Source organism: Flavobacterium azooxidireducens (assembly GCF_023195775.1).
GTDB classification, from domain to species: Bacteria; Bacteroidota; Bacteroidia; order Flavobacteriales; family Flavobacteriaceae; genus Flavobacterium; species Flavobacterium azooxidireducens.
The window spans coordinates 2,535,344-2,766,029 of the sequence record NZ_CP096205.1 but is presented as its reverse complement, the minus strand read 5'-3'; the positions used below and the strand labels follow the sequence as shown (position 1 = coordinate 2,766,029).

Here is a 230,686-nt window from a genome sequence, read left to right as displayed (position 1 = left end):
ACTTGAATTATCGCCACAGGCAAAAACATTCGTCACGGTTGTTCTTTGAAACATATCTACTTTCAAAAGACCTTGTTCTGTGAGTTCGCACCCCAGCATTTCGGGAATCTTGCAATGTTGTTCAAAGTCGGGACGTGAATAAATGGCTTTTAGGTCAAAAGTCGAATGATCATTGAAAACAATCTGTTGAATATGACCGTTTTCATGTTTCAAGTAGGCAATTTCTTTTTCAATGATCGGAATGTTGTGCTTGGTAATTTTGTCAGTTTGCTCTCTCGTCAAAGTAGAGGTCCCGTTAGTAAAAATGGCCAGGTCTTTTGTCCAATTGCGAATGAGTTGGGCATAATGCAGTGCAAAATCACCATTGGCCAAAATACCTGTTTTTTCATCTTTCACTTCATAGCCGTGACAATACGGGCAATGAATGACCGAAACTCCCCAACAATCTGAAAATCCTTTGATATCAGGCATTATATCCTTTACACCGGTTGCAAAAACAAGTTTTTTGGCTGTGAATGCCAGACCACTTTGTGTAGTTAATTCAAAACCTTTTTCGGTTTTCTTTCCGTCAACAGCAAAATCACTCAAGAATTTTACAGACTTATATTTCAAAACCTGAGCTTTGGCTGCGGCGGCAATTTCACTTGGTTTCGCCCCGTCTTGTGTGATGAAATTATGTGAATGTGGCGTTTGTCGGTTGCAGGGCAATCCGCTGTCAATGATTAAGACATTGCGTAAAGCTCTTCCCAAAGCCATTGCGGCAGAAAGGCCAGCATAGCTTCCGCCGATGATGATTACATCATAATTTTTGTTGACGTTCATAAGATTAAATTTTTCAAAAGAGGTTAGCGGAAAAGGCAATGCCATTGCTGTTAGTGCAAGTCCGCCTTGTTTGATAAGGGTTCTCCTTGTTATTTTGTTGTTCATTTTAAATGTTTTTCGGAAAAGGATCATTGAACGTTACGCCATTGTCAAACTGATAGTTTTCTTGCTCCTGCAGTAAACATTTTTCAAGTTCCATTATCATCACTTCTTGATCAATATCCTGACCAATAAATACAAGCTCATTCATTCTGTCTCCCCATTGCCTACTCCAACGCCCTTCAATCTCCTCCTGATTATCCATAAATGAAGCATAGCTCATACGTTCGTTAAACGGCATACTTGCCCACCAAACACCGGCTCTTTCAATTCGTGTTGAACCTCCTGCCTGGCTAAAATTAATAGCATCATCGGGTCGTGAAGCCAGCCAAAACAATCCCTTGGCTCGGATAATCCCGCTTGGATAGGCTTCATTCAAATAATTCCAAAACCGTTCCGGATGAAAGGGCTTTTGATTTCGGAACACGAAAGAAGAAATACCGTATTCTTCTGTTTCTGGAGTGTGTACCCCATTTTCTAATTCTTTTTGCCAGCCTGCTGAGGTTTGGGCTTCTTCAAAGTCAAATAGGTTGGTGTTTAAAATTTCCTTCAGTTCAACTTTGCTAAAATCTGAAGTTAGAATTTTTGCACCTGGGTTTAATTTTTGAATAGATGCTTTCAAAAGCCCAACCGTTTTGGTATCTACCAAATCTGTTTTGTTTAAAATAATCACATTGGCAAATTCTATTTGATCGGTCAGCAGGTTCACAATGGTTCTATAGTCGCCATCCATATCGGTTAGATTTCGGTCTGCCAATAATTCGTTAGTACCAAAATCATTAAAAAAATTAAAACAATCTACTACGGTAACCATAGTATCAATATAGCTGAATTTAGACAAATCTATCGCACCGTCTTCACTTACAAAACTGAAGGTTTGTGCCACAGGAATGGGCTCACTAATGCCTGTACTTTCAATAAGCAGATAATCAAAACGGCCTTCTTTGGCTAACTTTTCTACTTCCACCATCAAATCTTCTCGAAGCGTACAGCAGATGCAACCATTACTCATTTCTACAAGCTTTTCTTCGGTTCTCGAAAGCACATTTTGTTCGCTCACAAGTCGTGCATCCACATTTACCTCGCTCATATCATTAACAATTACAGCAACTTTCAAGCCTTCTTTGTTATGCAAAACGTGGTTGAGCAAAGTGGTCTTTCCTGCTCCAAGGAAACCGCTCAAAACGGTTACGGGTAATTTTTTTTCAGACATCATAATTGATTATTAATGCAACATTGTTGCAAAAATAAACATTATCTTTGTAAACACAACAATGTTGCATTAAAGAAAGTCAAGAAAATGAAACAGTCAAGAAATACAGTAGCCAAATCAGCTATTTTAAACCTCATTACGCAATCCGGAATGGCTTTGTCAGCAGCAGAAATCCAAGTAGCATTGGACGGCTTGTGCGACAGGGTAACAACTTACAGAGTATTGGAAAGGTTGATCGAAGAAGATGTTATTCATAAGGTGGTCAATGTTGACGGTGGCGTCAAGTTTGCCGGTTGCCATAGTTGTGCAACACTTCACAACCACAATCACATCCATTTTAGCTGTCAGAAGTGCAAGACGGTCACTTGTCTGGAAGACGTCAAACCATCGTTTGAACTACCTCAAAAATATAAGGTCACCGAAGTTAATTTTACAGTCTTGGGGTTTTGTCCGCAATGTTCATGAGTTTGTTTTCTCCTCATAAATCTTTCCCCTCAGAGAAATACCCGCAATCCAAGTAATAAATAAACATTAAAACACTGCAAGATCACACCTTCGCCAACTGTTTCAATCGACCCTGATAAGACTGCAAATAATTCCGTTTGGTCGTGTCATTCAAAAAAGAGGCGGCTACCATTTTTTCAACCAAATCAGATTTAAAGAGCATCAACGCCATAATGGCTTGAAAATTCTTTTCACCAATTCCGGCTAGCTCCGCTAATTTGGCAAATTGCAAACCTATTTTACCTTGAGCCAAATTTTTAGGCAATAAGCCATCGTCCAAGGCAAAATCTTTATCATCTATATGAATACGACTATTGAGCAAGTCATAAGCCGGACTCAAACGATAGTCGCCCATCGACGTTTCAATAACAGAAAAATTTTTAAAATGAGCGTCTCCATTCGAAAAAAGATAATTAAACACCAATAATTTCAATAGCTTGGGAGCTTCGATTTTATAAGTGGGCAAATGCCTTTGCATCAACTCAAACAGTTCTAAATAGTTGCCCAAATATTTGTAATCAGTACCATGTGTTTGCGGTGTTCGCTGTGCCAAAGAAGCAAAATCTTCTTGAGCTAATTTTGAACCATCGCTTTGAACATCAAATCGTTTAGTGATGTAGGCTGGAGTACCATCTTTAAAAAAAATCATCGCATTTTCCGCTGTTTCTACGCCATACAGTTGACGGGCTATTTGCATGGTTAAATGTTCATTGGCAGGCATTTGATCGGGTTTCTTTCCGGCACTGGGAATAGGTTTCAATATATAGGTGCCTTGCTCATTTTCAGCTATGAGTCGTAGTTTGTTTTTTTCAAGGAGAACAGAAAATTTTTCTTGAACACCGGATATCGACATTTGTCTTCGGTTTTCCTCAAACAGAGCATCTGTTTCGGCATTAGAAGCAGGAGAAACATAAGGCAAAATATGATGCACTTTTTTACCTTGAAACACTCTGTTTAAAGCAGTTTGGCTATAGGTGTTAAACCCGCTGGCTAATGTTCCCGGACAATGTGTAAAGGTCAATAAATCGGTATCGGTTACGATGTCTTTTGCTTTCATAAATAGCGATTATACGTTATACTTCCTGGGCTATTTCAATAACACGTACAGCCCCTATGCTGTCATTCTTGGCAGTGGTAAGCAACAAACCAAAATAGTCTTTACGGTCAATTCTATTTAATTTGCAAACAACCTGCTTGTTAGAACCTTCGGGGAGCAAATTATAAAAAAAAGGAAAAAGATAGGGTGACTGATACTCCTGCTGTACTTTAGGTAAACCCAAGCTAATGGCGGGCTTATTCTCGTTGGTAAACCAGGCATCATGATAACGAAAGCTAAACGAACCATCATCATGCTGGATTAAAATTCCAGCCTCTTCATTTTTAAATAGTATTTTAGCACTTCTCATGTACCAATCGCTTTAACTTTTAAGCAAACTTCCATACCTAACACGTCGGCTACCTTTTGCAAGGTCAACAACGTAGGGTTTCCTTTTCCGCTCTCCAGCTGTTTCAAGGTCCGCAAGCCAACGCCTGATAGTTCCGCCAAGGTCTCTTGTGTAACTTGCAAAACTTCCCTACGTTCTTTGATGGTTTGTATGATTTCCATAAAGTGCATTATATAGCATTATTTAATACAAATATAAAACTATTTTTCTATTTCACAACAAAAAGAGCATTAAAAAGCACTATTAGGTATTTAAAAGGCAATAATCAAAGTAAGAGCGTCAAAAAGTGCAGCAAAAAGCACTTTTAAGAGATAAAAACAACAACCTGCTTAAGTCCAAATTGGCAAAAAATTCCAACCTATTCCACAATGTTCACAAACTATATTTGTTCACGTTTCCGTGAACATTAAATAAAAGTGAACAATCTATTATTTTTGACATATCCCATTCGCGAAACACTACACATTATGTAGTAAATAGCAAACAAAATTTAGCAGTGAAACAAGATTTCATAGCTACACTAAATACAACGCCCTCCACATCTACAACGTCTCCCCCTCCTTCGGAGGGGGCCGGGGGGAGGAAAAAGACAACATTTCTTCAAAAAAGAATTAAGAAAAACTAACTTGATTTAAACTATTGCATGAATGACTATTGATATAAATAAAAATTTATACTTTTGTATACTAGTATAATGATAACCAATATGTAGAGTTTATATTGGTATGATAGTTGATTAATACTAAATAATGAAACCAAAAGTAAACATAGCGTCAATTTTACCTAAACACCTTTTTTGGGATATGGATTTTGAAAAGTTAAGTCTGGAGAAAGATAAAGCTATCATTATCCCAAGAGCTATGTATGCAACAACTCCGGATACTTTTGAGCAAGACATTAAAAGATTAGAGCAATTATATACGCCTAGAGTTATTGTAAAATACCTTAAAAACACGAAAGAAAACATTAGTAATAAAGTTTGTGTTAGTGTGGCAAAAAGATATAAAGTAGAACCTTTTCTTCGGTATTCGCTCTAAAAAATGACTGCGGTTTCTCCAACTATTGTCAAAACAATTCTTCAATTACAAAGTTTGCCTTCATTAGCCAATTTTGGTTTAGCCGGTGGAACCAATTTAGCAATACAGTACAACCACAGAATTTCAGATGATATTGATTTATTTTGTCCCGAAATCATCGGTTTAGAGGGTTTTAATAAAATTCAAGAAGAGGTAAAAGCTCATTTTGGTAAGAGTGCCGGAAATTTTGATAACCCGTGTGATATAAATGATCAATATTCTTTTTTAAGATTTTTTATTGACACTGAAGAGGGAATAATGATAAAAGTGGATGTTTTACAAAATATGAAACATCTTTTCAAAATGGATACGATCAATAACATTCGATTATTCAGTAAAGCCGATATTGGTTTATACAAACTAGTTAGTTTGGCCAATCGTTCTACTAAAAAAGACATTTACGATTTAGATTTTATAACGGATGAGATAAAATTAAGCACACTCTATGAAAGTCTAAAAGAGAAAGCTGAAAAATTCAATAAAGAAGAGCATAAAACAATTTTTGATTTAGATAAAAACCAATCTGTTTTAGATAACCTTGAACTACTAATTAGTTTTGACAACATCACAACTTCTTCAAAATTTCCAACACATACACTCGATACTATTAAAATTACTGAAGGCAGTAAAACGTTGGTAGAAGCCAGATATAAGTTGGCGTTCAAAAGTACGAGAATTATATGCTTTTTTAGGTAAGGATTTTCCAAAACCAAAAGGGATAGATATTTCATAATCACTATCTCTTTCGGCTTGATAAAAACTATAATACCGTTCAACTTATCTGCATCATCTCCCTCTCCTTCTTGTCTCGTCCACAAACTACGGTGAGAATATCAAATCCACATCTCCTCCCCTAACTATCTTCCACCATCTACACTTATCATAATATTCTATCAAAAACCCAAAAACAAAACAAATACTCCAACTTCAAAATTGATGTATATAGAATAAAAATATTCAAATGTGAATTAATATATTTGTAAAAAGTACTTCAATAAATGGAACAACAACTAAATCTTTTTGATTTCTTCTCTCCTGTAAATTCAGTGGTTTATGCGGCATTCCCTAGCAATGAGTTCAGTGAACTCGAATATAAATCTGCCAAAAATGGCTTTCCCGACTCTTTTTGGTCTACCTATTCGGCATTTGCAAATACCAACGGAGGATTTATTGTTTTAGGAATCAATGAAAAAAATGGGTATGCAAATATTGAAGGTTTAGAAGAAAGGTCAATTCATACGCATCAAAAAACGTTTTGGGATATTGTAAATAATCCAAACAAAATCAATAAAAACATCATGGCAAACAATGATGTCAAAGAAGTTGAAATACAGAATAAAAGAGTTTTAGTTTTCAGAATACCGGCTGCTACAAGAACAGAAAAACCAATATTTCTTAACGGCAATCCTTTCAAAGGAAATACATACAAACGAGATCACGAAGGCGATTACAAATGTTCTGACGACCAAGTCAGACGTATGATTGCAGATGCAGATACATCCTACCATCCTGACGGAAGAATATTAGATGGATTTACTTTCGATGATATTGACTTAAATTCTTTAAAAAGATATAAACAACTGCTTTCAAGTGCCAAACCAAATCATGTATGGTTAAGTCTCGAAGATATTGATTTTTTAAAACGTTTAGGTGCATACAGAACAGATCGGATAACAAAAAAGGAAGGCTTCACTGTGGCTGGTTTATTGATGTTTGGCAAAGGACATAGTATCGTAGAACAAGACTGTACACCTAGTTTTTTTCCCGACTATCGTGAAAATTTATCACAAGACCCCAAAGAACGATGGACAGACAGAATTTATCCTGACGGAACTTGGGAATCTAATCTACTACAATTCTATCTCAAAGTTTGGCCAAAACTCACAAGTGGATTACCAAAACCATTTAAATTAGAAGATGGTGTAAGAAAAGATGAAACGCCTGCCCATATAGCAATTAGAGAAGCCTTTATTAACACATTAGTACATGCAGATTACACAGCTTCAGGTAGTATTATAATTCAACAAAAAGTAGATGGATTTGTCTTTTCAAATCCGGGAACTCTTTTGGTTTCAATTGAGCAATATTACCAAGGGGTATTAGTGAATGTAGAAATACTATATTACAAAAAATGTTTATGCTCATAGGCTCTGCCGAAAAAGCAGGTAGTGGTGTCAATAAAATTATGCAAGGTTGGGAAAGTTCACGTTGGAGAAGACCATATCTTGGTGTTTATGACAATCCGGATAGAGTAGAATTAGAACTACCTATGTTTAGTATTTTAGGTGATGATACTTTAGAAGGCTTATATAGTAAGTTCGGAAGTAATATAGATACTTTATCCGAAGACGAACTTTTAATACTTGCTACTTGCTATATAGAGGATAACATTACAAACAATAGATTGCAGTATACGGTTAGTTTACACAGAGTCGAGATTACCAAAGTACTGCAGGAACTTTGCAAAAAAGGGTATTTAATCCAAGAAGGTAAATCAAGATGGACTACTTATCACCTTAATGACAACTTTAATAATATAGATACTAATAATACACTTAGTATAGATACTAACTCAGCTAATATAGATACTAATATAGATACTAGCACAGATAACAGTATAGATACTAATCCTAATAAACATACTAAGTATAATATAGATACTAAAAAGGCTAATAGAGATAGTGCAAAAAAATCCAAAAAATTAAAAGTAAGTAAGCGACTTTCAAAACAGGAAATAGAAACGCTAATACTAAATATCTGCAAAGAAGATTACAGATCGTCAGAATACATCGCCGAAACCCTTGGAAGGAGTACATCCTACCTAAAATCATTTATTCTTCCCACAATGATTAAAGAAGGGATGCTAATAAGACGATACCCTAATATTCCACATCATCCTAGTCAAAGATATAAATCCCAAGAAACCAACGATAAATAAGTATTTGCAAAATAAATTACAATGCTTTTCATGTAGTCAAAATGTTGACTAACAATCTACAAACTTGACTTTGTCAAAAAAAAAGACTAACTTCGCATCCTCATTACTGCTTTTAGTCAGCCTGCTATACAGGTACGGAATTAATCAGAAAAAATTTAGCAGGCTGACTAAAAGCAGTAATGAAGATAAAAAAACAAACAGAAACACCCCATGAAAGTCTTGAGACTTTCATGGGGTGTTTCTGTTGCATCATAACCCACTCCAGCCCAAAAAACAAACTACTGGAAGAATACATTTCGCTTTTCCCTAATGACAGTAGTACATCTGGGTTTAATTACACCCGCTTCAAAGAAAACATTCAACCCTGAATTACGATGGCTCATAATAATGGGTTTGGATATTTGACTCTATAAATTTAAAATTAATTTGTCGTAAATTAGTTTCCTTTTTACCAAAGCTTAATTCTACAATTCTATTTCTAAATTTTTAGGGTCAAAACAACGAACCGTAATACCAGTTCTGGCGAATAACAATAGTTTAACCCTTTTCCGAACTACCTGATAGCTCGGATTAACGATGATGACTTCTCTAATCGTTTTACTTGTCGAGAATGTTCCGTTTAGCAAGAGGTTTAATTCCGCATCCAACGTATCAAGAGATATACCATACAGAATAATGACATTAGCCCCCGACATGAACCGAAAGGTTGGAAAATGATCATACCCAAGTTTATAGTTTTCCTCATCACTACAGTAGTTCTCCATAGAAGTTTCCGAAGGTAGGTAGAGGTGTTCGTATGTCTCGCCTCGATGCTGCCATGAATATGAAACACTTTAGCACTTTCAATATCTAAATACTTTTCTTATACCCAAGGGTCTGCTTCAGCATCTGAATAAGTTGCTACATTTGAGAATATTGGATTAATTTTGAATTATAAAAATCAACTTTTTAAAAAAATAAAATAACTATTGTACTTTTACATACTAAATGCATAATCTATATGAATGATTTTGAAAAACAACTTGAAAATAATTTAAAGACCACTCTTGTAGAATTTAATTCGTCAACCCATTTTACTAAAGTTCGAGATGTCTACAAGCAAAATTTTGATTACATCGCCGCTTTAATAGAAAGAACTAACCCAAAAATTGCTATTGAAGACATTCTTAAACTAGACCCTTCATTGCCAAGCATTAAAACACGAGATTTTTTGCTTTTACAAGAAATAAATAGAGGTATTAAGAATGGCACCATTCGTGTCTCAAATATTCAATAATGGAAACCCTTTTGCACCTTTATAAGAATTTAGATTCGAAAATATGGGATTATTACGATGGTTTTGATGCTGGAAATATTGCACAAAACCCATTTATTAAAAATCCTAATTCGGCTGTGGATCATCAACAATTTATTAAAGATTATTTTAGGCTTGCTGGTAAAAAAGAAGTGCTCCAACAGTTTAATACTTATGACGTTTTGGATGATGAAAGAGCGTACCATACTAATTCTGTTTTTTTATTAGGATTGCTAATAAGAGAAAATACCATATTAAAAACCAAATTATTTAATGAGAAGCGATCTAAAATTGGATATCCAATTTTTCCTTTTCTGTGGTTCCTGTCTGTATTGTTTCATGATTTTGGGATGAAAATGGAAGAAGATTTAGCTAACCATCCTGATTTAGGAACCATAGATGGCTTACTTCATCATTATGATATTAAACATTCTCTTTTAGTATCTATGCCAAAGGGAATCAATGCAAATCTATTTGGTCAAATTGAACGTTATTATTCTTATCGAAACGCACAAGGAAAAATTGACCATGGCATCCTTGGTGGTATATATCTTTATGATCGATTAGTTAAAATCAGAAGATACAAGTCGTTGCATAGAGATACAGAATTGAATTGGCATCATTCTTTAGAAAAGAAGTATGCTTTGGCAGCAGCAGCAGTAGCCTGTCACAATATTTGGACCAAAGATCCTGATAAAAGTAACACAAGTGATTATGAGGGTGCTGGACTTCATTATCTTATCAGACCTAACTTTGGGGAGATATCTTTGGAGAATTTCCCATTGCTATTTTTATTTGGAATCGTGGATACGATAGACCCAATAAAACTTTATATGAAGCAAGGTAAAGGTGGACATCTTCCGGAAACAATACTTGACAATATCGAAATCTCATTTGGAAAGCGTTGGGTGAAATTTAGCAACCGAGCTGGTTCTCCATTAGATTTTCAACATTTCATCATCCAAGTAAAAGGACTAGAGGGATGGATTGCACTAGAAACCATTGAAGATAAAGATAGACTAAAAATTATATTCCGTTGATGAGGAAATGTAATTGAGTTGCACAATATTTTGAAAGATATTAGAAATTTGTCATAATGACCTAAAATAGTAAAAAAACATAAAATTGCAGTTTCTTTAGATTTTAGTTTTATAACTTATTTATTTTTATTTTTAAACTCCTCAATAGATTCCTTTAAATACAAATAGGAATTACCCTTTTTAGTAAATTGTAAATTACCTGAATTTCTAATATGAGCTAAGTAACAATCTTGAACTTTGAGTTCTTTCTTTACTTCTTTGCTAGTTAAATATTTTAATGAATTTTCAGGCATATTTTAATTTTTATACTTTTTCTTTTTCTAAAATCATATTCAAAAAGGAAGTCGGTTGTAGAAAGTAGTTAGGGTTTTCTTCCAATTTTTCTTTTATCAAAATTAGTCCTCCATTGGTGTACGATTCCATTGTCTTAACAAGAGCTTTTACAGCATCATCTTCGTCCAATTCTCCTTTTTCAAGTGCTACTAGGTCAATGTCTGTTTTTGCTAAAAGTGCAATAAACATATTTTCTTGTAAGTTGGTAAAGTCCTTACGTGTTGATACTGTTGTCTTGCTTCCCCAGTGCTGAATATGATGACTGAAATCCGTTTTCTTTTCTCCGTCAGGAATTGGACTAAATTCATTATTATAAAGCCCTAAGAAAAAAGCATAGGTGTATAATTCATAGTTAGTACTGAAATGTTTACCAAGATTGATTTTCTTCTCACCTTCAGCACCGAACTTTTGAGATAAAGAGGTAAAGATGTCTTTATGAACCTCACTATATTTTGGAATTCTCGTTTTCCATTTTTCAAATAAATTCTTCATACTATAGATTTATTACTTGCGTGTTAATGGTAGTTAAATCGTTTTTATTAAAAGGTTCTTCTAGCTTAACCCAAAATGCTTTATCCCTCTTGACAGATTCAAAATCTTTTTTGATAAACAGTTTTTTAGTTGCCTTATCTCGATCAAGAAAGTTCTTTGTAACAAGAATTTTTTGATTTTTTGTCTCATAAATCAAATTCAAAAATTGAGCAGTCTTGTAATCCCCAAAGGATGAAGTTGGAGCGTCAAAAATTAAAGGATAATACTCATTTTTGGTTTCATACGCTAACTCTGAAATTGCGAAAAGAATTGAAATATACATTGATGTTTCAAGGGACTCGTTTGGCTTATATAAAGGTCTGCCATTTTGCATTAATTGTACTTCAACAGTTGTTTTTCCTAATCTATTTTTTTTATATATTGAAATTTCTCCAGTAAATGAGTCGATATTTATAATTTCGAGAAATCTATTTGATTTTGTTTGAAGCTTCTCAATAAATTCTTCAAACTTATTCTCCTTGGTATCAATAAAAATAGTTTCAATGTCACGCAAGATGTTTCTTGTTTTAATCAAAAAAGAGTTAGCTGAACTTGTATCAATTTTATCTTTTTCTTCCTTCTTTGCTTTTAATTCAGATTCAAGACTTTTCAATTTTGATGTATAGTCCACTTGGTCTTGATTCCGATTTTTAAGGTCTCTTTGCCAAGCATTGTAATTTTTTAGTACATCACTTAATTTCTCAGCACCAATACTTGAATTGCCTAATATTTTTTCTCTTTCTGTTTTTTCTTTTTCTAATTGTTCATTTAGCTCTTCAATGTCTTTTTTGCGGTCATCATTAAATTCAAATAGTTCTTTGATTATTGTTCTTATTAATCTAAGATTTTTAAGATTGTCTTCGTGACTAATACTCAAATTATCAAGCCTATTTGTATAATCGTATTTGAAAAGAGGTTCGTCTTTATCAGGTTCATTATCTTCTGTAACTTGACTTTCTAAATAAGTTTTAAGCCTTTTCATCATAAACTCGTATGCCTCTGACCCTTTTTTAGCTTCCCGATTACACACTTTACAAATTTCAGCATCCAACATTTCTTCCATAATAGCTTTTGAAGGAATGTTATTTGGGAGTGGAATAGCATTGTTTAATAATTCTGCTTTGGCCTTTTTTTCTCCTACTTTGATTCCTTTCTGCTTATCGAACTCAGATTGAAGCTCTCTTCTGGTTTTGCTATGTGCGGATACTTTTTCTGCAAACTCTTTATGAAATGATTCGAAATTGACTAGAATCCAATTTTCATCAAATAGAGATGTAGTGTAGTTTTCATCAATCCTTCCTGTTAAGTAGGAAATTTTTTCTTCAATGTCCTTAATTCGTCTGTTCAGCGTTTCTAAAGCATCTGCATTGCTAACGTGACTTTCTGCTAATTGTAAATTGCCTTCAATTTTTCTGATTTCTTCTTCCGTGGAATTCAAATGAACAAGATACTTTGCTTTCTCTCTCTCCAAATAAATAATATCCCCTTCAAGCTTTTTATAAAGTGCTTCATTCTTTTTGTCAAGCTTTGAAGAATCTTCTACTGCTTTTTCTGCTTTCTCACGCAAAAAAGCTCCCTTTTCAGAATATTTATCGTAATGCTTCGCCTCCGAAAAAAGATTTATAAGGTTTGCTAATGCACTATCACTTTCAAAAATATTAAGTTCCGCTTCACCCTTGAACATTGAATATTTTCGAATTTGAAATGGGAATATTCTGTCCAAAAGAGCTTGTCCATCAACTTGCGATCTTTCACCCGAGCTATTTTCAGAAATGCCTTCAATCATAAAACTTGAAGTCGAACATTCATTTGCTTTTTCTTTTTTTGCTAGGAAAGATTTTGTGATGATACTTTTCTCACCATATTGTTCTACGGTCATTGAAACCCTTACACGAAAACTATCACCAATTTCCGTTTCATTCAGTTTTTTGGCAGACACTAGCATATCTAATTCTCGATTCTCTCCATTGAAAAGCCAATCTACTGATTCAAAGAATTTTGTTTTTCCTTCTCCATTTTCTCCAAGGATAATGTTTAAACCTTCCGATAATTCAAAAGTATTGGTATCGTAATAACAGAGATAATTGTCAATTTGTATTTTTCTGATTATCATAAAGCCTCATTTAAAAATTGGGTAACTTGGTTTCGCAATACCGAATCCGTAACTGGTGAAGTACCGTCCAAACCTTCTACTATCAAAGCAATTGCTTTAATAATAGGTTTATCAGAATTAAGTGCTTCTCTAATTGTAGAAGGCAATTCTTCTTTATTAAATTCATACTTGTTTTCAAGTAGCTCGTGTGTTAAAAAACTTTTGAGTATATCATCTTTTCTTGCCATAAGAATAATATTAAAAATCGTTAAGGTTTAGATTATAGTAGTCCAAAATGCTTTTAAGTATTTCGTACGTGTCGGTTTTATTCATTGCTAGGTTAGCAAAGTCAACCACTCGTTCAAGTTCTTTTTTTACTAGCCCTTTTTCCATTTCAAAAGTGCTCTCATCTGAAACTTCTGGCACAACTACTAAATCGTGAATGGTTGCGTGAATTTTATCTTTGTGCAATCGCAAAACTCTGCCTCTTCTTTGGATAAATTGTCTTGGATTACCAGTACTCGCACAAAATATTGCTAATTCGGATCGTGGTACATCAACACCTTCATCGAGACATTTCATTGAAGTCAATACGTGAATATTACTTTGTTCAAAGTTTATTAGAATTTCCTCACGATTGGTGGAATTTGCAGTAAACTGTTTAACCATCACAGAATCATCTGTTTGGCTAATCGCTTTTGTATATTCGTTAATCAACCTATTTTCATCCTCTGTTTCAACACTATAATCCAAATCGTCAAAACTTGTTTCTATACCTTCAGGAACATATACCAAAGTATATTTTAGATTCTTACGTTTATCAAATTCACTTCTTAAAATAGCTTTGAAAGCTTCTAATTTATTGGCTGCTTTGTGAATGATTCTCTTTCTTTCAAGAAGTTTCTTCTCAATTTCAGGAGTGCTTCTGAAAGTACCAGTTTCTTTATCAAATAAGCCCATACGTAACAGTTGAAGAGAAAGTTCCTTGTACTTTTCCATCTCTTGGTCTGACAATTTAACAACGTGAGGTTGATAAGTGTATTTACATAACCAGCCAATATTCAAAGCTTCTTCCATTGAATAAGACACAATGTAAGGTGGCTGATCATTGAAAAATTCTTGAATGGCTTGATTACCTGTTTCGTCAAATTTTCTATGTGGAGTGGCAGATAATCCAATACGTTTTTCAAGATGGATGTTTGGTAGCAATCTTAAAAGACCTTGCGAACCTAAATTGTGCGTTTCATCTGCAATTAGAATCGTGTCCCCTGGTAGTTGAGTAAAATAGCTTTGAAACTTTGATCTTGGTAAAGAAGCATAAGTAACAATGACGATGTACGAAGTATCAATCAGTTTTGAAGCAGTATTGAAAAAAGCAAGATTGTTATCCCAATTCTCTTTTGAACTGACCGTAATGATGTTTTTGAAATTGAATTTTGCACATTCTTTTTTCCATTGTTCTACCAAAGCTGTAGTTGGAACCGTAATAATAGCTCTGTAAATTCCAGTTTTCTTGTATTCGTTCAACAAGCAGTTGAGAGAAGTAATCGTTTTGCCCGTACCTGTTGCCATTGCAAACATTCCTTTATAGTTATTCGCAACCCAATTATTGTAGGCATTAATCTGATATTCTCTTGGTCCTTCTGAATAGGGAAATCTCGGCGTTCTTCTAATAATTTCAATGTCTTTAAAAAGTTTTGTGATTGTTTTTTTAAGCTTGGGATTTGAAATTAAGCTCTGTTTCTTTTTTAGAAGTTGTTCCTCCTGAACAAGTAATTCATTGATGTCTTTCTTCCCAAACCTATCCTTTAAAACAACTTCAATCTCACTTACTGGGATGTACTCTACATCTTCGTCTTTTTCGGTAAAATAGTCGTCAATTAATTTTAATTGCTTTTTGATAAGTTTATTCGACCTACCATTTTCCCAACTCAAAAACGCTTCTAATTCCTCTAAGTTTTCAGATAAACCATAAAGAGTAAAATTACAAGAAGCTTTATAGCCTACTGAATCATATCCATCAGTGAAAACACCGGATTTATAATGAGCTACACCTTTACCATTTTTTGGCTTAATTACTTTTATTTCAATTCGTTTTTCAGAAATCAAATAGGCTAAACATTCAAAAAAGTGAGTGTCGTATTCATCTAGAACTCTTCCAAGTGAAACAACGTCTGTTAAATCAAAAACCTTATTGATTGACTCTTCATTCGCTTTTCTAACTGCTTCTTTATCTTTTGATGAAAGCAAATGATTGATTACCATTTTCATCATACCTCCTTTACTGATAAAAGTGGCAAAGCCTACAGAAAGTAAATTGATAGCAGAAGAGCTAAAATATCCCAATAACAAACTAAACTCATTGCTATTGGCCAATCCATCTAAATAAAATTGCAAGGGTTCATCTTCTGAACCCGTTTTGTAATCTCTATCTAACGACCAATCACAATCTTTAAGCATAGTTATTATTTGTTTGTGTGATTTCTTTAATTTTTTGAATTACAGTTTCGATGTCCTCTTTTGTATTGAACTTGCCTAATGAAAATCGTATCGAAGCAAAAGCGTCATCTTCACCTAATCCCATAGCCTTTAAAACGTGTGAGGGCTCGACAACTGCCGAAGAACAAGCAGAACCGTTAGATAAGGCAATATTCTTCATTCTCCCAATCATAACATTGGCATCTTGGCCTTTAAAACAAATATTAGAGGTGTTGTATATTCTGTTCTTTACATCACCATTTAATGATGTATTAGGTAGCTTGAACAGTTGCACTTCCAAACTATCTCTCAATTCAGAAATAGTATTTTGATTTTGCATCATTTCTTGACTAGCTATTTCACAAGCTTTTGCCAAGGCAATAATTCCAGGAACATTGAGTGTGCCGCTTCTTAAACCTTGTTCGTGACCGCCTCCATGAATTTGGGGTGTGAGTCTTACTTTGTTTCCTCTTTGTCTTACGTACAATGCACCAATTCCTTTTTGGGCATACATTTTATGTCCACTAAAACATAGTAAATCAACACCCAAATCATCCGCATCAATTTCAATTTTGCCAACTGCTTGCGTGGCATCAGTCATAAACAAAGCTCCTTCTTCGTGAGACAGTTTGGCAATTTCTTTGATCGGTTGAATTACTCCAGTTTCGTTGTTGGCATACATCACTGAAACTAAAAGAGTATCGGGTCGGATGGCTTTTTGAAGTTCATCTAAATCAATCAATCCATTGTTTTGAACTGTCAAATAAGTAATTTCAAAACCTTTTCTTTCTAAATCTTTGCAGGTGTCTAAAACCGCTTTGTGTTCGGTTGAAACCGTGATAATATGTTTCCCTTTACTCGAATAGCTCTCTGCAACGCCTTTTATGGCAATATTAATCGCTTCCGTTGCTCCACTTGTAAATATCAATTCACTAGGCTCCGCATTGATAAAATCAGCTATTTGCTCTCGGGCTTGTTTTACTTTTTCATTGATGCTTTGACCAAAATGGTGTGTGCTGCTTGGATTGGCAAAGTTGTCTTGTAAAAAAGGTAACATTGCATCAAGCACCCTTGGGTCAATGGGGGTGGTGGAATTGTAGTCGAAATATGATATGTTATGAAATTCATCCATTGTGAAAATAAACTCTATGCTTGATGTATATGTGGGTTAAGATTAAAATGTTCAAACCCTTGCTCAAAAGTTGTGTATGGAAAATTATTCCAAGCAGAAGACAATGATGAATAATAAGGTTTCCAAAGTCTTTGTTGGGAGTTGAAAACTATTTCTTTATACTTTGAATCATCTAGAAGTTTTGATATTTCTTCTAAAGGAAAATAATTCCTCAAAATAAAATCTATACCTAATACCACATCCATTGGTGGATATGTAATGCGAGGAGCAGGCAGTATCAAAGTTGAACCAAAGTTATCAACTCCTTTCCCTTCCAATTTATTTCCTCCAAAGGTTAAATGATATTCAGGGTGGATATAGGAACATTGAGAGCTTTTTATATGCTTATCTAAATGCCAAGATGCAAAATAGTTGTCTATTTTATCTTCCATCTCACGAAAACCTTCCAATTCAATATCAAAGTTCAATTTGGAAAGTGGATTTCTACATACATCATCATTTGAAAATATTCCAATAGCCGAAAAACTAAAAATAATCTCAACCAAATCAATTTGTTGTGGAATTGAGCCTGCAACTGAGCCTTCTACTGAAAATTTCAAACCACCACATTCATAATTCCATTCCGAATTATTTTCAGAGCATTGTAACTTTGCAGAAGCATCATACAAGCTTTTGGCATCTTGTATTATGTTGTTGGAAATAAGCAATTCAGCAAAATCAAAAATATCTATAGCTAGTATTTGACAATTCATTTTAAAGGTCTTATGTTAGGAAATTGTTTTTGCAATATTTCTAGCTTGTATTCCTCAGACGGAGATAATTTTTTCCACTTGTGTTTGCCTTTTGGTTTCAACGCTTCTTCGTAACAAATATATTTTTTGTCTTGCCACGGGTAATAGTTATCTTGGCCATCAACTAACAAGCCATCAACTGTATCAATAGAAACACCAGAGCCAACACATTTAGTCCAAAACGCTTCACTTTTCGCCTTTTCATTTTTCTCGATTGGTACTAATGCAGTTAATTCTAACTTATCCTTCAAAAGATCTATTTTCTGCCTTGCAGATGTAGCTCTTAAACTGTTTTTTAATTCTAACTCCGTTCTCCACCAATGTTCAATTCCACTCATCCACCATCTTTCCCATCCTTCACTAAAAACACCACGATATTTGTATTTCTTTAAATTCTCTAAAATATTTTTCCAATCAATTGATTTAGAAATATCAATGCCAAGTCGAGTTGCTAGTATTTCTTCAGTAATTAATATTCCCGAAACTGGGATATTTGATTTCTCAAGAAGATTTTTGATTATAAAGTTTGAAACTGTATGGGTGGGATATCCTATAACTGATCTCATCTCACTTATAAAACGATTATTTTCTAATTCCAAACTATATTTATATAATTCAATAAGGTTGTTATCTTCATTTTTACATTTTGAAATTAGCTCATAACCGATTGAAAGACTTATCAATTTCTGCCTCAATGGAGCAAATAGAATAGGGTCGTTAAGCCATTCTCTTGGAACTATTAGGTCAAACAAATCTTCGTTTGTTCGATCAAAATACTTTTCAAGATTCACAGTGGCAGACAATAAAACAATTGGAATTTCTTTTAATTTCCCTGCTTTTGATAAATTTCTATACTCTTGTGCCAATGACGAACCTTTATAATGAGATGTCTCCTTATCTTTATTTGGCATTTCTTCAAGATTTAAATCAAGGATCAAACCGTTATAATTTTTAAATTCATCTGATAATATTCTTTCACGTTCTTTCTCCCAATCTCCTTTAGGATTATCAAAATCAACAGAAAGCTCCCCTTCCTTTTGAAGTCCAGTTATAATACCTTTAGCATTATGTTCACTGTTGTCGTCTATGTATAAATATTTACAATTCATATTTCTCTAATTCTTCTTTTTGTGCTTTAGGTAGTTCAATTCTAAAACAAGTGTTATATCCATTTTCTGGCATAATAATTTTTATAATACCTCCGTAATCTTCTATAATGTCTTTTATAATCTTCAAGCCTAAACCAGTGCCTGTTAATTTTTCGTCTGATGGTGAATCAAATCCAGCTGGAGTTGATGTTGTGAAAAAAGCATTAAAGACCCGAGTTTTATTTTCTTCAGGAATACCGTCTCCGTTATCGTGAATTTCCAAATATATTTTATTGTTATCTTCACCGGTTATTATTCTAATTTTTCCTGAGTTTCCCGAACGTTTGATTGCTTTTTTTGAATTAGTATATAGGTTATACAAAATTGAGCTCCATTCGGAAATGTGCATTGGAGTGGTATATAGATTGTAACTGTAGGAATCTAAAACTAATTCTGTATTTTGCCGTTCAAGGTCATCTTTAATATTTTTAATGAAATAATCAACAACATCAGTTATTAAAACAGGTTTAATTTCTCTGCTTGTGTTTTCAGATACTGTTGCATTAAAATAAGATGTATAAGACGTGAAATTCGCAAAGGTCTTTTTTAAATTATCAAGAAGCTCTAGTGTTTTTAGATCATTTTCATTCGATTCATACAGTTTAGCTATATAACCATTTATAGATGGTGTAAATTGAATTATTTCGTGAGTAAACTCTCCAATAGTTAATCCCAATGAAGCTAGAATTCTAAGCATACTGAGCTCTTCAATGACCTCATAGTACTTTTCTTTTATACTTTTAATTGCTTCCTTAGCAGTCTCGTTTAAATCTTCTTTATTAACCTCTTCAAATTCCTCTTCAATTGTTTTTTTCTCCGCAATATCTTCTAAATTATCTTCTACATCTATTGGTGTTTGTTCTCCTTTTTTAAGTAAAGAGATTTTTTCCGATATTCTACCTTTTGCTGCCTCAAACGCTTTTGAAAGAAAATCTGTAAGCTCATAGAAAGCATCATTTTCAATCAGACCCTCCCTGCTTGCAGTCTCTTGAAATATTTCACCTTCTTTATCGATAATTTCGACAAAACCGAACAAATTTCTATTACTTAGTGGAATATTATCTTGACCAGAAGCGAAAGTATATCTTTTGTCAAAATATAACCAATCATTTTTTGGTTCCCCATAGGGCAATACTCTAAAGCCATTTCTGTAAAGTCTAATCCCACTGCTTTCCTGAGAAAGTTTATAAATATTTTTTAACTCAAGTTGTGAAATATTAAGATAATATTCCTGTCGATTATATATAAAATAGTAAGCTTTAAAATGAATGTTTTTTAATTTATCAAATCTGCTAGAATTATCTGATTTATGAATCTGTATAGCATAATCGTCTAAATTTAATTTTTCACTTTTAACCCCTAAAAATCCGTCTCCCAATGCATCTACAAATCCTTCAATAACTGCTACATTCTTATTAAATAACATTTTCTCAGGACTTGCTACTTCAAAAGTTACCCCATCAATTATATTAGAAAACTTTACTTTGAAGGACTCATCATTCTGTTTGGCAAGGTGTAAGGATTGACTACTTTCAGAAAGATAATCAGGCTGAAACAGATCGGAAACATATCTGTAAATTCTTTTTATTGAAGTTTCAGTCCAACCTTCTCTTAGGTCTTTAATGATTAAAGTTGTACCTTCTGGCTTTTCCTTTGGTATATAGTCAATTTGATTATTGATTGCAGAAATATCCTGATCAACTGTATAATTATCCCAGTTAATAGTAAGTTTTACTGCTTGCTCCGATTCTAACGTTTGAGTTATAATAATTAATTTCTTTCCAAGCCTTTGTGTGGCAAATCTTCCAATTCCTTTTTTTCCCGCTCGACTTCGTTTATATCGAGAAGATAATGGATTATGCACTTTATCTGTTGATGAGATAGTCATAAATCCCAACCTGAGTTGTTCAAATGTCATTCCCAGTCCATCATCAATTATCTCTAAAGTTCCACCACTCCATAAAGAATCTATAAAATTTACCTCAACATTTTTAGCATCCGCATCATATGCATTTTTGACTAATTCTGAAACCGCTGTTTCTGCCCTACCGACTAACTCTTTTCCTAATCTATCAATCAAACCTGCATCTACCGAAAATGCAATACTATTTGGTGATTTTTCCTCCATATTAGTAGTTTTATATAAAACAAGACGCACAACCTTCACCCTCGGCATCATCTAATATATCAACTAGGTAAGGTGATTTTGCTTTTGATTTTCTTTCCATTCTTTTAATGTACTCTTCCTTGATTGCAGCTATTCTTTTGGGCTGAATTAATTCTTCCAAACTTTCAAATTGACCCCAAGTGTAGCCATCTTTCTCGTACTCCATAGCTTTTTTGTATAAATCGGGATGCTGTTCGTACAACCAAACCCATTCAATCTTTTGTTGGAAAAAGCAGAAGAAACAACCGGAACGACTTCTAGCATATTCTCCTTTTTTTCCGTTAATCTCAAATTCAATTTTGTTGTAGTATGCAGGAACCCCCACACCGCTTTCTTCCAAAATTTTAAAAATATCGTCTCGCACTAATACTTCATCATTTTCCAAAAGTGGAAATGTAGCTTCAGTTGCAAGTGGATAATCAGTTGTTTTGAGAAAATCAAAAACCAAATGATTAAATGCCTTCACATTGGCATCCAATAAAATATTAAGTTTTTGGTCTAGCGTGAAACTCGCATCCACCTTTCGAGTAATCGTTTGAAACGCTTTTTCTTGGTTTTTACCAAAGTCTACGTTTTTAGACATGGTTAGTAGCTGCTCCATATTTTGGTTGGTGAGCAATTTTGTTACAACATCTTGACTCCAAATATTCTTACGAAATGGGAATATGGATTGAATATTCTTTTTGGTTGAAATATAGCCTTCTCTTTCTTCATCACCTCTGATACCTACATAAGAAACTACTGGATCAGTACCGACATACTTTTCAAAAGGATCAAGTTTCAGTTTCTTAGTACACCAGCGTGCATTAGGTGAAGGTAAAAAACCTCCAAGCATTTTGACGAAGTGATCGAATGGGTCTTCCGAACTGTTTTCAGCACCTTTTAACAATTGTATCTTTATTCCTAGATGTGTTTGTAAATTTTCAATTAATTTATAAGTTTCTTCTAGTTCTTTTCCTGTATCGCAGGTATAGAATTCCAAATCGATAGAAGGATATTTAGTTTTGACATAAATAGCCAAAGCAGCACTGTCTTTCCCTCCTGATATACCTAATACGTGTCTTACTTTGCTCATTGTAATAATTCTTTAAGTAGGTTTAAGACAGCTGCAATGTTTGAAGTATTGTCCTTTCCTAATTTATTTCTAAGCTCATTTTTCAATTGCTCAATTTCTTTGCTTTTGTTTTTTGGAACTCTTACCACTTTTGGGTCAATTTTGCTAAAGAACGAATCAATTTTAACTCCTATCACTTCTTCTTTGCTTTCGTCAATATCAGACTTTGAGATTTTCGTCAAACTATCCAATTCCAAAATCATTGCTTTAAATTTTTCATAAAGCAAAATTTCATCTTCGTCTGTAAAGGCTTCCAATGTTTTGCCTGTTACTGCTTGTGCTATAGAGTTCAGCCAAGCTTTTCGGTCGTCTAAGGGCGAATCCAATCTTTGTACAAATGTCTTTTGATTATTCAAAAGCATATGCTTTTTCAATTTTGTAAATCGCTTTTGTAAATATGCTTTGTATTCTTCAAAGTCGGAAGTTTGCCCTACAAATTCACTACAAATGAAATCCTCAAAACGCTTTACCAATTCATCATAAGCAGTTCGTAGTTCTCTTACGGAATCTTGTAAACTTGTTGTAAAGCTTTGAAGTTTAGATTTATCTTGTTGTAAAGTGGAAAGAGTTAAACCTAAAGCACTCGGGAAAGCATCAAAAAATGTTTCTTCGGGGTCTTTGCTTGTTGCAATAGCTTTTCTAATTTTTATTGCAGATGGAGAAAGTCTTTTTGTGTTTTTGCTGTACTCTGGCAATTGTTTGTAGAAAACAATAAATGGTTTTATGGTTTCAATAAAAGAGTTGTTATCGAATTTTTGTTCGGTTGCAATGTTTAAGAATGTTCGATAACTATTGAAAATATCAAGCTTTACACCTTCAATATCAAATGTTTTTATAGAATACTTTTCAGGATATTTGGCTATTAATTCTAAGTTCTCTTCTGACAAGTTAGGGATGTAACTTTCGTCATTGAAGATGGCGAAATCATCTCGTTTCAAAAACAAGAATGTAGGAACCCAAAAGTCAACCAACCCTTGTTTAAGTTTGAAAGGTCTTTTGCTTAGTAATTCACTTAATTCTGAGATTTTGAGTTGTTCAGATTTGGCACTTTCTAAAAAGTCTTCGGAAGCACTCCAAAGTTTGTAGAATGTAGAAGTTCTGTCTATTGAAATTACATCTGTTGCATTTTCTCTAATTGGCGAAATACAGTTTTCTTTTAATAAAGATAAATAAATGGTTTTTTCTGGTGGAAATTTAGAATCTTCAAAACCTAAATTTTCTTTGTCCCAATTATTGGATAAAGCCTTGAAATAATTCTTTTTGGCAGTATGTATAGAAGATGAAATTTTATGCTTGTTTACTAATTCGTTTTTGAAAACAGGAGTGGCATCATACACAATACTGCACACTTGGGAAAGTAGTTTATTGAAGTCTTTTTTATCATTAATTTTCTTTTCTGTTCCATTAAAAAACCACTTCACATCTTTGCTGCCTGAATAAATGCTATCTGTTATATAGTGGTTTAATAAACGTACTTGCGATGAATTAATACTTTCCAATTCTCTAATTGCAACTTTATCTTTTTCATTTTCTAAAATTACTTTTTGAATTTTTTCAATCTCAAACAATAGGTTTTTAATCTCAATAGAGTTTTTAAAAAAACAGTAAATTACTGCTTCCTCTTGTTGTTTGGATTTATTTTGTATGTCGCTTTCTTTTAACTTACTGTTAAAAACAAGATTTACAAAGCCGTCAATTTCTCCTTCGGGAGTTTTTTGAATTGGGTAATCTGAAATAATGAACTCAAAATATCTTGGTGTACCTGTTGAAAATGAATATTGCTTTGCAAAGACTGGATTGAATTGAATATGCCTATTTAAAAGTGTAGTAATATCTGCAACTTCCGAAATTTTATTGCCCGCTTCAATCAATGCGGTTTGAATGTCTAAATCTGTTCCTTCAAATAGAATGAATCGTTTTGAATGTGAACGATAACGAATAATATTTTTTGTCTCTAGATTCTTAATGACTTCTTTGCCATCTGATACACCGCAGGCAGTTTTTAAATAATCAATAAAGAAATTCAAATCCAAGATTGAACCACTTGCAGAAAAGATATTTAAAAGTCCAATTGTTTTAACTGCTTTGATGTAATCATTGATATTTGAATCAAATGCTCTTTCCACTTCTTCAATAGATGAACGAATGGAACTCCAAGCAGAAAAATCGGGATTGTATTTTGATGTTAAAAACGAATAGAAATTGAAATTTAGGTAATCGTAAACATTTGACAGATTGTAGAACGGATTTTCCTTTTTGTTGAATTTTGCCAATCCTGTATGATCTGAAGATTCAAGAAATGAAAACAATGAACGTTCATTTTGACCGTATCTCTGCAATGAAAGCGTCAGAATATTGGCTGAAAGAATATCAAGCGGATATAGCTTAGAAGCTATTTCTTTTAGGTAATCTTTATTAAAGTTAAATGCCTTTGTTTCGGTAGTTAGCTTTAAGCATTTATCAATTTCTGATTTTGAAGTTTTGGATTCAAAATGCTCAGCAACATATTCCGAAGCCAAAAATAAAAGTTGTTCAACAGGCTCGTTAAAAGTAATTTCACGGAAACGACCTTTTACTTTTGTCCATTCTTGTTGTTGAGTTTTACTTAATGAATAAGCATAAGATTCTAAACTTTGGTGAACTGTGGTAATTAAAACAATATTGTGTTTTGGATTATTACAGAACTCTGCCAATTGCTGAACAAAATAAAGCTCTTTTTCAGGATTGTGTTTACTTGCGTACTCCAAAAACTTACCAAACTCATCAATTAGAATAAATAATACCTTGTTTTCCTTTCCAATTGAATGATAACGATTGAATATTTCTGAAAGAATATTTTCCTGTTGATTCTTGTTAGTTTGAACCTCAAAAGCATCTGCAAATTGTTCTACAATAGAAGCGTATGACCCAACAATTTTTACAAAATCGTATTTGGGTTTTATTATGAAATTCGGTTCAAAGTAGCGTTTCGTTCCTCTGATACTTTGCTCAAACGCTAATAAGAAAGACGACTTTCCTGTTCCATAAGTCCCAACAACATTAAATGAACGAATACCTTTCTTAAAGTCATTGACTATTTGGCTAACAACTTGTCTAGCATTGGGTGTTGGGATATAGTTGAAATCCCTATCAGTGTCTCTGATAATATTTACCGATGTTGTGAAATTATTTGCCATAGTATGTATCTAATATTGTGAAGGCATCTGCCTTGTTCTTGAATTGTAACTCTTTTATCCCTGCTTGGTCAGTAAAAGTGATATCTTTAAATTCACTGACGATTTCAGAAATTTTATTCATCAAGCCTGAGCGATTTAAAGCGAAAATTGACCCCGGACTATTCAAGTCAAACTCCATAGAATTCAGACTTATAGAATTTCCGTATTTTGAATTATCAAGTATTGTGAACAATACAACCGCATCTGGGAGATTATCTCTTTCAGTATTTTCAATGTAAAATTGTTCTTCTTTGCCTTTCCCTGTTGTTTTTAAAAGCTCAATTTCAGAAAGAATTCCCGAAAAGCTATCCTCAACATCTTTACTTTCAGGGTCGTTTTTATATAAATTGGCAAAAACAATAAAATCTTTAGCAACCGTATTTTCATTGAAATTCAAATCGGTATTACTCTCACTAATTCTCTTTACATAATTCACAAAGGTTTCTTTTTTAAAGAACAATTTCTCTTTTCTGAATTCATTAAAAATGATGGAATAAATAGAAGCAAAACTATTTTTCACTAATTGATAATGCAGAAGCCAAAGGCTTGCTTCATCTTCCAAAAAAGGGTCATATCCATTTTCATCATCAAATAATCGTTTGCCAAATTCAGTTGGAATGTCTTTATTGTCAATAATATTGAAAGCTTTCAGCCAAAAACGAATGGATGAAACCATATTTTTGCCAACGCCAAGTTGTATAACCGCATCTTCGTCATTAAAATATTTACTTTTACACACATAGTCATAACCCTTTTTCAGCCAAAGTTGACGGCATGGAAAGGAGTCGTGTCCAGAAAATGTAAATTTAATAGCTTGTTTTTCTTCTATCATTATATAATGTTTCTAGAATTAATCTAGTTGATGCAAAATAACAAAAAAAAGCGGTTTTATCTGAATTTAGTTTAGGAAGTTTTACAATATCTTTCATCATTCTTTGTGAACAAACAGTTTAACAAAATAATGTCTTTTTCATACTAAATAATTCAAATTGCTAATTCTTTTTACAAAGCTAAATACTTGAAATATAATTATATTACGGATTTCCGTAAATAAGTATAAAAAATAAAAGGAAAAATTTCTACCACTTGATAGAAACTGTTTTTGGTGGCACTAATATATTAAAAATAAAATAAGGAACTAATAAAATTCATAAATCATTTCTTCTTCCAACTATCATTTCGAAAATTATATTTCTTGTTGTAAATGAAGTTTCTTATGACAGCACCCAAAAGAACTACTATTACTAGAAAAATTATTTCCCACCATTCCATATATCTAAAATTAAAAAGTGGTTCAAATTAAAAACCTCAATTTAATTAAAGTATGCATTTCCAAAATTTAACTATGCAAAAGCAAAAAGAAGAATTAATTAGTCATTTAAAGCAAAAAAGGGATGCCGGTGGCATCCCTTTTTATTGGGTATTTGAATATGGAAAATATATTTTTATATCAGTTACGAATTTAGGTTGCATTATAGTTACTCTTGAAATCTTACTTTATAATTTTTAAATAAGGAATTTTATTTTGTTTGAATAACTGCATTTCTTTTTCAGTTAAAGGTTTCATTGACAAAACTTCATATGATTTTTCATTCTTGTTTCTAGTTTCTTTAAGTTTAATATGGATTTTAACTATATCAAAATTATAAGAACCCGACGGTAAAACATCTGTAAATTTAAGATTTAAAACTTTAATAATTTTGTTTAAATGCCACAGATTATATTTAGATGATTCCTTAATGTTTTCAACTTTTCCAACAAACCCATCAGCTAAACCTAACATTTGTGATAAAGCCATCTGACTTATAATAGGTTCTCTTTTTAAACGAATCTCTCTAATTTTCTCAATAATATTAAAGTCAATTTCAGCTATAACAATTTCTATTTCTTTTGCAGTTTTCATAACTGAAAGAAATTGAAAATTAAAAAAATACACACATCCATATAGGGATATTAAAAATAATTATATATATTTGAAAAATGAAATATCATTTGATATAAATCAAATGATTAATTAATTTTGCGATTCTTCATGTAAAATATTGAAGCATTCGCTTTGAATCTCGTTATCAAAAACTGGTAATTTTAGCACACGAGATGATAAGTATGATGCTCACGTCCTATGGCGTGGGCTCTCTTATTCGTGTGCGGGTATACCAGTACCTTGATAGCGTCTAAGCTGAGTTCCACGCTTTTTTTATTCCCCACTGGCACTCTCTTCATTCTTAGCAATGCTTTTTTTATCCTGAACGTTTCGCGTCACGGTCTTATCAGTAATTTTTTTTTAGTTAGTTAGATCTATGTCGCTCAACCTTGCCCCTCCATCCACAAGCACGAGCGGCATAGTTCCCCTAACCCAAAACCCAAACCCTTTTAAACTTTTAAACCTTTAAACTTTTAAACCTTTAAACCTTTAAACAACCTTAAACCTTTTAAACAATGTCAAACCTTTAAATCCATCGCCTATGAAATAAAACCCGCCCACTCTTTGCGTCTCCGCGTCTCCGCGAGAAAACCAAAAAAAAAACGAAGCTTTCAAAATCCGCCCAAATCAGCAAAATCCGTGGCAAAACCCCAAAAAGCGTAGCTTTTCAAAAATTCGTGCAATTCGTTAATTCGTGGCAACCCAAAAAAAAGAGCGAAGCGATACTAACCTTTGCGACGCTGCTTCCGACAGCTATCGGAATTGCGAGAAAAACAAAAGCGTAGCTTTTAAAATTCGTGCGAATTCGCGTGATCAGTGTCAAAAAAAAAGCGAAGCGTTACCAAGCCACAAAAGCTTAGTGCCTTCCCTTCTTAGCGGCAAAACCCAAAAGCGAAACGTAAAAAATTCGTGCAACTTGTCCGCCTTGGTGGATTCGTGGCAACCCAAAAAAAAGCGAAGCGTTACCAAGCCCCAAAAGCTTAGTGCCTTCCCTTCTTAGCGGCAAAACCAAAAAGCGAAGCGTAAAAGCATCAGTGGCAAAAACCTCAGTACCTCAGCACCTTAGTGCCTTAGTACCTCAAAAAAAAGTCCCCTAACCCGTCGCCAAACCAGATAGAGGACCAAATCAAACAAAACGTAAGTCTCATTTAACTAACCAATTTTATGAATAAATTTTCAATAAACCAAAAAACCAACCCCATAAAGTACCTCTGCATCCTCGCACTCACTTTATGCACCCTCACAACAACAGCCCAAACCCAACAACCCATCACCGGAACGGTCTCCGATGCACAAGGGACACTACCCGGTGTAACCGTCCTCATCAAAGGCAAAACCACCGGAACCCTCACCGATGAAAACGGCTACTTTTCCATTGCCGCCAATCCATCAGATGTCCTAGTCTTCTCCTACATGGGCTACAAAACCCAAGAAATAACAGTAGGCAATCAAACAGCTCTAAACATCCAACTCGAAGAAGACACCACCCAACTCAAAGAAGTAATCCTCAATGCCGGCTACTACTCCGTTAAAGACAAAGAACGAACAGGTAGTATCGCCCGCATCACCGCCAAAGACATCGAAACCCAACCGGTCACCAATGTCCTCGCAACCATGCAAGGCAGAATGGCTGGCGTAAATATTACCCAAGAAACAGGAACACCAGGCGGTGGCTTTGCAATCCAAATCAGAGGTATCAATAGCCTACGAGCAGAAGGTAACGCACCACTTTATGTAATCGATGGAGTCCCCTACTCAAGCGACCCAATCGGATTTAGCCAAACCTCAACGTTGTTTCCATCTGTTACAAACCCTTTAAACAACATAAACCCCCAAGCTATTGAAAACATAGAAGTGCTAAAAGATGCCGATGCAACAGCAATCTATGGCTCTAGAGGAGCAAACGGCGTAGTGCTCATTACCACAAAAAAAGCCAAAGTCGGAAAAACACAATTTAACTTCAGTGCATCTAGTGGAGTTGGAAAAGCAACAGCATTCATGCAGTTAATGAACACACAACAGTATCTGGCAATGAGAATAAAGGCCTATGAAAACGACGGTATAACAAACTACCCTAACAATGCATTTGACGTAAACGGTACATGGGATCAAAACCGATATACAGATTGGCAAAAAGAACTACTTGGAGGCACAGCAGAAATTTCATCCTTTCAAGGTTCAGTCTCAGGCGGCTCAGAAAAAACCCAGTTTCTGCTCGGAGGAAACTATTTTCAACAAGGCACAGTATATCCGGGTAGTTTTATCTACAAAAAAGGGGGTATTAATGTCAGCATGAATCATACTTCACTAAACAATAAATTTCGAATAACATTTTCAGCAAACTACAATATACAAGATAACGACCAACCCGCAAACGATCTCACAACAGATGCTCGAACGTTGGCACCAAATGCACCTGCGTTATATGACGAAGACGGAAATTTAAATTGGGAAAATAACACTTTTGTCAATCCGCTAAGATTTCTAAATGCAGAACACAAAGCCAGAACAGATGATTTGGTTGCAAACACAGTACTCACCTATCAAATCTTACCTAAACTAAGTGCCAAAACAAGTATAGGATACACAACAACCAAACACCTCGAAACTAGAACAACTCCTTCAACAATATTCAACCCCTCTTTAGGGATAACAAGTGAAAGTTCATCGCTTTTTGTAACAAACACACAGCGAAAATCGTGGATAGTAGAGCCACAATTAAATTATGTTGCTCAATTTGCTAAAAGTCAAATCGATATTTTAGCAGGAGCAACCTTTCAATCACAAAACACGTCCACGTTGAGCCAAATGGGAAGTGGTTTCACTTCAAACGGGTTAATCTATGACTTGGCTTCCGCATCCATAAATGATATTTTCGTAAACAATGAATTAATTTACAATTACCAAGCCTTTTTTGGAAGAATCAATTACAAATGGAACGACAAGTACATTCTGAATTTAACAGGTCGTAGAGATGGCTCTAGTAGATTCGGTCCGGGTAACCAGTTCGCAAATTTCGGGGCAATTGGTGGAGCGTGGATTGTTAGCAACGAATCATTTCTAAAAAACAGTAAAATAATAAGCTTCGGAAAACTAAGAGCAAGTTATGGCACCACAGGTAGCGACCAAATCGGAGACTACCAATTCCTCAACACCTATTCCTCAGCGGGAACACAATATCAAAACGTCGTAGGTCTTCAGCCCACAAGACTTTACAATCCACAATTCGGATGGGAAACAAATAAAAAACTCGAAGCGTCAATAGAAATCGGTTTTCTAAATGACCGTATAATGCTATCAGCGGCAATTTTCAAAAACAGATCATCAAATCAATTAGTGGGAATCCCAATTCCGGCCACTACGGGATTTACATCGATGCAAGCCAACTTAAATGCAACTGTCGAAAACCGTGGATACGAATTTACGCTCAATACAGTCAACATAAGCAATCAAAATTTCAAATGGTCAACAGACATAAACCTTTCGATACTTCAAAATGAATTAATCGAATTTCCTAATCTGGAAGCCTCAGTTTACAGCCAAAAATACAGAGTGGGTCATTCACTAAATAGTGTATTAGTTTACAACAACACAGGAGTAAATCCAACAACAGGTTTATATGAGTTTGAAGATGTAAATGGCGATGGACAAATCACTTTTCCAGACGATAAACAAAAAGTTGTCAGCTTAAATCCTGATTTTTTTGGCGGAATTAATAATCACATAAAATATAAGAATTGGTCGCTTGATTTTCTATTTCAGTTTATAAAACAAAATAATACCAACATCAGTTTGGGTGCTCCGGGTCGTCGAAATTTTAACCAACCGGTTCGATTTAACAATAGTTGGCAACAACAAGGAGATCAGTCAGCTTATCAGATGTACACTTCGGGAACCAATAGCAGTGTAATGAGTGCACAATCACTCTATGAAAATAGCGATAGTATGATTACGGATGCTTCATTCATTCGGCTAAAAAATATTGCATTGAGTTATAGCATTCCTCTAAACAAAATAAACACACAATGCAAATTAGTTGTAGAAGCTCAAAACCTACTAACATTCACTAAGTACAAAGATGGTGACCCCGAATTTACATCGGCTGGATTTTTACCCCCACTTCGCATCATCAATGCAGGAGTCCAATTTCAATTTTAATTTAATTATCATTAATATGAAAACTAGAAACACAATCAAAAATAGAATCAAAACCTCAATTGCTTTTGCATTAATTTTCATCAGCATACTGTCATGCGATTCGTTTGTAGAATCAGAATTACCGAACAACCAATTAACAGGCCCTGCTATTTTCAAAGACAAAATTACTGCCGATGCGGCAATGAGTAACGTGTATGCATCCATACGAAACGCAGGTCTATTAACAGGGGCAGAATTTGGAATTTCTAACAGACTCGGATGCTATGCAGATGAACTTGATTTTTATGGAAATGTGAGCAATATAACAAATGAATTCTACAACAATTCACTATTACCGTTAAATCAAGGTATTCAGGTGTACTGGAATACTTCATACAATCAAATTTATATGGCAAATGCAGTATTCGAAGGCGTAGCTGCTTCAAACACAATACCCACAGAAGACGCAAATAGACTAAAAGGGGAAGCACTATTTACAAGAGCCTTAATGCATTTCTATCTCGTAAATCTGTTCGGAGACATTCCTTATATCGCAACTACCAACTATCAAACAAATAGCTCCGTAAGCAGAAAACCTACTCCGGAAGTCTACGATAAAATTATAGAAGATTTAACAACAGCTCTAAACCTTGTTCCCGAAAATTATTACGGTACCGGAAGAGCAAGACCAAACAAAGCCACTGTAAATGCACTTTTAGCAAGATCATATCTATACATGGGCTTGTGGGCAGAAGCTGCGAATGCGGCATCAGCGGTTTTAAACCAAACTGGTTTATATACCAATGAACCTGACATGCAAAAAGTTTTTCTAAAAGCGTGTCCGGAAACAATTTGGCAACTTCCCCCTCATCCCGAAGGCAGAAACACATTTGAAGCAGCTACATTCACTGTTTTAGCTGCTCCTCCAAACAGCATTGCTTTAACACAGGAATTGGTAGATGTTTTTTCAGACAATGATTTGCGTAAAATGTTTTGGATTTCTTCAATTACCGGTAATTCCCAAACATACAATTTTGCTCATAAATACAAACAAAATAATCCGGGAGCAACCTCAACAGAGTATTCAATCGTATTTAGATTGGCAGAACTATACCTCATTCGTGCCGAAGCAAGAGCAAATCAAGGCGAAATCATTTCTGCATTAGAAGACCTGAATCATAGTAGACAAAAAGCAGGTCTTGAAGAATTAATCGGCCTAGACCAACAACAACTCCTAATCGAAATTGCATTAGAGCGAAGAAAAGAATTATTTACAGAGTTCGGGCATAGGTTCTTCGACTTAAAACGAACAAACACCATCAACAATACATTAGGAGCAAGTAAACCGGGATGGAATAACACAGACCAATTATTCCCTATTCCGGAAAACGAACTAAGTGCAAACCCTAATTTACTACCTCAAAATCCGGGATATTAAAATGAAACCTATAAATAATAGAAACTTTAGCGTAATCTCAATTACAAAAATACAAGGCCCTATATAACACTTAAAATCAACAAATAATTTCAAATGAAATATATAATAATTCACAACAAAAATACTTTTCAAAAAAGCAATAGATTTTGGAAAGTCTATTCCACAACAATACAGGTTTTAATCTGTATCCTAATGCTATTCTCGGTAACTGCTCAAACCCAAACCAAAAAAAAATTAACAGAACAAGACTACCATAAATGGGGAGATATACACTTGAAAGAAGTATCTTCAGATGGAAAATGGATAAGCTATAACGTAAATTATAGTGATCAAAAAGATACATTAATAGTAAAAAGCACTTCAACAAACAAAACATACACGTTCCCTAATGGATACAATGGTTCTTTTTCTAATTCAAATTGGTTCGCAGCTAAAAATCCGACAGGAATTTCATTACTAAATTTAAAATCGGGTAAGAAACTAAACGTTAATAACGGTAACGCCTTTGGCTTTTCTAACAATGGCAAGCTACTAATATATTGCAGTAAAGAGTCAGCAAACTCATCCAAACTAGAAGTGATTGAAGTAGACAAATCAAAAACAGTGCTTTCAATTAACGGTGTCTTCAATTTTAAATTCAATCCCGAAAAAGACAAAATAATTTTCAACAGAGTGAATGAGGGTAAATCTACCGCTGAAATAATTTCACTTAACACATTGGAGCATAAAACGATTACACCTCCCTCAGAATTTAATTTTCATGGTTTTGAATGGAGTAAAAATGGAAAAGGGATAGTTTTTTTCAAAAAAGTAAATCCAAAAGAAGGAAAACAACAAAACACTATTTTCCTCTATTCAGTAGATACGAATAAAAAAAGTGAATTCAATACGGTTGAGCACCCCGATTTTCCTCCAAATAGTGCCATAGTACCATTCGGAAACTACAAGTTAGCCGTTTCTGATGATTTACAAAGAGTAGTTTTTGCAGTAGATAGTCCACAAAATAATAATACATCACAATCTACTGTTCAAATCTGGGCAGGCAACGCACCTTGGATATTTCCGGAACAACAAGTATGGGATACTAATAATACAGCAAAAATGGCAATTTGGTTTCCACAAAAAAACACCTTCCGTCTTATTAACGATAAGGAATTCCCATGGATTATGTTTACTCCGGATTTTAAACAGGCAATACTTTCAAACAAAAAAATGTATGAACCACAATTTGATGTTGCACTTGGTCCGATGGATTTCTACATAGAAAACCTCGCAACAAAACAACGAGAAATAATGCTAACGAAACAGTCTTCCTATGTCCAAGTAACTCTTCCATCACCTAAAGGGAGATTCATTGCCTATTTCAAAGAATCAAATTGGTGGATATATAATGTCGAAAGTAACACACATTCAAACATAACAGCATCACTAAAATCAGATTTTGAAACTATAAAAAGTGACAGACCAACTGAAAATACCGCACTCGGCTGTCCGGGTTGGACTGCAAACGATAAGTCAATTTTACTCTATGATCGGTTTGATATTTGGGAGATAAATCCAATAAATGGAAACGCAGAAAGATTAACAAAAGGAAAAGAGCAAGAAATTCAATTTCGATTTTCAAAAGAAGACAATGGATTCGATGGCAAAGCAAATTATGATGGCTGGGTTTCCGATGTCGTGAATTTAGAAGGAGATATTTTTTTAAATGCCATATTCAAAAATGGAAGTAAAGGATTATATTCTTGGACAAGAAGTGATAGAGAAAGGAAGTTAACCACTACTTTCAATAAGATAAATCAAATAAAAAGCAATAATAATACAGTAGTTTACAAAGAACAAAGTTACGATTTACCTCCTCAAATAGTGGCAATTAATCCAAACGTAAAAAGAAAAGTAATCGCAAGAAGCAACAAACACCATAGTAATTATCAGTGGCCAAAAGTCAAAGAAATAGAATATGTCAACTCAAAAAATCAGAAATTAAAAGGATTTCTTTACTTTCCGGTAGATTATAAAGCAGAACAAAAATACCCAATGATTGTGCACATCTACGAGAAACAATCATACAAAATGCACAATTATATAGTTCCGGAAACGTATTCTTCAGAAGGGTTCAATGTGATTGATTTTTCAGTAGCAGGATATTTTGTTTTCTTTCCAGACATTACTTACGAAATCGGCAATTTAGGCCATTCAGCGGTAGACTGCACATTAGCCGGAACAAAAGCCGTAATAGATATGGGAATAGTAGATGAAAAAAAAATTGGTCTAATTGGTCATTCTTTCGGTGGGTATGAAACCGATTTTATCATTACTCAAACAGATGTATTTGCAACAGCTGTGGCAGGAGCAGCAGCTACCGATATGAGGTCGTTTTATCTAACGCTCAATTGGCAAACAGGAAAACCGGATATGTGGCGTTTTGAAAACCAACAATGGAGAATGGGCAAATCATATTTCGAAGATAAAATAGGATATGAAAAAAATTCACCGTTAAATCATATCGAAAATATAAAAACGCCGCTTCTATCGTGGGCTGGCAATCAGGATAAACAAGTAGATTGGCGGCAAAGCATCGAATTCTACTTGGCGATGCGTAGATTAAATAAGAAACACATTTTGTTGCTATACGATGGAGAAAGTCACTCCATTACAAACGATAAAAATCAGAAAGATTTAAGTGTAAGAATCAAACAATGGTTTAATCATTTTCTAAAAGACGACCAAACACAGGATTGGATTTTAGATAGCATAAAATAAGCGATGCAACTGTAGAAGGCGTTGCATCGCTTAAAAAATAGACAGGTCTAACTACCTACTTTAAATAACTGAACCGGGCAGGACGTTGGCCCGGTTTTTTCATAAGCCAGTGGTCCGGTGTCATTATGTCTACACATAACGTTTCCTTCAGTCTGACATTGAACTGAGATTTGACAAGGAACCGAATCTTCATCTTCAGCCCATCCGATGCGTAGAATTGGATCTTCTACAGCATTCATCGACATGGTCGCAAATGCTCCTGCGATGCCAAGTACAAACACGAACATCGGCATCATCTTTTTTAAAAAAATTGTTTTCATAATTAATAAAATTAAATTAATGATCTACTCTATTACAGGTTTTCGATCAATCTCCTGATAACCGGCCGGTATTGCATAAAAGAAGTAGTTGAAGTTTAGCTATTCAAATTCCTTCTTTAAATTATTTTTAAATCGGTAAACAATCACTTGCTGATTAACAAGTACATACAAGTTATCATCAGTAACAAAATAAGAATGTAGTTTTTTTCCATTCAAATGAGGTATATAAAAACTCATGAGATACTTTCGCTTTCTCAAATCATACACATCAAATGTAGTGCTGCGTTCAAACACAGATTTCTTTTCAAATTTCCCTCTTAAGCGTGAATCAACAAATAACAAATGACGATGAACAAATGCAGATCCATTGACTAACAAACCAGGTTTAGATAGAACTTTTTCCTTTCCATCACTAGTGGTGGCAATTTTTAAACGTGTTCGACTAACTGTATCAATAGTATTTCCCCGATAATCAAGCCTCCCAAACTGATCTGCAACAATAAATTCATTGCGATAAGCATACACATAAATGAATCTCGAAAGCTCCTTACTATAAATCAAATGACCGTCAGTATCAAATAAACCGTCATGTTTAGATTGCTTTTCTAGCAAACGGGGCAAAAGTTGCAACGTATCTTTTTGGTCAAGTGAAAACAGACCAATTATGTTTTCATTCGTATCACTGCTCAACCCTCTAAAAACAAAATTCATAGTATCCATGGGGACAATTTTAGAAAAATAAGGTTGTATAATTGTATGAGTAGTTCCTACCCATTCCACAGTATTTCCGGTGTAGAGTATAGGAACGGCTCCATCTGACAAATAAAAAAAAGGAGGTAGTACTTTTAAATGTAGAGATCGAAAGGAATAATTGTTCTTGTCAATAAGTATTTTTTCTTCCTTTTTATAGGTTAATGAACTATCAATAGTTAAAACATGAAGCGGTGCAGTATAATTTCCTAAATAAATAACACCTTCATCATATCCTGCAATATAATAAGAGTTAAAATCTAGATCAATTTGCTTTACAAATTCAACAGGTCGCACGGAAAACTTTCTTATAAATGGATTTTCTTTACTAATGATATAATCCGATGTTTTGAAAAGCGTCCAAATTATACCAAAGCAAACCAACAGAGTAACTAAAACCAATGCTAAAACAGAAAAAGTAGCAGTAATTCGGTTAGTTTGAAAATTAAGAACAGAACAGCTAAAATCTTCTTTTAAAATCCATAAAACAACAACCGCTAAAAAAACAAACACCAAATTAAAAATCAAATGTTCTGTCCAATTTAAATCCTCCAATACTCCTCCACAAGAGCACGGTATATCATTTGTAAAATTGAGGATAACATAAATATAAAAAGTAAACAATGACATCAGAAAAAAAGCAAAATAGATGCTCCAAAACCGGAGACGATTAAAAAGCAATGCCACCGCAATCACTAATTCAACAAGCGGCACTAACCAAGAGATAATGATAGAATGAGCACTCAACAAAGGCGATTGTCCCAACTGCACCTGAAAATTCTCAAAATCCAACAACTTACTCACCGCCGCATAAACAAACAGCAAAACATACAAGTAACTCACAGTCAAAACAACACTATTTTTTATTCTTTCCAAATTCATAATAACAAGTTTTCAATAGTGATAAAGTAATCCGTATAAATCAGTTTAATCAGTCTAGTCCGTGGCTAAAAAAACAAACCACGTATAATAATGAATGTAAAATTCCAAATTAATTTCCCATAACACTATGCAAATCAAGCATTTCGTTATCCCATTCCAAAAACTCCCTACTCCCTACTCCCCACTCCCTACTTCCTACTCAACACACTCGGCGAAAACCCATACTTCTTCCTAAAAGCCTTATAAAAATTCAAATACATCCCAAACCCACACTGATACGCAATCTCTTTCAATGGTAAATCAGTTTGCATAATGAGCAAATATGCTTTCTTCAGCCGTTCATCCTGATAAAATTGATACACACTAGTATGATAATGCTCCCGGAAGCCATTCCTGATTTTATGTTCTTCACTCCCAAAAAGCAAAGCCAACGATTTAAGAGAAGGCAAAGGAGCATCCAAATGCTCTAAGATATAAGCATGCACGTTTTCAATAACAGCTACCTCAGCTTTCACTTTTTCTGTAATAGCAGAAGGAATCGACTTCAAAAAAGGAGTATCTTTCAAAAAAACCTTCACCGTGATCACAAACACCAGCTGATTTACAAGGCTATTGCTAACCGTACAAAATAAAGGCAGCTTAAATCCATCGGAGGTCAAAAACAGCAATTCCGTAGTAACAAAAAAATGAGTCTCAGCATTAACCTGCTCTAGTAAAGCATTCCAAACCAATTTAGAAGAATCATCCAACAACGTTTCAAAAAGCAGACTCTGAATAGCTTCTGATGTATACTTCAACCGTTCAACAACAGTAAAATTAAAATCGACTATTCTGTAATGGTTATCCAAAACAAATACAAATTGATTCAAATGTTGAAAACTCGCATAAGGCGGAACCATACCCTGCTCCAAAACCAATTTTCGAATTCGCTCACCTTGTTCTAGTAAAGTCAATAAAATGGCATCATAGTCATCATCCAAAGTGGTCAAATCCAAATCAATGATTCTTCTACCGGTTGCCAAGTCAAATAACAACTGATAAATAATCCTGAGTTTATCTCCTTGATTTGAAACGGACATAATATATTATTTGATAGATTTTGTAACTGTCGAAGTAGCAAAAAGCGAAACAAACCTATCAAATTACACCAATCTATACTAAAAGTTAAGTGCTGGATTCTAGAATCCAACACCTCATTTTCAAGAAAAATCCAAAAAAGAATGCAGCTAAAAGAAAGAGACTTAACCAATAAAAACAACCCTTCAAAAAGAAAACCAAACCGCTATAAACACTGAAAAAACGTCCACTTCAAAAAAATTTCAAATCCCACCATTTTAAAATGAAAAAGACTATACATTTCCAAAATACCAACTATGCAATTCCAGAATCCCACACACAAACTATTGCCCCAACCAATTCCCAACCCTAGTTTTGCCAACACCAAAAGCAACCAAAATTGAATAAAACTCAATCAAAAACACAAATGTTCCACAAAACTTATCCATCTCGTCTCCCTCTCCTTCGGAGAGGGTTGGGGTGAGGTTTATGAGCAAAAAAATTAATTATAAACCCAAATATTCCACTAAACCTAACCATCTCGTCTCCCTCTCCTTTGGAGAGGGTCGGGGTGAGGAAAAAACCATGAAAAACTTCGCAAACCAACTCTTCCTCCAACTAGATCTACAACTAACCAAAATCCTCCCATTAGTGGAAGAAGACCCAATTCAAAATTGCTCGTTAGCAATCAACATATTAATGGAGGGATATGAAAAGTTAAGAACCTCGTACATCAACCATACAACAAGTCAAGAGGAAGAAATTGATTTCTTTAAAAATTGGAAACCTAAATTGACAAGCCAAATTATCTACTTCAACGAAATGTTTAATATAGAATGTAATAAACCGGTCGCCTCAGAAAAAACAATTCGAAAGTACTACAACACCCAACTAAAAAAGCGGGAACAGTTTTTTATAGATAATGCAGAGTTTTATAGATATTACCGCAAAGGAAATCAGTACCTAGATGATAAATATTTTCTAAGAAATCAACAAGATAGTAAATTGGTAATGGATAGCTTCTATTTCCAAATAGACAAATTGTTTGCAACCTCACACGACTACAAAGTAGCTCAAATTTTATCCAACGAAAAACTGCAAATCTACCTTATTGCTAAATTAAAAAGCTCAACAGAATCAAAAGCATTTCACCAAGAAAAAGTCCTCAAATGGACAGGCTCCAAAGTGGGAATAATCGAGCTAATTTATGCCTTACACACCGAAGGAGTATTCAATCACGGAGCAGCAGACATTGGAGAAATTGTACAAGGGTTCAGTAGAACATTTGACATAGACCTAGGTCAGTTCCACAGAACATTCTACGAAATCACAAACAGAAAATCCGAACGAACAAAATTCATTACTTCATTAAGAGAAAACCTCCTAAACAGAATGAACAATTCAGATGAACACCAAAGGCTACCCTAACGGATAGCCTTATTAATAATATACCTTAGGTCAAAGCCCTAAGAAAGTAGTGAAATAATAACCACTGTTTTTAAGAATTTCTTAATCTGTGAATCAGTGGCAAAAATACATTTAGCGATTCTCAATAATTCCCGCTTTCAAAGCACTAAGTATCGCATGCGACTTTCCGTATTGAGCACCTTCAACTGCTCCGGTAAATTTCGCCCCCAACCAATACCAATCAAGATCAGTATTTTTCTTAGGTCTTTTCTTTTTAGCATATACACTATGCCGAATGATTGAGGTAACTGTCAGCAGATACTCCTTCTCACTAGCAGAAAGCTGACCTGAATCCTGTATCGTCGATTCGTAAAGAACAACGTAATTATGAATGTCGATATAATCCACATCATTGTCCACTTTAGACAAGACGGTCTCTACAAAAAGACGAAAATCATTTTTAGCTGTAGTATTTAGTGGTAAATCATCAACAATAGAATCAAACGCAGTATGAGGATCAGAAACTAAATAAGTAATTCGGCTTTTGGAAACTAAATTGTAATCAGTAGATAAAAAATCATCAAAAAAGGGATGAATACCGGCTTTCAAATTAACTTGATAAACAATACTGTCTATTGTTTTAGGTAAATTGGAATCAGTAAAATAAGAATTAGAAATAGCATAATGAACTTGACCTACAAAATCAAAAGAGTTGGCAGGATTCAAAGGAAGTAATTCTTGTGATTTCTTGTTAAAATAATTGGTTTCAGAACTTGTTAGTTCAGATTCTGTTGTTTCACAAGAAACAAATGGTAAAGTAAAGAGTAAAATAAGGAAATAATTTTTCATGTTGGTTTAAGTGTTAAATGTTACTGATTTATTTTTAATCAGTTCATTTCGCCCGGGGTAATCTGAACAGTTTTGGCTGGTTTCGCTCATAACAAAACCGGTTGAATTCGAGACAAAACTACCGGCTCAAATCCACCCACACAACACAAGAAATACTAGATTTCCGAATTCAAACTATTGGATTCTAGAATCCAATACCTTAAAAATCACTAGATTTTATCAATAAAACAAGATGTAGTTGAACATGGCTACCTATTTTAAAAACATCAATTTACTTAAAGAATAAAATGCATGATTTTCAATTAAAAAATTTTAATATTTTTACTACACCCATTTCAATTCCACAAACTTTTTAAACAGTAAGTTGAACCAAAACCTAAACCAACTGAAATGAAAAACGTTATAATTACCATTCTTTGCACACTATTCACTTTAACAATTGTTCAAGCCAATCAGCGTAATCAAGTTGACAGTCTGTCCAATAAAAACTACCAATTCTTCGAAGAAAAAATAATAGAATTCAGAACAGATAGTATAAAAGCAAAACAATTTGCGAATTACTGGCTAAAAAAAGCAAACAAAGAAAAAAACCTTACACAGCAAGCTAAGGCATATAAAGCATTAATTCATTTTGCAGATAAAAAATATAGAATGATCTATGCAGATAGTTTACTTGAAAAAGCAAAAGAAACTAAAAACAACGAAATCTTAGGGAGTACCTATCTTACCGTGGGTGCAGCACATTATGACAACAATGAATATACCAAGGCATTAGATCTATATATTCTCGCTAACAATCATGTAGCAAAAACAAATGATCAATACTTAATCCATAAAGTAAAATATACGATTGCTCTAACAAAATATTTCTTAGGCTATTATGATGAAGCAATTGCATTACTTAATCAATGTATGGAATATTTTAAAGAAGAAAATGATTTGGCCTATTTAAAATCAATGCAGGCGATTGCGTTGAGCTACACACAAATTGAAAGATATGACCATTCCTCCTATTTCAATAAACTGGGTATGGAGCTAGCTAATGAATATGAAATAGATGATATGGTTCCGTACTTCAAAAATGCAAACGGAATTAATCTATGCAAACAAAAAGAATATGAAAACGCAATCAAATTCTTGAAGGAATCAAAACCTCAATTCGTAAAAGTAAATGACTATGCAAATCTAATTACAACCAATTTTTATCTTGGAAAATGTTATTGGGAAATCAACGACAAACAAAAAGCAGTAACTTATTTTTTAAAAGTACACAAGGACATTCAAATTAGAAAATACACTCGTCCGGAGCTTAGAGAAGCCTATGAAACACTGATACTGTACTTTGGAGAAACCAATGAACTGGAAAAAGAACTGTTCTTTATCAAAAAGCTAATGGAATTTGACAATGAAATAAACAAAGAATTCAAATACCTAACCTATAAAGTCCACAAAGAATACGACACCAAAACACTCCTCGAAAAAAAGAAAAAAATCGAAAACGAATTAGCATCAAACAGAAAAATCTATTTTCTTGTCATAGCATCACTAATAATAATTCTATTAAGCTTGTTCGGTTGGCATCTAGAGTCCAAAAAAAGAGAAAAAGAAAAATTCAATCAAATAATGGCTGATTTAGTAAACAAAAAGAAAACAACTATCACACCAGCGAACAACCAAAATTCAAACCTAAGTACGGAATTAACCAAATCATTAATGAAAAACCTGGAGAAATTCGAAAACCAAAAAAAATTCCTCGAAAAAGACATGAACTTGGCAAAACTTGCCGCACTACTAGACACAAATACAAAATATGCGTCGTTAATAATTGCTGAGCAAAGAGAAAAAAAAACCACAACCTACATAAACGACCTTAAAATTGATTACATAGTCGAGTTATTAATTAGCAACAATAAATTCAGAAACTACACCAACAAAGCACTATCCGATGAAGCCGGTTTTGGCTCTACGCAAATCTTCACACTCTGTTTCAAAAACAGAATCGGAATGTCTCCCACTTCCTTCATCCAACAGCTAAAATCGGCAAACGAAAACCAACAAAATAATCAAGAGTAATTACGCAAATCTTATATGGACATCCATCATAATTAAAAACATATGTGACTTATATGGTAAAATTTTAAAAAATTATTTTCACGTTAAATCATTGATTTTATTGACAAAAATTAAAATACTGTCATTAAAATTAAACTTTTTTGTTTTCCACTTCTGAATCACTTCTGAAATAAATTAAATCAATCTAAACAATTTTGCATTACCGATTAATAGTCAAAATGGCATTAAATAAATTGAAGATTTTTTTCTTTTTTCAATAAAGAAAAATCAAGCATAGCAGTAGCTACGGTTTATTTTTATTTTGAAGAAAAAAGGAAAAAAGAGCAATTTAGAAAGGTCATTTTGGGTATTAATCGGTAAAATATAACATATTAAATCAAAAGTTATGGCAATAGAAGTAATCACTCGGGAAGACCTAAACGAATTTAGAACACTATTACTAAAAGACTTCAAAGATCTTTTAAATTCCAAACCCGAGCAATCCAAAAAATGGCTCAAATCCATTGAAGTCCGCAACCTACTCAACATTTCCCCTGGAACCCTCCAAAACCTCCGCATCAACGGAACCCTAACCTACACCAAAATCGGCGGCACCCTCTACTACGACAATGCCGACATCGATAAACTCCTAAACACCAACAAAACCCAAGCCCTACCCACCCTCTTCAAATAAAAGATAAAAAATCAGCAGAATCTTAAAGTCCCTCTCCTTCTTGTCCCGTCCGAAGGCGGATGGAGAGGGATTTAGGGTGAGGTTAACAAAAACAATAAAAAAACAAATGTTACACCTAATCCTCAACGCCTCGTCACCCCCTCCTTCGGAGGGGGCCGGGGGGAGGAAAACCTCAGCAACTCAAAAAAAATGAACTACATCAAACACCTAACCGGCTTCTTCGAAAAAGTAGTCCTCGACAAAGCACTCAACCCAACCCACGTCAGCCTTTACATGGCCTTATTTCAGTTTTGGAACTGCAACCGTTTCAAAAATCCAATAAGTATCAATCGCGATGAGGTAATGCGAATAAGCAAAATCAGTTCCAAAGCAACCTATCACAAATGCCTGAAGAACTTACATAGTTTAGGTTACATCAATTACGAGCCATCCTACAATCCTTTCAAAGGAAGTCATGTCATTTTATTCAATTTTTCCGAAGATCTAAAACCAGCTCCAAAAAATGAGAGAAAACTAAAAAATGAACCACTTATTGAATCGGTTTCAGAACAAGCTCTAAACAAGTCTTGTACCAGTAGTGAAACAGGTACTGAACAAGCAGTAGTACCTTCTATAAACTTTATAAACAATACAAACAGTTCAAACGATAAAAACGTTGCAAACTTGAACGAGCAAGCAAAAATTTTTGAAGATGAAAACAATATTCAATTAAAAAATCAAAATTCAGAAAAAGAAAAAAGTTCCGCGAAAAAAGAAAAAGAAAAAGAAAAAGAAAAAGAAAAAGAAAAAGAAAAAGAAAAAGAAAAAGAAAAAGAAGAAGAATTGCAACCTCGTGATTTTGTCATACCGAGCGAAGCCGAGGTATCTCCTTTGAAAAAGGCAACACCAACAATCGATGAAATCAAAACCTACTTCCAAGCCAACAACTTCCCGGAACTCGAAGCACAAAAATTCTTCAATTATTTCTCCAGTGTCGGTTGGCTAGTCGGTGGCAAAACTCCAATGATCAATTGGCAAGCAGCAGCTCAAAATTGGATAATCAACAGTGTTAATTTCAATCACAACACCGATACAACACCGACAAATCGACCAAAACACCTCAACACCATAACCGAAAAAAACTATGCAGAACCTCTTTAACCTTCTTTGTCATTCCGCAGGATGTCGAAGACGAAATAGGAATCTCCTACGCAGTAGGCTCTATCTTCCCGAGCCAATCGAAAATCTTTGCGTCCCGAAAGCTTTAGGGATTGCGTAAATCCTTGCGAACTTTGCGGTTAAACCTATGATAAACTATCAAAAGCGAAGCATCTTTAAACAATCTCAAAAAAACTATAAAACCTATGTTCCTATGTGGTTAAAAAACAAAATATGGAAAACGAAATAAAATCCCACTACAGCTACACCGAAGTAATCAACTGGCTTCAAGCCAAAGGCGTCGAACTATACGGCAATCATTTCAAAATAGTAGAAACAGATTACCCAATCGTGTACAAACTAATCGCCTATTCCCTAAGAGATGAGCCAACTTGTTTTCAATACGGCATAAACCTTAACAAAGGAATACTATTATCCGGTCCAATCGGCTGCGGCAAAACATCACTCATGAACCTAATGAAATACCTCACCCCTACCGAATACAAATTCTCTGTAAAACCTTGCAGAGACATCAGCTTTGAATTTATCCAGGACGGCTATCAAATCATCCACAAATACAGCATCGGCAAACTATACCAATCAGAACCAAGAACCTATTGCTTCGACGATTTAGGCACAGAAAACAACCTAAAGTATTTCGGCAACGAGTGTAACGTAATGGCAGAAATTCTATTAAGCAGATACGATCTATTCATCTCAAAAAAACTAAAAACCCACATCACCACAAACCTATCAGCCACAGAAATAGAAACCCATTACGGCAACCGAGTTAGAAGCCGTTTACGTGAGATGGTCAATTTAATTGCATACGATAAATCAACACTAGACAAAAGATAAAATCCGTAAATATCCGCGTTTCGCCCCGGCGAATCTGTTTCATCCGCGTTCCAACAACCTGATACGAGCGATAGCAAACTGGCAAACCTGAAACTTGACACGAGCCCAAAGGGCGACTGGCGAAGCAAACCTGAAACCTGAAACCAAAAAATAATGAACACTATAACCAACTTCTGGAACTACTTCCAACAAAACAACTTCGTTTTTCTACTACTAAACGAAATCCCAAAAAACGAACTAAAAAACCACTTCGACAAACTAATCGAGATACTACACCAATACAACAAAGACCTAGACCTCATCATCAAAAACAAAATAAACGGTGCGGAATTAATAATCACAGCAAACGGAAACCCATATCTATTCAAAGAAGTAGAATTACTAGTCCATCACGCACCAGCTATAGAACGTTGGAAAATAATCGCATTCCTCCAGCCCGAAACCAACCTAACCAAATACGAAAATGGCACCGACAAACCACTAGAATATTACGGCATCATTTTGCGAATAAGTGAAATGTATTTCATCCCATTAGAAAACCCACACAAACCAACCGATTTAGGAATAAAAGTATTGCTCAAAAACTACATTGTCCACAAAGACAACCCTAGACTTAGAGAGGCAATATATACATATATTGAGCACCTAATCGGTGAAAAAGCATTTGCAAATAATATTGCATTTATCGCCTTAGGTCAGTTTCAATTTGGTGAGATTTATTTGATTAAATTATATAAACTAAATAACTTTCTAAATTCCACGAATAGCAGAAATCTAAAATATTGACAAATCGTCTCATTGACTAATCGTCACATTGACTAATCTCCACATTAATCCCTGATTATCTTCTCCTTAATCACTACACCATCCAAACCAATCAACCTCACCAAATAAGTCCCCCGACTCAACCCATCCATGTTGATTTTGAAATTGTTATTGCTATTGCTATTGCTATTGCCATTGTTATTGCCATTGAACTCCCCCTTCATCAACTCCTGCCCCAACAAATTATATACCGCATAACCTCGCAAGTTTTCAGCTTCTATATATAACATCCCTCCGGTTGGATTAGGATACAATTTTATTTTATTTTTAACTGGTTCATCAATCGAAAGCGGTTCACAAGGCCCTGTGCCTAACTTAGCGATAAAAAAATCGCTGTAACCTCCATTTGTAGTCAAGGGTGCGATGGTAGGATGATTCACAAAAATAGTGCTACGGGCATAACCACCTACCACATAATTACCATTGAGGTCAGTAGCCACCGTCATTAGTTCTTCTGATGAGTTAACACCCAAAACATCCTTGATATCATTCATAGCTATTGGCTCTCCTGTTTCTTTATTAAATCGAACTAACACCGGTGCCGGACCATCTCCATATGCTCGTGGCATCGATATAGTACCCCATGCATTGGATTGTAGACTACCTGTTATTGCTACTTCATCATCATTTATTGCAATAGACCGACCAAAACAACTATTACATTCATTTAGATCTGTTGACTCTATAGAAGGGTTCAAATTAGTGCCCCATAACAAATTGCCATCTTGGTCTAACTTCATCAGATATGGACTCGAAGAAAAATGGGTAAAGGTATAACCCGCTAAAGAAGCATATTGACTATTAACTGTATTATTTGAGGCAAGTCCGGTCAAATAAACATTAGAAGATTCATCTGTTGTTAAGCCCCATATAGAGGCACTGCGTAAAGACGGAGAAGAAGCTACTTTTCGCCACAACTCATTTCCTGCTGCATCCAAAGCATATACTGCTCCGGCTGTATTTAGAGTTTCTCCCTCCCAAGTAGTCGGCGAGAGACCATTAGAGTTGACAGCGGTTATATAAAAGTAGTATCTACTATTTAACGGGTCACGATAAAGTTTAGTTTGATTAAGCCCTGCTCCTCCCGTAAAAGGAAGCGGCAGATGACTGAGGTAATTGCCATCTTTATCATATTTTAAAATCGCATGGTATTCACTCACATCCTCAGTGACTACAAGAGCTCCGTTCAAATGATTACCCGGTGCAAATCGGCAATGCCAATGAATAGTACCATCAGGCTCTGCAATTAAAGAATATCCAACTCCACTTGCTGGAAAAAAACCAGGCAAGTCAGACGTTGTAACATTTTCATCCTGAGGCATTCGATGCCATAAATAATTACCTTCTGTATCATATTTAATTAAAGCTATTCTTCTGTTATTCGGGTCAGGATTGGCTCCATTGGTTCCAAAACCTAACGATACTCCTGGAGCATAATGAGGAGGTACATTCGTGTTGTTACTTCGTGATGAATTAATGGTCGTAAAGGAAATATACAAACCTCCTAGATTATCTAAATCCATTGAAACATAAAACTCACCGGGTTCTCCACCCAAAGTGGTATGCCAACGAAAATTTCCTTCACAATCCGTAGAAACAATATAAACATCAGTATCTATATTATTTGTCCCATATTTAGTAATTGACTCTCCCATAAATACGGGGTTGTAATTAGTGACTGCTCCGGCAAAATAATAATTATTATACTGATCTATTTTGACATCATAAATTTGTTCTAATTGAGGTTGCCATGTTGCATTACTTCCTGCATTCTGATTTCCTCCACCTCGATGTGCCCACTGCCATTGATAGTCTTGGGAAAAAGTGATAAAAGAAAATAGAAAAAAGAAAATAGAAAATGTATAGTGTAATAGTTTATTCATATCGTATTGTTTATATTTCAATAGCACACGGATTGCCTCATTCACAAATCGCCACATTGACTAATCGTCACATTGACTAATCGCCACATTAATCCCTGATTATCTTCTCCGTAATCACTACACCATCCAAACCAATCAACCTCACCAAATAAGTCCCCCTACTCAAACCCTCCATATTGATTTTGAAATTGTTATTGTTATTGTTATTGCCATTGACATTGTTATTGCCATTGAAATCTCCCTTCATCAACTCCTGTCCCAACAAATTATAAACTGCGTAACTTTGTAAGTTTTCAGCTTCTATATACAACATCCCTCCGGTGGGATTAGGATAAAGTTTTACTTTATTTTTAACTGGTTCATCAATCGAAAGCGGTTCACAAGGCCCTGTACCTAACTTGGCTATAAAAAAATCACTATATCCACCATTCGTAGTCAAGGGTGCAATTGTAGGGTGATTCACAAAAATAGTACTGCGGGCATACCCGCCCACCACATAATTACCATTCAGGTCGGTAGCTACTGTCATGAGTTCTTCGGAAGAATTAACACCCAAAAGATCCTTAACTTCATTCATAGCGATTGGTTCTCCGGTTTCTTTATTAAATCGAACTAGCACCGGTGCCGGACCATCTCCAAATACTCGCGGCATTGTTAAATTACCCCAAGAATTGGCTAGTAAACTTCCCGCTATAGCGACCTCATCTCCATTTATTGCAATAGATCTACCATAACAACTTCCACAAATATTTTGATCCGTTGGTCCTGTAGCAGGGTTTAAATTAGTACCCCATACTAAATTACCATCCATATCCAACTTGATTAAATAAGGACTAGAAGAAAAATGGGTAAAAGTATAACCCGCTAAAGATGCATACAAATTATTAACCGTCTGATTACCGGCACTACCAGTTAAATAAACATTTGATTCTTCATCTGTGGTTAAACCTACAATAGAAGCACTGAGAGTTGTGGGAGAAGAAGCCACTTTTTGCCATAACTCATTGCCTTCTGCATCTAATGCAAAAACAGCCCCACCAGTTATCAACTCTTCATCATTCCAAGTTGCGGTAGTATTTAATAAGAAAATATAAAAATAATACCGCTCATTTAAAGGGTCACGATAGAGTTTGGTGTAATTGTATCCTGAACCCCCAGTAAAAGGAAGCGGCAGATGACTGAGATAATTACCATCTTTATCATACTTTAAAATCACGTGGTATTCACTCACATCTTCCGGTACTACCAATGAACCGTTCAAATGATTGCCCGGTGCAAATCGGCAATGCCAATGAATAGTACCATCGGGTTCTGAAATTAAAGAATAACCGAGTCCACTTGCTTGAAAAAATCCAGGTATATCAGATGTTGTAACATTTTCGTCCTGAGGCATTCGATGCTATAAATAATTTCCTTCTGTATCATATTTGACTAACGCTATCCTTCTGTTATTGGGGTTAGGATTGGCTCCATTGGTTCCAAAACCCAATGATACGCCGGGAGCGTAATGCGGAGGAACGTTTGTGTTGTTGCTACGTGAGGAATTGATTGCTGTAAAAGAAATATATAAACCTCCTATATGATCTAAGTCCATTGAGACATAAAATTCACTTGGTTCTCCACCCAAAGTAGTGTGCCAACGATAATTACCCTCACAGTCGGTAGAAACAATATAAACATCAGTATCTATATTATTAGTTCCATATTTAGTTATTGATTCCCCTATAAATACGGGGTTATAATTTGTAACTGCTCCTGCAAAATAATAATTATTGTATTGATCTATTTTGACATCATAAATTTGTTCCAAACTCGGTTGCCAAGACGCATTACTTCCTGCATTTTGATTCCCGCCTCCTCGATGAGCCCACTGCCATTGATAGTCTTGAGAAAAAGTGATAAAAGAAAATAGAAAAAAGAAAATAGTAAATGTATAGTGTAATAATTTATTCATATCGTATTGTTTATATTTCAATAGCAAACGGATTGCTTCATTCAGAAATCGTCACATTGGCTAATTGCCACATTGACAAATCGCCACATTAATCCCTGATTATCTTCTCGGTAATCACCACCCCATCCAAACCAATCAACCTCACCAAATAAGTCCCCCTACTCAAACCCTCCATATTGATTTTGAAATTGTTATTGCCATTGTTATTGCCATTGAAATCTCCCTTCATCAACTCCTGACCCAACAAATTATATACCGCATAACTTCGTAAGTTTTCAGCTTCTATATACAACATCCCTCCGGTTGGATTAGGATAAAGTTTTACTTTATTTTTAACTGGTTCATCAATAGAAAGTGGTTCACAAGGCCCTGTGCCTAACTTGGCGATAAAAAAATCACTATAACCTCCATTGGTGGTCAAAGGAGCAATAGTTGGATGATTTACAAAAATAGTGCTACGAGCATAACCACCTACCACATAATTACCATTGAGTTCAGTAGCCACAGTCATTAGCTCCTCTGATGAATTAACACCCAAAAGATCCTTAATATCGTTCATAGCGATTGGTTCTCCGGTTTCTTTATTAAATCGAACTAGCACCGGTGCCGGACCATCACCATAAGCTCGTGGCATCGTTAGATTACCCCAAGAATTAGATTCTAAACTACCAACCATAGACACCTCATCACCATTAATTGTGATTGACCTCCCAGGACAACTTCCACAATCATTTAGATTAGATCCTTCAGCAGGATTCAAATTAGTTCCCCATAACAAATTGCCATCAGGACTTAATTTAATTAAATAAGGACTTGAAAAAGAGTGTGTGAAGGTATATCCTGCAAGCGAGGCATAAAGATTATTAATTGATTGATTTCCTGCACTACCTGTTAAATAAACATTCGATTCTTCATCAGTCACAAGTCCCCATATCGTGGCACTACGTAATGAGGGAGAGGAAGCTACTTTTCGCCACAACTCATTTCCCGCTACATCCAAAGCATAAACTGCTCCGGCTGTGTTAAGGGTCTCTCCTTCCCATGTGGTTGGTTCAAGACCACTCGAACTTACAGCTGTTATATAAAAGTAGTATCTAGTATTTAGCTGGTCTCGATAAAGTTTAGTTTGAAAAAGCCCTGCTCCTCCCGTAAATGGAAGTGGTATATGACTGAGGTAGTTCCCGTCTTTATCATATTTTAAGATTGCGTGGTATTCACTCACATCCTCTGTCACTACGAGTTGTCCATTCAAATGATTACCCGGTGCAAATCGGCAATGCCAGTGGATAGTACCATCGGGTTCTACTATCAAAGAATAACCAAGTCCTCTTGTCTCGAAAAACCCAGGTGTAAAGACGGTGGTGACATTCTCATCCTGAGGCATGCGGTGCCATAAATAATTTCCGTCTGTATCATACTTTATCAACGTAATGGATCTATTGTTTGGGTTAGGAGTATTTGAGGTACCATAGCCCAACGATACCCCTGGTGCGTAATGAGGGGCTACATTTGTGTTATTAGTTCTAGAAAAATTACCTGTAGTAAAAGAAATATACAACCCACCAAGATTATCTAAATCTATTGAAACATAAGAAACACCTGCATGTCCTCCTATAGTGGTATGCCAACGAAAATTTCCTTCACAATCCGTAGAAACAATATAAATATCGGTATCAATATTATTATTCCCATATTTAGTGATTGACTCCCCCATAAATACGGGGTTATAATTTGTAACCGTTCCTGCAAAATAATAATTATTGTATTGATCTATTTTGACATCAAAAATTTGTTCCAAACTCGATGACCAAGATGCATTACTTCCTGCATTTTGATTCCCGCCTCCTCGATGAGCCCACTGCCATTGATAGTCTTGAGAAAAAGTGATAAAAGAAAATAGAAAAAATAAAATAGAAAATAGTTGGTGTAGGTGTTTTTTCATAGCTACGTAGTTTAAAATTTAAAATAAAAAAAACCGCAGGCATTGGGGTACCTGCGGTATAAAGATACTTATTTTTTTATCAGCACTTGTTGTTGTATGGCTTTCCCTTCTGCAAAAAGAACAACTACATAGTTCCCTGAGGGTAGTGCACTTGCATCAAAAGGTAAACTTCCTTTTGATTCTTTCAAATCAAATGAGCCGCGTTGAATGCCAAGCATATCATACACTCTTAGTTGACCGTTTTGAGAAGCTCCTAAATCGTAATCAAAGGAAGTAACTGAAACCGAAGGATTAGGTACTACTTTTAAACTGTCCGGTTTAGAGGCAATTCGTTTTGCATTTGGTAATTCAATTTCCTTGTCGGTAAAACAGATAACTTTTCCATTCTTGTCTTTAATTAAGAAACGAATTAAAATTGTTCCTCCGCTAAATCCATTCGATGGGATAAAAGTAAGCGGATTAAAGTTATATATAAGGCCGTTCGGAATATACACACTAGAAGGAACAAAAACGCCGTAGCTTTGTGGCGATGAGATTTCGATGATCACATCGCTTCCAAAACTGTTTTCAAAGCTAGCCTCTAGTTCATAAAAGGTGTAGGGCTCTGTATATATTTTTACCTGCTTAACATCCACCTTAGGATCACACTTTCTACACGAAAGTTCGGTAATAACTAACGGATTACTCGTTACAGCACATAACTCATTTTCCAAGGTAAGGTCTAAGGAACCTCCACCTCCTAATTGATAAACCGGTGAAAAGCCACTACCAAATAAATCCGGAACATTATTCACATCCCAACTGTAATGGTTGAATTGAGCATTAGGAGCCGGTAATAAAATTTTAGTAGCCAATTCTTCTTTACACAATTCTACACAACCGGAAGGAAACAACCACAAATAAATAGCAGGGTCTTTCGGCACAAACAGCTGCTGCGTTACCGCACAACCATTTCCGGCAATATAGGTCACACTATACGCACCTCCGGTATTCACCTGAATACTTTCTCCATCCTCTCCATTACTCCATAAAAAAGTTCCACCACTCACGGAAGCCGAGGCACTTAATTTCACCTGATAAGGATTACAATTATACAAATCATACCAAACATGCAATTCGGCAGCTTCCAATACGGTAACTTCAAATTCCGCCCAAGACGAGCAAGTACCGGTTAAGGCATCACGTACTTCAATACGATAGGTATAAACACCGGCAACACTTTCGGTAAGGTTAAGTGTCGTAGGTGTAGCAACTGCCCAACCTTGAATTTCAACACCATTGCGTAGCCAACGTTTTTCTAAACTGCCACCACCACTCACGGTAGCGGTAAGTACAAAATCGGTATTGGCACAAACCGCATCCGGTCCGTTTATGCTCACATTGGGAGTTGGATAAAAAGTAACTGTAGCAGAAGGTGTGCGTCGGTCTGAACATCCTACATTGTTATACAACATCACCCAATAACTACCACTTTGCGTAGGTGAATAGGTAGCAGAAGTTGCCCCAGCAATAAGTTGGTTACCTTGCATCCATTGGTAGCTAAAAGGCGTACTCTCTGAATTAAAATAGACCAATGATACCGTTTCTCCTGAGCAAAAAGTACCCCCACCATCAATTTCACCGCCTAAATAGTCCGCCATCGAAACAAGATCAACAGTTAAAACCGTGTTTTCAAACACACAACCATTAGGATCCGTAATTATTAATTTAACAGGAACTTGTTCATTTCTCTCTTTTAAATTAATGATAGTTGGTAGATTAGTCAAGGGACTCTGAATAATAAAACCTGTACCATCAAATTGCCACTCGTAACGATATCCAGGAGCTGTTATGGGAGTGTTTAGTGTTAACAATACCACTTGTTCGGTACAATTAGGACTATGGCTAATAGTAAAATTAGTATCAGGATCAGGATAGAGTGTTAGAGGTGTTTCTGCCATACAACTGGTTATATTTGGATAATCCGGATGACTTAGTTGTAGTCCTAATGTATAAGTGCCAGCTGTTAAAGAAGTAGTATTAAAATAAGGATCATTTCCTGACTGCTGCACATTACCATTAATATAGAACGTATAAACCAAATCATCTAATTCTGAATCAGTTAATATATGGGTAGAATTATCTAAAAGTGTCAAATCATAAGCTCCTTGTCCTAAACAAGATAATTGATAACGGATATCGGCTATATATGGAACGGTAATTTCAACTGAATCCTCTCTCAAACACAACTGTCCTTCGCCGTTGAGGTAGTAAACTTTATAGAAAACAATATAATTACCCGGATAAACTACATCAAAATTGGCTGTCGTGTTGGTAGATGAAGTCAATGTCATACCTGTTGTTGGAGGAAAATACCAAGAGATAGTAGCTGGTGAGTGGGTGTACGATCCTGTTAATTGAAACGAATAGCAAGTGCTTTGATTACTTACAGCTACGGAGACTGATGGATTAAAAGTTAAAGCACAAGACCCTTGTGGACAACTTTCAAAAATTGAAATAATACGAGATTTACCTACACAACCATTATCGGCTGTAGCTAAGGCATAATAGTTACCAAAACCATGAAGATTTGTTATAGTAATATCGATACCATTTCCAATATAAATAGGAGTAGTTCCATTTTCTTTATACCATTCGGGTGCTCCTACTAAAGTTAAGCCTCCTTGAACATTTGCAGTAAGGTCCACACTGAAATTACCTCCTGAATCAGGACAAACCGCATAATTAAAGCCTGGTGTTATAGTGATTCTAGGAGAAGGCAATACAGTAACTTCACCAGTTAAAGTAGAAGAAACATCACATCCATTAGGACTAACTATAGTTGCTGTAATGGTTTGTAAAATATTGGTGTCATAAATGTTCTGAAAATTAAGCATACCGCTGGCAAAAATTGTTCCTGGAGCAGTAATATTTTGAGAATAAGTAGATCCATTACCTAAATCCCAAATAATAGTCCCTGAATTAATAGTAATGTCTGATTCAACTTCCAAAAAGAAAGGGTTAAATTCCCCAGCACAAATTACCGTTTGAAGCACGTTCCACGTTAATGTAGGAGTACTAACCAAGGTAACATCAAATTCAAACGTTTCTATCTTGCCACAAAAACGGATATCCAAATACACTTTCCCTAAATTGGTTTCAGAAATTTCATTCCAAGAGACAGAAAGAGTATCGGTTCCTTGTCCACCAATAATATTTCCAAAATTCGTATTACCGGTTACACTTTCAATTCGCCAAGTAATATCTTCCACTTCAGTCATATAATCAAAATCAAACGTAAAAGAGGTAAATGAACTTGGACAAAAAGTAGATAAATTATCAATATTTTCAATCTCAATATCTGCTTCCTTTGGGTACACTTGTAAAGTTATTGGTTCTGTTGTACAAAATGGAAATTCATTTCGTTGCATTTCAACAATAACTTCATAATAGCCGGATGAAGGTACAGGATCGTCAAAAACAAGAACTACTGAATCTCCTGTATTTGGCCCTTGTATCGACCCTCCTGTAGTTGACCAAACAAGTGTATAAGCACTGCCTACGGATGCCATCGTATAGGTATAAGGCAAACCTTTACAAACCAATGCATCTCCGGAAATACTATTAGTTAAACTTCCGGTCTCAAGAACAGAAATAGCAACTGAATTATCGTTGCAACTATCCGGTGATGAAGCGGAAAGCATAAATGTTCCGGCTTGAGTAAACGAATAACTAAAATTACTTCCTGAACCTGTCGATAGTACTGTTCCATTCGAACTGAGTTGCCAAGTTGTGTTCGAATAATTGGTGGAATAATTTCCAACCGAACCTTGACATAAAACAAAATCACCGGCAATATCCTGACTATCATTAATAATGAGCTTAAGTGTTGCGACACCGCCACACCCAGTCAATTCATTTTGATAAACGCATTTTAACAAATAAGTTCCGGATTGCAAAGCACTTAAAACAGCTTCATTTAGCTGGTCAGTTTGAATAACATTTGTAGTGGAAGGTGTTCCGGCAAGGTTTGTAACAGTCCACTCATAAAAAGTTCCTGGCCACTGTGGCAACTTATAACGGTATTGTTGTGGAGTACAAAGTTCTGTTTCTCCCAGAATAGTCCCTTTTTGTTTAATCACAGGAATTTTTACGGTTGTCCACAGCGGACATTCGCATCTGTTTAAGGCACTTAAATACCCAAAACCTTCTTCGTCCACATCATCCCATATAACTTGAACAGAAGTTGAATTCGGGTTCGAAACAATGTTCCCACCTTCCACTTTCCATTCAATTTCGCATTCAGCTCCTTCAACGGTATAGATTTCAATAGCTCCTTCACAAACAACTGTAGGGCAACTAATTGGTAAGGTAGGTCGATCAATATCAATTTTAAAACCATATTTCGCAATACAATTACACTCATTTCTAACTACTAAAGTCACGTTATAAGATCCCGAATTCATGTAGGTATGCGAAGGTTCAAACTCAGAAGAATAAGTATCATCACCAAAATCCCAAAAATAGGATACAAGTTGCGTACCGCCGTCAGGATGTGAGTTGTTGATAAAATATAAAGGAACTTCTGCACAGAATTTATTGCCATCTATTCCTGCAATAGCAAAATCCGCAACCGGACCTTTTATAATATCAATACAAAAAACTTTTTGAATAACGGTTTGGTCAGTAAGTGTGATTGTAAAGCTCACAAAACCACTTCCAAATGTACCCCAATTAATAGTGGCCTGCAATTGGTCTCCCGATATGGCATTAATAGAACCTCCTGAGACATTCCAATCCACTTGGGCAATAGTATCACCTTGAAGATAATAATTAACGACGCTGTTTTCACAAGTTTTGGCACAATTCCCTTCGCCTATGGCTTCAATAAATACCTCTTTTACTCTATCTTCTTCATAATTCAAACAACCTACTTGCGAATCCCAATATAAAATAATACCGGATTGTTGAGCAAAAAGTGTTGTACTACAACTTAGTAATACGAAAAGAAAAAGGAATAATCCTTTGTGAAAGGACAAATACCGAATGGTGTTGTTGTTTTTCATTGTATGTATTAAATTTGGTTAATTTCTAACAATAGCATTTACAACCTTAGAGTAGTAAATGAACTCATGTGCACTATACAATATTGAATCAAAAACAAAAACATCACCGGTTACTCAAAAAAGTACACTTAAATCATTTTATGACAGAATAATAGCGTAAAGAACAATTCTGTAAGAAAAGATAATAGTCAAATTTACCTTTTAAAGTAAAGGTGGTCAATACGTGAAAATACGTAATTTTCACTAAAATTTAAGGGTAAAAACACGCATTGTGAAGAAGTATAAAAAAATCCCATACTAGGTTTGGTATGGGATTAGAGTTGTTCTTTTGTAAAATTTAGAAGCTAAAAATATTCAGAAACGTGTGAAGGAATTTGTGTGGCAGCAAAGTTTTGTCAATCACTTTTCTTGAAGTTTACATATATAACACTTTTGTATTTTCCATTATGAAAATCATCCGGATAGATAAAATAAAATATGGTACCTTTTAAAATTCCTGTCTTTTGACTATTTCCGTATTTAAAACTAACATATACTTTATCAGCATCGTATTTTTTGACTTTCCATGTCCCAGTTATTTGACTTTTAGAGTCACTAACACTATAAAAAAGTTCAAAATATCCATTAGCATTTATTTTTAAATACTCATAATCTTTTATTTCATCTTTCTTGTTCAGAATATTATACTTATCAATTTTATATGAACCTATAATATTCTTCTCTGCTTTCTTATTACAAGCGAAAAAACAGATAAATAAACTAAACAATAAAAATCTACTCATTATCTCTTATTTCAGTTAATACATATCTACTGGGTTTACTTGAAGTGGCAGCTTCATTTCCATTTAAAGGAATGTTACCATCCTTTCCATCAGAAAAATAATGTGTCCCATCAGAAGACTTATACATTCTAAATTTATTTAACGACAAATCTGTTCCAACTTCCTCACCTTCACCACCAGTGAAATTATCGTAATAAGAAAAATAAGCACCTTCTTCATCATTTCCCATCCCTACTATTGTTACGAAGTGATTTGTGGCACTATTCGCATTTCCAGTATTTTTATCAGAGTCATACATAACTCCTGCCATGACTGCTTTTCCTTCTTTTAAGTTTTTTACAATCGTATCTATTCCTTTTTGCAAATCTAATTTTGAATCATTACCACCTTGTTTAATATACATATCAACTCTTTTCTTTGAACCAACAGCTGTATAATCACCGCCACCTTGTTTAACTTGAAGCCTGCTGTAATCTGCACACTCATATGTTCCTGAAGCCGAACTTCTTGTTTCTGTGCTTCTACTAATTTCATATCCGAAAACACTTCTAGTACTTGTAACTGTCACATTACTTCTGTAATCAATCCACTTTTTTCCTGATAAAACGTTTGAAACATTAATTATTCCCGATAAATTAGGAGGTTTTACCCCTTGCATCCCATCGGGGTCTATATAATTAATTGGGTTTTGAAAAGTGTAAGCATACGGATTCCAACTCGCAAACTTCTCCGCCAACGGATCCACACTCAACCAAATACTAACCTTCGGATCATAATACCTCGCACCCGCATAATACAAACCGGTCTCTCGATCCAACTCATGACCCGTAAACTTCCAGCGGTTGTCATAATCGGCCGTTTGACTATGTTGCTCCGCCATCGTTTCTCCGAAAGGTAAATTTAAGAAAAATTCATAAGGTAACCCATTCCCGTCTGTTAAAAATGTCGCTGTACCTAGATGATCCGGGTGGTAATAATAAATCTGGTCTTTTGGTCGAGCGGCATAGGATTCTCCATTATCATTATAGGAAGTTGTTTCGTCCTCTTCTTTATCAAGTTGAGGCTTGTACTCTTTAAAGCTCAATTTGGTTTTTATTTCTCCCTTTTCTAAATAATGTTGCAAATCATCTTGTTGCAATTTCTTGTGTTCGTCTGCAGTTCGTCCTTTATCTTCAGAGCAAAACTTAGCTTGATCTTCCGGAAACAAAACATCGGCACTTTCCTCTCCTACTCGTGCTGCTATACGCTGTGCACCGGCATAATAATGCTTGCTATAAACCCCATCCGGATCCACTACCAAAAATGCACTTGGGTAGGAAGTGTAATTACCCATTTGAACGGTACTGCTCAACAATTTTCCGTTTTCATATAAATCCTTATTCGATTTTTTCTTTCCTATAATCTGGAAAAAACTGGATTAATTAATTTCTCCAAAACAATAAACATCCCTAAAGCATTTATCTCTTTAAAAGTGAGTACCCCGAGTAGTTAGGAGCAACGTAGTATTTTAAGGAGAATAATTCGCATGATATGACTAATGACCATTGGGTTAAGGATTTAATTTCTTCCATCCAAAGTATGAAATCACATTTAAGAACACTGATTTAATGATAACTCTAAGGGCAATATTTAAGTTACTGGTAGCTAAATCTCTTACATCAAAAAAACTATAAACCAACAAATCTACTACGCAAAATAAAATTCCAATTAAAATCAAAATACTATATTTTAGAGCCTTTGTTTTAATTCTAATAAATAAATAAATAAATAGCATTAAAATGAGTGCCCAAATCATTAAGGATAATGGCATACCGATTTCACCACTAAATATTTTATCTAATATAGCTAAAATTAAACCTCCTACAATATACATAATTGCATCATTAAAGAAATAATCAGATACAAAAAATAGTATTGTACTAACAATAATTATAGAAATAAACTCTTTATTTGTTATCATCAGATTTAAATTTTTTATTCCAATCATCAATAGAAATCACTGTGTCCTTACCATCTTTTCCCTTATGAATAACACCTTGAAAAACACCATCTTTATTTACTTTAATTCTAATATCAACATTAATATTTACATCACCTTCGTCTTCAAAAAAGAGATTTTTCACTGGACCATACTCCCTATCTCCTGATGTTTCAAAATTACCTAACCAAAGTCCATTCCCTTCTGAGTCAAATATTATACTCTCGTGATTAGGAAAATCATCTCCACTAATTGTGCCTGATATACTTAAAATATGGTCTTTCTTGATGTTGCCTTGAATTCCAACAGAAAGTTTTGTAAATACATCTATTGGCTGAGCACCAAATTGTGCTTTGTTTGTTCCTGCTGAATGTACATCAATATAATTGCTTCCTGCTTTCGTTCTATTATTTACCAGTGTAGGTGACATTGCATCTTTTTTGCCATCAGTTGTATAGGATCGATACATACCGCCACCCGCACCTGTTTTTCTGGTTTCAGTATCATAAGTAATTAGGGTAGAACATCTAGATGAAGCGTTTAAATCTAACGAATGCCCTCGATTATCACCATGCCATTTATTACCTGGACCAAACGTAGGGAATGGAGCATAACTTCTTGTAACAAAATAAATAGGATATAGTCCGTTAGGATCTATTAAACTTACAGGATTCTGCATCACATAATTATACGGATTCCAACTCGGAAACTTCTCCGCCAACGGATCCACACTCAACCAAATACTTATCTTCGGATCATAATACCTCGCTCCCGCATAATACAAACCGGTCTCCCTATCCAACTCATGCCCCGTAAACTTCCAGCGGTTTTCATAATCAGATGTTTGACTATGTTGTTCGGCCATGGTTTATCTCACAGACTCTTATTTTTTTTTTGTGTTCGATGAACCTCCTTGCGTCGGTTTCACCGAAAGGTAAATTTAAGAAAAACTCGTAAGGCAAACCATTCATTTTTTTTTAAATGTTGATGTTCTCAAATGATGAATGACTTGAATTTTAAATATCATTTCTTTAATAAGTCCATGAATTTTTTCTCTAAAATCAATAAGATGAATAAACTTCTATATATTTATTTTTATTAAATCTCATTAACCACATAGGTAATTCATCAATATATGAATCAACAATTAAATCATTATTTCTTTTTTTTCTTGACTTTAATAAAATTTCCTCAATTCTTTCAAATTTAAAAAAAATTTTTGGTGCCTCTTCAATAATTAAAAACTGTTTAGAATTTAATAAAAAGAATCCTGTATAATTTTTTGTGATATCTGCATCAAAATTTGTTGTTATTGATATAAAATAACTTTCATTATCTTTACTAATACTTATAAAAAAAATAAGTTTACGATCCTCTTCACTTAATCTTTCTATGATTTTATTTAATTCGGTTTCTAAATCACAGCTGATTTTATATCTTGCGAGTTTGATTTGCTCAAAATTTTCATTTTGACTGCAACATGAAATTTCTTTTAATAAGAATATTGTCATTATAATGTATTTCATATAATATAACTTAAAAACCATAATCAGACTTTTTTGAGTTTCTACTAAAAGGCACATAACTTTTACTTTTTGGTATATAAATATTGAAACTTGGAATACTATTTCTTTCAGGGTATTTACTTTCGTACCAGTCTGAAACTGTTTTTGCAAATGGAACATCTCCAACATCACCAGTAAATCCAGGTATTCCTGAAGGATATGGTGTGTTTTTTGGATGATTATGATTTATCTCTCTTATTGTATAATTGAACTGTAGTTGCCCATTAATGACAGTCTTAACACCTGGCTCTGAATATTCAATGTGACCAGTTGTAATAAAGTTTAAACCCCTATTCCCTTCAACACCGGTTTTAATGTGTGACCACTCTACACTCGTATTATCTGCAACAAATTCAAACATTTTTTCTCCATTTTTATCACCCCTTATTTTATAAATATCAACATTAGTTGATGCTTCAACACGTGATCCATTTTCTCTCTTACTATATGTAGCACTTTCAGAACGAACACTTTCAACTGTTCCATATGCAAAACTGACTGATTTACCTTCAACTCTATTCCATTTACCATCGCTATCTTGCTCAACAATGTGAAAACTATCTACTCTCTTATTTTCAATTCGATTTATTAAGTTACCTTGTTTATCAATTTCATAATCATCTCTTCCATCCGGATCAATTCTATTTATTGGATTACAACTAACATAATGATAAGGGTTTTTTTGAGGATACTTCTCCGCCAACGGATCCACACTCAACCAAATACTTATCTTCGGATCATAATACCTCGCTCCCGCATAATACAAACCGGTCTCCCTATCCAACTCATGCCCCGTAAACTTCCAGCGGTTTTCATAATCAGATGTTTGACTATGTTGCTCGGCCATCGTTTCTCCGAAAGGTAAATTTAAGAAAAATTCATAAGGTAACCCATTCCCGTCTGTTAAAAATGTCGCTGTACCTAGATGATCCGGGTGGTAATAATAAATCTGGTCTTTTGGTCGAGCGGCATAGGATTCTCCATTATCACTATAGGAAGTTGTTTCGTCCTCTTCTTTATCAAGTTGAGGCTTGTACTCTTTAAAGCTCAATTTGGTTTTTATTTCTCCCTTTTCTAAATAATATTGCAAATCGTCTTGTTGCAATTTTTTGTGTTCGTCTTCGGTTCGTCCGGAACTTCTTCTAGAACAAAATCTTTCCGAATCTTCAGGAAATAATCGATCGGCACTCTCTTCCCCAACACGGGCCGCAATTCGCTGAGCACCGGCATAATAATGCTTACTGTAAACCCCATCCGGATCCACTACCAAAAATGCACTTGGATAGGAAGTGTAATTACCCATTTGAACGGTACTGCTCACCAACTGTCCGTTTTCATACAAATCTTCCATGGAGGAAGAAGCTTTTAACACACGTTGCCCTCCTGCATCATAAATATAATGATGGAGTCGTACACGTTCCACTGCAACCCGTAAACGATCCGATTCATCCCAAAAATAATATTTCTGATTATTATCCTGATTTACTCTGGAAATAATATTTCCATTTTGGTCATAGTTAAAACTCTCGAAATCACCGTTGGTAGGATTATCTATTTGCTTCAACTTATGTGTTCCTTCAAAATAGGAATAATCGTTAGCGTATGTGTTTGGCAAATAAGCAATATCATTTTTACTATGGTCTTGTGATTTATTGACTATACCATGAGTAGAATTATAATCCATCTTTAATTTGTACTCCGACTTGAAATCATTACCAATTTCTAACTGACTCGCATGACCACTAAAGCCGCCTTTAGCTCCAATCAAACGATTCAAATTATCATAACCATAATTGTGTTCGTATTTCCCACCCATACGATTAACACTATGATAAGTAGCGGAGTTCTCAATTTTAGTCACGTTGCCAACAAAATCATACGCATACGCATTTTTCAATAAGTGTTCATTGTTTGACGTTAACACCTGCAACTGCTCAAGTCTTCGCAACTCGGGACTATAATCATAAATTGTTTCAGTGCCGTTTCCATATTTAATGTAGCGACGTTGCTCATAATGGTCATAATCCACTCGTTCCACATAACGATGATCACCTTCCACTCCGTTTAGGTTACCTCCTAAATCATAAAAATAGGACACTTTTTCGCCATCAGGATACACCATACCTTGCAGTCGATTCCAACTGTCATAAGCAAATTGAGTCACATAGGTGCGATTGGGCAAATTGGGAGTTGGAGCAATAATGGTTCGTTTATTTAAGATAACTTCACCCATGTTACCGTACTTGAACTCTTGCCTCCCTGAAGCATCTTCCTGACAAATTAATCTTCCGGTTTCGTTTCCTGAACCAAGTGCACCAAAGGTATAATTGACATTGGAAAGGTTATCAACTCCCGGAACAACTTCAGGAAATTCGATAGACTCCAAACGATTATAATTATAGCTATAGTGAACAAATTCGTTATCAGTAGCCAAATTAGATGTCTGTAAATAAGTTAAATTACTGGCATCATCATAGCGATAAAACATATCACCACGGTCAGGATGGTTCATATATACTTTTCTGCCTAATAAATCATATTTATAAGAAGTCACCATCCCCATATCATCCGTATAATTCAACAACTCACCAATAGCATTATAACCAAAGTGGGTAAATATGTCACCGTTCGGGCCAACATTATTTGTTTTTATAACGCGACCATTTACATCTTTAAATGATTCAGATATAATGTCAACTGAACTGGTTTGTTGGGTGACAGAACGTGTTTTGTGAAAAGTTCCTTCAATAGAATATTCAGCAAAAGATTGATTACCTTCTTCATCAATACTTTCAACAACTCGATCCAATTCATCGTAAATACTTTGTTTAAAGTGAGTAATTGCGTCTTGATTATATTTAATGTTGATTGAATTTGATTTTCCTTCTAAACTAGGATGAAATTGTCTAATAGCTCTACCAAACTCATCGTAACTAACTGCACCGGAAACAGACATCATCTCTCCATAATTTGGTGAAAGCGTTGGATCTTCATTTTTATTAATGGTAATATCTTTTTTCACTTGCATTACCCTACTCATACCATCTACAAAGGTGTAAGTATCAATAGTATTATTGCTATGTTGGTCATCAAAATGATTGGTCAAAGCCACCGGCACAAACTCTTCTTCAGTAACGAGACCTTGATAAGGACTGCTTTGTAAATCGGTATATTTTGGAAAATACGAAAAAGCAATAGTATAAGGGTTTTGATTTTCAATCTCTTTTGGACCTACAACAACAGTCAAACGACCGTAAGAATCATATTTATAGAGCGTTTTATTATCCGCCAAATCCTTAACCATTTCAGGCACATCAAATCTAGGGTTGTAGCTAGTTTCAGAAAAATACCCAAAGGCATCAGAGGTTTTTACAATATATTTATAATGATCGGTATCATACTCGTAGGCATACTCCATACGTTGTGCTGTTTCATTTTCAGGATAATAAATATGAACAATATTACCATATTCATTGTATTTTAAATCCACTTGAGCAAAAGTACCAGAACTGTTCGCATAAAAGCTTTTAATTGTTTGTATTACTCCTGTGTTGTTATCAATGTTATCAGTGGCTCGTTTTCGCTTAGTATTACCATTAATAGAAACAACCACTTCAGCAGGAATTTTGATGATATTTTTTTCAGTCAAGGATGAAATAGCATGATACTTGATGGTGGTTTTATAATTATCTTGTGTATCCGATGGATTTCCCATATAATCATATTCAATTACTCTTCCTTTTTCGTCATACTTGAGTACTGATTCATTAACCAAAGGTGAACTACCTAATTCATAAACATAACTTTTTTGTTTGGTTAAAAAAACAATGGCACTTCTTCTACCCTCTGTTCCGCCAACGTCAAAAGTTTGAGACATTATACCGCCCGTAGAGGTATCAACAACTAAATTATCATCTAGTAGTCTTCTAATTTCATAGTCATTTTCAGACCTTGAATACAACAAATTACTTGCCATATTTCCTTTATAAAGGGCTGTTTCTTTAACAAGTCCTTTTAAAAAGTAACTTCTATTATGATACTTCGTTACAGAGGTGCGATAAATCGCATCTTGTACTCCTTCTTCATCTACTGTATAATCAATCGATTTAACGGTTTCAAAGCCATAAAAATCACGTTCTCTTCGGTCATAACGCGGGTTTTCATATTCATAATTCTTTTTATAAATATCTTGCCCATCATTTACCAAATTGTATTTATCGTTAATCTCAACACTACTTAGTACCCATTTTGGATGAGGATTATCATAATTAATTTTATGCACCTGATAATCCAATGTAAATTTTCCTCCCAATGAATTAGTAACCGATTTCAACTTATCTGTTCTTCTTATTTTCGAATGATATACTCTAACTTGTGTTCCTGAAATTTTTTCAATTAAATCAGGATAACCATCGCCATCAAAATCGGTAATTGTTTTTTCTGTTTTATTGGTAGAAGTAGATAAGTTTCCACTAACAGTAATAGCAAAGAACTTAATACACAAACTTGTAAAGGGAATCCCGAAATTAGGAGCAATTGTAAAGGCTAAATTACCTCCCGCAGTTACAGAAACTGATTCTCTGTTCAAATTATAATCACTCCATTGTTGTTGGGCAATAAAACGATTACCCCTATTAATGGAGACATTCAATTCATCGTCAGTATCAACAAAATCTACTAATCCATCACCGTTAATATCTAAAAAGGTGTTTTTGGTGTTGTTCCAAGAAGAAGTTAATGAAACGCCACCTTGAATACTGCTATTCCAAAGGCTTAGCCCCACTCCACCGCCAATATTGGTAGCTCGACTTTCAAATACATTACCCAAATTTGTCCAAACAGCCGAACTACTTTCTAATTTTCCTCCTTTATTCAAAAAGACTTGAATAGAATTTCCATTTTTTGTGATTAAATCAGAAAGTCCGTCACCATTCACATCCGACCAAAAACTATCAGTAAAACTTTTTCCTGTTGAAAAATTACCTGACAATCCGATACTGGTACTCGATTTAGTACTATTGGTTGTCGTAGTCATTTTTTGTGGCGTAGAACCTTTTGCTCCTTGATCGTCATTCTTTCCGCCAAATCCTCCCGAAACGCCAACACCAAAATTACTATTACTGTTTAAAGTAACTATTTGTTCTTCATTTTGTCGGTTTGTTTCAGCATTTAATCCACCGGTTCTTGTTGTAAACTGAATTTTATCGGTAGTAACCACATCTGGGTAACGATCACCATTCAAATCAGTGTAATCAGTCACTAATTTTCCACTACCTTGAATAGACTTTGAAACTGATATACCAATTCCTGCATAACTAGCTCCTGCAGAAACATTTTGACCTTTTGACCTGAAAACTTTATTTATTCCTACTGCCCCTGTATTAAGTAATCCTTGGTAATTATAAGGCTCAACATCATATTCAGACGATAATGATTGTGTCATGGGAGCTGCTTTAAAGGACTGCTCTGCAGCATAATTTTCACCGTGAAAAGCAATCCATTTAGGCTCAGCTCCTGTTTCTCGCAAAGCTGTTGGTGGCAAAAATGCAGAACCATCTTGAGCAAAAGCTTCGTATTGCGATTGTAAATTTGTTAGGTCTGCTAAAGCAGCAGCTCCTGAATCTTCTTCGGTGATAACAAGATCTAAACCTTCTGCCCCATCAATTAAATTTTGAAGTTCATCTAAATCATACGCATAAAACAACACATCTTCTTTAATTAAATTTCCATACGTTGAAGTAGTAGCTCCTGTAACTTGTGCCGGATTGTAGAAAAATTGCCCCCATTGTCTGTACATCGGTCCAAATCGATTATAGCGATGATGTAAGTTTACATTACTATTTGGAACAGAATAATTGGAACCGGAATAACTAATTCGAACAGTAGAATTCACAGCAGCTTGAAGTTTGGCAACTAAAAGTTCTCCTCCTTTATTAGCCTGATCATTTTCCGCATAAAAACCAATCTCTATTTGCGAACCGATTAAATTATCCATCGGAATAGGATTATCATAAGCAGGTAAACCACTCAAACTTTGTAAGCTACCGTTGTTCACAACCAAGCTTCTGCTTCCAACAAGCTTGCCGTTATTTTTAACAACAAAATGTAATTTTCCATAATCTCCGGAAGAAAAGACACCTCCGTACATAGGCCGAATAGTCAAATTAGCTCCACCGTTTACTTGTGAAACATCAAAAGTAGAATACAAAGGACCGCACACATACTGTTTATAAACCGTGTAATCTACAACAGGATAATTGATTTCTGTGGAAGTAATTACACCTTCTGTGCCATTTTCACCAATTACGTTTTCTGATAGTGTAGTGGTCACAACCGGATTCCATTGATACTCCTTCCACTTTACATTTGAGGTTGATTCCGCCACAAATAAAAATTGTGTGATTGTGCCATTATCAGTAAAATTAATTGCTGATAAACCAGTAGGATTAACACCGGTAGTAGCGTTAGAAGCACAAACTTGAGAATAAATTACTGATTCAGATCCTGCTACTAACTGCTGAGTTTCTATATTTACAGCTTGTTTAATTATTTTATAGACAACATCATTCGAAGGTTGATTTATAGTAAAAGGTTGCCATGTTATAGAAGCATTACCTTGCTTTCCGGGAACTGTAAAGGCTCTAGATTGTGTTAGAACAAAACCATCTGAATAGGAAGTATTATACACATCATATCCATTTTGATCAACGACATTTTGATACTGACTGTCAACATAATTTATACTCGGATTCCAATTTACCGGCGGATTACTATCTGTTTTAGTATGTAATCTAAAATAGATACGGTCGCCTTTTTCTACTGCTAGAGGTTGTCCATTACAATTGGTAGTTAAGGAATTAACAACGTTAACATTCGTTGAATTTAGTTCTGTTCCATAAAGCAAACACAATTCATTGGTATCTTGACACTCCGATTGATTTTCAGAACGTGCAAATGTCGAATCTACTCTTGAAGGGGTTAATTGTTGGTATGTTTTAATATAATCCGCCAACCATTTTTGAGCATTTTGTTGACGTTTTACCCTGTCTTGTTCAGCAAGTTGAATATGTTTATTTTGAAAATCTTCGGCATACTTTTTAGTATCAATTCCGCTCAGCAAAGATAATTTGGAAGATAAATCTCCCTGAATAGGATTTTCATTTTGGTCAAACCAAAACGCCTGAAAGGATTTGATTACCATTTTATAAATACCGGAAACAGTGTTATCTTTATCATTTTCAGTAAAATCAAAAAATAATGTTGGATGAACCTCATCATAAGGTAATACAAGTTCTTTTCCTTCCGCAAACCATTTGTTCATAGCAAACTCCTTGGCTTCTTTGGTTGGTTCTAAATTAGTATAATTAGCTGAAATTAAATCGTTAGTAATTACACCGGAACGTTGTACTCCGCAATTTTCAGTTACGTTGAATGGATAATTCGTGGCCTGATTTGGTGTTGCAACTGGAGTAACAGTTACAGACGAAAAAGCGGTACTGCCATACATCTGAATTCCTATTGTATAATTGTTGGCAGAGGTAGGTGCAGTTAATTGATAAGCATTTCCATAGACAGATTGAAAAGCACTTTGAAAAGCACTGAAATTATCTACTAAATTAAAAGTTCCTAATAAATTTCCATTAATGTGCACATACGCATTAACACCAACTGTTAAATTACCAAGATTTGTATGTGTAAGTTCTTGATCGGGAAATTGGTTGGATGTCCAAATTGATCCACTTAAGTTATAACCATTTTTAAAAACTCCATTAAATTGATTTGAAGTTGAAAAAAAAGAAAACTTATAGCCATAGCGATTCATAAAAGAATAAAGATGTGAAGTCCCAAAATTATTTATCTCCAGCATATTGTGTGATAAATTTTCAAAACTCAAATAAGAATATGGAACAGAGCTTCCATCTAGAATAGAAGAAAACCAATTTGTAATAGTATCAACTGAATTAGCACTTCGTATAGATATATCTGCACAGTCTGTATTATTAAAATCAAAGGGCGAACAGTATTGTGGAATAATACCTGAGCACTGATTCAATGTGCCTTGTTGACTATTTCCATGACTTACAAACAGTAAATTAGGAGAACTAGGCGTATAAACTGGTGAAGATGAATTGAATTTAAAACTATTGATTCTTGTAGAAGTACGTTGGCATGAACCATAAATTTGACTATTTGTATGTGTAGCATTATTTATACTATAGAAAGATCCGTCAGTACTATATTTATATAGAGTTGACGTAACGTTTGGAGCAACAAAATCAACCGAATAGCACTGTTGCGTCTCAACGGTAGCATTCTTTTTTTCTACGGTAACGACTGCTGATTGACTTGAATCTAATAAGGTAATGTCGTTATTTATCGTAATGACACCATCCGCAGGTGCTTCCCAAACCTTGACTACATCATAAGATGGCAAAGTAAACTCAGGATCTTCTTCGGGCTCTGAAACTGAAACAGGTGCTGCAACGATAACTAAATTTTCGGATGCCTTGCTATCAGGAATAAAGGTCAAAGCACCATCGCTTTCAACATGATTAAAATAAACCAGGCCATTTTTAACAATATCAATTAGTCCGTCGCCATTGGCATCCGTAAAATAGATATTTGTAGTGGATTTAGAAGTTGATTTTTCCCAACCTATAGAAAAAATAGAATTGAATGAAAAATTATATTGTTCCGATTTACCGGTAGAATAATAAAAGCGATCAATACCAGTAATCATACGGTTTAAACCGAAACTGTGGCTAATCACCTCTTCCCCTTCTTCATTAATCGTCCGGTTAACAATATGAGGACGATAGCGTATAACATCACCACTTTGTGTAACAATATCGCTCAACCCATCACCATTAATATCTATTAAACTAACTTGTGATTTAGTTCGGTTTCCTGAAACACCAATGCCAAAACCGAAGGTAATATTCTTGGCAAACCAATTACACCCAACCCCTATTAGTCCTAAATAACCACCAATTCCTTCGCCTTTGGTAGAACTACTTCCTAAAGGGGAAAAATAACTATTAAAAGATGGTATCGGTTCTTCTCCGGTGACCAAAAATTCAGTATTCAAAAAAGAAGGGCATTCGGGATCACCAAAAGGAAACGAATTCTCAAAAACATAAGAATTTGTGGTAGAAGGAGGATTTCCTCCTGTAAAAATATCTAAATTGCCTTTTGAAAACAGACCTTCTTTTTTATTTGAATTGACATCGTTTGACTTAGATTTTAAAAGATTATCTTGTTTTTTTGATTGAATAAGCTGTTGGTTCCTATCCTCCAATTTTTGATAAAAGTTATTGTCTTTAAGCCATTCTTTTGCCTCTTTTTGTGCTAGTAGCCTTTGCTCATATTCTTTTTCTTGTTGCTTTTCTTTTAGTTCAAAATAAGCTAAGGGCATGTAAGAAGGCAATTGTTGTTTTAAAATTGCTAAAACCGTTGGATCTTTAACTTCTAAACCGTTGGAATCCAACCATTTTTCTAAACCTTCCTCTTTACTCCACAAAAAATTCTGTGAACCTAATTCTTTTGAAGTTTCTTCATTCAAAAGAAGCTCATAAAATAGTGTCAAATGTGAAAAGGGTAGTTTTAATTCAGCCCCCTCAGACACCATTTTCATTTCATTAAACTTCACTTCATCTTGAGACGGTTTGTAATTTTCCCAACCCTTTTTCACAAAATTATTGTTTGGAGAAATTCTAAGAAAGGGATCACAATTGGTTTCTACAATATCATAAGAATTAGTTACCTGATTATCAGCAGTAGAGATAGTTATTTCACTCAAATCGTCTGTAGTATTGAATATTCTAACAGAAATTGAATTACTACTATTGACATAAAAAACATCTGCTCCGGGATACAATGCTAATATATGATTTCTAAATACATTAAATCCATTACTGCCGTTTACACCTGTGGTAAAATAAGCATAATTACTGTCGAATAATGGATTTCCGTTGATTGATGCATTAAATGGGATATAATTTGTTTGGGAAATTTGAAGAGTTATGTTAAACGTATTAATTATATTAAAGGGACTTGATAAACGTTTCAATACTAATGTACCAACTAAATCATTTGATGTTGAGCTATAATTTGTAAAAATAGTCGAACCTGAATAGTAAGCATCACTACCTTCATATGTTCCATGATAATCAAAACTCAATTTGTTGGCTGGAAAAGAAGAAGTTATAAAAACAGGAGGCGTAATCATTTCCGAAGTTGAATTAAAAATCAGACTAGAGAAATTTTGAGATTCAGATTCAAACTGACTATTTGAATTTCCATAATAACGATCAGTATTAGAAAAATTGAGATAGTCCGTTGGTGTCAAACAATTTGTAAAATTCTCTCCTAAGGTATTACCACATCGTAAATATAGATTGGGTTGACTAAATGTTTGACCTGAAATTGTAAAACTTTCAAACAAATGACTCGTACAAGTGTTATTAAAACTATGGGTTCCACTAGCCGTTATTGGCGAATGAGAATTTCGGAAATTATAAATTGTATATTTCGGAACTGGAAACACAAACATAAAACACTTTTCTTCATCACCCCACCACCATCATCGTCATCCTCACAAAGATTAACATCAACTCCCGCTGAAAAGTAAATGTTGTTGCCTTCTCCATCTTCTAAATCATCATAATACTCAAATTCATGTCGATAAAATTCATTATTTCCGGCATCGGCTTCCACAATAGATAATAATCTATTCTTACCAAACTTACTAAATCCGGGATCATAATTCAGATTATACCGTCGTATTAATTCATTTTGATGTTTTACTTGGATAGTATTCAACAACTTGGTATTAACTAATTTAACGCCTAATTTAGAATCAATAGTAATATCAGGACGATAGGTACTTGTGGGTATAAACTCTACGGAATATCCTCCATCGTCATCTTGAAAACCGGTATAAGTTATCCGACTCAGATAATAAAAGATACTACCTGCAAGGTTACTATTTACTCCCGAAATGGAACCAATAGTCTCTTTCGTGTAATAATATTTCATACTATTTCCATGCACATCCTCAACCATATACAAACTCCAATATACCACTTTTCCCTCTGCATTTTTTAATACATAGGTTTCGTCAACACCCGTCTTTCCTCCGTACCAACTAACAACTCCATCGGTATTGGTCACTTTCCAATGATAATTACTTGGGTTAGTTCCTAATCGCTCTAGCTTTTCAAATCCACCTTGTTTTCTCATAGTAAATACCGCATTATCTATACGTTCACGCTCAACTGTAGAATACACATCTCCAGCATTTGTAGCGTCATAATGACGATTAGGCATCCAATCAACCATATCCGCATTCAGGTTTTCGATCTTCGGATACATCAATTGTTCTCCATTTAAGGTATAAATTTCAGTTTCATGAGTATCAGACAAAATAGGCACACCCCATCGTGTATCAATAGATAATGCAGAGGTACTCATGTCCCATCCTAAACCTAATAGACCATTACCTCCATCACTATTATATTGGATAGCCAAACTGGGTTGCAAACCACTTCTCCCTGACGGTACTTTTATTGGATACGAAACACCGGCAGAACCTTTTTGGGAAGCTTCAGGCGGCGATATCAGTGTCATTCCCGAAGTAGGATTAGCAGCTTTGATATCACTCATCATCGTGGGAATAAATGCAGAGGTTTCGGGTGTCTCCGGAACTTGAATAATACCATTTATATAATCAGTAAAATGATTCGTATTCGATACAATCATTTTCGTTTCTAAAAGAACGCTATCTTTTTCTACACTCACCCAACTCTTAGAATCTTTACTAAAATAAAAGGTTTGAATATCTTTTTCAGAATAGCCGGAAGGAATGAGGGAATTATCATAGGCTAATTGAATTTTTACATTCTTGGCAAATTTGGTTCCATCTGGTAAAAATCGGTAAGACCCTCCTCCTTTAGTAACATTAATCATCCCCGAATTCATCGGTGCTATATCTTTTTTTCGTAAAGAAGATATCGAAATTATTTTATGATCTGTAATTGCACTATCAGGAACTATTATTCCTGCACCTTCTGTTAATAGACTACTTCCAGCTAAAGCTGAAAACATTTTTTTGTGTTCACTCAGTCGTTCATCAAAACTCACTTTCAAATCTGCTTCAAGTAAATTTGTTAGATGAATATATTCCTGCCCCACTAGTCCATTGGAGTCATTTGCTTTAATTAAAATATTTTTTTGCTCTATATTTTCCTTAGTCAACTGAATTATTCCTTCAAATTGATTTTTATAAACTAACAAGTTGGAGCCTGCTACTTCTACAGTTAAATTTTCACTTGGGTTCTGAACAAATCCCTTAATATAAAGTTGATTTTCTTTAACAAACAATAAATTCTGATCGATGTTCAAAATCATATTGGCGTTCAGAGTTGTGTCCTCTTTAAATTGGATACTTACATTTTTTACTCTGTATCCAAATTCTTTACTCGATGGAGCGGTAAACAAAATAGTATTCTCTCCTTTTTTTACCCAATTAAAAGCTAACTCCTCTTGTTGTAACGTCCATTGGTTATTTTTCTTTACTATATAACCTCCCGTAGTCGGCATGTCGTTTACACTTCTGGATACTGAACTAAGTCCTTCAACACCATATAATTCATACTGAAGATAGACCCTACTGTTAGTAGGTATTTCATCAATAGTAATTTTAAATAAATTGTCTTTTGCATCATCCAAAGGTTTATCATCAAAAACACCAATATACCCATCAACAATATCAGCTTGAAAATAAGTTTTCAGTCCTAATTTATCATTTAAAGAACTTGTTTTTTCAGAACGTAAAGTCGACTTTTTCGTTTCAACTTCATTATCAGGTTCCATAAAATTAACTGATCTTACTGAATCCGGACTTTCATAACTGCTTGAACTATCGTGAAAATTTTTAGCTTTAGTACCATTAAAAAATTCCCAGATAATGGGTTGGGCAGGAGCAATAAAGCTACTATGCAACATACCAATAAGCATAACAACGTGAATTATTTCGACTATTTTTCTGTTAAAGCCAAAAACGATTGTTCTTTCAGAGTTTTTCATAAGAAGAAAGGTGTTTTTATTTTACTATGATTCTTTTGGCAACAGTTGTTTTATCAGTACTTACAGTAAGTAGATAGGTTCCTGAAACCGTTAGGGAAGTTTTGAATTGAGAGTCTTGTATGGCGGTTAATTGCTCATTTAAAATCATTTTACCGGCCATATCATGAATAAATACAGTTATATCTTTTGGCTCAGACAAATCAAAATCAACATAAAATAATTGCCCGGAGGCTGTTGAATTGGGGTAAATACTTATTTGATTAGTTAAAACATCTTCAGAAACAATTTCAAAATCACGTGTTTCAACACATCCGTTCGCTAACTTTAATCTTAATTGATAAGCTCCGGTTTGACCAGTTTTTAAGGTAGAAGAAGAAGAAACCATTTCTTTATTACTAATCCATTCATAATTTAAAATTTGATTCGGATTAGAAATGTTTGGAAAAATGATGATTTCATTTTCATCTGAAAGTACCCACTTTTCTTTCAAATCAATAGTAAGTCCTGTGTTATCAATAATTGTAAATGATGTTGAATAGTGATTCTGGAATGCATCGGTTATTTCTAAAAAATAATTTCCAGCTGTTAGATTAGATTGAATATAATCCGGCTCAGTAAACTGAAATTCATCGTTAAATTGTTCGGAAGTCAATTTGAGTAAATAAGGAGCAACGCCACCTATTGGAGTAACCTTAAGTTGATTAGTTTGTTCGCAAATTGATAGAACTAAATCCTTCTGAACAAAAAATTCAGGAGCTATCAAAAATGAAAAATAAGCATGCTCAGAAAAATTTATTTTTTCAAAAATGAGTTTCCCATTTTTCTTTACACTTTTAACATATTTCTTTTCAGACTTAAAATCTGTAGTTTTACTCAACACAAGCCATAAAACATTATCTGTAGATTCCAAACGATTATCATATTTTTCAAATAGAAATATCGGATCAACTTCCATTTGAAGATTTTCAAAATCATCCTTTTCTCCAAAATAATGTACCCTCCATTTTCTTTTCAAAAGTGTACTTTCTTGGATCGTAGTTGAACCATCATTATCACTCCAAATCAAATAATTGTGATTACTAATACTATGTAAACTGTCAACTCCAATACTGATAGCTTTCATTTCAGAATTAACAGACTTTCTTTGATATAAACCAATTTGATCATCTCTTCCAATCCCTGTAACACGACTGGCAAAATCTTCATTTTTTTTATAGTTCCAAATTGTATCATTTGAGGTAGATAAATAAGAAGTTTTATAAAGGGATATTCCAAATTTTAAAGATAGATAGCTTTCAATTTTAGCTTGATCCAAATCAGTTACTACATCTGGTAAAAAAATATATTCTAACAATTTTCCTTGCTCACCTATAAATCCCTTAGAAATTGTAAGTCCGTTATTTTTTCTGCCATAACTGTCCCTTGAAAACTGGTAAGAAAGTATACTGCCATAAAAAGGCTCCACCTTATTCTCTAATCCATCCGAAAATAAAACGTGTTTGGAAGTAATGGTGATTGAGTTTTTAGAATCCTTCATGGCAAGAACTTGAACTTCCTCTTCTTGCAGGGATTCAAAAGCAAAAAACAAAGAACCTGATTTTTGAAACTTACCCTTATGTGCTTGCTCCAATTTTTCAATATCACTAAAGTTTAACATTGGGTTAAAATTGTAGCGATTCAATGTGTCACTTCCTTTGTAGTGTGTTATAGCACCAAACTTTTGAAAAAAATCTTGTGCAACACATTCTATAGAAAATAGTAATAAAAAAGGGAGTGCTACAATTAATTGAAAAGAAACTCTCATAAGTATAATTTTATAATTTTGACTTTGGAGATAACTAGTAAATAAATAACATCAATAGGAACTGACTTGAATTTTTATTTAAATGTTAAAAAAATCAAAAAGTTTAGGTCATAAAACTATACATTAACATAGTTCTTGTCAATACGTAAAAACACTTAAATTTAAGGGAGTAAATTCAAGTATTCATTTTACGTGAAAAAAGTAACTTGATGAAAAAAGGGAAAATGTAGAACTAAATTAATCGTAGAAAGAAAAATAATGAAAATATAATAGATACACCATTTTTCTATATGTTAAAAAAAGAGAGGAGTTTTTGTCTACATTAACAATTGGAAGTTATGGTTAGAAAATGTGTGTGTGTGTGTGTGTGTGTTTAAATATCTTCTAAATAAATGGCGTTTACCTTAAGAGCATACAATACAACCCCTATAAAATTTTTAGACTCCGTTTTTTCCATAATACGCTTTCGGTGTTTTTCTACAGTCCGTGTACTGATGCAGAGCTTATCTCCTATTTCTATACTGCTCAATTCTTTACAAGCCATTAAAATTATTTCTACCTCTCGCCCGGTTAGATTGATTTTCTGGGTAAAATTAAAATTGGACTGCACTTTCTTCTCCCATAAAATAGCCTCTCTTACAACGGCAGCCAATTCCATATCAAAATAGTAATCTTTATTTATGATACCTTTTATGGCCTGCTCCAAAAGTTCCGGAGGAGAATTTTTTGTGAAAAAACCATTCGCTCCGCAATCCATTATTTTGTGAACGGCTTCCTTAGTTGTTAACTGAGAGACAATTAGAATTTTAACGTCCGAGTAATCTTTTTTTAATCGTGTACAAATTTCAAAACCATCCATGATTGGCATTTGAATATCCAATAACACCACATCAATTTTCTCACCATTAATCAGCTTTTCCAATAACTTTAGTCCATCATCAGTATCAAAAACAACCTCAACTTCATCAAAAGTTGCAATTAATAAAGATAAACTCTTTCTAAATAATTGATGATCATCCACTAAAGCTATTCGTATCATATAGGAAGTTTTAAATAAATAACAAAATGATTACCAACCGTTACTTCACGCTGGACCAACTCCGCTTTCATACTTTTAATTCTGGATTGAATATTATTTAACCCGCTACCGTTTGATTTGTTATAAGCAGTTTTAAAATCAAAAGGAACTCCATCATCTATGATTTCTAAACTTAATCCTTCAGTGGTAATATATAAAGAAAGTAGAGCTTGCGAAATTTGACCATGTTTCAACATATTCTGACAAAATTCCTGTACCACTCGAAAAAGTTCATAAGCATATTCAGTAGGAATTTGTACATCAGAGAAATCCGTTTTATAGACAAATTCTTTCCCACTTAGTAAGCTGAGTTGTTCTAAATAGTCACGCAAAGCTGAACTAAACCCCGCAGTTTCTAATAATGGAGGCATCAACTTATTTGAGATAACCCTAGTATTTTCAATAGCTTTTTCCAACGCATCTTTAGCTTCTGAAATAAGTAAATTAGAGGATTGCCCTTGTGTTTGCCTCTGTAAAAGAACCATATAGTTTCGTATAGCACTCAAATCACCCTGAACACTGTCATGCAAATCTTTAGCAATTCGTTGTCGCTCCTCTTTCTCACTTTCTAATGCAGTTTTCAATAGCGTTTCTGCCTCTTGACGCTTCATTTTAGTAAAATTATTTTGATAAAATAAAACCAAGAAAAGCAAACCTAACGCCAAAAAAAGCATCACAGAGGTTCCAAGCCAAAAAACATAATTTATATCAATCGATCCTTCCAAATAGTAAGTATTAAAAAAGTTCTGAAAATTAAAACTAAAACAAGGTTAACAATCCAATAATAATATAAACTCAAACCAGCTCTTAAAATTTCTTCACCCAAGATAAAAAGAAAAATAGTTCCAGAAAAATAAATCAACAATCCGGAAACAAAATAAAAAAGAGGTACGTCAAGCAAAGATTCAACTTCTTTCTTTTCAAATATTTCCTTAATCCATAAAATAACAAACAAAAAAATATATAAAAATTGAATAGAATATAAAATCCCTAAAACTTGTAAATAAGGATAATTACTGTTTACCAAAAGAAAATAGAAAAAGGCACAAAAAAATAAAACCGAAAAACAAAACGTAATTTTAACAAACTTTCTAGCCAATAATTGATTGAATAATACTGCAAAAACGACAAACTCTAAAATAGTATACAGTTTTGACCATATATAAGAATCAAATTTTAAAAAATAGATAAAAATCAGTTCTATAAGTGAAGATATTGCCGTTAAAACCAAAAATGGCAACATAGGTTTCACGGCAATACTTTTTGCTGAATTAAAAAAGAGATACTGAATTAAGACAAATATGCCTAAAAAATTTACCACAAATATTAAAACTACAGGTAAATTCATCCAATATTATTTTTTTAATCTAATATACTAATCGTTGGACAATGTGGAGGACAAATGACAGTTCTATCTACAATAACACCCTCCTTCATATCATTTCCTAGTGTATCAACACCAACTAAAACTACAGTTTTTGTTAATTTATCTTCATCATATGCATTATAAATGCGAACACCAATGCAACGATCTTGGGCTAAAATAGCTTCAACATGATTTGAGCCAATAAAAAATGCCTTTTTTTCTTCAGGAAATATAGACTGAAAAGCAGCAATAAGATCTTGAGCTTCTTTCAATTTAATTTCTCCTCCTGAGTTTTTGTTTATTTCCATGATATTTTTAATTAAAATTATGCTTACAATTTAGAAAAAATTGTTAGGCTCGAAAATACGTATTTTCACTCAATTATGTAAGTATTTATACGTAATTAAATTCTTAAATTACAATTTTCATGAAAAAAGTAGTACAAAACAACTCAAAATACGCTGAATAATAATAATTTAATAAGTATTTACACGTATATCAAATGACGCTATTTAGCATAAAATGCTGATATCAAAAAAATTTAAATGAATTAGTTTCAAAAAACAACTACCAAAAAATACATATAAATACGTATTAAAATACGTGTTATTACGGAATATGTTAAAATTAAATTTTGAATAATTTTACTTCTACAATCAGTCAATTAAAATTAAAAATAACTACATAAAATAGTAACATTAAGTCAAGTAGTTTAAATCCTGAAAAATATTTTTTCCAAAGTCATTTGCATTAAATAAAATACGAAAATAAAAAAATAAGCTGTTTTTATCTTTTTTTAATTACTGGGGTAAAAAAATTACCTTTTTAAAATTTTCTTTTTTGATTAGACAAATTATATATCAGTTTTATGAAACTTCAAATTGAGTTTTCAATAATAAATGAGTTTATAGTCTGTAAAAAATTTAATTAAATCAATTAGCTATGGCTGCAAAAAAAAGTACCGCTAAAAACAAAATAAAATCAATAACAACATTAACGAATTTTAGAAATTATGTTGAAAATGGCAAAGATAGAAACGGAAAAAAAATTGTTCAAATCTATTGCTTAACCAATGATTATATAATTTATAGAACAGAAACCAATTTGCTTTGTCATGATGAAGATACGAGCAGTAATAATTTAGCGGCAAAGTTGGGGTCAATTAGTACTCGAATGACAATTTTAAAAACAATTGATGGAGAAGATCAAACTAAAAATAATTTTGACATAATTGATATTATGTCAAAAGCATGGGAAAATTGCTTCAATGACAAACCAGAAATTGCTAATGAAATTTTAGATAATTTAATAAATAAAATTTTAACAAAAAGTCGCGTCTACTATATTTTTTCATCGCTATTAACTTTTCTAGTAGTACTATTTGTAGGGATAAATACAATGTTTTATTACAACTATAATTTTAATTCAGAATTTGTAGTATTGATAGCATTAATTATTGCAGGAACATTCGGTGGATTGATTTCAACATTAATAAAATTAAAAGAAATCTACCTAGACCCAAATTCAAAATATATTAATATAATTTCAGGGGCATCAAGAATTTTAATTTTAGGTGCATCTGCCTGCATATTTTACTTGGCATACAAGGCAGAAATAATCTTAACGCTATTACATAATAACACAACAAATGAAAAATATTATTTAATCTTTTGTGCATTTATTTTTGGTTTTGGTGAACGATTTATTCCCGATATATCGAACAACTTTAATAAACTATTGAACGCAGATAAAAAAAACAAATAAGTAAGATTACTTTTAGATTAAACCAATTGTTCTAGACAAATATCCTAACTTGAATTTAACAATAATATAAGTAGGAACTAAAAGAAAGAAATAGCGAGATTATCAAGCCTATTTGTAATCTGATTTAAAATTTCTAATAGGTGAAGAATTTGATTTAAATATCTTGTTTACAGCAAATTAGTGTTAGTATTCCGAAGGTTATATTGATTATCATACTGCTTTAGATTTAATGTCTAACATCCGAAGATAATTGCTAGATTAAACAAAGGGCAAACAAAGCATTAATGAAGAGGAAGCTGAGCTATTAAAAACTAAAAATCCTGACAAAGTAGTACCATTTATAGGTAGTATTTCAAATGTAGTTACAATAGTTGACTTAATTAATAAGTTTAAAATTATGTAATAGTAAAATTTGCCCCAAAACAGATTGTAATTCAAGGTTTAACTATAAATACATTAAGTATGGAAACAATTTTTACAAGATTTTTTTTAATTATAGTATTTTGTTGTGCTATAAGCAGTTTTGGGCAAACTCCACCAACCGTGAAAGACAGTTTGAGAAATACAACTAGGCACTATATATTAGACACTAGAAGAAATTTAAATGATCCAAGCAGACCAGCTAATGTTACAACATATTTGGCAACTCCTGCCAATTTAGATTTATATTATGACGAGTTATATTTTACATTTAATCCCAAAATGCTAAATATATTTTTTGAAAACGAAATTAATTCATTTGCAACTAATATAACCGATTTAAACCTTGATAAGTATATAGTTTCAGCAAGTACAGAAAACAAAACGTTAACAATAGGTAGAAATATTGATTTGAGAAATTTAAGAAAGATTTTTTTTTCAAATGAACCATTACCTATTCGACCTATAAATAATTTGGTTTCAATTTATGTTAAAAACAAATTAGATAAGGGATTTTCAAATATTTACTCACAAAATAGCAAATCAAACGAGTATGACTTTAATAGTGATTTTGGAATTGGTTTAAAATTTACACATATTTTCAATGGGATTATAAGATATGGAGATAATTCTGCACACAGTAAAAAGGAAGGCATAAGACGAATTAGAGAAGAAATAATAATCCCAACAATAAACGAGGAAATTAATAAATATATTAAGTTCACACCCGCATCAACTGTAGTAACAAATATTAATTCAACAAAATCAAGTTCAATTAACAGTGGTGTTGAAACAACAAATATTAATGCTCAAACAGTATCTAATGGTGTTAGTTCAAATAGTAGTACTACTTCCACTTCCACAACAATAAATCCAGACACTAATAGCAATACAACAACTTCTAATACAACTACAACAATCTCTACACCTTCTAGATCCTCAAACAATGAAGAGGAAAACATAAATGCTATTTTATATTGTGGCAATGATTTAACTGATAAAAACGAAAAACTGATAAAAGAAAAGTATTATTTTTTTTATAAGAAAATTGCGGACAAAGAAATTGAAATTTTGAAAAAAGAAAAGTTATACAGTAGTTATTTAACTTGGTGGGTTGGTTTCGATGCATATTATGGTGCCAGTGGTAAGGAAACATATTTCAAGAAAGATTTAACTCCTAATACTATAGTAGATACTGCTAAATTTCGGGATTACAAGATAGATTTATACGTAAACGGATTGTGGAGCTTTAGTAAAGGCGTGACAATAAATGCTAAACTCCAATTTAATTCAACAAATACAAATAATTTTATTATTAATGAGAAAACTGCAAACACATTTGAAACAATAGCTTCACTACCAAACAATCAACAAACTGTAACAGGTACTCAACTTGTATTTATTGGACAATATGACGAATTTATTGTATTAAGCACTAGATATGAATTATCTTTCTTAGTCTTTAATAACACAGTTGGTTTAAGTGGTGCACTCGAACATTATTATGGAACTTTTAAAGCTAGAAATTGGAAATTCGGAATCCCGGTTAGTTTCAAAGACAAAGACAAAAAACCTACACTCAATTTTGAATTACAGTGGAAAGAGATAAATAGGAATCATTTTGTTGGTATAAGTGTTGGTTATGCCTTTGGCAAATTTCTAAAATGATTTCATGAAATCACAACCAGAATTAATCCTCCAACAAAATTTAACTTAATCAATTATCTTGAAATAGTTAAAAATTTAAGCCTAAGAGATGAAAAAGATTTATTAAATAAATTAGAAAAACACAATAAAAATGTGATTTCTGATAGTGATTTGAAACAAACACTTAACCATCTCTCACAAAGCTCGCTAAACTAATTCTACTTAATCAACCTGTTGCTCTTTTAAGTCTCCAAAATTCAAAGCAAATGAACATTCCTTTTTTTCAAACATCTAACTAAAGAAAACAATCAACTGCCAAAAATTTGCCACCGCTTCCCCAAACTCCAAAAGTTTTTGTATGCCACAACTAAATCCCTCCGAAAAAAATCGTGTCTGGCAACAAAAACTTTCCCAAAGCTTCTTTACATAATGTGGCATTATAGGGCAATAAAGAAAAGAGTGCTCCAAAACAAGATGGTGCATTGCCCTATAATAACATTATGTAAAAAAGCCGCTCACCCCACGCTCGAAAGCCCCGCTCTAGCCACACATTTTTGGCAGCTTTCCTCGCACCACCCAGCTACCAAAAACACGTGGCTTCGCGGGTCTTACTTCGTGATTTCATTAGAACGTTTCTACTCAAAAAGAAATATACCACTTTGAAGAAAATTCATCAATTGTTTTTATCAGCTGTGTGTTAAAGCGGTAGTGTTTGCATTATCTTTTGAAGGTGCTTCCCATTTCCGAAACAACTGAACACTAAAATCTGAATACTGAACACTTTCAAGCACCCTCAAAAGATAAAATTGCCCAGCAAGAGTGTGGTTTTTTGATTTGTCAGAACATGAAGTAGTAATTGCTTTCCGGTTGCTCATGCTTTTAGAATTCCTAAGAAAATTATTCAAACTTCAAGCCTTGCGATGTAAACACAAATGAAGCATCAGCACCCAAAAAAGCAATCAGAAAGTAAGTGCAAACAAATCAAAAAACCACACACTTGCTTTCGCTACTGCCCACGCACTCGGTAGTATTTGCATTGTTTTTTTGAGGTGCTTCCCATCTCCGAAACAACTGAACACTAATTTCTGCATACTGAACACTTCCACGCACCACAAAAAAATCAAATAGTGCAGCAAGAGTTTCAAATTTCGGTTCCGGATGAAAAGCATTTTTATTGTTTTTGGTTTTTCATCCAGCCCCAAAATTTGAAACCCTTGCAAGACGACCCGTCTCCGAAACAAAAAGAACCGACTTCAAAAGGAAAATCCTGCTCCGAAAGCAAAAAAATAAAATAAAAAAAAGAGAGCAAAGGTAAGTTCCGGGTTTACAAAAAAGCAAGTTCAAGCCCTGCGGGTTTTTTAAAAAATCTCCACCACGCATGCGTTTTCAAAACAACTTATCTACCAAGCAACAAATTACGACTTCCAAAGGACAAATCAGGGTGGTAGTATTTTTTAAAAAAAACTTGCTTTTTTGAAACCCTCCACTTGGTGTGAGTGCTTTCTTTTTTTTCTTTTTTTCTTTTGAAAAATTTTAATGAAAAAGTGTGTCCGGTCGATAAATCCTTAATAGCCACGATATGATAAATTTTAAAATGAAACACCACCAAAACGGAGTAAAGTATGCAAATCCTCATTTCTTCATCCTAAACAAAGGGTTAAACACAGGCAAACCTTTAGAGGAACCCTGCCCGAATTGCTTTGTAATCATTTTCCAATGTTCAGAAGATTGCGAAAACATGGAATCCATCTGTAAAAGCTTATGGAGAGTAAAATATTGGCTTCAATTCCTTATCGGTTCTGTAATTCCATACATCAGAATCAATGATTTTGCAAAAACCCTAAATCTGAAAGCAAATGAAATGATGACCGATTTCGAGCAACACAAAAAAAATGTAGCAGCTCTTAAAACCTTAGAACAAAAGGAAAAACAATTTCACGAAAACATCAATTTAATCAATGATTTAAGAAAAGTCATTTTATATCGCTATTGCAAAAAATAATCTTGTATAACCTTTAAAATTAATTCTATGAGTATTTTTTTATTGTTTCAGACTGACAGCTGGAAATCAAAAGCATCAAGAGTCTTTTTTGGTGCTTTTGATAGCCGAAAAAAAGCATTAGACTACGCAAAATACAACGATTTATATTGGTATAATTCTGAAGTAGTTGTGATTGAAGTTGTACTAAATCAATTTGGGGAAGTCTGACAAAAAGCCCATTCCTTATGGTTTGGGCTTTAACTTTAATGTTAATAACCTCAGATTTTGTTAATATTAATTCTCTTAAAAGGTATCTAAAATTAAAAGGTATAAGTATTTTTGAGGATAAGAAAGTATAAATAGTATGGAACATGAAATGATAGGCACTTGCAACAGTTGCAGTTACTCCAAAGGTTTTAAATTTGGAGGAGGTCGCCTAAAATTTCAAAATGTTTGTTTAGGACCTGCAATTAATTTGAAAACGGGGAAAATAGAAACTGTAAACTATAAAATGTATGACCCCATCAATTACAAATTATACACTAACGAAGAACTTCAATCGGCACATCCTGAATACCTAAGTAAATATAAATTCGGTAATTTCACTATTAATCCAACTGGGAATTTTTGCCCATCTTGCCATAAAAAAACATTCGACTTTTCAATTAAAGTTACTGTTGAATAAAAAAGCCCATTCCTTTCGGTTTGGGCTTTCATTTTGTTTAACTCAAAGGTCACCACAACGAGAGTTAAACTTATTTTTTGTGCTTCCTACAGAGGTATTTGAGCAATACCGAAATTGAAAAACTCACTATAGCTCCAACAGTTGCCAAAATAACTGTTCTAATTAAATCTTCTGAGTTCAAATTCGGTACCATACTCAAAAAAGTACCTCCGACAGTTCCAACCAATGTTGAATTAGTCTGGCTGTTCATTCTTTTCAACAGTCAACTGACTTACAGCTGAAATAACACCACCGGCAACAGCAACATAGCCACCAACTGTAGTCACAATTACTGGCAAAGAAACTGGTGCAGTTAAAACGGCAGTACCAACAGTAGCCAATACCAATCCAATAGTTCGAAGCACTTTAAAAAACTTTGGTGTGGGAGCACTCGCTCTCTCTACAATTTTATTCATAATCTACTTTTTTGTCATCCTGTAAGGATCTATTGAACAATTAATTCGACACTTTCATTTTCATCCAAAGCTTGATAAACAATATCTTTCAGTTTATTAAAAGCTTTCCGAGACATCAAACCAAGTCCTGGACCAGAAAGTTTAATAACAGGAGCAATACAGCCTTGTAATTCCTTTTGAGAATTGTTCGCAGGATGAAAAAGAATGAATTTTCTGTTCGGTACATCCATCACTTCCAAATGCCATTTGTATTTGGCACTGTATCGCTTTCTAATAAAATATTTCCCCTCAGGAATGCAGGAAACCTTCGTTTCGTTCATCTTCCACGGCAATTCAATTGTTTTACAAATCAATTTACCTTCGCATTCGAGTTTACCATTTGTTCCTTCAGGGAAATAAGTTCTTGATAGTAGTAAAACCATCTTCTACAAGCCACTAACTTGCACCAAGGAAAGCGGATTAAAAGCACCGTTTTTCAACGGATACATTTGACCATTCACTTCCTGATAGAACTCTAATCCAAGAGCCAAAAATAATGGCTTAGTACTGTTTGGTGTAACAGTATTCACTTGGTTAATAGCAACTGTTGGAACGGCATTCCATGGCAAAATAGCCGTTTCAGAGTTTTGAACTACAAAGGTTTCAGCTTCAAAATCAACTTCCGCTCCCGCAGAAATGACTTTAAAATGTGTGGTTCCGGATGGTGCAGCAATCATATTAGCGGGAACGAATGGTGGCAAGGTAACAGACACTTCACCTGTTACTCGATCGATAGCTCCTGTAAATGGAGCATATAAACTGGTGCCAAGTTTTCCACGAATATTAAACTCAAAACCGGTAAGCAACTCCGCCTCACCATCAATCACATTTCGTAAACCTCTTTCACTCACTTCATCAGCTTGAATCACTTTCATCATCCGCTGAGTCAATCGGCTCACCATTCTACTATCCGCAGAATTCAAAAGCAAAGCTCTCAAAGAAGTTCTTAGAATTTTTCCGGCCTTCCCAGCCCGTCCAAACTCAGCTCCATTCTCACGCGTTCTTTGAAACGCAGCATCATTAGCGATTCTACTAGCGTCAATTCCCCCTTTTTCTCTCGCTAAATGCCCATCTTGAGTTTTGTAAAAGGTAATATCCCCGATAGTACCTTTCAATTTAATTATGCCTTTCTGTCTAGCCATAACTTCAAAATTTAATTCAACATATGGTTTGCTTTTACAAACCTCTCACGACTCCATCATTCTAAATTTTGTTGCAACAGTTTCAAATGATCATAACAAAGATTACAACACATTTTTCCAAGAAAAAACTGGTAGTGTACCATATGTCCAAAATCGACACAAGTGTCCAAAACGAACATAAAATCCCACTAAATCAGTTTAAAAAATTATAATTAAATTGCAGAAGATTTTCTGCAAGTCAGAAGTTAGTCAAAGCCTAATCAAAGGCATAGATAAAGTATGAAAATGAATAATCAGAGGGTGTGCATCTATCCAAAGGACATACAGCGAATAACCGGTAAAAGTTATCGTCAAAGTACTCGATTGATGCAAAAAGTAAAAAAAGAGCTTAATAAGCAAGAGAATGAGTTCCTAACTATTGAAGAGTTCTGCACCTATGCAGGAATAAAATATGAACAAGTAGCTCATCTCATTATAGGATAGAATTCAATTATATTTTTTATAACAATTTATCCAAAAGCATTCCCAAGCAGTTTAAAAACCAGTTCATTTTTTAAACTTTATCCTTTTAAATTCAAGATTTATTTCTTAAATTTACATCATACGATTTATACTAATTTGAATAGTAAATGTAGGTGCTAAAATCGGTTACCCTAGAAAATGTAACCTCTCTAACACCTTGTAAAATGGGAGTTTCTGAATGTAGACGCATTCTCTCCGACTCCACATTTTTATTATCAAATTAAGCTAAAACCCTGTAAATCGTATGATTTACAGGGTTTTTTGTTTTTTTTTTAGATAAACTACAATTCTAAGTAATTGTGAATTTGTTTGTTCAGTATTTTTTGCTTTTTTAAATCAATTATACCAAGATAACTTGTGTTGTTTTTTAAAATTGAAATAATTTCTCTATCATCACTGGCGATAATGATAGAATGTCTGTATTCTTTAAATTTAAATAGAAGTAAACAATCCTTATAATCATTGATTACAAAAACAACTTTATAATCATTGTTTTTATTTATCATTTGAAAATCATCAATATATTTACAACCAACATTTTGCAATCTTCGTTTGAGGTACAAATTATCATATTCTTTTGAATCAATGATATATATATTTTTCTCTTTCATCATTCAATCAATAATATTTTAACTAATTCTAATAAATTATCTAATTCTTTTTTTATTTCAATTTTTGAAATTGTTAGTTTAAGATGTAGAAAACCTCTGCTTTTAATTACTTCTTCAAACAATGCATCATTATTTGAACATAAAATTATAATTCCTTCAAACTGAACGTAATTAAGTAATTCTTTTAGGTCAACTTCATCATAAATTACGAAAAGTAAAAGGTCAAAATTTTTAAAATTAACTTCTATTCCTTTGTGAAGAGCAGACTTTTCAATGCTATAAAATGTACTATATCGGATAGAAACGAAACGATAAAAAAAGCTTTTTCTATCGTGTACTAATATTGAATTCAAAGAATCCACGGGGCTTTTATTTAAAATGATTGATTATTTTTAAAAACAATAATCCATACAGCATCATTCTCTGTATTGAAAATGAGCTGTTTGAATTAAAGTATGTTAAGGTATTTACAAGTCTATTATAATAAACTCACTTCTTCTGTTTAGTTGATGATCCTCTTCCGAACATTCAACGTTATCAGCACATTTGTTTACTAATTGTGTTTCACCATAGCCTTTGGCTGTAAGTCTGGATTTATCGATTCCGTTTTTCACTAACCATGCCATAGTAGATTTAGCTCTTCTGTCTGATAGCAATTCATTATATTTATGAGTTTGTCTACTATCGGTGTGCGAACGAATGTCGATTTTCATACTTGGGTATTCATTAAGAACATCCAATATTTTAGCTAGTTCTAAAGCTGCATCCGGACGAATATTCCATTTATCTAAATCAAAATAGATAATTTTTATACCAAAGGCTTTGGCTAAATCATCACCTACTTTAACTGGTTTTTTGGTTGGTTCCAATTCTATCGGCAAGGTTGTTTTTCCGCTTTCTTTCGGTGTAATAACCGCCAATTCTTTGGTGTTGTAATCGGTCTTTTCTGCTCGAACATAGAACTTTGTATCACAATCTACTTCACCAAAATCATACAATCCTTGAGCATCACTGGTTGTTTCTTTAAGCTTGTTGAACTTGTCATCCATCAACGTTAGCTTTGCGTTTGGAATAATTGCTCCGGTTTCAGTATCGGTGACAACGCCTGCTAATTCTTGGTCGCAAGTGAGTATCAATTCTCTATTTTCAATGAATTTATAAATATCATCATCGCCCACTGAGTTTGGTCGGTTTGAGGTTAAAAATCCTCTTTTGTTGGTATGATTGATAATGTAACCAAAATCATCAAACGAACTATTAACCGGCTCACCAACATTCACTGGCTCTGACACAGATCCGTCTTCTTTGATTTGTGATGCAAAAATATCTAATCCGCCCAAGCCCGGATGACCGTCTGAAGAAAAATAAAGTTCATTCTTGCTCGATATAAATGGGAAGGTTTCTCTAGCCTCGGTGTTTATAGTTGGTCCTAAATTTATAGGCGTACCAAAACTTCCATCTTCATTAATGGTTACTTTGAACAAGTCTGATGCTCCCAAAGTACCTGGCATGTCTGATGCAAAATATAATGTTTTTTCATCTGGACTAAGTGCTGGATGAGCTACCTGATAGTTGTCGCTATTAAATGGTAATTCTTCTTCTTTACCCCATTTACCATCTTCTCCTTGTTTTGATCGATAGATTTTTAATAACGTTACACGTTTACTGTCCTTTCCTTTTTTGCCTTGGTTAAAATTATTTCTTGTAAAATAAACCGTTTTTAAATCCTTTGTAAAAACAGGCGTAGCTTCGTGAAAACGTGTATTGATTTCGTTAGCAAATTTCTCAGGGTTTTCTACCGAACCGTCTTCCTTTATTGTTGCTGCATACATGCGAGTAAAGGATTGACCTGTCCAAGTGTGTTTGCGTTTGATGAAATTACCTGTATCTCTTGCCGATGTAAAAACTAGCTTATCACCATAAAAAGCACTTCCATAATCGGAATAAACAGAGTTGATTCCTGCTTCCTCAATTTGGTGTCTTCCTGAGTTTTTCTTGATTTCTGCTAAATAGTCTTTTTGCGTTTTTGCCAAAACTCCCCTAGAATCACTTTGGTTCTTTTGGTGGAATTTTGCCATCATATCATCCGCTTTTTTATAATCGCCTACTGCTTTTAAGGATTGAGCATAACGAAAATAATATTCAGTCTCTACATCTTGGGTTAGGCCAAATAACTCGCCATACCACTTAGATGCTTCTTCTAATTTGGCATTAAAATAATAGGCATTACCTAAATTTTGTAATATTTCCTGATTCTTATATCCTTTGTTGGCTATTCGCTCATAGGTTTCAATAGCATCAACATAGGCATATTTATCGTACTTCTTTTCTGCTCTATTGGCTGCTCGCTCTTGAGCAAAGCTACTAACAAAACATAAACTCAATAACAGGGTGTGTATATAATTTATTCTCATGGTTCAAGGAATTAGAAAAATCGGGGTGAAACGATTCGGTTATATCTATTAAATAATTCAAATCTCAAAAACACTTCGTGTGAACCTGAGTTAAATCGTCTTAATTTGGTGGTTTCATGATCATAGCCATAACCAACAAATAACCCTTGGGTCACTTGAAAGCCTGCCATGGCACTCACGGCTGCATCCCAACGCCATGCTGCTCCTAAGACAAATCGCTCGTTGATTAAAAAGTTTCCTGATACATCCAATTGTAATGGTGCCCCCTCGACTGCCTTTACTAAAAAAGCCGGTTTGAATTTAACGTTGTAACTCAAATCAAACACATGTCCTCCTATTAAATAAAAGTTCATTCGCTCTTTGTTGATTGCTACATCATTGTCGCTGTAACGGACTGTTTCAAAAAAATTAGGTATTGATAATCCGATATAACTCTTGTCTGAATGAAAATAAACACCAGCTCCTAAATTAGGGGTAAACTCACTTTTTAAATTCTGAAACTGTGGGTCTCCCATGTGTTCAGGGTTTAACTTACTTGGATCCAAACTAAAAAGATTGGCTGTTCCTTTTATTCCAAAGGAAAGTTTAAATCGTTCGGATGTAGGAACTGTATAACTTACATCTACCGAAATCGCATTTTCATCCGTTGGACCAATGCGATCATTTACAAACGATAAACCAACACCTAAATTCGTATTGTTAATAGGAGTGTTTAACGAAAACGAATTGGTTACCGGAGCTCCGTCTAATCCAACCCATTGAGTACGGTGTAAACCAAAAATACTCATTACACCTCGTGAACCTGCATAAGCTGGGTTAACATTTATTGTGTTATACATATAGTGTGTGTACTGTGCATCTTGCTGTGCAATCCCTTGGTAACCAACCAGCAGTAAAGCAATAATTACTATTTTTTTCATATTATGAAGTTTTATCAGGGTGTATGAGTTTATTCAAACACCCTGAATATTAAGCTTTAATTGTTTTGAATGTATAAATATCCTATTCTTTCTTTCATCTGTCCTGACAAATCTTTGTAGTTCAACACGTACCAATAAGTACCTGTTGGTAAGCCTTTGTCTGTGTTGAATGTCGCTCTTCCGTTTGAGTAGCCATCAAACAATCGATCGGTATTGTTATAGCCGGATATCTTAAACACCTGTACTCCCCAACGGTTATAAATCTCAACCGTGTTCTCTGGATAACATTCGATTCCTTGAATGTTGAAGAAATCATTGAATCCATCGTTGTTTGGTGATACGGCATTGTAGATAACGATGCTTGAACAAGGCGATACTATACAGTCTTCTGCAACAGTTACATTTACATTTACTTGACTTCCACAAGATGATGTTCCGTCATCGTATAAGTAAGTGAATAAGTAAGTTCCAAGTGGCACATCAAATCCAGAGAATACAGTACCGTTAAGTCCTGAAACTCCATCAGCATTGATCCATTCGCCATCTGTTGGTGTTCCGGCTGGTAAGAATGTTGCTAAATCTACTTGACTTGATGTGTCAGAATTACAAATCTCTGCATCCATCTCTACTACCACTGTTGTAAGTGGCTGTGAATTTATAACTACACTTATCGTTGGTAAATCACATCCGTCTAATGTAGCGGTTATAGTATAAGTTCCTGACGGTGCACTTACTAAGCCACCATTGAAAATCACTCCTTGTGATGGTACTATTGTATAAGTATAAGCTGCATCATAATTTGTTATCTCAAAACTACCTGTAGCAACCAAACAAGTTGGATGAACTACCTCACTCAATAAAGGACTTGACAAAGTTGTAATATCCCAAGTACACGTTACATCGTTGAATGTAGCTGTTTGATAACATTCTAAATCAGATGGTTCTACTGGTTGTGTTCCTGAAACAATCCATGTACAAGTAGTTGTATCAAATGAAGCTGTTTCGTAACAGGCTAAATCCGTTGGTTCTACTGGTTGTGTTCCTGAAACTATCCATGAACAAGAAACTGTTTCGAATGAAGCTGTTTCGTAACATGCTAAATCTGTTGGTTCTACTGGTTGTGTTCCTGAAACAATCCATGCACAAGTAGTTGTATCGAATGAAGCTGTTTCATAACAAGCTAAATCTGTTGGTTCTACTGGTTGTGTTCCGGAAACTATCCATGCACATGAAGCTGTATCAAATGTAGCTGTTTCGTAACATGCTAAATCTGTTGGTACTGCTGGTTGTGTTCCTGAAACTATCCATGAACATGAAACTGTATCAAATGTAACTGTTTCGTAACAGGCTATAATTGGTTCTACCGGTTGTGTTCCTTGGTTTATCCAAGTACAAGTATTTACATCAAACTGATAATCATCCCAACAATTCACCGCAACAGGTTCAGTAGGCTCACTTATTGTTATAGTAACCGATGCCTGATCACATAAATCTGCAATTATTGTGCTACAAATTGAATAAGTATATACATAAGTTCCCGCTTCAATACCTGCCAGAATTGTTATGTCACCGTTAGAAGCTATAGTAATATTTGGATTATTACCTTCTAAAATAGTAAGAACAACTTGACTATCAGTACTCGTATTTACCAATTCAGACCCTAACAAATCATTTGATAAAATATTACCAACAATTTGCTTTTGATCACATACACTACTTGATACTACATCATCAACAGCATTGATTATTGGTGTAATAGTACAATCCGGACAACCTGGATCTACCGGACATGTTGCACATGGGGTTGGATCGGTGGATGTGTCGGTTACATCTTCGCCATCTGGGTCTTGACCTGTGGCGATGGCTAAGTTATACACATAACCTGCATCGATATCTGCTTGCGTGATAACGTGAACTGCTGTGAATGTTGTGTTGTCTGACTGACCTACTCCTAAGTCAATTGGGCCGCCACTTACTACCGCATTGTTATCGCTTACAATGATATTGGTTAATGGAACGTTTCCGGTGTTGGTTACTACGAAGGTATAACGTACTTCGTCGCCTACATTGGTTACGCCATTGGCATCTGCATCAAAGTAAGTTCCATCTTTTGTGATTTGGATACTTGGTGCGTTAATTGGTGTAATAGTACAATCAGGACAACCTGGATCTACCGGACATGTTGCACATGGGGTTGGATCGGTGGATGTGTCGGTTACATCTTCGCCATCCGGGTCTTGACCTGTAGCGATGGCTAAGTTATACACATAACCCGCATCGATATCTGCTTGCGTGATAACGTGAACTGCTGTAAATGTTGTGTTGTCTGACTGACCTACTCCTAAGTCAATTGGGCCGCCACTTACTACCGCATTGTTATCTGTTACAATGATATTGGTTAATGGAACGTTTCCGGTGTTGGTTACTACGAAGGTATAACGTACTTCGTCGCCTACATTGGTTACGCCATTGGCATCTGCATCAAAGTAAGTTCCATCTTTTGTGATTTGGATACTTGGTGCGTTGATTGGTGTAATAGTACAATCAGGACAACCTGGATCTACCGGACATGTTGCACATGGGGTTGGATCGGTGGATGTGTCGGTTACATCTTCGCCATCTGGGTCTTGACCTGTGGCGATGGCTAAGTTATACACATAACCTGCATCGATATCTGCTTGCGTGATAACGTGAACTGCTGTGAATGTTGTGTTGTCTGACTGACCTACTCCTAAGTCAATTGGGCCGCCACTTACTACCGCATTGTTATCGCTTACAATGATATTGGTTAATGGAACGTTTCCGGTGTTGGTTACTACGAAGGTATAACGTACTTCGTCGCCTACATTGGTTACGCCATTGGCATCTGCATCAAAGTAAGTTCCATCTTTTGTGATTTGGATACTTGGTGCGTTAATTGGTGTAATAGTACAATCAGGACAACCTGGATCTACCGGACATGTTGCACATGGGGTTGGATCGGTGGATGTGTCGGTTACATCTTCGCCATCTGGGTCTTGACCAGTAGCGATGGCTAAGTTATACACATAACCTGCATCGATATCTGCTTGCGTGATAACGTGAACTGCTGTAAATGTTGTGTTGTCTGACTGACCTACTCCTAAGTCAATTGGGCCGCCACTTACTACCGCATTGTTATCTGTTACAATGATATTGGTTAATGGAACGTTTCCGGTGTTGGTTACTACGAAGGTATAACGTACTTCGTCGCCTACATTGGTTACGCCATTGGCATCTGCATCAAAGTAAGTTCCATCTTTTGTGATTTGGATACTTGGTGCGTTGATTGGTGTAATAGTACAATCAGGACAACCTGGATCTACCGGACATGTTGCACATGGGGTTGGATCGGTGGATGTGTCGGTTACATCTTCGCCATCTGGGTCTTGACCTGTGGCGATGGCTAAGTTATACACATAACCTGCATCGATATCTGCTTGCGTGATAACGTGAACTGCTGTGAATGTTGTGTTGTCTGACTGACCTACTCCTAAGTCAATTGGGCCGCCACTTACTACCGCATTGTTATCGCTTACAATGATATTGGTTAATGGAACGTTTCCGGTGTTGGTTACTACGAAGGTATAACGTACTTCGTCGCCTACATTGGTTACGCCATTGGCATCTGCATCAAAGTAAGTTCCATCTTTTGTGATTTGGATACTTGGTGCGTTGATTGGTGTAATAGTACAATCCGGACAACCTGGATCTACCGGACATGTTGCACATGGGGTTGGATCGGTGGATGTGTCGGTTACATCTTCGCCATCCGGGTCTTGACCAGTAGCGATGGCTAAGTTATACACATAACCTGCATCGATATCTGCTTGCGTGATAACGTGAACTGCTGTAAATGTTGTGTTGTCTGACTGACCTACTCCTAAGTCAATTGGGCCGCCACTTACTACCGCATTGTTATCTGTTACAATGATATTGGTTAATGGAACGTTTCCGGTGTTGGTTACTACGAAGGTATAACGTACTTCGTCGCCTACATTGGTTACGCCATTGGCATCTGCATCAAAGTAAGTTCCATCTTTTGTGATTTGGATACTTGGTGCGTTAATTGGTGTAATAGTACAATCAGGACAACCTGGATCTACCGGACATGTTGCACATGGGGTTGGATCGGTGGATGTGTCGGTTACATCTTCGCCATCCGGGTCTTGACCTGTAGCGATGGCTAAGTTATACACATAACCCGCATCGATATCTGCTTGCGTGATAACGTGAACTGCTGTAAATGTTGTGTTGTCTGACTGACCTACTCCTAAGTCAATTGGGCCGCCACTTACTACCGCATTGTTATCTGTTACAATGATATTGGTTAATGGAACGTTTCCGGTGTTGGTTACTACGAAGGTATAACGTACTTCGTCGCCTACATTGGTTACGCCATTGGCATCTGCATCAAAGTAAGTTCCATCTTTTGTGATTTGGATACTTGGTGCGTTGATTGGTGTAATAGTACAATCAGGACAACCTGGATCTACCGGACATGTTGCACATGGGGTTGGATCGGTGGATGTGTCGGTTACATCTTCGCCATCTGGGTCTTGACCTGTGGCGATGGCTAAGTTATACACATAACCTGCATCGATATCTGCTTGCGTGATAACGTGAACTGCTGTGAATGTTGTGTTGTCTGACTGACCTACTCCTAAGTCAATTGGGCCGCCACTTACTACCGCATTGTTATCGCTTACAATGATATTGGTTAATGGAACGTTTCCGGTGTTGGTTACTACGAAGGTATAACGTACTTCGTCGCCTACATTGGTTACGCCATTGGCATCTGCATCAAAGTAAGTTCCATCTTTTGTGATTTGGATACTTGGTGCGTTGATTGGTGTAATAGTACAATCCGGACAACCTGGATCTACCGGACATGTTGCACATGGGGTTGGATCGGTGGATGTGTCGGTTACATCTTCGCCATCTGGGTCTTGACCTGTGGCGATGGCTAAGTTATACACATAACCTGCATCGATATCTGCTTGCGTGATAACGTGAACTGCTGTGAATGTTGTGTTGTCTGACTGACCTACTCCTAAGTCAATTGGGCCGCCACTTACTACCGCATTGTTATCGCTTACAATGATATTGGTTAATGGAACGTTTCCGGTGTTGGTTACTACGAAGGTATAACGTACTTCGTCGCCTACATTGGTTACGCCATTGGCATCTGCATCAAAGTAAGTTCCATCTTTTGTGATTTGGATACTTGGTGCTGGACAAACTGTAATTGTTAAAACAGCAGGTGAAGAATAATTTCCTTCTGTATCAGCTATTACATAACTAACAGTTGTTCCTGTGAAAGCAACTTCTGGAGTAAAATCTATTGCTCCTGTTGTTACATTTATTGTAAAAGTTCCTTGACCTGCAATAGTAACTGAAGTTACTTGTGCAGAAGACACAGGATCTATAAATTGAGTTGATAATGGATTGATTGGATAAGAACCCACATTATCATTTGTAGCAACCACAAAACTTGTAGTTCCACTTGGATTTGCACAACCTGTATCTGCTACTGCTACTGGATCAACAGCTTGATTTGGACAACGAGCTCCATCGCCTGGAGTAACATTCAAATCGGTAAGCATAGTTGCAGCAACATTACCTGTTGCTAAATGAGGTGTAGCAATTCTATAAGTGTTCCCTGAAACATTGTTTGCAAAAAACAAATTCCCTAAATTATCCATGAAAGCAGTACCATAGGTAACTCCATCTGTAGAAGCTAAACCTGATATACCACCAATATTTGTAAACGTATTGGTTGTGGGATTAAAACGGAATAATCTACTTGCAGATCCTCTGGTTACACCATAAACCATTCCGTCGATTGGACTGAAAGCGAAATCGTCAAATGCTAAACCCGAAGAAGTTGATGTTCTTTGAACTGGTGTTAAATAATCTGCAGCAGCAGTATTCAAATTAATCGAGTACATTCTAGCAGAATCTGTACTATAAGCAAACAAGATACCATCTGGTGAAACATCACCCGATTCGTAACGAATAGCTGGATTTAAAACTGAACCAACAGTTGGTAAAATTTGAACATTACCATCTGAACCAATTCTTACTACTTCGTTGGTATATTGTCTGATACCATATAAATAGTTATCAACAACATTATAACCGATTGCGTTTACAAAACGGTGTGTTGGATGATCGATCAGTTGATTATCAATCAACGTGACAGTAGCTGTAGTTAAATTGAACGACTGAAGTCCTGAAATATAATTTATCTGAGCTCCACTAGTATTAGAATTTGTTATAATATATCCTAAACCATCTTCACAATCAAATGGTGGTAAATTAACACATGCAGTAGCAACAGCATCATCAATCGCATTTGCATAGTCGCCAATGTAAGAAGCTGTGGTAACTTGACCATTAGCGTCTACAGAAGGAGTTCCAACACCATAAACTCCATCATCACCTCCGTCGGCTGTTGATGAATTATAATATTCATTTGCATCAGAACAACCATCATTATCTGAATCTAAATCTAATCTGTTGGGAATACCATCCATGTCATAATCACACTCAAGATACATATTAACTGCATAGGTTGGATCTGCAAAACTAACTGTTGTTGAAAAACCAAACGATTTTGCACCAAAGTTCATATTTATAAATCTCCAATTCGTAAACTCCTCAGTTGCTGAGTTATTATCAAGATTTATTAGTGTTTTTTGTGTTGAACTTTCATTTGTATCCCATTGACCTACAACTGGTAATTGATTTTCGAATCCAGGTGTAGTAACAGGTATTACATTTGTTGAATCATATATATGGAAAGTTTTACTATCGTTTGCATAGTATCTAGTATCATGAGACATCACAACAAAGGCACTCATTGCCCCTGTTACATTCCATACTGATGGAGCTTCTCCATTTTTTGTCCACCATGCATCTGATGTTGGATGAACAGAAGCATTTGTAATAGAAATTATTACAGCTCCTGAGTTTGAAGGATAGCCATATAAATGGCTTAAATCTTGTGTTACATTTTGATTTTTTTGATTTAAAGCCAATCCAAAATGAGACGGAACAATATCAATTGCTTGTCCGCTACTAAAAGCAGCAAGCATATCGTTATAAGTATTACTACATTCATCTGTATCTAAAATACCATCATTATCATCATCATCATCACAAAAATCACTAATTCCATCGCCATCTGTATCTGGGTTTGATGCTGTGATTAAACATGGATCTACCACCGCAAGAGTGGCACTATTAGAAATTGTTGTACAAACATGCATTGCATGGCTAACTATAACTTGAAATTGATAACCATTTTGGCTTAAGGAAGCATTACTAATAGTAAGGGAATTTGTAGTTGCACCACTATACTGCCCTCCGTTTGAAACGTTTACCCATGAACTTCCACCATCTGTGCTAACTTGCCATTGAAATAACAATCCTGCAGTAGAATTGGTAGCAGGGGGTATAGTGTAATTTGGTGTACCTAGATTAAAGGTATTCGTATTTATTCCAGTAGCAGAAGCACTAAAGGTAACCGTTGAGCCTAAATTAGTTGAAACATTATTCGGATGTGAATCTACTATGATTTGCGTTGCGGTTAGTGCATTTGTATAATTGCCTGTATAAGAAGCTCCAATTACAGTACCATTAGGATTCGTTGCAGGTGGGTTGCCATTGCCATAGTAATCATTTCCATCTGTACCAACAGCACCAAGTGAACCATAATATTCCACAGCATCGGGGCAGCCATCATTATCGCTGTCTAAATCTAAATAATCTGGAATTCCATCGCCATCGGTATCTAAATAGTAACATAAGCCTTTGATATATATTTCTGGAGTTGAACTAGTTACCTGATAAGGATTTCCATTTGCCTTAACGTTATTATGGGTAATCTCAACCCTACTCACAAAAAACGGAGTGGTAATCTCAACATAATTGTCAAGGGAAGCCGCTCCCTGAAAAACCAGAGGATCTATTAATAAACCATAATCAGCATCAATATATATATTTTTAGGATTACCTACATTCTCAGTGATATAAGGTCTTAAATCAGGTATTCTGTTATTGTTTTGATCATAATAGTTTATTTTCATAAACTCTTGATTATCTATATCTGTAACCCAAATTTTCATATCAATAACACTTGGAGAAAAGTTGTAATCTATAGTAACACCTTGTTCTGGCTCTAAACCTGCGAATCCTACACCAGGTGCTGTGTATGTATTTGCCGTACCGTCTGCTGCATAACTGATTGTAAGACCGTCAAAACTAATACTAGATGGAGCATTATTTACGGTTGACACGTTTGTAAGACATATAAAACCTTCTTCTGTATCTAATATACCATCATTATCACTATCTAAATCGCAATAATCACTAACACCATCTCCATCAGAATCCGGATTAGAAGCCGTGATAGCACAAGGGTCAAAAACTGTAACAGTCACTGTTGCCGTATCACAATTTGTTGGATTTGCATATTCGCAAATTGTATAATTGATAGTGTAAGTTCCTGGAGGTGTATTTGCCGCAATTGTTACTTCACCTGTAGTAGGATTGATAGACAATTGTGGTGTTGGTGTAGATGTTAATGTTACTTCTGATGGAACAACTGCTATGCCATTTAAAGTATCGTTTTCATATACATTACCAATAGTTGTTGGCGAAGATGAACTTGCAACTGGGCCATACGTATCATCTACCGCTACTATTGGGTTGATACAATTATAGGTATATTCTACAGTATAGAAATACATTGCTCTGGTTGAAGATGATGTAACGGCACCACCAGTACCTGAAAATCCAATTGCAGTTTGTATATTATTAGTCAGTGTTCCTGATCCAACATAATTAGCTAAATCTGCAGCTGTGGTATAGGTCACACTATTTTGATACGTTTGATCAAATGGCAAAACAGTGGTTCCAAAAGGGTAAAGTGTAAATCCTGGATAATCTGGATTTGTTAAGATATCTGTAGTATTTGTAAAACTGTTTCCAGCAATATCAAATTGTACAAATGCAAAATTTCTAAATCTATAATTTGCACCAGTAGCATTTTCAACTGCTATTCGTAAATTTCCAAAAAAGTTAATTCCATAATCAACTTTCACGCTTGTTAGTTGGCGATTAGTTCCTTCATCAAATTTTGGAACTATGGCAGATGCGTTTAATTCTGTAGTTAAGTATGGAGAATAGAATGTATGTCTGATCACATTTCCAGTAGAAGCAGTTACACATTCTACTGAACAAGTTCCAGTATTAGTAACTGTCAATGTTTCTGTAGGACCTGCAATTGGTGTAATGATAATCGTAAAATCACCTGCTCCTAAAGTTCCATTTGGAATTTTAAAATAAGTTGGCACTCCACCAAAAACATTTGTTGAAGCACCATCATCCATTGTTGTTATTGTAACCGGACTTCCACCAAACGTTGCAGTAACAGTATAATTTGAACTTGTTGCCGGATCTAATTGGAAAATCATGAAGTCATCGGTTGCATCATCAAATGTTCCGTTGTTTGAACATGAGATATCTGAAACTACAGAAATACATGTAGCAGCTGTTACAGAAACCACATTTGAAGCTGGTGGAGTACTACAATTTCCTACAGATGATTCATAAAAAGCATAGTAATTGCCTAAACCAACAGAAGATGGATCAGCAACTAATGTTCCTTCGATACGCAATGGACTTGTGTACCAAACGAGTTGAGTATTTGCTGGTAAATTAGATCCTCCTAAATAAGCAGCACTTAAATCAACTGTATTAGACGAACAATCCCTTACAATATTTTGTACCTCCGGTTTGGTCGTTGCTCCACACAAATTCAAAACAGCAGTGTCGCTAAAATTATAAATATTTTCATGTGCACTTCCTGAATTCCCATCACCCATACTTCCCATTGTTCTATGACCAACATAACCAAATTGTGAAGTACACTGCTTGATAGCTATAGTGGTATGACCACCTGTTTCTACTGCTAAGATTTTATCGGTAGCCGAAAGACTTCCTGGCATTAAAGTAGGATCATAAAGACCCGCTGCAGAATAACCACTTCCAGAAGAATCAGTTGAAGAAACTGGTAATCCTAGCATATATGAACTGTTTACACCCCAAGCATAAAGTTCACCTGCTGTTGTAATTACATTAATGGCCGGACCAACATTACTTCCACATCTATCATGTTCTATTGGGCTGAACCAAACAATATTTGTAAAGTCTATACCCGAAGATGATTGTGCACGAACCCAAGTTGTGCTATCCACTGTACTAAAATTACCTAATTGTTTCCTAGTATTATCACCTAAAGTATATAAACTACCATTAGAAGCCAATAAATAATAGCTAAGATCTAATGGAGTTGTATCAGAAAAATTGGAGATATTAATTCCATCTTCCTGCATGCCAATCATTTTTGGCACAACACCTGCTGGCAAAGCAGGAAGAGTCATTTGTGTAGCGTATGTTCTTGATGCAGTTGCTGTTCCGTCTCCCAGGTAACAACTCGTACCCCATGTATATATCTGACCATTTGAAGTTAATGCCATTAAGCCAAATGCAACTCCTCTTGCAGCAACCACATTAGTAAGATCAGTTGTATCATTAATCTTTACTTTATGCCATACTAAATTATTTTCAGCATTATCTATTGTATTATCTCCATTTTTATTTCCTCTAAATGATAATACCCATACATTTCCGTTGCAAGTAGTTATTACTAAGGTTGCAAAGGATCCAAACAACATTTTTACATCTCCCGGAGAAACTCCCGGAGGAAGTCCTGTTGAATTTCCATTTACAGTTATTGGTCCAAAAGCGTTTGTATTCTTAATACTTGATGAAACAAGAACGTCAGTGGTACCCCAAACAAAAAGCCCCGTAGTTGTTAATACGGCATGTTGAGTTTTAGTAATACCGTTTGAACCAACAGTGAATCTTAAAACAGAGCCAGTTAGTCCAGGATAATTTGTGCTATTTACCTCTGTAGGTATTAACACATGCGATGTACCATCACTTGCCATACCTTCTCCCCAAACCAAAACTTTTCCGTCTGTTTGTCTTGATATAGTACCATGATAGGAAGATACTATATTATCGTACTCCAAAGTACTAGGATTACTGCTATCCAAAAATGAATTGCTAAAATCTACATTACTACAACCAACAGGAGGAGGTGTACAATTCTGTGCAGTTGCTGTTTGAATATTTAGAGCAAATAGCAAGCTTAAAATTGCTTTCAAAAAAAATGCATATTTCAATACACATGCTTTTTCTAAATTTTTATTTTTCTTCATGTCGATGCAATTATGATTAATATCTGAAATTTTAACAAGTAATAATAGTAGCACGATTACGCTTAAACTTATTAAAATTAATACTGTAATTTTTGTTTCCATTTTTTACATATTTGGTTAGTAAGCATTTTCTTACTTATTGCTTTTGTTCATTTTTTATTTGGGATTAAAAAAAGACCGATTTTACACAATAGGTGAGCTTACAAACATAATTACGAATAAGAATGCGGTCAAAAGAAGTATAAGCTAATTCGTAAAAAACTCATAAAAAACAACGTTAAATCTTGTTTTTCAAATAGTTAAACAATGTTATCATTTTGTTTTTATGTAATAAAAACTATCAAAATTCAGCTATTTTGAAATAATTAGTCTATATAAATTTACGTTTTAGCTTAAAAAAAATCGAGTTGTTAAAGAAATCAAAAAAAAATCACAACCTCAACAATAACAGGGCTGTAGAACTAATTCTACACGGTTTGAATTGGATAAATTCAAAAAACAACATTACTTTGTCTTGAAAAATTATTGAAGATTTTACTTACATTAAAATGATTCCTAATCATTAAATTTTCATAAATGAATTAAAGTATAAACATGAATAATACTATTGCTAAAATTGAATTAAATGATGATATGAATAAATTAAAAGAGCAGTTTACGCAGTTTGCATTCTTTTCTTTTTCATTGATGTTTCTGTTATCATTTATACTGACTGTAACGATAGAAGATAATTATAGATTACTTGGTTCAAATATCTACTATTACTTTTTTTCCTTTGTAATAACCATATTTATCTGGGTTTTATTAATTCGAACTAAATCAAATTTTGATAAATTCTTTAAACCTATTGCCTTTTATGTTATATGTAATATTATATACCTTTGCTTATATCATTGTCACATTTCATTAATTTGTTTTATCTATTACATACCTATACTAATAATTTCTTCGGCATTAAAAAAGATTAAAACAACACTATTTTTAGCACTATTTTTTATTATATTGTTTTTTACAATTCAACCTATATCCTATTATTTTGACATTACACAACCTCTAACACTTCCTTTCGATTTACAAACAACTTTAATAAAATATCAACTTATAACTGTTACAATCGGTCTATTTTTTGTGATTGCTTCTTTATTTTTTTTCTATAAAGTAGTCTCTTTAGAGAGGAAACGCACAAATATTCTGAATAAAAAAATAAACGCATACACAATATTAACTAATTCAAATAAAGCAAGTTGCGAAGGAAATTTATTAAATGAACCTGATAAATTTGAAATTCTCTACTCAGAAATTCTTGCACTTTTTGAAAGTGAAAAACCGTATCAAAACTCAGAATTTACCATAAAAATGCTATCAAAAATGCTAAACACTAATCATGTCTATGTTTCTAAAACATTGAATATAAAAGCCAATAAGAATTTTATAATTTTTGTAAACGAATATAGAATTAACCAAGTATTAAACGATTTTGATAAAAGAAAATATAAAAAACATACCATTGAATCCATTTATACAAATGCTGGGTTCTCACAACAATCTACTTTTAATAGGGTTTTTAAAGATTTAAATGGAATGACACCTTCTGAATACATCGAACAAGTTGAAAATAATTTCAGCAACGTCGCCTAAAAACAGATCGTTAATTATAACTAAAAAACTCCTAAAAAGTTTTTCGATATTGAATAAACTGTAACTTTGCAGCAGATTCAACAAAATGGAAAACAATTACTTTCACGAAAGTCCGTTTCAAACATTTATTTCCTTCCACAAAGTCATCAATATTTTGGAAGAAATTGCCTTGTCTTCAATTGATTATAGATCTAATTACGCAAAAGCAATACTAAAAGAAGTTGCATTAAAACCGGAACTTAGAGAGGGTATCGACAACTTAAATTTTATTAAAGAAAACGAAGAACTTATCAATTATCTCCTCGCCGATTTGTTTCCAACAGCTTTAACACATAATGAAATTAAAGCCGTAACACTTCCTTTTCAAAACATTACATTTAATTATACTGAGCGATTCAAAAAAATTCTGAAAGATGCCGGACAAACATTCGACATGAATATCAGGGATTTTGATGAACATCAGTTTTATATAATGAATTGTAGCCTGATTCTCAATGCTCATTATAACCAAAACATTGATTTTGGTAAACCATTATTCTATGATATTCCCGATGCCAACGGAATAGTTAGACATTATAGAATCTTATACAATGCCGATTTTGTAGAAATTTTTCCAACAGAAAAAGTAAACCATCTTTCACAAAAAGAAATAGAAGAACTAATTGACAATTATGACAATTTTGAACTTTGGAAACAAAAATTTCCTCCAAATTCATGGATTTTAAAAGGATTTGTCATTGTTTCATTGGTAGATGTAACGGTTGAAAATGCCGTTTCTAATCTAAAAACCTATTTGTTGAGTCCGGAATTAAAAAAAACAGATTATACCGAAGATGCCTACTCTATCTTTAGATCCGTTTTTAAAATTCCTGATCTAAAAATGGGCTTCACCATCTATAATGAGGAACAAGATTCGTTTGAAAAACCTGCTTTTAAAGAAAGTGATATGTCTAGTTTTATTTTGTTAGACAAACCAGAAGCAGATTGCAAAAATGCTCTTTGCGGATGTTCCTACGAATTTTTAATCGAGAACCATAATGTCTTTATAATTCCCGATGTAAATGAGTTTGCAAAAATTGAACAAAATAAATTATTTGCAAACCAACTTTTAAAACAAAATATCCAAAGTTGTCTTTTAGCACCTGTTGTAAAAGACGGTAAGTTACTAGGAATAATTGAACTGGCCTCTTCCAAAATTAGAGCTATAAACTCTATTAATGCTACAAAGTTAGAATTAATAATGCCGTTTTTGGTAGACACTATTGTGCGTAGTTTTACAGATATGCAAAATCAACTGGAAGCCATCATTCAAAAAGAATATACCACTATTCACCCAAGTGTATATTGGAAATTTAAACGCGAAGCAAAAAATTATTTCACAAACAATGCCATCGCCAAAGATTACATTCTAAAGGAGATTGTGTTTAAAAATGTCTATCCTTTATACGGACAAATCGACATCAAAGGCTCATCGGAACACCGAAATGAAACCGTTAAAACCGATTTAAGAAATCAACTCAAAACAATCATTGAAATTTTCGACACACTCAAATCGAACACCAATTTATTGATTGTTGAACAACGAAAATTTGAATTACAAGAACTTCTAAATGAACTAGATACACCTCTAAAGACAGATTCAGAGCAGCAAATTCAAAATTTTATTGAACTTGAAATTCATCCGGTTTTAGCCTCAATTCAAAACGAAAAAAGATATGAACAAAAAGTAAAATCCTACTACGAAAGTCTTGACTCCAAAACCGGCATGTTTTATCATGCCCGAAAAGATTTTGATCACACGCTTTCTGTTATCAATAAAAAATTAGCCTCGGTGTTAGATGCAAAACAATCCGAAGCTCAACAAATTTATCCACACTATTACGAACGTTTTAAAACCGATGGTGTAGAGCATAATTTATACATTGGCGAATCGATTGTGCCAAACATTCCATATGACAAAATGTATCTAAGCAACCTCCGATTATGGCAATTGCAAACCCTTTGTGAAATGGAACTGGAACACCATCGCATCAAAGACACACTGCCCTATTCATTGGATGTAACATCGTTAATTTTAGTATTTAGCTCGCCCATATCAATCCGTTTCAGAATGGATGAAAAACGATTTGATGTAGATGGCTCCTACAATGCCCGCTACGAAGTCGTGAAAAAACGTATCGACAAAGCCAATATCAAGGGAACCGATAAACGCATCACCGAAAAAGAAAAAATCACCATCGTTTATTCGCACAATCAAGAAGAAGCAGAATATTTAAAATACATTAAATACCTTCAATTTAAAAAAGTCTTGGAACCTACTTTAGAACGATTTGAAGTAGAAGATTTACAAGGTGTTTCCGGGTTAAAAGCATTTAGAGTAAAAGTTTTAAACACCGAAGTTTCAGATAAAAAATACTCCTACCAAGAATTGTTGGATGAGTTGAAATAAAATAATCAGAAACTAATCCAGCTGTTCACTCCAATCTCTTTCATGAAATCCTTTTTTTCTAAGGTCTAAACAGGAGCTTCCTTTGGTCGCTCTGTTAGCCCAAGAAAAAATAGGCTTTCATTTCAACAGGATTTCCGTTGCCATCTGGGCTAGGGCATTGTGCTACTAAGAAAAATCCGAGAAGTTTAAAACCAAAAATATTGCATTTCTAACCACATCGTCTCCCTCTCCTTCTTGTCCCGTCCGAAGGCGGATGGAAAAGGTTGGGGTGAGGACTAAACCCCAGAGTTCTTAAACGCAATCACAAACGTCAACACCGAAACAATAATACCAACCATAAAAATGTTGTAAGTTATTCGAAGTAAACGATATTTTCTTTCTAAAACCAAACCTAAATAATACAAATCTTTAATCATCGAATTGTATAAATATTCGCGGTCTTTCATCATTTCATTTACTGCATTTTCATAGTCTTTATATGGCATTTTATAAAAATTACCAAAAAACAAAAGATTCACTTTTCGCTCTTCCACGTCTTTTTGAGTAAATGTCCCCGAAGTTACTTTTGGTCGCGTAGAAAGAATTGCAAAAATAATTGAAACTACACTAAACATAACCAAAACAAAAGTTGGCGTAACTAAATGAGAATTACTCGGACTGTCTAATTTCGGAATCAAAACAGACAACACAATTGAAATAATGATTGCATTAACTGAAAGCAAAATATTCGCTTTACTATCGGCAATTTCACTCAATCGAGTGTGATTATTAAGTGTAACACGAAAAAGAGTATCAATACCACGTTCCGGTTTTTCTTCTTTTGGTTTTTTGACAATTTCAGTAGAATTTTGGTCAAAATTATTCATGAGTTTTTTAATTCTTTTCTCAATTCTAGTAATGTTCTTTTCCTTAATCGGTTGCCAAAAAGTTAACGCAAAAGGAGTATAAAATTGATGCTTTTGCGAAAGCATTTGCAAGTTTTCTTTAGACCATTCCAAATCCGTAAAACTTTTTTTACAAGTAGTCTGCCATTCTTCACGCAAAAATTCGCAAATGGCTAAATAATTATCATTCGCAAAATGAAAGTAATCGGCATCGCGAATAATTTCTTCTAATTCATTCTGAGGCTGATGCGTAAAAACAGTAGCCATTATCAAATTAGAAACATCTAAAATGAACTTTTCATCGCAATTTTGTTCCTTCAAAAAAACAGAAGCAATTTGTACACTCGAAACCTCATGTTTTTCTGTTCCATGTATATAACCTGTATCATGAAACCATGCAGCAATCAATATTTTTTTAGTATCTTCGTCACTCACTTGTTGATACTTTGCAATTTTTGTAATCGCCTGAACAACACCAACTGTATGATTAAAATTATGATAAACAAAAGTAGAAGGCAACTTCTCTTTTAACAAAGTTGACACATATTGTTCCGCATGCTGGATCAAATTCATAGACTAAATTTTATTTTCTACTAAATTATGAAAATGTTTCGGGTTTTCATTAAGCTAATTGCAAATTATAAAAAAGGGTTGGTTTTACTTCCCTCCTTTTTCTTGTTTTCCTGTGCAACACATTCGATTCAAACCGGAAAAAAAGACACCATTTCTTCCCATCAAGAAATTATTGACAGCTCCAAAATAAGTCATACTTTTTTCTTAATTGGCGATGCAGGAAACACAACCAATCCCGAAACGATACAAACACTAAAATTTTTAGAAAGTCAAGTCTCCACAACGGATAAAAATAATACTTTATTGTTTTTGGGAGATAATATTTATCCCAAAGGAATGCCGGCCGAGCAAAATGATCCAACCAGAGCCGATGCCGAAGAAAAATTAACCCTTCAATTGGAAATCGCTAAAAAATTTAAAGGGAGGACCATCTTTATGCCTGGCAATCACGATTGGTATAATGGTTTGAAAGGATTAAACGAACAAGAAAAATATGTCACAACGTATTTGAATGAAAAAAAAGCATTTCTACCCAGAAAAGGGTGTGCCATCGAAACCGTAAAAATAAATGACCAAATTGGTTTGATTGTGGTAGATAGCGAATGGTTTCTACAAGATTGGGACAAACACCCAACCATGAATGACGATTGCGACATCAGAACCCGATTAGAATTTTTTGACGAACTGAAAAGTGAAATCAACAAAAATCAAAATAAATTCACCATTTTGGCCATTCACCATCCGTTAATGAGTCACGGTCCGCATGGTGGCGTTTTTTCGGCAAAAAAGCACCTTTATCCAATCAAAAACACTATTCCATTACCCATAATTGGCTCACTAATCAATCTTTTACGAAAAACAACCGGAGCCAGTCCGCAGGATTTGCAAAACAAAGTGTATCGAAACCTCATCAACAACATCAAACCGATGATTCAAAACCGGAATAATGTTTTAGTGGTTTCCGGTCACGAACACAATTTGCAATACATTGAAAATGATGGTATAAAACAAGTAATCAGTGGAGCAGCTTCTAAACGCGAAGCAGCTAAAGCTGTTGGAGCAAACGATTTTTCTTTTGGCGGATTTGGATATAGTAAATTAGAAGTTTTTGAAAATCAATCCGCTTTATTAACCTATTTCAGCTCAGAAGAAAGTGAATTAAAAAAGATTCATGAAGTTTATCTTCCAAGTCCAAATGAAGGTTTAATAAATACCAATTTCATCGAAAACAACGAAAAAACTATTCAAGCATCTATTTATTCTACTGAATCAACACAAAAAAGTAAGTTTTATAAATTTCTTTGGGGAGAACATTACAGACCCTATTACGGTTTACCCATTGAAGCCAAATCAGTTCAACTTGACACGCTTTATGGAGGATTAACCCCTACTATTTCAGGTGGTGGAAATCAATCGGAATCGCTTCGATTAGAAGATAAAAACGGAAAAGATTATGTCATGCGTGCCTTAAAGAAAAATGCACCTCGCTTTTTACAATCTATTTTTAGAGATCAAAATGCCGTGGCTGGATTTCAAGATACCTATGCAGAAGAATTTATTTATGATTTTTATACTTCCGGACATCCTTTCACACCATTTATCATTGGAAATTTAGCAGATAAAATTGGCATTTATCACAGTAATCCTAAACTGTATTTTATCCCAAAACAAAACCGATTAGGGAAATTTAATGATTCGTTTGGCGATAAATTATATTTGGTAGAAGAACGTCAAACAGACGAACACCTCGATTTAGAAAGCTATGGAAAACCACGAGCCATTCTAGGAACAGACGACGTTTTGGCCAACATCCGAAAAGATGAAAAATACCAAGTGGATGAACAAGCCTACATCAAAGCTCGTTTGTTTGATATGCTCATTGGCGATTGGGACAGACACCAAGACCAATGGCGTTGGTCGGAATTTGAACAAGGTGACAAAGTAATTTACAAACCCATTCCAAGAGATCGTGATCAAGCTTTTGCAAAAGTGGATGGTAACTTAATTAGTTTACTACTCAACATTCCAGGCGTTAGACATATTACCAATTTTGAAGCTGATTATCCAAGTGAAAAATGGTTCAACTTTTCGGCACATAGCTTAGATGTGGCTTTTATTAAAAATGCAACAGAAGACGATTGGAAAAAACAGGCAAATTATATCATCAGTGAATTGACTGATGAAGCGATTGATGAAGCATTTTCCAAATTGCCTTTAGAAATAAAAGACGATGAAACAACAAACGAAATTAAAACCAAACTAAAATTCAGAAAAAAAGGATTGGAAAATTTTGCTTTGAGTTATTATGATTTACTTCAAAAAAGAATAATTCTGACAGGAACCGATAAAAAAGACAAATTTCTAATTGAACGTTTATCCGAAGGAAATACAAAAGTTTCATGGTTTCGATTGAAAAAAGACGGCGAAGAATTTCAATTTTCGAAAACCTATAATAAAAAACAAACCAAAGAAATTTGGATTTATGGCTTGGATGACGACGATCAATTTGAAGTAAAAGGAAAAGCCAAAAACAACATCATCATCCGATTAATTGGCGGACAAAATCATGATAATTATGTGGTTGAAAACGGTAAAAAAGTAAAAATCTACGATTATAAATCAAAGAAAAACAATGTAAATGCTGAAAACTGCACGGCAATTCATTTAAAAGATGATTATGAACTAAATGAATACCATTACAAAAAACCCAAATACAATCATACATTTCTATTACCTATGATTGGTTTTAATCCGGATGATGGTGTAAAAATTGGCGGAACGTATAGTTATGTTAAACAAGGTTTTATTAACAATCCTTACACCGCCAAGCATAATTTGAGTGCCAATTATTATTTTGCCACCGAAGGTGTAGAATTAGGTTATAAAAATAGTTTTACCCGAATAATTGGCAAATGGAATTTAGAAATGGAAGCCCGTTATACTACTCCAAATTTCAGCATCAATTATTTTGGTTACGGAAATGAAACTGAAAATTTTGACAGTGAAGAAGGAATGGATTATAATCGTGTTCGAATTCAAATTCTTAAATTTGCTCCTTCACTTAAATATGTGGGCCGATTTGGAAGTGAAGTTACCATTCAAACTTCCTTTGAAAACATTGAAGTGGAAGGAACTTCCAATCGTTTTATCAACGAACCCGGAGCTATCAATCCTGAAGTTTTTGACTACCAGCAATTTGCCGGAGTTTCATTCAACTATGCTTTTAAAAATTATGATCGCGAAGCCAATCCAACAATTGGAATGCTATTTTCGATTCAAGGAACATGGAAAACCAATTTATCCGATTCAAAAAGAAATTTTACTTATTTAGAAAGTGAATTAGGATTTAGTCATAAATTAACCAAATCCAATAAATTAGTACTCGGAACGTTATTGAAAGGAAAAATGCTTTTGAATAACAATTTTGAATTCTATCAAGGAGCAACCTTGGGAGGCGATTATGATTTGAGAGGTTACAGAAACGAACGCTTTCTCGGAAAACAATCTTTCTTTCAAAGCACTGATTTACGTTGGAATATTGGCAAAATAAAAAGTATTGTCCCAATGAGTTACGGAATTCTAGGCGGATATGATTATGGAAGAGTTTGGTTGGATGGAGAAGATTCAAACAAATGGCATCAATCTGTGGGTGGTGGAATTTGGCTTAACGGATTAGATTTAGTAACAGCCCGTCTAACTTTTTTTAACAGCCAAGACGGAAACAGAATTGCCTTTGGACTAGGATTTGGATTTTAATTTTTATTAAATTTATGGATAAATTCATCAAACTTTTTATTGTATTTTTTGCCTGTCAACATTTTATTTATGCCCAAACGGATACCTTATCCATTCAACGCGACACACTTGTTTTTAGCGAAATTAAAAATGATACAATTGTAAAAGAGACCATTTGGCAAAAACTAAAATATGATGCTCGAAATGGTGCAAACGGATTTCTTTACACGTTTGCACAACCCACGCGATGGGACAAAAAAGACTTTGCTTATTTTGGCGGAACGTTGGTTGGAACCGGAATTTTATATCTTTCAGATGAAGAAATAAGTAATTTTTTTAGAAGACAAGATAAAGACATTCCACATTCTGTGAGTGAATTTGGTTTTAGATTTGGAAAACCATTGGTAAATTATGGTTTAACAGGAAGTGTTTATTTGGTTGGTTTACTCTCAAATAATGAAAAAATTCGCTACACCGGTGTCCTTATGATAACATCTGCCAGTGTGAGCGGGTTACTGCAACAAGTTATGAAAACAGTTGCCGGACGTGCAAGACCCAGCACTGGACTAGGACACGATTATTTTGATCCTTTTAACGGCACTCCGGCTTTTAGTTCTTTCCCTTCGGGACACACGGCATTATCAGTCACCACTTGTTATGCATTATCTAAACAATTTAGTAGTCCTTGGATAAAAGGAGGCTTTTATGCTTTAGGAATGGTGTCCCCTGTATCCAGAATTTGGCAAGGAGCACACTGGGCTTCCGATGTATTTTTAAGTACAGTGATGAGTGTGGCCATTGTGGAATGTGTGGATTCTTATCTAAAAAGAGACAATAAATATAAACTCAATCCCGAAGAAAGAAAAAATAAAATTTCCTGGAATTTGAGAATGGGGCACAATCAATTGGGATTAGTTGGAACTTTTTAAGGTTGAAAGAGAAACTTCATACAGCTTCCCTCCTATTTTTTTGCTTCGCTCATCGGCTATAAAAAGTGTTTCATTGTCTTTAAAACAAATGCCTTCTTTTTGGCTGTAATGATTCAATTCTAACTCAGAAATAGTAGTTCCCGAAAGAAAATCATCACCTTTAAAATTTTCAATCAACCAAACACGATCATGTCCTAATAATGCAATTTGCTTTTCATTTGGACTAATAGCTGCTCCGGTAATTACACAAGAATTATAATTAGAACAGGTTTTAAACTTACCAATAAATTGTGCCGGATGATTTCCTGCGACAGCCGGAATTTTATAAATTAATGTCGTTCCATCAAAACCTTTGCTTCGGTTTTTGGTAAATAAATAAAATGCATTTTGATAGAGAAAAAAGGCTTCACAATCATATAATTTTTCTTTTTTCTTAGCCGGAAAATCAGTTTGTTCAGGATAGTAAAAAGTGATTTTTTCTGAAACTTCGCTGTAGTCTGAAGATGCTAATTTGTAAATGACTAAATCTTTTCTATCGTTGTCATTATTACCAAAATCACCTATGTAAAGATTTCCTTGCTTGTCTGAAGTGATTGCTTCCCTGTCAATATTCTCTGCATTTTGAACTTCAATTTGTTCTACTACTTTTCCGGTTTCATCAAAACCATAAATCTCATTCGAGTTGCCACTATCTTGAATACTCCAAATCAAATTATTATGGAATGTTATGCCTGAAACTTCGCTTATATCTTTTGGAAAATCAAAAAGAGTTGCAATTTTTTCTCCTGAATCCGTTTTAGACGAACAAGAAATAAACAAAATAAAATACAATATAGATAATTTGAAAAGCTTCATAAAAATTAAGTGAGGTTATTCTTCGTTTTGGTTTTTGCCTATTTCATCAATGGTTTCAATTTCTACTTGAATCATGTTCTTCCATTTGTGTTCTAAAAGTTTATAAAATCCCCAACAACCCAATAATCCAAACGGAATCGTGATAAAACCAAAAGCTTTATCTGAATATTCTTCAATCCCTAAAGAAAAAAGCAATTCTAATCCAATCAGAATAAATGCAAATAGAAAAGTTGCCACATAATAGGATAAAACGCCAAGAATTGCATAAAGCCATTCGTTTTGCTTATGCTTTTCTGCAAGTGAATAAAACGATTTTCCCAAAAAATAGATAAAAAGCAAACTAAGCATAGTTGTATAAGTTGGTTCTTCCTTCAAAAATAACTTTTTTTAAAGATAAAGCAAGGTTTATAAATGGTAAAAATGGCATTTTCTACCTAAATAATTCTTAACACATCTTGTCCTTACCTCATTTTTAGTAATTTTGGCAAAAATATACTTTTGAGAACTATTCTTTTTATCGTTTTCTGTTTGATGAGCTTTCAACAAAGTTGGGGACAAAAAAGCAAAGAAATCTTTGTGGAATACTCCGAATTTTTTGATGTAGATGAAGATTTATACCCCGATGCTGTTTTACTAACCGGAAATGTTCGAGTTAGTCATGACGGAGCGGTTATGTTCTGCAACAAAGCCTATTTATTTAAAAAAGAAAATTATATCAAAGCGTTTGGCGATGTACGAATGATTCAAGGCGATACCATCACAATGACCAGTACATATGCCGAATATAATGGAGAAAACAAACAAGCCTACGCTTCCGGAAATGTGATTATGAGTTCGCCAAGCTCTACTTTAAAAACAGAAGTTCTGAATTTTGACCGTAATTCTCAACAAGCTTTTTACAAAACCGGCGGAACAATTACAGATAAAGAAAATACGTTGGTTAGCCAAGCTGGAACTTATGTAATTCAGCGAAAAATGTATCAGTTTCGAAACGCTGTAACCATTACTAATCCAAAATATGTAATCAAAACCAATCATTTGGACTACTATGAAAATGTAGGTCACGCCTATCTTTTTGGTCCATCAACCATTACTAGCGAAGCAAATTATATTTACACCGAAAAAGGTTTTTATGATACGAAGAAAAACTTTTCTCATTTTGTAAAAAACTCCTACATCAAATACAACAATAGATTGATTGAAGGAGATAGTTTGTATTATGATCGAAATCGCGAATTTGCCTCAGCCACCCGAAATGTAAAAGTCACCGATTCCATCAACAATAGTATTGTAAAAGGTCATTATGGGGAAGTTTATAAACTTAAAGACTCATTAATGATGACCAAAAGAGCTGTTGCGATGACTTTGGTGGAAAAAGATACATTATACATTCACGGAAAAAAATTAATCGTAACCGGAAAACCCGAAAATCGTGTCGTAAGAGCTTTTAATAATGTTCGTTTTTTTAAAATCGACATGAGTGGAAAATGTGATTCGCTTCATTCCGACGAAAAAACTGGTATTACTAAATTAATAAAAAATCCAGTCATGTGGAATTTTGACAACCAAATGACGGGTGATATCATGCACTTAATTTCCAATAAAGAAACAGAAAAGCTCGATTCCTTGAAGGTTCTAAACAATACATTTATCGCTTCAAAAGATACCATTGGCACCGGCTATAATCAAGTGAAAGGTTTAAATCTCTATGGCAAATTCAGAGATAATAAATTATATGAAGTAGATGTGATAAAAAATACCGAAGTGATTTATTACATGCGAAATGATTTGCAAGAGCTCATTGGCATCAACAAAAGCAAAAGTAGTAGTATCAATATGATACTTGATGAAAATCAAATTGAAACCATTACATTTATAAAACAAATTGAAGGAGAAATTTATCCCGAAGCAGAACTCCCCGAAAATGCCAGAAAACTAAAAGGATTCATTTGGCGTGGCGATGAACGAATAAAAACAAAAGACGATATTTTTCCTCCTGAAGAAAATGAATATGAACAAAAAATGATCGAGGAGAAAAAAGCGGAAGACGAAAAAGAAAATCTCCCCATGGAAGTTCGAAAAGAAACGTTGGAAGAACAAGAAGCGGAAAAGAAAAGAGATAGTTAGAACGTTGCGGGTTAAAAAGTTGCGAGTTGCGAGTTGAAAAACTATTCCATCACCCAATACCTATCACCCATTACCATTCATGAAAGAAGATTTCCTTAAATATCAAGCTCAAACCTCACCCTATCCGCTTGCGATGGAAGTTTCGCATGCCAGAGGAAGTTACATTTATGACACCAACAACAAAAAATATTTAGATTTTGTAGCGGGTGTTTCTGCTTGTAGTTTGGGTCACCAGCACCCGAGAGTAAACCAAGCCATTAAAGATCAATTAGACAAATATTCACACGTCATGGTGTATGGCGAATATGCTCAACATCCAGCCGTTGAATTTTGCAAATTATTGGCACAAAACATGCCTGAACCACTCAACAAAACCTATTTAGTTAATTCCGGAACCGAAGCCACCGAAGGTGCATTAAAACTCGCCCGAAGAGTAACCGGAAGAAGTCAACTCATTTCCTGTTTCAATGCATATCATGGCAACACGATGGGATCAATGAGTGTGATGGGCTTTGAAGAACGCAAACAAATCTTTCGTCCGCTTATTCCGGATGTCGATTTTATTACGTTTAACAATTTAGAAGACATTCAAAAAATAACAACCAAAACCGCAGGAGTAATTTTAGAAAGTATTCAAGGTGGTGCAGGTTTTATTCAGCCGGAAAATGGTTTTTTGACTAAAATCAAACAACGATGTGACGAAGTAGGTGCTTTATTAATCATAGACGAAATTCAACCCGGCTTCGGAAGAACCGGAAAAATGTTTGGTTTCGAAAACTATAATGTTGTTCCCGACGTAGTTATTATGGGAAAAGGAATGGGTGGCGGAATGCCGGTTGGTGCTTTTACTGCCAAAGCCAAATACATGGATTTATTGAGTCACGACCCAAAATTAGGCCATATTACCACTTTTGGCGGACATCCTGTCATAGCCGCAGCCTGTCTGGCAACCCTTCGGGAAGTCACTGAAACCGACCTAATGGCACAAACTTTAGAAAAAGAAAAGCTTTTTAGACAACTTTTGGTACATCCTTTGATAAAAGATATAAGAGGAAAAGGATTAATGTTGGCCGCAATGGTGGAAACACCGGAAATTACTAACGAAGTAATTTTTAAATGCCAAGACAAAGGATTAATTCTTTTTTGGTTGCTTTTTGAAGGAAGAGCAATCCGAATTACACCTCCATTAACTATTTCTGAAGAGGAAATTAGAGAAGGTTGTAGCATTTTGTTGGAAGCCCTAGAGGAAGTAAGTAGAAAAATGTAAAAGTTTTTATTTTTAATTAAATTGTTGTTTGCTTCAACACTAATTACTAATTACTAGTCGCTAATTACTCTAAAAAAAGCTGTTAATTAAATTGTTTACAACAATTCAACAAAAAAATAGAATCAGAGCATTCCTTTCCTAATTTAGAGAAGGATAATTTTAAAACAATCGAGTATGCATTTAAGTCACGAAGAAGACGATTACAACGTATCCTTATCGAGATTTGAATCGATGTTGAAAACCAATAAAGTTTTCTTTTTCGATTCCGAGGAATTTGAAGAAATTATTCTTCACTATCTTGATATGGGCAAAGCATCTCTGGCCAAAAAAGCCTTGAAATTAGCTCTCGAACAACACCCAAGATCAACCGGTTTAAAACTGGTTCAAATTGAAATGTTGATTTATGATGACAAACTTGAAGTAGCAGAAAAAATGCTCAACGAGTTGTATGCCATTGAACCCCACAATGAAGAGATTTACATTCAAAAAGCTAACATTTATTCTAAACGTGACCAACACGAAAAAGCAATTGAAGAATTAGAAAAAGCATTACAATTTACCGATGATTATGCCGATGTGTATAATTTAATGGGAATGGAATATCTCTTTATGGACAATTTAGAATTGGCCAAATTCAATTTTATCCGATGTTTAGAAGTAGATATCGAAGACCAAGCAGCTTTGTATAACGTCGTATATTGTTTTGAATTTCTTGACCAACAAAAAGACGCTATTGCCTATTTAGAAAGTTATATCGAAAAAAATCCATACAGCGAAATCGCTTGGCACCAACAAGGAAGATTGAGTTACAGCATCAAAAACTACGAAAATGCATTGCGTTGTTTTGATTATGCGACCCTAATTGACGATGAATTTATTGGTGCTTTCATGGAAAAAGGTAAATCGCTTGAAAAACTAAAACGTTTTGAAGAAGCAATTGAAGCCTACGAACGTACCATAGAATTAGAAGATCCAACATCTTACGCATTGCTGCGAATTGGAAAATGTCACGAAAAGTTAGGTAATAAAGCCGAAGCCATTAAATTCTACAACCAAACTGTTCACGAAGATCCGTTGTTGGATAAAGGTTGGATAGCGATTACCGACTTTTACATTCGAATGAAAAGTTTTCAAAAAGCTTTGTATTATGTAAATAAAGCGTTAGCTATTGATAACGAAAATCAATTGTATTGGAAACGATATGCCACAATCAATCGCCACATGAACTTTTATGAAGAAGCTGAATTTGGCTACCGAAAAGCAGTAGAATTTGGCGATGCTCAATTAGATACGTGGTTATTTTGGGTTGATATTCTTCAGTTTTTAGGCGAATTTGACAGTGCTATTCAGACTTTATTGCAAGCATCCGAATTTTTCCCGGACGATTATCAAGTAGAATACCGTTTGGCCGGAATGTATTATATGTTACAACAAAACGACAAAGGAAAATTCCACCTTACAAACGGCCTGCGTTTAAATGCCAATAACAGAACTTTGTTAGAAGAACTTTTTCCCGTGGTTTGGGATAAAAAAATAGTTCAAAATGCAATTACAAAACATTTGAAATCTTAGCATAATTTAGAATATAATTATAAAAATTTTCCCTAATTTGCGTTCCGTTTCAATAGCGGAACGCATTTTTTTATGAGAAAACTTTTCCCCGATTATTTTTTAATAACGCTCAAAGGTTTGGCGATGGGAGCTGCCGATGTAGTTCCGGGAGTTTCCGGCGGAACAATTGCTTTTATTTCAGGCATTTATCAAGAATTGATTGACACCATCAACAAAGTTGATTTTTCTTTTTTCTCTTCATGGAAAAAAAACGGATTCAAAATCGCTTGGCAACAAATTAATGGAAGTTTTTTACTCGCTCTGGTAACCGGAATTGCGATTAGTATTTTAACTTTTTCAAAAATAATAACACATTTACTTGCTACGCAACCCATTTTGGTTTGGTCTTTTTTCTTTGGATTAGTAATTGCCAGCATTGTTTTTGTAGGTAAACAAATTACAAAAATTTCTATTCCGATAATTATAACTTTTCTTGTGGGCACAATTTTGTCCTACTACATCACAATCGCAGAACCTATTGCCTCTCCGGATAGTTATCCCTATCTTTTTCTTTCTGGATTTATAGCTATTATTGCGATGATTTTGCCGGGCGTTTCCGGTGCATTTATATTATTATTAATGGGTTCCTATGCCGTTGTAATTGGAACAATCAATCAATTTAGAGAAGCTATTTTAGCTATGAATTGGCAACTATTGGGTCAAGCCATTTTAAAATTAGGTACGTTTGCAATTGGAGCACTTTTAGGACTAAAACTCTTTTCAAAAGTGTTGCATTGGATGTTTGACAATCATAGAAATTTAACTTTAGCCTTACTAACCGGATTTATGTTAGGTTCCTTAAACAAAGTTTGGCCGTGGAAAAAAGTGCTTTCCACACGAATTGATTCGCACGGAGTTGAAGTCCCGTTTTTAGAAAAAAGTATTTTACCACAACATTTTGAAGGAGACAACCAACTCCTTATTGCAATTGTTTTGATGGTTTTCGGATTTTTGACTATATTTATTCTTGAAAAAGTAGCCGTAAAATTCTCTAAATAAATGCAAGTTCAACGTTCCTTTTCCGATAAAATTTTTCTTGTCCTAAAAGGGATTGCAATGGGATTGGCTAATAAAATCCCAGGTGTTTCCGGTGGTGTTGTTGCTTTTGTGGCAGGTTTTTATGAAGAATTCATTTATTCCTTTAAACGAGTAAACAAAACCGCTTTCAGGTTTTTAATCGCAGGAAGATTCAAAAGTTTTTATCGTTACATCAACGGACCATTTTTGTCATTATTGATTCTGGGTATCATCATCAGTTTTTTTAGTATTTCCAAAATATTGGATTTTTTGCTTACCCGCTATGAAATTCAAGTTTGGGCATGTTTTTTTGGGATGATAATTGGCTCAATTTATTATATCAATAAAGATTTTGAAGGAGCTTGGACAAAAACGGCTCGAACGGCTTTGATTGTTGGTGCTCTACTAGGAATTGGTATTAGTTTTTTTGATCCTGCTACTGAAAACTCTAACTTACTTTTTGTATTTCTGTGTGGAATTATTAGCGTTTCGGGAATGACTTTACCTGGTCTTTCCGGATCATTTATTATGATGTTGATGGGAAATTATGTGTTACTTTTAGTTGATTCTGTCAATTCATTATATGATACTATAGCCGATATTTTTGTGGGCGATTTTAGTTTTATTGATGATCCGTCACGGATTCATTTACTAAAAGTTTTGGTAGCTTTTACGCTTGGGTCATTGACTGGTTTAGTCACGTTCTCTAACTTACTAAGTTATTTGATTAAACATTTTAAGAAAGTAACTTATGCGTCTATTTTAGGTTTTATTATTGGTTCGCTAGGTGTAGTTTGGCCTTGGAAACATAAAATTTATGCCACACAAAATGGAAATCTTCTTGTTGATAGAAACGGAAATCATATTGTGGCAACTTACAAACGTTATTTACCCGAAATGTCAGCCGATACTTATTGGGCTGTTTTTTATATAATTATTGGAATAGTACTTGTTTTAGGATTAGAATGGTATGGAGCACGAACACGAAAAAAATAGACGATTTGGTTTAATTGGAAAGAACATAAGTTACTCTTTTTCAAAAAAATATTTTACAGATAAATTTGAAAAAGAAGAATTTACAGATTGTTCTTATGAAAATTTTGACTTGCAAACCATTGCTCAATTTCCAAAATTGATTCGGGAAAATGCAAATTTAATTGGATTGAATGTAACCATTCCGTATAAAGAAAAAATTATTCCCTTTTTAGATAAACTGAATAAAAAAGCAACAAAAATTGGAGCGGTTAACTGTATTAAAATTGCAAAAAACGGCAAGTTAAAAGGTTACAACACCGATTATTTTGGTTTTAAAAAATCACTGGAACCTTTGTTGCAACCACATCATCAAAAAGCATTGATTTTGGGTACGGGTGGAGCATCGAAAGCGGTTGCTTTTGCTCTTGAAGAACTTGGCATTTTGTACACGTTTGTTTCAAGAAGCAAAAAAGAAGATGCGTTAGATTATAAATACATTAATGCTACTACGTTTGATAATTATCAGCTCATTATAAATTGTACTCCGCTTGGAACGCATCCGAATTTGGAGGAATTTCCACCGATTCCGTATGACTTTTTTACGGAAGAACATATTGCTTTTGACTTGATTTACAATCCTGAAGAAACCGAATTCCTAAAACGTGCGAAAGCCAAAAATGCCGTGACTAAAAATGGTTATGAAATGTTGGTTTTGCAGGCGGAAAAGGGTTGGAAGATTTGGAATAAGTGATCGTTGTCGGCTGTCGGTTGTCTGAAAACCGACGACCGAAAACGGATAACTGATTAGCCCCGATTGAAGTGGAAATCATCTTTGGCAAAGTTTTTAACTTTGCCAAAGATATTGGAACGGAAAGCGGGAACATGGTTGGCTGAAAATGCCCGAGCCATTCGCTCCTTAAAAAACTAAAAACAACTTTAAAAGTCTGATTTCTTTGAATTTTGCTTACTCTTTATTATCTTTCGCCTTTATTATATGAACCTTAAACATTTGTTCGATGTTAGAAGAAAAGAATGATAACCTGTCGCCGATTGAGAATGAGACAGATGGAAATCAAGAAAACGTTTTAAAAAACGAAGTAGAAGAGACTGTTGATGCGGTTTCGGATGAAGTTGAAACTGAAAACACAGCTCCAATTGAGGAAGAAGCTGTAGTAGAAATTTCTGCCGAAGAATTGGCTGATGATAGTCCGGAAACGGAAAGTGAACATCAAAAAGCGTTAAATGCTATTGATGATACGAATGCGGAAGAAAGTGAAGATGAAACGTTGAAAGACCGTCATGATATTCCGCTATTGGATTATCACTCAATGTCGATGGAAGCGTTGGTTGATGAACTTGAAAAGCTTTCTACGGTTGAAAAAGTCATGTCGATTAAGGAACATGTGGAGGAAATTAAAAAAGAATTTTTATCGAAATACACTCATTTTATTGATGAAAAAAGAGATGAATTCATAGCTGAAAATCCGGATACAACGGAAGAGTTTGAGTATCATTTGCCTTTGAAACCAAAATTTGATTCGTTATACAAACTGATTAAAGGAAAGCAAAATGCTCATTTTAAAAGTTTGCAAAACAATTTACAAGCTAATTTGAACAGACGATTAGCAATTGTTGAAGAGATTAAAAACCTCATTAATCCGCAAGAAAACATTAAAGATACATTGAAACACTTTAATGAATTGCGTGAAGAATGGCGAAATATTGGTCCGATTCCGAGAGATAAGTATAACCATGTTTGGAATAATTATCATTTTCATGTAGAAAATTTTTATGATTATTTGCATTTGGACCGTGAAGCGAGAGATTTAGATTTTAAACATAATTTAGAACTAAAGCAAAAAATTATTGCACGTGTTGAAGAGTTGGTTAATGAAGAAGATGTAACCAAAGCTTTCCGCGAATTGCAAGATTTGCACCGCATTTGGAAAGAAGAAATCGGACCGGTTGACAGAGAACACCGTGAAGAAATTTGGAATCAATTTAGTGCTTTAACGAAGCAAATGCACGATAAACGTGAAGGTTTATTTGCGAATCAAAGAGAAAAAGAAGTTGCTAATTTAGAGCGAAAAAAAGCCATTATTGCTGAAATTGAAGAATTAGCAAAAGTGGAAGTAACCGCTCACTCGCAATGGCAAGGTTATATTGAAAAAGTGGAAGCGTTACGCAATTCTTTCTTTTCTGCCGGTAGAGTTCCGAGTGAAATAAATGAGGAAACTTGGGCAGAATTTAAAACGGCTGTTCGCAATTTTAATTCGCATAAAAATTCATTTTACAAAGACATTAAAAAGGAACAAAGCGATAATTTGAATAAAAAATTGGCTTTGGTTGAAAAAGCAAAAGCCATGAGTGCTAGCGAAGATTTTGCTGCCACTACTCCACTCATGAAACAAATTCAGGAAGAATGGAAACAAATTGGTCACGTTCCGAGAAAATATTCTGATAAAGTTTGGAAAGATTTTAAAGATGCTTGTAATCAGTATTTTGACCGAATGAAAGCGACAAGAAACGACGCAAATTCGGAAGAAATTGAAGCGTTTGACAAGAAAAAAGCGTATTTGGATTCGATGAAAGATTTTGAATTGGTTGGTGATCACAAAACCGATTTAGATGCCATTAAAGCTCACATTGAGCAATGGAAATCGTTTGGAAAAGTTCCGTTTTCTAGAAGACATATTGAAGGAAAGTTCAATAAAATTCTGGATGCGTTGTTCGAAAAATTGAGTTTGAGCAAGAAAGATAGCGATATGATGCGTTTTTCTAACAAATTAGAACAATTAGCAGGTTCGGATGACAGCAGAAAACTGGAAGGTGAAAAGATTTTTATTATTCGTAAAATTGAAGAAGTTCAATCTGAAATTTTTCAGTTGGAAAATAATATTCAGTTTTTCACGCATGCCAAAAAAGATAATCCGCTTGTGAAAGAAGTTTTCAAAAACATCGAAAAACACAAAGATGAATTGAAAACATGGAAAGATAAATTGAAACAATTGCGAAATTTATCTCAGGAATAATTTCAAAAATTTGACTTATAAAACCATTCTATATCAGGATGGTTTTTTTTTATGGAAAAAATAACAAATGATATATAACTTAGTTATACATTTGTCTCGTGAAATGGTTTAAAAATAGTATTGCGTTAGCCAGTCTTTTGATGCTCTTTGTTTGGGGTGCAAAAGACAGTACATTTTTTGTAGAAAGCAATACTTCAGTAACACAATCGGTTCGTTCAATTGAAACGGTTAAAGTTGTTGGCACGAAGCAAACCATTGCAGAACATCAGTTTCAAAACGTTGTTAAAGATAGTTCTACTTTTTTACTATCGTTTTTACCTTTTGTTCTTGAGGAAAGTAAAACGTTTTTCCTTTCAAAATTCACTACCTTTTTATCGAGACAAGACCACAATCGTTGTGAGAAAGTTTCGAAACTCTTGTTTCCCCATCATTTTTTTTGGTAATTAAAACTGTTTTATCAGTTTAATTTGAGCTGCTTTACATTATTTGTTTAGCTCACTTTTTTATCATTCAATAATTTAAAAAATCAAAAAAAATGGAAACATCCACCACATTAATTGGGTTGGGATTAGTATTGATTACTATTTTACCCATCGCTTTTTTGTTGAGAAATCAACACATTAATAAATCAAAAATTGAAAACATTTTAAAACAATATAGTCAAGGAAACGCAAAAGCTTTCAATGTTCGAGACACCATAAACAATAAAATTGTTGCCTTTGACGAACAAAACAAAAAGCTAGTCTTAATTGATTTGAATGCCAAACCGGAAGTTGTGACTTTTGCCGATTTAAAAGAAATTGGTCATTGTGAAATTCACAGAAAAGTTGAACAATCACAAACGGCAACGAAAAAAGAATTGGTTACAAAAGTTGAAGTTGTTCTGGAAAAAAAGTCTGACAAAACCAGAGTTCCTTTTAAGTTTTATGATTTTGAATATGAAAAACCAATTCAAATCACACATTTTAGAGATAATCAATTAGCTGAAAAATGGCTTGATGTAGTAAAAAAGGCTATCTAATAGTCTGTTATTTGTTTGTGAAATTTCCTTTTCTGATTTATTTTGGAAAAGGATTTTTTCTTTAAATTAAAATCAACACTGCAATTACTATGAAAACTGCAATTTGAAACCATTTTAAAAACATAGCAAAGTGATTATTGTTTCTAATAAAAACAGTAAGCTTATCCGCTAAAATACTTACCAAAGAAAAAATCACAAAAGCCTGTAGCATAAATAAAAAGCCAAGTAGATAGATTTGCTGTGTTACATTGCCTAGTTTTTCATCTATAAAACCAGGAAAAAAAGCTAAGAAAAATAAAGTCACTTTCGGGTTAAGTACATTCATTATAAAACCTTGTTTGAATAATGAAAGAAAAGATTTCTTAGGTTTACTATCTCCATTCAAATCAATGGAAGCCGGTGCTTTGTATACTTGAAACGCTATCCAAAGTAAATAACAAGCTCCTAAAATTTTAATTCCTGTAAAAATTAGTTCAGATTGTTTGATGATTGCCGAAACTCCTAAAGCAATTAAGGTTGTATGCACCAAAATACCTGTGACTAAACCGGCAGCTGTGGCAATTCCGAACTTTTTTCCGTGGGAAATACTCTGCGTCAAGACATAGATAATATCCGGTCCTGGAGAAAGTGTTAGAGCGATGGATGCGAGGAGGAAAGTAGTAAACATAGTTTGCAGTTTGCAGTCGCAGTTTTCAGTTAGGATTTACGGTCAACAGACAACTGAAAACAGACAACTTTAATTATTTAAAATCCGTTTATTAATCTCCTTAATCAACCCCGGTCCTTCATAAATAAAACCCGTATAAAGTTGCACTAAACTTGCTCCGGCATTTAACTTTTCAATAGCATCATCAGCAGAGTGAATTCCACCAACGCCAATAATTGGGAAGGATTTATTGCTTTTTTCACTCAAAAAACGAATCACTTCAGTGGAACGGTTGGTTAATGGCTTTCCGCTGAGTCCGCCCATTTCTGTTTTATTTTCGGACTGTAATCCTTCACGTGAAAGTGTCGTATTCGTGGCAATTACACCTGCAATTTTAGTTTCATTGATGATATCGATAATATCCAATAATTGTTCGTTCGTTAAATCGGGTGCAATTTTGAGTAAAATCGGTTTTTGATTTGGCTTTTGTAAATTCAAATTTTGAAGGGTTTGCAACAAGTTTGTCAGCGGTTCTTTGTCTTGCAACGCTCGTAAATTGGGTGTGTTGGGTGAACTTACATTCACTACAAAATAATCCACGTGCGGAAATAAAGCTTCAAAACAAATTTCGTAATCGGAGGTAGCTTCTTCGTTAGGTGTATTTTTATTTTTACCAATATTTCCACCAATTAAAACCCCGTTGTTTTTTTTCAATCGTTCAACCGCTTCCAAAACACCGCCATTATTGAAACCCATTCGATTAATGATGGCCGAATCTTCTTTTAATCGAAACAAACGCTTTTTAGGATTTCCTTCTTGTGGTTTTGGTGTCAAGGTTCCAATTTCAATAAAACCAAAACCAAAATTAGATAATTCTTGGTATAATTTGGCATCTTTATCAAAACCAGCTGCTAAACCAACCGGATTTTTGAATTTCAAACCAAAAACTTCTCGTTCTAATTTCGGATTTTTAACTTCATAAATCGATTGAAAAAGTTTTCCAAAACCGGGAATTTTATTCAAAAACCGAATCAGTGAAAACGTAAAATGGTGCACTTGTTCCGGATCGAAACAAAATAAAATTGGTCGAATAAGTAGTTTATACATGATGGTTGTGTTGTTGGGCAAAAATAATCATTCTGATTTACATCGCTGCCAAACACGAAATAAAATAATCGATTTCTTCTCTGGTATTTTGATGATTGAATGAAATGCGAAGACTTGGCTTTTTGAGTTCATCTTCCGATAAAATTTCGGCCAACACATGCGAGGGTTTGATACTTCCCGATTGGCAAGCACTTCCTCGCGAAGCAGCAATTCCTTTCATATCCAATTCAAACAAAATCATCGCTGTTTTTTCGGGTGAAAATGGCAATTGGATATTAAGAATTGAATAAAACGTCTCCAAACCGCCATTGAACTTGACCATATGAAACTCATTCAATAATTTTTCAATGGTATATTTTTTTAACTCAAAAATAGCATTTCTTTCACTATCCAAATTTTGATAAGCTATTTCTAAAGCCTTGGCCATTCCGGCAATTTGATGAACGGCTTCTGTTCCGGCACGAAGGCCTTTTTCTTGTTCTCCACCAAAAATCATGGGTGAAATGATTGTGTTTTTCTTTACGTAAGCAAAACCAATTCCTTTTGGACCATGAAATTTATGAGCACTCGCCACTAAAAAATCAACTTGAATTTCCTGCAAATCAATTTCTGTTTTACCGATGGATTGTACTGTATCCGAATGAAAATAGGCATTTGCGGGTTTGCACAACTCGCCTACCCGATTCAAATCTAACACCACTCCGGTTTCATTGTTCACGTGCATTAAACTTACTAACGTAGGTTTTGGATCTTCCAACAAAGTGGCTAATTGCAAATAATCGATTTGTCCGTTAGACATGATCGTTAAAAATTCAACTTCAATTCCAAATTCTTTTTGTAGTTCTAAAATGGGATACAAAACTGCATGATGCTCAATTTTGGTTGAAATAATTCGTCGAACACCTATTTTTGTAACTGCATTTCGCAAAATCCAGTTGTTCGCTTCGGTTCCTGAAGAAGTGAAGATTATTTCTTGAGCAGAACAATTCAATTGTTTAGCAATACTTTTTCGGGCCGATTCCAAAATCACTTTTGCACCACGACCAAAACTGTGCGTGGAAGATGGGTTTCCGAATTCAGTTTGCATCACATTGGTCATTTCCTGAATTACTTCGGGACGGATGGAGGTTGTTGAGGCGTTATCGAGGAATATTTTGTTCATTTTTTTCTGTAATTGTGTAAATGGAACACGGATTTAACGGATTAGCTACGCTAAACGCTGATTTATGCGGATTTTGATAGCTTCGCTATAATAGATTAGAACGGATTTTTTCCTATTTACCTATCACCTTTTCCCCATTACCTTTATAAAGGAAAGAAACTAATCGCTGTTCCACCACCGGCTGCTAAATTCAATTTTAATTTGGTTTTAGCAGTTACTTCGATGGTTTTGATCGAATAGGATTTCGGATTTTTTTCCCAATGAGCATCTTTTCCGTCTTGGTAAATTGTGGCTTTGTATTTTTTTCCGGGAGTTAGAAAGCTCAGCGAAATTTCACTGCTTCTCGGATTTTCATCAGTAATTGCCCCTAAAAACCATGATTCTTTTCCTTTTGTTTTTCGGGCAATGGTAACAAAATCGCCGGGTTCGGCTTCCAAAATTTCCGTTTTATCCCAATCTACTTCCACATCTTTGATGAATTGAAAAGCATCCGGATAACGTTCGTAATTTTCCGGTAAATCGGCTGCCATTTGCAACGGACTGTAAATCGTTACATACAAAGCCAACTGTTTTGCTAACGTGGTGTGCACTTGCTCCTTTTTGGTAGCATCGTAATGACTCATTTTAATTTCAAAAATTCCCGGCGTATAATCCATCGGACCACCAAGAAAACGTGTAAACGGTAAAATCGTTTCATGAGCAGGTGGATTTCCAACACTCCACGCATTGAATTCGTTCCCGCGAGCTGCTTCTGCTGCGATGTAGTTTGGATACGTTCTGTGGTAACCGGTTGGACGTGACGATTCGTGTGAATTGACCATAATTTTATATTCAGCCGCTCTTTCTACAGCATAATTAAAGTGATTCACCATCGCTTGTCCGTCATGCCACTCACCTCTTGGGATGATTTTTCCAACATAACCACTTTTTACAGCATCATAATTATGTTTTTTCATAAATGAATAAGCTCGATCCATTCTTCTTTCATAATTTGAAACAGAACCCGATGTTTCATGATGCATAATCATTTTTACTCCTTTGGATTCCGCATATTTTTGGACTTCTTCCACATTAAAATCGGGATATGAAGTGACAAAATCGAACACATTTTCTTTCCAATTGCCAAACCAGTCTTCCCAACCTACATTCCACCCTTCTACCAAAACGCCATCAAAACCGTGCTTTGCCGCAAAGTCAATGTATTTTTTTGTGTTTTCGGTGGTCGCTCCGTGTTTTCCGGTTGGTTTTAATTCGGCATCTTGAGCCATTTGTGCATTTTGTGAACCGGCATAATCCCAAGTGGCTTTGCCGACGTGCATTTCCCACCAAATTCCAACATATTTCATTGGTTTAATCCAAGAAGTATCTTCAATTTTGGATGGTTCATTTAAGTTTAGAACCATTTTCGATGCCAGAATTGTTCTAGCATCATCACTCACCATAATTGTTCGCCATGGTGTATTTGCCGGAGCTTGTAAATAGGCTTTATCGCCAATAGCATTAGGAACCAAATGCGATTGCATTAAAAATGATTTTGTATTCACATCCAAATGCATAACTGGATAATTGACCACAGCTGCTTCAAAAATATTAAGGTATAATCCATCAGAAGATTTCATCATTACCGGTGATTGAATTCTGGATTTTGTCATTGGACCTTTCATCCCGATACCGTTATTCATTTCTAATTTATCAACATCAATTTGCGATAATTTTGTTTCATTATAACTATATTCTTGGCTATCATAATCACCCGGAATCCAAAAAGCTTTGTGATCTCCGGTTAATAAAAACTGTGTTGTTTCATCTGAAATTACAAAATAATTCAACTTTTCTTGGGTAGGAATTTCATATCTAAAAGCCAATCCTTCATTAAATAAACGAAAAACTAAATTCATTTTTCTGCCAGTTGCTTTTTGCAAAAGTTCTACAACCAATTGATTGTGTAGATCGATAATTTCTTTTTCCTCACCTAAAACAGGTTTCCATTTATCTGAAAATGAAGTGGTTTTAGAATTAATTACTTCAAAACCATCTATTAAATCTTCATTATTTTTAAGCATCAATCCCAAACTGCTGGATTGAACTACACTTTTATTTTTGTATTTTAATTGATAAGATGGTTTTCCTGATTTGCTCAGTTCGAAAATCATTTCTAATTGATTATCAGGCGATTTTAATTGTTGACTGTGAGCAAATCCAACAAACATTAGGCAAAAAACGGCAATCGATTTTTTCATTTTGATACATTTTATGAAGTTATCAAAGATAAGAATTATGGTTAAAATCATACTAATTAAACTCAATTGCTTTTTAGTGAAATTAAAAATCCTATTTTTGTTTATTATTTTAAAGTTGATATGAAAAAAATAGTTGGAATATTTGTGCTTTTGTTTTGTTTAAATGCCTGTGATGATGGCGATTTTAATATAGAATCTTTTGATTTTGCTGATGCTGCCACCAATTCTTGTAATAATGGTGAATCTGGCTTTTTTATTTATAAAATTAATGATAATGAAGCCTTGATTCTTCAAATTCCTGAAGATAGTTTTAAAAATGAAATTACTCCAGCCGAAACACCAAGAACAATTGATATTAACAGCATCAACAAAGTATTTTATCGATTATACAATGGTACATTGAGTGCAAATGTAATTTGCAACACTATTCCGCCGGCAACACCTACAGTTTCCAATGAATGGAATGCACTTTCCGGGATAATTGAAATTTCAACTTTTGTAAACAAACAAGTTAATGAAACAACCAATGCTTCAGAAATTACAGGATATACTCATACAATTGTGTTACGGAATGTAAACTTTGATACCGGAAACGGAAATCAACAATTGTTTACCGAATTAGCTTTTGGGGATTATGTTACCTCTTCTTTGCGACAAGGAAATTTTAATGTGAATATCGCTAAATGCGGTAATAATAATTCGTTTTTATTTAAAATTCCTACAATAGGCACATCAACTCCTGCAAATATTCCACCTCAAGCATTGACGTTAAGCATTGACCCAAGTTTATTTGTACCAGAAGTTACGCCAGTAAATGAACCCAGAACTGCTTTGCTCAATGGAAGTTCAAACTTACTTAAACTTATTTATTACAATGGAATTATCAGTAATGAGTTTTTATGTTTAACTGAACCTCCAATTTTTCCGAGTGCAATTGAAGAGTTTATTTCGAACAATGGAGTTGCAGGTGAAAGTGGGATCATTGAAGTCACGACCACTATTGAATATGAAATTCCGACCGACAACCTTAGTCCGATAATTGGTCACAGACATAAAATTGCATTGAAAAATGTTACGATGACAAAATCATTTCCCGTTTTGCCTATTCAAGTTAATTTTAATTTTGGTAACGTTTACGAATTTGGAGAATTTGTAATTCTTTTGTAGAGCTACATCATTTTCTTTTGAATAAAATACACCTCAGTTGCCCCCAAACCATACTTTTGGTAGTTGGCATCTTGAAAAGTGATGTTGTCGTATCTGCCTAACAAAAAATCGAGTTCAGCTTTTAAAACACCTTCGCCAACACCGTGTATAAAAACGACTTTTGGCATCCGGTTTTTTTGAGCAAATTCGAGTTGTCTTTTGGCCGTTTCCATTTGAAGATTTAAAATGTCATAGTTGTTCATTCCGCGTTTGGAAGGAACTAATTTTTCGATGTGCAAATCTACTTCCAACACAAACTCATCTCTCTTAGACTTCTTTTCTTTGGTGAAATTTCGTTTAATTGGCTCAACTTTTTCTTTGATAGCGTGACTTACTTTTTCTCTTGAAATAAAACCATTTAACTCGTTGGAATTGTTTTCTTTAATTAATTCGTTGACAAAATATGTCATCAAGAATCCATCTGAAGTTTCTACTTCAATTTGATCATCTTTAATTGAAACTACAGTACCGGATATGTCTTCATCTAAGGCAGCAACTTTATCACCAATGTTAAATTTCATCCTCTTCTTTTTCTTGATTTCTACTAGGCACTTTTTGCATTAACTTCATTACTCCAATCATGACAATTATAATGGCAGCAACTTTGATATAGATAGAATAATTACTACTTTCTTTGGGTGTATAAAAAGCAAAGAAAGCAGCAATTAAAACGATAAGAAAAAATATTTTTTTCATCAAATAAAAATTAGATTTCAAAGGTAAAGATTAAAATTAAAAACCGAACAATGAAAAACCAATCTCTTTTTTTTGTAAAATTGTAATCTTAAAAATTATGGAACTATGGAAGACTACATGCTTCCCTGCTTATCAAAAAAATTATTTGGTATCGATTGCTTCGGATGCGGTATTCAACGTTCGTTAGTTTTGCTTATTAGAGGTGAATTTGAGGCTGCCTTTTATATGTATCCTGCCATCTATTCGATGATTCCATTTTTTTTATTTATCGGTGTCAGTTTGATAGATAAATCACGAAGCTATCACAAAATAATTGTCTTTTTAGGAATCACCACGGCATTTATAATGGTATTTTCTTATTTTTATAAACTTTTATATTATTAATCAACAATCAAATTAAACATTACATTATGGAAAAACAAAAATTATCCTTCGCCTTACCTGTAATTATACTTGGTATTTTTTCAATTCTATTTTGTTGGTGTTATGGAATATTTGGTCTACTATTAAACATAATAGCTTTAATTTTAGCTCATATAAATACAAAATCATACAAAGAAAATCCTGATTTGTACAGCAATTATTCTAGTTTAAAGGTAGGAAAAGTGATTAATTATATTGGATTAATTCTCAATATTTTATTCTTAATTTTTATAATTTGGTTTTTTATGCTTATTGGATTTGAAAATTTGCAAGATGAAGAATTAATGCAAGAAAAGATTAGAGAAATATTTGGAGTTTAATAAATTAAAAAAGGGTGAAATCAAATTTTCACCCTTTTTTTTATCTTTCAAACTCTTTAAGCGTTTTAATAATTATCGAAACACAATCGAGCAATTGCTCTTCGGTCATCACTAAAGGCGGTGCAAAGCGAATAATATTTCCGTGTGTTGGTTTTGCTAAAAGACCGTTTTCTGCCAATTTCATACATATATCCCAAGCTGTTGAACTATCTTCAGAATCATTAATTACAATAGCATTTAAAAGTCCTTTTCCTCTTACTAAACTAACAATATTACTGTTTTGAATATAGTTGTTTAGTTCGCTTCTAAAAAGCTCCCCTAATTTCTCGGCATTTTGAGCTAATTTTTCTTCTTCCACAACTTCTAATGCCGCTGTTGCTACAGCCGCTGCTAACGGATTTCCTCCAAAAGTAGAGCCGTGTTGACCTGGTTTAATCACATTCATCACATGATTATTAGCCAAAACTGCCGAAACAGGATAAACTCCACCTGAAATTGCTTTACCTAAAATCAGAATATCCGGCTGAACATTTTCATGATCTACGGCCAATAATTTTCCGGTTCTTGCAACACCGGTTTGCACTTCATCAGCAATAAACAATACATTATGTTTTGCACATAAAGCCTTAGCTTCTGATAAATATCCATCGGCCGGTACATAAACTCCTGCTTCTCCTTGAATTGGTTCAACTAAAAATCCGGCTATATTTTTATTATTCTCTAAAACATTTTTTAGAGCATCTAAGTTGTCGTATGGTATTTTTATGAATCCTTCGGTGTAAGGTCCAAAATTCTTTCTGGCATTTTCATCATTTGAAAAAGAAATAATGGTTGTTGTTCTTCCGTGAAAATTATTTTCACAAACTACAATTACGGCTTGATGTTCATCGACACCTTTCTTTTCATAAGCCCACTTACGGCAAATCTTCAGTGCGGTTTCAACGGCTTCTGCACCTGTATTCATAGGCAAAACTTTATCAAAACCAAATAAATCGGTGATAAACTTTTCATATTTACCCAACTTATCATTATAAAATGCTCTTGATGTCAAGGTTAAAGTTTGAGCCTGTTCCATCAAAGCTTTCACAATTTTTGGATGACAATGACCTTGATTAACCGCTGAATAGGCTGAAAGAAAGTCGTAATATTTTTTACCATCAACATCCCAAACATAAACCCCTTTTCCTTTGCTTAAGACAACCGGTAACGGATGATAATTATGAGCACCGTGCTGATCTTCTAAAGCAATTAATTCTTCTGAATTGATTTTTTCTAAAACTGACATTGTAATAAATTTTAAATACGATACATATCAATTCCTACTTGATGGAGAGAAATCATCCTAATTAAGTAGCAAAAATAAGCAATATTCTTTGAAAACGTTTGCGTGAAGAGTTAAAATAAAATGACATCCATCACGTCAGTTATTCCATAATGTTCTTACTTTTACTCTAAATTTTTATCCCATGGCCGATTCTAGAAATTATTCGTTAAAGCAACTTACAAAAATTCAATTAAAAGTTGCACGACAAAGCAGAACGATTATGTTTCTTTTTTCTGCTGTCACTTCTATTCTTTTGGTCTTACTATTGCGAGATCCGCTTTTTACCCCAACGCAAGATTATGTTCTTTTTTTATTGTTTTTCTCAATAGGATTATGGATCACAGAGGCAATTCCGCCTTTTGCTGTTGGAATTCTGATTGTTGGTTTTTTGGTATTTACGATGGGACAAGAAAATACAATGGATGCTAAAAGATATGTTCAAACTTGGTCAGACGGTGTTATTTGGTTGTTTCTCGGTGGTTTTTTTCTTGCAGAAGGAATGAAAAAAACAAAATTAGACTTTCTTTTACTCAAAATAGCAGCTCCAAAATTTGGATCGCAAGCTCAATATATTATTCTGGGCTTAATGATGACAACTGCTATAATTTCTATGTTGATGAGCAACACAGCAACAACAGCCATGATGATTGCAACTGTAACGCCGCTATTTACTCAATTAGGAAAAGACTCTAATATTTCTAAAGTGTTGGTTTTAGGAATTCCTACCGCCGCTGCAATTGGAGGAATGGGAACTATTATAGGTTCTGCTCCAAATGCCATTGCTGTGGGAGCTTTGGAAGGTATTGGAATAAAAATTACGTTTATTGAATGGATGATTATTGGGGTTCCGGTAGCTTTTCTTTTAATTTTTATGTTTTGGAAAATTTTATTAGTAAAATACAAAATTAAAAAAGAAACACTTTCCTTAGACTTCCTACAACAAGAAATTGCTCAAGACGAAGAATATACCGAAGAAGACAAAATTAGAAAAAGAATAGTTTTAATTGTTTTGATAATAACATTATCGCTTTGGTTAACATCACAATGGACAGGAATACCCGTAGCGGCAGTATCCGGCATTCCGATAGTAGCATTAACTATGTTAGGCATAATTGATGCAGACGATGTTCGTTCACTTCCATGGGATACATTAATGCTTGTTGCCGGAGGTCTTGCTTTAGGATTAGCAATTCAAGAACAAGGTTTAGCTGATTATTTTATTTCGAAAATAAGTTCTTTTGATATAAATTTTTATTTGTTATTATTCATTTTCTCATTAACCACAGTCACATTGTCTAACTTTATGAGTAACACGGCTGCAACAACCATTTTAATTCCGGTTGCTATTTCACTAATGAGTATTACTGAAGGTGTTGATCCGATGGTATTGCCTTTTGTAATAGGATTAAGTGCATCGTGTGCTTTACTATTGCCGGTTTCTACTCCGCCAAATGCTATTGCCTATAGCACCGGTTTAATTGAACAAAAAGAGTTTAGAATTGGCGGTATATTTATTGGACTGGTTGGTCCGATATTAATAATTTCATGGACTTTGCTCTATGCTATGCTTACATAACAACAAACCAAACAGCGACTATTTATACAGTTCATCGAAAATTATTTAGTAAACTCATCTTTTTTGGTAATTTTATAAAAACCAACAAAACATGAGAAATATTTTACTTATCATTCCGATTCTTTTTCTTTTTACTGTTTCATCTTGTTCAGATAATGATGATGACATTCCATCAACAGTTGAATCAAACACTGTTTCTGCAACCATAGACGGTGAAGTTGTTAAATTTGAAAATCTTGTAATTACAAAACAACCTTATTCTAATGAAGAAACAGGTTTTGAATGGACAGATATCAAAGTCTTAGGCTACAATACTCAAAACGAATTAAACGCAATCGAATTCATTGCAGAAGAAGGTTTAATGGGAGCAGAATCTATTTGGCGATTCAACATTACGATTAACGGTTTTACCTATATTCAAAACAATAGTGCTTTTACAACATTAGTTACAGAAAGTACTCAAAACAAGCTAAAAGGAACATTTTCGGGCGTTTTAACAGAGCCAAATAATGGTCAAACCATTACTGTTAGCAATGGCATTTTTAATTTAGATCACTAATAACATTTTTTTAAGAGATGTATGTTAAATAATTCATAAGAAAATAGTATATTTGTGTTACTAAACTGGATTTTTTATGAAAAATAAAATTTTATTAATAGTATGTTTTGCTTTAATCGGAATATATTCTTGTTCGTCTGACGATGATAAATCAGATGTGAATTTTATCAATGCAAAATTTAATAATGTTGAACAAAAATTCAATATTATTAGTGTAGACAAAGTGGATTATATAGATGAAGGGTATTCTGACGTTATAGTTACAGCAAAAATGAGCAGTGATGCATCAAAAATAATCATCCTGAAATCTGAATATGGGGTTACTGGAGACATTATCTGGGGCATATATTACACAACAGATGGAACTTATTATGAAAATGACACAGAAAGTTCAAATGTAACCGAAAACTCTAACGGCAGGTATAAAGGTACTTTTTCAGGCTCTTTGAGTAGCGAAGGTGGCGGTACTATAATGATAACAGATGGATCATTCGACATTATTTACCAATAACCTCAAAAACAATATAAATTTAAACGTCTTTTTAGCGAAGGCGTTTTTTTATTGTAAAAAATTCACAACACCCTAAAATTTTAGTACCGAATAACTTATTTTTGCCCCATGGGAAGAAAGAATACAGACAAAATTATATTTACGGAAGTACCCGTTTTAGATGCCGGAGCAAAAGGTGTTTCGGTTGCCAAAGCCGAAGATGGAAGAGTTATATTTATTCCGAATGTCGTACCGGGCGATGTGGTGGATGTGCAAACATTCAAAAAAAGAAAATCCTATTTTGAAGGAAAAGCAATTCATTTTCAAAAACTTTCAGAACATAGAGTTGAACCGGAATGCCAACATTTTGGTGTTTGTGGCGGATGCAAATGGCAAAACATGAAATACAGCCAACAATTATTTTATAAAAATAATGAGGTTTTCAATAATTTAAAACGAATTGGAAAAATTGAATTACCGGAATTTGAACAAATTCTAGGCTCAGAAAAACAGTTCTTTTATCGAAATAAAATGGAATTTTCTTTTTCAGATAGCAGATGGCTTACCGAAAATGAAATTCAAAATGATAACGAAATTCAAGACAGAAATGCGTTAGGTTTTCATATTCCGAAAATGTGGGATAAGATTCTGGATATAGAAAAATGTCATTTACAGCAAGATCCTTCCAATGCAATTAGAAATTCATTAAAGGAATTCGCTACACAAAATAACATTCCGTTTTTCAATGCCAGAAATCATGGCGGTTTATTGAGAACGTTGATGATTCGAACCACTTCTACCGGTGAAGTCATGGTGCTGATTCAGTTTTTTAAAGAAAATAAATCCCAACGTGAATTGGTGTTGAATTTTCTTTCGGAAAAATTTCCCGAAATCACTTCTTTACTTTATGTGATTAACGGAAAAGCAAATGATACTTTGTATGACCAAGACATCAAATTATTCAAAGGAAGAGAATATATTTTGGAAGAAATGGAAGGTTTGCAATTTTCAATCAATGCCAAATCATTCTATCAAACCAATTCGGAACAAGCCTACGAACTATATAAAATTACCCGAGAATTTGCCGGTTTAACCGGAAATGAATTGGTATATGATTTGTATACCGGAACAGGAACAATTGCCCAATTTGTTTCTAAAAAAGCGAAGAAAGTAATTGGTGTAGAAGCCGTTCCGGAAGCTATCGCCGATGCCAAAGAAAATGCAAAACGCAATAAAATTACCAACTGCGAATTTTTTGTTGGTGATATGAAAGACGTATTTAATGCTGAATTTATTGCCACACACGGAAAACCCGATGTTATTATCACCGATCCACCACGTGACGGAATGCATGCAACAGTTGTTGAACAAATCATGAAAATTGCACCTGAAAAAGTGGTGTATGTTAGCTGTAATTCGGCCACACAAGCCCGTGACTTAGCTTTGATGGATTCGTTGTATAAAGTTACTCGCGTTCGTCCGGTAGATATGTTTCCGCAAACGCATCATGTTGAAAATGTTGTACTTTTAGAAAAAAAATAATGAAAAAAAGTTTAATGATTTTCTTTTTGCTAATCACAACTTGCTTTTTTTCAAGTTGTGAAAAGGATGACATTTGTGCTGATGGAACCCCCACCACTCCTCGCCTAATTATCGAGTTTTATAGTAAAGATAACAGCACCGTGCGAAAATTGGTTGCCAATTTAAAAATTCAAGGCGAAGGTGCGGCCACAACACTCGATTTTAATCAAGTTGACACCATTGAATTGCCACTTAAAACCAATGAAAACTTCACCAATTATAGTTTTAATATTAATTCAACAGCAACTACAGCAGCCAACAACACCGACCTTCTCCAGTTTAATTATATAGTAAATGATATTTATGTGTCGAGAGCATGTGGATTCAAAAGCTTTTTTAATCTAAACTTAGCTAATGGTGTTGTCAAAACAAATCCAGATGGAGATTCTGAGTTTTGGATCGAAAATATAGAAATTATCAAAAGTAACGTTGAAACCGAAGAAGATGTCCATATCAAAATGTATTTTTAGTTTTTTTCTGTTTCTGTTTTCTCATACAATTTTGGCTCAGGAAACAAAAAAAGACAGCATTATTACTCCAGCAAAAACCGAACGTTATGGTCTTCGGGTTGGTATTGATGCTCTTAAATTGGCTAAAAGTTTCTATCAAGAAGATTATAGAGGTCTGGAAATTGTTGGTGATTATCGCTTAACAAAAAAATATTATTTAGCCGGAGAAATTGGTAATGAAAAACGAACAATTGATGAAGATCGTGTAAATTTCACAACCTCAGGAACCTATTTTAAAGTGGGATTTGATTATAATGCCTACGAAAATTGGTTAGACATGGAAAACATGATTCATATTGGTTTGCGTTTTGGAGCCAGCACATTCAATCAAGAATTAATCACCTACCGAGTATATAATCCAAATCCATATTTTGGTAATTCGCCAACAGTTATATCTGGACGAAAGTTTGATGGTTTATCTGCCCAATGGGTAGAAATTGTAGCCGGAGTTAAAGCAGAACTATTTTCAAATTTTTATGCGGGTTTCAATTTCAGAATAAATTATCTAATTGGAAACAAAGAATCATCAGAATTTGCTAATCTTTACATACCGGGTTTCAACAAAAAATATGAAGGAAATTTTGGTGTCGGTTTCAATTATACACTTTCCTATTTCATACCTATTTACAAAAAGAAACTCCTGCCAAAAACTGAAGAAATCAAAAAATAGTTAAATTGATTTCACTCCTTTTAAAAAAATCCATTTCATAAATAATTGTTCCCCCTCTTTCGTTTTAGCAACTTGAAACTTCGGGGCTAAAATCAGCGTAATTATAAATGCAAAAAAAGGAGGCCAAAATCTTTCTAAGGGTGTAAAATAATCAATTGCAATGCGAAAAGGAATAAAAAAAACCGCAAAAGAAATCAATTGAAATAGAAACGCTTTTGTTTTAAGACTCATAATTTTTAATTTCAACAAAGTTACAAAATTTTATAATTATCCTTTCGTCGTTAATTTTATAACTTTCTGTGAAGATTAAAAGTTTTATTTTACTTTTACGAAACTGTTATAATGATTTTATACCATAAAAAATAATCTTTTTCGATGCACTATAAAAGCTTAAATCAAATTGCTCCATCCGTTTCTTTTGAAGAAGCTGTTGTTTTTGGACTTGCTCCAGACAAAGGTTTATATTTTCCTGAAGAAATAAAATCGCTTCCTATTTCATTTTTTGAAAAAATTGAAACATTAAGTAACGTAGAAATTGCGTTTGAAACAATCAAACAATTTGTTGGAAACGAAATTCCTGAAGACGATTTAAAACAAATTCTTACTGAAACGCTAAATTTCGATTTTCCTTTATCTAAAATTGAAGAAAATATTTTTTCATTAGAATTATACCACGGACCAACCATGGCTTTTAAAGATGTTGGTGCACGTTTCATGGCGAGGTGTTTGGCTTACTTTAATAAAAAAAATCCATCACAAAAAAATACGATTTTGGTTGCCACTTCTGGTGATACCGGCGGAGCAGTCGCAAGTGGATTTTTAGGAGTAAGTAATGTTGAAGTTGTTATTTTATATCCAAGCGGAAAAGTAAGCGACATTCAAGAACGACAATTAACCACACTTGGTCAAAATATTACCGCATTAGAAGTTGATGGCGTTTTTGATGATTGCCAAGACATGGTAAAAAAAGCGTTCTTAGATGACGATTTAGCTCATAAAAATTTAACTTCCGCAAATTCCATCAATGTGGCTAGATGGTTACCGCAAATGTTTTACTTCTTTTTTGCTTATAAAGAGCTGAAAAAACATAACAAACCACTAATTATTTCTGTTCCGAGTGGGAATTTTGGAAATATTTGTGCCGGTATTTTAGCAAAAAAAATAGGTTTACCTATTCAACATTTTGTTGCTTCAACGAATGAAAATGATACTGTTCCCCGATTTATGACAAATGGAGTTTATTCTCCACAACCTTCCAAAGCAACTTTATCCAATGCAATGGATGTTGGAAATCCGAGTAATTTTATCCGAATACAAGAATTATATCAACATGATTTATCGGCTTTTAAAAATGACTTTTCATCCTATCGTTTTTCAGATGAAGAAACTATTGCCATCATGAAAAAAATACATGCTGAATTCAATTATATTGCAGAACCTCATGGTGCAGTAGGTTATTTGGGATTAAAAAAAGAATTAACCAATAATCCAAATTGCATTGGAGTGTTTTTAGAAACGGCACATCCTATTAAATTTTCGGATATTGTTGAATCTACTTTAGACCTAAAATTACCAATTCCGAAACAGATTAAAAGCGTTATAAACAAAGAAAAAAAGAGTATAAAAATCAAATCCTACGATGATTTAAAAGATTTTTTAAACTGATTCAAATTCCAAAACAACTAAATACCACATCTTTTATGATACAAATTCAACAAACAAAACGGCATTACCTTTTCAATGTAAAAAAAGAGAATAATTTTTTTATATTTGAGTAATGAAAAGTAAATCAAATATCATCTCTTTTGTTTTTATCATTGCTTCGCTTTTTTTAGCTATCGTTATGCATTTGATATTGAGAGGAAGTTTTAAAAATGATTTTCACAGTTTAATTACTTTTCATTTTATTAAAGATGTAAGTTTTATTGTCGCTGCCGGATTACTTATTCGATTTGTAATTGCCCGAAACGATAGAAGAAACATTTCTATTTTAGAGCAACTTCAAACCATTAACAGTGAAATTAAAGATTCCAATGAACGATATGATATTGTAGCAAAAGCAACCAGTGATACCATTTGGGATTGGAAAATTCAAGAAGATGAATTTGTCTGGAATAAAGGAATTCATGGAGTTTTTGGTTATAAAAAGGAAGATGTAGGCACAACTTCGAGCTGGTGGTTTGACAGAATTCATCCTGAAGACAGTTTAAAAATGTCTGTCAAACTATATTCTTTTCTGGAACAAAAAACAGAACGATGGCAAGATGAATACCGTTTTAAATGTGCAGACGGAAGTTACAAATATGTTTTTGACAGAGGATTTTTAGTAAAAGATTTAGATGGAAAGGCCATCCGAATGATTGGAGCAATTCAGGACGTTACCAAACAAAAAGAGGAAGAACAACGTCTAAAACTTCTTGAAACAGTAATTACACAAACTAAAGAAGCCGTTGTTATTACAGATACCGATACTTCAAAAAATCCAATTCCAAACATCATATTCGTGAATCCGGCTTTTACAAAAATGACCGGCTATAAAGGAAATGAAGTAATAGGCAAATCTCCAATTATGTTTACCGGTACAAAATCGGATATGGTTGAATTGGAAAAACTTTCCACAGCCATAAAAAATTATAAAGAATGTTTTATTGAAACGCTCAGTTATAAGAAAAATGGAGATGAATATTGGGTGAATTTTTCAATGATTCCGGTTACAAACAAAGAAGGAGAACATTCGCATTGGATTTCTATTCAACGTGATGTTACGAAAGAGAAAAATCAGGAACGCGAAAGAGAGCAGCTTATTCGTGAATTGACTCAGAATAATAAAGATTTAAAACAATTTTCTTATATCACTTCACACAACTTTAGAGCACCACTTTCAAACCTAACCGGTCTTTTGCATTTATTAGAAGATGTTCCCATAGAAAACGAAGAATTGCAGGAAATTTTAAACGGATTTAAACGCTCTACTCATCTTTTGAATGAAACAATTGAAGATTTGGTAAAAGTGGTTATTATCAAAGATAACCCTTCCATACTAAAAGAAGATATTTCAATCAAAGAAATCTTTGAAAACGTATTCTTTCAACTCAATAATCAAATTACACTCTTCAAGCCAACTATAAAATTTGATATTGATGATACACTTTCAATTCATATCAACAAAGCCTATATGGAAAGCATCATATTAAATTTAATGTCCAATGCTTTAAAATATCGTTCAAAAGATAAACCACCAAAGATTTTAATTAAAGCTGTGGAGAAAGAAAATTTCGTAAATTTGATTATCAAAGACAACGGAATCGGAATTGACTTAGATAAAAATGGAGATAAAATATTTGGCCTCTATCAACGATTCCACAATTATCCGGATAGCAAAGGATTAGGATTGTATCTTGTGAAGTCTCAAATTGAAGCTATGGGAGGCTCTATTGAAGTTGAAAGTCAGGTTGGAAAAGGAACCCAATTTACACTAACATTTAAAAAAGAATAATGTTGAAAAATATACTGTGCGTAGATGATGACCCAATTACTTTAATGCTCTGCCAAAAAGTGATTAAAAAAGCTGAATTTAGCGAAAATGTTATGTTTGCTAACAATGGTCAAGAAGCTTTTGAATTATTTCAATCATTAGTTGGTCAAAAACAAAATGATAACGATATTCAATTACCTCAACTGATTTTTTTGGATTTGAATATGCCTGTGATGAATGGTTGGGAATTTCTTGATCTATTTAAAAATTCCAATTCAAATGAATTTTCGCAAACAAAAGTAATTATCCTATCGTCAACAATTGACCCGGCAGACTACAACAAAGCGAAACAATATGATGTTGTTTCTCACTTTTTATCAAAACCAATAACGGTAGAAATGCTTGAAAATTTAAAACCAATATATTCTTAAAACAAAAAAAGCTTTCCAAATGGAAAGCTTTTTTAGTATTATATAACTTGTAACTAATTATAACTTAGCAACGTGCTTAGTTAATTTTGATTTTAAGTTTGAAGCTTTATTATCATGAATGATATTTTTCTTAGCTAATTTATCAATCATAGAGATTACAGCAGATAATTTTCCGGCTGCATCAGATTTTTCAGTTGCTAATCTTAATGCTTTGATTGCATTACGAGTAGTTTTATGTTGATATCTGTTTAATACTCTTTTCTTTTCGTTGCTTCTGATTCTTTTTAAAGCTGACTTATGATTTGCCATTTTCTTTTAATTTTAGATGTAATAATTTATAAATACTAGTTAAAAAAGAAAAACCTCCCACATTCGCCTAGGCAAACACTTTGGTTTTAACTAACAAAATAAAAATCGAGACACCAACTTTTATTTTATAAAACTAATTTACAACTAATTTGTAGTCCGTAGGGGAATCGAACCCCTGTTACCAGGATGAAAACCTGGCGTCCTAACCCCTAGACGAACGGACCATTGATTCCTCTAGTTTAAGCTTTTCAATCTATACTTTGAACTTGTAGCCCGTGGGGGAATCGAACCCCCCTTACCAGGATGAAAACCTGGCGTCCTAACCGATAGACGAACGGGCCAATTGCTAATTGCGAGTGCAAAAATACAACTATTTTTTATACTCGCAATAGTTATAAATTATTTTTTTAATTTTTTTTAATAAGCCTTTGCAAAAAGCACTCTTCCAACTGATGGTTTCCCACTAAACATGCAGACTCCGGCCTCTTCTACTCTATCCAAAGGAATACAACGAATTGTTGCTTTGGTTAGCTCTTTAATTTTTTCTTCGGTTTCCGGAGTTCCATCCCAATGAGCCGCAAAAAAACCAGCTTTAGAATCTAATAATTCTTTGAATTCTTCAAAACTATTTACCTCAGTAATGTGACTATTTCTATACTCTAATGCTTTGGTAAACATGCTATTCTGAATTGTTTCTAATAAATTCAGGATGTATGTTTCAATACCATCTTTTGCAACAACTTCTTTGGTTAACGTATCTCTTCTAGCCACTTCAAAAGTACCATTTTCCAAATCATTTGGACCAATTGCAATTCGAACAGGCACACCTTTTAATTCATATTCATTGAATTTAAATCCCGGTTTATGCGTCGTTCTGTTATCAAATTTGACAGAAATTTTTAATTTGCGTAAAGCCGAAACTAATTTATCAACTTCAGCTGTAATTGCTTCAAGTTGTTCGTCTGATTTATAAATTGGAACAATTACTACTTGAATTGGAGCCAAATTTGGAGGTAAAACCAAACCATTATCATCAGAATGTGTCATAACTAACGCACCCATTAATCGAGTTGACACACCCCACGAAGTTCCCCACACATGTTCTTGTTTTCCTTCTGAAGTAGCAAATTTTACATCAAATGCTTTGGCAAAATTTTGACCCAAAAAGTGTGAAGTTCCTGCTTGAAGAGCTTTCCCGTCTTGCATCAACGCTTCAATACAATAGGTTTCAACAGCACCGGCAAATCGTTCTGATTCAGTTTTCACACCTTTTACAACCGGAATTGCCATGAAATTTTCGGCAAATTCAGCATACACATTCATCATTTTTACAGATTCTTCAATGGCTTCTGCTTGTGTTGCATGAGCTGTATGACCTTCTTGCCATAAAAATTCTGCTGTACGCAAAAATAAACGGGTTCTCATTTCCCATCTCACCACATTTGCCCACTGATTAATCAACAATGGTAAATCTCTGTAGGATTGAATCCAATTTTTATAAGTACTCCAAATAATCGCTTCACTGGTTGGACGAACAATTAATTCTTCCTCCAATTTTGCATTTGGATCAACCATTAATTTTCCTTTATTATCAGGATCATTTTTTAAACGATAATGCGTCACTATGGCACATTCTTTGGCAAATCCTTCGGCATTTTTTTCCTCTGCTTCAAACATACTTTTGGGTACAAAAAGAGGAAAATAGGCATTTGAATGTCCAGTTTCTTTGAACATTCTATCTAATTCTGCTTGCATTTTTTCCCAAATAGCATACCCATAGGGCTTAATAACCATGCAGCCTCTAACACCTGAATTTTCGGCTAAATCGGCTTTGACAACAAGTTCATTGTACCACTTTGAATAATCTTCGGATCTTTTAGTAAGGTTTTTGCTCATTTTGAATAATTTGGCATAAAAATTGTTTAACTAAATTTAACTAAATAGTTCGGCAAAACTAACTATTTTTGTAATAACAACAATAAAAATGCTACGATTATGAAAACTAATTTTTACCTCAGCTCAAATAATATTACCCGCTTAGTTTTATTCTTTTCGGGAATGTTGTTGGTTTCTTGTGGTTCCTATCAAAATTCCTCGTATTATGACAATGATGGCGTTTACAGGGGTTCTAATGGAAACAGACAAGTTGCATCCAACAATGCAGAACAAAATAATACCAATCAAGCGTATCAAAATTATTTTAAATCAAAACAATTAAATGCCGAAGAAGAAGTTTTTACCGATGTTGAAAATTATTCTTCAGTAGATGATTCAACTGTAACTTCTGAAAGAAATTATGATTCTTATGCCGCTTGGGGTTCAAATCCTTCCTCTGTAACTGTTAATGTTTATGACAATAATTGGGGTTGGAATTATTGGAACAATTGGTATGGGCCAGGAATGGGCTGGGGCTGGAACAATTGGTACGGCGGAGGCTGGGGTTGGAATGTTGGTTGGGGTTGGAACAATTGGTATGGACCAGGTTGGGGCTGGGGATGGAACAATTGGTACGGCCCTGGATGGGGACATGGCTGGTACGGTCATGGCTGGAACAACGGCTATTATGGAAACAATTATGCCCACACTCGTGGTAGAAGAACAGGTGGATATTACGGAAATGACTACAGTGGAAGATATAACAGTAGAAACTCCTATACAACAAATGGAAGAAATTCAACAAGAAATAATATTGGAACAAGAAATTCATCCACACGTTCTAATCAATTTTCTACAAGAAACTCTACAAGAGCAAATCAATACAACTCAAATAATGTTGGCACGAGAAACCAAAATAATAGTAGTGTAAGAAATAGTTCAACACGCTCAAATAATAATTCTACCCCTTCACCAAGTGTTAGAAACCAAGCACCAACTAGAAGCTCATCTACACCAACCTACTCAGGTTCAAGATCGAATTCAGGTGGTTCATTTGGAGGTGGTCGTTCATCAGGTGGAGGTGGCGGAGGTCGTTCATCCGGTGGCGGAGGCGGACGAGGCAGAGGTTAATCGAAAAAAAATAATCAAAAATACCTATGTTAAATCTTATCATTTTACATGGGTATTTTTATGAAAAAATAAAAAAACATGAAAAAGATTTTTATTACTTCAAGTTTACTATTTGCAAGCTTTGTTTCATTTTCACAAGAAATAACACCTAATGAAGGCTTGCGATATGCAATTGATAACTTAACAGGGTCTGCTCGCTTTAGAGCAATGAGTGGAGCTTTTGGTGCCGTTGGTGGGGATTTATCAGCCATCAATGTAAATCCAGCCGGTTCAGCTTTATTTAATTTTAATCAAGCAACCATTTCACTTAGTAATTTCAACATTAGAAACAGTTCTACCTATTTTGGAACAAATACCATTGAAAACGATCATGATTTAGATATCAATCAAGCCGGTGCTGTTTTTGTTTTTAAAAATAATAATTCGTCAAGCGGATGGAATAAGATTAGTTTTGCATTGAACTACGAAAATAATTCTAATTTTGATAATCAGTTTTACACTCGTGGTGTAAATCCAAACAACTCCATCGATGGGTATTTTTTACGATTTGCTAATGGATTGCCTAGTGAAGGTGGTATATTTTTAGAAGTTCTTGAAAATGCCTTTTTTGATCAATTAAGTTTCATTGATCAACAAGCATTTTTAGGATATAATGCCTATATCTTTAATCCTGTTGAAGATGTTTTTAATAATACTTTGTATGTTTCAAATGTTCCAACTAACGGCAATTATTCTCAGGAAAATTACACTGTTGCAACTGGTTATAATGGAAAACTTACCGGAAACATTGCAACATCATTTAAAGATAGACTTTTTATCGGACTTAATTTGAATGCTCACTTTACAGATTTAACTAACACGATTTCCATTTACGAAGGCTATAACAACAATTCATCTTCAGGACTTCGTTCTGTTCAATTTGATACTGAAACTTATACATACGGTGGTGGATTTTCTTTTAGTGTTGGTGCAATTGGAAAAATAACTGAAAGTTTACGATTAGGTTTGTCCTACGAATCACCTACTTGGTATAATTTGAATGACGAAGTTAGACAAAGAACGATCGCTTATTGTGCGGACTGTGATCCCGATTTTAATCCCGTTATTTTTAATCCAAATGTAATTATGGTTTTTGAATCGTATAAAATTCAAACACCAAGTAAATTAACAGGAAGTTTTGCTTATGTTTTTGGTGAAAAAGCGTTGATTAGTGTAGATTATGCGATGAAAGATTACAGCAACACAACTTTTAGACCAAGAAGTGATGATCATTTAGAATCTCTAAACAACTTTATGACTGATAATTTAGATACAGCAGCCGAAATTAGAGTGGGTGGAGAAATTAAGCACAAAAAATGGAGTTTTAGAGGTGGTTATCGTTTTGAAGAAAGTCCATACAAAGTTGATATTGCCATGGGAGACCTAACCGGTTATTCTGGCGGAATTGGTTTCGATTTTGGCATTTCAAGATTAGATGTAGCCTATGCCTATAGTAGAAGAAAAATGAATTTTGATTTAATTAGTTCGGGTTTGAGTGATGCTTCAAGATTAACAGCCATCAATAATAATGTAACGTTGAGTTATACAATAAAATTCTAATTGATAAAGAATAATTACAAAAACCATTTACGTAATGTGAATGGTTTTTTTATTTAATTCGATTAATCACAAATAAAACCGTAATTTTGCATCCCTTTTAAGATTAAAAAAGAGAATAAAACAATGAGAACCAAATCGTTAAAGAAAAATAAAATCAACGTTATCACCTTAGGATGTTCTAAAAACGTGTATGACAGCGAAGTGCTAATGGGGCAACTAAAAGCCAGCGGAAAAGATGTTGTTCATGAGCAAGAAGGAAATATTGTGGTAATTAACACCTGTGGTTTTATTGATAATGCAAAAGCTGAGTCGGTAAACACGATTTTGGAATATGTTGAAAAGAAAAAACAGGGAGTTGTAGATAAAGTTTTTGTAACCGGATGCTTATCAGAACGATACAAACCGGATTTGGAAAAAGAAATTCCGAACGTAGATCAGTATTTCGGCACAACCGATTTACCAATTTTACTAAAAGCATTAGGAGCCGATTACAAACATGAATTGTTAGGAGAACGATTAACCACAACGCCAAAAAACTTTGCGTATTTAAAAATTGCCGAAGGGTGCGACCGTCCGTGTAGTTTTTGTGCCATTCCATTAATGCGTGGAAAACACGTTTCTCAACCTATTAAAAAATTGGTTAAAGAAGCAGAAGGTCTAGCAAAAAACGGTGTAAAGGAATTAATCTTAATTGCTCAAGATTTAACCTATTACGGTTTAGATTTATATAAAAAACGAAACTTAGCCGAACTTTTAGAAAATTTAGTTAAAATTGAAGGAATTGAATGGATTCGTCTTCACTACGCCTTCCCTACCGGATTTCCGATGGATGTATTGGAATTAATGAAAAACGAACCAAAAATTTGTAATTATATTGATATTCCGCTACAACATATTTCTGATAACATTCTGAAATCGATGCGACGTGGAACTACTCAAGAAAAAACAACCAAACTTTTAAAAGAATTCAGAGAAGCTGTTCCCGGAATAGCTATCAGAACCACTTTGATTGTTGGATATCCTGGTGAAAAGGAAGAAGATTTTCAAATTTTGAAAAATTGGGTGGAAGAAATGCGTTTTGAACGTTTAGGCTGTTTTGCCTATTCGCATGAAGAAAACACACACGCCTATTTATTGGAAGACGATGTTCCTGCCGAAGTGAAACAACAACGTGCTGCTGAAATCATGGATATTCAATCTCAAATTTCATGGGATTTGAATCAGGAGAAAATTGGTCATACTTTCAAATGTATCATCGACAGAAAAGAAGGACCTTATTTTGTGGGAAGAACAGAATTTGACAGCCCTGATGTGGATAATGAAGTATTAATTGATGCTTCAAAATTTTACTTAAAAGTGGGCGATTTTAGTATGATAAAAATTATTGACGCTACCGAATTTGATTTGTACGGTGAACCTTTAAATACTTAGAATTATGAAAAAAATTATTTTAATACTATTCCTAATCGGATTTATTTTGCCTTCTACTGCTCAAATGAATAGAGGAATGAACCGCAGTGGAGGCCTAAATGATATGTCGAGATATAGCAAAGGAGATCCACAAAGAGAAAAAAAAGATCCGGTAATAGAAACGATGAAATACTTAAAAGAAGAACTTTCGCTAGATAGTTTTCAAGAAGCTGCCGTTAAAAGTTATCTTTTAGAAAACATTGCAGAAAGCGAGAAAGCGAATGCTATTCTGATTAATCCTGAAGATAAAAAAACAAAATTTGAAGAACTAAGAAAAACGTTTGATGAAAAAACTAAAAGCATTTTAAGGCCAGATCAAATAGAAAAATTTACTAAACTTTCTGAAGATGCTAAAGGAAACAAAAAATCAAAAAAGAAGAAGAAAAAAGAAGAGGAAAATTAATTCCTCTTTTTTTATGAACTGACAAATGTCATTAAATAGTTGCTTTTTAGTGAGTAATTTAGAGGTATGATTTATTAACTAAACAATCTTTACTCATGATTAGCAAACATCCTATACTTCAAGAATTTCCTGAATATTCAGAAAAAATTAAAGATTTATATCATCACAATGTAGAGTTTCAGGTTTTATTAGCTTCTTATCATTCTCTAGATAATGAAATTTTTGAAATTGAAAAAGGTGAAATTCCACTTAACGATGATGAATTAACCCACAAAAGAAAAGATCGTGTTTTTTTAAAAGATGAAATTTATGCTTATCTCCAAAAAAACTAAAAAAAGTCAGGAAGAAAATAAATCTTCCTGACTTTTTAAAAATTTTATTTCAATTTTCTACAAGGGAATATTACCATGTTTACGTTTTGGCAATTCTACTTCTTTGTGTTCGAGCATGCTAAAGGCTTTGAGTAATTTTTTACGTGTTTCGTTCGGCAAAATTACTTCATCAATAAAACCGCGTTGAGCTGCACGATAAGGAGTAGCAAATTTTTCAGCATATTCTGATTCTTTTTCAATCAATTTTGCCGCCGGATCTTTAGCTTCGGCAATTTCTTTTTTAAAGATAATTTCACTGGCTCCTTTTGCTCCCATTACGGCAATTTCGGCGGTTGGCCAAGCAAAATTCATATCGGCTCCGATGTGTTTGGAATTCATTACATCATACGCACCACCGTATGCTTTACGAGTAATCACGGTTACTCTTGGAACTGTTGCTTCGCTTAAAGCGTATAATAATTTTGCTCCGTGACGAATGATTCCTGTCCATTCTTGATCGGTTCCGGGTAAAAATCCGGGAACATCAACCAAAACCAATAATGGAATATTAAAGCAATCGCAAAAACGTGTAAATCGAGCCGCTTTTACGGAACTGTTTACATCTAAAACTCCTGCTAAATATAGCGGCTGATTAGCAACAATTCCAATACTTCTTCCTCCCAAACGAGCAAAACCAACAATGATATTTTCGGCATAATTTTTATGAATTTCAAAGAAAGAATCTTCGTCAATTATTCCTTGAATAACTTCGTGCATATCATACGGCTTGTTTGGATTATCCGGAATAACATTCATCAATTGTTCCCGAATTTCATCATTCAAAACAAATGGAATTTTAGGCGTTTTTTCTTTATTGCTTTGTGGTAAATAACTCAATAATTTTTTCACATCTTCCAAACATTCTATATCATTGGCTGAAGTGGTGTGAGCTACTCCTGATTTAGTTGAATGTGTACTTGCTCCGCCTAATTCTTCGGATGTAACGGTTTCATTGGTTACAGTTTTCACAACATTCGGACCTGTAACAAACATATAACTGGTGTTTTCTACCATCATTGTAAAATCAGTCATTGCAGGAGAATAAACAGCTCCACCGGCACATGGTCCCATAATCGCTGAAATCTGCGGGATGATTCCACTCGATTTTACATTACGAAAAAAGATATCGGCATAACCACCAAGCGAACGAACTCCTTCTTGAATTCTCGCTCCACCGGAATCATTCAACCCAATCATTGGTGCTCCTGTTTTGAGTGCCATGTCCATTACTTTGCATATTTTTTCGGCATGTGTTTCAGATAAAGCACCACCAAAAACAGTAAAATCTTGTGCAAAAACAAATACTAATCTTCCGTTAACAGTACCATAACCGGTGATTACTCCATCTCCATAATACTGTTCGTTTTCCATACCGAAATCGGTGGTTCGGTGTGTGACTAACGCATCAATTTCTTCAAAAGAACCTTCGTCCATTAAATAATTTACCCGTTCACGAGCGGTTAATTTTTTCTTAGCATGTTGTGTTTCAATTCTCTTTTTTCCGCCACCTAATTGGGCTTCTGCTAATTTATCTTGTAATCCTTTTATCTTATTTTCCATGCTTATTGAATTGGTAAACGAACAATTTTTTGGTCTTCAAGGTATTGTTTTAAGGCAATTAGAGCGGCAATTTCAGCTTCTTTACTATGTTGTTCATTCAATTTATCAGTATCATAATAATTTTTGACAAAATGAGTATCAAAATTTCCGGAACGGAATGCTTCATGTTCACAAACTAATTTTCCAAAAGGTAAAGTGGTTTGAACTCCATGCACTTTATAATTATCTATCGCATAAATCATTTTTTGAATGGCTTCTGAACGTGTTTCTCCGTAGGTAATTAATTTGGCTAACATAGGATCATAATAAATTGGAACATCCATTCCTTGTTCATAGCCATTATCCACACGAATTCCTTCGCCTTCAGGCAATTCATATTCTTCTAAGTGTCCAACACTAGGTAAAAAATCATTCAAAGTATCTTCTGCATACACTCTCAATTCCAGTGCATGACCTTTTATCTGCAAATCTTCCTGTTTGATTGATAAAACTTCACCTCTAGCAACACGAATTTGCATTTCGACCAAATCAACTCCTGTAATTAATTCCGTTACCGGATGCTCCACCTGCAAACGAGTATTCATTTCCAGAAAGTAAAAATTATGATTTTCATCTAACAAAAATTCAACTGTTCCGGCTCCAAGATAATCGCATGATTTGGCTACTAAAACAGCTGCTTCTCCCATTTTTTTTCGCAATTCCGGTGTCAACACAACTGAAGGAGCTTCTTCCACTACTTTTTGATGACGACGTTGAATGCTACATTCTCTTTCAAATAAATACAAAATATTTCCGTGAGCATCGGCCATAATTTGAATTTCGATATGACGAGGCGAGGCTACATATTTTTCAATAAATACAGAACCATCACCAAAAGCAGAGGTAGCTTCGCTGATAGCTCGATTCATTTGCGATTCAAAATCGGCTTCTTTTTCAACTACTCGCATTCCTTTTCCTCCACCTCCGGCAGAAGCTTTGATTAAAATTGGGAAACCAATTTTTGCGGCTACTTCTTTTGCTTTTCCAACATCGGTAATTGCTTTATCATAACCGGGAACCATCGGAATATCATAGGCTTTCACCGCTTCTTTTGCGGCTAATTTGCTTCCCATGATGTGAATGGCTTTTGATTTTGGTCCGATAAAAATGATGTTATTTTTTTCTGCTTCTTCAGCAAAAGCAGCATTTTCACTTAAAAATCCGTATCCGGGATGAATTGCATCAACACCTAATGATTTGGCAACTTCGATGATTTTACTTCCCAATAAATACGATTGATTGGAAGGTGATTCGCCAATCCAAACTGCTTCATCAGCAAATTTTACATGTGGAGCATTTCTATCAATAGTGGAATATACTGCAACTGTTTTTATCCCCATTTTTTGAGCGGTTTTCATTACTCGAATGGCAATTTCTCCCCGATTGGCAACTAGTATTTTTGTTATTTTTTTTATCATTATTTTACTAATTTTTCCATCCAGCTGAAGCTAGATACTATTAATATGACTCTATTCAAACTCAATCAGCAATTGTCCTTTATCCACCGCATCACCTTTAGCAACAGCAATCGATTTGATAATTCCATCTCGTGGCGATGAAAAACTATTTTCCATTTTCATCGCTTCTAAAATGAGTAAATTATCCCCTTGCTTCACTTCTTGACCAACCAAAACGTTTATTTCTAAAATTAATCCCGGCATAGGAGCTTTAATGGCATTGATTTGTTTGGTTTTACCTACTTCGAACCCCATTTCTTTAATCAAAATGTCTAATTCATTGGCTATTTCGATTGTGTAAGAATTCTGATTAACTTCGACAGTATAAGTCTTTTTAAGAAAATCGGATTCTGTAATTGTTGCAGAAAATGGCTTGTGATTGTGGAGAATGTGAAATTCTGAAGATGATGTAACTATCGCATCTAATTGAGAAAGATCTTGTTCTGTTTTTTCAAAGGTTTCACTTTGATTGACCGAAAGTCTGAATTTTTGATTCATACGTGTATTTTTGAATGAGGTAAAAATACACATTTATAACGTTTTCGTAAAGGATAATGTTGAGAATTTCGCTAATTTAGTATAGTCAAGAACAAAAATTAAACATTTACTTTCTTTAAACTATTAAGAAATTAAGGTTCATTAAGATTATAACTCATAAAACTAATAAACCGGCATTTCGAAGAGGTTTAATAGTTTTACTATACCAAAATAATTCGAAATCTTCAAAATGAGTTACAAAATCTTCTTTTAAATGTGAAAAAGTAAAAGTTTTAGAATTAGAGATTGAAATTTTTTCGAGAATTTCCATCAACCAAATTGCTTTTTCTTTTTCTAATGAAATTTCAACTGTTTCAATTTTGGTATGAAAAGTCAATTTCATCATTTCCCACGATTGTCCTTTTTTTGATTTTGTAAATTTTTCAGCGGATGGCTTTCCTCCTATCCAAACAATTTTTGAAGTTGGTTTAGTGTTGAAATTTTCTTCTTTTTCCAAACAAGAAATAATATAATCAGGAGCGATTTTTGTTTTTGGAATTTTAAAGTCGAACCATTCTTGCAACTCATAATCAAAACAAATTCCGTGCATATAATTAAAGAGTGATTTCTTTAATCCGAAACTGAATTTGTCATGATTAATTCCGGTTTTGTCTGTAAACTGAATATCGTTGTTGGCAAAAGTAACTTCGTTTTGTTGTGGAATAACGCCAAACTCTTCGGGAAACATTCCAACCGGACTGTGAGCCGTCATCGCGAATTGATGCCAAAAACCGGATTGTAAAACGCCTAATTCAAACAATTGTCGCACCATTTCGAGGCTATCCACCGTTTCTTGAATCGTTTGCGTTGGATATCCATACATCAAATAAGCGTGCACCATAATACCGGATTCGGTGAAATTTCGGGTTACTTGAGCCACTTGTTCTACTGTTACTCCTTTTTTGATGAGTTCTAATAATCGATCGGAAGCCACTTCCAATCCACCGGAAACTGCAATACAACCTGATGCTTTTAATAATTGACACAAATCTGCGGAAAAGCTTTTTTCAAAACGAATATTGGTCCACCAACTTACGGTTAATTTCCTTCGGAGAATTTCCAATGCTACTTCACGCATCAAAGCCGGAGGAGCCGCTTCGTCCACAAAATGGAATCCGTTTTCGCCGGTTTGAGTAATGAGTTCTTCTATTCGATCTACCAGTAATTTGGCAGCAATGGGTTCATACAATTTAATATAATCGAGTGAAATATCGCAAAATGTACATTTTCCCCAATAGCAACCGTGAGCCATTGTAAGTTTGTTCCAACGACCATCGCTCCATAAACTGTGCATTGGATTGGCAATTTCGATTACGGAAATATAGTTGTCTAATTGCAAATCGGAATAATCGGGTGTGCCGACATCGGACTGTTTGTAGTCTTGTTGGGTTGAATTGTTTTTGTAAACGACTTCGTTGTTTTCGAGTAGGAAAGTTCTTTTGTATTGGATGGAAGAGATTCCTTCTTCGGAATGACAAACTGAGCGATGTAAAAGCTCTATTGGTAATTCCCCATCATCCAAGGTAATAAAATCGAAAAAATCAAAGACGCGTTTATCCTTTAAATCTCTTAATTCTGTGTTGGGGAATCCGCCTCCCATCGATGTTTTTATGTTGGGGAAATTGGTTTTAATAAATTGAGCACATCGAAAAGCACTGTATAAATTGCCGGGAAAAGGTACTGAAAGACATACCAATTTAGGTTGAACTTCAATCAATTTTTGATTTAAAATGGAAAGTGTAATTTCATCAATATACGTTGGTTTTTGATTTAATTGATGGTATAACTCGTCAAAGGAATTGGCACTTCTTCCTAAACGTTCGGCATAACGACTGAAACCGAAATTTTCATCAACACAAGCCACAATATAATCGGATAAATCTTCGAGGTATAAGGTAGCTAAATGTTTAGCTTTGTCTTGCATTCCCATTGTTCCGAAGGCATATTCCATATCATCCAACTGCTCAAAACGAAAAGCTTCGGGTAGAAAATTCCCGGAACAAATTTGACGTGCTAGGGTTGGATTTTTTCCTTGAAGAAAAGAAATTACTGCATCGATTGTTTGAATATAATCATTTTGTAAAGCATAAATCCTTTGACAATTCTCATCAATTTGAAACTTCAAGCTTGAGAGCTGAAACACTTTTTCCAATCCTTTTTTTGAAAAAATTTCTAAAATCACCTCGATACCTAAATCCATTTGAAAGGAGGAAATGTTTTTGGTGTTTAAAAAACCTTTCAAATAAGCTGTGGCCGGATACGGTGTATTCAGTTGGGTGAAAGGCGGTGTGATGAGGAGCAGGTTTTTCAAAAGGGATTTTTTTACAAAAATAGATTTTTTTTACATATAGTTTTCATAACGTTTCTTTAATAAGAAAATAAGTATATTTGTAATTATTTCTATTTTTTTTCTAATGAAAGTATTAATTTATACCATTCTATTATTAGTTTCAAGTTTTGTTTTAGGCCAAAATAAATCTTCTTCAATAGGTTTTATTGAAAACAAAGGACAAATTGTTGATCAAAAAGGAAGACCTAATCTAGCTGTAAAGTATCTTTTAAATACAAATGGTTTGAATGTTCAATTGAGAGAAAATGGATTTTCGTATGATGTTTATGAGGTTGAGAAAGTTGCTGCAAAAAAAGAAAAATCTAATTTTACTCCTGTAACAGGTTTTGAATTAGATAATTTTAATAAATATAAAAATGATAGTAAATATATTTTTCATCGTGTAGATGTTGATTTTTTAAATTCCAACCCGATTACTAAAATAGTTGCTACAGGAAAATCTTCCGATTATGATAACTATTATACTAATTCCTCTCAAAAAAATGGAATAACTAAAATTCATAAATATCAATCGATTAAGTATGAAAATATATACAATAACATTGATGTAATCTTTTTTATTCCTAATGATAAAGAAAAACCTGTTGAATACAATTTTATAATCAAACCTGGCGGGAAAATTTCAGATATAAATATGAAATTTAATGGAACCAAAACTAAACTAATTGATAATAAAATTAGATTCAATGTTCGATTTGGACAAATGGAAGAGACAATTCCATTAAGTTGGAAAGAAAACCACAGTCAGAAAGAAGAAATATCTGTAAATTATAAACAAATAGGAAAAAATACATTTGGATTTAATTCAAGTTTTGAAACAAGTGACAAAACAATAATTATAGACCCTGTTCCGATAAGGTTATGGGGAACTTATTATGGTGGTGCAGGTGATGATTTTTTGGGAGACATTACTATTAACAAAGATAATGATGTTTATATCTCCGGTGCTACTATGAGTTCTAACAACATTGCTACAGCTGGGACTCATTTATCTTCTCTAATAGGAAATTCAAATCTATTTTTTACAAAATTTGATACATATGGAAACCGTTTATGGGGCACATATTTTTTAATTGACAACGGTATTTTTAATTCTTCTCTACCAACTATAGAAGTAGATTCAAATAACAATTTATATTTTTTATGTAACGAATTGTATAATTCAAATGTAGCCACCGCAGGCTCCTTCCAGCCAACAAAAAATGCTTATCATGATTTAATTTTAGCTAAACTAAATGATTTTGGTATAAGAGAATGGGCTACTTATTATGGAGGGAATGGTAATGAGGAAAAATCAAGATCATCTATATATATTGATGATACTAATTCCATCTATATAGCTGGATCTACCTCAAGCACAGATGTTTTTGCTACTCCTGGTGCACATCAAACATCAAACAATTCTACTTCAAGTACTAATTTATATGATGGTTTCATTGCTAAATTTGACACAAATGGCAACAGAATTTGGGGAACATTTTATGGTGGTTCACTTAGCGATTATTTCATAGGTGTTTTCGTTTCAAATGATGGTTTTTTGTATGTCTGTGGCAACAGTAGAAGTAATGAGAATATTGCTACTCCAAATTCTTATCAAACAACAAACCCATTGAACAACAGTAATATGATTGTAAAATTCACATTGTCTGGACAAAGAGTTTGGGGAACCTATTTGTGCGATAAGAGCTATATGGTTACCTGCAAATTGAAAGATGATAATTTATATTTTGGTGGAAGAACACCATCATCAACTGGAATTGCATCTTCAGATACATTTATTGACACCTATCCAGAATCGCTAGAACCAGGCTCAACTCTTTCAAATCTTGAAAGAGGTTATATTGTTAGTTTCAATGTTGCTACACAACAAAAAAATTGGGGAAGTTATTTTTTTGATCTTGTAGTATCAATAGACACAAATAATAGTGATGAAGTATATTTTTCAGGTCATACAAGAGTAAATAATGGTATAACAACACCTGATGCATATTTAACAACAACAAATAATACTCGTAAATCTTATATTATGAAGTTAAATTCATTTGGACAAAGAATTTGGGGTACATATTATGGTGGCAATAGTAATGAACAGTCCGCATTGATTAAATTAGACCTCAATAGTGATATTTATTTGTTTGGTATGACCTACAGTAACTCTGGAATAGCTACATCAGGAGCACATCAACCAAATATAGATAATTTATTTGACATATATTTAGCTAAATTTAGAGACTGTCAATCAACTACAAATGCAACTAGCAACACTCCAACTTGTATTGGAAGCAACCTCGAACTTAACGCAACAGGTGGTACTAATTACCTTTGGAATGGTCCAAATGGGTTTACCTCTACGTTACAAAATCCAATCATAACGAATGTAAATTCAAGTCATAGCGGTCAATATAGTTGTGAAATTACTGGTACTGGAGATTGTGATAATACAATAACCATTGATGTTATTGTTGGAGATACTCTAGCTCCATTACCAAATCTTTCTAATTTACCAGTCATAAACGGTGATTGCAATACCGTAATTACAAACTTTCCTACAGCAAATGACAATTGCTCGGGAACTATTATCGCTACAACAACTTCTTCACTAGATTTTTCAAATTCAGGAAATTACAGTATTACTTGGAACTATGATGACGGAAACGGAAATACTAGCACTCAAATTCAAAATATTGTTATTAGCCAGGTAGCACTTCCTTCAGGAAATAATCAACAAACCTTTTGCATCCAAGAAAATGCTACTTTAAATGACATTTTAATTACTGGACAAAATATCACTTGGTATGACAGCCAATTAAATGGAAATATCTTAGCTAACAATACTCCTTTACAAAACGCAACCAACTATTATGCTTCTCAAACAATCAACAGCTGTGAAAGTGATAGAATAGAAATAGCGGTCGTCATCAACAATACCGCACCAATAACTGGTTCAACAAACCAAAATTTTTGCTCTACCGAAAACGCCACTTTACAAACAATAGGTGTAAACGGCACAGACATTCTTTGGTATGGAAGCAATACAAGCACAACACCACTTCCTGATTCTACTTTGTTGATTGACAACACCACTTATTTTGCCACACAGACGCTCAATGGTTGTGAGAGTACAACTAGGTTAGCCGTTTCAATAAATTTAATCAATACTTTAAATGCCAATGATTATACTGAATCTATTTGTGATGATTTAAATGATGGTGTTGAAATAATTGATTTAACAAGTTATAACTCTGAATTAATTGCTTCTAACGGAAATGTTTTCCATTATTATCATTCACTAAATGGTGCTGAAAATCAAATTACTTCAGACGAAATTGCAAATACAACCAACTTTGAACTTTTAACCGGAAATAAAATTATCTATATCAGGATTGATTCTCCAAATACCTGTTTTCAAATTGTAGAATTGGATTTAACACTTTACAACAAACCCATAATCGAAATTAATGACATCATGCCTATTTGTGATGGCAATGAAATTACAATCAATGCCGGAAATGGTTTTGATAACTACAATTGGTCAACAGGTGAAACAACTCCTTCCATCATCGTTTCTCAACCCGGAAATTATGATGTTACAGTTAGCGAAATACATGGCCCTTTGATTTGCACTTCTACAAAAAACTTCACAGTAGTTTTATCAAATCCTGCTACAATTACTAATATTGAAACCAAAGATTGGACAACTAGTGAAAACATTATTCAAATTGATGTAACTGGACTTGGTAACTATGAATATTCTTTGGATAATATAAATTTTCAAGATTCTAATCTATTTACCAATTTACCAAGTGGTGATTACACTATTTATGTTCGAGACAAAAATGATTGTGGTGCTGTTGATCAAAAAGTTTATTTATTGATGTATCCACTATTTTTCACTCCAAATGGTGATGGTTATAATGACAAATGGAAAATTAAATTTTCTGAAATTGAACCAAATATGACAGTTACAATTTTTGACCGATACGGAAAATTCATCAAACAAATAGGTGCTAATTCTGAAGGTTGGGATGGAACTTTTCTTGGCAATCATCTTCCTTCCAGCGATTATTGGTTTATTGTAACCAGACAAAACGGGAAAGAATACCGTGGGCATTTTTCATTGAAAAGATAGTTTTATTAAAACATCATAAACTTTAAAAAAAAAAGAAAGACACATCCCTGTGCCTTTCTCCTACTTCCTCTTTTTCTTTTTGGAATTCGTTTCCAATTTAGATTTTAATCGCTTTTCTGTTTCCTCAATTTGGTAATTATGGTCAGACGTGATTAATTCCAATTTTACTTTTTTAAGTAATTTTAACGCTTTTTTAAACACTAATTGTCTTTCTAAAAGAGAAACAAACTTTAATTTAATTTCAACTTTCTTAACTCCTTTAATGGTTAAGGCAAAATCGATTAACTTCCGAGCTTCTTCATAATCTTCATTCAACAACATTGTTTCGATATAATGCGGATATACTTCCAAAGCATGAATATCAATCGAAATTGCTTGTTGAAAATAATTCTTAGCTCCTTCATAATCCTGCAATTGTTCGGCATGAATTCGTCCGTATAAACATAAAGCTGTCGTATTTTTATCATCATACGACAATGCATAACCCAACGATTCGATAGTGCCTTCCAACCAATACGGATAATTATCCAAGGCTTGAAAAAGATATTTATCTACTGATTTCATTTTTTAATTCTTTTTTTAATTGTTCTCTTTTTGTTTTGTAAGAAGCAACTACTTTTTGTTTTTTAAAATCGGAACCTTCAAAAACTCGTACCGGATTTCCACGTTGAACTTGCGTTTGATTCATCCAAGTTGTTTGAAATTGACTTTTCAATTTTTTAATTTCTTCCTCTTCTAATTTTAATAATAATCGCTCTTTTGCTGTCTTTTTGTTTTGATGCTGTGATCTCGAATCCATACAAACTGTGGAAACTCCCGTAGGAATATGTGTCGCACGAATTGCTGAACTCACTTTGTTCACATGTTGACCGCCAGCTCCTGAACTTCGCATGGCTTGATAGTGAATATCCGACTCATTAATTTGACTTTTACTTATTGGAGGAATTTCAAAAACACCAATAAACCAATTTTTCCGTTTATGGAATTTTCTAAATTGACTTTGTCCAATCCATTGAATCGTTCCAATCCATAAATTAACAAACTCATGTATTGCTTTTCCTTCCAATTTTATGATAGCCGATTCCAATGTTCCGTTTTCAACACCTTGCTCTCGTTCAATAACTAAGCATTTAAGGTTGAATTCTTTCGCTTCATCCAACATTTTTTTTAGTACTTGAGCAACTACCCAAGTACATTCCGCCGGACCTCTTCCGGCGGTAATTTGAATTATTTTTTCCATATTATTTATCCATTCTAACGATTTTTGGCGTAAAAGTTCCCAATACTTCCACCAATTCGGTTTGCAAATTCATCACCGTATTGATGTTTTTATAAGCCATCGGGGCTTCGTCAATGCCTCCTCCAATCAATTGTACATCATGCTCTTTGAGCACCTTTTTAATTTCACTTTGCGTGAATTTCGCTTTGCATTTCGCCCTCGAAAAAAGTCGGCCAGCACCATGCGAAGCAGAATTCAAACTCGCTCCATTTCCTTTACCGCGAACAATAAATCCGGGTGCCGTCATTGAACCGGGAATAATTCCTAACTTTCCTTTTTCTGCCGGTGTTGCTCCTTTTCGATGAACGATGCATTCTTTTCCGTCAACCATTTCTTTCCAAGCAAAATTGTGATGATTTTCAATGGTTAAAGCAATTCGTTTGTCCAATGCTTTGGCTATTCTTCGATGAATGTCATCGTGACAAGCTTTGGCATATTCTCCGGCTAAATTCATAGCCAACCAATATTCCTGACCGTCATGCGAATTCAAATCAAGCCAAGCCAAATGCTGCACGTTTTTTGGTAACGGACACTGCTTTGTTGCTAAATACGTGTAATGTTTAGCAATGTTTGCTCCTAAACCACGTGATCCACTGTGTGACAAAACTGCCAAATACTCTTTAGCTTCCAATTTCCATTCGGGTAAGGTTTCATTGAATTTAACGACACCAAATTCCACAAAATGATTTCCGCCACCGGAAGTGCCTAATTGCTTATATGCCTTGTCCAATAATTGTTTCAACAACGGAATATTTTGAAATTCATCTTTGTAAAATACTTCATAATCTGCTTTGATCTGATGTGTTTCACTCATCCCAAACTTGGTATTGTCTTTCAAAACAGCCAATAATTGATGGTCTTTTCCTTTTAGATACGACGCTGGTAAATCAAACACCGATAAGCTCATTCGACATCCTATATCAACCCCAACTCCATACGGAATTACTACATTATCAGTGGCTAAAACCCCGCCAATTGGCAATCCGTAACCAGAGTGAGCATCAGGCATCAAAGCACCTTTTACAGTGATTGGCAGTTTCAACGCATCATACAATTGAAACTTTGCTTGTTCGTCAATTTCATTTTCTCCAAAAATTGAAAAAGGTGCTCTAGTAGTTTTCAATTGATTGAACTTTACTTGAACAGGATTTACTAATCCTTCCGCCACTTTTCCCCAAGTGCCGTGTCCTTTGAATTTTTCAGGAAACAATAACACTTCTTTTGCTTCGGTTAAAATGCTTTCCTTTTTTTCTTTTTTCTATATCTATTTATTTGCCCTAGAGCAATATTTATTGAATTATTTTTTGGGAAGCCTAATTTTATAAGGTCTTTCCCGGAGAGTTTATTTCCCATGATTGTTTTTAAATTTTTTGTTTTCAGGCAATGAAATAGCTTTTTCCAAAACGGAAAAAATCAATTGCCACCCTTTTATTCGCATCGGAATAAATAGCGTTTCAGAAAATTTCAGGAAAATTTGTCGTAATAAGCACAAAAAAACCCGAAACTAATTGTCTTCGGGCTTTTCATATTTATTTTTTATAATTACTATGATTGTTTTAAGCCACGAAGAAGAGCCGCACCAGTTCCAACTGACGCATTGCTTTGAGGTAAAGATTTAAATACTCGCATTTCTTCGTTTTTTTAAGAGTTATTTTTAACTGCACAAATTTTCAGAAATTATTTTTAATATTCCAAATTTTTGTTAACATTTTTTTAAGATTAATAAAATATGGCTAAATTCAGACTTATTTAAATTAATCTAATAGTTTATTTTTTAATAATTTTTTGAAACTTGATACTATTATCAGAATTAGTTATTTTACAAAAATAGATTCCGGAATTTAAAACTGAAATATCAAATTCTTGAACGTTTGCCTTTTTTTCGAATACTTTTTTCCCAATACCATCATAAATTTCAATGGAAGCAACTTCACTATTTTGAGAATAAATTTTTACTATTCCATCGGTTGGGTTTGGATAAACAACTAAATTATTGACTTCAAATTCGTTGACTCCTAATGTAACATCAAGCATATACGCACCTCCATTTGAAGCAGCTACAGGAATTGTCCAATATTCACCTGAATTCCCAAAAAGTACTTGATTTTCTTTGATTAAAGTAAAATGACCAAAATTATCGTGCGTATAAGAACTCATTCCTGAGTAAGCATTGACATAACTCCAACTACCATTTTCATTAACAAAATGAAAGACAGGATTTTTTCGTTCCATCATCAAAATATACTCTCCTGTTGGAATTAAAAACATATTATTTCCTCCTACTTTCACTTTGTACTCGTAATAATCCCCTTCTTGAAATACAAAATCTTCAACAAAACTCCATTCATCAGAAGCATAAGACCAATTGTGAATTTTAACCATTTTTAGTCCTAAAAAATCATTTTCAGTATCAGTAAGATGATAAATGTATAATTTCCCATTTGATAGACTTACACGATCAGAATGAAGAAGGCTTAATTCGGGATTAAATTCAAATGAAACATTCGGCATCAATGTACTATTTACTAATTCCCAAGTAGAACTTTCCAGATAAAAAGTAGTAATAAAATCATCAGTTGAATTGGTTGAAGTAGTCACCAACATATCATTTTCAATCTCTAATAACGTTCCAAATCCTGAATTTCCGGAAACTCCGGTTAACGTTTGCTGAAGTGAAAAGGTATCGCCATTTTGGTTGTAAATGTAAACTGCTCCATCGTTTATTGCTGCATCGCCATTTTCATCATAACCAAAAGCAGTAATAAACAATTGATTGTTATGTACTTTTATATTCGTACCAAAATAATCATTTTCGTGTTGAGTTGAAGGTTGAATTTTCAATAAGTACTCCCAATTTCCATTTACTTTTTTGAAAATATAAACTGCACCACCATTTGCAGCATTGGTACTATTTCTAATAGAACCAGCAAACAAATAATCATCCGTCATTTCAATTGCACCTCCAAAATTTTGATTAGCTTCAGGAGAATCGATTGTTCCGTTTGGAGTAATCCCAGATGAATCTGTATTAAAAAGATATAATTTTGGAACCCCTGTTGGAGGCAATGCATCTTGACCGGAGATTACAATTTCAGTGTCGTTGAAACTACCACTACCACCAAAACCGTAAACAGTTGAAAAATTTTCCGGTTCAATTCTAACCAAACTTTGGCTAAAAGAATGAACCGAAATTAATAATGCAAGAAGGTAAAGTTTTTTCATAAGGAACTAGTTTACTTACAAATTTAACGAAAAAAGCATATCAAATTCAAATACAGTATCAAAAGTTATCATTTCCTAACCATTTGTTAAACACCTTTTCACTACTTTTATTTTCGTTATTTTTACGAAAACTTTCAAACTATGCCAACCGACTGTATCAGCTATCAAGAATCCGGATATTTTTCTTCATTAATCAACGATTATCTGAATGAAAAACCGGAGTTGAAAGCCTTGTATCATCGTTTTCCGAACTTGGAAAATTTTAAGTTACAGTTGGAAGAGAAAGGAAGAAATTTCAATAGCAATGACAATTTCAAAAGGGAAGTTTTGGTTTCTGTTTTGGAAAAGCAATACAAATCGATTGAAATTTCTAAAGAAACGAAGCAGAACATTCAAAATTTAATTAATCCTAAAACATTTACGGTTACAACCGGACACCAGTTAAATTTGTTTACAGGTCCGTTGTATTTTTTGTATAAAATTGTTTCAACAATTAATTTGTGTAAGGAATTAAAAAATGAATTTCCTGAACACGATTTTGTTCCAATTTATTGGATGGCAACAGAAGATCACGATTTTGAAGAAATAAATTATTTTAATTTTAAACATAAAAAAATCAGTTGGAATAAGGAAAGTTTTGGTCCGGTTGGACGATTATCAACCGATGGTTTAGAAGATGTTTTGGCTGTGTTTGAATCGGAAATTGGCTTAGGAAACAATGCCGAAAGTTTGAAAAATTTATTTAAAAAAGCCTATTTAGAGTATACAAATTTAGCAGACGCAACCCGTTTTTTAGCCAACGAATTGTTTTCATTCGAAGGATTGGTGGTGATTGATGCGGATGATCCTGATTTAAAAAAATCGTTTATTCCTTTTATCAAAAACGAGTTGCTACATCAAACGGCACTTGTAAAAGTGAATGAAACAATTCCTTTACTGGAATCTTATTCGGTTCAAGTAAATCCGAGGGAAATTAATTTGTTTTATATTGAAGATAATTTGCGTGAGCGAGTTGTTTTTGAAAATGGAAAATATGCCGTACTCAATACAAAACTGACATTTTCGGAAGAAGAAATTTTGAAAGAAGTTGAACATCATCCGGAAAAATTTAGTCCGAATGTATTGTTGCGACCTTTGTATCAAGAAGTCATTTTGCCGAATTTATGTTACATTGGCGGTGGTGGAGAATTGGCATATTGGTTGGAATTGAAATCCTTTTTTGAAAGTCAGCATGTGACTTTTCCGATTTTGTCACTTCGTAATTCGGTTTTGTTGGCCACTGAAAAACAAGCGGCAAAAGCGGATAAATTACAATTGACTTGGGGAGATTTATTTTTGAATCAGCAAGAATTATTTACTCAAAAAACGAAACTACTTTCTGGTTTTACGATTGATTTTTCTGCTCAAAAAGAAGCATTGAAAAAGCAGTTTGAAGAGTTACATAAAATGGCGAAAGCCACAGACAAATCGTTTTTAGGAGCCGTAAAAGCTCAAGAAACTAAACAGATTAAAGGTTTAGAAAATTTAGAAAAACGCTTATTGAAAGCTGAAAAACGAGTTCACCAAGAACATTTAAACCGAATTATTTCGTTGCAAAATGAATTGTTCCCGAACCAAAGTCTGCAAGAACGAAAAGTAAATTTTGCGGAGTTTTATGTAGAATTTGGTGCAGAATTGATTGAAAAATTGGTGAAGGAATTGAAACCTTTGGAAATGGAATTTAAGGTGGTGGTTTTGTAGAATTATTTTAATTTTCTTTTATCTGGACTTTGACGATTTGAAAAAAAAGATATGATTTCCACATCATTTTTTAAAATCCTGTAATATATAGAATTAACAGAAAGAACAACAGCTCTTCGAACATTTTTTTTAACATCCGAAGCTTGAAAGAGATATGGATTTTGAGAAATTAATTGAAGTGTTTTTTCTAATTGTGTTGCTAATTTCTTTAATTCTCTTTCCGTCCAATTTTGTTCTAAATAGTCAACGGTTTTCTTTAATTCTAGTAGAGCATTATCTGTCCAAAGAATTCTATAACCACTTTTCATAAAGTTCTCTAGCCTTATTATGAGAATTTAACTTACCCTCTTCTGCATCTTTGAGTCCTAAATCAATGGATTTTTTTTCTTGGTCAGAAATTGAATTCCACCAGTCGGAAGTTTCTTTCTTTCTCAATTCCATAATTTTTTTGATAAGAGAAGAATCTTCAACAGTAGAAAGCCATTGAATTAATTCAAGTTTTTGATTTAAAAGGGTTGCATCTGATTTCATATGGCAAAGTATATTTATCAAAAGTAATAAAAAATCAGGATTTTGTAAAATTTAAAATTAAGTTTCCTTTTGATTTGAAATTTCTTTTGTAAACCAATCCTTAAATGGCTTCCCTCCTAGCCCCGATTGAAGTGGAAATCATCTTTGGCAAAGTTTCAAACTTTGCCAAAGATATTGAAACGGAAAGCGGGAAAATGGATTCCTGAAAAAGCCCGAGCCATTCGCTTCTAAAAAACTTGAAACCCGAAACTTGAAACTTCAAACTAAAATTGTACCTTTGCACCCGAATTAAAACAAGCAAATTACAATGGCAACAAATAGAACTTTTACAATGATTAAGCCGGATGGTGTTGAAAACGGACACATCGGTGGGATTTTGAATATGATTACGGAAGGTGGTTTTCGTATCGTAGCAATGAAATTAACGCAATTGACGGTGGCTGATGCAAAGGCATTTTATGCTGTTCACGCTGAAAGACCTTTTTATGGTGAATTGGTAGAATTTATGACTCGTGGTCCTATCGTTGCTGCAATTTTGGAAAAAGAAAACGCTGTTGAGGACTTTAGAACTTTAATTGGTGCAACAAATCCAGCAAATGCTGCTGAAGGAACTATTCGTAAAAAATATGCTACTTCAATGGGCGAAAATGCGGTTCACGGTTCGGATTCGGATGAAAATGCAGCGATTGAAGGTGCTTTTCATTTTGCAGGAAGAGAGATGTTTTAGGTAACGGTTATCGGTTATCGGTTATCGGTTATCGGTTATCGGAAAAATACAAAAAATCCCATTTCAAGTTGAAGTGGGATTTTTTTATTTTGAAAACAAAAGTTATACAGATTTCTGTAAATCCCTAAATAAGGTTGACCGGTTTTTAATACTAATGTTTAAATTTATCACTGATCAAAAATAAAAGTTATTCTGAAATTTTTAGCCCTTTTAACTGGCTAAAAAAATTTTGGAAATAACTTTTATGATTTTTATCCCGAACCATTGTCATAGATTTCAATAATTGGATTTTTATAATTCTTTTTGAAACAATTTTCATAAAACTCTCTCGGTGTCATTTTGTTTAAATTTTTATGAATCCTCTTTTCATTATAATGCCAAACTGCTTTGCTTATATTTCTTTGTAATTCCTCAAATGTTTTTGGCTTCCAATAATCCAAATATTCTTCTTTAATTGTTCTGTTTATCCTTTCAGCATAAGCATTATCTTGAGCAGAAATTGCCATACTGACTCTTGAACCCCTTGACTTTAATAGATTTATATACTCATGATATAAATATTGACTTCCCCTATCGGAGTGATGAATTTTTGGAGCATCATACTCTTTCAAAGCTATTTCTAACGCTTCAAGGTTTGCTGTTCCTCTCATATGGTTAGATATTCTGTGACCAACAATCAACTTTGTATATACATCAACAATAAAAACAGCATAATAAAATCTTTCCCCCAAAGCGATATAGGTAATATCTGATTGCCATATTGTTGACGGTTTATTAACCAAATATCCTTTTATTAAATTTGGATATTGATTTGCAATGGAATAAGTTGTCCGTTTGTAATTCTTTTTATACTGAACTCTAAATCCTAAATCCATCATAATATCTATAAACCTATCTCTTCCTAAAAACTCTGGTCGAAGTACGTAATACATTTTTTCAACCCCACAACCCGGATGCTCTTTCCTTAATTCTTGAGCTTCGATTACTAATTTCTCTACTTTTTCGGTGAATAATTTTTGTTCTTTACAATATTTATTCACAGCTTGTTTAGATATAGTAACAACCTTGTACAGACTATTTAAAGAGAAACTTACTTTTTCTTTGTTCTCTCTAAACCATTGGATTGTAGGGTGCTTGAGTTTTTTTTAATGTCAATATTTAGCTCATCTTTGGCAATATCAATCATCTTTTCCAAATACTCAATCTGAATTTGCTTCTGACCAACTATTTGCTCCAAACTTTTAATTTTCTGCTCTAGCTCTTTTAGCTTTTGAGTGTTACTTTCTTTCATCTCAACAACCCGTATTCCTTTTTTGTTAAAGGTAGAAAATTTATAAATCCATTGATAAATAGATTTATTACAGATACCATATAATTTTTCTAATTGATAAACACTGTAAATTCCGCTTTCATATAACGAAACTATTTCCTGTTTAAACTCGGTAGAATAAAATCGATACTTCTTAATTTTTCTCAAATTTGCTTTCATATAAGTTGACTTTTGTGGTCAACCTATATCAGGGACGTACAGTTGTCTGATAACAGAATACTGACAACAGACAACAGACAACAAATAACCATCAACCAAAAAAAAATCCTTAATTTTGCAAAAATAAAAAACACCTATGATTCCAACTGAAACCATTGTTGCTTTAGCCACACCTTCGGGTGCCGGAGCCATTGCAATTATTCGTTTGTCTGGTAAAGATGCGATTGCATTGGCTGATAAAGTTTTTGTTTCAGTTTCAGGAAAAGAATTAACAAACCAAAAAACACATACCATTCATCTCGGTCATATTGTAGATAATGGAAAAACGTATGACCAGGTGTTGGTTTCTGTTTTCAAAAATCCACATTCTTATACAGGTGAAGACGTTGTAGAAATTTCCTGCCACGGTTCTACTTTTATTCAGCAACAAATCATTCAGCTTTTGTTGCGAATGGGAGCAAAAATGGCTCAGCCCGGTGAATTTACGTTACGTGCTTTTTTGAATGGCAAGTTAGATTTATCGCAAGCAGAAGCTGTGGCCGATTTAATTGCATCAGACAACGAAGCTTCGCATCAAATTGCTATGCAACAAATGCGTGGTGGATTTAGTAATGAAATTGCTCAACTGCGACAAGAACTTCTCAACTTTGCGTCATTAATTGAGTTAGAATTAGACTTTGCCGAAGAAGATGTTGAATTTGCCGATCGCACTCAATTTAATGAACTTTTAACCCGAATAGAATTTGTTTTGAAACGTTTGATTGACTCTTTTGCAGTGGGTAACGTCATTAAAAATGGTATTCCGATTGCAATTGTTGGTGAACCAAATGTGGGTAAGTCCACCCTACTCAATGCGTTATTAAATGAAGAACGAGCCATTGTTTCCGACATCGCAGGAACCACTCGCGACACCATTGAAGATGAATTGGTAATAGAAGGCATTGGTTTCCGATTTATCGATACAGCCGGAATTCGTGAAACAACCGATCATGTAGAAAGTATTGGTATTAAAAAGACGTTTGAGAAGATTGAGCAGGCACAGGTGGTGTTGTATATTAGCCCCCTAACCCCGAAGGGGGAATTGAACTCGATGCCTTGAAAACTGAAATAGAAAAGATTAGAAATAAATACCCTCAAAAGACACTACTAACGATTATCAATAAGAAAGACTTACTTTCTTCTGAAATGATAAAAAAGTTAGAAAAGGAACTGACAACAGACAACGGACAACAGCAAACACTTTTCATCTCCGCTAAACAAAATATCGGTATTGATGAACTCAAGCAAACCCTACTCTCTTTTGTAAATACCGGAGCGTTGCGAAATAATGAAACAATTGTCACCAATTCACGACATTATGATTCGCTTTTGAAAGCGTTGGAAGAAATTCAGAAAGTGAAATGGGGATTGGAGAGTAATCTATCTTCCGATCTAATGGCAATTGACATTCGAGAAGCGTTGTTTCACTTTGGTGAGATTACGGGCGAAGTAACGAATGATGAGTTATTGGGGAATATTTTTGCGAATTTTTGTATTGGAAAGTAAAACATTCCATCGTAAAAATTAATCACTACTGTTATATAAAGCTCTTAAAAATGTTATTCGTTCGTATAAAGGTTTAATTTAGATAAAAAATCAATAACCTTTAAACAATAAAAAAGAGGCAAAAGCCTCCTCAATTACATTTTAACCAATGCTTGTGCATAAAACATGTCGTTGCTGCCATTACCTCTATTATAAGTTACGCTAACTCCACCTTGCAGTTGCCACTTCTCTTTTAAATAGTGGTTTACTTTCTGCTCTAAATCTAAAATTGACTTTTCTTGTAGTACTTTATATTCCATAATTGTCTAATTTACTGTTGTTAAATTCTTTAAATAGTCATAAAATTCCATCGACCAAACCGTTTTATATTCGTACTTAATCGGATTAAAAACTTTGTAAGCGATTAAGTGGCTTTTCTTAAAATACAAATTTTCGATAATAAGTACCTTTTCTTTGACATCTTTAAATTCAGGATGTTGATAAGGAAATGCCAAACCCAAATCTTCCGGACGAATAAAGAAATTTGAATTCTTAAAGCCCAACACATTTTTGAAAAACGGATGAGCGTACTTCTCATGCAAGGGATTAGTATTTTGCCAATGAAATTGCAGCGGTTCTTTGTTAATGATTTTTTCCATAAATGGTATGGTTTTATGACTTTCTAATAACGGAAATTCATACACATCAACCAGTTGCAATTCTCGTTCTAAGTGATGCAATTGTAAGTCATTCCCAAATGCTTCATTGAAATTGAAACCTATAATAATATCTTCATTCACATAAAGTTTCGACAAAACTTCACCGGATAAATTTTCAGGATTAACCACCCAACGTTTTCTTTTTTTACTATTCGCTTCTTTGTCAGATTCATAAAAAGGTAAATTTGAAATTAGATTTATAATATCTTCTTTGGTTTTGCCTTCAATATTAAAAGCTTGTATATTTAGTTTGTTCATGAGTTTGATTTTAAACAGTTTATAATTTTAATTGCAATCGCATAGGGATATTTATCCATTGAATGATAAAAATCAAAGTCATTATTTTCTTGTATAATTTCTTGAGCTCGTTCGTAGTCTGCAACTTTAGGATTATCAATTAGCTCAAATCCTAACCTGATAATATCTTTTTTTGACAGCGTTTTCTTTTCTTCTAATCTAATCTTGTATTCATGAAACTTGTTTTTTACATCAAAATCTTCCTCTGACTCGGTGAATAGCTTTCTGAAAATTTCGTTGTATTCATCAAAACGCAATTGTTTTCTTCCAAAGTATTTCTCTTTTAAATCAACTAATTCCAGCCATTTTGAATAGGTCTTTTTATCTACTTCAAAATCATTGGCTATGTCGGTTTGAGAAAGCTTGAATGCATTTAATTTAGTTTTCCTGAATGAAATTCTAAATAGTTTTTTTTTTATTTCACTGAGTATATAAAATCGTACTAGAAAAACTTTTCCTTCTTCTGTTCTTTTATTTTTTTTCACAAGTTCATAGAAAACACTTATAGCATAAAATAGGGTATTGAACAGACCTTTTCTTGGATTGCTTAATTTTTCAAAATCAGTTTTTTGTTCCTCCGTTAAATTATTTAAGAAGTTAGTTGCAAACGTTTTAAAATCGTCTTCAATTAAATATTTTTTATTTCCTTTCTTTTCTTTGTGTTGATGGTAAAATGTATTAAGCAAAATAGTTAACTCCTCTTGAGTATAAGAAGAGTTAACTTTGGTTAATAGAAAATGATTTAGTTTTTCAATCATTTGATATAAAATTCAATTACTTTTTTGCGTTTTTGGATGCTGCACTGGTTGCTCTTGCTGCAAAACTGCTTTTAGAAACTGTTCCTCCACTACTCTTTGCTGTAGAACTTTGAATTCTTGCCGCTGCTGTTTTTGTCATTGGTGTTTTTGCCATGATTTTACTATTTTTATAATTACTGGTAACAAAGTTAGGATACATTGATAACCAAAAAAAGAAAATTATCCCTGATACTAATTATTTTTTAAATCTTTTTTTTCCAAATAAAAAAAAAATGATCAATTACGGATTCCCGTAAAATACTTCTATCTCCATTTTTTACTTTTATAAACGCATAAATCTCCAACCCGAATAATTGTTAAAGTTATTTATTTTTGGTAGGTTTGAGACTTACGAAAAGTTATAAAATTACAATCAAAAAATGGCCATACAAAGCAAAGCGAAAAAAGAAAAAAGTATTGAAGAAACATTATGGGATTCTGCCAACAAACTCCGTGGAACGGTTGAATCATCCGAATATAAACACGTAGTTTTGGGATTAATCTTCCTGAAATTCGCCAGTGATAAATTTGAAGAACGACGCAAAGAACTCATTGCAGACGGCAAAGAAAAATTCATAGAATTCAAAGAATTTTACAACCAATCCAATATTTTCTATTTACCGGAAACGTCTCGGTGGTCGCATATCATTGCTAACTCCAAGCAAAATGACATTGCACTGAAAATTGACACGGCTTTGCACACTATCGAAAAAAACAATCCTTCTTTAAAAGGTGCGTTGCCCGACAATTACTTTTCACGATTAAACATGGATGTGAGTAAACTGGCTGCCCTACTCGACACCATCAACAATATTGACACACTCAAAGACAAACAAACCGACATCGTGGGTCGTGTGTACGAATACTTTTTAAGCAAGTTTGCATTGGCCGAAGGAAAAGGAAAAGGCGAATTCTATACCCCAAAAAGCATTGTTAACCTCATTGCCGAAATGATTGAACCCTACAAAGGAATCATTTATGATCCGGCTTGTGGTTCGGGTGGTATGTTTGTGCAAAGTATCAAGTTTATTGAAAACCACCACGGCAACAAAAAAGAAATTTCTATTTACGGACAAGAATATACGGCTACCACATACAAACTAGCCAAAATGAACCTTGCCATTCGAGGTATTGCTGCCAACTTAGGCGATGTGCCTGCCGATACCTTTGGCAAAGACCAACACCCAGATTTAAAAGCAGATTTCATCATGGCAAACCCACCGTTTAACCAAAAAGATTGGCGAGCAAGTGACGAACTAAAAGACGACCCACGATGGCGAGGCTACGAAGTACCACCCACGAGCAATGCCAACTATGCTTGGATTTTAAACATGGTGAGCAAACTCTCCGAAAATGGCGTTGCCGGCTTTATCTTAGCCAATGGTGCTCTTTCCGGTGGTGGTGAAGAATACAAAATTCGTAGAAAGTTGATTGAAAACGATTTGGTAGAAGCAATTGTGATTTTGCCAAGAAGTATGTTTTATACCACCGATATTTCAGTAACGCTTTGGATTTTGAATAAAAACAAAAAAGCCAGAACGGTGCAATTGCCGGATGCTATTAGAAATTATCGTGACAGACAGCATGAAATACTATTTTTAGATTTAAGAGAAAAAGGTATCCCTTTTGAAAAAAAATATACCCAATTTTCAGACGAAAATATTATTGAAATCACCGAAGCCTACCACAATTGGCAAACGGATTTAACAAAATATGAAGACGTTCCAGAGTTTTGTTATGCAGCTTCTATTGATGAAATTGTAGCAAAAGATTATTCGTTAGTACCTAGTAAGTACATCACGTTTGTAAACCGTGATGAAAATATTGATTTTGAAGATAAAATGAAAGCCTTGCAAACTGAGTTTTCCGAGTTATTAAAAGCCGAAGCACAATCGAAAAATGATTTATTAACCGTATTTAAAGAATTAGGTTATGCCATCGAGTTATAAACGTTTGGGTGAATACATTCAACCGGTTGCAGGTAGAAACAAGGATTTAGAAAATTTACCTTTAGTTGGTTTAAGTATTACTAAAAAATTCATTCCTTCAATTGCCAACACCATTGGAACGGATATGTCAACTTACAGAGTAATTGAAAGAAATCAATTTGCTTATGGACCAGTTACTTCCCGAAATGGTGATAAAATTACAATTGCTTTGTTTGATGATTTTGATAAAGCGTTAATTTCACAAGCATACATTCCTTTTGAAGTAAAAGATGAAAAGGAACTGAATCCCGAATATTTAATGATGTGGTTCAGAAGACCGGAATTTGATCGGTATGCTCGTTTTAAAAGCCACGGAAGTGCCAGAGAAATTTTTGACTGGAATGAAATGTGTGCGGTTGAATTACCCATCCCATCCATAAAAAAACAACTAGAAATCGTTCGAGAATACCACACCATTCAAAACCGTATTGCTTTAAACAACCAATTGATTAGTAAATTGGAAGAAACTGCACAGGCTATTTATAAGGAGTGGTTTGTGGATTTTGAGTTTCCAGATGAAAACGGAAAACCATATAAAAGTAATGGTGGAAAAATGGTCGGGTGCGAGGAGTTGGAGAAAGAGATTCCGGAGGGGTGGGAAGTTGTTAATTTGGATGAAATGATCGAAGTTAAATATGGTAAAGATTATAAGCATTTACAAAAAGGAAATATTCCTCTTTATGGTTCTGGCGGTGTTATGGGTTATGTTGATAAAGTTTTGTATGATCAAACAACAATTTTAATTCCTAGAAAAGGATCATTAAATAATATTTTATTTTTAAATAAGCCTTTTTGGTCAGTTGACACAATGTTCTATTCAATTCTCAAAAATGAATACAATGGTTGTTACATATATTTCTTTTTAACTGCAATGGACTTCAATTCTTTAAATGTTGGCTCTGCTGTTCCTAGTATGACTACAAACTATTTGAATAATATGAAAATTATAAAGCCGTCAGCTAATGTTTTGAAAAAGTTCGACAAATTGATAAGGAAACTTTTTAGTCAAATTGAATTTAAAAAAAATCAAAACCAAAAACTTGAGGAATTAAAGTATTTGTTGTTGGCAAAGATGACAAGGGTTGAGAGTGAAAAAGAAATAGCATGATATGGTTTCAAATACAAGAATAAATAAAATTGGAGAAAATATAGCTGCTCGTGGTGGAGAAATAACACCCGAAGAGTTAGAGCAATTACAATTATTTAGGACTTCATTTTCTAAACCATTGGTCGATGTTTTTAATATAACTAGAGAAATTGCAGATAAAGTGCATCAATCTAGCATTTTAGCTTTTAGATTAAAAAGAATAGATACCATAATAAATAAACTCAGTCGAGAAAAAGAAATGGATTTGAGTAGAATGGGAGATATTGGTGGTATTCGTTGCATTTTTTATAATGAAGCAGAAGTTTATAAAGCAAAAGAATTGATTGAAAAGACTTTTGAATCTGGAGGTAAAACTAGAGATTATATAAAAGAAATACATAGAGATATTGGCTACAAAAGCATTCATATGTATGTGAAAGATCCAGTTTCACAAAAAAGGATAGAAATTCAATTACGAACAAGAAATCATCATAATTGGGCAACATTAATTGAAATAACCGATTTATTGTACGATTTAAGATTAAAAGAGTTAGGATTTGAGTCAAACAAAAAATTTGGTCAATTTCATGCACTTATGTCTAGCGATAAAGAATTAACAAAGGAAGAAGCTGAATTAATTTATGAAGTTTTGGATAAATACAATTTTATTACTGTTTTGAGTGATACTTTTCGTAAAAATAATGCCGAAGTAAAAAAAAGATGGTCTGATGAAAATAAAAAGAATTCATTTTTTTTGATTGAGGCTTCTAAAACTCAAATCCCTAATTTAAAATCATTTAGAACTTTTGAAGAAGCTGAACATGCCTATTTTGAAAAGTACAAAGAAAATAGTTCCGCTGAAATAGTCTTAACATCTATTAAAAAACCAAATTTTAAACAAATTAGCGTTGCTTACGCAAACTATATTTTATCTTATCACACTTTTATGAGTGATATTCGTCCTATTCTTCAAGTACTTGCAATCGAAGCTTTAGAAGATAAAAACATCAATAAATTTGAAAAGATTTTTAAAACGTATGAAGATTTAATAGCAAATTTGATTTTAGAGGTTATTTCTGAAACTGCAGACCTTTTTTTTAATAGAATGGATAAAAACAAAATAATTATAATTGGTCGAACCAATAAAATGAATAAGCTACAAGAGAGAGAGATAATAAAGAAAATTGATTTAAAGATTAGAGAATTTCAGAGAACACATCACGAATTTATTTTAGAAATTGAAGAAAATATCCCAAAAGGTTATTTCAAAAAGAAAAAAGTTGAAAAATTTTTAAAAAAACATAATGAAAGAATTGCAAATATTATAATGAGTAAAGAAATTAAGTTTGAGAATTTGATATAGTAATCTTGAAGAATAATAAATTCTTGGTGAATAAAATTATTAATGATTTACAAAAATGACGAAAAAATAAAATAAGAGAATTGAAATGTCCAACCTCACCGCCATCCTCTCCAACCATTCGCTCAACACACAATCGCATACCGTTTTAGCTAAGCAATTGAGTGAAAAGCTACAAACATCGGTGGCCTATGGTTATTGCAATAATTTAGAAGTGCCGGCTTTGCAATGGCCGGGCGATTATAGTTTTGTAGAGCAAGGAGTTGTTGTTTTTAAGGACGCAACCGAAACGTTGTTTTTGTCTGATTACTATTATTGGCATCGGGAGTTGTTGCAAAAACATTCGCATCACATAAAAGAATGGTTCAAAAGCGATGAATATCTTATCAAAGAAATAGAAGAAAGCAACGATTGTGTCACTTTTGAATTGTGCAAAAATGATGCGTTTAATGTGATGTTTTCCATTCATCAGCACGTTTTAGAAATAGATTATTTAGATTTCATCGATTGGCGAAATTTTACTCGTTTTTTTAGTTATGAAGCGATAGAAGAATCCATTCAAAACTTACAAGAATGGCGTAAAGAACACCAAGATTACATTAATAATTTGGGTGGTTCAGAAATGATTGTCTATGAAGATATTGCAGAAATTTTTATTGAAATGGCAAAATTCAAAACCACCACTTTTGAACAAATGAAAGAAGAAGCCATTAGAGAACATCCAAATAATTATTGCAACATTTCTGATTTCTTTGTGGATAAAAAATACATTGGTTTACCAAAATATGATGATTCACCCCTTACGATGGAAGATTTTGAACGCCTGCAAAATGATTTGCCTTTGGAACGTAATAATAATGAAAAATATTTTGGGGTATTTTTTGATGATTTTAGGGGGATATAAAGTTTAAAAAATAGAATAAAAAAATATTTTTAAATATGTGAGCAAATTGATAGATTTGAATAGGCTTATTTTGATATTTTAGAGAAAAATTAGGATTGAATCCTACAACATACAATCAAATCAATCTTGGCAAGATGACTAACTGAAATTAATTAGAATAATGAAACACGAAATCATCCATACCTTAACTCAAAATTTTGAATCGCATGCCAATCAAACAGAAGACGGCGTAGAATTTTGGTTGGCTCGAGATGTGCAACACTTATTAGAATACACCAAATGGGATAATTTTTTAGGCGTAATTTCTAAAGCAAAAACCGCTTGCGAAATATCCGGAGAAGACATTAATAATCATTTTGCCGATGTCGGGAAAACGATACAAATGCCCAAAGGTGCTGAAAAAGAAATACTCGACTTGATGCTTACAAGATATGCTTGTTATCTGATTGCACAAAATGGAGATCCACGAAAAGAAACCATAGCTTTTGCCCAACGTTATTTTGCCATTCAAACGCGAAAAGCAGAATTAATTGAACAAAAAATATTGGAATATGAACGTGTTCAAGCCCGTAACAAACTTAGAGCAACTGAAAAAGAATTATCACAAGTAATTTTTGAACAAACAGGTGGCAATCAAAATTTTGCATTAATAAGAAGTAAAGGCGATACCGCTTTGTTTAATAGGACAACGCAACAAATGAAAGTGAAATGGGGTTTATCCGAAACTAAACCATTAGCAGACCACATGCCAACCATTTTACTAAAAGCAAAGGATTTTGCTACGGAAATAACTATTTTCAATGCAAAACAGCATAAAATGAAAACTGAAAATCAAATTTCAAATGAGCATATAACTAATAACAAATCTGTTAGAAACACTTTGCTTTCAAGAGGTATCGTTCCTGAAAATTTGCATCCAGAAGAAGACATAAATAAAATAGAACGAAGATTGCAAACAGAAGAAAAGAAAGCATTAAAAAACCCTGAAAAGCTTAATGAAAAAGATAAATAAACCGATTTAAAAACTAAAATATAATTGAATTACAAAAAAAAATAATATAAATTACAACTGGTTTAAAAAACCCACTTATTGCGGATGTTTGTTTTAAAGCCGGATATATTGACTCTTGGGGTCGTGGAACACTTAAAATATATGAAGCCTGCAAAAATGCAGGATTACCTGAACCTGAAATTGCAAGTTTAGACGGTGGTTTACTTGTTACTTTACATAGTAAAGAAAGTTCAAAAAAGGTGGTCAAATAAGTGGTCAAATAAGTGGTCAAATAAGTGGTCAAATAAGTGATTCAATAGCTAAATTAACAGAAAGACAAATTGAAGTTCTGAAATTAGTTATTGAAGATAATAAAATCACAAGAAAGAATATTGCCGAAGCACTTGGAATTGCAGAATCAGCTATTCAAAAACATTTAAAAGCACTAGTTGTAAATAAAATAATAAAACGAGTTGGCCCAAAAAATGGCTACTGGAAAATATTGATAAAACTATGAAATTCACCGAATCACAACTAGAACGAGCATTTATAGACTTGCTTAAAGCCGAAGATATTAATCATTCGGTAGGTGGAGCGATTCGTAAAAGTGAATTTCAAGGCGTTCAGGAACCGGCACCGGTTTATGGTCATATTGCTACCGAAAAAGTAATTCTTGAAGATGATTTTCGCCATTTTTTAAATTCGAATTATGCTTCAGATAAAATCACAGAGAATGAAATTCAGTCCGTCCTTCGTGATTTAGACCGTCTCCCCGCTTCTGATTTATACGAAAGTAATAAATCATTTATGAAAATGGTGAGCGATGGTTTTCTGCTTAAACGTGAAGATCGAAACCAAAAAGATATTTACATTCAATTAATTGACTATTCTGAAAAAGATAATAATACCTATAAAATCGTCAATCAATTAGCTATCAAAGGCTACGAAATGCGTATTCCCGATTTGATTTTTTACATTAATGGGTTGCCATTGGTGGTATTTGAATTTAAAACGGCTATTCAGGAAAATGTTACCATTTACGACGCTTATAAACAATTAACTACTAGATATCAGAAAGACATTCCTGAATTATTCAAATACAATGCTTTTTGTGTTATTAGTGATGGTGTGAATACAAAATCCGGTTCCTTTTTTGCCTCCTATGAGTTTTATTATGCTTGGCGAAAAGTGGAAGGAATGACAAATGACGTAGATGGAATCGATTCGATGTTTACGCTGATTCAAGGGATGTTTAATCGAAACAGAATCCGTGAAATCATTCAGCATTTTATTTACATCCCGGACAGCTCCAAAAAGAATGAAAAAATATTGTGTCGCTATCCACAATATTACGCTGCCACAAAGTTATATGACAATATCAAACGCAATCAAAAACCACTGGGTAATGGTAAAGGCGGAACGTATTTTGGTACAACGGGATGCGGAAAAAGTTACACTATGTTGTTTTTAACTCGGTTACTGATGAAAAGCAAACACTTTGCAAGTCCAACCATTGTGCTTATTACAGACCGAACCGATTTAGACGATCAACTTTCGGGGCAATTTACTGATGCAAAAGGATTTGTAGGTGACGAAACAATCATTAGTGTAGAAAGTAGAAGCCAATTAAGAGAACTTCTGCAAGGTAGAAACAGCGGAGGTGTTTTCTTAACCACGATTCATAAATTCACAGAAGATACACAACTATTAACCGATAGAACAAATGTGATTTGTATTTCTGACGAAGCTCATCGAAGTCAGACTAATCTTAATCAAAAAGTAGTAATTTCTGAAAGCGGGATAAAGAAAACCTTTGGCTTTGCAAAGTATTTACATGACTCACTGCCCAATGCAACTTACGTTGGATTTACCGGCACTCCGATTGATGCTACACTTGATGTTTTTGGTGAAATCATAGATTCCTATACTATGAGAGAATCAGTAGCTGATGAGATAACAGTTCCATTAGTTTATGAAGGACGTGCTGCAAAAGTAATGCTTCATCAGGAAAGACTTCGAGAAATTGAAAACTACTATGAGCAATGTGCTGAAGAAGGCAGCAATGAAAATCAAATTGAAGAGAGTAAAAAAGCGATGTCACAGATGAATGTGATTCTAGGCGACCCTTCCCGATTAATTGCCATTGCAGAAGATTTTGTGATGCATTATGAAAAAAGAATTGCAGAAAAAGCGACGGTTGCAGGAAAAGCGATGTTTGTTTCCAGCAGTCGAGAAATTGCTTATCAATTATATCAAAATATTTTAGCCCTGCGTCCGGATTGGGGAGTTATTAAAGAAGCCGAAAATCCTGAATTGTTAAGCGAAAAAGAGAAAAGAGAATTATTACCTATTGAGCAAATTAAAATGGTAATGACCAGAGGGAAAGATGATAAAAAAGAACTTTACGATTTGCTGGGAACGAAAGATTACAGAAAAGAATTAGACAGACAGTTTAAATTTGAAAACTCCAATTTTAAAATTGCCATAGTTGTCGATATGTGGCTTACCGGTTTTGATGTACCTTTCTTAGATACCATATATATTGATAAACCTATTCAACGACACAATCTAATTCAAACCATTTCAAGAGTTAACCGTAAATTCAAAGAAAAGAAAAAAGGATTAATAGTCGATTATATCGGTATTAAAAAGCAAATGAATCTTGCATTGGCTCATTACAATTCCAATCAAGAAACAAGTATCGAAGAAGTGGAACAATCAGCCAATACCGTTAAAAATCAATTGGATTTATTGGCAAAAATATTTCATCGCTTTGATGACACAAAATACTTTAATGGTACTCCAGTAGAACAGTTAATAACATTGAACAAAGCCGCCGAATATGTCCAATTGACAAAGGATTTAGAAATCCGATTTATGAATATTGTCAAGCGTTTAAAAGCTGCATTTGATTTATGTTCCGGCAGTGAACTAATATCTGAAAATGAAAAAGACAAAATTCATTTCTATTTGGCTGTTCGTTCGATCATCTACAAACTAACAAAAGGCACAGCCCCCGATTCGGCTCAAATGAATGAAAAAGTACGAATCATGATTCAGCAAGCCATTGAAAGTGATGGTGTGCAGGAAATTTTTAAATTAGGCGAAGACGATGCAAACGAAATTGATTTGTTTTCGGATGATTATTTGGCGAAATTAGATAAAATTAAACTTCCTCATACCAAGTTTAAACTTTTGCAAAAGCTATTGCAACAAGCTATTGATAAAATGAAAAGAGTCAATAAAATCGCCAGTATAGATTTTTCAAAACGATTAGAATTCATTGTTCAAAAATACAATGAGCGAGATGAAAACGATGTTTTACAAAGTATCGTTTTAGAGGATTTTACCAATGAAATCATGGATTTGTATTTTGCAATGAAAACAGAAAATGAATCAATCATTGCATTGGGTGTTGACATTGAAGAAAAGGCATTTTATGACATTCTAAAAATGCTAACGATAAAATATGACTTCCTTTATCCTGATGAAAAGTTAATCCACCTTGCAAAACTTGTCAAAGGGGTCGTTGACGACAAAACCAAATATACAGACTGGAGTAAACGTGAAGATATAAAAGCAGAACTAAAAGTTGATTTAATTATTCTTCTTGCCGATAATGATTATCCTCCAATTGATAGAGATGAAGTGTATAAAGAAATTTTTGAACAGGCAGAGAATTATAGGAAGTACCAGCGATAGATTAGACGCAAATAAATTTAATTTAATAATACTATTTCTAAAAAAAATATTAGAATAATTTTATTTAGTTATAACTTTCAGGTAAAATGTAAAACAGTCATTTTATAGTTTAGTTTGAACACAAACTGTCTTCAGTCACAGTATTCTTTTGAATATTTTTTAACTGCTTCCTAGCCTGTCGTTATTGATCGCATCCAAAAATTTTCACATATTTAGTGTGTTTTCGGGAAAAACAAATGCTTTTACGGATTCCCGTAGCGGTAATTTTACTATTTTCCACTGCTTTTTTGCGGTGATTAATACAAATAATCACCGCAAAAATTAGTTAATGCAGTGGTAAGTACTTATATTTACCGCACAAATGCATTGATTATGTACATCCACGAACAAAAAAATTGGCCATCCTTTAGATGGGATGCAGAAAACATCAGTACTATTCTTGGTGCGGTAAGACATCGCCAAGGTAAGATACTGGGTCAAATGCAAACGTTAGGATTTCAGATTCAGGAAGAGACAATGTTGAAAGCATTGACTCTGGACGTTTTAAAATCTAGTGAGATAGAAGGTGAATTGCTCAACCCGGAACAAGTACGTTCTTCTATTGCTAGACGTTTAGGAATTGAAATTGCAGGTGCATTACCTGCGGAACGAGATGTAGAAGGAATTGTAGAAATGATGTTGGATGCCACGCAAAAATATAATTTTCCATTAACTGCTGAACGATTGTTTGATTGGCATGCTGCATTGTTTCCAACAGGTCGAAGTGGAATGTATAAAATAAAAACGGCAGCTTGGCGTGATGATATAGTTCAGGTTACTTCAGGGGCAATGGGAAAAGAAATTGTACATTTTGAAGCCCCCAATGCTAGTAAAGTGCCGGATGAAATGAACGTTTTTTTAGAATGGATGGAACAAGAGTTAGACCTTGACCCTGTTCTCAAAGCTGGGCTTGCACACTTATGGTTTGTAACCATTCATCCTTTTGATGATGGAAATGGTCGTATCACAAGAGCAATTACGGATATGCTATTGGCACGAGCAGATAAAACGCCACAACGATTTTATTCTATGTCGGCACAAATTCAAGCGGAACGAAATAATTACTATAACATTTTAGAACGCACACAAAAAGGAGACCTTGACGTGACTGCGTGGCTAACTTGGTTTTTAGATTGTTTAATGCGTTCGATGGATCAAACCGATGAAATTATTGCAAAAACAATAGTTCGTGCTCAGTTTTGGGAAACACAAAAAGAAACCATTTTTAATGCTCGACAACAAAAAATACTTCAACTACTTTTAGATGATTTTTTCGGAAATCTCAACGTTTCCAAATATGCAAAAATTGCCAAAACTTCTACTGATACTGCTCTACGTGATTTGCAAGACTTGGTTAAAAAAAATGTATTGGAGCAAATTGGTGCTGGAAGAAGTACTTCGTATAAACTGAAATAAAGGTTAAAAATACATTACCCTGATTGGAAAAAGAATGAGCCGATTAAATGATTTAATCGGCTCAAAACTTAAAAATTTTCTATTAAATTTTTTTCGCTTAAAATAAAATCTCACAAAAAATTAAGTAAAAAATAAATTCATTAGAGAGATTATAACCGATGAAATTATTTTTATATTTGCTTTGAAAAGCGTTTACAGAAATTAGCACTCAAAAATAAATTTGTACCTCGCTTGTACCTCTATCCTTTTAATCCTTTAAATAATTGACTTCGCACTTTCTGGCTTCGCACTCTCTGTATTGGGAAGTAGGAAAACAAAACACTACCAAGAAAACGATTTAACATCTTATTTATCAATATTTTATATCGTTTTCATTTATGTCATTTTTGGATATTATGTGCTATTTTGATTAAATTTGCAACTCATTTGTAGCCCTAAATATCAGGCTTTCTATTTTGCATTTATAATAGGACAATAATATTAAAAGAGGTACTGTCAAAAACTATCGTACTCCTACAACAATGTTAATGACTAACTTTGCTACTCTTTAAAACAAATAATTACAAACTCTTTATGATAAACTCACTTCTTCTATTTTTTTGATGTTGTTCTTCTGAACAAGGAGAATCATTTGTTGGTTCACAACCACAATCGTTTACTAATTGCGATTCTCCGTAACCTCTTCCAGTTAATCTATCAGTTGCAATTCCGTTTTTAATCAACCATGCGATTGTTGATTTTGCTCTTCTGTCAGACAAAGCTTCATTGTATTTTGCGGTTTGACGACAATCGGTATGCGAACGAACATCGATTTTCATAGTTGGATATTCTTTCATTACTTCTAATACTTTAGCTAATTCTACAGCCGCATCTGGTCGAATGTTTGATTTGTCTAAATCGAAGTAAATAATGTCAATATTTAATGCTTCATTTAAAGGATCTCCAATTTGTAATGGTTTCTCCGTTAACTCTAAAGCTACTTTAGAATCGGTTGTTCCAGATTCTTTTGGAATACTAACAGAGATTTCATTGGTGTTATAAGTTGGTTTTTCAGCTCTAATTTTAAGTTTTATATCGCATTCTACTGTTCCAAAGTCATATTTTCCCTCTGCATCAGATGTTAGTTCTTTCAATTTATTTTCTGTCGCATCATATAAAATCACTTTTGCATAAGCAATAGGTTCTTGTGAATCGTCATCCACTACAATTCCAGTTAAAAGCTGCTCGCAATCTTTTGGAATAGGCAAAATTTCAGTGAATTTATAAATATCATCATAGCCTAAATTATCTTCTTTTCTGTTGGAAGAGACAAAACCGTTTTTAGTTTTAGTGTCAATTAAAAAGGCAAAATCATCCATATTACTATTCACAGGTTCTCCTACGTTTTTTATGCTTCCTACTGATCCATCATCTTTTAATTGTGTTACAAAAACATCTAATCCACCTAATCCTGGATGTCCATCTGAAGCAAAATACAACTCGTTGTTATCGGTAACATATGGAAACGTTTCTCTACCTTCAGTATTAATTTTATCACCTAAATTCTCCGGTGTTCCATAACTGCCATCAGCGTTGATGTTCACTTTGAAAATATCAGATTGATCACCTCCAATTGTTCCCGGCATGTTTGAAGCAAAGTATAATGTTTTTTCATCTGGGCTTAAAGCCGGATGTGCTACACTATATTCGTTACTATTGAATGGTAATTCGGTAACATTGGTCCATTTGTCGCCTTCTTTTGTGGCTTTGTATAATTTTAATAAAATAGTACGCTCGCTATCTCTACCTTTTTTACCATTATTGAAATTATTTCGGGTAAAATACATGGTATTTCCATCTTGAGTGAATACAGGTGTTGACTCGTGGTATTTAGAACTTACACTTTTAGAGAATTTCTTTGGTGACTCAAAGTTTCCGTTATCGGTTACTTTTGCACCATACAAATTAGTATAGGATTGATTGGTCCAGCTGTGTTTTTTACTACTGATGCTTCCCGTATCTCTTGCCGAAGCAAATACTAATTCATCTTTATAAAAAGCAGTTCCGTAATCAGAAAATTCTGAATTGATTCCTGCATTTTTGATTTGGTATCTGCCTGAATTTTTCTTAATTTCTGCTAAATAATCTTTTTGTGTTTTACCAATTTTCGTACGATTATCATTTCCGCTTTTCTGATAGAATTTTTCCATCATTTGGTCTGCTTTTTTGTAATCACCCACCGATTTTAGCGTTTGAGCGTATCTAAAATAATACTCCGGTTCGACCTCTTGATTCATTGCAAAAAGTTCGGTGTACCATTTATTAGCATCTTCCAATTTTGATTGAAAGTAATAAGCGTTTGCTAATTTTTGAAATAATTCAACAGATTTATGACCCTTTTCGGCAACTTTTTCATAGGTTTTAATAGCGTCTACATAAGCAAATTGCTCATAGTTTTTGTCTGCTTTTTTAATTTTTACTTCTTGTGCATTTACTGAAAATACATTGAGTAATAATGCAAGAATTATTATAATTTTTGTTTTCATGTCTTAATTTTTAGAAAAATCTTGGTGAAACAACTTTTTCTTTTTTGCCTTTGAACTCATAGCGTAAGAAAATTTCGTGCGAACCCGAATTGTAGTTAGCAAGCTTGGTGGTTTCTGCATCGTAAGCATAACCAATCATCCAATTTTCATTAACTTGAAAACCAGCTAATCCACTCACGGCTGCATCCCAACGCCAGGCAGCTCCTAAAACAAACTTTTCATTAAACATGAAATTTGCTGTTAAATCTAATTGTAAAGGAGCACCACTTACTACTTTTGTTAAGAAAGCAGGTTTGAATTTTATTGAAGGGCTCAAATCAAAAACATAACCTCCAATCAAATAGTAGTGCATTCTTTCTTTAGCTGTAGCAAACGCATTATCATCATAGTGTTCAGTTTCTAAAAAATTTGGAGCCGATATTCCGGCATATAATTTATCTGAATGGAGGTAGACACCGGCTCCAATATTTGGTGAAAATCTATTGTCGATATTATTTTGAAATTGTACATCTGTAGGGTCGTATATGTTTAGTTTGGTGTAATCAACATTTAGTAAATTGGCAGTTCCTTTTACTCCAAAAGATAATTTATAAGTTTCAGATATTGGAATAGTGTAGGATATGTCTACAGAAATCGCATTTTCATCAGAAGGACCAATGCGGTCGTTTACAAATGATATTCCTAATCCAACATTAGAGTTATTGATAGGTGTATTTATTGAAGCTACGTTAGTCATAGGTGCTCCATCTAAACCTACCCATTGGTTTCTGTGCATGCCAAATAAACTCATTACGCCTCTACTTCCCGCATAAGCCGGATTAACATTAATAGTGTTGTACATGTAATTGGTGTACTGTGAATCTTGCTGGGCGTTAGCGACTGTAACTGTTAATAATAAAAACAGTATACATACTTTAAATTTATTTATCACTACTATCATTTTAGTTATCATTTAGGTATAAATATCCTGATTTTTTCGTTTTAGAACCGCCTGTTTCATCTAGGAAATTTAAGATATAAAAGTAGGTTCCTGAAGGTAGTTTTTCGTTTTGACCAACTGTTACTCTACCTTCAGAATAACCTCTAAATACGTTGCCATTTGAATCGTATGATGAAGTTTCATATACTTTAACTCCCCAACGATTGTATATTTCTACTTTATTATTAGGACAAGAATCAATTCCATCTAAAAAGAAATAGTCATTTACACCATCGCCATTTGGAGAAACCGCATTATAAATTACTAAACCTCTACCTCCACAAGGCAAAATATTATCAACTTTCACTCTAGCAAGTGTAAAAACCCCAAATCCTAATACCGGATTTACTACTGTGGTTACTTCTTTAGTGGCAGGATCAGCGACACCACCTTCATCAATCCAAAGATTTTGTGTTGCATCCCAGCGTACGATATGAATTTCTTCATAAGGAGCAGCATAAATGCTTGATGGGGTAGTGTCTTCATCCCAAGTTAGTGTTAAAAAAATATCACTGTTACCAGTTGTTCTATCAATTGTCCAATATTCGGCATTATCAATTAAGGTAATAACCCCAGCTCTGTTGGTATGTGGGTAAAGTGGATTTGAATCTTCCCAAAAGTACTTTCCTGTAAAAGCATCTGTAGCTTCATCAGGTGCAGAAATTGAAGCATAACGAAACTGTTCACTATCTCCAATGGGAAATTGAAAAGCATCATCACCATTTTTTTGTACATAACCATCAACGTGACTAGCATCATCAACATTAGCATGGTATGCATTATCTTCAAAAACAAGTAATCCTCCAAAGTTATCGTTATCTACTATTCCTTGATAAAAATCGAGCTGACCAGCGATACTTATTATATTTGACTGATGAAAAGCAGGCTGAACATTCGTATTATTAAACTCACCATTATTCCATTCCATAGGAATGCTTCCTGAGATATTTTGAAACCCAGCCAAGCCACGCATACGGGTTATTCCAGTATTACTTCCTGCAGTAAAGGTGACTAAGCCATCATTGTTGTAATGACTATAAACATATAAATCACCATCATTGATTAGATCTCCTGTGGGGCGATTATCTAATGTTTCAACCGTACTCATTATTGTTCCTGGGGTAATTATCAATTCCCCTGTATTTACTGTTTGTGCGTTTATACTATAACAGAAAAACAAAACAAATAATCTAAAAATATTTTTCATAATCAAATATTAAAAATTAAAGAACACTTCTATAAAACAAGGTTTATAAAAAGCCAAACAATTAGTATTAACCATAATTTCAACAACTACATTTTCTATATTAAAAGAAATTATAATCAGATTGATATTATTACATCATCTAAATCTGAAAACTAAAATTATATGAATAGCATCAGAAATATTTTGAGTCTGTTATGAGGTATGGTTATGTTACTATTAGTTTTTTTGTTTTAAAATCATTTCTTCTAAACGTTTCATACGCTCTATAGCTTCCAGTGATTGCTTTTTTAAAGCCTCAATTTCGGTTTTTTGCATTTCTATTAACTTCTGTTGCTCCTGTAATGCCTTTACCATAGGTGCAATAATGTCATTGTAACGAACGCTCATTGTAGAATCATCTGCTTCAGATATGATACCGCTGTTAGTAACACCATTATTCTTTAAAGTCTCTTTCACTTCTTGTGCAATGAAACCATATTCTAGTTTTTTACTTTCGTCATTTTTACGGATATAAGAAACGGGTCTCAATTGTTTAATAAAATCTAATCCTATGTCAGAGTCTTTGATATTGCTTTTTAATCTTTTATCGGAAGTTACCGTCCATGCCACTTGAACGCCTGCATAAGTCACAGCAGCATTTCCTATTCTTACTTGGTTGTCTGCAGTACCATTAGGTACATTGGCACCATTACCGATAGCGGTATTGTTGCTACCTGTGGTAATGTTTACTCCACTAGATAATCCAATAGCTGTATTATTATTACCAGTTGTAGCACTCAAACTTGAATGTCCCACCGCTGTGTTACCAATACCTTCTGTATTGTTCCGTAATGCCACATATCCAACTGAAGTATTATTATAACCTGTTGTATTAAACCTTGCAGCATTCACTCCAAGAGCTACACTTTGAAAGCCAGTTGTGTTACTTAAAAATGAAAACGCTCCAATCCCTACATTACTAAAACCTGTAGTATTAGCAGCTAAAGTAGAGGTTCCAATAGCTACAAGAAAATTACCTGAAGTATTAGAAGGCAATGTATTATCACCAAAGGCAGTATTTCCTACACCTGTAGATGTTAACGGAAGAGACCCTACCCCAAAACTGGTGTTGTTAGTTCTCAATGCCCCAGAAACCACATTGTTTCTTTTAAAAACCATATCTACATCATCTGTAGTACCCAAGAAATTAGTTCCTGCTGTTGTTCCTGCATTTCCGATTACTTTCCAATCATCACTAACAGGTCCAGCAGGTCCGGCAGGTCCAGCAGGTCCAGCAGGTCCAACTAGTGAATCTAAGAAATCTTGCTCAGTTCCAGTGTTACCTTCACTAATCCAAACTTCGTATGCTGATAAACCGTTAGTTCCGTTAGTTCCATTGATTCCGTTTGTACCGTTAGTTCCTGCGATACCTTGAGGTCCAACTAAAGAGTTTAAGAAATCTTGTTCTGTTCCTGTATTCCCTTCGTTAATCCAAACTTCGTAGGCTGATAAACCGTTTGCTCCGTTTATTCCGTCAACACCATTTGTTCCGTTTGTACCGTTAGTTCCTGCGATACCTTGAGGTCCAACTAAAGAGTTTAAGAAGTCTTGTTCTGTTCCTGTGTTTCCTTCGTTAATCCAAACTTCGTAGGCTGATAAACCGTTTGCTCCGTTTATTCCGTCAACACCATTTGTTCCGTTTGTACCGTTAGTTCCTGAGATACCTTGAGGTCCAACTAAAGAGTTTAAGAAGTCTTGTTCTGTTCCTGTGTTTCCTTCGTTAATCCAAACTTCGTAGGCTGATAAACCGTTTGTTCCGTTGATTCCGTCAACACCATTTGTTCCATTGATTCCATCAACACCATTCGTTCCGTCTACACCGTTAGTTCCTGCGATACCTTGAGGTCCAACTAAAGAGTTTAAGAAGTCTTGTTCAGTTCCTGCGTTTCCTTCGTTAATCCAAACTTCGTAGGCTGATAAACCGTTAGTTCCGTCAACTCCGTTGGTTCCATTGATTCCATCAACACCATTAGTTCCGTCTACACCGTTAGTTCCTGCGATACCTTGTGGTCCAACTAAAGAGTTTAAGAAGTCTTGTTCTGTTCCTGTGTTTCCTTCGTTAATCCAAACTTCGTAGGCTGATAAACCGTTTGTTCCGTTTATTCCGTCGATACCGTTTGTTCCATTGATTCCATCAACACCATTTGTTCCGTCTACACCGTTAGTTCCTGCGATACCTTGAGGTCCAACTAAAGAGTTTAAGAAGTCTTGTTCAGTTCCTGTGTTTCCTTCATTAATCCAAACTTCGTAGGCTGATAAACCGTTTGTTCCGTTTATTCCGTCGATACCGTTTGTTCCATTGATTCCATCAACACCATTTGTTCCGTCTACACCGTTAGTTCCTGCGATACCTTGAGGTCCAACTAAAGAGTTTAAGAAGTCTTGTTCCGTTCCTGCGTTTCCTTCGTTAATCCAAACTTCGTAGGCTGATAAACCGTTAGTTCCGTCAACTCCGTTGGTTCCATTGATTCCATCAACACCATTAGTTCCGTCTACACCGTTAGTTCCTGCGATACCTTGTGGTCCAACTAAAGAGTTTAAGAAGTCTTGTTCTGTTCCTGTGTTTCCTTCGTTAATCCAAACTTCGTAGGCTGATAAACCGTTTGTTCCGTTTATTCCGTCAACACCATTTGTTCCATTGATTCCATCAACACCATTTGTTCCTGCGATACCTTGTGGACCAACTAAAGAGTTTAAGAAGTCTTGTTCTGTTCCTGTGTTTCCTTCGTTAATCCAAACTTCGTAGGCTGATAAACCGTTTGTTCCGTTTATTCCGTCGATACCGTTTGTTCCATTGATTCCATCAACACCATTTGTTCCGTCTACACCGTTAGTTCCTGCGATACCTTGAGGTCCAACTAAAGAGTTTAAGAAGTCTTGTTCAGTTCCTGCGTTTCCTTCGTTAATCCAAACTTCGTAGGCTGATAAACCGTTTGTTCCGTTTATTCCGTCGATACCGTTTGTTCCATTGATTCCATCAACACCATTTGTTCCGTCTACACCGTTAGTTCCTGCGATACCTTGAGGTCCAACTAAAGAGTTTAAGAAGTCTTGTTCAGTTCCTGCGTTTCCTTCGTTAATCCAAACTTCGTAGGCTGATAAACCGTTAGTTCCGTCAACTCCGTTGGTTCCATTGATTCCATCAACACCATTAGTTCCGTCTACACCGTTAGTTCCTGCGATACCTTGTGGTCCAACTAAAGAGTTTAAGAAGTCTTGTTCTGTTCCTGTGTTTCCTTCGTTAATCCAAACTTCGTAGGCTGATAAACCGTTTGTTCCGTTTATTCCGTCGATACCGTTTGTTCCATTGATTCCATCAACACCATTTGTTCCGTCTACACCGTTAGTTCCTGCGATACCTTGAGGTCCAACTAAAGAGTTTAAGAAGTCTTGTTCAGTTCCTGTGTTTCCTTCATTAATCCAAACTTCGTAGGCTGATAAACCGTTTGTTCCGTTTATTCCGTCGATACCGTTTGTTCCATTGATTCCATCAACACCATTTGTTCCGTCTACACCGTTAGTTCCTGCGATACCTTGAGGTCCAACTAAAGAGTTTAAGAAGTCTTGTTCAGTTCCTGCGTTTCCTTCGTTAATCCAAACTTCGTAGGCTGATAAACCGTTAGTTCCGTCAACTCCGTTGGTTCCATTGATTCCATCAACACCATTAGTTCCGTCTACACCGTTAGTTCCTGCGATACCTTGTGGTCCAACTAAAGAGTTTAAGAAGTCTTGTTCTGTTCCTGTGTTTCCTTCGTTAATCCAAACTTCGTAGGCTGATAAACCGTTTGTTCCGTTTATTCCGTCAACACCATTTGTTCCATTGATTCCATCAACACCATTTGTTCCTGCGATACCTTGTGGACCAACTAAAGAGTTTAAGAAGTCTTGTTCTGTTCCTGTGTTTCCTTCGTTAATCCAAACTTCGTAGGCTGATAAACCGTTTGTTCCGTTTATTCCGTCGATACCGTTTGTTCCATTGATTCCATCAACACCATTCGTTCCGTCTACACCATTCGTTCCGTCTACACCGTTAGTTCCTGCGATACCTTGTGGACCAACTAAAGAGTTTAAGAAGTCTTGTTCTGTTCCTGTGTTTCCTTCGTTAATCCAAACTTCGTAGGCTGATAAACCGTTTGTTCCATTGATTCCATCAACACCATTTGTTCCGTCTACACCGTTAGTTCCTGCGACACCTTGTGGACCAACTAAAGAGTTTAGGAAGTCTTGTTCTGTTCCTGTGTTTCCTTCGTTAATCCAAACTTCGTAGGCTGATAAACCGTTTGTTCCGTCGGCACCCGCTGGTCCAGTTGCTAAATTTACAGTTACTGAAATTCCAGCTTCATTTACATAGGTAATTGTTCCATCTCCATTATCTACTAAGGTAGTTATCGTTTCATTGGCTTGGACAATATCTTGAATATTGATGACTTGTGTTACGCCATTATCATCTATATAAGTAAATTGATTTCCATCAAAATAGACGTTTCCTCCATTTTCTTGAATGATTTGAATTAATTCATTCAAAACATTTGTATCGTTTACAATCGTTTGAAAATTATTAATTATATCAGAAAGGACATTAATTGTAGTCACTGTTCCATTTTCACTAGTATAAGTGTAAGTTCCGTTGTTGTTATTTATTAATGTAGCTATGTCATTTTCAGATTGGACTCTTACCCACTCTGAAATATACCAATAATAAAAACCCGGAGAAACTTCATTAGGTGAAGTACCTGATGTTGCCGTGTTGAAAACTAATAGACTATTGATGTTTCCATTAGAAATTGTAGACGTGTCAATTCTGTCTGTTAAACTTACTCTAGGAATTAATATTCCCTTATCGTTTGAGACAACATCTAATTGTGCAGAAGAATTAGGCATAACTGTCCCGACTCCAACCTGAGCCTGACCATCATAAATTGCACCCAATAACACAAAGAATAATAATGTAATTTTAACTTTCATATGATTACTTTTAAATTGATTAAAAAATATTAATTTCGTTAAATTGTCTTTTTATTATACGGAAACAATGCTCAATTATGAACTGATTTCGTGGCTAACATGCTAACAATTCTGTTTTTAAAATTTAAATTTTGATGTGATTTTCTTTCTATTTTAAGTGTAATTTAGGATAGGGCTGATAAATTGAAAATCGAGGTGAACAACATAATAATTTGCACAAATCCTCTCTTTCTTAAAAAATAATTGCTTGTAGTTATTTAGTAACTGAATATTTGTTTTACAAATGAACCAAGCAAGGCACTTAAAGAAATAAAATAGAAATTAGGGTTTTAATATAAATTTAGTGGCTATTAACAACCAAAGCAATTTACAATGATTGATAATTCTGTAGTATTAACAGAGATACGCAATTTTACTCGCAACATTATTTTTTTTTAAAGCCCTACAAATCAACATTTTATATTTTATTTTAAAAATATGCAAGTAGAAATGAGTATCAGAAAAGGGATTATATTTTCTGAAAATTAGTGTAAACAAAAAAAAATCCAGTTGAAAAACTGGATTTTTGATAGCAGAAAGAAGAAAAATTAAAAATTTAACAGCCAAGAATATAAATTATCTTCACTATCTAAATTAAGTTTTTTTCTAAGCCTATATTTTTTTGATTCAATAGATCTAACACTTGAATTAGTAAATCGGGCAATATCTTTAGCAGTATAATTCAATCTAAAATAAGCTAAAATTTCAATATCACTTAAAGTTAAATCAGGATATGTATTTGTTAGTTTGTTAATGTGTTCTGAAAAAACATCTCTAAACCTTTCTAAAAATAACTTATTGTCTTTTTCAGCTATACTTTTTAGTTCTAAAATAGCGTCAATTGATATAATATCTTTCGAATTTGGATTACTTGTTGCTACTTCGTAATCGTTTTTTAAATCTAAGATTTCCAAATTATTTTTATCTTTAGTAGATTGACTTTTTTTAGACATTATTCTATAGTAGACTAAGAAAATTCCAAAACTAAGAATGGAAAAAATAATGATATAATAATACTTAGTAGTGAAATGTTTAGTTTCTTCTTTTTTTACTGGAATTTCATTTTTAAGAATATTTTCTAAAGCCTTTCCTTTAGATTTATCAATTTCTAAAGAATTACTTATAGAATTTACTAATAGTTTATTTGCTTTTTTTTCTTCACCAAGTTTTAATAACAATTCACTATACTCATTATTAATTATGTTTAAAAAGATTTTATTTCCTGATGCTTCTGCATATTTAATAGCTTCTTCGTAGTACTTAGCAGATAATTCAAATTCACTAATAAAATTGTGAACCTTTCCTAAATCCTTGTAAATCACAGCTTTGATTGTATTGCTTTTTGTTCTTAAAGCTATTTCTTCAGCATATTTTAAATGATTAATTGCAACCTGATGATTTTCATTTAAACCATACATATATTCTTGTGCAAAAGTTAATTCTGCATATGCTAAAACAATATCTCTAGCGAGATGTTCTTTAGAAATCAATTTAGCTTGTTTTAGCATCATTCCTCTAAAATAGAATATAGAATCCTTAGGGAAACTTTCTTGAACACCGTGTGCCATAAAAATAACATATAGATTTGCTTTGGCAATATGTTTGTCATCTTTATTTTCAATTTTATCAGCAATTTTTAAACCTTCAAAAATTGTAGTTTTTGATTTGTCAATTACACCAGAATAATTATATATTTTAGCTTTAGTCGCCATAAAAGAGGCAAGACTTTTATAATCCTCCTCATTTTTAGCTAATTCAATGCCACTTGCTATGAATTTTGACGCTTCATCAAGATTGCCACTATTAAACATTACAACTGTATAGATTTTTGAAGCAATAATCATACCTTGTTTGTAATTTTCTTTTTTACTTTGTTCGTAAAGGCATAGTGATCTCTTATCTAAGTTTTTTAGGTTTTCAATACCTTCCCTATAAAAATCTAATTCAAGTTTGTCGATTTCTTTTTCTAAGCTAAATTCTTGATTTGGCTGAGAAAAAACAAAAACACTAAAGAAAAACAGAAGTAAGAATAAGTTGTCTTTTTTCATATAAATCATAAATGTTTTGAGGGATACTTTGTTAGTTTATTAAAATTAATGAAAAAATCGAAACAAAATAGTTAAAAATTAAATTTTTAAATTTCCTAATTCAACTTACTTAAAGTATTAATTTGCTCATAATAGCATTTACAGAAATTAGCAATCAAAAAAATAAATTTTTACCTCGCTTGTACCTCCGCCCTTTGAATCCTTTAAGTAATTAACTCCACACTTTCTCTATTAGGAAGTAGAAAACAAGAATATAAAATGTCATATTAATACATTAAAATTGATTTTTTTCATTCCTCCTCATCCAAATTATCTTCATTAAAATCGTCAAAAAAATCATCAAAATTAATTGGATCGTTATAAGCATTTGGATCGGGCGGAATAGCTCCCGGCGGGTTAAAGAGTTCCCACTCATCCCAATAATGATTGTTTTTATCAAATCCGGCAACCCAATTGATAAATAGGTTTCTAAATTCGTCTATTTCTTTTCGGATTAGGGTAACAAAATCTTTGTCTTTAAAATTTTTATGAAAGCGAAGGCTCCCCACTTGCACATATAAATGCATGGCATAATCACGAATAATAGCTGCATTTTGCATGCGAATGGTGTATTCATCGCCACCTTCGGCTCCGGCTATTTTGGCACAAATGATGGCAATATCATCTCGCATCATGTATTTTGTGTGGCTTAAAAAATCATCTTCTTCCGGAATGGTTTCTAACAATCCGTTTATCATTTTTAGAATATCTTCTGCTTTTTGATAAATTGGTAAGGCATTTAATTTGTCTAATCTGCTCATAGTTGTGTCGGTTTTCTAAATTTACATCTTATAAATACAAAAAAATCATACATTTTGTAAAAACTATTACAAAAGTAGAAAAGTTTCAAAAACACTGATTGTTATATTTGTATTACATTTTAACATTAACTGTTATATTTGTAACACTTATCGGCGAATACACCTACATTGTCGACGAAAAGCATAAAGTCGAATTTTTATTTAACATTTTATTATATTTTTTTATTTAAAATTCTGTTAAAAATGGTTACGTTTGCAGTACCCAAATTACTAAAAACTTGACAACTCTTTACAAAAAAGAGCATAGCTATGCTCATGAATTATATTATACTATCCTAAAGATTTCTTCTTTACGACTGTTTATCAATTACTTAAACTCATCATGCTTTGCATCCTTTGGTCTCATTGACTTAAAGGGTTCTTTTTTTATTCATTCTATTCAAACAACGCCGTTTACGAAAACGTTATACATAAATAATTTACAATTGTTAAAACAACTAAAAATTGCTTTTAAAGATGGTTAATGAACAAGATTTATTTGCTCAAAAAGCGTTGTTGATTATAGAAATGAATTGATTAAACAGCTCATAAAGTTATCACAACTAACTGAATTACAGAGACAAAACGAATTAATAGAGTTAATTTTGCACCGAATTTAAAAAGCCTCCAAAGCTCAACTAAAAACTTAAAATACAAATAGAATGAATACCTACGCTTCAAACAGTTTGGTTTCGAAGGTTAAAATAAATCCAAAACTCGGTGGTTTACTGATTTATGTTTTGGTCTTGTGTTTTGGTTTGTTTATTTCCTATTTAAGATCTGAAATTATCATAAAAAATAGGCAAAATGAAATGAGTAGTTTGCTTTCTATTGCTCAAAAAAATATTCAGCAATCATTAAATAATTCTTATACAGCTAATTTAACGTTGGCCTTAACGATTGACCGCGAAAATAAACCTCGCAATTTTGAAAAAGTTGCCGAAGAAATAATAAAACAAAACCCAACTATCGATTTGGTTCAGCTGGTCCCCAATGGAATTATAACCCATGTATATCCGCTCAAAGGCAATGAAAGCGTTGTTGGTTTTAATATTTTAGACACCACTATCAATCCAATTATTCGCAGTGAAGCTTTAAAAGCGATTAGCAAACGAAAAATGTTTTTTGCCGGTCCAATCGAATTAAAGCAAGGCGGAATTGGTATTATTGGTCGTCTTCCAATTTTTAATAATAATGAATTTTGGGGATTTTCGGCGGTTGTAATTCGGATAGAAAGCTTAATTAAGGCGTCAGGAATTGAACAAATTCAATCAAAACAATACTCTTTCCAATTATCTAAATATAACCACGCTACAAAAAAAGAAGAATTCTTTTTTGAAAATAAAACAGAAATTAAAGACACTAATTTTAAAGTTGTCAATATCAATGATGAAGATTGGAAACTCTATATTATTGATAAGAAAAAAAACCAACTTTTAGCAGAATTACTTCCTTCACTCCTACTTGCATTTTTGTTATCAATTGTTTCCGGTTTATTTGCTTATTTTATTTTAAAACGACCGGCACAACTTATCCGATTAGTTAATTTGCAAGCAAAGGAAATCATTAAAACCGAAAGTCTCTTTAAAACTATTTTTGACAAAGCTGCTGTTGGTATAGCCAAAATTTGTGTGCAACAACAACAATTTGATACGGTTAACGACCATTTTGCAAACATGTTAGGGTATTCTGCAAAAGAATTAAAAACCAAAACATTAACGGAAATTACTCAGGAATGCGATAATATTCTAGTTCAAGAAAAAGAACAACTTTTAAAATCAGGAGAAATTGAGGATTATACCATCGAAATCAGATTGCGAGCCAAAGATAATCGTGAAATTTGGGTAAACTTAATTGTTTCTACCGTTTCCTCTTCTGTAAACATTGCAATAATTGAAGACATTACTGAAAAGAAAAAAGGTGAAAATCAAATTATAGAAAGTAATAAACGTTTAAAAAGTTTGTTTGACGATTCACCTATTCCGCTATGGGAAGAAGATTTTTCGGAAGTAAAAAATTACCTTATTTCTATTGATTTAATTGGTAAAACCAAAAAGGAGATTGAAGAATATATCATCGAACATCCCGAAATAATTACAGAGTGCGTTAAACGGATTCGAATTATCAATATGAACCAGCGATGTCTCACTCTTCATGAAGCCGAAAACAAAGCTGAATTGATTGATAATTTTCAATCCATGCTAACAGATGAATCATTACAAACCGTAAAAAAACAAATTGTTGTAATTTGCAAAAACAAATCTTCTTTTGAAACCACAACTAAAGTTAAAACGCAAAAAGGAACTGAAAAATATATTCATCTGCAATGGAATGTAATTTCCGGTTATGAAGAATCGCTGGAACGTGTAATTATTACAACCGAAGATATAAGCGAACGAGTTATAGCATTGAGCAAATTAGAAGAGTCTGAGAAAAAACTCAACGAACTCATTAATTCTATTGATGGAATTGTGTGGGAATTTAATCAAGAAAATGGAAAATTCAGTTTTATTAGTGATAAAGTTGAAACCATTTTAGGCTATTCTAAAGAAGATATTATGCTTCATAATTCATTTTGGGAAGAACATATTGCTCCAGAAGATCAAACAGCTGTTTTAACACATATTAAATCTCTGAATAGTAAAAACAACTATTTAGATCTTGAATACCGCATGATTTCTGCCAAAGGACAAACTATTTGGGTGAGAGGAATTATCAACTACCTTAAAAACAAAAGAACAAAGAAAAAACTAATTAGAGGTGTTATAATAGATATTACGCAAGCCAAACAAATTGAAACCAATCTTTATCAATCATTAGATATTGTAACAGAACAAAACCGACGCATTTTTAATTTTTCGCATATCGTATCACACAATTTGCGATCGCATACAAGCAACATCCAATCCATTATCAACTTATTGGAAATAACGCAAAAACCAAAAGATCGTGAAGAACTTTTAGACATGCTTAAAGTTGTTTCAAGTGACTTGGATGATTCTGTTCATCACTTAAACGAAATAACAAGTATTTATACAAACATAAACATAGAGAAGCAAAAAATTCAGCTTAAACTGGCGGTTGAAAGTGTACTTTCTAACTTAGATAACATCATCACTTTAAGAAAAGCAAAAATTAAAAACCTTCTCGTCAATAATTTAGTTATTCATCATAATAAACTGTATCTTGATAATATTATAATGAATTTCATGATTTATATTTTGAAGAATAAAGATTTAAAAACAATTCCAAACATCGAAATTGCATCTTATTTAGAAAATAATTATGTTGTATTAGAAATAAAAGATTTAGGAAACGGTTTAAATATTGACAGAAATAGTGATAAAATTTTCAGTCTCTTTCAATCACCGGAAAATGATACAGATATAAACCATGGTTTTGGACTATTTATAGCAAAATCTCAGATTGAAGCCTTGAATGGAAAAGTGCAAGTAGAAAGTTCAAAAAATGAAACTATTTTTAAAATTTATTTCAAATGAAAAAATCAGTTTTAATTATTGATAACGATCCAATATACCGAACGATTTCGCATAAAATCATTGAAAAACTTGATTTGGCAGAAACGATTTATGTAGAGAAAAATGGCTATACGGCCATTCAATTTTTAACCAATATGTTAGAAAATAACTCTTCATTGCCCCAAATTATTTTATTGGATATTGAGATGCCTGTAATGAATGGTTGGGAATTTATGGATGAATACTGCAAGTTTGAAAATACTTTGCTTTCCGGAATTGAAATTTACATCGTAAGTTCATCAATTTCTCAAATAGATAAAGACAAAGCGAACACCTATTCTGAAATTAAAGGCTTTATCTCTAAACCGTTGACTATTGAAACATTGAAAAGTATTTTAGCATAAGTACAATTCAACTACTATTTTCTTTCATTCATTCTGATTATTCCTTAGTTGGTCATTTTCTGTTTTCAATCTTGCTGTTAGCACAATAATTTTGCTTTAGAAATTAATCCTAAAAACAGAATAAGATGAAAAGAGAACTAGTATTTTTAAGATCCTTTGCAACGGCCTCAGCTTGTATTGTAGTATTCCTATCCTTTATGGCGTTCAACCAAACCGGAAACCAACGGTTTAATGAAATTGATGTAGAACGCATTAACATTATTGAACCGGACGGAACTGTAAAAATGATTATCACCAATGTGGGTCGGTTTCCAAATGGAAAAGATACCATCAACAATCGTCCAACAAACGTAAACCGTAAAAAACGTTCCGGAATGCTCTTTTTTAATGAAGACGGCATTGAATGTGGTGGATTTATTTATGACGGACAGAAAAAAGGGAATGGTCATAGCTCAGGCTTATCACTCACGTATGATCAGTATGATGGCGATCAAGTGATGCAATTGCTCACACAAGATTATACCGAAGGTGAAAAACGCAGAGTAACCAGTAGTTTGGTTTTTAACGACCGGCCGGCCAAGGAAACACAACAAAGAAATCATGAAATTAGTATGGAAATTGAAGCTTTACGTCAAAAAAACCCTGCTGAAGCTCAAAAAAAGCTACAAGAATATGAAGCTCAAGGGCTAATTGGAGGAGCACCACGAATCATGCTCGGTCAATCGAGAAGTCAAAACAATGGTTTATTTCTTTTTGATGATAAAGGAATGCCTAAAGCCATGTTTTATGTTGACAAAGAGAACAAAGCTAAACTTGATTTTTTTGATGATAAAGGAACGGTTATCGCTTCTTTTCCTGATAATTCCTCCAAATAATTTCTCGCCTAAAATAGTCCTATATCACTTATAGGACTATTTTTGTATTTTCAGAAACTGATTTTATGAAAAACCTTCTCAATAAACTAAAACAACATCGCTATTTTTTACTATTCATTTTGTTGTTTGCCTATGTTCATTCTATACAAATTCGGCTTTGGGTTCGGGGAGAATTTAGTTGGTATATATTAACACCAGAAGCTGCCGTTGGAACACTTATCAATGCTTGCTTTTTGTTTTTTATATTGACTTTTTTACTGAAAAAATGGCAAAAGGAAACAGAATTTCGTTTGAAGGAAACCTTTAAAATTTTTGGTTTTTCGTTGATACTATACTTACTCTTTCTAAACCTCTTAAGTTTTCTTATTGCAGCTGTTTTTAATACTGTTGAAAAAAATTTCAACTCAACCACACTAATTTATAGCTTTTTGTCAAATTTGATGGATGCTTTTATATACGGTAGTTTCTTTTTAGCTTATCATTATTATCAAAGAAATAAATTTAATCAGGAAAAAATTTCACATTATAATCAAGCTCTTTCTGAAAGCAAGATTAATCAACTTAAAACACAACTTAATCCTCATTTTTTGTTTAATAACCTCAATGTGTTAGATCAATTAATTGAAGAAGATAAACAGCAAGCTTCCGATTTTTTAAATGAATTTGCCGAAATTTATCGTTATGTTCTAACATCTACAGACCAACGAGTGGTTGCTGTTGAAGAAGAAATTTTATTTGCCGAACGTTATTTTAAACTAATGCAACACAAATATGGAGAAGTTTACCAATTAAAAATCATTAAAACTGAAAACCCAAAAGGTTTTATTGTTCCGCTAACACTGCAGCTTCTTTTGGAAAATGCAATTCAACACAATTTAGGAACATCAAATAATCCTATTATAATAAACATAAAAATTGATGATTTAGTAACGGTTTCTAACAACATCAACGAAAAAAGAAATCCAAAAACAACTTCAGGAAAAGCACTTAGAAATCTAAAAGAACAATATCATTTGCTTTCAAACAAAAAAATTGAGATCAAAAGGACCAATGAATTGTTTTCAGTAATTTTACCCATCATTCAAACCATCAAAAATGATTAACGTAGTTATTGTAGAAGATGAAGCTCCAGCTAGAAGAAAGCTCAATCGCTTTTTAGACGAAGTAACTGAAAAAGTTAACATTATTGCTGAATTAACAACGGTTGAAGAAGCAATTATTTTTTTTAAAACATCGCCTAAAATTGATTTAATTCTGTCGGATATTGAATTATTAGATGGAAATGCTTTTGCCATTTATGAAGAAGTAAATATCATTTGTCCAATAATTTTTACCACAGCTTATAACCAATTTTTGATGGATGCTTTTGAAAGTAATGGCATCGATTATTTATTGAAACCGTTTTCATCAGATCGTTTCAAAAAAGCATGGGATAAGTTTCTTCTACTTCGCAATTCTAAACAAGAACAAACAGAACTCACCTCAACCATTAACAAACTTATTTCTTCCTTTCAAACAAGCGATAAAAGTTTTAAAAAGAGATTTGCAGTAAATACTTCAAAAGTTACTTATTTTATTGAAACTACACAAATTCAATATTTTAAAGCAGAGGATGGAGTTGTAATTGCTGTTGATAGAGAAAATAAAAGCCATTTATTAACTGTCTCCACACTAAAAGAAATTGAAAATCAACTTGATCCTGAACATTTTTTCAGGATTAACCGAAGTGAAATTGTACACAAATTATTTATTGATAGTATTGAGCGATATAACAAAAACACGTTGGCAATAAAGTTACAATTTCAAAAAAATCATCTTATTACCAGTCAAAGTACTACTGCTTCATTCCGAAATTGGATTGAACAATAGATAGTATTAACTTTACACTTTTAGTTTTCATTCAATAAAAAAACGGATACATGAAAAAATTACTTTTTTGCTTCTTTATACTAATTTTTTTTCCGTCAAGCGGACAATCTTATAAAATCACCTACGAAAAATGGAGCAACGGATCCAAAATTGAAAACCAAGATCCAATTTTAGTTTTTACCAATTCATCTTTAACATTGGTAACTTCGGTGGGAATTTTTTCAGGTAAAAATGATTTTCCTTTAGAACAAACTTATATTGATAGAGGTAAACAAAGCATCATTCAATCGGCTCAATTCAATCAAAACAAATTCATTGCTACAAAAGATTCATTAGCTTTAGGAAAACAAACGTTAGAATTGCTCAATGAAACCAAAACCATTTTAGGTTATAAATGTCAAAAAGCAAAGACTATCATCAACTCTAACACTATTGAATTATGGTATACTAAAGATCTGAACATACAAGGTGCTCCCACCGTTTTGGGTCAGAATTTAGGATTGGTTTTAGAAATGAATCGCAACGACAACTTTGTTATTACCGCAACCAAAATTGAAAAACTAAAAAAGTTTCCTTCTGGAATTACACTTCCAAAAGCAAATTTTTCAGACGGATTAACCTATCGTGACTTACTTTGGAAAAGCCGTTTTATTACACTTTCTGTTTTTGAAAACGAAACTATCAACTTTTCAGATCAATCGAAATCAAATGATAGTATTTTGCGATTTGCCAATGGAACAGTGATTTTACGAAAAATGAAATTTCCAACAATTAAAAACGGAAGTCCAATTTTTGTCGAATTAAAAACGAATTCTACGGGAGATGCTTATGATCGAACCGGTTCATTATTTGTAATTCCTGCAAATGCTGAAAATACATTTTTTAATGGTTTAAAAAATGGTATCAACACTTTGCCCATTTATCAAAACGGAAATGGAAAAACCTATCAAGGTGTTGTTTTAAAAGATGATTATCAGCCATTAACAGAGTTAATGCGATTTTTTACGCCTTTTGGAATTAAACAGTACAATCATATTTCATTAAAAGATAAAACATGGTATAACGAAGTTCCGTATCGTCAAGACATTTCTGAATTACAACCTGTTTTGAGCGGACAAGAAATGTGGGTTGGAGCTTTTATTGGTAATTATGATCAAGGCGGTCACAGCGTTTCTGCCGAAATTACAATTCATCCACAAGAAAACGAAAGTAAAAAAAAGACTTTTGCTTTACCTCTTTTTAATACTACAAATGTAATGGAAATGGGCCGACAAGAATATGCTACCATGTTCTCCAATGAAAAAGGGTTGGAAGTGACTTTTACACTGGATAAAACAATCAAAAACGCACAACTTCGCTACATTACCACAGGGCATGGCGGCTGGGAAAACGGCGATGAATTTGTGCCTAAAAAAAATAGCATCTACTTAAACGAGCAACTAGCTTTTTCTTTTATCCCTTGGCGACAAGATTGCGGTTCGTACAGGTTGTTTAATCCGGCTTCGGGTAATTTTGACAATGGTTTATCGTCATCTGATTACAGTCGCTCCAATTGGTGTCCGGGTACGGTAACAAATCCAATGTTAATTGATTTGGGTGATTTATCAGCAGGTAAACACACACTTCGCGTTCAAATTCCTCAAGGATTGCCGGAAGGTGGCAGTTTTAGTGCTTGGAATGTTTCTGGGATATTGTTGGGGGAATTGGAAGAGTAAACATGTTTGTATATCAATTTTATTTTTTAATTTACGTAAACTCTATCTTTTCAAAAATTGAAATTATTTAATTTAATAGTTTATTTTTGAGTTTTTAAATAATTCATAAAATGAAGAAATTATACTTTATAATATGCCTAACAATCAGTTTTATAAGTCAAGCTCAAGTTGTGAATTTTCCTGATGATAATTTGAAATCAATATTATTGAGTGCCAATAATAGCAATCATATGGCATATGATTTAAGTAATAATGTAACATCGATAGATTTAAATAATAATGGAGAAATTGAATTAGAAGAAGCTCAACAGATTGCTGTTTTATATTTGTCTTGTGAATATTGTGATGAAAATTTAAAAATAAATTCTGTTGAAGGAATTGAGTACTTTTCTAACTTAAGACATTTAGATGTAAGTTTTAATTCAATTACTACAATTAATTCTTTACCTACAAGTTTAGGAGTTCTAACTATCGATTACAATTTATTGAATTCATTAAATATTGAAAATCTTACTAATTTAGGTTATTTATCATGTAGTTTCAATCCTCTAAATTCATTAATTATTCCAAACAGTATTCAAAACTTGAACTGTTTTGAAAATAATTTAACCATTTTAGATCTTTCAAATGCTTCTCAATTATATGAACTCAGCACTGGTAATAACAATATCAGTTCACTTGATTTATCAAATTCGCACATATTATTTCGAATAGATATTTCAAACACACCTTTAACAAATATATCTATTAATAGCAATCATTTGCGATTTCTTTATATAAATGATACTAATTTAGAAGATTTAAATTTAACTCAAACTGAAGATCTTTGGCAAATTTATTTAACCAACAATAATTTATCTACCTTATTATTACCTGAGGCAAATAATATTATGGAATTATATGTTCAAAACAATAACTTAACCAATCTTGATTTATCTACTTTATATTCGTTAAGAGTGTTTCATTGTCAAAACAATAACTTGGTTTCACTTGATTTTTCAAATTCTACTAACTTATATAATTTGAATTGTTCAAACAATTTAAATTTAAATTATCTAAATATAAAAAATGGCTCAAATAACGTATTTAGTAGCTATAATCATTTATTCAATATTCAAAACAATACAAACCTAACTTACCTTTGTGTTGATGAAGATGAAGAAAGTATTGCTACTACTTATTTAGATATTTATTCCATCCAAAATTGTAATGTTGGAACCTATTGTAATTTCAATCTTGGAGGAGAGTATTTTACAGTCAATGGTGAAACAAAATTTGATTTTAATATAAATGGTTGTGATTCTTCTGATGAAAATTTTCCACACCTAAATTTATCAATTTCTGATGAAAATAACTCAGGAACATTTATCTCAAATAATAACGGAGAATATTTTTTTCCACTTCAAGAAGGTAGTTATACTATTACGCCTATTTTAGAAAATCCAACCTATTTTACTATAAATCCAGCAAGTTTTATCGTTGATTTTCCAACACAAACAAGTCCTTTATCTCAAGATTTTTGTATTACTCCAAATGGTATTCATCATGATGTAGAGGTTGTTTTTATTCCTACAACACCTGCTCGTCCGGGTTTTGATGCTCATTACAAAATTTTTTATAAGAATAAGGGGAATCAAGTAGAAAATGGATCTGTATTATTAACTTACTATCAAAATCTTGAATTAGATTTAGTTTCATCAAATCCTATTTTTTCAGTTCAAACAGATAATACATTAGAATGGAGTTTCACCAATTTACAACCCAATGAAGTCAGATTAATTGATGTTGTATTTAACTTAAATAGTCCGACAGAAGTTCCGGCAGTGAATATTGGAGATATGCTAATCTACAAAGCAACGATAACACCATTTTCTACAGACGAACATCCATTTGATAATTCTTCTGGTTTACAGCAAATTGTTGTGGGTTCTTATGATCCAAATGATAAAACTTGTATAGAAGGAACTATTGTTAATGTAGATGTGATTGGTCAATACGTTCATTATGTTATTCGGTTTGAAAATACCGGAAATTATCACGCAGAAAACATAGTGATAAAAGACATGATTGATTTAGCAAAATTTGATAGTACCTCCTTAATTCCTTTGCATTCAAGTCACGATTTTTTCACCAGAATTAGTGGAAATAAAGTTGAGTTTATTTTTGAAGGAATCAATTTACCGTTTGATGATGCTACTAATGATGGCTTTATAGTTTTTAAAATTAAAACTAAATCAGATTTAGAAGTTGGTGATTCTTTTAGTAATGAGGTCAACATTTATTTTGATTATAATTTTCCAATTACTACTAATACTTTTACAACCACTATTCAGATTTTAAGCATAAAAGACTTTGATTTTGGAACATATTTCACTTTACATCCTAATCCTGTGAAAGATGTTTTGAATTTACATTCTAAGAACACTATTTCTATTCACTCTATTGAAATCTACAACCAATTGGGACAAATAGTTTTAGCCATTCCAAATGATGTTTCAAAAATAGATGTATCAAGATTACGAACAGGAAATTACTTTGTAAAAGTGAATACGAATTTAGGAACTTCAAATACTAGATTTATTAAAGAATAAACAGATTCCAATTATTCTAACATAAGATTATAATGAGGATTTTACAGGTTAAACTTCTCATTTTCAAATTATTCAGATTCAAAAATAACTAAAACAAAAATTATTTTTAAACATGAAAAAACCCTAAACATCTTGAATAGGGTTCTTGTTGATAAAAGACCACAGGTACTTAGTCTTTTACCTTAAATACTTTGGTTAAAATATCATCCATCAAACACCATTTTGTTAACGATGATTGTAGCAAATTGGCTCCCACAAATGCAGTGAACCATAACCAATTGATGTTTAAATAAATGGCTAATAAAATGCTGGTGAGGATAAATGTTCCTGCTATACCGCGTACGATTCTGTTTTTCATTTTTTTAAGGTTCTAAGGTTCTGAGGCTCTAAAGTTCTGAGGTTTTGGATGCTAAATTTATAACTTAGTTCCTTTGTTCCTCATCACCTTAGTGCCTTTTATATAAATTTTTCGATGCTAAACGTTGCTAAATGAACTTTTGATTTGGTTTCTAATTCTTGGTTAAATGTTAGAATTAATTGGTATAATTTATCCAAATTTTCAACCGGAACAAAAGCATAAAATGCGATGGATTCGTTTTCGTTTACTTCACTTCCAAACCAATTGGATGCTAAGGCTTCTTCGGACAAATCTTTGAATCCGGTTACGTCTCGATACGAATAGGTTTTTACACCGGATTGTTTGAGCAAATGCTGTATCTCTCGTTTGAAAGAATGAACAGCGGTTATTAATACTAGTTTCATGTTTTTGAGGTGCTAAGGTTCTGAGGTATTAAGGTTCTGAGATTTCACTAATTACTATTCACTAAGGACTAATCACTAATCACTATTCTTCTGCCATTTTTTGCGTTCGGTGATGTAATAAATCAACGGAACTACAATTAAAGTTAACAACGTAGAAACAATTGCTCCGGCTACTAATGAAATCGCTAATCCTTGGAAAATAGGGTCAAATAGGATAATCGATGCTCCAATTACAACAGCTCCTGTGGTTAGTAAAATTGGTGTGGTTCGAACAGCTCCTGCTTCAATGATGGCTTGTTTTAGTTCTATTCCGTCGTTTAATCTAATTTCGATGAAGTCGATTAATAAGACGGAATTTCTCACCATTACTCCTGCCAAAGCAATCATTCCGATAAAAGATGTGGCTGTGAAGAAAGCTCCCAACAACCAATGACCTAGCACAATTCCAACCAGCGAAAGTGGAATGGCTAACATCATCACAATCGGCGTTTTAAAGTTTTGAAACCAACCTACAATTAACATATAAATTACCAAAATTACGACTAAGAAAGCCACACCTAAATCACGGAAAACTTCTAAGGTAATCTGCCATTCACCATCCCATTTTACGGTGAAATTACTTTCGTCGGAAGGTTGTTCCATGTATAATTCATTTACAGAATAGCCTTTTGGTAACGTAATTTGTTTCAATTTTTCTTCCATTCCCAAAATGGCATATACCGGACTTTCTAAATCTCCCGCCATATCAGCTGTTACATACACCACTCTTTTTTGATCTTTACGGTAAATAGTGTTTTGCAAAGTACTTTCGGTCACTTTTACTAAATCGCTTACCGGAACGACATTGCCCTGTGCTCCTTTAATTTTTAGGTTTTGAATGTCTTGCAACGACGTTTTATCTTGGTCGCTTAGTGATAAAACAATACCCACCGGATTGTTAGAACGTTCATCATACAAATTGGAAACAGGCATTTCACGTAACAAATACGTTAAATTACCCACCACTTGTTGCGGAGCAATTCCGTTCAGCATCGCTTTTTCTTTGTCAACTTCCAATTTATATTCGGTTTGGGCATCTTCCACCATCCAATCAATATCTACAATATCAGTAGTGTTTTCTAAGATGGTTTTTACGTGATGAGCCACTTTAATTTGCTCTTTATAATCAGGTCCATAAATTTCTGCTACCAACGTAGAAAGAACAGGTGGTCCGGGTGGAACTTCAATTATTTTTACATTCGCACCATATTTTTTGGCAATTTTTTGCACTTCCGGACGAACGATTTTGGCAATGTCATGACTTTGTAAATCACGGTCTTCTTTGTGTAATAAATTCACTTGAATATCGGCCATATTGCTTCCGCCACGCAAATCGTAATGACGCACTAATCCGTTGAATGTTATCGGTGCAGAAGCTCCAATATAATTTTGATAATCTACAACTTCCGGCACAGTTGACAAATACTGAGCAATTTCTTTAGTAACGGCTGCTGTTCTTTCCAAGGTGGTTCCTTCCGGCATATCAATGACCACCTGAAATTCATTTTTATTATCAAAAGGCAACATTTTCACGGCCACCGATTTGGTAAAAAACATCAATACCGAGCCGATTAGCAATACCGTTGTAATTCCCAACATCACCATTCTTTTCTTAGAACTTTCTAAAAACGGACGCTCTAATTTGTTGTAAATTTTATAAATACGAGAAGTTTCTAAACCTTGTTCTTCTTTGTGTTCTTGTTCATCTTTTTCTCTTAATAAATGATAACCTAAATAAGGTGTCACAGTTAATGCCACAAACAACGATAAAATCATGGCAATGGAAGCTCCAATCGGCATCGGACTCATATAAGGTCCCATCATTCCGGATACAAAAGCCATCGGAAGAATCGCCGCAATGACGGTGAATGTGGCTAAAATGGTTGGGTTTCCTACTTCATTTATCGCATAAATGGCAGCTTGTTTAAATGGTAATCGCTTCATTTTGAAATGGCGGTGCATGTTTTCGGCAATGATGATACTGTCGTCGACCACAATTCCTACCACAAAAACAAGGGCAAAAAGCGTAATTCTATTCAACGTATAACCTAATAAATAATAACTGAATAAAGTCAGTGCAAAAGTCAACGGAACGGAAAAGAAAACTACTAATCCGCCTCTCCAGCCCATGGCTAACATCACTAATATGGTTACAGCCAAGATGGCAACACCCAAATGCAATAACAACTCGCCTACTTTGTGTGAAGCCGTTTCCCCATAATTTCGAGTAACTTCCACATGCACATCATCGGGAATTAAATTAGTTTTGAGTTGTTCAACTCGTTCAAGGATTTTATCCGATATTTTCATTGCATCGGCACCTTTTACTTTTCCAACAGAAATAGTAACGGCAGGATATTCGCTTGGCTTATTGGTAAACTTTTCATTCGCTTTTCCATAGCCAAACGAAACATAACTCCGAGCTGTGGAAGGTCCGTCTTGTATGGAAGCCACTTGTTTTAAATAAACCGGCATATTTTGATTTATTCCCACCACCAAATTTTCAACATCTTCGGCATTGGATAAAAATTTTCCGGTAGTGATTAGATATTCCGTGTCATTTTGCACAAAGCTTCCCGATTGCGAAGAACCGTTGTTGGCTTGAATCATTTGCATAATTCCCAACGCATCCACTTTGTTTTCGGCCATTTTATCTTTATCTAAAATAACTTTTAATTCACGGGTTCGTCCGCCAATTTCTTTGGTAATAGCTACATCTTTTACTTTTTCAATTTCCGAAGTAACTTCTTCTGCCAATTGTCGAATTTCAAAATCATCGTATTTTTCACTCCATAATGTTAATCCTAACATTGGAACATCGTCGATTGAACGCGTTTTTACCATAGGTTTATAAACACCTTGCGGAAAAATATGTTCGTGTTTGGCTAATTCGTCATACAATTTCACATACGAACGCTCAATGTCTTCGCCTACATAAAACTGAACAATAATCATGGCTTGACCATTCATTGCCATGCTGTGCAAATGTTCAACTCCTTTAATGTTTGATAAAACTTTCTCCAACGGTTTAATCACTCGACTTTCCACTTCTGCCGGTGTTGCTCCCGGATAACCAATCATTACATCGGCCATTGGAACATTAATTTGTGGTTCTTCTTCTCTTGGAATTAAGAACGAACTATATACGCCAATCACCATCAAGGCCACCATCAATAAAATGGTTAGTTTGGAATTGATAAAGAAATTGGCAATTTTGCCTGAGATACCTTCTTGCATAATTTTAATGTGTTAATTTGTCAATGTGTCAATGTGACAATTGACTAATCGGCTAATTGAACAATTGATTAATTAATTTGAACTTTTGCTCCGTTAAACAATTTACCTTCTGCTGAAACGATATACGGTTCTTTGGAGGATAATCCGGAAAGTACTTCGACTTTATTGCCATAGGTTTTTCCGATTCTTAACCATCTTAAAATAGCGGTATTGTTGGCAACTGTATAAATTCCGGTGAGCTGACCTTGTTTTACTAATGCCGATTCGGGAACTAAAACTTGTTCTGAATCTTCTTTTGAATCAACAATTTTTTCAATTGGAAATTGCACGTTGACAAACATTCCGGAAAGAATGGTTTTATCCATTTCATCTAAATTGACTTTCACTAAATATTGTCCACCAGTGTTTTTGGCTGATAAACTCACTTCCGACACTTTTCCGGCTACTTTTTTATTCATTGATTTGATGATGATTGAAACCGGCATTCCTTGTTTAATTTTTGAAATATCAGTTTCAGAAACCATAGCGGTTACTTGTAATTTCCCAGAACCTTCCACACTCACTAACGGCATTCCCGGATTGGCCATGTCGCCTTCTTTTATAAAAGTATTTGTAACAACTCCGCTAAATGGTGCTGTGATATTGGCATAATTAAATTGAGCCATGACTTCGTTTCGCATTTGTTTGGCACCTTCTAAACCAGCTTTTGCCATTTCAAAACGAGCGGTCATATCGTCTAATTCTTTTTGGGAAGCACTTTGTTGACTAAACAAGTTTACAAAACGATCGTAGTCTTTTTTAGCATTATTATATCCGGCTGTTGCTTGCAAAATGGAAGCATCTACTTGTGCTTTTTTGGCTTGTAAATCTGTATTATTGATACTTACCAACAGTTGTCCAGAACCCACTTTTTGTCCCACTTTCACATGAACTTTAGTTACATAACCCATCATTCTTGTACTTACATTGGCACTGTTTTCGGCTTCAATTTTACCGCTTGCTGTTACAAATGGACTGGATGTATTTTCAACTGAACTATTTACTTTAACTGCAATGGTAGGTAATGTTTTAACTTCTCTTTGGTCGCTTCCGCAGGAAAAAAGGAATGCAGCTGCCAAAAAGGATAAGATTGTTATTTTAATTTTCATAAGGTTGAATTTATTTTTTAATGTTTTTTTTCTAGAACACAGATTTAAGAAATTTTTAAAATTTTTAAAATTTCTCAAATCCGTGTTCCTACTATGATTATTTTGTTAAAAATTCTATATACATTTTGGTGAAATTGTATTCAAAAACCGCTTGTAAGTATTCCAATTCCTTTTGAGCCGTTTGTGTTTCTGTCATCAATAAATCGGAAGTTTTTTCTAAACCTTGAGCAAAACGATTTTGGCGTATTCGGAAACTTTCTTGTGTTTGTTCAAAAGCTAATTTAGAAAGTGTTACTTTGTTTTGAGCATCGGCCAATTGACGATTGGTTTTGTTCAATTCCAGCTGACTTTGTTTTTTGTATTGTTCTGCCTCGGTTTCAGCTTTCTGAAATTCTACTTTTGATTTTTCAAATTTTCCGATGGATTTGTATCCGTCAAATACATTCCAAGACAATTGTGCTCCGACTGTGTATCCATTTGCTCCAAATTGAAAGATTTCGGTGTCGTATAATTCATACGTTCCAAAAGCATTCAAACGAGGTAAAAAACTCATTCTTCCGGAAGTCATCATATTTTTATAGGCTTCAGTTGATTTTTCCATGGCTAAAAAATCTTTTCTTGATGTTGATAATTGAGCATTTTCAACTATTGGATTGATTTCGTTTTCTAAATTTTCAACCGGTTTATAAATTCCGCCTTTGGTATCTTCGTTCAATAAAAAAGCCAAATAATCAGATGCATTTCGCACATTACTTTTGGCGTAAGTTAATTGATTGGCAATTTCATTCACACGCACTTGCACATCTAACACATCTGTTTTTTGAAGCATTCCTTGTTTGAAATAATTGTTGACCAAATTCAGATTGGCTTGTGAAGTAGAATTCGCTTTTTCTAAAACCTCAACTGCTTTGTAAGCCAATTGAAGTTGCATAAAGGCTTTGTTTACTTCCAATTCTAAATATTCTTTGGTGCGTTCTGTTTGCAATTGATAGGCTTCCATTTTTGATTTGGCCGCTTTTCTTTCATATAAACCATCGGCATTAAAAATGGGTTGAAGCATTTCAATTTTGGTTGCATAATTCTGCACTTGGCTAGGATCATTCAACAAAGCGGGATTAAAATCGGCTTGCGTTAAAATTTCCTGATTTAATTTTGAACCAAAAGCCATCAACGGATTATTGGTAGAAATTGCCGTATGCGAAGCAGAAATACTCGGCAAAAAAAGTGCATTCGATTGACGGTAATCCGAACGAGCCGATTCAAACGTTTGATTTGAAATTTTGAGTTGCAAGTTTTGTTCTGTCAATTTGGTTGATAAATCGGTTTTGGATAATTTTAAAGTATCTTGACCAAAAGCGGATAGCACCACTATGATCATCACGATTGTAAGACTATTTTTTAATTGCTTCATTATATTATTTCTTATTTATGACGCAAAATTAAGTCGACAAAAATCGGTGTGCAGTAACATTTGTTACTGTGTAACATAGGTTACAATCCTATTTATGACATTTATCATTTTTATTCGTTTTTTAATTAAAGATATTTGTGTCTTTAATTAAAATTGCGATGCAAGTTGACATAGATTTACTTTTTACTTGGGGTGCTATCGCCAAAAAATATAAAAAAAACGATGTCATTTTTTATGAAGATGATTTGGCTTTATTTTATTATCAAATTATAGAAGGTTCCGTTCGTATGTATAATTCGAATGATGAAGGTAAAGAATTTACGCAAGGTGTTTTTTGTGAAGGAAATAGTTTTGGTGAACCACCGTTGTTTATAAATGAAGTATATCCAACAACTGCCATAGCATCCCAAGACAGTATTATCATCAAACTTTCAAAAGAAAAATTAATGAAAATATTAGAAGATTATCCTTCAGTGAAGTTATCTTTTTTGGAACTAATGGCGAAACGAATTTATGATAAAACTGTTTCAAGTAAACAAATTATCAATCAAAAACCGGAACATCGCATAAAATCATTCTTAGAGAATTATAAAAAACAAAACCAACTTTGTTGTTCAGAAAAACAACTTATTCCGTATACTAGACAAGAGATTGCCGATTTTACAGGTTTACGGGTTGAAACTGTAATTCGCACACTTTCTGAAATGAATAAAACAAAAAAAGTAAATATTGACAAGCACAAACTATATTTTTAATGAAAAAGATAAGCCTAACCTATTGGATAAAAATTTCACTTTTCAGTTTATTTATTGTCGCTCTTTTAGGAACTCTAATGCGTTATAAAATAGCTTTTGAATTACCATTTTTAGCTCAAAAAAACATTCAGCACGCTCATTCTCATTTTGCATTTTCTGGTTGGGTTACACAATTGTTGATGGTTTTAATGGTAAGGTATTTGTCTCAATATACTTCAGAATCAAAAATTTCAAAATACAACATTCTTTTTTGGGTGAATATAATTGGAGCATATGTTATGCTAATTAGTTTTATAGTTCAAGGTTATGGCTTTGTTTCTATCTTATTTTCTACCATCAGTATTTTTGTATTTGTTTGGTTTGCCGTTTGGTTTTATAAAGATTCTAAAGAAATTCCCACCCATTCTTTAAGTAAAAAATGGTTTTTAGCTTCCTTGTTTTTTGGTATAATTTCATCAATTGGTACTTTTGCTTTGGCCTATATGATGGCGACCAAAAATGTGCCGCAGGATTTTTATTTATCTTCCATTTATTTCTATTTGCATTTTCAATATAACGGTTGGTTTTGGTTTGCTTGCACAGGATTATTCATGAGTTTATTACAAACCAATCATTTAATTGTCAGAGAAAATGCTATTATTTTCAAACTTTTTGCGTTGAGTTGCCTGCCCGCCTATTTATTATCTGTCTTGTGGTTAAAATTACCCGCTTGGGTTTATAGTTTAGCAGTAATTTCAGCAATTATTCAAGTTATAGCATGGTTTAAATTAGTAAAATTATCATTTTCAATTTTCAAGATAAATCAACGCATATCAGTTTTTTTAAAGGTTTTATTTAAAGGAATTGCTTTTTGTGTAACACTCAAATTACTATTGCAATTTGGATCTGTTTTTCCTGTATTAAGCAAGCTGGCTTTTGGATTTCGACCTATCGTTATTGCTTATCTTCATTTAGTTTTATTAGCCATTATTTCCGGTTTTTTACTCACTTATTTATACACAAACGAATTAATTTATCGTTCTACCAAGACAATGTTTTTCTTGGTAATTTTTATCATTGGTGTATTTTTAAATGAATTTTTATTAGCCCTTCAGGGAATATTTTCATTTGAATATGTATTGATTCCATATGCCAATGAATTGCTTTTTGTTTCAGCAATTGTTTTATTAACCGGTATCTCAGGAATCGTGTTTTTTAATCAAAAAAAAGTCTAAAAAAGTACGTTCTTATGATTTCACTCATAAAATAGATTTGTTAAAACCATGAACTTTGATTCAGAAATTTTAAAGAACTCTAATTATGAAAAAAACAATTCAACTTCTCGTTTTAGCCGGTTCTATACTGGTGTTAAGTTGTAAGCAAAACAATGAAACTCCTCCAACTGCTACTCCAGAAAATGGTGTGGATTTAAGTGTGGGTCAATCCGGTGTTCAAGACGATGTTTCTAACCCAAATATTGTGCAAGTTGCGGTGGGAAGTAAAGACCATTCTACATTAGTAGCTGCTGTTCAAGCCGCAAGTTTAGTTGATGCCTTGAGCAATGCGGGACCGTTTACCGTTTTTGCTCCTACCAATTCTGCTTTTGATAAACTTCCTAAAGGAACTGTAGAAGGCTTATTAAAACCTGAAAAAAAGGGAGATTTAGAAAACATATTAGGGTATCACACCTATGTTGGCGTTTTAAAGGCCGAATACATGCAAAACGATCAAGAATTTGACATGGTTTATGGTGGAAAAGTTAAAATTACTAAACAAGGTGATAAAACGTTTGTAAATGGTTCTGAAATTGTTGCCAGTATTCCAACATCAAATGGAATTATTCATGTTATTGGTGATGTTTTATTGCCTAAATAATTTTTTTTCTATTTTAATTATTAATTCGTAAAAAGCATGAATGGTCGTATTCACGCTTTTTTTTGTAATGGTAATTATAGTTATGTTAAAAATGAATGAACATGATTAAAATCATATTCTACTCTTTATACAAAAAGCATCTTTGTGACTTTATACTAAAAACATTATTTAATGACAACTCATTCTCCAACACATACCTTCCACATTCCAGTTATGGGATTAGCCTTTACAATTGACAGCCCAATTCGTGTGGCTCAATACGGAATTGATTCTGTTATTTCTATAGCAGATGACGAACTAATTGAAAAAATGAACGCTTTTTACGCTAAAAAATTTCAAATTCCTTATCAAGAGATTTCAAAAAAAATGCATGATTATCGTGCCATAAGAATCACATCCTACTTAAACCTAGTGGATACAGTTGTAAAAGAAAAATTTGAACAATACAAATTAGAATTAGCCAACAGTAAAACCAGTTTGGAACATTTTATTGCTATGTTACCAACTAAATCGGAATTAAAAATCAAATTAGATACATTTTTATCCGAAGGAATTTCTTGTCCAACACAGCTCAAAAACTTTTTAGAAAAAAATTTGTTTCCAGGCAGTATTGATGTAAACATCATGACCAAATTAGACAAAGATAATTTTGATAAAAAGGAACAATTGCCCGTTGAATTTAATGATGCTCATGCCGCTTTAAGAGGATTTGCGAACAGCACTGTAACTTCTTCACTTGTACTTTCTGCCGGAATGAATCCGAGATTGTTCAGTTATATGGAACAGTTTGATGTTTTCTTTCCTTCGTTGGAAGGAAAATTGAACAAGAAAATTATTTTAAAAGTAAGTGATTACCGTTCTGCTTTGATTCAGGGTAATTTATTGGCAAAAAAAGGAATTTGGGTATCCGAATATAGAATAGAATCCGGGCTGAATTGCGGCGGTCATGCCTTTGCAACCGATGGGTTTTTGTTAGGTCCGATTTTGGAAGAATTCAAACAAAAAAAATCAGAATTAATTCAATCAACTACCGATTTGCTCAACAAAGCTCTCTTAGCCAAAGAAAAAGTAGTTCCGGAACAACCTCTACCCTTAAAAATTACAGTTCAAGGTGGAGTTGGAACAGCAGAAGAACATCAATTTTTGCTGGATTATTATCAAGTAGATTCAGTAGGTTGGGGTTCACCTTTTTTATTAGTTCCGGAAGCCACCTCGGTAGATCAGGAAACGCGTGATTTATTGGCAAATGCGAAAGAGTCTGATTTCTATTTAAGTAATATTTCTCCTTTAGGTGTGCCATTTAATACGGTGAGAGGAACAACAAACGACTTTTTTAAAACACAACGAATCATCGCAGAAAAAGCCGGAAGTTCATGTCCTAAAAAGTTTTTGGCCTTGAGTAAAGAATATGATCCTACCGGAAGTTGCACCGCTTCTAAAAAATACCAGGATATCAAATTAGATGAATTGAATGATCGTAAAAATGAAATTTCTCTAGAACAATTTCAAAAAGAATTCAACCAAATTACTGAAAAATCGTGTCTTTGTGTTGGTTTGGCCAATGCCGGTTATTTAGATTTAGGAATACCAATTAAAGGTCAGTCGCAAGGCGTTGTGATTTGTCCGGGACCAAACTTAGCCTATTTTGACAAGGAAGTTTCTTTATTTCAAATGGTGCAACATATTTATGGAAAAACAAACGAACTAGTAGCTGCAAACCGACCACACTTTTTTATTAAAGAACTTTCTTTATATGTAAATTATTTTAAAAATGAAATCGATGTTTTAGAAGAAGCTTCTGCCCAACAACAAAAAAAAGTGAATCAGTTTAAATTGAATCTTTTAAATGGAATAGCTTATTATAAAAATTTATTTGAAAACACACTCTATTTTAATGAATTTCAAAATAAAATGATTGAAGAATTAAACCATTTTGAATTGGAACTAGAAAATGAAAAAGAAGTAGTGCTTTAACTTATTGCTTTAAAAAAGTTTCACCGGATTTTAAACCCACTGCCAATTCTTCCAAATTTGTGGTTTCCAGCATTTGCCTTAGGTCATTACGAATAGACATAAATTTTTCATGTAAGGGACAAGGATGATTTGCATTGCATTTTTCCATGCCTAATCCGCAACCTTTGAACGCAACATCGCCATCAATAGCGAAGACAATTTGAGCTAATTTAATTTCAGAAATTAATTTTTTTGGAATAAAAAAACCTCCATTAACTCCTCTTACAGAATGAATTATGCCATCTTTTGATAGTTTTTGAAGAATTTTGGCGGTAAAAGCTTCGGGAGAATTAATTTCTTTTGCAATGTCAACAGAGCCTACTTTCCTATCCAATAAAGAATTAATTGCAATAAAAATTGCGGCTTTTATGGCATATTCACACGACTTTGAAAACATGATTGCTATTTTATGCAATATTAATTAATTATTGACAAATACAGGCTTCTTAATTCATCGATTGATAATTATTGAAAATAATTGAAATAATCTTTTAAATACTTTTCAATATCATCACTATTTTTATCAATTTTTCCCTCTGAAAAATTTTCTATTTTGAATTTTAATGGAATTAAATAATTGTGCAGTTGCTCGTGAGCTTCACCAGTCATTGTACATTTTTTAAATATCATAACAAATTCAGCTTGTAAATTTGTAATTAATTCTTCCGTATTTCCGTTTTCAGTTGAGTAATCTGCAATTAATTGTTGCATGTTTTTGATGCCTTGGGTTGTTTCTGCATTAGCTTCCCATAATTGACCTTCATTTAAGGAAACTGTTGAGAATTGAAAATCATCTTCTTGTTCAACTTCTGTTTTTTCTACAGTTCCTTTTTGATTGTCCTTTTGTTGACAAGAATGCAATCCTATAACAAATAGAATTATTACAAATTGAAATGCTATTTTCATGTTTTACTATTTATAAATTGAAAATTGACTGCCTTTAATAAGCAGCCAAATTTCAGTTATTAGGGTTCGTAGATCGCTATTTTTTATTGAAATTGTAATTGTAATTCAATTGCTTTTAGAAACAAAATATTATTTTCCAGATGAATATGTTTGTGTAAATCTTGTTCAAACTCTTTTAGCATTTGATAGGTAACTTTGTAGGTAGAACAAGCATCTTCGGGTGGTGTAAATCCATCTGTGAGAGTGGCAATCTTATCAAATCGTTCACCTTCAATTGAATGTTCATCTTTCATCATCGCAATTGGATTTTCAACTGTGCCAAAATGTGGTTCTTGAATGGGTTGATTATCTTTTTGTGCTTTTACCATTTTTTGGATGAACGGGAAAAGGATTAATTCTTCTTTTTTCATGTGTTGAGCTAAATCTCCCGCACTCATTTTGAACAAAGAATTGATTTCAAAAAGTTCCGGATGACGTTCGCCATGTACTTTGCATAATTTGTCTAAAAACTGAAGCAATACTACTGATTTTTCTTCAACATACGAATGGTGTTTCTCTATGATATAATCGATTAGTAATGTGGGTGACCATGATTTAAAGTCAATTGCATTATCGTTTTTTGATTCTAAAACAGAGTTAATTTCATTCTCTAAATCAGCCGGATTAATATTTTTTTTGATGCAAACTTCTTCTAAAGTTCGATTGCCTTTGCAACAAAAATCGATTCCATATTTAGAAAATAAAGCTGCCGTTCTAAAGTCGTTGGCAACATATTCGCCAACGGTTAATTGTTCTAATGTATTCATTGGAAGTTATTTTTTTAAATTATTTATCAAAGATAAAAGCTTTACAACCTCCTATTTATGACTCAAATCATAGTAAGCTTTTTTTTCGAATTTTAATTATTGAATGGTTTTATACATAATTACATCCGAAATATTCTTGGCTCTCATTTTAATTTCTTCGGCTTTTTCACCTACAAAAAGTTCGTCTACTGTTTTTCTGAAAACTTCATTCCAATGATTAAAATGAGTACGCGAAAGCGGACATTTGTTATGCAATTCTTTGTGTTTTTGCATCGGATTTCCGTCGAAGTTTCCGGTAAAAAACAATACGTTTTCCCAGAAATCATACATTTTAGGCAAATGATTTTCCCAATTAATTTGAGCAATTTCATTAAACAAAAAACCAATTACTTGATCTGTTTTTATTTTTTCGTAAAACGTATCCACTAATTTGACAATGTCATTTCGGTTGTGTATATCTTTTTTCATCACAATGCAAATTAGGTTATTACAAATCTTTTCGGATGAATTTTCGTAACGAGAAATAAAACGGAATTATCACCCAAAGTACCAACAATCCGAAGGAAGCAAAAAGTCCGACCGTTGTTCCGAAAAAATCTTTAAAAATAGCACCGGTATAACCCATCATAGCCGACACATCTAAATGCAGTAATATTTGGATTCGGGCTAAATCTATCGGACTTAATGCCGTGACAGCTACCATAGCTTTTTCAATAGGATATTCGGACAATTGAAACAATAAAAACAATACTAATCCATCAAAAAGTAACGCAAAATACAACCAAGTTAATATGGCAAATCCAATTCCTTTTGCTTTATCGCGAGTTAGAATAGAACATAAAAAAGCCAACGCAATAAACACTACGGAAATCAAACATCCCACTAAAATCATCATCAATCCAACAGAATTTGGTGCATTGATTAACAACGGAATTCCTGCTCCGATAAAAAAAGCCAAAACCATCGAAGCACTCAAACCAAAAAATAAACTTTGCCAGATTTTATTTCGTTTGAGGGGTTGACTCAATAGTAATTCGATAAATTCGGAACTGTTGTATAAATAGATGGTTGTGAACAAAATAGACACTAACGGAACCGTAAACAAAATAACATTTAAAATGGTTAACAGTCCTTTGGCACTATTGTCTTCTAAACCAAAAGCACTCCAAGACAACAGACTTAAAACAATCGTATAAACTAAAACAATTTTGTTTTTTAAGATGTCTGTTAATATAATTTTGATGATTCTGTTCATTTTTTCTGTTTTAGAATACTCGCAATGGCTTTAGAAATTTTCGTTTCACTGGTTTCCGTTTTCAAATCGGCTACTTTTTTATGAAAATGAATGTTGCCTTCTTGCATAAAAATAATTTCGGTGACCAAATCGTCTAGCTCACTCAACAAATGCGAGGTAATTAAAATCAATTTTCCTTTTTCTTTTTCTTTGATGATTTTATCTTTCAAAATCTCAGAAGCTAATGGATCTAAACCGGCAGTAGGTTCATCTAAAATCAACACATCAGGATTAAATAAAAACGCTAATGTTGCACTTACTTTTTGTGTGGTTCCTCCTGAAAGCGTACGCATTTGCTTATCTGCCATTTTATCTAACTCGAAACTGTGCCATAATTCTTGATCTAATTCTTGATTAGAATTTCTGATTGCTTTAATCATTTCAATAACACCACCAATGGTCATTGTGTCTGGATATCGTCCTATTTGAGGCATGTATCCAATTTTTTCACGATATAGATATTCTTTAACTATACTTTTTTCATTAAAATCGATAGAGCCGCTGTCTGGTAAAACCATTCCTAAAATAGTTTTAATCAATGTTGTTTTTCCACAACCGTTTGGACCAATTAAAGCAATACATTCACCTTTTTTACAGGAAAGTGAAACATCGCTGAGCACGTTTAACTTTCCAAATTTTTTAGTTAATTTTTTAATTTCTATCATAATTTTAGGGGCTTCATCAGTGGTGCTTTGTCTACAAAATTATCGGGTGTGATGCTGGGTAATACTTTTTCGGATTTGTCTAATAACGTAATCATAAAACTTCGAAACAACAACATGGCGGAGGGATTTTTTTCTACCAAAACTGCAAATAAACTTAGCGGATGATAAGGAATATCGCCTAAACCATCTTTGTTGATATCATAGCCTTCATATTTGTCCCAGTAGTTATTGTTAAACGTGTTTAAAACCAAACTTCCATTGGTTCCCATGTCGAAAGTATTGCCTTGAAAATTGTTGTTTACAATTTCATTATCCATACAACTCGCTTGAATTTTCATGGCCCAACCGTTGCTTTGGAAGACATTCTTTTCAATTTTGATGCGGTTAGTTCCTTCCATATAAATGCCGGATGTATTATTTTTAAAATGGTTGGAATGAATATAACTGTCTGAAATCTCTTTTAATAAAAGTCCATAGGAAGAAGCTCCCCAATTTTCATCAAAATAATTATTGATCATCGTGACATTTTTAGAAAACATTACAGCTACTCCCGCTCCATTATTTCTGAAAATATTGGTTAGATATGAATCATTAGAAGAGAACATAAAATGCAATCCGTAGCGAATATTATTTGTTGCGATGTTTCGCCAGATTACAGAATCGTAGACAAATTCAAAATAAATTCCGTCGCGATGACCTTTAATTGTGTTGCCGATGATTTGCAAATCATTACTTTTCCAAGCGTGAATTCCGTTTCCAATTTGTTGCTCTTCCTTTCCGTAAGCAATAATGGTGTTGTTTTTAACGATACAATTTCTTCCGTTTTGGATGTAAATGCCAAAGAAATTATCATCCAGTTGATTTCCTTCAATTACTACAAAAGATTTGTTGTAGACTTTAATTCCACAAGGATCTTCTAATGCTCCAAATCCGGAATTAATCACTCTAAATCCTTTTACAATTACACTATCTGCATGAATCGAGAGGACTTCTACTTTTTTCTGTCCGTCTAAAACCGGAAAATCTTTTCCTAGGAAAACAATTTTTTTATCTATTCGAAGGTTACCTTCTTTGTAAATTCCTTTGTAAACCAACACAGTATCGCCAACTTTCGAAGCTTTTAAAGCTTGTTTGATCGTTTTATACGGTTTATTGATTCCTACTTCCAGTTTTTGAGCTTGAAGGGAAGAAATACAAAGCAGTAAAAGGAAAAGTAGTCGCATTAAAAAGAGCTTTTAGTTTATAATTTCATTCCAACTAATGGCTTTGGCTTTTAGTTTCTCACCAAAATTCTGAGCATCTGAAAAAGTGGCAAAAGCGGCAATATTTCCATGCATCGGACTATTGATGTCGCCACCACTGATGTAAAAAGCTTTAGTAGCATCAATCAATTGATTATTCTGTGTGTAATCATGCACATAATAACTTTTGACTTTTGTGGCTTCATTTTCTTCACAGTATTTCACCAAACAGGATATATCATCAAACATAAAATGGCGTCCTTTTTGAGTTTGAATTTCTGCACCGAACTTTCCATCGGATACCGGCATTTTGCAAAATTCGCATGCATCTACATTTAATTTAATTGGTTTTGGCTCATTGCCACTACAAGCTGTTAGAATAAAAATTGACATTAGTAACAAAGCAGCTTTTGGTTTCATAAAACGCTTGTACCATTTGTATTCCAATGTCAATACAATAAAAATTAACAAACCGCTACCAATTAACATCCATCCACCAATATCCGGAACCGAATAAGCTCCAAAATTCAATAATTGTTTGTACCCAATTAGTGGCGGTTGATAAGACATTCCGGGTACTTTAATCGCAGCATTGGGATCTAAATTGTGTCCGTATTCATAGTTCCATCGATAAAAATCGACCCCGGCAAGAATGGTGAAAAGTATAAACGAAATAAATAAAGCTGTTACAAATTTTCTTTTCGCAATTAAAGCCGATACTAAAGCAAATAGACCAAAAAAACCAATTATGTATGGTAGAATTTTAAACTCTATAAAGTTTTCGGTATGCAAAGTAGCCATGCCAATGTAATGGTTTAAACCGTTGATAATTTCTACATCACCTCCAATTTTATTGGCATATAGTTTTAAATTTAAACCTTCCGGATATTGTGGAGCATCTAAGTCGATTTGCCACATTGGAAAATAGAGCGAACCCAAAAACAAGCCTGTTACAATCAAAAGTAGCACTTTTGAAAGTAAAGATATTTTTACTGTTTTCATTTTTTTTGAATTAAGGGAGCATCCTGAAACAGGTGCTCCCATAAATTTAATTATTTACCAGCCGGAAAATTTGTTCCTAAGCTATAATGAAGAGGAACATTAGCTCCTTTTGGAGAAACACGAATGTATCCTTGCATTTCTTGGTGTAATGCACTACAGAAATCGGTGCAGTAGAATGGGAATGTTCCCACTCTGTCCGGAACCCATTTTAAAGTTGTGGTTTCACCCGGCATGATTAAAAGTTCGCCATTATCGGCACCTTTTACAGCAAATCCGTGTGGCACATCCCAATCTTGTTCTAAGTTTGTTACGTGGAAATAAACCTCATCACCTAAAAATACACCTTCAATATTATCCGGTGCAAAATGCGAACGCATAGAAGTCATATAAACGTGCACTTTGTTTCCTTCACGAACCACTTTAGCTTCTTTCTCACCTTTTGCGGCATATGGGTGTTTGTTGTCTTCCAGTTTATAGAATTTCAACTGTCCGTTATTACGAATTAAATCGGCCGGTGCGGCTTGAGCATAGTGCGGTTCTCCAATGGTTGGGAAATCTAAAATTAATTGCATTTTATCACCACTAATATCATAAATCTGAGCACTTTGACACAATTCTGGTCCGGTAGGCAAATAACGATCTTTTGTGATTTTGTTATAAGCAACTAAATATTTACCAAATGGTTTTTTACTGTCGCCACCGGGAATACACAAGTGCCCTACAGAATAATAAGTTGGAACTCTATCTAACACTTTTAGTGATTTAATGTCCCATTTCACCACTTCTGAAGAAACGAACATGGTTGTATAAGCATTGCCTTTTCCGTCAAATTCGGTGTGTAATGGTCCTAGACCCGGTTTTTGAACTTCTCCATGTAAAACAGCTTCATATTTTAGAACCGGAATTCCGCCATAATCACCTTCATAAGCTTTATCTTTTATGGCTTTTTGTAATTTATCATAACTAAATACCGGAATTAAAGCAGCTAATTTTCCTGAACCAATAATGTATTCCCCTGTTGGATCTACGTCACAACCATGAGGCGATTTTGGGCAAGGAATCATGTAGCAAATGTCTTTTAATTCAGAAGCATCCAAAACTAAAACTTCTGTTTTAATTTCTGATTTTGCAGTATGTGTATGTTCATCCCAAGTGTTATGAGCATAACGTACTTTTTGTTTTTTACCTTTACCTGCTTTTACATACTCTTCTGCTTTTTTCCAGTTTACAGCCATGATAAAATCTTTATCTTTTTGCGAAGCATTTACTTCCAGCAATGTGTTTGCTTGTTCGGTATTATAGCAAGAAAAGAAAAACCAACCGTGTGATTTGCCTTTACCTGCGTGCGACAAGTCAAAATTTACACCTGGTGTCATAATTTGAAAAGCAATATCCATTTCGCCTTCTTTACCCACTTTTACAAAACTAATGTGACCTTTGTAATTTTCTTTGTATGTATTAATTGGCACATCTCCATTTTCATAATCACCGGGCACACTAAAACGAGTTCCGGCAACCACATATTCTGTGTTTTCTGTAATAAAAGGAGAAGAGTGATTTCCACCGCTGTTAGGTAACTCAATAATTTCAGCTGTTTTAAATGTTTTTAAATCAATACGAGCAATACGAGGTGTATTGTTGGCATTACCAAAAACCCAGCGTCCATCTACTTCTCCATTGGTTTGAGACATTTCTGTGTGGTGTAAATCATCCCAAGGTACAAATCCGTGTGAAGTGTTCAACATAGGTTTTGTTTCTTCACTATATCCCCATCCTTTTTCCGGATCAACTGAAAAAACAGGAATTACTCTGAACAATCTTCCGCTTGGAAGTCCGTACACACTTAATTGTCCGCTGAATCCACCGGAAACAAAGTTGTAAAATTCGTCATATTTACCTGGTGCTACGTATGCTTTTTGAGCTGCATCCCCACTCACTGTATCACTTGTATTTTTAGGTTTACAAGACCCCATAAATGCTGCAATCAAAACTACTGCAGAAGTAATTTTTAACAATCTTGATTTCATATACTTTCGATTTATAATTAATTTATTTTTAAAAATTATTTCACACCATCGTTTTGACGCATGTATTCCAAAATATGTCTGGCATCATCATCGGTTAAAGCTTGATTAGGCATACGAACCAAACACAATTCCAATTGAGCTTGTAATTCTGGATCTTTGTCTATCATTGGATCAGGATTCGTTGAGAAATTCATAATCCATTCCGGAGTTCTGCGTTCGGTAACTCCCTTCCAACCGGGTCCTACTAAACGTTCGTCGGTTAATTTATGGCAAGACATACATTTTACGCCGGCCACTTTTTCGCCTTCTGAAGCCATTGCTACATCTAAACCGGTTCCCAAGTCTACTGTGGTAAATTTTCCTTCTCCTCTTTTTGGATCATAAGAAGATGGGTCTGATGAGGTTTCAGTTGAAGAAGCCTTTGTAAAGTCTTCTCCAGCATTGGTTTTTTCTTTTCCACACGAAAAGAATAAGAGCAAACCAACTGCTAATAAATACATTTTGTTCATATTAATTTAGGTTAAAATTATGACACAAATTTCCAGCGTAATTATTCGAAAATTTATGATTGCAATCATACAAATCATGTTTTTTTAACCCTTATATTTGCACAATAAATTACTATCTCGTTTTGAAATATTTTATAGCCATAGTAACCTTCTTCTTTTTATTCAGACCTATTTTTCCGGTGATGAATTATGTGGTGAATTATGATTATATTTCTAAAGAATTGTGTGAAAACAAGGCAAAACCGGAATTGGAATGTAATGGCAAATGTCATTTAAAAGCTGAGTTAGCCAATGCATCAGAAGAGAGCACGCCGGCTTCCCATGAATCAAAAAGTAATTTTAGTATTGAACTTTTATTTTTAGAATCGTTACCAAGCTATTCTTTTCACAACATTTTTGTTGAAAAAGAACCAGTTTCTAATTTTTATTCAAAACTATACTTTCGACTAAATAGTACTTCCGTTTTTCATCCTCCCATTATATAATTTTTTCTTTTTTGTATTTAAATTTTTTAGAAAAGGATTAAATTTTTAATCCAACACTATTACTATTTCTTTAACCTAACCATTAGCCGAACAAAATCGGTGAAAAACAACTCATGCAATTTATTGAGCAGATGGTTACAATTTCTATAACTCAAATTAAAAATTATAATGAAACTATATAAAATACTATTCGTTTTTGCATTAGCTATGCTAACTTCTTGTTCTTCTGATGATGAAACTGTTACTATTAATGAATTAGAAGGTTTATCAAAATTCAAAGAAATCACTAATGATACACATACCATTGAACTATATTCTCCGGCCGGTTTTCTTGAACAAGGTTATAATGAAATATCCTTACGAATTAAAAACAACACAACGAATGAATACATAAAAAATGCCTCTGTTGAATGGATGCCCTTGATGCACATGACGATGATGACGCACTCTTGTCCGAAATCTACTATTGAAAAAACAACAGCTGAAGGAACTTTGTATAAAGGTTATATCGTTTTTCAAATGCCTCAAAATGCAACAGAATATTGGGATTTAAAACTAGATTATACCATTGATGGAACTGAATATTCAGCAATATCTGTTATTGATGTTCCTGCTTCTGCAAAAAGAAGAATTAATACGTTTACAGGAACTGACAATGTTAAATATATTGTTGCCTTTATAGAACCTCATCAACCCAAAGTAGCCCTAAATGACATGGTCGCTGGGGTTTTTAGAATGGAAAATATGATGAGTTTTCCTGTTGTAAACGACTTAAAACTTAAAATTGATCCGAGAATGCCAAGTATGGGAAATCACGGCTCACCTAATAATGTAGATTTAACCCAATCAACTTCTGATGAATTTTATCACGGGAAATTATCATTAACCATGACTGGTTATTGGAAAATTAATCTTCAATTGGTTAACGCTTCCAATGATGTTTTAAAAGGAGAAACAGTTACCGAATCAAATGAAGCAAGTAGCATTTTCTTTGAAGTAGAATTCTAAAAACAGTATTAACGGCCAAAGGTTATTTAAACTTTTGGCCTTTTACTATGTATTATGAAAAAACAATTTTATGTTTTATTCGTTCTTTTGTCTACAACCTATTGTTTGGCACAAGAGCAATTGACAGACAGCATTTTACCTGTTAGACTGAATGAAGTCATTCTTATTGGAAAACCTTCTCGATTAGACCAAAAACAAGTAAAACCACTAGCTTCGTTGGATGAGTATTTACAACAATCCGGACGAATCGATATGATTAAACGCGGAAGTTATGCTTGGGAACCCATGATTAATAACATGGCAACAGAGCGAACAATTACCACCATCGATGGCATGCGTATTTTTGGTGCTTGTACCGATAAAATGGATCCGGTGACTTCGTATGTAGAAATATCCAATCTTTCGGAAGCTACTATTTCTTCCGGTCAAGAAGGAAGTTGTCACGGACCAACGATTGGCGGTTCATTGGATTTAAAACGACTTCGCAGTAATCAAGCAAATTTAGGTTGGTCAGGGAGTTTAAGCAGTGGTTTTGAATTCAATAACAAGCAACGAATTTTGGGCGGAATGGTTCATTACAAAGACAGTTCTTTGTATGTTGATGCTAATCTAACCTATCGAAAATCCGACAACTATTATGCAGGAAATCATGAAGAAATTATGTATTCACAGTTTCAAAAAATGAATGCTTCTATAATTTCCGGGTATCAATTTCAAAATAAATTAATAGAAGGATCCATTATTTTTGATGAAGCAAATGATGTTGGTTATCCAGCCTTACCAATGGATATTTCGCTGGCTAGAGCACTAATAACTTCTTTAAAATTTGAAGTTGCTCCAACATCCGGTTTAGTAAATCATTGGGAAAATAAGCTGTATTTTAATACCATCACTCACTTTATGGATGATTCCAAACGGCCGGATGTTCCCATCAGAATGGATATGCCTGGTTGGAGTGATACATATGGTTATTATTCAAAAGGAAAAATCACAAAAGAAAATCACCATATCCAATTTAATTTGAATGGTTTTTACAATCGTTCTATTGCTGAAATGACTATGTATCCCAACGATCCCAATGAAAATGCCATGTTTATGTACACTTGGCCAGATGTTCGAACATTTTATAACGGTATTTATTTGGAAGATGAAATTGAATTTTCTGTCCAAAACTCTCTAAAATTAAATGGTTCTGTTGGCTTTCATCAAAACAAAGTAGCCAATGAATTTGGACTGGAAAGTTTACAAATTTTCTATCCGGAAATGACAGACCAACAAAATCGCTTCTTAAAAAGTGTTTCGTTGCAATACAAACATCAAATCAAACACTGGAACTTTTCAGTAGGTTCAGGATATGGAGAACGGGCACCTTCCGTAACAGAAGGTTATGCGTTTTATATTTTCAATAGTTTTGATTTGTTTGATTATATCGGAAATCCAAATCTATCAAACGAAAAATCA

173 protein-coding genes, 2 tRNA genes and 2 pseudogenes (2 of these 177 cut by a window edge) are annotated in these 230,686 nt (G+C 33.8%); 78 read left to right on the top strand and 99 right to left on the bottom strand.

The window, feature by feature from the left end; translation table 11 throughout:
* Together M0M57_RS11970 and M0M57_RS11965 are read right to left on the bottom strand one after the other, a co-directional pair.
* Nucleotides 1-822: the 5' portion of an NAD(P)/FAD-dependent oxidoreductase gene (locus M0M57_RS11970; protein WP_407647488.1), read on the bottom strand. 87 nt of this gene lie to the left of the window's left edge; only the first 822 of its 909 coding nucleotides appear in the window; it begins with the start codon at nt 820-822; its stop codon lies beyond the left edge, outside the window.
* Nucleotides 823-928: 106 nt separating this feature from the next.
* Nucleotides 929-2,137, bottom strand: coding sequence for a GTP-binding protein (locus M0M57_RS11965; protein WP_248433261.1), 1,209 nt, complete (start codon nt 2,135-2,137; stop codon nt 929-931).
* A gap of 84 nt (nt 2,138-2,221) precedes the next feature.
* Here M0M57_RS11965 and M0M57_RS11960 point away from each other — a divergent pair, with 84 nt between their 5' ends.
* A complete protein-coding gene (locus M0M57_RS11960; RefSeq protein ID WP_248433260.1) occupies nt 2,222-2,599 on the top strand; it encodes a Fur family transcriptional regulator in 378 nt (125 codons plus the stop codon).
* 82 nt (nt 2,600-2,681) lie between these two features.
* Here M0M57_RS11960 and M0M57_RS11955 read toward each other — a convergent pair whose 3' ends face one another.
* Genes M0M57_RS11955 through M0M57_RS11945 form a run of 3 tightly spaced genes read right to left on the bottom strand, consistent with a single transcriptional unit; the run spans nt 2,682 to nt 4,244 of the window.
* Nucleotides 2,682-3,695, bottom strand: a complete 1,014-nt coding sequence (locus tag M0M57_RS11955) for a HipA domain-containing protein (RefSeq protein ID WP_248433259.1) — start codon at nt 3,693-3,695, stop codon at nt 2,682-2,684.
* Nucleotides 3,696-3,711: 16 nt separating this feature from the next.
* On the bottom strand, nt 3,712-4,044 hold the full coding sequence (locus tag M0M57_RS11950) for a HipA N-terminal domain-containing protein (protein WP_248433258.1): 333 nt from the start codon (nt 4,042-4,044) through the stop codon (nt 3,712-3,714).
* Nucleotides 4,041-4,244 carry a helix-turn-helix domain-containing protein gene (locus M0M57_RS11945; RefSeq protein WP_248433257.1) on the bottom strand — a complete coding sequence of 68 codons (204 nt, stop codon included), beginning with the start codon at nt 4,242-4,244 and terminating at the stop codon, nt 4,041-4,043. Before M0M57_RS11945 ends, M0M57_RS11950 begins: the two co-directional genes overlap by 4 nt.
* Nucleotides 4,245-4,832: 588 nt before the next feature.
* Between M0M57_RS11945 and M0M57_RS11940 the strand changes: the two genes are divergently transcribed.
* From M0M57_RS11940 to M0M57_RS11915, 6 genes are all read left to right on the top strand, one after another.
* Entirely contained in the window at nt 4,833-5,120 is a 288-nt protein-coding gene (locus M0M57_RS11940) for a DUF6922 domain-containing protein (protein ID WP_248433256.1), read from the top strand.
* 3 nt (nt 5,121-5,123) lie between these two features.
* Nucleotides 5,124-5,855 (top strand): nucleotidyl transferase AbiEii/AbiGii toxin family protein, encoded by a 732-nt coding sequence (locus M0M57_RS11935; protein WP_248433255.1) that lies wholly within the window; start codon nt 5,124-5,126, stop codon nt 5,853-5,855.
* 302 nt (nt 5,856-6,157) lie between these two features.
* Complete coding sequence (locus tag M0M57_RS11930) at nt 6,158-7,306, top strand: AlbA family DNA-binding domain-containing protein (protein WP_326930575.1); 1,149 nt, start codon at nt 6,158-6,160, stop codon at nt 7,304-7,306.
* Nucleotides 7,297-8,097 (top strand): hypothetical protein, encoded by an 801-nt coding sequence (locus M0M57_RS11925; protein ID WP_248433254.1) that lies wholly within the window; start codon nt 7,297-7,299, stop codon nt 8,095-8,097. The genes M0M57_RS11930 and M0M57_RS11925 overlap by 10 nt, the downstream gene beginning before the upstream one ends.
* Before the next feature lie 1,000 nt (nt 8,098-9,097).
* The gene (locus M0M57_RS11920; RefSeq protein ID WP_248433253.1) at nt 9,098-9,373 is read left to right on the top strand and encodes a hypothetical protein; all 276 of its coding nucleotides are present in this window, start codon (nt 9,098-9,100) and stop codon (nt 9,371-9,373) included.
* Entirely contained in the window at nt 9,373-10,431 is a 1,059-nt protein-coding gene (locus tag M0M57_RS11915; RefSeq protein WP_248433252.1) for a hypothetical protein, read from the top strand. The genes M0M57_RS11920 and M0M57_RS11915 overlap by 1 nt, the downstream gene beginning before the upstream one ends.
* Before the next feature lie 116 nt (nt 10,432-10,547).
* On the opposite strand, the gene M0M57_RS11910 is transcribed toward M0M57_RS11915, so the two are convergent.
* The 13 genes from M0M57_RS11910 to M0M57_RS11850 all read right to left on the bottom strand — a co-directional run bounded on the left by M0M57_RS11910 (nt 10,548) and on the right by M0M57_RS11850 (nt 27,335).
* Nucleotides 10,548-10,724: a MerR family transcriptional regulator gene (locus M0M57_RS11910; protein WP_248433251.1), complete on the bottom strand. Its 177-nt coding sequence runs from the start codon at nt 10,722-10,724 to the stop codon at nt 10,548-10,550.
* Between the two features lie 10 nt (nt 10,725-10,734).
* Nucleotides 10,735-11,256, bottom strand: a complete 522-nt coding sequence (locus M0M57_RS11905; RefSeq protein WP_248433250.1) for a hypothetical protein — start codon at nt 11,254-11,256, stop codon at nt 10,735-10,737.
* A gap of 1 nt (nt 11,257) precedes the next feature.
* Nucleotides 11,258-13,408, bottom strand: coding sequence for an AAA family ATPase (locus M0M57_RS11900; RefSeq protein ID WP_248433249.1), 2,151 nt, complete (start codon nt 13,406-13,408; stop codon nt 11,258-11,260).
* A complete protein-coding gene (locus M0M57_RS11895) occupies nt 13,405-13,635 on the bottom strand; it encodes a hypothetical protein (RefSeq protein ID WP_248433248.1) in 231 nt (76 codons plus the stop codon). The genes M0M57_RS11900 and M0M57_RS11895 overlap by 4 nt, the downstream gene beginning before the upstream one ends.
* Nucleotides 13,636-13,645: 10 nt before the next feature.
* Nucleotides 13,646-15,847: a DEAD/DEAH box helicase family protein gene (locus M0M57_RS11890; RefSeq protein ID WP_248433247.1), complete on the bottom strand. Its 2,202-nt coding sequence runs from the start codon at nt 15,845-15,847 to the stop codon at nt 13,646-13,648.
* Nucleotides 15,840-16,997, bottom strand: a complete 1,158-nt coding sequence (locus tag M0M57_RS11885; RefSeq protein ID WP_248433246.1) for a cysteine desulfurase family protein — start codon at nt 16,995-16,997, stop codon at nt 15,840-15,842. Before M0M57_RS11885 ends, M0M57_RS11890 begins: the two co-directional genes overlap by 8 nt.
* Before the next feature lie 14 nt (nt 16,998-17,011).
* Entirely contained in the window at nt 17,012-17,749 is a 738-nt protein-coding gene (locus M0M57_RS11880; protein ID WP_248433245.1) for a hypothetical protein, read from the bottom strand.
* Nucleotides 17,746-18,897, bottom strand: coding sequence for a response regulator (locus M0M57_RS11875; RefSeq protein ID WP_248433244.1), 1,152 nt, complete (start codon nt 18,895-18,897; stop codon nt 17,746-17,748). Before M0M57_RS11875 ends, M0M57_RS11880 begins: the two co-directional genes overlap by 4 nt.
* Entirely contained in the window at nt 18,887-21,064 is a 2,178-nt protein-coding gene (locus M0M57_RS11870) for a sensor histidine kinase (RefSeq protein ID WP_248433243.1), read from the bottom strand. Before M0M57_RS11870 ends, M0M57_RS11875 begins: the two co-directional genes overlap by 11 nt.
* 10 nt (nt 21,065-21,074) lie before the next feature.
* Entirely contained in the window at nt 21,075-22,178 is a 1,104-nt protein-coding gene (locus M0M57_RS11865) for a phosphoadenosine phosphosulfate reductase family protein (protein ID WP_248433242.1), read from the bottom strand.
* Nucleotides 22,175-25,393 carry a hypothetical protein gene (locus M0M57_RS11860; RefSeq protein ID WP_248433241.1) on the bottom strand — a complete coding sequence of 1,073 codons (3,219 nt, stop codon included), beginning with the start codon at nt 25,391-25,393 and terminating at the stop codon, nt 22,175-22,177. Before M0M57_RS11860 ends, M0M57_RS11865 begins: the two co-directional genes overlap by 4 nt.
* On the bottom strand, nt 25,383-26,264 hold the full coding sequence (locus M0M57_RS11855; protein WP_248433240.1) for a DUF4007 family protein: 882 nt from the start codon (nt 26,262-26,264) through the stop codon (nt 25,383-25,385). Before M0M57_RS11855 ends, M0M57_RS11860 begins: the two co-directional genes overlap by 11 nt.
* Nucleotides 26,265-26,924: 660 nt before the next feature.
* On the bottom strand, nt 26,925-27,335 hold the full coding sequence (locus M0M57_RS11850) for a hypothetical protein (protein WP_248433239.1): 411 nt from the start codon (nt 27,333-27,335) through the stop codon (nt 26,925-26,927).
* 1,185 nt (nt 27,336-28,520) lie between these two features.
* On the opposite strand from M0M57_RS11850, the gene M0M57_RS11845 reads away from it, so the two are divergent.
* From M0M57_RS11845 to M0M57_RS11835, 3 genes are all read left to right on the top strand, one after another.
* Nucleotides 28,521-31,514: a SusC/RagA family TonB-linked outer membrane protein gene (locus M0M57_RS11845; protein ID WP_248433238.1), complete on the top strand. Its 2,994-nt coding sequence runs from the start codon at nt 28,521-28,523 to the stop codon at nt 31,512-31,514.
* Nucleotides 31,515-31,530: 16 nt separating this feature from the next.
* Nucleotides 31,531-32,931 carry a RagB/SusD family nutrient uptake outer membrane protein gene (locus M0M57_RS11840; protein ID WP_248433237.1) on the top strand — a complete coding sequence of 467 codons (1,401 nt, stop codon included), beginning with the start codon at nt 31,531-31,533 and terminating at the stop codon, nt 32,929-32,931.
* 93 nt (nt 32,932-33,024) lie between these two features.
* Nucleotides 33,025-35,694, top strand: coding sequence for a S9 family peptidase (locus M0M57_RS11835; protein ID WP_248433236.1), 2,670 nt, complete (start codon nt 33,025-33,027; stop codon nt 35,692-35,694).
* A 47-nt stretch (nt 35,695-35,741) separates the two neighbouring features.
* Here the strand turns inward: M0M57_RS11835 and M0M57_RS11830 are convergent, their stop codons facing one another.
* The 3 genes from M0M57_RS11830 to M0M57_RS11820 form a co-directional block, all read right to left on the bottom strand.
* Entirely contained in the window at nt 35,742-35,990 is a 249-nt protein-coding gene (locus M0M57_RS11830) for a DUF6520 family protein (protein WP_248433235.1), read from the bottom strand.
* Nucleotides 35,991-36,113: 123 nt separating this feature from the next.
* On the bottom strand, nt 36,114-37,646 hold the full coding sequence (locus M0M57_RS11825; protein ID WP_248433234.1) for a MauE/DoxX family redox-associated membrane protein: 1,533 nt from the start codon (nt 37,644-37,646) through the stop codon (nt 36,114-36,116).
* Nucleotides 37,647-37,834: 188 nt separating this feature from the next.
* The gene (locus M0M57_RS11820) at nt 37,835-38,725 is read right to left on the bottom strand and encodes a helix-turn-helix transcriptional regulator (protein WP_248433233.1); all 891 of its coding nucleotides are present in this window, start codon (nt 38,723-38,725) and stop codon (nt 37,835-37,837) included.
* Between the two features lie 562 nt (nt 38,726-39,287).
* Here M0M57_RS11820 and M0M57_RS11815 point away from each other — a divergent pair.
* Complete coding sequence (locus M0M57_RS11815) at nt 39,288-40,130, top strand: RteC domain-containing protein (protein ID WP_248433232.1); 843 nt, start codon at nt 39,288-39,290, stop codon at nt 40,128-40,130.
* A gap of 111 nt (nt 40,131-40,241) precedes the next feature.
* Here the strand turns inward: M0M57_RS11815 and M0M57_RS11810 are convergent, their stop codons facing one another.
* A complete protein-coding gene (locus M0M57_RS11810) occupies nt 40,242-40,958 on the bottom strand; it encodes a hypothetical protein (RefSeq protein WP_248433231.1) in 717 nt (238 codons plus the stop codon).
* Between the two features lie 390 nt (nt 40,959-41,348).
* Between M0M57_RS11810 and M0M57_RS11805 the strand changes: the two genes are divergently transcribed.
* From M0M57_RS11805 to M0M57_RS11785, 5 genes are all read left to right on the top strand, one after another.
* Nucleotides 41,349-43,031 carry an AraC family transcriptional regulator gene (locus M0M57_RS11805; protein ID WP_248433230.1) on the top strand — a complete coding sequence of 561 codons (1,683 nt, stop codon included), beginning with the start codon at nt 41,349-41,351 and terminating at the stop codon, nt 43,029-43,031.
* A 385-nt stretch (nt 43,032-43,416) separates the two neighbouring features.
* Nucleotides 43,417-43,704, top strand: coding sequence for a helix-turn-helix domain-containing protein (locus tag M0M57_RS11800; protein ID WP_248433229.1), 288 nt, complete (start codon nt 43,417-43,419; stop codon nt 43,702-43,704).
* A gap of 189 nt (nt 43,705-43,893) precedes the next feature.
* Nucleotides 43,894-44,844, top strand: coding sequence for a transcriptional regulator (locus tag M0M57_RS11795; protein ID WP_248433228.1), 951 nt, complete (start codon nt 43,894-43,896; stop codon nt 44,842-44,844).
* Nucleotides 44,845-45,075: 231 nt separating this feature from the next.
* Nucleotides 45,076-45,699, top strand: a complete 624-nt coding sequence (locus tag M0M57_RS11790) for a P-loop NTPase family protein (protein WP_248433227.1) — start codon at nt 45,076-45,078, stop codon at nt 45,697-45,699.
* Between the two features lie 153 nt (nt 45,700-45,852).
* Nucleotides 45,853-46,485, top strand: a complete 633-nt coding sequence (locus M0M57_RS11785) for a hypothetical protein (protein WP_248433226.1) — start codon at nt 45,853-45,855, stop codon at nt 46,483-46,485.
* Between the two features lie 44 nt (nt 46,486-46,529).
* Here M0M57_RS11785 and M0M57_RS11780 read toward each other — a convergent pair whose 3' ends face one another.
* The 17 genes from M0M57_RS11780 to M0M57_RS11700 form a co-directional block, all read right to left on the bottom strand.
* The gene (locus M0M57_RS11780; RefSeq protein ID WP_248433225.1) at nt 46,530-48,407 is read right to left on the bottom strand and encodes a T9SS type A sorting domain-containing protein; all 1,878 of its coding nucleotides are present in this window, start codon (nt 48,405-48,407) and stop codon (nt 46,530-46,532) included.
* An 88-nt stretch (nt 48,408-48,495) separates the two neighbouring features.
* Nucleotides 48,496-49,800, bottom strand: a complete 1,305-nt coding sequence (locus M0M57_RS11775) for a T9SS type A sorting domain-containing protein (RefSeq protein ID WP_248433224.1) — start codon at nt 49,798-49,800, stop codon at nt 48,496-48,498.
* 6 nt (nt 49,801-49,806) lie between these two features.
* Nucleotides 49,807-50,361, bottom strand: a complete 555-nt coding sequence (locus M0M57_RS11770) for a hypothetical protein (protein ID WP_248433223.1) — start codon at nt 50,359-50,361, stop codon at nt 49,807-49,809.
* 88 nt (nt 50,362-50,449) lie between these two features.
* Complete coding sequence (locus M0M57_RS11765; protein ID WP_248433222.1) at nt 50,450-52,303, bottom strand: T9SS type A sorting domain-containing protein; 1,854 nt, start codon at nt 52,301-52,303, stop codon at nt 50,450-50,452.
* Between the two features lie 68 nt (nt 52,304-52,371).
* Nucleotides 52,372-57,348: a PKD domain-containing protein gene (locus M0M57_RS11760; protein WP_248433221.1), complete on the bottom strand. Its 4,977-nt coding sequence runs from the start codon at nt 57,346-57,348 to the stop codon at nt 52,372-52,374.
* Between the two features lie 395 nt (nt 57,349-57,743).
* The gene (locus M0M57_RS11755; RefSeq protein ID WP_248433220.1) at nt 57,744-58,130 is read right to left on the bottom strand and encodes a hypothetical protein; all 387 of its coding nucleotides are present in this window, start codon (nt 58,128-58,130) and stop codon (nt 57,744-57,746) included.
* Nucleotides 58,123-59,481 carry an RHS repeat-associated core domain-containing protein gene (locus tag M0M57_RS11750; RefSeq protein WP_248433219.1) on the bottom strand — a complete coding sequence of 453 codons (1,359 nt, stop codon included), beginning with the start codon at nt 59,479-59,481 and terminating at the stop codon, nt 58,123-58,125. The genes M0M57_RS11755 and M0M57_RS11750 overlap by 8 nt, the downstream gene beginning before the upstream one ends.
* A 198-nt stretch (nt 59,482-59,679) precedes the next feature.
* Complete coding sequence (locus M0M57_RS11745) at nt 59,680-60,090, bottom strand: hypothetical protein (RefSeq protein WP_248433218.1); 411 nt, start codon at nt 60,088-60,090, stop codon at nt 59,680-59,682.
* Nucleotides 60,077-60,973 (bottom strand): RHS repeat-associated core domain-containing protein, encoded by an 897-nt coding sequence (locus M0M57_RS11740; RefSeq protein WP_248433217.1) that lies wholly within the window; start codon nt 60,971-60,973, stop codon nt 60,077-60,079. The genes M0M57_RS11745 and M0M57_RS11740 overlap by 14 nt, the downstream gene beginning before the upstream one ends.
* Nucleotides 60,974-61,169: 196 nt before the next feature.
* The gene (locus M0M57_RS11735) at nt 61,170-61,634 is read right to left on the bottom strand and encodes a hypothetical protein (RefSeq protein ID WP_248433216.1); all 465 of its coding nucleotides are present in this window, start codon (nt 61,632-61,634) and stop codon (nt 61,170-61,172) included.
* Nucleotides 61,635-61,644: 10 nt separating this feature from the next.
* A complete protein-coding gene (locus M0M57_RS11730) occupies nt 61,645-72,225 on the bottom strand; it encodes a JAB-like toxin 1 domain-containing protein (RefSeq protein WP_248433215.1) in 10,581 nt (3,526 codons plus the stop codon).
* Nucleotides 72,162-74,690: a SpvB/TcaC N-terminal domain-containing protein gene (locus tag M0M57_RS11725; RefSeq protein ID WP_248433214.1), complete on the bottom strand. Its 2,529-nt coding sequence runs from the start codon at nt 74,688-74,690 to the stop codon at nt 72,162-72,164. The genes M0M57_RS11730 and M0M57_RS11725 overlap by 64 nt, the downstream gene beginning before the upstream one ends.
* Nucleotides 74,691-74,775: 85 nt before the next feature.
* Nucleotides 74,776-76,563 (bottom strand): T9SS type A sorting domain-containing protein, encoded by a 1,788-nt coding sequence (locus M0M57_RS11720; RefSeq protein WP_248433213.1) that lies wholly within the window; start codon nt 76,561-76,563, stop codon nt 74,776-74,778.
* A gap of 373 nt (nt 76,564-76,936) precedes the next feature.
* The gene (locus tag M0M57_RS11715; protein ID WP_248433212.1) at nt 76,937-77,602 is read right to left on the bottom strand and encodes a response regulator transcription factor; all 666 of its coding nucleotides are present in this window, start codon (nt 77,600-77,602) and stop codon (nt 76,937-76,939) included.
* Complete coding sequence (locus M0M57_RS11710; protein WP_248433211.1) at nt 77,599-78,366, bottom strand: sensor histidine kinase; 768 nt, start codon at nt 78,364-78,366, stop codon at nt 77,599-77,601. Before M0M57_RS11710 ends, M0M57_RS11715 begins: the two co-directional genes overlap by 4 nt.
* Nucleotides 78,345-78,962 (bottom strand): hypothetical protein, encoded by a 618-nt coding sequence (locus M0M57_RS11705; protein WP_248433210.1) that lies wholly within the window; start codon nt 78,960-78,962, stop codon nt 78,345-78,347. The genes M0M57_RS11710 and M0M57_RS11705 overlap by 22 nt, the downstream gene beginning before the upstream one ends.
* Before the next feature lie 41 nt (nt 78,963-79,003).
* Complete coding sequence (locus M0M57_RS11700; RefSeq protein ID WP_248433209.1) at nt 79,004-79,315, bottom strand: hypothetical protein; 312 nt, start codon at nt 79,313-79,315, stop codon at nt 79,004-79,006.
* Nucleotides 79,316-79,949: 634 nt separating this feature from the next.
* Between M0M57_RS11700 and M0M57_RS11695 the strand changes: the two genes are divergently transcribed.
* From M0M57_RS11695 to M0M57_RS11675, 5 genes are all read left to right on the top strand, one after another.
* On the top strand, nt 79,950-80,771 hold the full coding sequence (locus M0M57_RS11695) for a hypothetical protein (protein ID WP_248433208.1): 822 nt from the start codon (nt 79,950-79,952) through the stop codon (nt 80,769-80,771).
* A gap of 462 nt (nt 80,772-81,233) precedes the next feature.
* Nucleotides 81,234-82,859: a hypothetical protein gene (locus tag M0M57_RS11690; protein ID WP_248433207.1), complete on the top strand. Its 1,626-nt coding sequence runs from the start codon at nt 81,234-81,236 to the stop codon at nt 82,857-82,859.
* A 1,558-nt stretch (nt 82,860-84,417) separates the two neighbouring features.
* The gene (locus M0M57_RS11685; protein ID WP_248433206.1) at nt 84,418-84,840 is read left to right on the top strand and encodes a DUF6943 family protein; all 423 of its coding nucleotides are present in this window, start codon (nt 84,418-84,420) and stop codon (nt 84,838-84,840) included.
* A gap of 27 nt (nt 84,841-84,867) precedes the next feature.
* Nucleotides 84,868-85,047 (top strand): hypothetical protein, encoded by a 180-nt coding sequence (locus M0M57_RS11680; RefSeq protein WP_248433205.1) that lies wholly within the window; start codon nt 84,868-84,870, stop codon nt 85,045-85,047.
* Between the two features lie 136 nt (nt 85,048-85,183).
* Nucleotides 85,184-85,504 carry a hypothetical protein gene (locus M0M57_RS11675; protein WP_248433204.1) on the top strand — a complete coding sequence of 107 codons (321 nt, stop codon included), beginning with the start codon at nt 85,184-85,186 and terminating at the stop codon, nt 85,502-85,504.
* 233 nt (nt 85,505-85,737) lie between these two features.
* Here the strand turns inward: M0M57_RS11675 and M0M57_RS11665 are convergent, their stop codons facing one another.
* The 8 genes from M0M57_RS11665 to M0M57_RS11630 all read right to left on the bottom strand — a co-directional run bounded on the left by M0M57_RS11665 (nt 85,738) and on the right by M0M57_RS11630 (nt 103,021).
* Nucleotides 85,738-85,959 (bottom strand): hypothetical protein, encoded by a 222-nt coding sequence (locus M0M57_RS11665; protein WP_248433202.1) that lies wholly within the window; start codon nt 85,957-85,959, stop codon nt 85,738-85,740.
* Between the two features lie 29 nt (nt 85,960-85,988).
* Nucleotides 85,989-86,381 (bottom strand): DUF5675 family protein, encoded by a 393-nt coding sequence (locus M0M57_RS11660; RefSeq protein WP_248433201.1) that lies wholly within the window; start codon nt 86,379-86,381, stop codon nt 85,989-85,991.
* Between the two features lie 3 nt (nt 86,382-86,384).
* On the bottom strand, nt 86,385-87,140 hold the full coding sequence (locus tag M0M57_RS11655; protein ID WP_248433200.1) for a hypothetical protein: 756 nt from the start codon (nt 87,138-87,140) through the stop codon (nt 86,385-86,387).
* An 803-nt stretch (nt 87,141-87,943) separates the two neighbouring features.
* Nucleotides 87,944-88,276 (bottom strand): hypothetical protein, encoded by a 333-nt coding sequence (locus M0M57_RS11650; RefSeq protein ID WP_248433199.1) that lies wholly within the window; start codon nt 88,274-88,276, stop codon nt 87,944-87,946.
* Nucleotides 88,273-88,626, bottom strand: a complete 354-nt coding sequence (locus M0M57_RS11645; protein ID WP_248433198.1) for a hypothetical protein — start codon at nt 88,624-88,626, stop codon at nt 88,273-88,275. Before M0M57_RS11645 ends, M0M57_RS11650 begins: the two co-directional genes overlap by 4 nt.
* 114 nt (nt 88,627-88,740) lie before the next feature.
* Nucleotides 88,741-90,657: an OmpA family protein gene (locus tag M0M57_RS11640; protein WP_326930574.1), complete on the bottom strand. Its 1,917-nt coding sequence runs from the start codon at nt 90,655-90,657 to the stop codon at nt 88,741-88,743.
* A 41-nt stretch (nt 90,658-90,698) separates the two neighbouring features.
* Complete coding sequence (locus M0M57_RS11635; RefSeq protein ID WP_248433196.1) at nt 90,699-91,607, bottom strand: PorP/SprF family type IX secretion system membrane protein; 909 nt, start codon at nt 91,605-91,607, stop codon at nt 90,699-90,701.
* A 56-nt stretch (nt 91,608-91,663) separates the two neighbouring features.
* A complete protein-coding gene (locus M0M57_RS11630) occupies nt 91,664-103,021 on the bottom strand; it encodes a DUF7507 domain-containing protein (protein ID WP_248433195.1) in 11,358 nt (3,785 codons plus the stop codon).
* A gap of 492 nt (nt 103,022-103,513) precedes the next feature.
* On the opposite strand from M0M57_RS11630, the gene M0M57_RS11625 reads away from it, so the two are divergent.
* Nucleotides 103,514-104,557, top strand: a complete 1,044-nt coding sequence (locus tag M0M57_RS11625; protein ID WP_248433194.1) for a helix-turn-helix domain-containing protein — start codon at nt 103,514-103,516, stop codon at nt 104,555-104,557.
* Between the two features lie 85 nt (nt 104,558-104,642).
* Nucleotides 104,643-107,006, top strand: a complete 2,364-nt coding sequence (locus M0M57_RS11620) for a GAF domain-containing protein (protein WP_248433193.1) — start codon at nt 104,643-104,645, stop codon at nt 107,004-107,006.
* 275 nt (nt 107,007-107,281) lie between these two features.
* Here the strand turns inward: M0M57_RS11620 and M0M57_RS11615 are convergent, their stop codons facing one another.
* Entirely contained in the window at nt 107,282-108,463 is a 1,182-nt protein-coding gene (locus M0M57_RS11615) for a Pycsar system effector family protein (RefSeq protein WP_248433192.1), read from the bottom strand.
* Nucleotides 108,464-108,490: 27 nt separating this feature from the next.
* Here M0M57_RS11615 and M0M57_RS11610 point away from each other — a divergent pair, with 27 nt between their 5' ends.
* Nucleotides 108,491-112,219, top strand: coding sequence for a metallophosphoesterase (locus tag M0M57_RS11610; RefSeq protein WP_248433191.1), 3,729 nt, complete (start codon nt 108,491-108,493; stop codon nt 112,217-112,219).
* A 14-nt stretch (nt 112,220-112,233) separates the two neighbouring features.
* On the top strand, nt 112,234-113,127 hold the full coding sequence (locus M0M57_RS11605; protein ID WP_248433190.1) for a phosphatase PAP2 family protein: 894 nt from the start codon (nt 112,234-112,236) through the stop codon (nt 113,125-113,127).
* Here the strand turns inward: M0M57_RS11605 and M0M57_RS11600 are convergent.
* Both M0M57_RS11600 and M0M57_RS11595 read right to left on the bottom strand, forming a co-directional pair.
* Nucleotides 113,110-113,982: a hypothetical protein gene (locus M0M57_RS11600; RefSeq protein WP_248433189.1), complete on the bottom strand. Its 873-nt coding sequence runs from the start codon at nt 113,980-113,982 to the stop codon at nt 113,110-113,112. The two genes, M0M57_RS11605 and M0M57_RS11600, sit on opposite strands and share 18 nt — an antisense overlap.
* Before the next feature lie 15 nt (nt 113,983-113,997).
* Complete coding sequence (locus M0M57_RS11595) at nt 113,998-114,357, bottom strand: hypothetical protein (RefSeq protein WP_248433188.1); 360 nt, start codon at nt 114,355-114,357, stop codon at nt 113,998-114,000.
* Nucleotides 114,358-114,513: 156 nt separating this feature from the next.
* Here M0M57_RS11595 and M0M57_RS11590 point away from each other — a divergent pair, with 156 nt between their 5' ends.
* The 9 genes from M0M57_RS11590 (at nt 114,514) to M0M57_RS11550 (ending at nt 125,032) form a co-directional block, all read left to right on the top strand.
* Nucleotides 114,514-116,109 (top strand): OstA-like protein, encoded by a 1,596-nt coding sequence (locus M0M57_RS11590; RefSeq protein ID WP_248436753.1) that lies wholly within the window; start codon nt 114,514-114,516, stop codon nt 116,107-116,109.
* Nucleotides 116,110-116,188: 79 nt separating this feature from the next.
* A complete protein-coding gene (locus M0M57_RS11585) occupies nt 116,189-117,376 on the top strand; it encodes an aspartate aminotransferase family protein (protein WP_248433187.1) in 1,188 nt (395 codons plus the stop codon).
* Between the two features lie 174 nt (nt 117,377-117,550).
* Nucleotides 117,551-118,948 carry a tetratricopeptide repeat protein gene (locus M0M57_RS11580; RefSeq protein WP_248433186.1) on the top strand — a complete coding sequence of 466 codons (1,398 nt, stop codon included), beginning with the start codon at nt 117,551-117,553 and terminating at the stop codon, nt 118,946-118,948.
* Between the two features lie 72 nt (nt 118,949-119,020).
* Nucleotides 119,021-119,986 carry a DUF368 domain-containing protein gene (locus M0M57_RS11575; RefSeq protein WP_248433185.1) on the top strand — a complete coding sequence of 322 codons (966 nt, stop codon included), beginning with the start codon at nt 119,021-119,023 and terminating at the stop codon, nt 119,984-119,986.
* A complete protein-coding gene (locus M0M57_RS11570; protein ID WP_248433184.1) occupies nt 119,987-121,000 on the top strand; it encodes a DUF368 domain-containing protein in 1,014 nt (337 codons plus the stop codon).
* Complete coding sequence (locus tag M0M57_RS11565) at nt 120,975-121,730, top strand: shikimate dehydrogenase family protein (RefSeq protein ID WP_248433183.1); 756 nt, start codon at nt 120,975-120,977, stop codon at nt 121,728-121,730. The genes M0M57_RS11570 and M0M57_RS11565 overlap by 26 nt, the downstream gene beginning before the upstream one ends.
* Before the next feature lie 265 nt (nt 121,731-121,995).
* The gene (locus tag M0M57_RS11560) at nt 121,996-124,011 is read left to right on the top strand and encodes a DUF349 domain-containing protein (RefSeq protein WP_248433182.1); all 2,016 of its coding nucleotides are present in this window, start codon (nt 121,996-121,998) and stop codon (nt 124,009-124,011) included.
* A gap of 98 nt (nt 124,012-124,109) precedes the next feature.
* Nucleotides 124,110-124,454 carry a hypothetical protein gene (locus tag M0M57_RS11555; protein ID WP_248433181.1) on the top strand — a complete coding sequence of 115 codons (345 nt, stop codon included), beginning with the start codon at nt 124,110-124,112 and terminating at the stop codon, nt 124,452-124,454.
* Between the two features lie 92 nt (nt 124,455-124,546).
* The gene (locus M0M57_RS11550; RefSeq protein ID WP_248433180.1) at nt 124,547-125,032 is read left to right on the top strand and encodes a hypothetical protein; all 486 of its coding nucleotides are present in this window, start codon (nt 124,547-124,549) and stop codon (nt 125,030-125,032) included.
* Nucleotides 125,033-125,093: 61 nt separating this feature from the next.
* Here M0M57_RS11550 and M0M57_RS11545 read toward each other — a convergent pair whose 3' ends face one another.
* The 4 genes from M0M57_RS11545 to M0M57_RS11530 all read right to left on the bottom strand — a co-directional run bounded on the left by M0M57_RS11545 (nt 125,094) and on the right by M0M57_RS11530 (nt 130,187).
* Entirely contained in the window at nt 125,094-125,699 is a 606-nt protein-coding gene (locus M0M57_RS11545) for a LysE family translocator (protein ID WP_248433179.1), read from the bottom strand.
* A gap of 69 nt (nt 125,700-125,768) precedes the next feature.
* Nucleotides 125,769-126,785 carry a quinone-dependent dihydroorotate dehydrogenase gene (locus tag M0M57_RS11540; protein ID WP_248433178.1) on the bottom strand — a complete coding sequence of 339 codons (1,017 nt, stop codon included), beginning with the start codon at nt 126,783-126,785 and terminating at the stop codon, nt 125,769-125,771.
* A 37-nt stretch (nt 126,786-126,822) separates the two neighbouring features.
* Entirely contained in the window at nt 126,823-127,947 is a 1,125-nt protein-coding gene (locus tag M0M57_RS11535; protein ID WP_248433177.1) for a cysteine desulfurase family protein, read from the bottom strand.
* 143 nt (nt 127,948-128,090) lie between these two features.
* A complete protein-coding gene (locus M0M57_RS11530) occupies nt 128,091-130,187 on the bottom strand; it encodes a glycoside hydrolase family 97 protein (RefSeq protein ID WP_248433176.1) in 2,097 nt (698 codons plus the stop codon).
* 120 nt (nt 130,188-130,307) lie between these two features.
* Here M0M57_RS11530 and M0M57_RS11525 point away from each other — a divergent pair, with 120 nt between their 5' ends.
* Nucleotides 130,308-131,354 carry a hypothetical protein gene (locus M0M57_RS11525; protein ID WP_248433175.1) on the top strand — a complete coding sequence of 349 codons (1,047 nt, stop codon included), beginning with the start codon at nt 130,308-130,310 and terminating at the stop codon, nt 131,352-131,354.
* A gap of 2 nt (nt 131,355-131,356) precedes the next feature.
* On the opposite strand, the gene M0M57_RS11520 is transcribed toward M0M57_RS11525, so the two are convergent.
* Both M0M57_RS11520 and M0M57_RS11515 read right to left on the bottom strand, forming a co-directional pair.
* Complete coding sequence (locus tag M0M57_RS11520; RefSeq protein ID WP_248433174.1) at nt 131,357-131,914, bottom strand: Smr/MutS family protein; 558 nt, start codon at nt 131,912-131,914, stop codon at nt 131,357-131,359.
* The gene (locus M0M57_RS11515; RefSeq protein ID WP_248433173.1) at nt 131,904-132,089 is read right to left on the bottom strand and encodes a hypothetical protein; all 186 of its coding nucleotides are present in this window, start codon (nt 132,087-132,089) and stop codon (nt 131,904-131,906) included. The genes M0M57_RS11520 and M0M57_RS11515 overlap by 11 nt, the downstream gene beginning before the upstream one ends.
* 105 nt (nt 132,090-132,194) lie before the next feature.
* Here M0M57_RS11515 and M0M57_RS11510 point away from each other — a divergent pair, with 105 nt between their 5' ends.
* The gene (locus tag M0M57_RS11510; RefSeq protein ID WP_248433172.1) at nt 132,195-132,473 is read left to right on the top strand and encodes a DUF2752 domain-containing protein; all 279 of its coding nucleotides are present in this window, start codon (nt 132,195-132,197) and stop codon (nt 132,471-132,473) included.
* A 26-nt stretch (nt 132,474-132,499) separates the two neighbouring features.
* Nucleotides 132,500-132,832, top strand: coding sequence for a CCC motif membrane protein (locus tag M0M57_RS11505; RefSeq protein ID WP_248433171.1), 333 nt, complete (start codon nt 132,500-132,502; stop codon nt 132,830-132,832).
* A gap of 40 nt (nt 132,833-132,872) precedes the next feature.
* Here M0M57_RS11505 and rocD read toward each other — a convergent pair whose 3' ends face one another.
* Complete coding sequence (rocD, locus tag M0M57_RS11500; RefSeq protein WP_248433170.1) at nt 132,873-134,117, bottom strand: ornithine--oxo-acid transaminase; 1,245 nt, start codon at nt 134,115-134,117, stop codon at nt 132,873-132,875.
* Nucleotides 134,118-134,298: 181 nt separating this feature from the next.
* On the opposite strand from rocD, the gene M0M57_RS11495 reads away from it, so the two are divergent.
* The 6 genes from M0M57_RS11495 to M0M57_RS11470 all read left to right on the top strand — a co-directional run bounded on the left by M0M57_RS11495 (nt 134,299) and on the right by M0M57_RS11470 (nt 139,541).
* Nucleotides 134,299-135,732 (top strand): SLC13 family permease, encoded by a 1,434-nt coding sequence (locus M0M57_RS11495; RefSeq protein ID WP_248433169.1) that lies wholly within the window; start codon nt 134,299-134,301, stop codon nt 135,730-135,732.
* Between the two features lie 91 nt (nt 135,733-135,823).
* A complete protein-coding gene (locus tag M0M57_RS11490; RefSeq protein WP_248433168.1) occupies nt 135,824-136,291 on the top strand; it encodes a hypothetical protein in 468 nt (155 codons plus the stop codon).
* Nucleotides 136,292-136,367: 76 nt separating this feature from the next.
* A complete protein-coding gene (locus tag M0M57_RS11485; protein ID WP_248433167.1) occupies nt 136,368-136,802 on the top strand; it encodes a hypothetical protein in 435 nt (144 codons plus the stop codon).
* Between the two features lie 108 nt (nt 136,803-136,910).
* Nucleotides 136,911-138,323 (top strand): 23S rRNA (uracil(1939)-C(5))-methyltransferase RlmD, encoded by a 1,413-nt coding sequence (gene rlmD, locus M0M57_RS11480; protein WP_248433166.1) that lies wholly within the window; start codon nt 136,911-136,913, stop codon nt 138,321-138,323.
* On the top strand, nt 138,323-138,832 hold the full coding sequence (locus M0M57_RS11475) for a DUF6452 family protein (RefSeq protein WP_248433165.1): 510 nt from the start codon (nt 138,323-138,325) through the stop codon (nt 138,830-138,832). Before rlmD ends, M0M57_RS11475 begins: the two co-directional genes overlap by 1 nt.
* Nucleotides 138,807-139,541 (top strand): DUF6048 family protein, encoded by a 735-nt coding sequence (locus M0M57_RS11470; RefSeq protein WP_248433164.1) that lies wholly within the window; start codon nt 138,807-138,809, stop codon nt 139,539-139,541. The genes M0M57_RS11475 and M0M57_RS11470 overlap by 26 nt, the downstream gene beginning before the upstream one ends.
* Here the strand turns inward: M0M57_RS11470 and M0M57_RS11465 are convergent, their stop codons facing one another.
* Nucleotides 139,542-139,787, bottom strand: a complete 246-nt coding sequence (locus tag M0M57_RS11465; RefSeq protein ID WP_248433163.1) for a hypothetical protein — start codon at nt 139,785-139,787, stop codon at nt 139,542-139,544.
* Between the two features lie 129 nt (nt 139,788-139,916).
* Here M0M57_RS11465 and thrC point away from each other — a divergent pair, with 129 nt between their 5' ends.
* From thrC to M0M57_RS11450, 3 genes are all read left to right on the top strand, one after another.
* The gene (thrC, locus tag M0M57_RS11460) at nt 139,917-141,206 is read left to right on the top strand and encodes a threonine synthase (protein ID WP_248433162.1); all 1,290 of its coding nucleotides are present in this window, start codon (nt 139,917-139,919) and stop codon (nt 141,204-141,206) included.
* Between the two features lie 112 nt (nt 141,207-141,318).
* A complete protein-coding gene (locus tag M0M57_RS11455; protein WP_248433161.1) occupies nt 141,319-143,037 on the top strand; it encodes a PAS domain-containing sensor histidine kinase in 1,719 nt (572 codons plus the stop codon).
* Nucleotides 143,037-143,447: a response regulator gene (locus M0M57_RS11450; protein WP_248433160.1), complete on the top strand. Its 411-nt coding sequence runs from the start codon at nt 143,037-143,039 to the stop codon at nt 143,445-143,447. The genes M0M57_RS11455 and M0M57_RS11450 overlap by 1 nt, the downstream gene beginning before the upstream one ends.
* Before the next feature lie 57 nt (nt 143,448-143,504).
* Here M0M57_RS11450 and rpsT read toward each other — a convergent pair whose 3' ends face one another.
* The 4 genes from rpsT to proS all read right to left on the bottom strand — a co-directional run bounded on the left by rpsT (nt 143,505) and on the right by proS (nt 145,652).
* Nucleotides 143,505-143,756 carry a 30S ribosomal protein S20 gene (rpsT, locus tag M0M57_RS11445; RefSeq protein WP_248433159.1) on the bottom strand — a complete coding sequence of 84 codons (252 nt, stop codon included), beginning with the start codon at nt 143,754-143,756 and terminating at the stop codon, nt 143,505-143,507.
* A gap of 152 nt (nt 143,757-143,908) precedes the next feature.
* Nucleotides 143,909-143,980 (bottom strand) — tRNA-Glu (locus tag M0M57_RS11440).
* Between the two features lie 45 nt (nt 143,981-144,025).
* Nucleotides 144,026-144,097 (bottom strand) — tRNA-Glu (locus M0M57_RS11435).
* A 76-nt stretch (nt 144,098-144,173) separates the two neighbouring features.
* Entirely contained in the window at nt 144,174-145,652 is a 1,479-nt protein-coding gene (gene proS / locus M0M57_RS11430; RefSeq protein WP_248433158.1) for a proline--tRNA ligase, read from the bottom strand.
* A gap of 99 nt (nt 145,653-145,751) precedes the next feature.
* On the opposite strand from proS, the gene M0M57_RS11425 reads away from it, so the two are divergent.
* The 5 genes from M0M57_RS11425 to M0M57_RS11405 all read left to right on the top strand — a co-directional run bounded on the left by M0M57_RS11425 (nt 145,752) and on the right by M0M57_RS11405 (nt 150,566).
* Nucleotides 145,752-146,762, top strand: a complete 1,011-nt coding sequence (locus tag M0M57_RS11425; protein WP_248433157.1) for a hypothetical protein — start codon at nt 145,752-145,754, stop codon at nt 146,760-146,762.
* A gap of 78 nt (nt 146,763-146,840) precedes the next feature.
* On the top strand, nt 146,841-148,361 hold the full coding sequence (locus M0M57_RS11420) for an OmpP1/FadL family transporter (RefSeq protein WP_248433156.1): 1,521 nt from the start codon (nt 146,841-146,843) through the stop codon (nt 148,359-148,361).
* A gap of 123 nt (nt 148,362-148,484) precedes the next feature.
* A complete protein-coding gene (gene rimO / locus M0M57_RS11415; RefSeq protein WP_248433155.1) occupies nt 148,485-149,792 on the top strand; it encodes a 30S ribosomal protein S12 methylthiotransferase RimO in 1,308 nt (435 codons plus the stop codon).
* A gap of 4 nt (nt 149,793-149,796) precedes the next feature.
* Nucleotides 149,797-150,234 carry a hypothetical protein gene (locus M0M57_RS11410; RefSeq protein ID WP_248433154.1) on the top strand — a complete coding sequence of 146 codons (438 nt, stop codon included), beginning with the start codon at nt 149,797-149,799 and terminating at the stop codon, nt 150,232-150,234.
* A gap of 95 nt (nt 150,235-150,329) precedes the next feature.
* The gene (locus M0M57_RS11405; protein ID WP_248433153.1) at nt 150,330-150,566 is read left to right on the top strand and encodes a YdcH family protein; all 237 of its coding nucleotides are present in this window, start codon (nt 150,330-150,332) and stop codon (nt 150,564-150,566) included.
* 57 nt (nt 150,567-150,623) lie between these two features.
* Here the strand turns inward: M0M57_RS11405 and M0M57_RS11400 are convergent, their stop codons facing one another.
* The 4 genes from M0M57_RS11400 to M0M57_RS11385 all read right to left on the bottom strand — a co-directional run bounded on the left by M0M57_RS11400 (nt 150,624) and on the right by M0M57_RS11385 (nt 156,509).
* Nucleotides 150,624-152,165, bottom strand: coding sequence for an acyl-CoA carboxylase subunit beta (locus M0M57_RS11400; RefSeq protein ID WP_248433152.1), 1,542 nt, complete (start codon nt 152,163-152,165; stop codon nt 150,624-150,626).
* Nucleotides 152,166-152,167: 2 nt separating this feature from the next.
* Nucleotides 152,168-153,610, bottom strand: a complete 1,443-nt coding sequence (locus M0M57_RS11395) for an acetyl-CoA carboxylase biotin carboxylase subunit (protein WP_248436752.1) — start codon at nt 153,608-153,610, stop codon at nt 152,168-152,170.
* A gap of 63 nt (nt 153,611-153,673) precedes the next feature.
* Nucleotides 153,674-154,159 (bottom strand): acetyl-CoA carboxylase biotin carboxyl carrier protein subunit, encoded by a 486-nt coding sequence (locus M0M57_RS11390; protein ID WP_248433151.1) that lies wholly within the window; start codon nt 154,157-154,159, stop codon nt 153,674-153,676.
* Nucleotides 154,160-154,313: 154 nt separating this feature from the next.
* Nucleotides 154,314-156,509, bottom strand: coding sequence for a B12-binding domain-containing radical SAM protein (locus M0M57_RS11385; protein ID WP_248433150.1), 2,196 nt, complete (start codon nt 156,507-156,509; stop codon nt 154,314-154,316).
* Between the two features lie 103 nt (nt 156,510-156,612).
* On the opposite strand from M0M57_RS11385, the gene M0M57_RS11380 reads away from it, so the two are divergent.
* Entirely contained in the window at nt 156,613-160,677 is a 4,065-nt protein-coding gene (locus M0M57_RS11380; RefSeq protein ID WP_248433149.1) for a DUF7948 domain-containing protein, read from the top strand.
* 60 nt (nt 160,678-160,737) lie between these two features.
* Here M0M57_RS11380 and M0M57_RS11375 read toward each other — a convergent pair whose 3' ends face one another.
* The 4 genes and pseudogenes from M0M57_RS11375 to M0M57_RS11360 form a co-directional block, all read right to left on the bottom strand.
* On the bottom strand, nt 160,738-161,241 hold the full coding sequence (locus tag M0M57_RS11375) for a tetratricopeptide repeat protein (RefSeq protein ID WP_248433148.1): 504 nt from the start codon (nt 161,239-161,241) through the stop codon (nt 160,738-160,740).
* The gene (gene prfH / locus M0M57_RS11370) at nt 161,225-161,917 is read right to left on the bottom strand and encodes a peptide chain release factor H (RefSeq protein ID WP_248433147.1); all 693 of its coding nucleotides are present in this window, start codon (nt 161,915-161,917) and stop codon (nt 161,225-161,227) included. Before prfH ends, M0M57_RS11375 begins: the two co-directional genes overlap by 17 nt.
* Before the next feature lies 1 nt (nt 161,918).
* Nucleotides 161,919-163,309: pseudogene (locus M0M57_RS11365) on the bottom strand (RtcB family protein).
* Nucleotides 163,310-163,723: 414 nt separating this feature from the next.
* Complete coding sequence (locus M0M57_RS11360) at nt 163,724-165,178, bottom strand: T9SS type A sorting domain-containing protein (protein WP_248433146.1); 1,455 nt, start codon at nt 165,176-165,178, stop codon at nt 163,724-163,726.
* Between the two features lie 141 nt (nt 165,179-165,319).
* Here M0M57_RS11360 and bshC point away from each other — a divergent pair, with 141 nt between their 5' ends.
* The gene (bshC, locus tag M0M57_RS11355) at nt 165,320-166,918 is read left to right on the top strand and encodes a bacillithiol biosynthesis cysteine-adding enzyme BshC (protein ID WP_248433145.1); all 1,599 of its coding nucleotides are present in this window, start codon (nt 165,320-165,322) and stop codon (nt 166,916-166,918) included.
* A gap of 2 nt (nt 166,919-166,920) precedes the next feature.
* Here the strand turns inward: bshC and M0M57_RS11350 are convergent, their stop codons facing one another.
* Nucleotides 166,921-167,226: a type II toxin-antitoxin system RelE/ParE family toxin gene (locus tag M0M57_RS11350; protein WP_248433144.1), complete on the bottom strand. Its 306-nt coding sequence runs from the start codon at nt 167,224-167,226 to the stop codon at nt 166,921-166,923.
* A complete protein-coding gene (locus M0M57_RS11345; protein ID WP_248433143.1) occupies nt 167,210-167,449 on the bottom strand; it encodes a hypothetical protein in 240 nt (79 codons plus the stop codon). The genes M0M57_RS11350 and M0M57_RS11345 overlap by 17 nt, the downstream gene beginning before the upstream one ends.
* A 307-nt stretch (nt 167,450-167,756) precedes the next feature.
* Here M0M57_RS11345 and M0M57_RS11340 point away from each other — a divergent pair, with 307 nt between their 5' ends.
* Nucleotides 167,757-168,176, top strand: a complete 420-nt coding sequence (locus M0M57_RS11340) for a nucleoside-diphosphate kinase (protein ID WP_248433142.1) — start codon at nt 167,757-167,759, stop codon at nt 168,174-168,176.
* A 251-nt stretch (nt 168,177-168,427) separates the two neighbouring features.
* Here M0M57_RS11340 and M0M57_RS11335 read toward each other — a convergent pair whose 3' ends face one another.
* Nucleotides 168,428-169,249, bottom strand: a complete 822-nt coding sequence (locus M0M57_RS11335) for an IS3 family transposase (protein ID WP_248436719.1) — start codon at nt 169,247-169,249, stop codon at nt 168,428-168,430.
* 17 nt (nt 169,250-169,266) lie between these two features.
* On the bottom strand, nt 169,267-169,665 hold the full coding sequence (locus tag M0M57_RS11330) for a transposase (protein ID WP_248433141.1): 399 nt from the start codon (nt 169,663-169,665) through the stop codon (nt 169,267-169,269).
* Between the two features lie 136 nt (nt 169,666-169,801).
* Between M0M57_RS11330 and mnmE the strand changes: the two are divergent.
* Nucleotides 169,802-171,210, top strand: a pseudogene (mnmE, locus tag M0M57_RS11325) (tRNA uridine-5-carboxymethylaminomethyl(34) synthesis GTPase MnmE).
* Between the two features lie 134 nt (nt 171,211-171,344).
* Here the strand turns inward: mnmE and M0M57_RS11315 are convergent.
* The 4 genes from M0M57_RS11315 to M0M57_RS11300 are packed head-to-tail and all read right to left on the bottom strand — an operon-like array spanning nt 171,345 to nt 173,117.
* Nucleotides 171,345-171,509, bottom strand: coding sequence for a DUF1737 domain-containing protein (locus tag M0M57_RS11315; protein ID WP_248433138.1), 165 nt, complete (start codon nt 171,507-171,509; stop codon nt 171,345-171,347).
* A gap of 6 nt (nt 171,510-171,515) precedes the next feature.
* Nucleotides 171,516-172,166, bottom strand: a complete 651-nt coding sequence (locus tag M0M57_RS11310; protein WP_248433137.1) for a hypothetical protein — start codon at nt 172,164-172,166, stop codon at nt 171,516-171,518.
* Nucleotides 172,163-172,963, bottom strand: coding sequence for a hypothetical protein (locus tag M0M57_RS11305; RefSeq protein ID WP_248433136.1), 801 nt, complete (start codon nt 172,961-172,963; stop codon nt 172,163-172,165). The genes M0M57_RS11310 and M0M57_RS11305 overlap by 4 nt, the downstream gene beginning before the upstream one ends.
* A 16-nt stretch (nt 172,964-172,979) precedes the next feature.
* Nucleotides 172,980-173,117, bottom strand: coding sequence for a hypothetical protein (locus M0M57_RS11300; RefSeq protein ID WP_248433135.1), 138 nt, complete (start codon nt 173,115-173,117; stop codon nt 172,980-172,982).
* Nucleotides 173,118-173,382: 265 nt separating this feature from the next.
* On the opposite strand from M0M57_RS11300, the gene M0M57_RS11295 reads away from it, so the two are divergent.
* From M0M57_RS11295 to M0M57_RS11260, 9 genes are all read left to right on the top strand, one after another.
* Nucleotides 173,383-174,951, top strand: coding sequence for a type I restriction-modification system subunit M (locus M0M57_RS11295; protein WP_248433134.1), 1,569 nt, complete (start codon nt 173,383-173,385; stop codon nt 174,949-174,951).
* A complete protein-coding gene (locus M0M57_RS11290; RefSeq protein ID WP_248433133.1) occupies nt 174,935-176,098 on the top strand; it encodes a restriction endonuclease subunit S in 1,164 nt (387 codons plus the stop codon). Before M0M57_RS11295 ends, M0M57_RS11290 begins: the two co-directional genes overlap by 17 nt.
* Before the next feature lies 1 nt (nt 176,099).
* Nucleotides 176,100-177,440 (top strand): RelA/SpoT domain-containing protein, encoded by a 1,341-nt coding sequence (locus tag M0M57_RS11285; protein WP_248433132.1) that lies wholly within the window; start codon nt 176,100-176,102, stop codon nt 177,438-177,440.
* 85 nt (nt 177,441-177,525) lie between these two features.
* On the top strand, nt 177,526-178,341 hold the full coding sequence (locus M0M57_RS11280; RefSeq protein WP_248433131.1) for a hypothetical protein: 816 nt from the start codon (nt 177,526-177,528) through the stop codon (nt 178,339-178,341).
* A gap of 160 nt (nt 178,342-178,501) precedes the next feature.
* Nucleotides 178,502-179,353 carry a DNA damage-inducible protein D gene (dinD, locus tag M0M57_RS11275; protein WP_248433130.1) on the top strand — a complete coding sequence of 284 codons (852 nt, stop codon included), beginning with the start codon at nt 178,502-178,504 and terminating at the stop codon, nt 179,351-179,353.
* 50 nt (nt 179,354-179,403) lie between these two features.
* Complete coding sequence (locus M0M57_RS11270) at nt 179,404-179,604, top strand: ATP-binding protein (protein ID WP_326930626.1); 201 nt, start codon at nt 179,404-179,406, stop codon at nt 179,602-179,604.
* Complete coding sequence (locus tag M0M57_RS16770; protein ID WP_407647486.1) at nt 179,601-179,849, top strand: winged helix-turn-helix transcriptional regulator; 249 nt, start codon at nt 179,601-179,603, stop codon at nt 179,847-179,849. The genes M0M57_RS11270 and M0M57_RS16770 overlap by 4 nt, the downstream gene beginning before the upstream one ends.
* Nucleotides 179,846-183,034 carry a type I restriction endonuclease subunit R gene (locus M0M57_RS11265; protein WP_248433129.1) on the top strand — a complete coding sequence of 1,063 codons (3,189 nt, stop codon included), beginning with the start codon at nt 179,846-179,848 and terminating at the stop codon, nt 183,032-183,034. Before M0M57_RS16770 ends, M0M57_RS11265 begins: the two co-directional genes overlap by 4 nt.
* Nucleotides 183,035-183,406: 372 nt before the next feature.
* On the top strand, nt 183,407-184,489 hold the full coding sequence (locus tag M0M57_RS11260; RefSeq protein WP_248433128.1) for a Fic family protein: 1,083 nt from the start codon (nt 183,407-183,409) through the stop codon (nt 184,487-184,489).
* Nucleotides 184,490-185,049: 560 nt separating this feature from the next.
* On the opposite strand, the gene M0M57_RS11255 is transcribed toward M0M57_RS11260, so the two are convergent.
* From M0M57_RS11255 to M0M57_RS11230, 6 genes are all read right to left on the bottom strand, one after another.
* On the bottom strand, nt 185,050-187,014 hold the full coding sequence (locus M0M57_RS11255; protein ID WP_248433127.1) for an OmpA family protein: 1,965 nt from the start codon (nt 187,012-187,014) through the stop codon (nt 185,050-185,052).
* Nucleotides 187,015-187,024: 10 nt separating this feature from the next.
* A complete protein-coding gene (locus M0M57_RS11250; RefSeq protein ID WP_248433126.1) occupies nt 187,025-187,954 on the bottom strand; it encodes a PorP/SprF family type IX secretion system membrane protein in 930 nt (309 codons plus the stop codon).
* Nucleotide 187,955: 1 nt separating this feature from the next.
* The gene (locus M0M57_RS11245; RefSeq protein WP_248433125.1) at nt 187,956-189,200 is read right to left on the bottom strand and encodes a gliding motility-associated C-terminal domain-containing protein; all 1,245 of its coding nucleotides are present in this window, start codon (nt 189,198-189,200) and stop codon (nt 187,956-187,958) included.
* Nucleotides 189,201-189,416: 216 nt separating this feature from the next.
* Nucleotides 189,417-194,204, bottom strand: a complete 4,788-nt coding sequence (locus M0M57_RS11240) for a tail fiber domain-containing protein (protein WP_248433124.1) — start codon at nt 194,202-194,204, stop codon at nt 189,417-189,419.
* Between the two features lie 587 nt (nt 194,205-194,791).
* The gene (locus tag M0M57_RS11235; protein ID WP_248433123.1) at nt 194,792-196,291 is read right to left on the bottom strand and encodes a helix-turn-helix transcriptional regulator; all 1,500 of its coding nucleotides are present in this window, start codon (nt 196,289-196,291) and stop codon (nt 194,792-194,794) included.
* Between the two features lie 290 nt (nt 196,292-196,581).
* Nucleotides 196,582-197,091, bottom strand: coding sequence for a hypothetical protein (locus tag M0M57_RS11230; protein WP_248433122.1), 510 nt, complete (start codon nt 197,089-197,091; stop codon nt 196,582-196,584).
* A gap of 701 nt (nt 197,092-197,792) precedes the next feature.
* Here M0M57_RS11230 and M0M57_RS11225 point away from each other — a divergent pair.
* From M0M57_RS11225 to M0M57_RS11195, 7 genes are all read left to right on the top strand, one after another.
* Complete coding sequence (locus M0M57_RS11225; RefSeq protein ID WP_248433121.1) at nt 197,793-200,630, top strand: PAS domain S-box protein; 2,838 nt, start codon at nt 197,793-197,795, stop codon at nt 200,628-200,630.
* Nucleotides 200,627-201,013 carry a response regulator gene (locus tag M0M57_RS11220; RefSeq protein ID WP_248433120.1) on the top strand — a complete coding sequence of 129 codons (387 nt, stop codon included), beginning with the start codon at nt 200,627-200,629 and terminating at the stop codon, nt 201,011-201,013. Before M0M57_RS11225 ends, M0M57_RS11220 begins: the two co-directional genes overlap by 4 nt.
* Before the next feature lie 125 nt (nt 201,014-201,138).
* Nucleotides 201,139-201,888 (top strand): hypothetical protein, encoded by a 750-nt coding sequence (locus M0M57_RS11215; RefSeq protein ID WP_248433119.1) that lies wholly within the window; start codon nt 201,139-201,141, stop codon nt 201,886-201,888.
* Nucleotides 201,889-201,953: 65 nt separating this feature from the next.
* The gene (locus M0M57_RS11210; protein WP_248433118.1) at nt 201,954-202,991 is read left to right on the top strand and encodes a sensor histidine kinase; all 1,038 of its coding nucleotides are present in this window, start codon (nt 201,954-201,956) and stop codon (nt 202,989-202,991) included.
* Complete coding sequence (locus tag M0M57_RS11205; RefSeq protein WP_248433117.1) at nt 202,984-203,757, top strand: LytR/AlgR family response regulator transcription factor; 774 nt, start codon at nt 202,984-202,986, stop codon at nt 203,755-203,757. Before M0M57_RS11210 ends, M0M57_RS11205 begins: the two co-directional genes overlap by 8 nt.
* 50 nt (nt 203,758-203,807) lie before the next feature.
* A complete protein-coding gene (locus M0M57_RS11200; RefSeq protein ID WP_248433116.1) occupies nt 203,808-205,472 on the top strand; it encodes a GLPGLI family protein in 1,665 nt (554 codons plus the stop codon).
* A 110-nt stretch (nt 205,473-205,582) separates the two neighbouring features.
* Nucleotides 205,583-208,063, top strand: a complete 2,481-nt coding sequence (locus tag M0M57_RS11195) for a DUF7619 domain-containing protein (RefSeq protein WP_248433115.1) — start codon at nt 205,583-205,585, stop codon at nt 208,061-208,063.
* Nucleotides 208,064-208,232: 169 nt separating this feature from the next.
* Here the strand turns inward: M0M57_RS11195 and M0M57_RS11190 are convergent, their stop codons facing one another.
* From M0M57_RS11190 to M0M57_RS11170, 5 genes are all read right to left on the bottom strand, one after another.
* The gene (locus M0M57_RS11190; RefSeq protein ID WP_248433114.1) at nt 208,233-208,421 is read right to left on the bottom strand and encodes a YgaP family membrane protein; all 189 of its coding nucleotides are present in this window, start codon (nt 208,419-208,421) and stop codon (nt 208,233-208,235) included.
* 98 nt (nt 208,422-208,519) lie between these two features.
* Nucleotides 208,520-208,825, bottom strand: a complete 306-nt coding sequence (locus M0M57_RS11185) for a hypothetical protein (RefSeq protein ID WP_248433113.1) — start codon at nt 208,823-208,825, stop codon at nt 208,520-208,522.
* Between the two features lie 75 nt (nt 208,826-208,900).
* Entirely contained in the window at nt 208,901-212,101 is a 3,201-nt protein-coding gene (locus M0M57_RS11180) for an efflux RND transporter permease subunit (RefSeq protein ID WP_248433112.1), read from the bottom strand.
* A 68-nt stretch (nt 212,102-212,169) separates the two neighbouring features.
* Nucleotides 212,170-213,249 (bottom strand): efflux RND transporter periplasmic adaptor subunit, encoded by a 1,080-nt coding sequence (locus M0M57_RS11175; RefSeq protein WP_248433111.1) that lies wholly within the window; start codon nt 213,247-213,249, stop codon nt 212,170-212,172.
* A gap of 97 nt (nt 213,250-213,346) precedes the next feature.
* Entirely contained in the window at nt 213,347-214,660 is a 1,314-nt protein-coding gene (locus M0M57_RS11170; protein WP_248433110.1) for a TolC family protein, read from the bottom strand.
* Between the two features lie 137 nt (nt 214,661-214,797).
* Here M0M57_RS11170 and M0M57_RS11165 point away from each other — a divergent pair, with 137 nt between their 5' ends.
* The 4 genes from M0M57_RS11165 to M0M57_RS11150 all read left to right on the top strand — a co-directional run bounded on the left by M0M57_RS11165 (nt 214,798) and on the right by M0M57_RS11150 (nt 219,243).
* A complete protein-coding gene (locus M0M57_RS11165; protein WP_248433109.1) occupies nt 214,798-215,415 on the top strand; it encodes a Crp/Fnr family transcriptional regulator in 618 nt (205 codons plus the stop codon).
* Complete coding sequence (locus M0M57_RS11160) at nt 215,415-216,629, top strand: hypothetical protein (protein ID WP_248433108.1); 1,215 nt, start codon at nt 215,415-215,417, stop codon at nt 216,627-216,629. Before M0M57_RS11165 ends, M0M57_RS11160 begins: the two co-directional genes overlap by 1 nt.
* A gap of 85 nt (nt 216,630-216,714) precedes the next feature.
* A complete protein-coding gene (locus M0M57_RS11155; RefSeq protein WP_248433107.1) occupies nt 216,715-217,269 on the top strand; it encodes a fasciclin domain-containing protein in 555 nt (184 codons plus the stop codon).
* A gap of 171 nt (nt 217,270-217,440) precedes the next feature.
* Complete coding sequence (locus M0M57_RS11150; protein WP_248433106.1) at nt 217,441-219,243, top strand: hypothetical protein; 1,803 nt, start codon at nt 217,441-217,443, stop codon at nt 219,241-219,243.
* A gap of 1 nt (nt 219,244) precedes the next feature.
* Here the strand turns inward: M0M57_RS11150 and M0M57_RS11145 are convergent, their stop codons facing one another.
* The 10 genes from M0M57_RS11145 to M0M57_RS11100 all read right to left on the bottom strand — a co-directional run bounded on the left by M0M57_RS11145 (nt 219,245) and on the right by M0M57_RS11100 (nt 227,732).
* Nucleotides 219,245-219,679 carry an RrF2 family transcriptional regulator gene (locus M0M57_RS11145; RefSeq protein ID WP_248433105.1) on the bottom strand — a complete coding sequence of 145 codons (435 nt, stop codon included), beginning with the start codon at nt 219,677-219,679 and terminating at the stop codon, nt 219,245-219,247.
* 68 nt (nt 219,680-219,747) lie between these two features.
* Complete coding sequence (locus M0M57_RS11140) at nt 219,748-220,188, bottom strand: hypothetical protein (RefSeq protein WP_248433104.1); 441 nt, start codon at nt 220,186-220,188, stop codon at nt 219,748-219,750.
* Between the two features lie 83 nt (nt 220,189-220,271).
* Nucleotides 220,272-220,994: an iron-sulfur cluster repair di-iron protein gene (ric, locus tag M0M57_RS11135; RefSeq protein ID WP_248433103.1), complete on the bottom strand. Its 723-nt coding sequence runs from the start codon at nt 220,992-220,994 to the stop codon at nt 220,272-220,274.
* A 96-nt stretch (nt 220,995-221,090) separates the two neighbouring features.
* Nucleotides 221,091-221,462 carry a group III truncated hemoglobin gene (locus M0M57_RS11130; RefSeq protein ID WP_248433102.1) on the bottom strand — a complete coding sequence of 124 codons (372 nt, stop codon included), beginning with the start codon at nt 221,460-221,462 and terminating at the stop codon, nt 221,091-221,093.
* 19 nt (nt 221,463-221,481) lie between these two features.
* Nucleotides 221,482-222,249, bottom strand: a complete 768-nt coding sequence (locus M0M57_RS11125) for an ABC transporter permease subunit (RefSeq protein ID WP_248433101.1) — start codon at nt 222,247-222,249, stop codon at nt 221,482-221,484.
* Complete coding sequence (locus tag M0M57_RS11120) at nt 222,246-222,953, bottom strand: ABC transporter ATP-binding protein (protein WP_248433100.1); 708 nt, start codon at nt 222,951-222,953, stop codon at nt 222,246-222,248. The genes M0M57_RS11125 and M0M57_RS11120 overlap by 4 nt, the downstream gene beginning before the upstream one ends.
* Nucleotides 222,950-224,176 (bottom strand): nitrous oxide reductase family maturation protein NosD, encoded by a 1,227-nt coding sequence (locus tag M0M57_RS11115; RefSeq protein WP_248433099.1) that lies wholly within the window; start codon nt 224,174-224,176, stop codon nt 222,950-222,952. The genes M0M57_RS11120 and M0M57_RS11115 overlap by 4 nt, the downstream gene beginning before the upstream one ends.
* Nucleotides 224,177-224,188: 12 nt before the next feature.
* Entirely contained in the window at nt 224,189-225,196 is a 1,008-nt protein-coding gene (locus tag M0M57_RS11110) for a nitrous oxide reductase accessory protein NosL (protein ID WP_248433098.1), read from the bottom strand.
* 50 nt (nt 225,197-225,246) lie between these two features.
* Nucleotides 225,247-227,223, bottom strand: coding sequence for a Sec-dependent nitrous-oxide reductase (gene nosZ / locus M0M57_RS11105; protein WP_248433097.1), 1,977 nt, complete (start codon nt 227,221-227,223; stop codon nt 225,247-225,249).
* A 35-nt stretch (nt 227,224-227,258) separates the two neighbouring features.
* Nucleotides 227,259-227,732, bottom strand: a complete 474-nt coding sequence (locus tag M0M57_RS11100) for a c-type cytochrome (protein WP_248433096.1) — start codon at nt 227,730-227,732, stop codon at nt 227,259-227,261.
* A gap of 122 nt (nt 227,733-227,854) precedes the next feature.
* On the opposite strand from M0M57_RS11100, the gene M0M57_RS11095 reads away from it, so the two are divergent.
* The 3 genes from M0M57_RS11095 to M0M57_RS11085 all read left to right on the top strand — a co-directional run.
* Complete coding sequence (locus M0M57_RS11095; protein WP_248433095.1) at nt 227,855-228,217, top strand: hypothetical protein; 363 nt, start codon at nt 227,855-227,857, stop codon at nt 228,215-228,217.
* Between the two features lie 168 nt (nt 228,218-228,385).
* Entirely contained in the window at nt 228,386-229,225 is an 840-nt protein-coding gene (locus M0M57_RS11090; protein WP_248433094.1) for a hypothetical protein, read from the top strand.
* A gap of 54 nt (nt 229,226-229,279) precedes the next feature.
* Nucleotides 229,280-230,686, top strand: the 5' portion of a protein-coding gene (locus tag M0M57_RS11085; protein ID WP_248433093.1) for a TonB-copper family protein. The gene runs 591 nt beyond the window's last position; 1,407 of the gene's 1,998 nt are visible here — the first part of the coding sequence; it begins with the start codon at nt 229,280-229,282; the stop codon falls past the right edge of the window.

Bases quoted from the DNA above. Each gene is read 5' to 3' on its own strand.
- M0M57_RS11965 (WP_248433261.1), bottom strand. From the start codon at position 2,137: ATGATGTCTGAAAAAAAATTACCCGTAACCGTTTTGAGCGGTTTCCTT.
- M0M57_RS11960 (WP_248433260.1), top strand. From the start codon at position 2,222: ATGAAACAGTCAAGAAATACAGTAGCCAAATCAGCTATTTTAAACCTC.
- M0M57_RS11955 (WP_248433259.1), bottom strand. From the start codon at position 3,695: ATGAAAGCAAAAGACATCGTAACCGATACCGATTTATTGACCTTTACA.
- M0M57_RS11950 (WP_248433258.1), bottom strand. From the start codon at position 4,044: ATGAGAAGTGCTAAAATACTATTTAAAAATGAAGAGGCTGGAATTTTA.
- M0M57_RS11945 (WP_248433257.1), bottom strand. From the start codon at position 4,244: ATGGAAATCATACAAACCATCAAAGAACGTAGGGAAGTTTTGCAAGTT.
- M0M57_RS11940 (WP_248433256.1), top strand. From the start codon at position 4,833: ATGAAACCAAAAGTAAACATAGCGTCAATTTTACCTAAACACCTTTTT.
- M0M57_RS11935 (WP_248433255.1), top strand. From the start codon at position 5,124: ATGACTGCGGTTTCTCCAACTATTGTCAAAACAATTCTTCAATTACAA.
- M0M57_RS11930 (WP_326930575.1), top strand. From the start codon at position 6,158: ATGGAACAACAACTAAATCTTTTTGATTTCTTCTCTCCTGTAAATTCA.
- M0M57_RS11925 (WP_248433254.1), top strand. From the start codon at position 7,297: ATGCTCATAGGCTCTGCCGAAAAAGCAGGTAGTGGTGTCAATAAAATT.
- M0M57_RS11920 (WP_248433253.1), top strand. From the start codon at position 9,098: ATGAATGATTTTGAAAAACAACTTGAAAATAATTTAAAGACCACTCTT.
- M0M57_RS11915 (WP_248433252.1), top strand. From the start codon at position 9,373: ATGGAAACCCTTTTGCACCTTTATAAGAATTTAGATTCGAAAATATGG.
- M0M57_RS11910 (WP_248433251.1), bottom strand. From the start codon at position 10,724: ATGCCTGAAAATTCATTAAAATATTTAACTAGCAAAGAAGTAAAGAAA.
- M0M57_RS11905 (WP_248433250.1), bottom strand. From the start codon at position 11,256: ATGAAGAATTTATTTGAAAAATGGAAAACGAGAATTCCAAAATATAGT.
- M0M57_RS11900 (WP_248433249.1), bottom strand. From the start codon at position 13,408: ATGATAATCAGAAAAATACAAATTGACAATTATCTCTGTTATTACGAT.
- M0M57_RS11895 (WP_248433248.1), bottom strand. From the start codon at position 13,635: ATGGCAAGAAAAGATGATATACTCAAAAGTTTTTTAACACACGAGCTA.
- M0M57_RS11890 (WP_248433247.1), bottom strand. From the start codon at position 15,847: ATGCTTAAAGATTGTGATTGGTCGTTAGATAGAGATTACAAAACGGGT.
- M0M57_RS11885 (WP_248433246.1), bottom strand. From the start codon at position 16,997: ATGGATGAATTTCATAACATATCATATTTCGACTACAATTCCACCACC.
- M0M57_RS11880 (WP_248433245.1), bottom strand. From the start codon at position 17,749: ATGAATTGTCAAATACTAGCTATAGATATTTTTGATTTTGCTGAATTG.
- M0M57_RS11875 (WP_248433244.1), bottom strand. From the start codon at position 18,897: ATGAATTGTAAATATTTATACATAGACGACAACAGTGAACATAATGCT.
- M0M57_RS11870 (WP_248433243.1), bottom strand. From the start codon at position 21,064: ATGGAGGAAAAATCACCAAATAGTATTGCATTTTCGGTAGATGCAGGT.
- M0M57_RS11865 (WP_248433242.1), bottom strand. From the start codon at position 22,178: ATGAGCAAAGTAAGACACGTATTAGGTATATCAGGAGGGAAAGACAGT.
- M0M57_RS11860 (WP_248433241.1), bottom strand. From the start codon at position 25,393: ATGGCAAATAATTTCACAACATCGGTAAATATTATCAGAGACACTGAT.
- M0M57_RS11855 (WP_248433240.1), bottom strand. From the start codon at position 26,264: ATGATAGAAGAAAAACAAGCTATTAAATTTACATTTTCTGGACACGAC.
- M0M57_RS11850 (WP_248433239.1), bottom strand. From the start codon at position 27,335: ATGAAAACTGCAAAAGAAATAGAAATTGTTATAGCTGAAATTGACTTT.
- M0M57_RS11845 (WP_248433238.1), top strand. From the start codon at position 28,521: ATGAATAAATTTTCAATAAACCAAAAAACCAACCCCATAAAGTACCTC.
- M0M57_RS11840 (WP_248433237.1), top strand. From the start codon at position 31,531: ATGAAAACTAGAAACACAATCAAAAATAGAATCAAAACCTCAATTGCT.
- M0M57_RS11835 (WP_248433236.1), top strand. From the start codon at position 33,025: ATGAAATATATAATAATTCACAACAAAAATACTTTTCAAAAAAGCAAT.
- M0M57_RS11830 (WP_248433235.1), bottom strand. From the start codon at position 35,990: ATGATGCCGATGTTCGTGTTTGTACTTGGCATCGCAGGAGCATTTGCG.
- M0M57_RS11825 (WP_248433234.1), bottom strand. From the start codon at position 37,646: ATGAATTTGGAAAGAATAAAAAATAGTGTTGTTTTGACTGTGAGTTAC.
- M0M57_RS11820 (WP_248433233.1), bottom strand. From the start codon at position 38,725: ATGTCCGTTTCAAATCAAGGAGATAAACTCAGGATTATTTATCAGTTG.
- M0M57_RS11815 (WP_248433232.1), top strand. From the start codon at position 39,288: ATGAAAAACTTCGCAAACCAACTCTTCCTCCAACTAGATCTACAACTA.
- M0M57_RS11810 (WP_248433231.1), bottom strand. From the start codon at position 40,958: ATGAAAAATTATTTCCTTATTTTACTCTTTACTTTACCATTTGTTTCT.
- M0M57_RS11805 (WP_248433230.1), top strand. From the start codon at position 41,349: ATGAAAAACGTTATAATTACCATTCTTTGCACACTATTCACTTTAACA.
- M0M57_RS11800 (WP_248433229.1), top strand. From the start codon at position 43,417: ATGGCAATAGAAGTAATCACTCGGGAAGACCTAAACGAATTTAGAACA.
- M0M57_RS11795 (WP_248433228.1), top strand. From the start codon at position 43,894: ATGAACTACATCAAACACCTAACCGGCTTCTTCGAAAAAGTAGTCCTC.
- M0M57_RS11790 (WP_248433227.1), top strand. From the start codon at position 45,076: ATGGAAAACGAAATAAAATCCCACTACAGCTACACCGAAGTAATCAAC.
- M0M57_RS11785 (WP_248433226.1), top strand. From the start codon at position 45,853: ATGAACACTATAACCAACTTCTGGAACTACTTCCAACAAAACAACTTC.
- M0M57_RS11780 (WP_248433225.1), bottom strand. From the start codon at position 48,407: ATGAATAAACTATTACACTATACATTTTCTATTTTCTTTTTTCTATTT.
- M0M57_RS11775 (WP_248433224.1), bottom strand. From the start codon at position 49,800: ATGCCTCAGGACGAAAATGTTACAACATCTGATATACCTGGATTTTTT.
- M0M57_RS11770 (WP_248433223.1), bottom strand. From the start codon at position 50,361: ATGAATAAATTATTACACTATACATTTACTATTTTCTTTTTTCTATTT.
- M0M57_RS11765 (WP_248433222.1), bottom strand. From the start codon at position 52,303: ATGAAAAAACACCTACACCAACTATTTTCTATTTTATTTTTTCTATTT.
- M0M57_RS11760 (WP_248433221.1), bottom strand. From the start codon at position 57,348: ATGAAAAACAACAACACCATTCGGTATTTGTCCTTTCACAAAGGATTA.
- M0M57_RS11755 (WP_248433220.1), bottom strand. From the start codon at position 58,130: ATGAGTAGATTTTTATTGTTTAGTTTATTTATCTGTTTTTTCGCTTGT.
- M0M57_RS11745 (WP_248433218.1), bottom strand. From the start codon at position 60,090: ATGATAACAAATAAAGAGTTTATTTCTATAATTATTGTTAGTACAATA.
- M0M57_RS11740 (WP_248433217.1), bottom strand. From the start codon at position 60,973: ATGGCCGAACAACATAGTCAAACATCTGATTATGAAAACCGCTGGAAG.
- M0M57_RS11735 (WP_248433216.1), bottom strand. From the start codon at position 61,634: ATGAAATACATTATAATGACAATATTCTTATTAAAAGAAATTTCATGT.
- M0M57_RS11730 (WP_248433215.1), bottom strand. From the start codon at position 72,225: ATGTTTGTGTTTCCAGTTCCGAAATATACAATTTATAATTTCCGAAAT.
- M0M57_RS11725 (WP_248433214.1), bottom strand. From the start codon at position 74,690: ATGCTTATTGGTATGTTGCATAGTAGCTTTATTGCTCCTGCCCAACCC.
- M0M57_RS11720 (WP_248433213.1), bottom strand. From the start codon at position 76,563: ATGAGAGTTTCTTTTCAATTAATTGTAGCACTCCCTTTTTTATTACTA.
- M0M57_RS11715 (WP_248433212.1), bottom strand. From the start codon at position 77,602: ATGATACGAATAGCTTTAGTGGATGATCATCAATTATTTAGAAAGAGT.
- M0M57_RS11700 (WP_248433209.1), bottom strand. From the start codon at position 79,315: ATGGAAATAAACAAAAACTCAGGAGGAGAAATTAAATTGAAAGAAGCT.
- M0M57_RS11695 (WP_248433208.1), top strand. From the start codon at position 79,950: ATGGCTGCAAAAAAAAGTACCGCTAAAAACAAAATAAAATCAATAACA.
- M0M57_RS11690 (WP_248433207.1), top strand. From the start codon at position 81,234: ATGGAAACAATTTTTACAAGATTTTTTTTAATTATAGTATTTTGTTGT.
- M0M57_RS11685 (WP_248433206.1), top strand. From the start codon at position 84,418: ATGATAAATTTTAAAATGAAACACCACCAAAACGGAGTAAAGTATGCA.
- M0M57_RS11680 (WP_248433205.1), top strand. From the start codon at position 84,868: ATGAGTATTTTTTTATTGTTTCAGACTGACAGCTGGAAATCAAAAGCA.
- M0M57_RS11675 (WP_248433204.1), top strand. From the start codon at position 85,184: ATGGAACATGAAATGATAGGCACTTGCAACAGTTGCAGTTACTCCAAA.
- M0M57_RS11665 (WP_248433202.1), bottom strand. From the start codon at position 85,959: ATGAATAAAATTGTAGAGAGAGCGAGTGCTCCCACACCAAAGTTTTTT.
- M0M57_RS11660 (WP_248433201.1), bottom strand. From the start codon at position 86,381: ATGGTTTTACTACTATCAAGAACTTATTTCCCTGAAGGAACAAATGGT.
- M0M57_RS11655 (WP_248433200.1), bottom strand. From the start codon at position 87,140: ATGGCTAGACAGAAAGGCATAATTAAATTGAAAGGTACTATCGGGGAT.
- M0M57_RS11650 (WP_248433199.1), bottom strand. From the start codon at position 88,276: ATGATGAAAGAGAAAAATATATATATCATTGATTCAAAAGAATATGAT.
- M0M57_RS11635 (WP_248433196.1), bottom strand. From the start codon at position 91,607: ATGAAAAAAATAGTAATTATTGCTTTACTGCTGGTTGGTTACCAAGGG.
- M0M57_RS11630 (WP_248433195.1), bottom strand. From the start codon at position 103,021: ATGGAAACAAAAATTACAGTATTAATTTTAATAAGTTTAAGCGTAATC.
- M0M57_RS11625 (WP_248433194.1), top strand. From the start codon at position 103,514: ATGAATAATACTATTGCTAAAATTGAATTAAATGATGATATGAATAAA.
- M0M57_RS11620 (WP_248433193.1), top strand. From the start codon at position 104,643: ATGGAAAACAATTACTTTCACGAAAGTCCGTTTCAAACATTTATTTCC.
- M0M57_RS11615 (WP_248433192.1), bottom strand. From the start codon at position 108,463: ATGAATTTGATCCAGCATGCGGAACAATATGTGTCAACTTTGTTAAAA.
- M0M57_RS11610 (WP_248433191.1), top strand. From the start codon at position 108,491: ATGAAAATGTTTCGGGTTTTCATTAAGCTAATTGCAAATTATAAAAAA.
- M0M57_RS11605 (WP_248433190.1), top strand. From the start codon at position 112,234: ATGGATAAATTCATCAAACTTTTTATTGTATTTTTTGCCTGTCAACAT.
- M0M57_RS11600 (WP_248433189.1), bottom strand. From the start codon at position 113,982: ATGAAGCTTTTCAAATTATCTATATTGTATTTTATTTTGTTTATTTCT.
- M0M57_RS11590 (WP_248436753.1), top strand. From the start codon at position 114,514: ATGAGCTTTCAACAAAGTTGGGGACAAAAAAGCAAAGAAATCTTTGTG.
- M0M57_RS11585 (WP_248433187.1), top strand. From the start codon at position 116,189: ATGAAAGAAGATTTCCTTAAATATCAAGCTCAAACCTCACCCTATCCG.
- M0M57_RS11580 (WP_248433186.1), top strand. From the start codon at position 117,551: ATGCATTTAAGTCACGAAGAAGACGATTACAACGTATCCTTATCGAGA.
- M0M57_RS11575 (WP_248433185.1), top strand. From the start codon at position 119,021: ATGAGAAAACTTTTCCCCGATTATTTTTTAATAACGCTCAAAGGTTTG.
- M0M57_RS11570 (WP_248433184.1), top strand. From the start codon at position 119,987: ATGCAAGTTCAACGTTCCTTTTCCGATAAAATTTTTCTTGTCCTAAAA.
- M0M57_RS11565 (WP_248433183.1), top strand. From the start codon at position 120,975: ATGGAGCACGAACACGAAAAAAATAGACGATTTGGTTTAATTGGAAAG.
- M0M57_RS11560 (WP_248433182.1), top strand. From the start codon at position 121,996: ATGTTAGAAGAAAAGAATGATAACCTGTCGCCGATTGAGAATGAGACA.
- M0M57_RS11550 (WP_248433180.1), top strand. From the start codon at position 124,547: ATGGAAACATCCACCACATTAATTGGGTTGGGATTAGTATTGATTACT.
- M0M57_RS11545 (WP_248433179.1), bottom strand. From the start codon at position 125,699: ATGTTTACTACTTTCCTCCTCGCATCCATCGCTCTAACACTTTCTCCA.
- M0M57_RS11540 (WP_248433178.1), bottom strand. From the start codon at position 126,785: ATGTATAAACTACTTATTCGACCAATTTTATTTTGTTTCGATCCGGAA.
- M0M57_RS11535 (WP_248433177.1), bottom strand. From the start codon at position 127,947: ATGAACAAAATATTCCTCGATAACGCCTCAACAACCTCCATCCGTCCC.
- M0M57_RS11530 (WP_248433176.1), bottom strand. From the start codon at position 130,187: ATGAAAAAATCGATTGCCGTTTTTTGCCTAATGTTTGTTGGATTTGCT.
- M0M57_RS11525 (WP_248433175.1), top strand. From the start codon at position 130,308: ATGAAAAAAATAGTTGGAATATTTGTGCTTTTGTTTTGTTTAAATGCC.
- M0M57_RS11520 (WP_248433174.1), bottom strand. From the start codon at position 131,914: ATGAAATTTAACATTGGTGATAAAGTTGCTGCCTTAGATGAAGACATA.
- M0M57_RS11515 (WP_248433173.1), bottom strand. From the start codon at position 132,089: ATGAAAAAAATATTTTTTCTTATCGTTTTAATTGCTGCTTTCTTTGCT.
- M0M57_RS11510 (WP_248433172.1), top strand. From the start codon at position 132,195: ATGGAAGACTACATGCTTCCCTGCTTATCAAAAAAATTATTTGGTATC.
- M0M57_RS11505 (WP_248433171.1), top strand. From the start codon at position 132,500: ATGGAAAAACAAAAATTATCCTTCGCCTTACCTGTAATTATACTTGGT.
- rocD (WP_248433170.1), bottom strand. From the start codon at position 134,117: ATGTCAGTTTTAGAAAAAATCAATTCAGAAGAATTAATTGCTTTAGAA.
- M0M57_RS11495 (WP_248433169.1), top strand. From the start codon at position 134,299: ATGGCCGATTCTAGAAATTATTCGTTAAAGCAACTTACAAAAATTCAA.
- M0M57_RS11490 (WP_248433168.1), top strand. From the start codon at position 135,824: ATGAGAAATATTTTACTTATCATTCCGATTCTTTTTCTTTTTACTGTT.
- M0M57_RS11485 (WP_248433167.1), top strand. From the start codon at position 136,368: ATGAAAAATAAAATTTTATTAATAGTATGTTTTGCTTTAATCGGAATA.
- rlmD (WP_248433166.1), top strand. From the start codon at position 136,911: ATGGGAAGAAAGAATACAGACAAAATTATATTTACGGAAGTACCCGTT.
- M0M57_RS11475 (WP_248433165.1), top strand. From the start codon at position 138,323: ATGAAAAAAAGTTTAATGATTTTCTTTTTGCTAATCACAACTTGCTTT.
- M0M57_RS11470 (WP_248433164.1), top strand. From the start codon at position 138,807: ATGTCCATATCAAAATGTATTTTTAGTTTTTTTCTGTTTCTGTTTTCT.
- thrC (WP_248433162.1), top strand. From the start codon at position 139,917: ATGCACTATAAAAGCTTAAATCAAATTGCTCCATCCGTTTCTTTTGAA.
- M0M57_RS11455 (WP_248433161.1), top strand. From the start codon at position 141,319: ATGAAAAGTAAATCAAATATCATCTCTTTTGTTTTTATCATTGCTTCG.
- M0M57_RS11450 (WP_248433160.1), top strand. From the start codon at position 143,037: ATGTTGAAAAATATACTGTGCGTAGATGATGACCCAATTACTTTAATG.
- rpsT (WP_248433159.1), bottom strand. From the start codon at position 143,756: ATGGCAAATCATAAGTCAGCTTTAAAAAGAATCAGAAGCAACGAAAAG.
- proS (WP_248433158.1), bottom strand. From the start codon at position 145,652: ATGAGCAAAAACCTTACTAAAAGATCCGAAGATTATTCAAAGTGGTAC.
- M0M57_RS11425 (WP_248433157.1), top strand. From the start codon at position 145,752: ATGAAAACTAATTTTTACCTCAGCTCAAATAATATTACCCGCTTAGTT.
- M0M57_RS11420 (WP_248433156.1), top strand. From the start codon at position 146,841: ATGAAAAAGATTTTTATTACTTCAAGTTTACTATTTGCAAGCTTTGTT.
- rimO (WP_248433155.1), top strand. From the start codon at position 148,485: ATGAGAACCAAATCGTTAAAGAAAAATAAAATCAACGTTATCACCTTA.
- M0M57_RS11410 (WP_248433154.1), top strand. From the start codon at position 149,797: ATGAAAAAAATTATTTTAATACTATTCCTAATCGGATTTATTTTGCCT.
- M0M57_RS11405 (WP_248433153.1), top strand. From the start codon at position 150,330: ATGATTAGCAAACATCCTATACTTCAAGAATTTCCTGAATATTCAGAA.
- M0M57_RS11400 (WP_248433152.1), bottom strand. From the start codon at position 152,165: ATGGAAAATAAGATAAAAGGATTACAAGATAAATTAGCAGAAGCCCAA.
- M0M57_RS11390 (WP_248433151.1), bottom strand. From the start codon at position 154,159: ATGAATCAAAAATTCAGACTTTCGGTCAATCAAAGTGAAACCTTTGAA.
- M0M57_RS11380 (WP_248433149.1), top strand. From the start codon at position 156,613: ATGAAAGTATTAATTTATACCATTCTATTATTAGTTTCAAGTTTTGTT.
- M0M57_RS11375 (WP_248433148.1), bottom strand. From the start codon at position 161,241: ATGAAATCAGTAGATAAATATCTTTTTCAAGCCTTGGATAATTATCCG.
- prfH (WP_248433147.1), bottom strand. From the start codon at position 161,917: ATGGAAAAAATAATTCAAATTACCGCCGGAAGAGGTCCGGCGGAATGT.
- M0M57_RS11360 (WP_248433146.1), bottom strand. From the start codon at position 165,178: ATGAAAAAACTTTACCTTCTTGCATTATTAATTTCGGTTCATTCTTTT.
- bshC (WP_248433145.1), top strand. From the start codon at position 165,320: ATGCCAACCGACTGTATCAGCTATCAAGAATCCGGATATTTTTCTTCA.
- M0M57_RS11350 (WP_248433144.1), bottom strand. From the start codon at position 167,226: ATGAAAAGTGGTTATAGAATTCTTTGGACAGATAATGCTCTACTAGAA.
- M0M57_RS11345 (WP_248433143.1), bottom strand. From the start codon at position 167,449: ATGAAATCAGATGCAACCCTTTTAAATCAAAAACTTGAATTAATTCAA.
- M0M57_RS11340 (WP_248433142.1), top strand. From the start codon at position 167,757: ATGGCAACAAATAGAACTTTTACAATGATTAAGCCGGATGGTGTTGAA.
- M0M57_RS11330 (WP_248433141.1), bottom strand. From the start codon at position 169,665: ATGAAAGCAAATTTGAGAAAAATTAAGAAGTATCGATTTTATTCTACC.
- M0M57_RS11315 (WP_248433138.1), bottom strand. From the start codon at position 171,509: ATGGAATATAAAGTACTACAAGAAAAGTCAATTTTAGATTTAGAGCAG.
- M0M57_RS11310 (WP_248433137.1), bottom strand. From the start codon at position 172,166: ATGAACAAACTAAATATACAAGCTTTTAATATTGAAGGCAAAACCAAA.
- M0M57_RS11305 (WP_248433136.1), bottom strand. From the start codon at position 172,963: ATGATTGAAAAACTAAATCATTTTCTATTAACCAAAGTTAACTCTTCT.
- M0M57_RS11300 (WP_248433135.1), bottom strand. From the start codon at position 173,117: ATGGCAAAAACACCAATGACAAAAACAGCAGCGGCAAGAATTCAAAGT.
- M0M57_RS11295 (WP_248433134.1), top strand. From the start codon at position 173,383: ATGGCCATACAAAGCAAAGCGAAAAAAGAAAAAAGTATTGAAGAAACA.
- M0M57_RS11290 (WP_248433133.1), top strand. From the start codon at position 174,935: ATGCCATCGAGTTATAAACGTTTGGGTGAATACATTCAACCGGTTGCA.
- M0M57_RS11285 (WP_248433132.1), top strand. From the start codon at position 176,100: ATGGTTTCAAATACAAGAATAAATAAAATTGGAGAAAATATAGCTGCT.
- M0M57_RS11280 (WP_248433131.1), top strand. From the start codon at position 177,526: ATGTCCAACCTCACCGCCATCCTCTCCAACCATTCGCTCAACACACAA.
- dinD (WP_248433130.1), top strand. From the start codon at position 178,502: ATGAAACACGAAATCATCCATACCTTAACTCAAAATTTTGAATCGCAT.
- M0M57_RS11265 (WP_248433129.1), top strand. From the start codon at position 179,846: ATGAAATTCACCGAATCACAACTAGAACGAGCATTTATAGACTTGCTT.
- M0M57_RS11260 (WP_248433128.1), top strand. From the start codon at position 183,407: ATGTACATCCACGAACAAAAAAATTGGCCATCCTTTAGATGGGATGCA.
- M0M57_RS11255 (WP_248433127.1), bottom strand. From the start codon at position 187,014: ATGAAAACAAAAATTATAATAATTCTTGCATTATTACTCAATGTATTT.
- M0M57_RS11250 (WP_248433126.1), bottom strand. From the start codon at position 187,954: ATGATAGTAGTGATAAATAAATTTAAAGTATGTATACTGTTTTTATTA.
- M0M57_RS11245 (WP_248433125.1), bottom strand. From the start codon at position 189,200: ATGAAAAATATTTTTAGATTATTTGTTTTGTTTTTCTGTTATAGTATA.
- M0M57_RS11240 (WP_248433124.1), bottom strand. From the start codon at position 194,204: ATGAAAGTTAAAATTACATTATTATTCTTTGTGTTATTGGGTGCAATT.
- M0M57_RS11235 (WP_248433123.1), bottom strand. From the start codon at position 196,291: ATGAAAAAAGACAACTTATTCTTACTTCTGTTTTTCTTTAGTGTTTTT.
- M0M57_RS11230 (WP_248433122.1), bottom strand. From the start codon at position 197,091: ATGAGCAGATTAGACAAATTAAATGCCTTACCAATTTATCAAAAAGCA.
- M0M57_RS11225 (WP_248433121.1), top strand. From the start codon at position 197,793: ATGAATACCTACGCTTCAAACAGTTTGGTTTCGAAGGTTAAAATAAAT.
- M0M57_RS11220 (WP_248433120.1), top strand. From the start codon at position 200,627: ATGAAAAAATCAGTTTTAATTATTGATAACGATCCAATATACCGAACG.
- M0M57_RS11215 (WP_248433119.1), top strand. From the start codon at position 201,139: ATGAAAAGAGAACTAGTATTTTTAAGATCCTTTGCAACGGCCTCAGCT.
- M0M57_RS11210 (WP_248433118.1), top strand. From the start codon at position 201,954: ATGAAAAACCTTCTCAATAAACTAAAACAACATCGCTATTTTTTACTA.
- M0M57_RS11205 (WP_248433117.1), top strand. From the start codon at position 202,984: ATGATTAACGTAGTTATTGTAGAAGATGAAGCTCCAGCTAGAAGAAAG.
- M0M57_RS11200 (WP_248433116.1), top strand. From the start codon at position 203,808: ATGAAAAAATTACTTTTTTGCTTCTTTATACTAATTTTTTTTCCGTCA.
- M0M57_RS11195 (WP_248433115.1), top strand. From the start codon at position 205,583: ATGAAGAAATTATACTTTATAATATGCCTAACAATCAGTTTTATAAGT.
- M0M57_RS11190 (WP_248433114.1), bottom strand. From the start codon at position 208,421: ATGAAAAACAGAATCGTACGCGGTATAGCAGGAACATTTATCCTCACC.
- M0M57_RS11185 (WP_248433113.1), bottom strand. From the start codon at position 208,825: ATGAAACTAGTATTAATAACCGCTGTTCATTCTTTCAAACGAGAGATA.
- M0M57_RS11180 (WP_248433112.1), bottom strand. From the start codon at position 212,101: ATGCAAGAAGGTATCTCAGGCAAAATTGCCAATTTCTTTATCAATTCC.
- M0M57_RS11175 (WP_248433111.1), bottom strand. From the start codon at position 213,249: ATGAAAATTAAAATAACAATCTTATCCTTTTTGGCAGCTGCATTCCTT.
- M0M57_RS11170 (WP_248433110.1), bottom strand. From the start codon at position 214,660: ATGAAGCAATTAAAAAATAGTCTTACAATCGTGATGATCATAGTGGTG.
- M0M57_RS11160 (WP_248433108.1), top strand. From the start codon at position 215,415: ATGAAAAAGATAAGCCTAACCTATTGGATAAAAATTTCACTTTTCAGT.
- M0M57_RS11155 (WP_248433107.1), top strand. From the start codon at position 216,715: ATGAAAAAAACAATTCAACTTCTCGTTTTAGCCGGTTCTATACTGGTG.
- M0M57_RS11150 (WP_248433106.1), top strand. From the start codon at position 217,441: ATGACAACTCATTCTCCAACACATACCTTCCACATTCCAGTTATGGGA.
- M0M57_RS11145 (WP_248433105.1), bottom strand. From the start codon at position 219,679: ATGTTTTCAAAGTCGTGTGAATATGCCATAAAAGCCGCAATTTTTATT.
- M0M57_RS11140 (WP_248433104.1), bottom strand. From the start codon at position 220,188: ATGAAAATAGCATTTCAATTTGTAATAATTCTATTTGTTATAGGATTG.
- ric (WP_248433103.1), bottom strand. From the start codon at position 220,994: ATGAATACATTAGAACAATTAACCGTTGGCGAATATGTTGCCAACGAC.
- M0M57_RS11130 (WP_248433102.1), bottom strand. From the start codon at position 221,462: ATGAAAAAAGATATACACAACCGAAATGACATTGTCAAATTAGTGGAT.
- M0M57_RS11125 (WP_248433101.1), bottom strand. From the start codon at position 222,249: ATGAACAGAATCATCAAAATTATATTAACAGACATCTTAAAAAACAAA.
- M0M57_RS11120 (WP_248433100.1), bottom strand. From the start codon at position 222,953: ATGATAGAAATTAAAAAATTAACTAAAAAATTTGGAAAGTTAAACGTG.
- M0M57_RS11115 (WP_248433099.1), bottom strand. From the start codon at position 224,176: ATGCGACTACTTTTCCTTTTACTGCTTTGTATTTCTTCCCTTCAAGCT.
- M0M57_RS11110 (WP_248433098.1), bottom strand. From the start codon at position 225,196: ATGAAAACAGTAAAAATATCTTTACTTTCAAAAGTGCTACTTTTGATT.
- nosZ (WP_248433097.1), bottom strand. From the start codon at position 227,223: ATGAAATCAAGATTGTTAAAAATTACTTCTGCAGTAGTTTTGATTGCA.
- M0M57_RS11100 (WP_248433096.1), bottom strand. From the start codon at position 227,732: ATGAACAAAATGTATTTATTAGCAGTTGGTTTGCTCTTATTCTTTTCG.
- M0M57_RS11090 (WP_248433094.1), top strand. From the start codon at position 228,386: ATGAAACTATATAAAATACTATTCGTTTTTGCATTAGCTATGCTAACT.